This is a genomic window from Enterococcus sp. DIV0187, assembly GCF_051713785.1.
Lineage (GTDB): Bacteria > Bacillota > Bacilli > Lactobacillales > Enterococcaceae > Enterococcus_A > Enterococcus_A avium.
Window position 1 is genome coordinate 3,585,858 of sequence record NZ_JBIOQO010000001.1, and the last position, 230,686, is coordinate 3,816,543.

At 39.9% G+C, this 230,686-nt stretch carries 225 protein-coding genes and 3 pseudogenes (2 of these 228 only partly in view); 170 read left to right on the forward strand and 58 right to left on the reverse strand.

The window, feature by feature from the left end; genetic code table 11:
* The 8 genes from IGI52_RS17490 to IGI52_RS17525 form a co-directional block, all read right to left on the reverse strand.
* Positions 1-1,255, reverse strand: partial view of an ISL3 family transposase gene (locus IGI52_RS17490; protein ID WP_438780108.1) — the 5' portion only. It extends 86 nt beyond the left edge of the window; the window shows 1,255 of its 1,341 coding nt (coding positions 1-1,255); it begins with the start codon at positions 1,253-1,255; the stop codon falls past the left edge of the window.
* Complete coding sequence (locus IGI52_RS17495) at positions 1,224-1,670, reverse strand: transposase family protein (RefSeq protein ID WP_438780107.1); 447 nt, start codon at positions 1,668-1,670, stop codon at positions 1,224-1,226. Before IGI52_RS17495 ends, IGI52_RS17490 begins: the two co-directional genes overlap by 32 nt.
* Positions 1,671-1,839: 169 nt before the next feature.
* Positions 1,840-3,399, reverse strand: a complete 1,560-nt coding sequence (tnpC, locus tag IGI52_RS17500) for an IS66 family transposase (RefSeq protein ID WP_438781925.1) — start codon at positions 3,397-3,399, stop codon at positions 1,840-1,842.
* Positions 3,400-3,498: 99 nt separating this feature from the next.
* Positions 3,499-3,855 carry an IS66 family insertion sequence element accessory protein TnpB gene (gene tnpB / locus IGI52_RS17505; protein ID WP_216411126.1) on the reverse strand — a complete coding sequence of 119 codons (357 nt, stop codon included), beginning with the start codon at positions 3,853-3,855 and terminating at the stop codon, positions 3,499-3,501.
* Positions 3,827-4,033, reverse strand: coding sequence for a hypothetical protein (locus tag IGI52_RS17510; RefSeq protein ID WP_270791438.1), 207 nt, complete (start codon positions 4,031-4,033; stop codon positions 3,827-3,829). The genes tnpB (IGI52_RS17505) and IGI52_RS17510 overlap by 29 nt, the downstream gene beginning before the upstream one ends.
* 219 nt (positions 4,034-4,252) lie before the next feature.
* Complete coding sequence (gene tnpC / locus IGI52_RS17515) at positions 4,253-5,812, reverse strand: IS66 family transposase (RefSeq protein WP_438780295.1); 1,560 nt, start codon at positions 5,810-5,812, stop codon at positions 4,253-4,255.
* A gap of 99 nt (positions 5,813-5,911) precedes the next feature.
* Positions 5,912-6,268 (reverse strand): IS66 family insertion sequence element accessory protein TnpB, encoded by a 357-nt coding sequence (tnpB, locus tag IGI52_RS17520; protein WP_216411126.1) that lies wholly within the window; start codon positions 6,266-6,268, stop codon positions 5,912-5,914.
* The gene (locus IGI52_RS17525) at positions 6,240-6,446 is read right to left on the reverse strand and encodes a hypothetical protein (RefSeq protein WP_270791438.1); all 207 of its coding nucleotides are present in this window, start codon (positions 6,444-6,446) and stop codon (positions 6,240-6,242) included. The genes tnpB (IGI52_RS17520) and IGI52_RS17525 overlap by 29 nt, the downstream gene beginning before the upstream one ends.
* A 70-nt stretch (positions 6,447-6,516) precedes the next feature.
* On the opposite strand from IGI52_RS17525, the gene IGI52_RS17530 reads away from it, so the two are divergent.
* The 17 genes and pseudogenes from IGI52_RS17530 to IGI52_RS17610 all read left to right on the forward strand — a co-directional run bounded on the left by IGI52_RS17530 (position 6,517) and on the right by IGI52_RS17610 (position 28,336).
* Positions 6,517-7,101, forward strand: coding sequence for a hypothetical protein (locus IGI52_RS17530; RefSeq protein WP_438781926.1), 585 nt, complete (start codon positions 6,517-6,519; stop codon positions 7,099-7,101).
* A 25-nt stretch (positions 7,102-7,126) separates the two neighbouring features.
* Positions 7,127-7,777 (forward strand): class D sortase, encoded by a 651-nt coding sequence (locus IGI52_RS17535; RefSeq protein WP_438781927.1) that lies wholly within the window; start codon positions 7,127-7,129, stop codon positions 7,775-7,777.
* Between the two features lie 45 nt (positions 7,778-7,822).
* The gene (locus tag IGI52_RS17540) at positions 7,823-8,668 is read left to right on the forward strand and encodes a hypothetical protein (protein ID WP_438781928.1); all 846 of its coding nucleotides are present in this window, start codon (positions 7,823-7,825) and stop codon (positions 8,666-8,668) included.
* A 14-nt stretch (positions 8,669-8,682) separates the two neighbouring features.
* Complete coding sequence (locus IGI52_RS17545; RefSeq protein ID WP_438781929.1) at positions 8,683-9,462, forward strand: YveK family protein; 780 nt, start codon at positions 8,683-8,685, stop codon at positions 9,460-9,462.
* A 34-nt stretch (positions 9,463-9,496) separates the two neighbouring features.
* Complete coding sequence (locus IGI52_RS17550; protein WP_438781930.1) at positions 9,497-10,246, forward strand: CpsD/CapB family tyrosine-protein kinase; 750 nt, start codon at positions 9,497-9,499, stop codon at positions 10,244-10,246.
* 7 nt (positions 10,247-10,253) lie between these two features.
* Positions 10,254-11,018, forward strand: a complete 765-nt coding sequence (locus tag IGI52_RS17555; RefSeq protein ID WP_438781931.1) for a tyrosine-protein phosphatase — start codon at positions 10,254-10,256, stop codon at positions 11,016-11,018.
* Positions 11,019-11,221: 203 nt separating this feature from the next.
* Positions 11,222-11,785, forward strand: coding sequence for a VanZ family protein (locus tag IGI52_RS17560; protein WP_438781932.1), 564 nt, complete (start codon positions 11,222-11,224; stop codon positions 11,783-11,785).
* 224 nt (positions 11,786-12,009) lie between these two features.
* Positions 12,010-12,333: pseudogene (gene tnpA / locus IGI52_RS17565) on the forward strand (IS200/IS605 family transposase); the annotation flags it as partial.
* An 850-nt stretch (positions 12,334-13,183) separates the two neighbouring features.
* On the forward strand, positions 13,184-14,827 hold the full coding sequence (locus IGI52_RS17570) for a SpaH/EbpB family LPXTG-anchored major pilin (protein ID WP_438781933.1): 1,644 nt from the start codon (positions 13,184-13,186) through the stop codon (positions 14,825-14,827).
* Positions 14,828-14,895: 68 nt separating this feature from the next.
* Positions 14,896-15,753 (forward strand): class C sortase, encoded by an 858-nt coding sequence (locus IGI52_RS17575; protein WP_438781934.1) that lies wholly within the window; start codon positions 14,896-14,898, stop codon positions 15,751-15,753.
* 7 nt (positions 15,754-15,760) lie between these two features.
* The gene (locus IGI52_RS17580) at positions 15,761-20,047 is read left to right on the forward strand and encodes a SpaA isopeptide-forming pilin-related protein (protein WP_438781935.1); all 4,287 of its coding nucleotides are present in this window, start codon (positions 15,761-15,763) and stop codon (positions 20,045-20,047) included.
* A 566-nt stretch (positions 20,048-20,613) separates the two neighbouring features.
* Positions 20,614-24,663 carry a SpaA isopeptide-forming pilin-related protein gene (locus IGI52_RS17585; RefSeq protein ID WP_438781936.1) on the forward strand — a complete coding sequence of 1,350 codons (4,050 nt, stop codon included), beginning with the start codon at positions 20,614-20,616 and terminating at the stop codon, positions 24,661-24,663.
* Positions 24,644-25,786 (forward strand): SpaH/EbpB family LPXTG-anchored major pilin, encoded by a 1,143-nt coding sequence (locus IGI52_RS17590; protein WP_438781937.1) that lies wholly within the window; start codon positions 24,644-24,646, stop codon positions 25,784-25,786. The genes IGI52_RS17585 and IGI52_RS17590 overlap by 20 nt, the downstream gene beginning before the upstream one ends.
* Before the next feature lie 75 nt (positions 25,787-25,861).
* Complete coding sequence (locus IGI52_RS17595) at positions 25,862-26,281, forward strand: LPXTG cell wall anchor domain-containing protein (protein WP_438781938.1); 420 nt, start codon at positions 25,862-25,864, stop codon at positions 26,279-26,281.
* 55 nt (positions 26,282-26,336) lie between these two features.
* Positions 26,337-27,167 carry a class C sortase gene (locus IGI52_RS17600; RefSeq protein ID WP_438781939.1) on the forward strand — a complete coding sequence of 277 codons (831 nt, stop codon included), beginning with the start codon at positions 26,337-26,339 and terminating at the stop codon, positions 27,165-27,167.
* Positions 27,168-27,369: 202 nt separating this feature from the next.
* Positions 27,370-27,969 (forward strand): alpha/beta hydrolase, encoded by a 600-nt coding sequence (locus IGI52_RS17605; RefSeq protein WP_438781940.1) that lies wholly within the window; start codon positions 27,370-27,372, stop codon positions 27,967-27,969.
* Positions 27,970-28,015: 46 nt separating this feature from the next.
* On the forward strand, positions 28,016-28,336 hold the full coding sequence (locus IGI52_RS17610; RefSeq protein WP_438781941.1) for a hypothetical protein: 321 nt from the start codon (positions 28,016-28,018) through the stop codon (positions 28,334-28,336).
* A gap of 138 nt (positions 28,337-28,474) precedes the next feature.
* Here IGI52_RS17610 and IGI52_RS17615 read toward each other — a convergent pair whose 3' ends face one another.
* The 3 genes from IGI52_RS17615 to IGI52_RS17625 form a co-directional block, all read right to left on the reverse strand.
* Entirely contained in the window at positions 28,475-29,104 is a 630-nt protein-coding gene (locus IGI52_RS17615) for a hypothetical protein (protein WP_438781942.1), read from the reverse strand.
* Positions 29,105-29,145: 41 nt separating this feature from the next.
* On the reverse strand, positions 29,146-29,529 hold the full coding sequence (locus tag IGI52_RS17620) for a hypothetical protein (RefSeq protein WP_438781943.1): 384 nt from the start codon (positions 29,527-29,529) through the stop codon (positions 29,146-29,148).
* 819 nt (positions 29,530-30,348) lie between these two features.
* Positions 30,349-31,074 carry a hypothetical protein gene (locus IGI52_RS17625; protein WP_438781944.1) on the reverse strand — a complete coding sequence of 242 codons (726 nt, stop codon included), beginning with the start codon at positions 31,072-31,074 and terminating at the stop codon, positions 30,349-30,351.
* A 545-nt stretch (positions 31,075-31,619) separates the two neighbouring features.
* Here IGI52_RS17625 and IGI52_RS17630 point away from each other — a divergent pair.
* The 8 genes from IGI52_RS17630 to IGI52_RS17665 all read left to right on the forward strand — a co-directional run bounded on the left by IGI52_RS17630 (position 31,620) and on the right by IGI52_RS17665 (position 39,529).
* Complete coding sequence (locus tag IGI52_RS17630) at positions 31,620-32,735, forward strand: tyrosine-type recombinase/integrase (RefSeq protein WP_438781945.1); 1,116 nt, start codon at positions 31,620-31,622, stop codon at positions 32,733-32,735.
* A 352-nt stretch (positions 32,736-33,087) separates the two neighbouring features.
* Complete coding sequence (locus IGI52_RS17635) at positions 33,088-33,774, forward strand: WxL domain-containing protein (protein ID WP_438781946.1); 687 nt, start codon at positions 33,088-33,090, stop codon at positions 33,772-33,774.
* Positions 33,775-33,845: 71 nt separating this feature from the next.
* Entirely contained in the window at positions 33,846-34,883 is a 1,038-nt protein-coding gene (locus IGI52_RS17640) for a DUF916 and DUF3324 domain-containing protein (RefSeq protein ID WP_438781947.1), read from the forward strand.
* A 10-nt stretch (positions 34,884-34,893) separates the two neighbouring features.
* Positions 34,894-35,352 (forward strand): LPXTG cell wall anchor domain-containing protein, encoded by a 459-nt coding sequence (locus tag IGI52_RS17645; RefSeq protein WP_438781948.1) that lies wholly within the window; start codon positions 34,894-34,896, stop codon positions 35,350-35,352.
* A complete protein-coding gene (locus tag IGI52_RS17650; RefSeq protein ID WP_438781949.1) occupies positions 35,339-37,675 on the forward strand; it encodes a WxL domain-containing protein in 2,337 nt (778 codons plus the stop codon). The genes IGI52_RS17645 and IGI52_RS17650 overlap by 14 nt, the downstream gene beginning before the upstream one ends.
* A 13-nt stretch (positions 37,676-37,688) precedes the next feature.
* The gene (locus IGI52_RS17655; protein WP_438781950.1) at positions 37,689-37,913 is read left to right on the forward strand and encodes a hypothetical protein; all 225 of its coding nucleotides are present in this window, start codon (positions 37,689-37,691) and stop codon (positions 37,911-37,913) included.
* Positions 37,914-38,025: 112 nt separating this feature from the next.
* A complete protein-coding gene (locus IGI52_RS17660; protein WP_438781951.1) occupies positions 38,026-38,718 on the forward strand; it encodes a helix-turn-helix domain-containing protein in 693 nt (230 codons plus the stop codon).
* A gap of 97 nt (positions 38,719-38,815) precedes the next feature.
* Positions 38,816-39,529, forward strand: a complete 714-nt coding sequence (locus tag IGI52_RS17665; protein WP_438781952.1) for a winged helix-turn-helix domain-containing protein — start codon at positions 38,816-38,818, stop codon at positions 39,527-39,529.
* A 291-nt stretch (positions 39,530-39,820) separates the two neighbouring features.
* On the opposite strand, the gene tnpC (IGI52_RS17670) is transcribed toward IGI52_RS17665, so the two are convergent.
* The 3 genes from tnpC (IGI52_RS17670) to IGI52_RS17680 form a co-directional block, all read right to left on the reverse strand.
* Positions 39,821-41,380 (reverse strand): IS66 family transposase, encoded by a 1,560-nt coding sequence (gene tnpC / locus IGI52_RS17670; RefSeq protein ID WP_438780295.1) that lies wholly within the window; start codon positions 41,378-41,380, stop codon positions 39,821-39,823.
* 99 nt (positions 41,381-41,479) lie between these two features.
* Positions 41,480-41,836: an IS66 family insertion sequence element accessory protein TnpB gene (gene tnpB, locus IGI52_RS17675; protein WP_216411126.1), complete on the reverse strand. Its 357-nt coding sequence runs from the start codon at positions 41,834-41,836 to the stop codon at positions 41,480-41,482.
* On the reverse strand, positions 41,808-42,014 hold the full coding sequence (locus tag IGI52_RS17680; protein WP_270791438.1) for a hypothetical protein: 207 nt from the start codon (positions 42,012-42,014) through the stop codon (positions 41,808-41,810). Before IGI52_RS17680 ends, tnpB (IGI52_RS17675) begins: the two co-directional genes overlap by 29 nt.
* A gap of 132 nt (positions 42,015-42,146) precedes the next feature.
* Between IGI52_RS17680 and IGI52_RS17685 the strand changes: the two genes are divergently transcribed.
* Positions 42,147-43,052, forward strand: a complete 906-nt coding sequence (locus IGI52_RS17685) for a magnesium transporter CorA family protein (protein WP_438781953.1) — start codon at positions 42,147-42,149, stop codon at positions 43,050-43,052.
* Between the two features lie 511 nt (positions 43,053-43,563).
* On the opposite strand, the gene tnpC (IGI52_RS17690) is transcribed toward IGI52_RS17685, so the two are convergent.
* The 3 genes from tnpC (IGI52_RS17690) to IGI52_RS17700 all read right to left on the reverse strand — a co-directional run bounded on the left by tnpC (IGI52_RS17690) (position 43,564) and on the right by IGI52_RS17700 (position 45,757).
* Entirely contained in the window at positions 43,564-45,123 is a 1,560-nt protein-coding gene (tnpC, locus tag IGI52_RS17690) for an IS66 family transposase (protein WP_438780295.1), read from the reverse strand.
* 99 nt (positions 45,124-45,222) lie between these two features.
* Positions 45,223-45,579: an IS66 family insertion sequence element accessory protein TnpB gene (gene tnpB / locus IGI52_RS17695; protein WP_216411126.1), complete on the reverse strand. Its 357-nt coding sequence runs from the start codon at positions 45,577-45,579 to the stop codon at positions 45,223-45,225.
* Positions 45,551-45,757: a hypothetical protein gene (locus IGI52_RS17700; protein WP_270791438.1), complete on the reverse strand. Its 207-nt coding sequence runs from the start codon at positions 45,755-45,757 to the stop codon at positions 45,551-45,553. Before IGI52_RS17700 ends, tnpB (IGI52_RS17695) begins: the two co-directional genes overlap by 29 nt.
* 280 nt (positions 45,758-46,037) lie before the next feature.
* Here IGI52_RS17700 and IGI52_RS17705 point away from each other — a divergent pair, with 280 nt between their 5' ends.
* The 9 genes from IGI52_RS17705 to dagF all read left to right on the forward strand — a co-directional run bounded on the left by IGI52_RS17705 (position 46,038) and on the right by dagF (position 53,877).
* On the forward strand, positions 46,038-47,891 hold the full coding sequence (locus IGI52_RS17705; RefSeq protein ID WP_438781954.1) for a BglG family transcription antiterminator: 1,854 nt from the start codon (positions 46,038-46,040) through the stop codon (positions 47,889-47,891).
* Positions 47,888-48,220, forward strand: a complete 333-nt coding sequence (locus IGI52_RS17710) for a PRD domain-containing protein (RefSeq protein ID WP_438781955.1) — start codon at positions 47,888-47,890, stop codon at positions 48,218-48,220. The genes IGI52_RS17705 and IGI52_RS17710 overlap by 4 nt, the downstream gene beginning before the upstream one ends.
* Before the next feature lie 18 nt (positions 48,221-48,238).
* Positions 48,239-48,592, forward strand: a complete 354-nt coding sequence (locus IGI52_RS17715) for a glycine-rich SFCGS family protein (RefSeq protein WP_438781956.1) — start codon at positions 48,239-48,241, stop codon at positions 48,590-48,592.
* 12 nt (positions 48,593-48,604) lie between these two features.
* Complete coding sequence (locus tag IGI52_RS17720) at positions 48,605-48,955, forward strand: DUF4312 family protein (protein WP_438781957.1); 351 nt, start codon at positions 48,605-48,607, stop codon at positions 48,953-48,955.
* A gap of 20 nt (positions 48,956-48,975) precedes the next feature.
* Positions 48,976-49,755, forward strand: coding sequence for a DUF4311 domain-containing protein (locus IGI52_RS17725; RefSeq protein WP_016181015.1), 780 nt, complete (start codon positions 48,976-48,978; stop codon positions 49,753-49,755).
* Between the two features lie 451 nt (positions 49,756-50,206).
* Positions 50,207-50,899 (forward strand): DUF4310 family protein, encoded by a 693-nt coding sequence (locus tag IGI52_RS17730; RefSeq protein ID WP_438781958.1) that lies wholly within the window; start codon positions 50,207-50,209, stop codon positions 50,897-50,899.
* 15 nt (positions 50,900-50,914) lie between these two features.
* Positions 50,915-52,021: an amidohydrolase/deacetylase family metallohydrolase gene (locus IGI52_RS17735; protein WP_438781959.1), complete on the forward strand. Its 1,107-nt coding sequence runs from the start codon at positions 50,915-50,917 to the stop codon at positions 52,019-52,021.
* Positions 52,011-53,099 carry a DgaE family pyridoxal phosphate-dependent ammonia lyase gene (locus tag IGI52_RS17740; RefSeq protein ID WP_438781960.1) on the forward strand — a complete coding sequence of 363 codons (1,089 nt, stop codon included), beginning with the start codon at positions 52,011-52,013 and terminating at the stop codon, positions 53,097-53,099. Before IGI52_RS17735 ends, IGI52_RS17740 begins: the two co-directional genes overlap by 11 nt.
* A gap of 40 nt (positions 53,100-53,139) precedes the next feature.
* Positions 53,140-53,877, forward strand: a complete 738-nt coding sequence (dagF, locus tag IGI52_RS17745) for a 2-dehydro-3-deoxy-phosphogluconate aldolase (protein ID WP_438781961.1) — start codon at positions 53,140-53,142, stop codon at positions 53,875-53,877.
* Between the two features lie 97 nt (positions 53,878-53,974).
* Here the strand turns inward: dagF and IGI52_RS17750 are convergent, their stop codons facing one another.
* Entirely contained in the window at positions 53,975-54,835 is an 861-nt protein-coding gene (locus IGI52_RS17750; RefSeq protein WP_438781962.1) for an Rpn family recombination-promoting nuclease/putative transposase, read from the reverse strand.
* A gap of 336 nt (positions 54,836-55,171) precedes the next feature.
* Here IGI52_RS17750 and IGI52_RS17755 point away from each other — a divergent pair, with 336 nt between their 5' ends.
* The 25 genes from IGI52_RS17755 (at position 55,172) to IGI52_RS17875 (ending at position 81,032) form a co-directional block, all read left to right on the forward strand.
* Complete coding sequence (locus tag IGI52_RS17755) at positions 55,172-55,606, forward strand: hypothetical protein (RefSeq protein WP_438781963.1); 435 nt, start codon at positions 55,172-55,174, stop codon at positions 55,604-55,606.
* Positions 55,607-55,997: 391 nt separating this feature from the next.
* Positions 55,998-56,990 carry an ABC transporter ATP-binding protein gene (locus IGI52_RS17760; protein ID WP_438781964.1) on the forward strand — a complete coding sequence of 331 codons (993 nt, stop codon included), beginning with the start codon at positions 55,998-56,000 and terminating at the stop codon, positions 56,988-56,990.
* On the forward strand, positions 56,991-57,974 hold the full coding sequence (locus IGI52_RS17765; protein WP_438781965.1) for an ABC transporter ATP-binding protein: 984 nt from the start codon (positions 56,991-56,993) through the stop codon (positions 57,972-57,974).
* Positions 57,975-58,157: 183 nt separating this feature from the next.
* Positions 58,158-59,762, forward strand: coding sequence for an ABC transporter substrate-binding protein (locus tag IGI52_RS17770; RefSeq protein WP_216407708.1), 1,605 nt, complete (start codon positions 58,158-58,160; stop codon positions 59,760-59,762).
* A gap of 24 nt (positions 59,763-59,786) precedes the next feature.
* Positions 59,787-60,809 (forward strand): ABC transporter permease, encoded by a 1,023-nt coding sequence (locus tag IGI52_RS17775; RefSeq protein ID WP_016181005.1) that lies wholly within the window; start codon positions 59,787-59,789, stop codon positions 60,807-60,809.
* On the forward strand, positions 60,809-61,636 hold the full coding sequence (locus IGI52_RS17780; RefSeq protein ID WP_438781966.1) for an ABC transporter permease: 828 nt from the start codon (positions 60,809-60,811) through the stop codon (positions 61,634-61,636). Before IGI52_RS17775 ends, IGI52_RS17780 begins: the two co-directional genes overlap by 1 nt.
* 262 nt (positions 61,637-61,898) lie before the next feature.
* Positions 61,899-62,942, forward strand: coding sequence for a serine hydrolase (locus tag IGI52_RS17785; RefSeq protein WP_438781967.1), 1,044 nt, complete (start codon positions 61,899-61,901; stop codon positions 62,940-62,942).
* A 336-nt stretch (positions 62,943-63,278) separates the two neighbouring features.
* The gene (locus tag IGI52_RS17790) at positions 63,279-63,701 is read left to right on the forward strand and encodes a PTS sugar transporter subunit IIA (RefSeq protein ID WP_438781968.1); all 423 of its coding nucleotides are present in this window, start codon (positions 63,279-63,281) and stop codon (positions 63,699-63,701) included.
* A gap of 2 nt (positions 63,702-63,703) precedes the next feature.
* Positions 63,704-64,177 carry a PTS system mannose/fructose/N-acetylgalactosamine-transporter subunit IIB gene (locus IGI52_RS17795; protein WP_438781969.1) on the forward strand — a complete coding sequence of 158 codons (474 nt, stop codon included), beginning with the start codon at positions 63,704-63,706 and terminating at the stop codon, positions 64,175-64,177.
* A 12-nt stretch (positions 64,178-64,189) separates the two neighbouring features.
* Entirely contained in the window at positions 64,190-64,957 is a 768-nt protein-coding gene (locus tag IGI52_RS17800; protein WP_438781970.1) for a PTS mannose/fructose/sorbose/N-acetylgalactosamine transporter subunit IIC, read from the forward strand.
* Positions 64,958-64,968: 11 nt separating this feature from the next.
* Positions 64,969-65,817: a PTS system mannose/fructose/sorbose family transporter subunit IID gene (locus IGI52_RS17805; protein ID WP_216407694.1), complete on the forward strand. Its 849-nt coding sequence runs from the start codon at positions 64,969-64,971 to the stop codon at positions 65,815-65,817.
* 25 nt (positions 65,818-65,842) lie between these two features.
* The gene (locus IGI52_RS17810) at positions 65,843-66,877 is read left to right on the forward strand and encodes a zinc-dependent alcohol dehydrogenase (RefSeq protein WP_438781971.1); all 1,035 of its coding nucleotides are present in this window, start codon (positions 65,843-65,845) and stop codon (positions 66,875-66,877) included.
* A gap of 189 nt (positions 66,878-67,066) precedes the next feature.
* Entirely contained in the window at positions 67,067-67,777 is a 711-nt protein-coding gene (locus tag IGI52_RS17815) for a GntR family transcriptional regulator (RefSeq protein WP_438781972.1), read from the forward strand.
* A 17-nt stretch (positions 67,778-67,794) separates the two neighbouring features.
* Positions 67,795-68,670 carry a class II fructose-bisphosphate aldolase gene (locus IGI52_RS17820; RefSeq protein ID WP_438781973.1) on the forward strand — a complete coding sequence of 292 codons (876 nt, stop codon included), beginning with the start codon at positions 67,795-67,797 and terminating at the stop codon, positions 68,668-68,670.
* A gap of 32 nt (positions 68,671-68,702) precedes the next feature.
* Entirely contained in the window at positions 68,703-69,380 is a 678-nt protein-coding gene (locus IGI52_RS17825; protein WP_438781974.1) for a ribulose-phosphate 3-epimerase, read from the forward strand.
* A 131-nt stretch (positions 69,381-69,511) separates the two neighbouring features.
* Positions 69,512-70,207: an N-acetylmannosamine-6-phosphate 2-epimerase gene (locus IGI52_RS17830; RefSeq protein WP_438781975.1), complete on the forward strand. Its 696-nt coding sequence runs from the start codon at positions 69,512-69,514 to the stop codon at positions 70,205-70,207.
* Between the two features lie 215 nt (positions 70,208-70,422).
* Positions 70,423-70,860 carry a MarR family winged helix-turn-helix transcriptional regulator gene (locus IGI52_RS17835; RefSeq protein ID WP_438781976.1) on the forward strand — a complete coding sequence of 146 codons (438 nt, stop codon included), beginning with the start codon at positions 70,423-70,425 and terminating at the stop codon, positions 70,858-70,860.
* Entirely contained in the window at positions 70,853-71,926 is a 1,074-nt protein-coding gene (locus tag IGI52_RS17840) for a zinc-binding alcohol dehydrogenase family protein (RefSeq protein ID WP_438781977.1), read from the forward strand. Before IGI52_RS17835 ends, IGI52_RS17840 begins: the two co-directional genes overlap by 8 nt.
* A 223-nt stretch (positions 71,927-72,149) precedes the next feature.
* On the forward strand, positions 72,150-74,147 hold the full coding sequence (locus IGI52_RS17845; protein ID WP_438781978.1) for a HelD family protein: 1,998 nt from the start codon (positions 72,150-72,152) through the stop codon (positions 74,145-74,147).
* Positions 74,148-74,152: 5 nt separating this feature from the next.
* On the forward strand, positions 74,153-74,974 hold the full coding sequence (locus IGI52_RS17850; RefSeq protein ID WP_438781979.1) for a helix-turn-helix transcriptional regulator: 822 nt from the start codon (positions 74,153-74,155) through the stop codon (positions 74,972-74,974).
* Between the two features lie 405 nt (positions 74,975-75,379).
* Positions 75,380-77,521 (forward strand): hypothetical protein, encoded by a 2,142-nt coding sequence (locus IGI52_RS17855; protein WP_438781980.1) that lies wholly within the window; start codon positions 75,380-75,382, stop codon positions 77,519-77,521.
* A 5-nt stretch (positions 77,522-77,526) separates the two neighbouring features.
* On the forward strand, positions 77,527-78,051 hold the full coding sequence (locus tag IGI52_RS17860) for a hypothetical protein (RefSeq protein WP_438781981.1): 525 nt from the start codon (positions 77,527-77,529) through the stop codon (positions 78,049-78,051).
* Positions 78,052-78,079: 28 nt separating this feature from the next.
* Positions 78,080-78,703, forward strand: a complete 624-nt coding sequence (locus IGI52_RS17865) for a hypothetical protein (RefSeq protein WP_438781982.1) — start codon at positions 78,080-78,082, stop codon at positions 78,701-78,703.
* Positions 78,704-78,720: 17 nt separating this feature from the next.
* Positions 78,721-78,936 carry an LPXTG cell wall anchor domain-containing protein gene (locus IGI52_RS17870; protein ID WP_438781983.1) on the forward strand — a complete coding sequence of 72 codons (216 nt, stop codon included), beginning with the start codon at positions 78,721-78,723 and terminating at the stop codon, positions 78,934-78,936.
* Positions 78,937-79,370: 434 nt separating this feature from the next.
* Positions 79,371-81,032 carry an immunoglobulin-like domain-containing protein gene (locus IGI52_RS17875; protein WP_438781984.1) on the forward strand — a complete coding sequence of 554 codons (1,662 nt, stop codon included), beginning with the start codon at positions 79,371-79,373 and terminating at the stop codon, positions 81,030-81,032.
* A 51-nt stretch (positions 81,033-81,083) separates the two neighbouring features.
* On the opposite strand, the gene IGI52_RS17880 is transcribed toward IGI52_RS17875, so the two are convergent.
* Complete coding sequence (locus tag IGI52_RS17880) at positions 81,084-81,812, reverse strand: DNA alkylation repair protein (protein WP_216407664.1); 729 nt, start codon at positions 81,810-81,812, stop codon at positions 81,084-81,086.
* Positions 81,813-81,921: 109 nt separating this feature from the next.
* Here IGI52_RS17880 and IGI52_RS17885 point away from each other — a divergent pair, with 109 nt between their 5' ends.
* The 6 genes from IGI52_RS17885 to IGI52_RS17910 all read left to right on the forward strand — a co-directional run bounded on the left by IGI52_RS17885 (position 81,922) and on the right by IGI52_RS17910 (position 86,754).
* Positions 81,922-82,740, forward strand: a complete 819-nt coding sequence (locus IGI52_RS17885) for a helix-turn-helix domain-containing protein (protein ID WP_438781985.1) — start codon at positions 81,922-81,924, stop codon at positions 82,738-82,740.
* Positions 82,727-83,149, forward strand: coding sequence for a DUF2000 domain-containing protein (locus IGI52_RS17890; RefSeq protein ID WP_438781986.1), 423 nt, complete (start codon positions 82,727-82,729; stop codon positions 83,147-83,149). Before IGI52_RS17885 ends, IGI52_RS17890 begins: the two co-directional genes overlap by 14 nt.
* A gap of 102 nt (positions 83,150-83,251) precedes the next feature.
* Positions 83,252-83,905 (forward strand): TerC family protein, encoded by a 654-nt coding sequence (locus IGI52_RS17895; RefSeq protein WP_438781987.1) that lies wholly within the window; start codon positions 83,252-83,254, stop codon positions 83,903-83,905.
* A gap of 171 nt (positions 83,906-84,076) precedes the next feature.
* Positions 84,077-84,790 (forward strand): LytR/AlgR family response regulator transcription factor, encoded by a 714-nt coding sequence (locus tag IGI52_RS17900; protein WP_438781988.1) that lies wholly within the window; start codon positions 84,077-84,079, stop codon positions 84,788-84,790.
* Positions 84,791-84,849: 59 nt separating this feature from the next.
* Positions 84,850-86,145, forward strand: coding sequence for a sensor histidine kinase (locus IGI52_RS17905; RefSeq protein WP_438781989.1), 1,296 nt, complete (start codon positions 84,850-84,852; stop codon positions 86,143-86,145).
* A gap of 111 nt (positions 86,146-86,256) precedes the next feature.
* Entirely contained in the window at positions 86,257-86,754 is a 498-nt protein-coding gene (locus IGI52_RS17910) for a GyrI-like domain-containing protein (protein WP_438781990.1), read from the forward strand.
* Positions 86,755-86,850: 96 nt separating this feature from the next.
* On the opposite strand, the gene IGI52_RS17915 is transcribed toward IGI52_RS17910, so the two are convergent.
* Positions 86,851-87,615, reverse strand: a complete 765-nt coding sequence (locus tag IGI52_RS17915; protein ID WP_438781991.1) for a DeoR/GlpR family DNA-binding transcription regulator — start codon at positions 87,613-87,615, stop codon at positions 86,851-86,853.
* A 220-nt stretch (positions 87,616-87,835) separates the two neighbouring features.
* On the opposite strand from IGI52_RS17915, the gene ulaG reads away from it, so the two are divergent.
* From ulaG to tnpA (IGI52_RS17965), 10 genes and pseudogenes are all read left to right on the forward strand, one after another.
* A complete protein-coding gene (gene ulaG, locus IGI52_RS17920) occupies positions 87,836-88,903 on the forward strand; it encodes an L-ascorbate 6-phosphate lactonase (RefSeq protein ID WP_438781992.1) in 1,068 nt (355 codons plus the stop codon).
* Positions 88,904-88,918: 15 nt separating this feature from the next.
* Entirely contained in the window at positions 88,919-89,377 is a 459-nt protein-coding gene (locus IGI52_RS17925) for a PTS sugar transporter subunit IIA (protein ID WP_438781993.1), read from the forward strand.
* 12 nt (positions 89,378-89,389) lie between these two features.
* On the forward strand, positions 89,390-90,877 hold the full coding sequence (locus IGI52_RS17930) for a PTS ascorbate transporter subunit IIC (RefSeq protein WP_438781994.1): 1,488 nt from the start codon (positions 89,390-89,392) through the stop codon (positions 90,875-90,877).
* Between the two features lie 45 nt (positions 90,878-90,922).
* Positions 90,923-91,222: a PTS sugar transporter subunit IIB gene (locus IGI52_RS17935; RefSeq protein WP_102872324.1), complete on the forward strand. Its 300-nt coding sequence runs from the start codon at positions 90,923-90,925 to the stop codon at positions 91,220-91,222.
* A gap of 14 nt (positions 91,223-91,236) precedes the next feature.
* Entirely contained in the window at positions 91,237-91,878 is a 642-nt protein-coding gene (locus IGI52_RS17940) for a 3-keto-L-gulonate-6-phosphate decarboxylase UlaD (RefSeq protein WP_438781995.1), read from the forward strand.
* Between the two features lies 1 nt (position 91,879).
* Positions 91,880-92,740, forward strand: a complete 861-nt coding sequence (locus tag IGI52_RS17945; RefSeq protein WP_438781996.1) for an L-ribulose-5-phosphate 3-epimerase — start codon at positions 91,880-91,882, stop codon at positions 92,738-92,740.
* On the forward strand, positions 92,730-93,443 hold the full coding sequence (locus tag IGI52_RS17950) for an L-ribulose-5-phosphate 4-epimerase (RefSeq protein WP_438782264.1): 714 nt from the start codon (positions 92,730-92,732) through the stop codon (positions 93,441-93,443). Before IGI52_RS17945 ends, IGI52_RS17950 begins: the two co-directional genes overlap by 11 nt.
* Before the next feature lie 646 nt (positions 93,444-94,089).
* Positions 94,090-95,268 (forward strand): double-cubane-cluster-containing anaerobic reductase, encoded by a 1,179-nt coding sequence (locus IGI52_RS17955; protein WP_438781997.1) that lies wholly within the window; start codon positions 94,090-94,092, stop codon positions 95,266-95,268.
* Positions 95,256-96,020, forward strand: coding sequence for an acyl-CoA dehydratase activase (locus IGI52_RS17960; RefSeq protein WP_438781998.1), 765 nt, complete (start codon positions 95,256-95,258; stop codon positions 96,018-96,020). Before IGI52_RS17955 ends, IGI52_RS17960 begins: the two co-directional genes overlap by 13 nt.
* 228 nt (positions 96,021-96,248) lie before the next feature.
* Positions 96,249-96,572, forward strand: a pseudogene (gene tnpA, locus IGI52_RS17965) (IS200/IS605 family transposase); the annotation flags it as partial.
* Between the two features lie 134 nt (positions 96,573-96,706).
* Here the strand turns inward: tnpA (IGI52_RS17965) and IGI52_RS17970 are convergent.
* The gene (locus IGI52_RS17970) at positions 96,707-97,342 is read right to left on the reverse strand and encodes a DUF998 domain-containing protein (RefSeq protein ID WP_438781999.1); all 636 of its coding nucleotides are present in this window, start codon (positions 97,340-97,342) and stop codon (positions 96,707-96,709) included.
* Positions 97,343-97,610: 268 nt separating this feature from the next.
* Between IGI52_RS17970 and IGI52_RS17975 the strand changes: the two genes are divergently transcribed.
* The 4 genes from IGI52_RS17975 (at position 97,611) to tnpA (IGI52_RS17990) (ending at position 101,425) form a co-directional block, all read left to right on the forward strand.
* Positions 97,611-98,525, forward strand: coding sequence for an ABC transporter ATP-binding protein (locus IGI52_RS17975; RefSeq protein ID WP_438782000.1), 915 nt, complete (start codon positions 97,611-97,613; stop codon positions 98,523-98,525).
* Positions 98,518-100,125, forward strand: a complete 1,608-nt coding sequence (locus IGI52_RS17980; protein WP_438782001.1) for an ABC transporter permease — start codon at positions 98,518-98,520, stop codon at positions 100,123-100,125. The genes IGI52_RS17975 and IGI52_RS17980 overlap by 8 nt, the downstream gene beginning before the upstream one ends.
* 4 nt (positions 100,126-100,129) lie before the next feature.
* Complete coding sequence (locus tag IGI52_RS17985; RefSeq protein WP_438782002.1) at positions 100,130-100,765, forward strand: TetR/AcrR family transcriptional regulator; 636 nt, start codon at positions 100,130-100,132, stop codon at positions 100,763-100,765.
* A 177-nt stretch (positions 100,766-100,942) separates the two neighbouring features.
* Positions 100,943-101,425 carry an IS200/IS605 family transposase gene (gene tnpA / locus IGI52_RS17990; protein WP_438782003.1) on the forward strand — a complete coding sequence of 161 codons (483 nt, stop codon included), beginning with the start codon at positions 100,943-100,945 and terminating at the stop codon, positions 101,423-101,425.
* Positions 101,426-101,569: 144 nt separating this feature from the next.
* On the opposite strand, the gene IGI52_RS17995 is transcribed toward tnpA (IGI52_RS17990), so the two are convergent.
* Entirely contained in the window at positions 101,570-101,791 is a 222-nt protein-coding gene (locus IGI52_RS17995) for a hypothetical protein (RefSeq protein WP_216407637.1), read from the reverse strand.
* A gap of 207 nt (positions 101,792-101,998) precedes the next feature.
* Here IGI52_RS17995 and IGI52_RS18000 point away from each other — a divergent pair, with 207 nt between their 5' ends.
* From IGI52_RS18000 to IGI52_RS18065, 14 genes are all read left to right on the forward strand, one after another.
* Positions 101,999-102,745 (forward strand): GntR family transcriptional regulator, encoded by a 747-nt coding sequence (locus IGI52_RS18000; RefSeq protein WP_367397919.1) that lies wholly within the window; start codon positions 101,999-102,001, stop codon positions 102,743-102,745.
* Between the two features lie 145 nt (positions 102,746-102,890).
* Positions 102,891-103,379, forward strand: coding sequence for a PTS system mannose/fructose/N-acetylgalactosamine-transporter subunit IIB (locus IGI52_RS18005; protein WP_216407633.1), 489 nt, complete (start codon positions 102,891-102,893; stop codon positions 103,377-103,379).
* 18 nt (positions 103,380-103,397) lie between these two features.
* Positions 103,398-104,210 carry a PTS mannose/fructose/sorbose/N-acetylgalactosamine transporter subunit IIC gene (locus tag IGI52_RS18010; RefSeq protein WP_216407631.1) on the forward strand — a complete coding sequence of 271 codons (813 nt, stop codon included), beginning with the start codon at positions 103,398-103,400 and terminating at the stop codon, positions 104,208-104,210.
* Complete coding sequence (locus tag IGI52_RS18015) at positions 104,210-105,052, forward strand: PTS system mannose/fructose/sorbose family transporter subunit IID (RefSeq protein WP_216407629.1); 843 nt, start codon at positions 104,210-104,212, stop codon at positions 105,050-105,052. Before IGI52_RS18010 ends, IGI52_RS18015 begins: the two co-directional genes overlap by 1 nt.
* 27 nt (positions 105,053-105,079) lie before the next feature.
* Positions 105,080-105,499 (forward strand): PTS sugar transporter subunit IIA, encoded by a 420-nt coding sequence (locus tag IGI52_RS18020; RefSeq protein ID WP_438782004.1) that lies wholly within the window; start codon positions 105,080-105,082, stop codon positions 105,497-105,499.
* A gap of 35 nt (positions 105,500-105,534) precedes the next feature.
* Positions 105,535-107,268, forward strand: coding sequence for a class I mannose-6-phosphate isomerase (locus IGI52_RS18025; protein WP_438782005.1), 1,734 nt, complete (start codon positions 105,535-105,537; stop codon positions 107,266-107,268).
* A 27-nt stretch (positions 107,269-107,295) separates the two neighbouring features.
* Positions 107,296-108,075, forward strand: a complete 780-nt coding sequence (locus IGI52_RS18030; protein WP_438782006.1) for a glucose-6-phosphate isomerase family protein — start codon at positions 107,296-107,298, stop codon at positions 108,073-108,075.
* 23 nt (positions 108,076-108,098) lie between these two features.
* Positions 108,099-108,659, forward strand: a complete 561-nt coding sequence (locus tag IGI52_RS18035; RefSeq protein ID WP_438782007.1) for a glucose-6-phosphate isomerase family protein — start codon at positions 108,099-108,101, stop codon at positions 108,657-108,659.
* Positions 108,660-108,829: 170 nt separating this feature from the next.
* Complete coding sequence (locus IGI52_RS18040) at positions 108,830-109,474, forward strand: hypothetical protein (protein ID WP_438782008.1); 645 nt, start codon at positions 108,830-108,832, stop codon at positions 109,472-109,474.
* A 135-nt stretch (positions 109,475-109,609) separates the two neighbouring features.
* Positions 109,610-110,410 (forward strand): 4-hydroxy-tetrahydrodipicolinate reductase, encoded by an 801-nt coding sequence (gene dapB / locus IGI52_RS18045; protein ID WP_438782009.1) that lies wholly within the window; start codon positions 109,610-109,612, stop codon positions 110,408-110,410.
* Between the two features lie 645 nt (positions 110,411-111,055).
* Complete coding sequence (locus IGI52_RS18050; protein ID WP_438782010.1) at positions 111,056-112,198, forward strand: cystathionine gamma-synthase; 1,143 nt, start codon at positions 111,056-111,058, stop codon at positions 112,196-112,198.
* Position 112,199: 1 nt separating this feature from the next.
* A complete protein-coding gene (locus IGI52_RS18055) occupies positions 112,200-112,973 on the forward strand; it encodes an amino acid ABC transporter substrate-binding protein (RefSeq protein WP_438782011.1) in 774 nt (257 codons plus the stop codon).
* An 18-nt stretch (positions 112,974-112,991) separates the two neighbouring features.
* Positions 112,992-113,645, forward strand: coding sequence for an amino acid ABC transporter permease (locus tag IGI52_RS18060; RefSeq protein ID WP_016180964.1), 654 nt, complete (start codon positions 112,992-112,994; stop codon positions 113,643-113,645).
* Positions 113,646-113,656: 11 nt separating this feature from the next.
* Positions 113,657-114,388 (forward strand): amino acid ABC transporter ATP-binding protein, encoded by a 732-nt coding sequence (locus IGI52_RS18065; RefSeq protein ID WP_438782012.1) that lies wholly within the window; start codon positions 113,657-113,659, stop codon positions 114,386-114,388.
* A 55-nt stretch (positions 114,389-114,443) separates the two neighbouring features.
* Here IGI52_RS18065 and IGI52_RS18070 read toward each other — a convergent pair whose 3' ends face one another.
* The 3 genes from IGI52_RS18070 to IGI52_RS18080 form a co-directional block, all read right to left on the reverse strand.
* Positions 114,444-117,113, reverse strand: a complete 2,670-nt coding sequence (locus IGI52_RS18070; protein ID WP_438782013.1) for a cation-translocating P-type ATPase — start codon at positions 117,111-117,113, stop codon at positions 114,444-114,446.
* A gap of 330 nt (positions 117,114-117,443) precedes the next feature.
* Positions 117,444-118,517 (reverse strand): glutamyl aminopeptidase, encoded by a 1,074-nt coding sequence (gene pepA, locus IGI52_RS18075; protein WP_438782014.1) that lies wholly within the window; start codon positions 118,515-118,517, stop codon positions 117,444-117,446.
* 19 nt (positions 118,518-118,536) lie between these two features.
* Positions 118,537-119,277, reverse strand: coding sequence for a methyltransferase domain-containing protein (locus IGI52_RS18080; RefSeq protein ID WP_438782015.1), 741 nt, complete (start codon positions 119,275-119,277; stop codon positions 118,537-118,539).
* 348 nt (positions 119,278-119,625) lie between these two features.
* Here IGI52_RS18080 and IGI52_RS18085 point away from each other — a divergent pair, with 348 nt between their 5' ends.
* The 4 genes from IGI52_RS18085 (at position 119,626) to IGI52_RS18100 (ending at position 124,187) form a co-directional block, all read left to right on the forward strand.
* On the forward strand, positions 119,626-121,344 hold the full coding sequence (locus IGI52_RS18085) for an ABC transporter ATP-binding protein (RefSeq protein ID WP_438782016.1): 1,719 nt from the start codon (positions 119,626-119,628) through the stop codon (positions 121,342-121,344).
* Positions 121,345-121,356: 12 nt separating this feature from the next.
* Positions 121,357-123,132: an ABC transporter ATP-binding protein gene (locus tag IGI52_RS18090; RefSeq protein WP_438782017.1), complete on the forward strand. Its 1,776-nt coding sequence runs from the start codon at positions 121,357-121,359 to the stop codon at positions 123,130-123,132.
* A 56-nt stretch (positions 123,133-123,188) separates the two neighbouring features.
* A complete protein-coding gene (locus IGI52_RS18095; protein ID WP_438782018.1) occupies positions 123,189-123,506 on the forward strand; it encodes a GNAT family N-acetyltransferase in 318 nt (105 codons plus the stop codon).
* Positions 123,507-123,764: 258 nt separating this feature from the next.
* A complete protein-coding gene (locus IGI52_RS18100) occupies positions 123,765-124,187 on the forward strand; it encodes a GNAT family N-acetyltransferase (RefSeq protein ID WP_438782019.1) in 423 nt (140 codons plus the stop codon).
* Between the two features lie 24 nt (positions 124,188-124,211).
* Here IGI52_RS18100 and IGI52_RS18105 read toward each other — a convergent pair whose 3' ends face one another.
* Both IGI52_RS18105 and IGI52_RS18110 read right to left on the reverse strand, forming a co-directional pair.
* The gene (locus IGI52_RS18105) at positions 124,212-124,913 is read right to left on the reverse strand and encodes a DUF554 domain-containing protein (RefSeq protein WP_438782020.1); all 702 of its coding nucleotides are present in this window, start codon (positions 124,911-124,913) and stop codon (positions 124,212-124,214) included.
* A gap of 155 nt (positions 124,914-125,068) precedes the next feature.
* Entirely contained in the window at positions 125,069-126,502 is a 1,434-nt protein-coding gene (locus IGI52_RS18110; RefSeq protein WP_438782021.1) for an APC family permease, read from the reverse strand.
* Between the two features lie 309 nt (positions 126,503-126,811).
* On the opposite strand from IGI52_RS18110, the gene IGI52_RS18115 reads away from it, so the two are divergent.
* From IGI52_RS18115 to IGI52_RS18125, 3 genes and pseudogenes are all read left to right on the forward strand, one after another.
* Positions 126,812-127,399, forward strand: coding sequence for an ATP-dependent Clp protease proteolytic subunit (locus tag IGI52_RS18115; RefSeq protein ID WP_102872347.1), 588 nt, complete (start codon positions 126,812-126,814; stop codon positions 127,397-127,399).
* 177 nt (positions 127,400-127,576) lie between these two features.
* Positions 127,577-128,061 (forward strand): annotated as a pseudogene (gene tnpA / locus IGI52_RS18120) (IS200/IS605 family transposase).
* 313 nt (positions 128,062-128,374) lie between these two features.
* Positions 128,375-129,934, forward strand: coding sequence for a PucR family transcriptional regulator (locus tag IGI52_RS18125; RefSeq protein ID WP_144325412.1), 1,560 nt, complete (start codon positions 128,375-128,377; stop codon positions 129,932-129,934).
* Positions 129,935-129,975: 41 nt separating this feature from the next.
* Here IGI52_RS18125 and IGI52_RS18130 read toward each other — a convergent pair whose 3' ends face one another.
* Both IGI52_RS18130 and IGI52_RS18135 read right to left on the reverse strand, forming a co-directional pair.
* The gene (locus IGI52_RS18130) at positions 129,976-131,001 is read right to left on the reverse strand and encodes a threonine aldolase family protein (protein ID WP_144325410.1); all 1,026 of its coding nucleotides are present in this window, start codon (positions 130,999-131,001) and stop codon (positions 129,976-129,978) included.
* Between the two features lie 108 nt (positions 131,002-131,109).
* Positions 131,110-131,793: a metal-dependent hydrolase gene (locus tag IGI52_RS18135; RefSeq protein ID WP_144325408.1), complete on the reverse strand. Its 684-nt coding sequence runs from the start codon at positions 131,791-131,793 to the stop codon at positions 131,110-131,112.
* A gap of 126 nt (positions 131,794-131,919) precedes the next feature.
* On the opposite strand from IGI52_RS18135, the gene IGI52_RS18140 reads away from it, so the two are divergent.
* Positions 131,920-132,570: a B3/B4 domain-containing protein gene (locus tag IGI52_RS18140; protein ID WP_016180951.1), complete on the forward strand. Its 651-nt coding sequence runs from the start codon at positions 131,920-131,922 to the stop codon at positions 132,568-132,570.
* A 28-nt stretch (positions 132,571-132,598) separates the two neighbouring features.
* Here the strand turns inward: IGI52_RS18140 and IGI52_RS18145 are convergent, their stop codons facing one another.
* Entirely contained in the window at positions 132,599-133,075 is a 477-nt protein-coding gene (locus tag IGI52_RS18145; RefSeq protein WP_127978528.1) for a YbaK/EbsC family protein, read from the reverse strand.
* Positions 133,076-133,307: 232 nt separating this feature from the next.
* Between IGI52_RS18145 and IGI52_RS18150 the strand changes: the two genes are divergently transcribed.
* The 5 genes from IGI52_RS18150 (at position 133,308) to IGI52_RS18170 (ending at position 137,529) form a co-directional block, all read left to right on the forward strand.
* On the forward strand, positions 133,308-134,264 hold the full coding sequence (locus IGI52_RS18150) for a sugar-binding transcriptional regulator (RefSeq protein ID WP_016180949.1): 957 nt from the start codon (positions 133,308-133,310) through the stop codon (positions 134,262-134,264).
* Positions 134,265-134,425: 161 nt separating this feature from the next.
* The gene (locus IGI52_RS18155; protein WP_144325405.1) at positions 134,426-135,106 is read left to right on the forward strand and encodes a fructose-6-phosphate aldolase; all 681 of its coding nucleotides are present in this window, start codon (positions 134,426-134,428) and stop codon (positions 135,104-135,106) included.
* 164 nt (positions 135,107-135,270) lie between these two features.
* Positions 135,271-135,633, forward strand: a complete 363-nt coding sequence (locus IGI52_RS18160; RefSeq protein WP_185937800.1) for a YbgA family protein — start codon at positions 135,271-135,273, stop codon at positions 135,631-135,633.
* A gap of 63 nt (positions 135,634-135,696) precedes the next feature.
* Positions 135,697-136,635: an NADP-dependent oxidoreductase gene (locus tag IGI52_RS18165; RefSeq protein WP_144325403.1), complete on the forward strand. Its 939-nt coding sequence runs from the start codon at positions 135,697-135,699 to the stop codon at positions 136,633-136,635.
* Between the two features lie 153 nt (positions 136,636-136,788).
* The gene (locus tag IGI52_RS18170; RefSeq protein WP_016180945.1) at positions 136,789-137,529 is read left to right on the forward strand and encodes a cyclase family protein; all 741 of its coding nucleotides are present in this window, start codon (positions 136,789-136,791) and stop codon (positions 137,527-137,529) included.
* A gap of 18 nt (positions 137,530-137,547) precedes the next feature.
* On the opposite strand, the gene IGI52_RS18175 is transcribed toward IGI52_RS18170, so the two are convergent.
* Positions 137,548-138,279, reverse strand: a complete 732-nt coding sequence (locus IGI52_RS18175) for an NADPH-dependent oxidoreductase (RefSeq protein WP_102872356.1) — start codon at positions 138,277-138,279, stop codon at positions 137,548-137,550.
* Positions 138,280-138,657: 378 nt separating this feature from the next.
* Here IGI52_RS18175 and IGI52_RS18180 point away from each other — a divergent pair, with 378 nt between their 5' ends.
* From IGI52_RS18180 to IGI52_RS18205, 6 genes are all read left to right on the forward strand, one after another.
* Positions 138,658-138,927 carry an ACT domain-containing protein gene (locus IGI52_RS18180; RefSeq protein ID WP_016180943.1) on the forward strand — a complete coding sequence of 90 codons (270 nt, stop codon included), beginning with the start codon at positions 138,658-138,660 and terminating at the stop codon, positions 138,925-138,927.
* Positions 138,928-138,939: 12 nt separating this feature from the next.
* On the forward strand, positions 138,940-140,283 hold the full coding sequence (locus tag IGI52_RS18185; RefSeq protein WP_144325401.1) for a PFL family protein: 1,344 nt from the start codon (positions 138,940-138,942) through the stop codon (positions 140,281-140,283).
* A gap of 148 nt (positions 140,284-140,431) precedes the next feature.
* Positions 140,432-143,113 carry an FtsX-like permease family protein gene (locus IGI52_RS18190; RefSeq protein ID WP_438782022.1) on the forward strand — a complete coding sequence of 894 codons (2,682 nt, stop codon included), beginning with the start codon at positions 140,432-140,434 and terminating at the stop codon, positions 143,111-143,113.
* Positions 143,114-143,489: 376 nt separating this feature from the next.
* Entirely contained in the window at positions 143,490-145,397 is a 1,908-nt protein-coding gene (gene thrS / locus IGI52_RS18195; protein ID WP_144325397.1) for a threonine--tRNA ligase, read from the forward strand.
* A gap of 219 nt (positions 145,398-145,616) precedes the next feature.
* Complete coding sequence (locus IGI52_RS18200; protein WP_102872360.1) at positions 145,617-146,621, forward strand: nucleoid-associated protein; 1,005 nt, start codon at positions 145,617-145,619, stop codon at positions 146,619-146,621.
* A 62-nt stretch (positions 146,622-146,683) separates the two neighbouring features.
* Positions 146,684-147,634, forward strand: a complete 951-nt coding sequence (locus IGI52_RS18205) for a P1 family peptidase (RefSeq protein WP_144325395.1) — start codon at positions 146,684-146,686, stop codon at positions 147,632-147,634.
* 286 nt (positions 147,635-147,920) lie between these two features.
* Here the strand turns inward: IGI52_RS18205 and IGI52_RS18210 are convergent, their stop codons facing one another.
* The 5 genes from IGI52_RS18210 to IGI52_RS18230 form a co-directional block, all read right to left on the reverse strand.
* A complete protein-coding gene (locus tag IGI52_RS18210) occupies positions 147,921-148,457 on the reverse strand; it encodes an Asp23/Gls24 family envelope stress response protein (protein ID WP_016180937.1) in 537 nt (178 codons plus the stop codon).
* A gap of 73 nt (positions 148,458-148,530) precedes the next feature.
* On the reverse strand, positions 148,531-148,719 hold the full coding sequence (locus tag IGI52_RS18215) for a DUF2273 domain-containing protein (RefSeq protein WP_016180936.1): 189 nt from the start codon (positions 148,717-148,719) through the stop codon (positions 148,531-148,533).
* Positions 148,720-148,730: 11 nt separating this feature from the next.
* Positions 148,731-149,300, reverse strand: coding sequence for an alkaline shock response membrane anchor protein AmaP (gene amaP / locus IGI52_RS18220; RefSeq protein WP_185937797.1), 570 nt, complete (start codon positions 149,298-149,300; stop codon positions 148,731-148,733).
* Between the two features lie 256 nt (positions 149,301-149,556).
* Positions 149,557-151,299: an ABC1 kinase family protein gene (locus IGI52_RS18225; RefSeq protein WP_185937795.1), complete on the reverse strand. Its 1,743-nt coding sequence runs from the start codon at positions 151,297-151,299 to the stop codon at positions 149,557-149,559.
* Positions 151,300-151,441: 142 nt separating this feature from the next.
* A complete protein-coding gene (locus IGI52_RS18230; protein WP_144325389.1) occupies positions 151,442-151,903 on the reverse strand; it encodes a DUF441 domain-containing protein in 462 nt (153 codons plus the stop codon).
* 152 nt (positions 151,904-152,055) lie between these two features.
* On the opposite strand from IGI52_RS18230, the gene IGI52_RS18235 reads away from it, so the two are divergent.
* Positions 152,056-153,006 carry an aromatic acid exporter family protein gene (locus tag IGI52_RS18235; protein ID WP_144325387.1) on the forward strand — a complete coding sequence of 317 codons (951 nt, stop codon included), beginning with the start codon at positions 152,056-152,058 and terminating at the stop codon, positions 153,004-153,006.
* Between the two features lie 85 nt (positions 153,007-153,091).
* Positions 153,092-153,907: a DUF4097 family beta strand repeat-containing protein gene (locus IGI52_RS18240; RefSeq protein WP_144325385.1), complete on the forward strand. Its 816-nt coding sequence runs from the start codon at positions 153,092-153,094 to the stop codon at positions 153,905-153,907.
* A 339-nt stretch (positions 153,908-154,246) separates the two neighbouring features.
* Here the strand turns inward: IGI52_RS18240 and IGI52_RS18245 are convergent, their stop codons facing one another.
* Positions 154,247-154,936 (reverse strand): YoaK family protein, encoded by a 690-nt coding sequence (locus tag IGI52_RS18245; protein WP_144325383.1) that lies wholly within the window; start codon positions 154,934-154,936, stop codon positions 154,247-154,249.
* 444 nt (positions 154,937-155,380) lie between these two features.
* On the opposite strand from IGI52_RS18245, the gene IGI52_RS18250 reads away from it, so the two are divergent.
* Together IGI52_RS18250 and IGI52_RS18255 are read left to right on the forward strand one after the other, a co-directional pair.
* On the forward strand, positions 155,381-156,136 hold the full coding sequence (locus tag IGI52_RS18250; protein ID WP_144325381.1) for an AzlC family ABC transporter permease: 756 nt from the start codon (positions 155,381-155,383) through the stop codon (positions 156,134-156,136).
* Complete coding sequence (locus tag IGI52_RS18255; protein WP_016180927.1) at positions 156,129-156,446, forward strand: AzlD domain-containing protein; 318 nt, start codon at positions 156,129-156,131, stop codon at positions 156,444-156,446. The genes IGI52_RS18250 and IGI52_RS18255 overlap by 8 nt, the downstream gene beginning before the upstream one ends.
* A 169-nt stretch (positions 156,447-156,615) precedes the next feature.
* On the opposite strand, the gene IGI52_RS18260 is transcribed toward IGI52_RS18255, so the two are convergent.
* The 3 genes from IGI52_RS18260 to IGI52_RS18270 form a co-directional block, all read right to left on the reverse strand.
* Positions 156,616-156,924: a hypothetical protein gene (locus IGI52_RS18260; protein ID WP_102872371.1), complete on the reverse strand. Its 309-nt coding sequence runs from the start codon at positions 156,922-156,924 to the stop codon at positions 156,616-156,618.
* Positions 156,925-157,010: 86 nt separating this feature from the next.
* Positions 157,011-158,060, reverse strand: coding sequence for a sensor histidine kinase (locus IGI52_RS18265; protein WP_144325379.1), 1,050 nt, complete (start codon positions 158,058-158,060; stop codon positions 157,011-157,013).
* Entirely contained in the window at positions 158,057-158,731 is a 675-nt protein-coding gene (locus IGI52_RS18270) for a response regulator transcription factor (protein ID WP_102872372.1), read from the reverse strand. The genes IGI52_RS18265 and IGI52_RS18270 overlap by 4 nt, the downstream gene beginning before the upstream one ends.
* Before the next feature lie 129 nt (positions 158,732-158,860).
* Here IGI52_RS18270 and IGI52_RS18275 point away from each other — a divergent pair, with 129 nt between their 5' ends.
* Positions 158,861-161,209 carry an ABC transporter ATP-binding protein/permease gene (locus tag IGI52_RS18275; RefSeq protein ID WP_048719442.1) on the forward strand — a complete coding sequence of 783 codons (2,349 nt, stop codon included), beginning with the start codon at positions 158,861-158,863 and terminating at the stop codon, positions 161,207-161,209.
* Positions 161,210-161,283: 74 nt separating this feature from the next.
* Here the strand turns inward: IGI52_RS18275 and IGI52_RS18280 are convergent, their stop codons facing one another.
* Entirely contained in the window at positions 161,284-162,477 is a 1,194-nt protein-coding gene (locus IGI52_RS18280) for a YdcF family protein (protein WP_144325377.1), read from the reverse strand.
* A gap of 300 nt (positions 162,478-162,777) precedes the next feature.
* Between IGI52_RS18280 and IGI52_RS18285 the strand changes: the two genes are divergently transcribed.
* On the forward strand, positions 162,778-163,272 hold the full coding sequence (locus tag IGI52_RS18285) for a GyrI-like domain-containing protein (protein ID WP_144325375.1): 495 nt from the start codon (positions 162,778-162,780) through the stop codon (positions 163,270-163,272).
* A 95-nt stretch (positions 163,273-163,367) separates the two neighbouring features.
* Here IGI52_RS18285 and IGI52_RS18290 read toward each other — a convergent pair whose 3' ends face one another.
* From IGI52_RS18290 to IGI52_RS18305, 4 genes are all read right to left on the reverse strand, one after another.
* On the reverse strand, positions 163,368-164,660 hold the full coding sequence (locus IGI52_RS18290) for a serine hydrolase (protein ID WP_144325373.1): 1,293 nt from the start codon (positions 164,658-164,660) through the stop codon (positions 163,368-163,370).
* 143 nt (positions 164,661-164,803) lie between these two features.
* Entirely contained in the window at positions 164,804-165,601 is a 798-nt protein-coding gene (locus IGI52_RS18295) for a TPM domain-containing protein (RefSeq protein WP_438782023.1), read from the reverse strand.
* On the reverse strand, positions 165,598-166,668 hold the full coding sequence (locus IGI52_RS18300) for a TFIIB-type zinc ribbon-containing protein (protein WP_438782024.1): 1,071 nt from the start codon (positions 166,666-166,668) through the stop codon (positions 165,598-165,600). The genes IGI52_RS18295 and IGI52_RS18300 overlap by 4 nt, the downstream gene beginning before the upstream one ends.
* 29 nt (positions 166,669-166,697) lie before the next feature.
* Entirely contained in the window at positions 166,698-167,933 is a 1,236-nt protein-coding gene (locus tag IGI52_RS18305; RefSeq protein WP_438782025.1) for an SPFH domain-containing protein, read from the reverse strand.
* Between the two features lie 182 nt (positions 167,934-168,115).
* Between IGI52_RS18305 and dnaX the strand changes: the two genes are divergently transcribed.
* The 11 genes from dnaX to IGI52_RS18360 all read left to right on the forward strand — a co-directional run bounded on the left by dnaX (position 168,116) and on the right by IGI52_RS18360 (position 177,021).
* Complete coding sequence (gene dnaX, locus IGI52_RS18310; RefSeq protein WP_137440161.1) at positions 168,116-169,864, forward strand: DNA polymerase III subunit gamma/tau; 1,749 nt, start codon at positions 168,116-168,118, stop codon at positions 169,862-169,864.
* Positions 169,865-169,951: 87 nt separating this feature from the next.
* Positions 169,952-170,266 carry a YbaB/EbfC family nucleoid-associated protein gene (locus IGI52_RS18315; RefSeq protein ID WP_016180915.1) on the forward strand — a complete coding sequence of 105 codons (315 nt, stop codon included), beginning with the start codon at positions 169,952-169,954 and terminating at the stop codon, positions 170,264-170,266.
* A gap of 209 nt (positions 170,267-170,475) precedes the next feature.
* Positions 170,476-171,072, forward strand: a complete 597-nt coding sequence (gene recR, locus IGI52_RS18320; RefSeq protein WP_016180914.1) for a recombination mediator RecR — start codon at positions 170,476-170,478, stop codon at positions 171,070-171,072.
* A gap of 58 nt (positions 171,073-171,130) precedes the next feature.
* Complete coding sequence (tmk, locus tag IGI52_RS18325) at positions 171,131-171,775, forward strand: dTMP kinase (protein ID WP_016180913.1); 645 nt, start codon at positions 171,131-171,133, stop codon at positions 171,773-171,775.
* A gap of 12 nt (positions 171,776-171,787) precedes the next feature.
* On the forward strand, positions 171,788-172,117 hold the full coding sequence (locus IGI52_RS18330; protein ID WP_010740793.1) for a cyclic-di-AMP receptor: 330 nt from the start codon (positions 171,788-171,790) through the stop codon (positions 172,115-172,117).
* A gap of 1 nt (position 172,118) precedes the next feature.
* Positions 172,119-173,057 carry a DNA polymerase III subunit delta' gene (gene holB, locus IGI52_RS18335; protein WP_438782026.1) on the forward strand — a complete coding sequence of 313 codons (939 nt, stop codon included), beginning with the start codon at positions 172,119-172,121 and terminating at the stop codon, positions 173,055-173,057.
* Positions 173,058-173,083: 26 nt separating this feature from the next.
* On the forward strand, positions 173,084-173,896 hold the full coding sequence (locus IGI52_RS18340) for a PSP1 domain-containing protein (RefSeq protein WP_016180911.1): 813 nt from the start codon (positions 173,084-173,086) through the stop codon (positions 173,894-173,896).
* Positions 173,896-174,243, forward strand: a complete 348-nt coding sequence (locus IGI52_RS18345; protein ID WP_034876619.1) for a DNA replication initiation control protein YabA — start codon at positions 173,896-173,898, stop codon at positions 174,241-174,243. The genes IGI52_RS18340 and IGI52_RS18345 overlap by 1 nt, the downstream gene beginning before the upstream one ends.
* A 185-nt stretch (positions 174,244-174,428) precedes the next feature.
* The gene (rsmI, locus tag IGI52_RS18350; RefSeq protein ID WP_172702035.1) at positions 174,429-175,289 is read left to right on the forward strand and encodes a 16S rRNA (cytidine(1402)-2'-O)-methyltransferase; all 861 of its coding nucleotides are present in this window, start codon (positions 174,429-174,431) and stop codon (positions 175,287-175,289) included.
* 151 nt (positions 175,290-175,440) lie between these two features.
* Entirely contained in the window at positions 175,441-176,655 is a 1,215-nt protein-coding gene (locus IGI52_RS18355; RefSeq protein WP_176674943.1) for an ammonium transporter, read from the forward strand.
* Positions 176,656-176,676: 21 nt separating this feature from the next.
* On the forward strand, positions 176,677-177,021 hold the full coding sequence (locus IGI52_RS18360; protein WP_438782027.1) for a P-II family nitrogen regulator: 345 nt from the start codon (positions 176,677-176,679) through the stop codon (positions 177,019-177,021).
* A 45-nt stretch (positions 177,022-177,066) separates the two neighbouring features.
* Here IGI52_RS18360 and IGI52_RS18365 read toward each other — a convergent pair whose 3' ends face one another.
* Positions 177,067-177,606: a PH domain-containing protein gene (locus tag IGI52_RS18365; RefSeq protein ID WP_137440157.1), complete on the reverse strand. Its 540-nt coding sequence runs from the start codon at positions 177,604-177,606 to the stop codon at positions 177,067-177,069.
* A 584-nt stretch (positions 177,607-178,190) separates the two neighbouring features.
* Between IGI52_RS18365 and IGI52_RS18370 the strand changes: the two genes are divergently transcribed.
* The 8 genes from IGI52_RS18370 (at position 178,191) to asnS (ending at position 187,442) form a co-directional block, all read left to right on the forward strand.
* Positions 178,191-179,294 carry a baeRF6 domain-containing protein gene (locus tag IGI52_RS18370; RefSeq protein WP_016180905.1) on the forward strand — a complete coding sequence of 368 codons (1,104 nt, stop codon included), beginning with the start codon at positions 178,191-178,193 and terminating at the stop codon, positions 179,292-179,294.
* A gap of 192 nt (positions 179,295-179,486) precedes the next feature.
* Positions 179,487-179,687: a cold-shock protein gene (locus tag IGI52_RS18375; RefSeq protein WP_010745638.1), complete on the forward strand. Its 201-nt coding sequence runs from the start codon at positions 179,487-179,489 to the stop codon at positions 179,685-179,687.
* Positions 179,688-179,831: 144 nt separating this feature from the next.
* Positions 179,832-181,136: an IS91 family transposase gene (locus tag IGI52_RS18380; RefSeq protein ID WP_071879978.1), complete on the forward strand. Its 1,305-nt coding sequence runs from the start codon at positions 179,832-179,834 to the stop codon at positions 181,134-181,136.
* Positions 181,137-181,179: 43 nt separating this feature from the next.
* A complete protein-coding gene (locus IGI52_RS18385) occupies positions 181,180-181,314 on the forward strand; it encodes a hypothetical protein (protein ID WP_256596771.1) in 135 nt (44 codons plus the stop codon).
* Between the two features lie 264 nt (positions 181,315-181,578).
* Complete coding sequence (locus tag IGI52_RS18390; protein WP_438782028.1) at positions 181,579-184,332, forward strand: helicase C-terminal domain-containing protein; 2,754 nt, start codon at positions 181,579-181,581, stop codon at positions 184,330-184,332.
* Positions 184,333-184,386: 54 nt separating this feature from the next.
* A complete protein-coding gene (locus tag IGI52_RS18395) occupies positions 184,387-184,890 on the forward strand; it encodes a cell wall elongation regulator TseB-like domain-containing protein (RefSeq protein ID WP_016180903.1) in 504 nt (167 codons plus the stop codon).
* 27 nt (positions 184,891-184,917) lie between these two features.
* On the forward strand, positions 184,918-186,105 hold the full coding sequence (locus tag IGI52_RS18400) for a pyridoxal phosphate-dependent aminotransferase (RefSeq protein ID WP_438782029.1): 1,188 nt from the start codon (positions 184,918-184,920) through the stop codon (positions 186,103-186,105).
* 38 nt (positions 186,106-186,143) lie between these two features.
* Positions 186,144-187,442 carry an asparagine--tRNA ligase gene (gene asnS, locus IGI52_RS18405; protein WP_016180901.1) on the forward strand — a complete coding sequence of 433 codons (1,299 nt, stop codon included), beginning with the start codon at positions 186,144-186,146 and terminating at the stop codon, positions 187,440-187,442.
* A 42-nt stretch (positions 187,443-187,484) separates the two neighbouring features.
* On the opposite strand, the gene IGI52_RS18410 is transcribed toward asnS, so the two are convergent.
* The 4 genes from IGI52_RS18410 to IGI52_RS18425 all read right to left on the reverse strand — a co-directional run bounded on the left by IGI52_RS18410 (position 187,485) and on the right by IGI52_RS18425 (position 188,893).
* The gene (locus tag IGI52_RS18410) at positions 187,485-187,685 is read right to left on the reverse strand and encodes a hypothetical protein (RefSeq protein ID WP_102872385.1); all 201 of its coding nucleotides are present in this window, start codon (positions 187,683-187,685) and stop codon (positions 187,485-187,487) included.
* A gap of 17 nt (positions 187,686-187,702) precedes the next feature.
* Positions 187,703-187,903 carry a hypothetical protein gene (locus tag IGI52_RS18415; RefSeq protein ID WP_438782030.1) on the reverse strand — a complete coding sequence of 67 codons (201 nt, stop codon included), beginning with the start codon at positions 187,901-187,903 and terminating at the stop codon, positions 187,703-187,705.
* Between the two features lie 28 nt (positions 187,904-187,931).
* The gene (locus tag IGI52_RS18420) at positions 187,932-188,180 is read right to left on the reverse strand and encodes a hypothetical protein (protein WP_016180899.1); all 249 of its coding nucleotides are present in this window, start codon (positions 188,178-188,180) and stop codon (positions 187,932-187,934) included.
* A gap of 74 nt (positions 188,181-188,254) precedes the next feature.
* Positions 188,255-188,893, reverse strand: coding sequence for a TetR/AcrR family transcriptional regulator (locus IGI52_RS18425; RefSeq protein ID WP_422856409.1), 639 nt, complete (start codon positions 188,891-188,893; stop codon positions 188,255-188,257).
* Positions 188,894-189,143: 250 nt separating this feature from the next.
* On the opposite strand from IGI52_RS18425, the gene IGI52_RS18430 reads away from it, so the two are divergent.
* The 8 genes from IGI52_RS18430 to dinB all read left to right on the forward strand — a co-directional run bounded on the left by IGI52_RS18430 (position 189,144) and on the right by dinB (position 200,046).
* Positions 189,144-191,201, forward strand: a complete 2,058-nt coding sequence (locus IGI52_RS18430; RefSeq protein ID WP_438782031.1) for a heavy metal translocating P-type ATPase — start codon at positions 189,144-189,146, stop codon at positions 191,199-191,201.
* A gap of 670 nt (positions 191,202-191,871) precedes the next feature.
* A complete protein-coding gene (locus tag IGI52_RS18435; RefSeq protein WP_438782032.1) occupies positions 191,872-192,312 on the forward strand; it encodes a CopY/TcrY family copper transport repressor in 441 nt (146 codons plus the stop codon).
* Positions 192,313-192,354: 42 nt separating this feature from the next.
* Positions 192,355-192,564 carry a copper chaperone CopZ gene (gene copZ / locus IGI52_RS18440; protein ID WP_010745648.1) on the forward strand — a complete coding sequence of 70 codons (210 nt, stop codon included), beginning with the start codon at positions 192,355-192,357 and terminating at the stop codon, positions 192,562-192,564.
* Complete coding sequence (locus IGI52_RS18445; protein ID WP_438782033.1) at positions 192,565-194,739, forward strand: heavy metal translocating P-type ATPase; 2,175 nt, start codon at positions 192,565-192,567, stop codon at positions 194,737-194,739.
* A gap of 54 nt (positions 194,740-194,793) precedes the next feature.
* A complete protein-coding gene (locus IGI52_RS18450; RefSeq protein WP_438782034.1) occupies positions 194,794-196,905 on the forward strand; it encodes a heavy metal translocating P-type ATPase in 2,112 nt (703 codons plus the stop codon).
* Positions 196,906-197,014: 109 nt separating this feature from the next.
* Positions 197,015-198,043, forward strand: coding sequence for a helix-turn-helix domain-containing protein (locus IGI52_RS18455; RefSeq protein WP_102872391.1), 1,029 nt, complete (start codon positions 197,015-197,017; stop codon positions 198,041-198,043).
* A gap of 181 nt (positions 198,044-198,224) precedes the next feature.
* Positions 198,225-198,755, forward strand: a complete 531-nt coding sequence (locus tag IGI52_RS18460) for a hypothetical protein (protein ID WP_010745652.1) — start codon at positions 198,225-198,227, stop codon at positions 198,753-198,755.
* Positions 198,756-198,924: 169 nt separating this feature from the next.
* Positions 198,925-200,046, forward strand: coding sequence for a DNA polymerase IV (gene dinB / locus IGI52_RS18465; protein WP_127978562.1), 1,122 nt, complete (start codon positions 198,925-198,927; stop codon positions 200,044-200,046).
* Here the strand turns inward: dinB and nrdG are convergent.
* On the reverse strand, positions 200,038-200,640 hold the full coding sequence (nrdG, locus tag IGI52_RS18470; RefSeq protein ID WP_016180891.1) for an anaerobic ribonucleoside-triphosphate reductase activating protein: 603 nt from the start codon (positions 200,638-200,640) through the stop codon (positions 200,038-200,040). The two genes, dinB and nrdG, sit on opposite strands and share 9 nt — an antisense overlap.
* A 104-nt stretch (positions 200,641-200,744) precedes the next feature.
* Positions 200,745-202,934, reverse strand: coding sequence for an anaerobic ribonucleoside-triphosphate reductase (gene nrdD, locus IGI52_RS18475; protein WP_176673226.1), 2,190 nt, complete (start codon positions 202,932-202,934; stop codon positions 200,745-200,747).
* Between the two features lie 719 nt (positions 202,935-203,653).
* Between nrdD and IGI52_RS18480 the strand changes: the two genes are divergently transcribed.
* The 8 genes from IGI52_RS18480 (at position 203,654) to IGI52_RS18515 (ending at position 212,666) form a co-directional block, all read left to right on the forward strand.
* On the forward strand, positions 203,654-204,421 hold the full coding sequence (locus IGI52_RS18480; RefSeq protein ID WP_016180889.1) for an ABC transporter ATP-binding protein: 768 nt from the start codon (positions 203,654-203,656) through the stop codon (positions 204,419-204,421).
* Positions 204,411-206,423, forward strand: coding sequence for an FtsX-like permease family protein (locus IGI52_RS18485; protein ID WP_137440146.1), 2,013 nt, complete (start codon positions 204,411-204,413; stop codon positions 206,421-206,423). The genes IGI52_RS18480 and IGI52_RS18485 overlap by 11 nt, the downstream gene beginning before the upstream one ends.
* A gap of 246 nt (positions 206,424-206,669) precedes the next feature.
* On the forward strand, positions 206,670-206,819 hold the full coding sequence (locus tag IGI52_RS18490; protein ID WP_016180887.1) for a teichoic acid D-Ala incorporation-associated protein DltX: 150 nt from the start codon (positions 206,670-206,672) through the stop codon (positions 206,817-206,819).
* A 47-nt stretch (positions 206,820-206,866) separates the two neighbouring features.
* On the forward strand, positions 206,867-208,378 hold the full coding sequence (dltA, locus tag IGI52_RS18495; protein WP_438782035.1) for a D-alanine--poly(phosphoribitol) ligase subunit DltA: 1,512 nt from the start codon (positions 206,867-206,869) through the stop codon (positions 208,376-208,378).
* Complete coding sequence (gene dltB / locus IGI52_RS18500) at positions 208,378-209,598, forward strand: D-alanyl-lipoteichoic acid biosynthesis protein DltB (protein WP_438782036.1); 1,221 nt, start codon at positions 208,378-208,380, stop codon at positions 209,596-209,598. The genes dltA and dltB overlap by 1 nt, the downstream gene beginning before the upstream one ends.
* Positions 209,599-209,636: 38 nt before the next feature.
* Positions 209,637-209,870, forward strand: coding sequence for a D-alanine--poly(phosphoribitol) ligase subunit DltC (dltC, locus tag IGI52_RS18505; RefSeq protein WP_016180884.1), 234 nt, complete (start codon positions 209,637-209,639; stop codon positions 209,868-209,870).
* A complete protein-coding gene (gene dltD, locus IGI52_RS18510) occupies positions 209,870-211,135 on the forward strand; it encodes a D-alanyl-lipoteichoic acid biosynthesis protein DltD (RefSeq protein WP_016180883.1) in 1,266 nt (421 codons plus the stop codon). The genes dltC and dltD overlap by 1 nt, the downstream gene beginning before the upstream one ends.
* Positions 211,136-211,541: 406 nt before the next feature.
* Positions 211,542-212,666 (forward strand): hypothetical protein, encoded by a 1,125-nt coding sequence (locus IGI52_RS18515; protein ID WP_438782037.1) that lies wholly within the window; start codon positions 211,542-211,544, stop codon positions 212,664-212,666.
* Between the two features lie 94 nt (positions 212,667-212,760).
* On the opposite strand, the gene IGI52_RS18520 is transcribed toward IGI52_RS18515, so the two are convergent.
* Together IGI52_RS18520 and IGI52_RS18525 are read right to left on the reverse strand one after the other, a co-directional pair.
* A complete protein-coding gene (locus tag IGI52_RS18520) occupies positions 212,761-213,387 on the reverse strand; it encodes a response regulator transcription factor (RefSeq protein ID WP_127978569.1) in 627 nt (208 codons plus the stop codon).
* A gap of 29 nt (positions 213,388-213,416) precedes the next feature.
* Positions 213,417-214,529, reverse strand: coding sequence for a sensor histidine kinase (locus tag IGI52_RS18525; RefSeq protein WP_161169044.1), 1,113 nt, complete (start codon positions 214,527-214,529; stop codon positions 213,417-213,419).
* A gap of 213 nt (positions 214,530-214,742) precedes the next feature.
* On the opposite strand from IGI52_RS18525, the gene IGI52_RS18530 reads away from it, so the two are divergent.
* Genes IGI52_RS18530 through IGI52_RS18540 form a run of 3 tightly spaced genes read left to right on the forward strand, consistent with a single transcriptional unit; the run spans position 214,743 to position 217,983 of the window.
* Complete coding sequence (locus IGI52_RS18530) at positions 214,743-215,675, forward strand: ABC transporter ATP-binding protein (RefSeq protein WP_016180879.1); 933 nt, start codon at positions 214,743-214,745, stop codon at positions 215,673-215,675.
* 12 nt (positions 215,676-215,687) lie between these two features.
* Entirely contained in the window at positions 215,688-216,824 is a 1,137-nt protein-coding gene (locus IGI52_RS18535; protein WP_102872402.1) for an ABC transporter permease, read from the forward strand.
* The gene (locus IGI52_RS18540) at positions 216,811-217,983 is read left to right on the forward strand and encodes an ABC transporter permease (protein ID WP_311894466.1); all 1,173 of its coding nucleotides are present in this window, start codon (positions 216,811-216,813) and stop codon (positions 217,981-217,983) included. The genes IGI52_RS18535 and IGI52_RS18540 overlap by 14 nt, the downstream gene beginning before the upstream one ends.
* A 37-nt stretch (positions 217,984-218,020) precedes the next feature.
* Here IGI52_RS18540 and IGI52_RS18545 read toward each other — a convergent pair whose 3' ends face one another.
* On the reverse strand, positions 218,021-218,431 hold the full coding sequence (locus IGI52_RS18545) for an NUDIX domain-containing protein (RefSeq protein WP_216453394.1): 411 nt from the start codon (positions 218,429-218,431) through the stop codon (positions 218,021-218,023).
* Positions 218,432-218,607: 176 nt separating this feature from the next.
* Between IGI52_RS18545 and IGI52_RS18550 the strand changes: the two genes are divergently transcribed.
* The 5 genes from IGI52_RS18550 (at position 218,608) to IGI52_RS18570 (ending at position 222,604) form a co-directional block, all read left to right on the forward strand.
* On the forward strand, positions 218,608-219,687 hold the full coding sequence (locus tag IGI52_RS18550; protein WP_311894463.1) for a M42 family metallopeptidase: 1,080 nt from the start codon (positions 218,608-218,610) through the stop codon (positions 219,685-219,687).
* A 67-nt stretch (positions 219,688-219,754) separates the two neighbouring features.
* A complete protein-coding gene (locus tag IGI52_RS18555; RefSeq protein ID WP_016180874.1) occupies positions 219,755-219,925 on the forward strand; it encodes a hypothetical protein in 171 nt (56 codons plus the stop codon).
* A 122-nt stretch (positions 219,926-220,047) separates the two neighbouring features.
* The gene (locus IGI52_RS18560; protein ID WP_016180873.1) at positions 220,048-220,824 is read left to right on the forward strand and encodes a DUF975 family protein; all 777 of its coding nucleotides are present in this window, start codon (positions 220,048-220,050) and stop codon (positions 220,822-220,824) included.
* The gene (locus IGI52_RS18565) at positions 220,821-221,558 is read left to right on the forward strand and encodes an MBL fold metallo-hydrolase (RefSeq protein WP_016180872.1); all 738 of its coding nucleotides are present in this window, start codon (positions 220,821-220,823) and stop codon (positions 221,556-221,558) included. Before IGI52_RS18560 ends, IGI52_RS18565 begins: the two co-directional genes overlap by 4 nt.
* A 38-nt stretch (positions 221,559-221,596) precedes the next feature.
* Complete coding sequence (locus IGI52_RS18570; RefSeq protein WP_137440141.1) at positions 221,597-222,604, forward strand: lipoate--protein ligase; 1,008 nt, start codon at positions 221,597-221,599, stop codon at positions 222,602-222,604.
* A gap of 38 nt (positions 222,605-222,642) precedes the next feature.
* On the opposite strand, the gene IGI52_RS18575 is transcribed toward IGI52_RS18570, so the two are convergent.
* Positions 222,643-224,112 carry an MFS transporter gene (locus tag IGI52_RS18575; protein ID WP_438782038.1) on the reverse strand — a complete coding sequence of 490 codons (1,470 nt, stop codon included), beginning with the start codon at positions 224,110-224,112 and terminating at the stop codon, positions 222,643-222,645.
* 395 nt (positions 224,113-224,507) lie between these two features.
* Between IGI52_RS18575 and IGI52_RS18580 the strand changes: the two genes are divergently transcribed.
* Positions 224,508-225,014, forward strand: coding sequence for a S26 family signal peptidase (locus IGI52_RS18580; protein ID WP_016180869.1), 507 nt, complete (start codon positions 224,508-224,510; stop codon positions 225,012-225,014).
* Positions 225,015-225,089: 75 nt separating this feature from the next.
* On the opposite strand, the gene IGI52_RS18585 is transcribed toward IGI52_RS18580, so the two are convergent.
* Complete coding sequence (locus IGI52_RS18585; protein ID WP_016180868.1) at positions 225,090-225,410, reverse strand: YtxH domain-containing protein; 321 nt, start codon at positions 225,408-225,410, stop codon at positions 225,090-225,092.
* Between the two features lie 211 nt (positions 225,411-225,621).
* On the reverse strand, positions 225,622-225,987 hold the full coding sequence (locus IGI52_RS18590) for an ACT domain-containing protein (protein ID WP_016180867.1): 366 nt from the start codon (positions 225,985-225,987) through the stop codon (positions 225,622-225,624).
* Between the two features lie 138 nt (positions 225,988-226,125).
* Here IGI52_RS18590 and IGI52_RS18595 point away from each other — a divergent pair, with 138 nt between their 5' ends.
* The 7 genes from IGI52_RS18595 to IGI52_RS18625 form a co-directional block, all read left to right on the forward strand.
* Positions 226,126-227,094 carry a zinc-binding dehydrogenase gene (locus IGI52_RS18595; RefSeq protein WP_016180866.1) on the forward strand — a complete coding sequence of 323 codons (969 nt, stop codon included), beginning with the start codon at positions 226,126-226,128 and terminating at the stop codon, positions 227,092-227,094.
* Positions 227,095-227,270: 176 nt separating this feature from the next.
* Complete coding sequence (locus tag IGI52_RS18600; RefSeq protein WP_438782039.1) at positions 227,271-228,158, forward strand: helix-turn-helix transcriptional regulator; 888 nt, start codon at positions 227,271-227,273, stop codon at positions 228,156-228,158.
* Between the two features lie 65 nt (positions 228,159-228,223).
* Entirely contained in the window at positions 228,224-228,853 is a 630-nt protein-coding gene (locus tag IGI52_RS18605) for a GyrI-like domain-containing protein (RefSeq protein WP_438782040.1), read from the forward strand.
* A gap of 84 nt (positions 228,854-228,937) precedes the next feature.
* On the forward strand, positions 228,938-229,213 hold the full coding sequence (locus tag IGI52_RS18610; protein ID WP_438782041.1) for a Na+-transporting malonate decarboxylase, carboxybiotin decarboxylase subunit, madB: 276 nt from the start codon (positions 228,938-228,940) through the stop codon (positions 229,211-229,213).
* 384 nt (positions 229,214-229,597) lie between these two features.
* Positions 229,598-229,948, forward strand: coding sequence for a hypothetical protein (locus tag IGI52_RS18615; RefSeq protein ID WP_438782042.1), 351 nt, complete (start codon positions 229,598-229,600; stop codon positions 229,946-229,948).
* A gap of 2 nt (positions 229,949-229,950) precedes the next feature.
* Complete coding sequence (locus IGI52_RS18620) at positions 229,951-230,361, forward strand: DUF961 domain-containing protein (RefSeq protein WP_438782043.1); 411 nt, start codon at positions 229,951-229,953, stop codon at positions 230,359-230,361.
* A gap of 34 nt (positions 230,362-230,395) precedes the next feature.
* Positions 230,396-230,686, forward strand: the start of a protein-coding gene (locus tag IGI52_RS18625) for a hypothetical protein (RefSeq protein WP_438782044.1). The gene runs 1,206 nt beyond the window's last position; the window shows 291 of its 1,497 coding nt (coding positions 1-291); it begins with the start codon at positions 230,396-230,398; the stop codon falls past the right edge of the window.

A 230,686-nucleotide genomic window follows, 5' to 3' on the forward strand; every position in this document is an offset into this window, starting at 1 on the left:
TCTTTATCTTATTTACGCTACCTTCAGCTAAACCATTGTTATATTTATGAGTAATCGCATATTTGACTGCTGGGAAATCATTTAAGAGACTACCCACAAACTTTAATAGAGAGACATCATCAAAATTTTCTTTTACAGAAGACATCCAGCTTTTAAAAGACTCTAGATCTTGTTTTTTTAAACAATGACGAAATCTCCAAACTAATTCATAGAGTTGTTTGTATTTTGGATGCTGATTGAAAACTAATTCCAATAACTCACTATCAATGACGGGAACTTTCTCAATCGGTAAATAGAATAGTTTAATTAACCATTTTCGTTCTAATATTTCAATGGATTTCCCTTGATACTCTTCTTTAAAATGTTTATGAAGACGACGTTGCCGGGACATATATCCTCGAATAGCATCTACTGTTCCGGTATATCCTTTTTCAGAAATAATTTGAAAAATCTCTGAGTATGTTTTTCTTTCTTTACGAAGCGCAAGAACTTCTTTGCGATATTTTTCTAATTTACCAGGACGATCGATCCCATATTGTCCGCTGAGAGAAGAAGCATCTTTTCCTAAATATCTTACAATTGTTTGAGGCGTGTATCCTGTAATATCAGTTATTTCGGAAAGGGCAACTCCTTTTTTGGCAAGGGCTCTCACTTCATCAATTTGTTGTTGTTTTTCTTCCATTAGCTCATTATGATGTCGTTCCCAAAATATTGCTTTATCTTCCGGAATTTCCTTCTCCTTCATTTTTATATACTTGGAAATAGTTTTAAGGCCGAAGCCTGTTTTCATTCGAATTTCTTGCTGTGTCATACCGTCGGTATGCAGCCGTTTTACATAAACAATTTTATCTCTTCGTGAAGCATATAGAAGAAAATCTTCAAATTTTTCATATTTTTCATTGGAAATCTCGATTGGAATCCTTGGCGGGAAAGAGTGGCGCATGAATGTTTGAGCGAGTTCACAAAGACGAGCAACCAAATGAAATCTATCGGTGACTTGTATTGCATGAGGGAATGCTTTCTTAATCGCTGCAGAGTATGTACGAGAACCATCACGTGACACCAGCTCAACACATTTGAATTTTTTAAGCCATTCGATCACATCCTCTTTTTCACGAGATTCCAGCAGGTCAACAATTTTCCCAGTTTTGATATCTACCATAATTGTGCCATAACGTTGGCGTTTCTTCAGAGCGAAATCATCAATGCATATTTCAGCTACATCATAATCTACGTGAATTTTTTTTTTGCCCAAGATAATTACATAGACTACTCTTCCTTACTATGATTCCCATTTCTTCAAGGTCTTTAGTCATACCTACAGAACTCCGACTTTCTGCTAAATCAACAATTAGTTTCATCAATCGTGTTGTTTTTCGTGCATTTCGTTCCCTAAAAGGGAACGTCTCAGAAAATGTTTTTTTAGAACAGTCAGGATTTTGACATTTGAATCTTCGTATAAGTAAATTTAAATAGACTGTCTTACTTTGAATCGGTAGATCTTGAATTTTAGTAGTATAAGAATCATGAATATTGGTGGATTTGCAGCGACATGTGGGGCACTTTGCCGAGGTAGAAATGGAAGAAACATCAAAGGTAATTTTCTCTTTTGTTATTTGACAGTCATCAACATGTAAATTAACGTCCAATGATAAAAGTAATTCTTCCAAAGAAATACGCCTCCTTATCATGTAACAGTAACTACCAACAATTAAATTATACTACATTTAGTATATCGAATCCCATGAAATTGGAAAGAACCGTCAGATAGTAAGGTGTATTAAAAGCCCATCAATCCTCCTGTATACTTAAGGATGATTGATGGGCGTGCTTTTTTTATTAATAGTTAGCTTGGCACTTTCTTTGAACTTCCTGATTCCAAGGCAAATAAGCTGCCAGCGCAGGTTTTGTTAAACTTGGCAGGTTGGGGATATTTTCAAATAAATAGATCAGATATTTTCTTGGATCTAAGCCATTTTCTACAGCTGTCCGTAGAATGCTCAGAATGATTCCTGTTGCTTGCGCCCCTTTTTCGCTTTTTGAGAACAACCAGTTTTTTCGACCGATCACCAATTCTTTGATGGCTCGTTCCGCGCGATTGTTCGTGGTTTCTAACCGTCCATCCTCTAAGAAAGTACACAATCCTTCCTTGTACTTTAGCAGATACGCAACGGCTTCTCCCAGTTTTGATCTTGGGAGAACACATAGATTAGATGCCCAAGAAAAGAATTCCTCCACGATGGGTTTGATCCATTGACTGCGCTGTTTTTGACGATCCGTTGGATCTAGATGGCGTAGTTTCTTCTCTTCTTTGAAAAGAAGGTCGCAATAGCGCTCGCCTAATAAGGCGGTGCTATATTTTTTGGGCTGTGAGCCGATCGCTTCATGAAATTTCCGACGAACATGTGCCCAGCAGTAAACATTCTTGATGCCAGCCATTTTTCCATAAGCTGCGTAAGCATCACTATGTAGATAGCCAGTAAAGTGTGTAAGAAAATTCTGAGGGATTTCATGTTTGCGCGATAATTCATGTTGGTAAAGAACAATGGGATAGCTTTCTGCTTTTCCAGAAGTATACAGCCAATAATAGGTCGTGGCTTTTGGAACGTCTAAGACATTGTAGTGCGTCTCATCCGCATGAATGACTTCTTGGTTCTGTAAGGTATCTTTTAATAGTTGATACAGCGGCGACAAGACGTAGTCTGTCGCCAGAAGATGCCAATGTGTAATTTTCTGGCGATCCAATGGAAAGCCAAAGGTTTTCCATTCGTTCTCTTGCCGATAGGCAGGCACTTTCTTGATATATTTTTCAACGATTGTCTGAGCTACCATCGTAGGACTGCCAAAACTATTATTGATCAGAGGTTTTGGTACACGAGCTTTCTTAATTGATGTTGTTCCATTGTCTTTTTCACATGTGCAACACTTGTACGCATGCTGGTGAAATAAATTTTTTTCAATATGAGCAGGAATAAATAGAGGTTCTTCACGGACGACGGTGGAGCCAATTTCAGTCATGTGAGTACCACAGGCATCACAAAGACAGTCTTCGCCCTCCAAATAATAGTGAAGATGGTTTGCGGGTAAGCGGGCAAGCGACAAGGCTTTTTTTCCTTTTGTCTTTTTCCGTCTAAAGCTCTTTACCTCAATCAATTCCTGGCTTTCCTGACCAGTCTGCTCTGGTTCCTTAAAAGGGTCTGTATCAAATAAATTTGTTTGCCCATCGACAGATGGCGTATCTTCTTTTTTTCGTCCATACATCTGACGCTGCATCGCGAATAGCTGTTCTTGAAGGTACTGATTTTGTTCAAGGACGAGTTCAAATTGTTCAGTCATTTCTTGGAGACGCTTCTCCAGTTTCTTGTTATCCAAAAGAAGCTGATTTCCCTTTTTAGTCAATCATTTACACCTCCACGCTTGATATCACCTGTTATTATTATACCATTTCTGACGACAAAAAAGTAGTAGAAATCGCATAAAACCAACGTTTCTACTACTTCAATAGAAGGCACCCTTGGTGCTGGAATGAATGGTTTTCTTCTCTTCGATCGAAAAGCCTATAAGCAGTCGTTTCAATTGCCGAACATCTAATTTCTTCATTTCTGAAGAGTTTTTCGGCCATTGAAGCCGACCATTTTCAAATCGTTTGTACAATAATAAAAAGCCATCACCTTCCCAGTAAAGTGCCTTGAAGCGGTCTGGTTTTGAGCCACAAAACAGAAAGAGCGAGTGATCGAAAACATCGAGTTGATATGTTTCTGTGACAAAGGCCGCAAGTCCATCGATTCCTTTTCGAAGATCGGTTTTCCCACAAACGATAAAGATATTAGGTACGTGAGTGAAGTCGAGAAGCATGGATGCTCAACTCCTTCATGATCGTTGCCAAAATATATTTGTCCGTTCCATTGTAGATGTAAGCTTCAGCTTGTCCCAATTTCACTCGAGCCGCGAGTTTTGATTTCGCTGGAGCAGTTGGCGACATCGGTGGATTTCGATCCACGATCTGAATAGGTACGATCTCTTTTTTCTCCATAGTATGCCTCCTGTAAGTTGATACAGTAAGTTTAACAGTCGGCGAAGGAGAAAACGAGACACCCTACTATGTGACGTTTACTTAGTAAAGGAGGTATGTAGATGAAGAAAATTGTAAGTGGGTTCATTGGTAAGCGGTAAGCGTCAGATAGTAAGGTGTATTAAAAGCCCATCAATCCTCCTGTATACTTAAGGATGATTGATGGGCGTGCTTTTTTTATTAATAGTTAGCTTGGCACTTTCTTTGAACTTCCTGATTCCAAGGCAAATAAGCTGCCAGCGCAGGTTTTGTTAAACTTGGCAGGTTGGGGATATTTTCAAATAAATAGATCAGATATTTTCTTGGATCTAAGCCATTTTCTACAGCTGTCCGTAGAATGCTCAGAATGATTCCTGTTGCTTGCGCCCCTTTTTCGCTTTTTGAGAACAACCAGTTTTTTCGACCGATCACCAATTCTTTGATGGCTCGTTCCGCGCGATTGTTCGTGGTTTCTAACCGTCCATCCTCTAAGAAAGTACACAATCCTTCCTTGTACTTTAGCAGATACGCAACGGCTTCTCCCAGTTTTGATCTTGGGAGAACACATAGATTAGATGCCCAAGAAAAGAATTCCTCCACGATGGGTTTGATCCATTGACTGCGCTGTTTTTGACGATCCGTTGGATCTAGATGGCGTAGTTTCTTCTCTTCTTTGAAAAGAAGGTCGCAATAGCGCTCGCCTAATAAGGCGGTGCTATATTTTTTGGGCTGTGAGCCGATCGCTTCATGAAATTTCCGACGAACATGTGCCCAGCAGTAAACATTCTTGATGCCAGCCATTTTTCCATAAGCTGCGTAAGCATCACTATGTAGATAGCCAGTAAAGTGTGTAAGAAAATTCTGAGGGATTTCATGTTTGCGCGATAATTCATGTTGGTAAAGAACAATGGGATAGCTTTCTGCTTTTCCAGAAGTATACAGCCAATAATAGGTCGTGGCTTTTGGAACGTCTAAGACATTGTAGTGCGTCTCATCCGCATGAATGACTTCTTGGTTCTGTAAGGTATCTTTTAATAGTTGATACAGCGGCGACAAGACGTAGTCTGTCGCCAGAAGATGCCAATGTGTAATTTTCTGGCGATCCAATGGAAAGCCAAAGGTTTTCCATTCGTTCTCTTGCCGATAGGCAGGCACTTTCTTGATATATTTTTCAACGATTGTCTGAGCTACCATCGTAGGACTGCCAAAACTATTATTGATCAGAGGTTTTGGTACACGAGCTTTCTTAATTGATGTTGTTCCATTGTCTTTTTCACATGTGCAACACTTGTACGCATGCTGGTGAAATAAATTTTTTTCAATATGAGCAGGAATAAATAGAGGTTCTTCACGGACGACGGTGGAGCCAATTTCAGTCATGTGAGTACCACAGGCATCACAAAGACAGTCTTCGCCCTCCAAATAATAGTGAAGATGGTTTGCGGGTAAGTGGGCAAGCGACAAGGCTTTTTTTCCTTTTGTCTTTTTCCGTCTAAAGCTCTTTACCTCAATCAATTCCTGGCTTTCCTGACCAGTCTGCTCTGGTTCCTTAAAAGGGTCTGTATCAAATAAATTTGTTTGCCCATCGACAGATGGCGTATCTTCTTTTTTTCGTCCATACATCTGACGCTGCATCGCGAATAGCTGTTCTTGAAGGTACTGATTTTGTTCAAGGACGAGTTCAAATTGTTCAGTCATTTCTTGGAGACGCTTCTCCAGTTTCTTGTTATCCAAAAGAAGCTGATTTCCCTTTTTAGTCAATCATTTACACCTCCACGCTTGATATCACCTGTTATTATTATACCATTTCTGACGACAAAAAAGTAGTAGAAATCGCATAAAACCAACGTTTCTACTACTTCAATAGAAGGCACCCTTGGTGCTGGAATGAATGGTTTTCTTCTCTTCGATCGAAAAGCCTATAAGCAGTCGTTTCAATTGCCGAACATCTAATTTCTTCATTTCTGAAGAGTTTTTCGGCCATTGAAGCCGACCATTTTCAAATCGTTTGTACAATAATAAAAAGCCATCACCTTCCCAGTAAAGTGCCTTGAAGCGGTCTGGTTTTGAGCCACAAAACAGAAAGAGCGAGTGATCGAAAACATCGAGTTGATATGTTTCTGTGACAAAGGCCGCAAGTCCATCGATTCCTTTTCGAAGATCGGTTTTCCCACAAACGATAAAGATATTAGGTACGTGAGTGAAGTCGAGAAGCATGGATGCTCAACTCCTTCATGATCGTTGCCAAAATATATTTGTCCGTTCCATTGTAGATGTAAGCTTCAGCTTGTCCCAATTTCACTCGAGCCGCGAGTTTTGATTTCGCTGGAGCAGTTGGCGACATCGGTGGATTTCGATCCACGATCTGAATAGGTACGATCTCTTTTTTCTCCATAGTATGCCTCCTGTAAGTTGATACAGTAAGTTTAACAGTCGGCGAAGGAGAAAACGAGACACCCTACTATGTGACGTTTACGTTCATTGCACTCATTGCGGTGATTTTGTTTGTTGGGCCTAGTGCGCAAGCAGACGGTGCGATCACTGCGGATGAGCAAAGAATTTTGTCGGAGCTGGACAAGGGTGTGACTGTAGGTGGAAAGACCTTCAGCATTGGCGCCTCTGAGCGTGCACAAGCAGAGAACTTCTTGAAGCAGAATGATGTGTCTGCGGATAAGGTGAATGTTGTGGTTGAACAGATTCAGCGTGCGCGGGCATTAGTTGAAGCTTCTGGTCTTGATGTGTCGAACATCAATTCGATCGAAGCGTTGATTAAGGCATTGCCATTGAACACGAAGAATCAATTGAAGGATATAATCACCAAAGCGGCGAATACCCTTGGGTTGACAATTACCTTCTATCCTGGAGGCTATTCGATTACTCAGCCGGGTGCTAGTTCAGCTGGTGCAACAAGTTCCGGCAGCACCGTTTATACATCAGGTGGTGCGGTGAAGCAGACAGGTATGACGTACTTGTCTAGCGCGATTTCCTTTGCAAGCTTACTACTCGTTGCAGCAGGTGCATTTGTAGTGGGACGTAAAAAGTTTGCCTAGGTCTTCAAGCTTGAAGAGGGTTGGAGTGACATTAGTCGCTCCAATCATCTTTCTGGTTATCGGCTATTCTTTGATCTGTGTAGTAGGAAAACCTGTTATACAATTTGTGACGTCTTCTATCCAACTGTTTTTATTAACGGACACCCCTAACTTTGAGACTACGAAACAGTCGTTTACGGCTGTGGACAATAAAAAGATCGCAACGAATGCGAAAAATGAACTGCCATCGAGTAAGATTGATTATCCGGTAGGCGGGCAGCTATATGGGAAAGTGAAGATAGAAAAACTGCAATTGAATGTTCCTTTATATTTTGGAGATACCGAAGAAATTTTGCGTGAAGGCGCGGGACAATTTATGGGTTCCGTTTATCCTGGGGAACTGGGAACATCGTTGATCGGCGGACACAACGTTGATGACTTTGGAAAACTGGGTGCGGCGCAGGTTGGCGATGAGATTACTCTTCAAACAACCTACGGAAATTATGTTTATCGCATCAATCAAATTGAAGTACGAGATAAAAAGGATAAAGAGATCAATGACATGATCTATCAACGAAACGATCGGCGGATCATTCTTTATACCTGTTATCCAATCGATAGCTTGGGATTAACCAACGAACGGTTATTTGCCATCGGAGAATTTGTCTCTGGGCCGATGATCAATGGCAATGAGTAATAAACAAAAAGTAAACGAGCGCAGAACGAGGAGGAAGCAACGACAATGAATCATATGAAACGAAATATTCCCCGATGGATTTTAGCTTTTATCGGGTCCTTGCTTCTTTTTGCGGCGTTGGCCTTGGTTTGCATCCGCATGACGCTGTTCAATCAAGATTTTATGATCCAACAGGTTCGTCGGACGGGCTATGTTGAGACGATCAGAAAGGACATGACGGAAAGTATTCAAGACTTAGGTCGGGGGAGTAATATTCCGCCTGAAGTCTTGGCGGATGTTGTTCCGAAAGAGGCGGTTTCGTCGAATGTTGAGAATTATATTCGGAGTATTTATCAGGAGGTCCCTTTTGAACTTCAGGGGGAGGAGCTGATTAAAGAAAATATTCTCAAAAATGTTGACCAGTATGCGGAACAGAAGAATTACACGATCGATGACGCGACACGCACGAATTTGAATAATTTAGCAGAGAGTGCAACAAAGAATTATTCTTCCTATATTGAGATTCCATATTTGCTGGAATATGGGAAGAAGGTCATGAGCTTTCGTTCTTCGTTGAACCTGATTTTGATTTTGGTGGCAGTCGCCGCATTGTTTATTTTTCTAGGATTAATCATGATGGTAAAAATGAAGCATCAGCGCATGCGTTGGAGCAGCATTGTATTTTTTGGAGCAGGGCTAATGCTAATCGTCTTGCCAGCAGCGATTTATTTTAGCGGTGTGATTAATCGTTTAGGGATTATGTCTGAAGGCTTGTATCGTTTTGTAACGCAATATATTACAGCGTTTGATCTGAGTTTTGTTTTTGCGGGACTGGGTTCGACGGTTCTGGCGATTCTACTGGTGCTTATCAGTGAGCGGTTTCGTCATAAGAAAATACTTAAGGTTCGTTAGTGAGGGGAAAAGTGATGGAAGAGACAATCAGCATAGTAGAATTAATTCAAATTTTAAAAAAGAAGGCACTATTGATCATCATGACCACGATCGCGGGGATTGGACTGGCGGCTGGGGTCACCTTTTTCATGCTCACTCCGATTTATGATTCAGCGGCGCAGCTGATCGTGCAAAATAAGCAGGCCGAGGGAACTAATCTACAAAATGATATCAATGGCAATTTGATGCTAATCAATACATACAAGGATATGATCAAGGGAGATATCGTGATCGATGCGGTTCAAAAGGAGCTGCAAAAGGAATACCAGTATACCTATAGTAATAGCGAATTAAAAGAAATCATCGAGGTGGAACAAGCGCAAAATTCTCAAATGTTCCGCATTATCGCAAAATCTCCTGAGCCGCGAAAGGCAGCGACGATCGCTAACGTGACAGCGGGTATTTTCCAGAAAAAGGCGGAGGATGTACTGGAGGTCAGCAAGGTAACGATTACTTCAAAAGGCGTCGTTCCATCAAAAGCGATCTTTCCTAATAACAAACTGAATCTACTGATCGGTGCAGTCATCGGGATGATGCTTGGTGTCGGATTGGCATTCTTGATCGAATTGTTCGATAAAACGGTCAAAGATGATCGTTTTATTGCTGAATCATTAGGTTTGCCAATTCTGGGGCAGGTATCTGAAATCAGTAAAAAGGATCTGTTCGAAAATCGTGGTGTGATTGTAAAAACATCAGAAGAGACTCAGAGAAAGGGTGCTCGGACAGTCAATTCACGCAAACGCAAGCGTGTGTAAGAAATGATAATTGAGAACTAGGAGAAGATAGTAGATGGCGAAAAGAAAACAGATGATCAATCCGGTTGATTTGATTGCTTCAATCAACCCTTTTTCTACAGCAGCAGAGCAATACCGTAAAATTCGAACCAATATCGAGTTTTCTTCAGCGGACAAAAAAATTAAATCATTGGTCATTACTTCGTCAGGTCCCTCAGAAGGAAAATCGACGACGGCGGCCAATTTAGCGATCGTTTTTGCCAATACGGGAAGTCGTGTGCTGCTGGTAGATGCAGACTTACGACGGCCGAGTGTGGCGTTGAGCTTTAAGGTTCCTAATGTGAATGGCTTGAGTAATTACTTGACTGAAGGCAATTCATCCAGCGGAAGCTTTCATAAAGAGAGCACCTATCTGACACAGGGGAGCACGGCGCTTGATAATCGGTTGATTGAAACTAGTACAGAGAATTTGTATATCATGCCAAGCGGCCCGACTCCGCCGAATCCTTCTGAGCTGTTGCGTTCACAAAAGATGCAGGATCTGGTAGAGGTGTTGGAGGAATCCTTTGATTTAGTGATTTTTGATATGCCGCCGGTGGTGACGGTGACGGATGCACAGATTTTATCTGCTTATGTGGATGGGACGATCCTAGTGATTCGGGAACGAGCGACCAAGAAGCAAGCGGTGTTGGAAGCGAAAAAAATGCTAGACATGGTTCAGGCGAAAATCATCGGAGTCATTTACAACGGGAAGAAACAAGGCGACGACTCCTACTATTATTACGGAACGGAAGGAACTAAGTGAGCAATAAATGATCGATCTACATAGTCATGTCTTGCCTGGGGTGGATGATGGCGCGCAAAACTTAGAGGATAGCTTGGAAATGGTCCGCAAGGCGATCAGTCAGGGAATCACTCATCTGATGTGTACGCCCCATCACAACAATGGAAAATATCACAATCCAGCAGACAAGATCATTCAACAGGTGGAAGCTTTACAAAAAGAAATTGACCAGCGGGGATTGAAGCTGACCTTGCTGGAAGGGCAAGAGGTTCGATTAACGGAATATCTCCTGATGGAAATCGAACGTGGAGAACTTTTATTTACGGATTTAGATGATACCTATTTATTGGTGGAACTGCCGACAAATGAGGTTCCGTTATATGCGGAGGAAGTCTTTTATCATTTATTGAAGCAAGGACACGTTCCGGTAATTGTTCATCCTGAAAGGAACACCGTTTTTCGCAGAGAACCCAATCGCTTGCTGCCATTTCTTGAAATGGGTGTGCTGACACAACTGACGGCCCCAAGTATCGTAGGTGTCTTCGGGGATGAGATCCAGCGAACAGCCAAGCAAATGCTGGAGCACCAGATGCTGTATATGGTTGCTTCTGATGCTCACAGTTTGCGGCATCGGAACTTTTACATGAAGGAAGCCTACAAGGTGATTCAAAAAGTTGGCGGGAAAAAGATGGTGGCGGACATGCAGCAAATGGCTAGGGATTTGGTGAATGGTGATCCAGTCGTGCGGCCGAAGTATCAAGCGATAAAGGAAACACGGTTCAAGCTTTTTTAACTGGAATTATCCCAACTCGATAGTATTGAGAAATTGAGACTGTGATTGATAAAGTACATCACGGTCTTTTTTTAATAACTTTCTTTAAGCTTTTCTTGTGACCTTCCCCTTTTTAATGAAGCTTTTGAGATGTTTCGCTATAATTAGTTGCTATAGGAATCACGTTAAGGCTTCACAGATAAAGTGATCGAGGAGGGGATTGTATGAAGAAAATCATCGCAGGTATCGTATCTTTTGTGGCAAGCTATGGGATGGTCTATTACTTGGTCATGCCGACCTTGCAGAATTATCCCCGCTTGGATCGGATGGCGCAGCGATTTGAATATACGGATGAAGCTCTGTGGGTGTTCATCTTTTTGAGTTTATGGCTGTTTTATTGGCAGTGGGAGCAGCGCAGGCTATGGAACATCTATTTGTATCTTTTTTATAGCTGCTACTTTTTATTGTTGTTTATCATGCTCTTCACGAAGGCGCGGGCGTATCACTCGTTTAACTTGAATCCCTTTGAGCTGTATTTGAACAATGGGCAGCAGATCATTGAACTGATCTTGAATACAGCTTACTTTGTGCCTTTAGGCTGTTTATATGGATTGCGGGCGAAGCCAGTGGAGGCGGCGTTGATCGCCTTGATCACGATCGTTGGGATCGAGACGATCCAATATGTCTTTTATATAGGCACCTTTGATATTTGGGATATCTTTACGAATTTCATCGGGTGTATGATCGGGTATCTATTATGCAAACGAATCATTAGAAGAATGGGATGAAACAACTGTTTTGGCTGGAGATAACTTCTCCAGTCTTTTTAATGACTTTAGTCAGTTTCGCTCGCGTTAGCGAGTGAAACAAGAAAACCGCGCGTTTCTACGCGTGGACGAGATAGCTTTAGCGATAAAAACTCCTTTCGATATACTAATAAGTGGCTACCAACCGCTCATACTATCGAAAGGAGTTTTTCTATGTCATCAAATGACGACAAAAGTTTATCACACAGTCGGTAGAAATCATAGAAGCACATGCCATGCCAGATCATATTCATATGTTAGTTAGAGTGCCACCGAAAATAAGCATTTCAAGTTTCATGGGATTCTTAAAAGGAAGAAGCGCCACGCTTATCCATGAGCAGCATGGAAACTTAGTGTATAAATATGGGAATAAGAGTTTTTGGTCGAAAGGCTATTATGTAAGTACAGTAGGGTTAAATCAGAAAACAATTGCAAAATATAAAAGAGAACAAGAAGCAGAGGATCGAAATCGAGATAGCATAAGTAAAAGAGAATACGTCGATCCATTTAAAATGAAGAAAAAGAAATAAAGTAGCGAGCGATGAGCGGTTGGCGGTCTTTTAAAAAGCTCCATTTATGGAGTACGCGAGCAGTGACCTCTTCTAGAGGTGTTAAAAAGCCACCCGTTTTCACGGGTGGATGAGTTACTTTGTAAATTTTATTTTTTGGGATATTATTTATACCTGTCTGACAAATAGCGTTTTTTTAATTTATTTAATCTAATATTAACAAATAAGTTTGTTGGTGCACATGAACGATAGTATAATTATGCTATAAAAGTTATATTCGGATTCTGTCATTTTTATTTTTAGATTATTAAAATATCTTTTTTACTCATATGAATTCTATTTTCTTTCAAAAATCAAAAATAAAGAATAAAAAGGAGTTGAAGTTGCTCGTCGAAAACATTGAAAAAGAGATAAATGGGTATTTTTGGATTATCAGTTTTTAGTACTTTATTTATTGTTGGTTTGATTTTGATTACAGGATGTTTCTGGCGCGATTGTTTGGTGAATGGACAAATTGGAATGAGAGGTCTGAAAGCAGTATTTTTGATGCTGTGACTTATTTTTGTGGAAAAAAGGGGTAACTCAAAAGAATCTATGAAAAAATCCAGCTAAATAACCGGTACACTTGACAACGAGCCTCCATCATCGAGCGTTCTGACGTTAAAAAGTGCCGGAAGAAAGCGCGTCAGAACAGCGATTTTAGCTCGGTGATGCTCATTGTAAAGTGTTCGTTTCGCCACCTAAGATAACGGGCACTATCCATGCTTAGGGGGGAGAAGCCAAAAGCGCCGGAAATCCTAGTAACATCAGGGAGTTGGATCATTTAAGCTAGTAACTTTTGAATTACCAAAAAAGGAAAAGGGGAAAGAAGATGAAAAAAAGGTTTAGTAAGATACTCGCGTTTGTCTTCATTTTGGGAGCGATGATTGGCGGCGCGGCTGCTGGACTTGCGGCACCCGGGGCGAAGCCGGCGACTGGTGACTTGACGATTCACAAGCATTGGGCGGATTCAGCGGCAGCGATCAGTCCGGATGAACACGATGGTTCGGAGCTGATGGATAATGAGATTCTAGATAATCCGACCGTAAGCGGCATTCAATTTGATGTGTATCTAATGGGAAAAACGGGTGAAGCACCGCCTGTTCCGCCATCAGAGAAGGATGGCTGGACGTACGAACGAAATGGAACTAATTTAACAGTGAGTAAAGACGGTGTAGACCATGTCTATTTACTAACGTTAAAAAATCCCGACAACGGCGCAGAAGGGAAAACCGATCAAGCAGGTCTACTGAAGTACACGGGACTGGCTGCCGGCTATTACTATGTGGAGGAAAACTTGGCGAAATCAAAAGATCACGTGGTTCAAGGGACGGGCAATGAGAACAAGCAAGTAATGGAGCCATCAGCGCCGTTTATTGTGGCGGTTCCGATGACCAGTGGCGAGCGAAATGACTGGAACTCAAATGTTCATGTCTACCCGAAAAACCAAGGGTCAAATGTCGAGAAGAAACCTAGTGCTCCATCTGTAAATGTTGGGGATACGGTGACTTGGACGATCTCTGCCGATGTTCCGGAGAATTTTGGCGAGTATAGATCGTTTGCGATCAACGATGAATTGGATAAACGCTTGAACTATACGGCTGATTCAGTCGCAGTCAAAATAATGACCGGAGATATTGAAGATGATACTTTGGATTTAGGCACGGATTATGAAGTAAATCCGACGGCTGCAACAGACACTGAGAAGGCAAAAGTGACGGTTTCGCTGACAGCAACTGGGATTCAAAAGATTGGAGCAAGCGCCTCTGAAAAAATCGTCGTTTCCTTTGATACGACGGTGAATGGGAATATCGATCCTAATGAAAATGAGAATGCCGAAAATGTGATTGATAATGAGGCCACGATCGCGTTTGAAAATGGGTCAGGTGCCACTGGTGAAATCAAGTCGTCACCAGCTAAGATTCATACTGGTGAAATCAAGGTGGAAAAAACATACTCAGGCGGAACCGTCGAAAAAAGCGCGCAATTCCAATTAGCTTCGACGGAAAACGACGCAAAAACAGAAAACTATCTGCAAGTGCTGCTAGATCCAACGAAAAAATACATTCAAGCGATCGTTCCTCATGGAACCGAAAATGCGGTGGACTGGATTGCGTTGCCATCTCATAAGACGACAAATGAGCCATTAGGCTTTAAGAATGGAAAATTCTATGTCGAATCCTTTGAAGGACTGGTGACCTATACTCAGGTTGGCGATACGAAAAACTATGAGGACTACTATTTGATCGAAACGCTGGCGCCGGAGGGCTACAATTTGTTGGACGCGCCAGTGAAGGTGGAATTTACTGACGGTGTGGATGACCAGACGGTTCTTTCTAAAGAAGTTGAGAATAGACGCGGCTTCACACTTCCAAAAACTGGGGGCATGGGAATGATCGTGTTGGTTGTAGTTGGGATTGTCCTAATTGGCTTGGCGATTATTTTAAGTATGAGCAAAAAGAAGACGACCGTATAGTACAAAGCACACTTCAACAGTAAGCCGGGTGAACGCTCGGCTTTTTATACATGAAGGAGGAGCCGGCGATGAAACGGATTATTTTGATTATTCTTTTATTGACGGCGGGGATTGGAATCATTGTCTTTCCTTTTATCAGTAATTACTTGAACCAAAAAAATGCCACAGAGGCCTTGGGGGACTATCAGGCAGAGGTTAACCAATTAACTGACGAACAAATCGCGGAGATTTTCCATGCTGCTCAGATTTATAATGAAAATTTGCTGGGACAGCCGGCTCATGATCCTTTCATTCCTGGCTCGGGGATCGTTATGCCGGATAATTATTATCAGGTATTGAACGTTGGTGGAATCATGGGGCAGGTGGAGATTCCCAGTATCGATGTGAAGCTGCCAATTCTTCACGGAACCAAGGAAAGTGTCATTCAAAAGGCGGTCGGGCATTTGGAAGGGTCGGCTTTGCCGATCGGCGGTCTAAGGACTCACACGGTGTTGACTTCTCATACGGGGCTGAATCACGCGAAATTGTTCACGGATTTAACCGAGCTGGAAAAAGGCGATCACTTCTATATTCGGGTATTGAATCGAACGTTGGCGTATGAGGTAGAGGCTATTTCTGTGATCGAGCCAGACTATACCGCAGCCTTGAAGGCAGAAAAGGGAAGAGATTTGGCGACCTTGTTAACCTGTACTCCCTATGGTGTGAATTCTCACCGTTTGTTAGTGCGGGGAAAGCGTGTACCTTATCAGCCAAGTAAAGTAGAGAAGAAAAAGCATTTGACTAATGAGCAACGCTTGCTATTAAAGGCTGCGCTGATTACAACGGGAATCATGCTGCTCTTGATTCTGGGGATTTATTTGAAGAATAAAAAGGAAAGTCGAAAGGTGACGGGCTCACAGGGTGAATCAGAAAAAGTGAGGGGGTGAAGTCAAGGTGAGTCGATCAAAAAAAATGGTTACGTCGCTTAGTTTACTTATTTTGTTGGTGGTTGCGCTCCTTCCTGTCACCGCTCTTTCTGAGACACAGAAGTCGAGGGAACCCGTCACTGAGAGCACGACTCACAGCTTGGAGGAGCCTCAAGAGCCTTCGCTTGATTCGACGATTGCTTCTGAAATAACAGAGTCTTCACAAATTTTTGAGGCTGAGACAGAAGATGTTGAAGAACAGACAGAACCCTCAAGCTCGACGTCTGAGACAGAGAGCACCAGTGAAGAAAGGCGTCAGCTCCGAGCCGATATCACTGATACGTTGGAGGTTATTGACTGGGAGCTATTAAAAGATGGCATTGCCGTATCGGAAGCGGTTCATGCTGTCACGGGTGAGGCATATGAGTTGAAGTTTCATTGGAAGGTAAGGAATTCGACACTTTTACCAGGAGACTTCGTGACGTTCCGGCTGCCATACAATCGTGGAGTCGCGGGCGATGACGTGGGTGCCAGCGGGGCTTGGCGGACAAGCAGTTCTGTTCAAGCCGTTCCGCTGATAGCGACGATTGATGGTCAAACCATCAAATATGCGGAATGGTTTATTGAAGCGTATGATGGCGGGATTGATTATGAGCAGATTCGGATTCAGTTTACAGATGAGGTTAGATTGTTGACGGGAATGGCCATCGAAGCCGAGATTTCGACTGGATTGGATTCTATCAAAAACTATACTTATCGTGGCGGTATCCAGCAAGTAGAGTTTGCAGGGATTCAAAAGAGGATTGATTTTAGTCAGGATAAATTAGAAAAGAGCACAGGCTGGAACTTTAAGAATGCGCTTGGTGCTAGTATCAATCAAATTCAATTTGATCTTCCCGTAAATTTACCAGCCAGTTTAGAGCTGGGAGGAGATACCTTTGATTATGGCAAACATAGCGAGGGCTGGGGCTTTGATCCTGTTAATCCTGAGAATGGCTGGGGTGAGCAGGTAACAGATATTGAAGATATCTATGTGGAGGATACGTTGGATGAAGGCGTGCTTGTCCACAATCTGATGATTATTGCAACGGCACACGCGCCAATGCAGCTGCCGCCGAATGCGCTGACGGACTATCGCGGGGGGATAGCAGCGACACTTTCTGCGTTTCATTCCTATTTGTTGGTTGATTTTGGAAATGGGCCCATTTATCGGACTCCGAATGATCCTGTTTCGGAACGACAGCTGTCGAAGCAAGACTATTCATTTCAGCGTCTGTATCAAGAAAGCGGCGAGAGCAAGGAAAGCTTTCGGACAAGAGTGAAATCTCAGGCTTATCAATATGGACTCTATCTTGACCAGACGACGAATCGTCAGACGATAATGGCTTATTTCGGTGATGTTAAAAAGGGTGGTACGATGCCGAAATATAGCGATATGACCGATCAGCGCTATACGAATCCAGCAAGAGAGGTTGCCGGCAGCAAAACGGAGCAGGTCCTTTCATTTGCAGAGCAGTCTGCTAGTCGCCTGATCGCAAATGGTCATTATACCGAAGCGGATCGTGATGAACTGGAGGCTTACTTTACACTTGTTTATGGTGACAGTAACGCGCTAGGAGGACAAATTGCAACATTTGAAATCAGCTTCAATGCGCAATATCCTCCTGAGACTATCAGCGGTGAAAAGGTAAACACGGCACAGCATTTCTATATTGGGCCGAAAGAACCAAATTTTCCTATTCTTTCTGAGGTAACAGGAACCTATAACCTGACGAACCCTTACAGCAGTGTCCAGCTAACAAGTAATGAAGCGATGCTTTTCAAGTTCACGGAACAGAACCTGCCGTTGAACGGCGCCAAATTTGAATTGCAAAGAAAACGTTCAACGGATCAATGGGAGACTGTTCCCAATTCCGCAGTGACGACGGGAACAGTGTCCGTGAATGTGCTGGAAGGCGGTTCAGTCGTGGGTCGTCAATTAGATGGGGGTGCGAAGGTTTCTAATTTGGCAGATGGCGTCTATCGCTTTATCGAAGTCGAACCGCCGGATGGTTATGACCCTGAAATATCTCCCGGCTATGACGAGGATGTTGGAAAAGTCATTTCCAGCGAGTTTTCGATTCCTTCGTCAAATCAACGGTCCATCGTTTTTGCGACGAATTATGCGCAGCCTAAATATTCGGTTCAGCACTATGTTCAGACCAATCCAGATTCTTCAGATGAGTCGGCCTTTGAATTACGCCTGCAGGAAAATTTCAATGGGAAATTTGGGTCAGAGGTGGAGGCAATCGGCAAATCCTTTGGCGGTTATCGCCTAGATGAGACCGTTCCCTACACCGTAGCAACCGGAAGAGTCTCAGAGGATGGCAGTTTGATTTTAAAGCTGTATTATGTAAAAGACGAGACGAGCCAGCCCTTTTATTTTTATAAGTATGACGAAAATAAAAAGCCGATGCCTTCCATTGACTTTAAGGGAGATCCTTTGGGTGAAGAGAAAGAAGTCGTCTTTGATGTTTATTTGTACAATAATACAAGCTGGAGCAGCGGTGCGGGCTATAGTCCCACAGAGGTCGTGCCAACAAGCGGCAAGACGCTCCCAAACAGTGAGGAAAAGGTCTGGAAAAAGGTCGAAACACTAACCTCCGATTCAAATGGAAAAGTCAGCAGTAAAACATTGTCTCTAACGGATGAACAGGGTGGACTGATGACCTATGCGGTGGTTGAAAAGAAGACCTATGAAGGCTATCGACTGCCAGCGGATCATCAGTATTGGATTCTTTGGACAAATAATACATTGGGGGAAAACCAACCTCAAGTAACGCCATTTGTCAGTGGAATCACGCCAATGAATGGTGCGCCAAGTGCGGATGCGATCAACCCTTCTGCTCCTGAGAATGAGCGAGAGTATTATGTGATGAATCACTACGAAAAGTGGTCGCTGTATAAAGAAGATGTCCGAGGAAACCCGATGCCGTCGGTTGATGCAAATGGCAATTCTCTCGGCGAAAACAAACAAGTCAGCTTCGATTGGTATCAATATGTCGGTAGTTGGACAGACGGGACAAAACCTGATGAGGTTGCCCCAGGAGGATCAGCGGTCTGGGAAAAGAAGGGCACATTGGAAACCGATGCGAATGGAAAGCTGGTAGGAGATGCCATTCCCCGCGATTCCGGTGCAGTCTTAGGTTTAGTCGAGACAAGTACGTACAAAGGCTATCATTTACCAACAGCGAAACAGGCCTATTGGGTTTTATGGGAGGATGGGAATTTCAGCAATTGCGGCACCGACAACCCAGGTACTGAACAAAAGGGTGCCTATTATCATGTGATCAAAAATGACTATCAGACAGAATTACAGTTATACAAGACAGACGCTTGGACAGGTTCTCCGCTGCGCAAAATCAAAACGGCTAAGGTTGGTTTCCGCTATTATCGCTACATTGGAGGCTGGGAGGGTGAAGGACCTACGACCAATACCGATCTTTCCAATCCGGCCAAGTGGCTGCCCATGAAAAATCTGCAGGATGATACCTATCTTTTTTACGGCGATGAGGACGGGAAGCTGACTGGATTGGCGGAAACCATGGTAGGCTCCTACCCCTACGGAAATACCTATGCGATTCAGGAGGTCGAGGCGTATCCGGGCTATCAGCTGCCTTCGGGTTATTGGGTCGTCTATCTAAATGAAAATAGGAAAGCCAACAGCTACACGATTGATGGTTTGAGCTACGTAGGCGAAGGCTATCCGATCGTCGAGCCAGGTGAGACCGGCAATCAGTTCAACGCCTACCAACTAACCAATGAACAATTGCCGTACCCTGACCTTGAATTTACAAAGATCAATGATAACCATACCGCGCTGGCAAATGTCGTCTTTGAATTGTATCAGGAAAAAGGTGATGTCCCTTTGAATGATCAAACCGAAAAGGACGGCAGTTACTGGGAATTAACAGCCGCTTATCGCAGAGAGACCAGTTCACTTTCCGGTAAAGTTACTTTCGTGAAGCTGCCGAAGGGAACCTATCTATTAAAGGAAAAAAGCACAGCAGCCGGCTATCAGCTGCCTGAAGGAGATTGGCTCATTCAAGTCGATCCAGCGGCACAACAACCGCTTACGATTCGTGCGCGGAAGGATACGTCACCGCCAGCCTTTAAGCTGGAAAATGGGCAGTACTATTTACCTAATTATCGGAAACAGTCATTGCCTTTTGCGGGCAAGTGGAGCAAACTACTACTTTTGATCATAGGAATTCTCTTCATTGGAGCCGCTGGATTGGTCAAAGCTAGAAAACCGCTAAATTCAAAAACAGAGTAGCATGATGAACCAAACGGTGTGAATCGTTTGGTTTTTTTTGCGTGCTCAAAAAAGGTAAATATCTAGATAGCATATGTCAATTATAAAGAGAAAGATGAGATAATATTCTGATTCGGCGAAGAAAAAAATCAGTTGTACGCGGTGGTGAAGAAGCGGCTGGAAATAGAAAGAGCCGTATTGGATTCGAGCCGTAATATATATAGAACAGCTTCCACGACAGAAGTAAACCTACAAATTTTATTGGACCTTATTTATTAATGATCTGACAAGGGATTCGGTATAAATACTATAAAAAGCGATTTCAATTTTATCCTTTATAATTAATAGATTATAAAGATTATTTTTAGAACATTCAATATTTTATCGTAATAATTAGTTCTATTCTAATTTTTTGTTTATCAAAAAAACATAAAATAGTTTGAAATATTTGGCAGATAATAGTAATATTAAATTATAAAGTCATATTTTAATTGTAAATTCCTTTGAAAAACATTTAAGTGTTTTTTTTTGTAATGTAGGTCTATTTGTTGAAGAATTTGAAGGTGAAGGAGGGAGGCGGACAAGCAATGATCAAAAAAGAAAGCTATAAAGGGAAAATACTGATCTTGTTGGTGATTTTCTTTAGTCTCTTTTCTGTATTGTCTCCAATTCTTTCATTAGGACAAACACAGGATGAAGTCGCTTCTAGCCAAGTTGCAAATGAAGTGCTAAGCACAACTGATCGATTGTCTTCTCCTGAAATTGAGTCAAGTACGAGTACAACTGAGGATGTGAGTCCTGCTGATTCCGCTGTTTTGGATTCTAGTACAAGCCAGTCAGATGAGAAAAAAATAGTGAGTGATGCGGACACGCAGAAGGAAGCAGCTGCCCGAGAGGTAAAAGTGAGTTCAACGGACATTAGCAACTCAATCGTTGTAACAGATTGGGAATTGTATCGTGAAAAAGGTAGTGTAAAGGAGTCTTTAACTGTAGAGCCAAAAAGCTCAGCGGAGCCGAACCAAGCCTATGATTTCAATTTTAGCTGGACGATAGCAGCTGAGAAGTTAGGCAGAAATATTTTGCCAGGGGATTACTTTGTTTTAGCGATTCCTCAAAATGAAAATCAGGACACAGGACACTGGTATGCTCTGCGGGGAGAATGGCAAACGATATCTACCGATGATGGAGTAAATAAGATTTATCGGTATCGTGTTGAAAATTCAACAAATGGAGAAACACAGGTGATTCGCATCGAGTTTTTAGAGGGTGTAGATGAGCTTCATATCAATACTCTGAATTCGGAATTGACGTTTGCGGGATTCATGAATTACGTGACAAAGGAAAGTGTTCAAAATGTCACGTTTGGCCGTGATGCAAATGGAACGACGATTTCAAAAAAGATTACCTTCAATCCTATTGCTTTACAGGCTTCGAATGGCTTTTCATTTAAATATGGCTCTTCTGGCTCCAATAATTCGCTGAAATGGACGATTCAATTTAACGGGGCTGCCAATATTGAATTAGGCGGCGATAAAGTTAATTACGATGCCAACGGCGGTGCAGGAAATAAGTATCAAGGATTCTATACTGATAAACCAGGAAGAGATGTTTGGCTTCCATGGGGGAGCAATTATACTGATATTTATTCTCCGCGAGAAACCGAAGGCGGAGAAGAATACGGTGGGTACGTAGAGGATGAACTTCCGGCTGGTGCTGAGTTGACCACACTGACGATTGCAGGGTACATCCCGATTCCTATTGGACTCACACAGGAAAACTATGCGAAGCAGGAAGGAGTTTATTTGTCTTCAACCGCTGCTTTTCAATCATTTGTTCTAGCCGATTTTGGGAACGGACCAACCTATCGTTCTGGCTCAGATACTGGGGAGACTCAAAAGCCCAAAGCTGGAACGGGCTTCACACTTCTGACTCAAGGAGCCGGTGAAACTAAGAAGGCGTTTAAAACGCGGCTTCAAGCAGCGCCTTATCAATATGGTGTCTACAAAGATTCCTCCGGCATATCCACAGTAATGATGCATTATGGCTCAATGAAACAAAAAACGAATCAGCAGCAAACGCTTAGTGAATTAACTGATAGTCCTTATACAGGAAGAACAATCACGAATCCTAAAACCGGCGACAATATAGCTGTCACTCAGTTCGCCGCCCAAGCTGCTGATTATTCTATCCGGCGGGGCTATTATGCCGAGGAAGATCGTGAGTTGTTGGAGAATTATTACTCAATAACCTTTGGCGATAGCAATGTAATTGGCGGCAAGATCGCCTCATATAATATTTCTTTGACCGTTCGCTACCCGCCAGATACGCCCTCAGGTCCGATTAGGAATGAATCTGCGATCTATACCCATAGTGCATTGACATTGAATCGTAAGGAACCAGAGTCGATGCCGAAAAGAGATAGTGCGACGGCGAATTTGAAAAATCCTTATGGCAGTATCACCTTGAATGCGAATCAGGCGCTGCTGCAAAAGTTCGATGTCGAGCGTGACGAGAATGACGAATATTCTCCAATCAACGGAGCGAAGTTCAAGCTTCAGCTTAAAGACGGAGATAAGTGGAATGACGTCAAAAAAAATAACGAGGTACTGATCTTCGAAACTGACGGGCTTCAGTATTTCGAAGTGGAAAACGGGGCGACTGTAGAAAAGACAGTTAATGGATTAGTGAAAGTTGATTTTAACGCATTGGGTTTGGTCAACGGGACCTATCGGTTTGTAGAGACTGAAGCTGCAGCGGGATATGACGAAAAAGAATCTCCCAATTGGGATGGATCAGCGGTAGTGTCGAACGCTTTTGAGATTCCGGCTACGACCTCCAGAGGACCGACTGTGACTGTATGGAACAAAAAACTTCCTCAAGCTAGTTACAAGGTTGAACATTATGTTCAGAAAATCGAAGGAAGTACGGCAAAAGAAAATTTTGAATTAAAACAGACAGAAACGAAGTCCGGCTATCTAGGACAAAAAATCGTTGGCGAACCTTCAATGGAACTGTTGAAGTCGTATGATTATGATGAAGATCTGTCTATCTTACACGGAAAAATCACTGGAAACGTGACGGAAGATGGCAGTCTAACCTTGCAGCTTTATTACACGATTGCTGCCGAAGTTCCTTTCACCTTCTATAAGCAAGGGATGGATGGCGAAATGATGCCTTCAGTCGACTCAAATGGCAAGCAATTGGTGGATGAGCAAGGTAGGGAAATGAAGGTTGCTTTTGATGTGTATGAATGGGATGGTGTCTGGTCTTCTTCAGATCCTGTTTCTGGGAGTAATCCGTATAATCCTGGAAACGGTCCGGAAGCAAGACCTGACGTATGGACAAGGATTAATGATAAACCGGTTGCTACAGATGCATTGGGAAGGGTACGTATTCCTGAAATTACTGATTTAACGAAGCTTTATGCAATCGTTGAAGTTGCAACTTATCCCGATTATGTTTTGCCATACAACGATCCGCCAACCAATATTTCCACCTATCGAGAGGTCTATTGGGTTGCTCAGATGAGTGAAAAGAAAATGTTTTCTGCGCCGAGTTGGGCGCATGGGACAGAAGTAGATAAACCAGATTATGAAGAGCCTAGTGAAGCCAATGGCAATCGTTATATTCTAAGAAACCGTAAATCCGATATTTCTTTATGCAAGGTCAATGAGCAAGGAGAAGTGATGCCATCGACGGATCAGCAAAAAGTTCAATTTGATATTTATCGTTGGACTGGTGGCGGTTATTTTTATGAAAATTGGTCATATAACAAATCACCATGGAAAAAAATCACATCTGGTACGACAGATAATCAAGGCTTTTTTGGAACGATCGGCAAAACGGGTTTGAAGGTGGAGGATGCTGAACCAAAAAACTTCGATTGGTATATTATTCGTGAAATGAGCACGTATAGCGGATATCAATCTGTAGAAGGCTATTGGCTCGTTTCAACCGCATGGAATAAGGAAACTCAGCAGTTCGAAATTTTTAATGTGAAATATAAGATTGGACTTGATGATAATGCCGTTGATGCAGAAGACCCAGGGCATAAGATCAGCGATGATCGAACCAATATCTATTTTACGAACAAAGCCAAACCTATCAGCTTCACAAAAGAAGATGCGAACCAGAATCCATTAGGCGGGGTGCATTTTTCCCTCTACAAAACTAAAGAGGGTGAGGCTGGAAGTACCGGCAGTGAAGATCCGGAAGCTGCCGATACGAAGTGGGATATGGATCATCCAACCGAGAAAATTAGTAGCGAGAATGCTTCAGATAAGGGGCAAGTAATCTTTGAAAATTTGACGCGCGGGGAGTACCTGTTGGTGGAAACGAAGACGCATCCAGGCTATCAGTTGCCACTGGGCTCATGGGTCATCACCGTCAATTTTTATGGTGAGATCGAAACGATACGCGGAAGAGGCGATCCTTTGCCGCCGGCATTTCGAGTGGCGAATGGCAAGTATTATTTACCGAATTATTTAACAAATTCATTACCTAATGCAGGTGGATATATGAGAGTATTTCTGATTGTTTTGGGAATTGTGCTCTTAGGTTTTGGAGTAATTGTTTTGCAGAATAAAAAAATGATAGCTAAAGAGAAGGGGAAAAAAGATGAGAAAAAAATTAAGTAGGATAATAGCGATACTATTGATGTTAGGGGCAACGGTGGGCGGAGCGCTTTCTAGCTTCGCAGCCACACCGGGGACAAAGCCGACTGAAGGAAATTTGACGATCCATAAGTATTGGGCAGAAACGTCTGCTGATGTTAAGGATGAAGGAAATGGTGAGGAATTAGATGTAGCGCCTAGTAATCCAGCAGTAATGGGGATTCAATTCGATGTCTATCAGCTAACTCCAACAGCTGGTGCTCCAGATACACCTCCATCGGATAAAGATGGCTGGAGTTATACAAGAACTGGAACTGAATTAATTGTAGAAAAAGACGCGACTCAACATAAATATTCTTTAACTTTAAAAGACCCGGATGCTGGTAAAGATGGCAAAACGAATGATAGCGGGGAATTAACCTACACGAAACTTTCAGCCGGATATTATTATGTAGAGGAAAATTTAACTGCCTCAGCGGACTATCAAGTACAGGGTAAAGGAAATGAAGAAAAATTAATTACGTCTGCTTCTAAGCCTTTTATCGTAGCTGTGCCCATGACAAATGCGGCTGGTGATGATTGGAATAGCGATGTCCATGTCTATCCAAAAAACCAAGGATTAAATCCTGAGAAAGAGCCAAGCGTCCCATCGGTAACGGTTGGAGATAAAGTCACTTGGACAATTTCAGCCAATGTTCCTTCTGATTTTTCTGAGTACACGAAATTTGATATTGTGGATACGTTGGATAAACGATTGAGTTTTGCAGAAAATGTTGCGGTAAAAGGAGCAAGTGATACTAATCCTAATGTCGTTACATTAACGTTTGGCGATGACTATACTGTAACTGGAGCTGTCGGCACTCCTGGCGGAACGGTCAGAATATCTTTAACACCAGCTGGAATTAGTAAACTCGCAGGAACAGCAGATGTCACTAAAGTACTTGTATCATTTGACACGACAGTGAACAGTAATATCGCGAGTGATGATGAAAATACCATCAAAAATGAGGCGGAAATCGAGTTTGAAAATAATTCAACGACTGAAACAGAAAAAGACAAAACACCGCCGTCAGAAATTCACACCGGGGAGATAAAAATTGACAAGACCTACTCTGGTGGTACAGTAACAGAAAGTGCACAGTTTTAATTAGCGCCGACAGCTTATTACGCTGGAAGAGGCGAATATTACAAAGTCATTTTAGATGCAAGTGATAACTATATCGTGGATATCGTTGCGCCTGGCGAACCCGGCTATGATGCTGCTAAAAACTGGGTAGCATTGCCTTCTTATGATGACACTGGAGAAGGATTGGGACTTATTGATGATACTTTTTATGTGACCTCATTCGAAGGGCTGAGAACTTACACTGAATCAGCAGGAATAAAAACATTTGACTCTTATTTCTTAGTGGAGACAAAAGCACCAGAGGGGTACAACTTGTTGGATGAACCGTTAGAGGTCACCTTTACTGAAGAGGACAGTGGGAAGAAACACATCCACACTGAGTCTATCGAAAACAAAAAAGGATTCACGCTACCGAATACGGGTGGCATCGGAACGATGCTCTTAGTAGTTGTCGGTATTATCCTGATCGGACTGGCTGTTCTTCTAACGATGAATAAAAAGAAAAAAGCGGTCTAATAAAACGAAAAGTCGAGTAAAACTCGGCTTTTTCTATACATAGAAAGGGGAAACGATGAAGCGAACGATTTTAATTGTTTTATTATTGATTTCGGGCATCGGGATCATCGCCTTTCCGTTCATTAGCGATTATCTGAATCAAAGAAATGCAACACAAGTCATGGAGAACTATCAAAAGCAAGCTGATCAGCTGAGTCCTGAACAGATAGCCGAAATATTTCAACAGGCACAGATCTATAATGAAAATCTCTTAGGGCAACCTGCCCACGATCCTTTTGTTCCAGGCTCTGGAATTGTAATGCCGGACAATTATTATCAGGTCTTAAATGTTGGCGGAACGATGGGGCAGGTTGAGATTCCTAGTATCGATGTAAAATTGCCGATCTATCATGGAACAAAGGAGAATGTCCTGCGCAAAGCCGCGGGTCATCTTGAAGGTTCTGCTTTGCCAATCGGAGGCGAAGGAACACATACCGTTTTAACGTCCCATACCGGATTGACTCACGCCAAATTATTTACCGATTTGACTGAATTAAAAAAAGGCGATCATTTTTTTATTCATGTGTTAAATCGCACCTTGGCATATGAAGTAGATAAGCTTTCAGTTATCGAACCAGAGAACACGGAGCTGTTGAAGGCAGTTAACGGGAAAGACTATGCGACATTACTGACCTGCACGCCGTATGGGGTCAATTCTCATCGCTTATTAGTTCGTGGAAAGCGCGTGGCTTATCAACCAAATAAAACAGTAAAAAAGAAGAAAATAACCAAAGAACAGCACTTATTGTTGAAGGCCGCCATTATTACAAGCCTAATCATGCTGGGCCTGATCCTATTTACTTATTGGAAGAATAAGCGAACTGCGAAATCACAGCCGGATGAATAAAACAAATCCATCCAGAAAAAGCAAAATCGAAAATCAAATGAATAGAGCAAGTAAAATATGATATTCGTTACCTTTGTCGGTTCATTTTACTATCCGATTTCGGGTCCCAATTTTTTCTGAACAGTGAGTAGCAAGCAGACAAATAAGTTGTTCCGATGGCCGATTCGTGTTAACTTACAATTAGTAAGTGAGGTGCAGGAAGATGGAATATCTTTATCAAGCAGGAAAACCAGAGGGGAAAAAGTTTATTTTGCTTCATGGAACGGGTGGCGATGAAACATCGTTAATTGAATTGGCTAAGTTTTTAGATGCCGATAGTACGATTTTATCCTTTCGTGGCAAGATCGTAGAGGATGGCATGAATCGTTTCTTCAAACGCAATGGATTGAATCAATTTGATTTTGAAAGTTTAGAAAAGGAAACAGATAACCTATTGGAAGTGATCAAGGAGATCAGCGAAGAAAAAGCAATCCCATTGGAGGAGTGGATCTTAGTCGGTTACTCAAATGGGGCAAATGTCGCGGCGCATCTATTGCTGGAACGTGAAACGACGCTAAACAAAGGGATATTTTTCCATCCCATGTCATTAGAGGTCCACACCCAATCATTTCCTTTAATAGATAAAAAGATTTGGGTTTCTTATGGCGGAGACAATGATCCAATCGTTAGCGATGCTTCTTTTGCAAAATTAGTTGCGGCCTTTCGCGATCGCGATGCAGATATCACTGTTATTGAGACACTCCACGGTCATCAAGTTTCGATGGACGAGGTGCAAAACGCCCGTGAATGGCTGAAAGGGTAGTGACACTTTTTTCGGATGTGGTAAAATGAATCGAAGGGGTGGCGCAATGGCAGATTCATTTGAATACAAGGGCTTGACCTTGAAATCGACAGACTTGGCCTTTAACGACGAAGAATTACAAAAATTATTGACCTTTGAAGGAGCGATCACACATGAACGCTTGAAGGGCTTCAATTTTCATTATTTTTTGATGCCAGAATACGACTTGAATGGTCTATTGGCAAAACTCGGCGAGGCTGAGCGCAAAGCAAAACGGATTTACTACATTACAGGGCAGCTGGTCTCCAGCGATTTGAAAAACATGGCGGTGGATGGCTATTATATGCCGACAAACTGGGGCTTTATGCATGTAGATAGTCATAAATAAGAGGCGGAAGATGAATGCTCATCTTTCGACTCTTATTTTTTTGCGGACAAAAGGGCTTCATCCCCTGTGGAGTTAATCGCAGGGATGAAGTATGAGTCTGTTTTTGTTGAGTATGGCTTTATTTTCTTATCTTGACAGTTATGAAGAATCCTCATTTTCTTTTCTGTGATTTCCCCAGATATGAGTAAAGAAGTCTTTCAATCGCCGCTTCTTTTTTTGATCCCCTTGAATCTGATTATCAGACACGACAGGACTGTCTATTTTGTTAGAAGCTGAGTGATTTTCTTCTATCTCCGACATGTTCGTTTTAAGAGTACGTGCTGGTAGCTGTGAAGAAGAGACCATAAAGGCGGGCAAATCTTCGTTCGTGGTGATTGCTTTCGTATTTTGTAAACTTTCTTTTGTTGATAAGTCGGTAGAACGGATTGTTTCTGTGGACTTCGTGGGCAAAACACCAGAATTTCCCACAGTTTCCACATAGTTCACATGTGGATAACTGGTTGATACTGGATTTTCTGTGGGTAACTCTTCTTCCAAGGTGTTATCAAAAATTGGGATTTCTCTTGTGTGGACAAACTTTGCTGAGACGGCCGAATCGAATAGTTTTACGTCATCTTGTTCAAAGAGGTCTAACGTCGTCATCAGCTCACAAATATCTTTGATTTCTTGTGCAGATAAGCTGGTGTCCACGTCATTGTAGGACCAGTGATGTTTTTTATTGTCACTCTTCATGAAAGTGGTGACTAATTTAGTTGTTTCAGTAATCATATTTTTTTTCCTTTCTATCGTTTTATTAGATTGGTTTCTTATCAAGATTCAGTCGTTTCTTCAGGGCGAACCGCTGAGATAAGCGAGCGGACAACAGAGAAGACTTTCTTGCCAAAGTTTCTTAATGGAAAGACTCTTAAGGTTAGACGTTTCCATTCAGAGGCTTGGAAGTAATCCTCAAAAAAATAAAAGAAGCGTTTCATTGTACGTGTGGCTTTGGTATTCATGAATAGGTAACGGACAAGGTCCTCCAGGATGTGGGCAAACTCTTGTGCACCAAGTTTGAAGCGTACACGTAAAGCTAAGACATATTTGATCGTCAAGCTGCTGTTTTGTGTTTCTTGGTAATACTCCATGATGCGTTTTTCTAATGTTTCAGGTTTAAGTGAAAAGGTCTGTTTGCAAGTTAATAATTGTTCGTTCATTGGGTGTTCCTCCTGTATGGATTGATTTTTTATTTGAAAAGGCAGCAGCGTCCTGCTTATCCTTAGTGTTTTCTCTATTTGCTGACTACAAGATAGCCGATTTTGAAAAAGATTGCGAACCGCAATTTCGAACGAGAACCCCCAATTTCGAATGTTTAGGGGCTAGAAACGTTGAAAGACCGTTTGAATCACTCGAAATTGAGGGTATTTATTCGAAATTGCTGTTTGACTTGATTATACGAAAAGGAATATAATTAAGAGTTTCTCGTAGAACACAGAAGAAAAAAGTGGTGTAATGTGCGGAGGGATACTGGCTCACTAACGTAGATTACTTAAAAATGATTTCAAATAGTTTAACGAATTATACTGAGGAAAAAATCGTTATGTATTATGATTAATTCGTATAATGCGTATATTTTGTTCTAACTAACGAATGTTAAGCCGATATCTTTGTTGATGAAGTTGGTGAGAGAAATGGTAGAAATAGAAAATAGCAAGATTGAAAAAAATGAGGATGATCTTAGAGATCAAATCACAGAGATGGCAGCGATAGATTGACAGACGAGCTTATGCCGATGATCTGTCATCGTATTGAAAGATTTCAAAGAGTATATCATGCAGATGAAGGAACTTTTTAGCAATAGGCAGAAGGAACAACAAAGGAATGAAAAAATAGAATGCGATCCATGAAAGGATTCATTGACCGATCTGATTCATTTTCTAGAAGCAGAGCAGAATAACAGCAACTAAAAAAAACCTCTAGAATATCCCGCTATTCTAGAGGTTTCATACTGACTGTAACATGAGCAACATATTATATTACTGCCAATTTTCCCAGCGAGGCAGTGGGCGTTCGTTTTCTAACCGTTCATGATAATACAGAAAGCGCGCACGATGATACCGGCGATAGATTTCGCCTTTACCGGTGACGAACTTATTTAGTAACGGACGTTTGCGTAGATTTTGAGCAAATACCGTATTCGGCAGATTCAAATAATCCACCGGCCGCTTACCTTGGCCCTTATAATAAAAAGCTTCCTGACGGAGTGCGGCTAGGACAGCGCAGGCAATCTCGCTGCGTAAAAGTGCGTAGTAGCGTTGAACGGGGATATAGAATTTTCGTCCCGTTAATAATTGGACATAGTATCGTCCGTCTCTTAGATTGATATTTTCTATCATAAGCGGATTGATCCAAAGACTATTCGAACCACCCTCTAGTGGAAATAAGGAAAAATGTGGACACGCCCAAGGAAGCTTGTATTTTCCAAAGTGGTCAATGTCCTTGAGAACAGAAGAAAAAGTGGTGTAATCTGGAAGGCAATGTGCGGATGCATACTGATTCAACGTCGCAGATGACGTATTCGCATTAAAAAAAGCGCCTTCATCTGAAAGAACCATCACCTCATTGCGTTCAAAATTTGGTGCAATACAATGTATTTCTTGAATCTTCAATGGGTCAAAATCTTCCGCTATCGAACGATAGGCCTCCCATAGCGTTCCTGGATATCTGTCATCGAAAATATCTACATACCGTTTAACACTCATCATAAATCCCCCTTAAATTAAAAAACAAACTCGGTGGTGCTATAACAAGAATATAAGCTAAAGTTTCAAAAACACAAGATTTCTTTTTTAATTGGTATTAAAGAAAAAAATAAATTAAGAAGAACGGTGTTATTGTAAAATCGCAAGGGACAGCGTTTGTTTGGTTACTTTTTTTATTTGTAAAATTAATTTATGGAACAAAAAAAGGCATCTTCTCATTCAGTTTGAGCGGATGTCCTTATTTTTTGTTGTCATATTTAGTTGAAAAAGATATTATATTCGTTTAACTTGTTACATGGTTTGGTTAAAACCATGAATAAAATTCGCTATCAAAAACAATTTTCTAATAAAAAAGTGAATTCGTTTGATTTAATTATAGAATACTGCTTAAGAATAATCAATATATAGTTTTAATTTATTAAAAAAAGATATTTGTAATATTTTAATAAGCAAGAATCTCATGCTCGAAAACTAGAAAGAAAGCAAAAATATGGAAAACGGTGAATTATTTGCCGTCAATTAAGCCGTCAGGAGGAAAAGAATACATGCGTAAAGGCGAAAATATTTATAAACGAAAGGATGGGCGTTGGGAGGGGCGCTACAAAAAAGGCTATAAAGCCAATGGTCAGATCAAATATGGCTATGTTTATGGGAAAAGCTTTCATGAGGTGCGCCTCAAGCTCTATCCATTGAAAGCGCACTACCTCACTCAACAAGAAATTTACGGAGAGTCCTGTATTCCTTTTGCGGAATGGAGCAAGTGCTGGCTGATAGAGATTCAAAATGAGATTAAGCCATCAACGTATAGTTCTTATCACTATAAATTATCTACCTACGTGTTTCCTTATATAGGAAGCTTATTCTTAAATGAACTGACCGCAGAGGAAGGAAGAACGCTCATTCAGCGATGGATAGAACGAGGACTGAGCCCTTCAACCATGCAGGTAATCTTACGAATCATCAATAAATGTTTGAATGATGCCAAAGAAAAACAACAGCTGAAAGAAAATCCCTTCTCACATTTAAAACTACCAAAAAGGAGTCCACAAAAAATCCGTGCTTTAACAAGAAAGGAACAACATAAACTAGAACAAGTCGCGCTAAGAGAGAAGAAAGACACAGGACTTCCAACTTATCTCGCACTTTATACAGGTCTTAGAATTGGCGAAATCGCTGCTTTGCGATGGCGTGATCTTGATTTTGAACGCAATCTGATTCAGGTGAATCACACCTATCAACGAATCAACCTTGCGTTAAAGGATCAGAAAACACAGCTAGTGATTGGGTCGACAAAAACGAGTTCAGGTGCTCGAACCATTCCCATGAGTAACTCTATCCGAAAGCTTCTTTTGAAGCATCGACGTCAATCTAAGGGTAGCTTTGTCTTCTCAGTCAACAATCATCCAGTTGAGCCACGCTTATTGACGTATCACTTTCATCAGATTCGTAAAAAATGCGGCTTGGAAGACATTCACTTTCATCAATTGCGCCATACATTTGCGACTCGTTGTCTTGAAGCGCAGAGTGATATTTTGTCTGTTAGCTCTCTATTGGGTCATACGTCAACCAAGCTGACATTAGATACTTACGCTGATTCGATGCTGGAACAACGCATCGAAGTGATTGATCAAATGGAGACTGCAATTAGAAAAACCGCTTAATAGCATGTTTTTTTTAATAATTGCAGAAAATATGTCTCACTAGTTTTTGCCCTAGTAAAGTAAGCGCTTACTATGTCTGTGGTTTACAAAAATTCAATTTCATTACGAAAAACAATGAAAAATGAATTGACGAAAAATTCACAAACGAACAAGTCGCCGTCACTAACCGTCAACATCTCCGATAAACGTTGTAGTACCAGAGTTTATAAGAGGAATCATGGTTTTAACCAAACCTAGAAACAACTGTTCTAATTATCATGAAAAGTGAGTCATTCTACTTATTTTAATATCAACGGTACCATGTGTACTTTTTTGATATATAAAAATTAAATTATTTTAAGGAGAGAAAGAGATGAATAAGAAAAGAATCGTAACTTCACTAGTTGCAACATCTATGTTGGGAGGGTTGTTCGTTGGAGGACTGAGTGCAAATGCGGCTCAAGTTGACTCTGATAAAACAAAAGTAGAATTTGGTTTTACTAAGGCTTACAATCCGCCAAAACCAGGGCCAGACGGAAAAATGACTTTGCGTTGGACTCCTAAGGCTTTTCAGTTTGGAAATGCAAACACACTAACTACTGGTGTCCATGATTATGAAGAAATTAATACAACTGGTGGCGTAGGGCGATATGTCGTTGTAGATGATCAACGTCCAACAACTTCTACTAATAAATGGAAGTTAGAAGCTGCGTTGTCAGACATTGAAGATTCTAATTCATTACAACTTGATAATGCAGAAATTGAGATAACATTAGGAACGCAGGTATATGAATATACTGGAAATAATGAGCCAATCGATGCAGATATCAGTACAGCAGTTGCACCTTCAGTTGCACTGCCTTCAGCTGCGACTATTACTCTTGCTCAACCTGCTGATGGCGGTGGCACTGTTGAGGTATCAACAGGACCAGGAACTGTCAAAGGTGCTTATGCGACAAAAATGACGAATATTAAATTGAAAAGTGTGGACCATTTAGCAGTTTATGACGGTAAACAATTCAGTGGTGATATTACATGGACATTGTCTGACAATATTTAAAAAGGATAAATAAAGGTGGGGGAGAGGAGCGTTCTTCTCTTCCATCTTTTGTCATTACAGGAGGAAACAAGGTGCGCAAGAAGCTGATAACGACTTTATTAACGAGTCTTTTCTTAATAGGATTCCCAACATTTGTGAATGCGGCAGATGATCACGGACAGACTTCCATTGGTTTCACTGTGGAAACAATCCAGCCCGAAACACAGGTGGATAAAAATCTGAGTCTTTATTATGTATCGGTCAAACCGAATGAACCACAAACACTAAAAATGAAAATCATCAGCACACAAAAAGAGAAGAAAACAGTGGAAATCTTTCTTACGGATGCTGTAACAAATAAAGAAGGCTACATCGAGTATGGAAAACGGAAACCGATTCTAGATGAAAGTCTAAAAACTCCTCTTACAAGCATTGCTGAAGTAAAAGACTCCATGAAAAAAGTAACGGTCGCTAATTTTGAGGAAAAGATCGTGGAAATCAAAGTGACACCGCCTGCGGAATCCTTCGAAGGAGTCAAACTTGGCGCAGTTCAGGTATTAGCTAGTGATGGTGAGTCAGAGGAATCAGGAATCAGTAGTCGTTATGGGTATGCAGTGAGTCTGATGTTAACAGAAGACAATAGCGATTATCGTGAGGGTGGCGACTTGAAACTAAAACGAGTGGAACCTGGGGTTGAAGCTGGAAAAAAAGTGGTAAAGATTCCGATTCAAAATTTTCAACCGAAAGTCATGAAGGATCTCACAGCAAAAGCAAGTTTTGCGAAAAAGGGTTCAGATAAAGTCATTAAGAAAAGGGAACTTGAAACATTGGAGTTCGCGCCAAATTCCTCCTTTCAATTAGACCTTTCCTTTCCACCGAATGATGTTGAACCGGGTAAATATATCGCGACAATTGAAGTGAATGATGGGGAAAAGAAATGGGAGTGGCAGGAAGAGTTCGAAGTAACCGAAGGACAGGCGAAGAAAATGAACAAAGAAGCGGTCTTCAAACTAACGATCGCGCCATGGGTAAAATGGACGAGTATCGCCTTGTTCGCTGTTCTGGTACTTTTGACAGCCTTCTTGTATGTCAGAAAGACGAAATGGCAAAAAAGCCTTCAAGAAAGGTAGGTGACTACTGTTGGTAAAAAAGAGATACATTCTTTTTCTACCTGTGATATTAGTGGGGTTATTACTACATGTAATGCAATCTCAAGCAGCCACAGAGGTAGGAATTGGATTTGAGTCAGCAAGCAGTACTACATCTAGCAGTCAATCATCAACAACAGATACAACAACGAGTACAAGTAGTACGACAACAAGTAGTTCAATGAGCAGTACTTCAGTTAGTAGTTCGTCAATAGATAGTAGCACAACAAGTAGTTCGCTAATTGGTGGTGTTGTACCATTAGATTATTCTTCAAATTCGTATCGTTATCGTGCAGTACAGCAGTATGTAGCAAATGAGAGTAGATTATTACCAAAAACAGGAGAAGCAAAAGAGTCATTGTTATTTATAAGCATAGGAGTGATAGTACTCTTATGTGCTGGAGTACTTTATTTCTATCAGTTAAGAGGTGTTACTGATGAAAAAAATTAGATACTTATGTTTGACTATCGGTTTGTTTCTATTTTTTTATGCTAATTCATCTGTTTCGTACGCTTCTTTATATTTTGATGCATCTTCGTCCATGAATATTAAGTTTCATGCAAAATTTGTTTATCCAGATGGGACTTCAGTACCTCCTAACGAATTGAAATTAGAATCTAGTGTATCATATGTTCCTCATAATTCTGAACAAATGTTAGTTTATCAAATTAAACCAACTGAAATTTTACGAAGTACTCGGGCAATTGGATCAATAGGTAATGGTGAGTATTCGGATAATTATAAATCGAAGATAATTCCTCTGAAAATCCTAGATGAGTTTAAGAGCATGGAAGGTGGAAGGGTAAGTTATCATTCATTGTTTGCTGAAACTTCTGACTGTGTCAAAGGAATTGTTCCAATTCAAAAAGTGGGAACAGTTAATATTAACACTTTTCTAGCAAATAATAACAATCCCTCCCCTATTACGAGTGGTTTTTTAGTAAATGGTTCTTTTGTTCGGAAAACTGTCGGAACAAAGCGAGGATATCAGTACGAAAATGTTGCGCAAACCGCTTATGAACAATATTCAGATCCATTAGATGTTCTTTTTGCAACTACAGTTGGTGGTACAACTTCTAGTGTATCCGGTACTGTCAATAAGTATTACACAGGATTTCAGATTAATAGCTACATTGGAACCAATTCTTCAGCAGGAAACCCAATCACATTTAAGTTAGAAATACCAGAAATCAATGAAACTTTCGTTGACACATCTGGAAATGAAATTCAAAACAATGGACTCCATCCATCATTTATTCAAAATAATAAGTATTATGCAAGTGGAGATAGCTATCAATTTGGTGGCGGTGAAAATGGACAAGCAACTTCGCTACCATCTAGCTACGTGGGTTCGAATTCAGCACAATATACTTATAAAGGTTGGTATAGCGGAGATACATTCCATGCGGGGACGACTCCATCTTTTGACTGGAAAGATATTAATGATGAAGATAAAGATAGTAATGCAAAAATTCGAATTGTTTATGAAGAGAAAAAAACACAATATAATGTAACTGGAAGTTGGGTAGACGATACACCACAGGCAAATTTATTACCTCCTAATTATCAATTAGGTTCTACTGTATCAGGTACTGTACCAGTTAACCATGGAGATGATTTTAATGGTACTGGGAGTGCCACTATTCACTGGAATATCACTGATTATTCAGGAAAGAATTGGGAACTTCAAGGATGGAAAAACATGACTAAAGATCCCGCTACTTTAATAACAGATAATGTTCCTAAAGTATTGGATGTAACTCAAGATACAAATTTACATTATATCTATAAAAAGATAGCTCCTCGGTTAGAAATAAACTTAACACCAGACTCAACAGTGATGAGAAAGCCTGGGGAAACGATTGATTGGACATTAGAAATAAATAATACCGGATACAAAGCAAATGCTACTGGGCTTGATTTGAGCCATGTGATTACTAAAACGGGTGGAAATATGACGAATCCATCGAATACAGTTATTGAAGACAACAACGGTACTGCTATTGCTGGGATTACCAACGCCGTATGGACAGATGGAGGTACTCTATTAGCTTCCAAAGGAGTCGCAATAAAACCAAACGAGAAGATCACAGTGAAATTTAAGACAGTTGCTACAGGAGATATCAATGATCTGTTGAATTTGAAAACAAAAGTTACGGCTACCTCGGATAATTTATCTGCTGAGGATGACACAAATGTACGAATAGAAGATCCCGATCATCATGTAGTAACAGATCCTGCTAATTCGAAGTTATCCCTTTTGTATGTTCCAACAATTTTTGGTTTTGGATATCATGAAAAAAATAATAATGGTGCTAATCAGACAGTGACTATGGCTACAGGAGCCTATCAAACAAAGACCGTGAATGAAGGTTTCTATGTAAAACTACAGGACCCTAGGGACAATCTAGCCGGAAATGACTGGAAATTGAGTGCAAACTTAGATTATTTTATTGATAGTTCAAATATCCTTTTGCCTATGCAGCCTGTACTGTCTTTAGACAACTACACTTCTCAGGTAGTCAATAATCCTGAAACAGATAGCGAGAGTATCTCACCAACTAGTGATGTCTCATTAACAACGGGAACGGTGACACTGACAGGTGGGGGAGGCACTGTACCACTTATGAATTCTCAAAGTACGAAAAATAAAGGGACATGGATTTTTCGAATCCCATTCAACGACGTGAAACTCCACATCCCAGCAGATGTTGGTGAAGAGGGTAAAGGCTATACAAGTGAACTAACTTGGACTTTAAACGATACGATTTAACAAGGAGGAAATGATGGGACCTTATCAATGGCTATACCTTTTTATAGGAGGAGCAATTCTTTCCTGCGGAATTTTCGCATACTTTTTAATCAACGATTCGAAATTGATTCGACAAATCAATCTAAAGGGAACCAATTTAGCTCTAGATTGGTTAGTACTGATTATTGCTTTTGGATTTGTTGGATTGGCTGTGTTTAGCTATATCGATATTCAAAATCAAATTCATTTATTTTCGTAAACGAATGATAAAATAGGACCGCTCGAATTTTTCGAGCGGGTCTGTACATATCTTATTTAATTGGAAAAGAAAAAGAGGAAAAATGGGTGAGATTTAGAAAATGAGGTAGAAAATGAATCGAATATTGATTTTAACAAAGAACCTCTCTGTAGAGAGTCACTTGCAAGAACAGCTTCAAAAATTGAATTATGAAGTGTTTACAACGACTTCTATTCGGGATATTTGGGTGCATTCTCAGCGAATGGATAATCTCGTCAAGTCCTTCCGATGGATTTTTTTAAGTGAAACAATTACTGAAGAAGAAGCTAAGGCGTTTGCCCAGCAATTTCAGTTTAATGTAGATTGTCTGGTGAGAATTGTCGGTGAGGAGCCTTCTGAAGAGAGTGTATCTGAATGGAACACTTGGCATATTTCTGATTGGATATTAACGAATACTACGCTGGAAAGGCTACGCGAGAAGCTAACACATAAGGCATTACTTTATCAAGTGGCATTGACTGATGGGAAACAACGTACGCCGGTTTATGAGAAGGAGCTAGTGCTGGAACAAAAGAAAAGAACTTTTCCACTTTATTTTTCGGACGTTCATTTTACCAAGCTTGAAAAGAAAATCATTTGCAGACTAATGGCGGCAACGAATCAGACGTTATCAAGAGAGCAACTTTGCCATGGTTGGTCTTCGAATAATATCAATTCGAAACTAAGTCAGCTATCTAGCGCCATCACAAAAATTAAAAAGAAAGTGATGGATGCTTATGGGATAGAAGATGCCATCCGTACTATGTGGGGGAAGGATATCAATTAAGTACATTCTTTTATCAATGTCTATTGAAGGGGGAGTTTGGAAACTACCCCAAAAAATGAGCAATGAATCACAAAAACATTAGAGAGAAGGATACAGGATGAGTCAGATTTTATTATTTACCAATAATCCATTGAATGAGCAGTCCTTTGAGGAACGGCTGCGGCAGTTAGGGCATGAAGTGTTTACCACTAAACGATTGATCGACCTTTGCCTATTGGAGAATACAAACCACGAGTTTATCCGTATTTTCCAACAAATCATCTTAAGCGAGACGATCGCAAATGCGGAAGTAAAAGAATTGGTTCGCGCATTAAAATCCTATTCGATCCCACTCTTCCGAAAATCCGACGAACAACTAGAAGAGGCACAGCTGGAAGAATGGGAGGAACTAGGAATTACTGATTGGATTGAAAGCTGCCCATCCATTGAAGTGTTGAGAGAAAAATTGAGTGGCGATAAAGTTAGAAATGGTGAAAAAATCGTCTACTTACCTAAGTCGGAAAGCAAGCGACCGCTGACCGCCTTATCCTTGAGCAGCGGAGAGCTGAAGCTTTTCCAGATTCTCTATGAATATCAAAAACAAACCGTTTCACGGCAGGAATTATGTCTACGGATGTGGAATAGAGACAAAACAAATTCCAGTATGTCTCAATTATCAGTAATGGTGAAGCACTTAAAAAATAAATTAGCCGATCAGGGAATCAAAGGTCCAATCATCGAGACTTGTTGGGGCCAAGGGTATCGATTGGATGAGCGGGTGTACGAGCAGGTGTATGTTGATTCAGAAGGGTTAAAGTATGGGAATGACTAGAAAATTTAATAAGAGAACAACAGCTATCCATATATGAAGGGGGATAGCTGTTGCTTTTTTCTAGGGAATATCTGCTGAGAACGGAAAAATCGGTTTAAACTAGTATGATAAAGCGTTACGTGGTTGTACTTTTAATATACATAGATAAGGAATTTTCTTATTTTGTGAACAGGGTCATGAAGTATTCATGCGAAAAATTTGATACTATGTAAGCGTCAGATAGTAAGGTGTATTAAAAGCCCATCAATCCTCCTGTATACTTAAGGATGATTGATGGGCGTGCTTTTTTTATTAATAGTTAGCTTGGCACTTTCTTTGAACTTCCTGATTCCAAGGCAAATAAGCTGCCAGCGCAGGTTTTGTTAAACTTGGCAGGTTGGGGATATTTTCAAATAAATAGATCAGATATTTTCTTGGATCTAAGCCATTTTCTACAGCTGTCCGTAGAATGCTCAGAATGATTCCTGTTGCTTGCGCCCCTTTTTCGCTTTTTGAGAACAACCAGTTTTTTCGACCGATCACCAATTCTTTGATGGCTCGTTCCGCGCGATTGTTCGTGGTTTCTAACCGTCCATCCTCTAAGAAAGTACACAATCCTTCCTTGTACTTTAGCAGATACGCAACGGCTTCTCCCAGTTTTGATCTTGGGAGAACACATAGATTAGATGCCCAAGAAAAGAATTCCTCCACGATGGGTTTGATCCATTGACTGCGCTGTTTTTGACGATCCGTTGGATCTAGATGGCGTAGTTTCTTCTCTTCTTTGAAAAGAAGGTCGCAATAGCGCTCGCCTAATAAGGCGGTGCTATATTTTTTGGGCTGTGAGCCGATCGCTTCATGAAATTTCCGACGAACATGTGCCCAGCAGTAAACATTCTTGATGCCAGCCATTTTTCCATAAGCTGCGTAAGCATCACTATGTAGATAGCCAGTAAAGTGTGTAAGAAAATTCTGAGGGATTTCATGTTTGCGCGATAATTCATGTTGGTAAAGAACAATGGGATAGCTTTCTGCTTTTCCAGAAGTATACAGCCAATAATAGGTCGTGGCTTTTGGAACGTCTAAGACATTGTAGTGCGTCTCATCCGCATGAATGACTTCTTGGTTCTGTAAGGTATCTTTTAATAGTTGATACAGCGGCGACAAGACGTAGTCTGTCGCCAGAAGATGCCAATGTGTAATTTTCTGGCGATCCAATGGAAAGCCAAAGGTTTTCCATTCGTTCTCTTGCCGATAGGCAGGCACTTTCTTGATATATTTTTCAACGATTGTCTGAGCTACCATCGTAGGACTGCCAAAACTATTATTGATCAGAGGTTTTGGTACACGAGCTTTCTTAATTGATGTTGTTCCATTGTCTTTTTCACATGTGCAACACTTGTACGCATGCTGGTGAAATAAATTTTTTTCAATATGAGCAGGAATAAATAGAGGTTCTTCACGGACGACGGTGGAGCCAATTTCAGTCATGTGAGTACCACAGGCATCACAAAGACAGTCTTCGCCCTCCAAATAATAGTGAAGATGGTTTGCGGGTAAGTGGGCAAGCGACAAGGCTTTTTTTCCTTTTGTCTTTTTCCGTCTAAAGCTCTTTACCTCAATCAATTCCTGGCTTTCCTGACCAGTCTGCTCTGGTTCCTTAAAAGGGTCTGTATCAAATAAATTTGTTTGCCCATCGACAGATGGCGTATCTTCTTTTTTTCGTCCATACATCTGACGCTGCATCGCGAATAGCTGTTCTTGAAGGTACTGATTTTGTTCAAGGACGAGTTCAAATTGTTCAGTCATTTCTTGGAGACGCTTCTCCAGTTTCTTGTTATCCAAAAGAAGCTGATTTCCCTTTTTAGTCAATCATTTACACCTCCACGCTTGATATCACCTGTTATTATTATACCATTTCTGACGACAAAAAAGTAGTAGAAATCGCATAAAACCAACGTTTCTACTACTTCAATAGAAGGCACCCTTGGTGCTGGAATGAATGGTTTTCTTCTCTTCGATCGAAAAGCCTATAAGCAGTCGTTTCAATTGCCGAACATCTAATTTCTTCATTTCTGAAGAGTTTTTCGGCCATTGAAGCCGACCATTTTCAAATCGTTTGTACAATAATAAAAAGCCATCACCTTCCCAGTAAAGTGCCTTGAAGCGGTCTGGTTTTGAGCCACAAAACAGAAAGAGCGAGTGATCGAAAACATCGAGTTGATATGTTTCTGTGACAAAGGCCGCAAGTCCATCGATTCCTTTTCGAAGATCGGTTTTCCCACAAACGATAAAGATATTAGGTACGTGAGTGAAGTCGAGAAGCATGGATGCTCAACTCCTTCATGATCGTTGCCAAAATATATTTGTCCGTTCCATTGTAGATGTAAGCTTCAGCTTGTCCCAATTTCACTCGAGCCGCGAGTTTTGATTTCGCTGGAGCAGTTGGCGACATCGGTGGATTTCGATCCACGATCTGAATAGGTACGATCTCTTTTTTCTCCATAGTATGCCTCCTGTAAGTTGATACAGTAAGTTTAACAGTCGGCGAAGGAGAAAACGAGACACCCTACTATGTGACGTTTACGATACTATGATAAAATGCAGACGACCTTAATGACGGCTAGGAGACAGGCTTATGTATACAAAAGAAGTTTTCAACAATAAAATGAGCAGTTGGATCAATATCGATGCGGAAAATACGGACGAATTAAAGAATCTCTATCATGATTATGGGATTGATCGAGAATTTGTGGATTATTCCTTGGACCGCAATGAACGGGCTCATCTAGATTATGACAAAACTACCGATGTACTGTTGCTGATCTTTAATGCACCGAATCGGCGTAAGATTGACAATCATTATGAAACGGTGCCGATGACGTTCATCGTGGTCAATCGAACATTGATTACGGTGACGAATCAACAAAATAAATACTTGTATTTCGAAATCAAAAGTTACTTGGAGAAAAATCCTGAGAGCACATTGTTTGAGCTGCTCTTTGGCAGTCTTTTCATTGTTTCGGATCAGTATTTTCCATTTGTCGAGGGGATGGATCGTGATCGGAAGCGTATTAGTAACCTACTAAAGGAAAAGACCACCAAACAGAATTTATTGCTATTATCAGATTTAGAGACAGGGATCGTTTATTTCGTGACGGCTTCGCGGCAAAATGTGTTATTAGTGCAGCAGATCAAAAGCCATGGTATCTATCGTCGTTTAAGTGATCAGGAAAAGGAGCGGTTGGATGATGTTTTGATCGAAGCGCAGCAATTGGTGGAGATGACGAAGCTATCTTCGCAAATTTTACAGCAATTATCTGGTACGTATAACAATGTTTTGAACAATAATTTGAATGATACGATGCGTGTTTTGACAGTGTTATCTGTCCTTTTAACCATTCCTACAATTGTCTCCGGCTTTTTCGGTATGAACATGCCTTTGCCGCTCGAGCACAATGCTTTTGGTTGGATGATTACAATCATTGTCAGCCTGCTTTTGTGGCTGGGGTTGTCCTATGTGTTGAGACGATTAATGAAGTAACGAGTGAAAATACAACTTCTTGAGTGGATTGCTATCAATGAAGTATTTAATCGTTAGGTGTATTTTATCAATCAAGGTTTCATGTAAGAATTTCAGCCTCTCATTAAATCGCATAGTTGCCAACTGCTCAAGTCTTGCATGTGAGACAATCATCATTTTTTATTTTTCTCAGTCAAAAGTTGAGTTAGACAGTTCACTCTTTGACAAATAGGGTCATTTTCGGATAAAGAACCAATCTACCTCAGCGGCTGATGTTCACTTCTGTTCTTATATTTCTCGGAACTTGTAAGTAATTTTATTATGAATCAATAAAAGTTAGTAAACAGACACGATTCCCTATAGAGTGGAACGTGTCTTTTTTATTGAAGTTTTTTATCAGAAAAAAATATTTTGGATAATGATCCAAATCAAGGAGAAAAGATGATAACGTAAGCGTCAGATAGTAAGGTGTATTAAAAGCCCATCAATCCTCCTGTATACTTAAGGATGATTGATGGGCGTGCTTTTTTTATTAATAGTTAGCTTGGCACTTTCTTTGAACTTCCTGATTCCAAGGCAAATAAGCTGCCAGCGCAGGTTTTGTTAAACTTGGCAGGTTGGGGATATTTTCAAATAAATAGATCAGATATTTTCTTGGATCTAAGCCATTTTCTACAGCTGTCCGTAGAATGCTCAGAATGATTCCTGTTGCTTGCGCCCCTTTTTCGCTTTTTGAGAACAACCAGTTTTTTCGACCGATCACCAATTCTTTGATGGCTCGTTCCGCGCGATTGTTCGTGGTTTCTAACCGTCCATCCTCTAAGAAAGTACACAATCCTTCCTTGTACTTTAGCAGATACGCAACGGCTTCTCCCAGTTTTGATCTTGGGAGAACACATAGATTAGATGCCCAAGAAAAGAATTCCTCCACGATGGGTTTGATCCATTGACTGCGCTGTTTTTGACGATCCGTTGGATCTAGATGGCGTAGTTTCTTCTCTTCTTTGAAAAGAAGGTCGCAATAGCGCTCGCCTAATAAGGCGGTGCTATATTTTTTGGGCTGTGAGCCGATCGCTTCATGAAATTTCCGACGAACATGTGCCCAGCAGTAAACATTCTTGATGCCAGCCATTTTTCCATAAGCTGCGTAAGCATCACTATGTAGATAGCCAGTAAAGTGTGTAAGAAAATTCTGAGGGATTTCATGTTTGCGCGATAATTCATGTTGGTAAAGAACAATGGGATAGCTTTCTGCTTTTCCAGAAGTATACAGCCAATAATAGGTCGTGGCTTTTGGAACGTCTAAGACATTGTAGTGCGTCTCATCCGCATGAATGACTTCTTGGTTCTGTAAGGTATCTTTTAATAGTTGATACAGCGGCGACAAGACGTAGTCTGTCGCCAGAAGATGCCAATGTGTAATTTTCTGGCGATCCAATGGAAAGCCAAAGGTTTTCCATTCGTTCTCTTGCCGATAGGCAGGCACTTTCTTGATATATTTTTCAACGATTGTCTGAGCTACCATCGTAGGACTGCCAAAACTATTATTGATCAGAGGTTTTGGTACACGAGCTTTCTTAATTGATGTTGTTCCATTGTCTTTTTCACATGTGCAACACTTGTACGCATGCTGGTGAAATAAATTTTTTTCAATATGAGCAGGAATAAATAGAGGTTCTTCACGGACGACGGTGGAGCCAATTTCAGTCATGTGAGTACCACAGGCATCACAAAGACAGTCTTCGCCCTCCAAATAATAGTGAAGATGGTTTGCGGGTAAGTGGGCAAGCGACAAGGCTTTTTTTCCTTTTGTCTTTTTCCGTCTAAAGCTCTTTACCTCAATCAATTCCTGGCTTTCCTGACCAGTCTGCTCTGGTTCCTTAAAAGGGTCTGTATCAAATAAATTTGTTTGCCCATCGACAGATGGCGTATCTTCTTTTTTTCGTCCATACATCTGACGCTGCATCGCGAATAGCTGTTCTTGAAGGTACTGATTTTGTTCAAGGACGAGTTCAAATTGTTCAGTCATTTCTTGGAGACGCTTCTCCAGTTTCTTGTTATCCAAAAGAAGCTGATTTCCCTTTTTAGTCAATCATTTACACCTCCACGCTTGATATCACCTGTTATTATTATACCATTTCTGACGACAAAAAAGTAGTAGAAATCGCATAAAACCAACGTTTCTACTACTTCAATAGAAGGCACCCTTGGTGCTGGAATGAATGGTTTTCTTCTCTTCGATCGAAAAGCCTATAAGCAGTCGTTTCAATTGCCGAACATCTAATTTCTTCATTTCTGAAGAGTTTTTCGGCCATTGAAGCCGACCATTTTCAAATCGTTTGTACAATAATAAAAAGCCATCACCTTCCCAGTAAAGTGCCTTGAAGCGGTCTGGTTTTGAGCCACAAAACAGAAAGAGCGAGTGATCGAAAACATCGAGTTGATATGTTTCTGTGACAAAGGCCGCAAGTCCATCGATTCCTTTTCGAAGATCGGTTTTCCCACAAACGATAAAGATATTAGGTACGTGAGTGAAGTCGAGAAGCATGGATGCTCAACTCCTTCATGATCGTTGCCAAAATATATTTGTCCGTTCCATTGTAGATGTAAGCTTCAGCTTGTCCCAATTTCACTCGAGCCGCGAGTTTTGATTTCGCTGGAGCAGTTGGCGACATCGGTGGATTTCGATCCACGATCTGAATAGGTACGATCTCTTTTTTCTCCATAGTATGCCTCCTGTAAGTTGATACAGTAAGTTTAACAGTCGGCGAAGGAGAAAACGAGACACCCTACTATGTGACGTTTACATGATAACTTTATAAAGTGATTAGTGCAATGAAGGAGTGGGCTATTTCCACTCAATGTGTCTTTTTTTCCTCTATTTTTTTAATAGAATCCGGCATTTCCTATGGAATAAAGACTTTTTGCACTAGAGTAAGTGCAATCATTTCATATTGTTGAAGAAGAAATTAATCACTATAGTTAAACGTGTAAGGAGAGAGCATGATGCAACAGATGACGAAACGACAGATTCAAGTATTGCTTCAATTACTTGAAGATTCACAACCAAGAACCACGAAAGAGTTGGCTGATCAGCAGAATGTAAGCGTACGCACAATTAAGTATGACTTGGAAAACATTCGTTTGTGGCTTCAGGAAAGAAATCAAGAGTTAGCGAGCAAAAGGAGCCAAGGCGTTTGGTTAACGCTGAGTGATTCTGAACGAATCAAGCTGAAAAGTGAACTGATGGATGTTGATCGCCTAGAGCTGTATGCGGATCAAACCTTGCGTTTGGATCGGCTGAGTATCTACTTGATGCTGACAAATCAGGCAATTACCTCTTTTGAATTAGCGGAACGTTTGATGGTCAGTAAGGATACGATTCTGAATGATTTAGAAGTTTTAGAGCAGCGGTTATCAGAGCAGGGAATGACGCTTGAACGGTTACCGCGGAAAGGTTTTTTGATTACTGGTCCAGAGCATCAAGTCCGATTGTTAATCGAAGAGGTGCTGCAAAAGGATTTGACGGATTATGACATCTACAAAATCATGGATCTGCTTTTGCAAAGTGAAAAGCAAGAAGGCTATGAGCTGTATTCAGCTAAGGGGACAGCGTTTCAAGAAGTTTTTAATCAAGTCCTTGCAGATATGCGGCAGCTGTTGAAGCAGATTGATACCGCGGAATTGAATTATGCAGAGTTGCTGAACATGTTGATTCGCGTGGCGATCGCTACAGTCCGATTGCAAAACGAGTACACGATCGGTCGTTATCAGTTGCTGAATGATCCAAAAGAGCAGCAAGAACTCTCTTACTTATTGATGCAGCAAGTTTTTGCACATTATCAGCTGCCCTTATTCGAAGATGAATATCGCTATATTTACAGCGATACCTTTGAAAATGATCTGCAGCAGGATGTCATGACTCTGACGGAGAATCTGATTCAGAAGGTGAGTAAAAAGATTTATTATCCCTTTTTTAACGATCCGCAGCTGTTGACGAATCTATATGCGCATTTATCGATGCGGTTATCTCGCAAACAGAAATTCGTGAATGAGTATAACCCGTTTAAGGATGATATCAAGGCGAAGTATCCCGAATTGTTCGATGCCATTGAAAAAGTTGTACGGCGAGAGATACAAGGAAAAAGTTTGCTCATTAATGATTCCTTTATTGCCTACATCGCGTTGCACTTTCTCGTTTCTTACGAAAAGGCGGCCGATCTGCGGAGTGTTCGGGCGGTCTATGTTTGTTCGACGGGCTTAGGGGTGACCAGTTTGATTAAGCAAAAAATTTCGGAGGAGCTCTCGAATATCGAGATTGCGGCTTTTGCTTCAGTATTAAATGCCCAGGAGATCATTAAGCAAAAAGAACCGGAGTTAGTCATCAGTATTTTTCCAATTGAAGGAATGACGTGTGAGTTCGTCAAAGTACATCCACTGCCAACAAAACAGGATTTGGAAAAAATCCAACAAGCAGTCAAAAAAATCCTGAATCACTCACCGCAACAAGGCAGCAGAAAATTGAGATTAGAACCGGCAGGAAATCGAACCTCACTAGAAGATTTCAGTAAGGAATTAATATTGCAAGCGTATACCATTTACGAGAAATTGTTGCTGCTATTTCAAGAGCAGCTGAATCAAGATTATCGTGAAGCCTTCTTACTGCATGTCTTTTTAATGGTTCATCGGATTACCTTTGATCAGCAATATATGATGGAAGGAAACAAGACAGATGAAGCGTTCACTGCTTCTACGTCATACAACAAACAGATAGAGCAGCTGTTTGCCGAACACAATCTAGCGATTAATCAATCAGAAATCAATGCTCTATTTGCTTATATCAAAGGAGGAAGTCAATGACCGTGACTGGAGAGGCATTACAAATCATTTCAACCAGTGAGCATCAAAAAGAACTAGAAGAATTAATCGATTGGTTGAAGCAGGAACTTATTATAGCGAAAATCGAACCGACTGAACTACAGTGGACGATCTTGATCAATCATTTAAATGAAATGTTGAAGCGTTCGAAGGAGCAAGAAACGATTCCAGAAGTGGACCCAGAAATGTTCAGTGAAGTGTCAAAAGAAGCGTTGCATTTAGCAGATGGTGTCGTGAAGAAAATCGACCATTTATCGCAAGACGAGATGTATGTGTTATCTATTCATTTTGAAACAGCCAAACAAAATTAATTATAGGGGGAAAAATAAATGATCACAGTAGTAATTGCAGACCGAATGGGTAAAGGACAAAACGTAGCAAAAGGTGTCGAAGCAGCAGGCGGAAGAGCAGTCGTTGTTCCAGGGATGGGCGCGGATATGCGGTTGGGTGATGTGATGCAACAGGAAAATGCGGATATGGGGATTTCATTTTGTGGCAGTGGCGGAGCAGGCGCACTGACAGCTTCAACTAAATATGGCTATCCAGAACGCCACGGTATGCGTTCCATTGAAGAAGGCGTCACTGCAATCAATGATGGCAAAACAGTTTTAGGTTTCGGCTTTATGGATGTGGAAGAATTAGGCAAACGTCTAGTGGAAGCTTTTGAAAAGAAACACAATTAGGGAGATGAGTAAATGAGTATTCAAGATTGCCAACAAGTCATCGTGACAGTCGAAGGCAAAGGTGATTCCAAACAGCATGCATTTGCCAGTGCCTTAGGAGATATCCAGAAGAAAATGATGCAGGAATCCGAGGTCATTTTACGCATTGAACCGATCGAAGTAGAAGTCATTAAGGCAGTTGAAAAGACCTATAAGGAACGCTTCCTCTTTTTCTTCTTTCCAAGAAAAAGAACGAGCTATCATGTGGAGTTGGAAGTGACGGTTAATGTAACAACCCTTCAAGTCAATGAAGTGGCATTTGCACAGGAAGCGACAGATGATCCTGATGGCATTCAACTACCAGTTATTTCCAAGAAAATATAAATAAAGGGAGGAAAAAAATAGTGGAGTTTACAGTTATCTTAATTAAATCAATCATCATTGGCGGCTTACTGGGCTTTTCTGCCTCAATGGGCGCGGCGCGTATGTTCCATGCCCCAAGTACACAAGGGTTGGGTGCCTTTCGTACCTTGGGAGAAATGAATGCGTGTATGGGAGACCCTGCGTCGCACTTCTCATTTGGACTCGGCTTTTTCTTTAATGCTTGGGCTTCAACGGTTGGAGCAGGAGCATTTACTCAGGATGTGACGCATCGAATCATTCCCAACTGGGCAGCTTCGGTCTTATTAGCAAAAAATAAAAATGTTTCAGAAACGATGCATGATCCGAGAAAAATGGGCTTTGTGGGTGCTGTTGTCGGTGCACTTGTTGTTGCTTTCTTAAATTCAACTGCAGCAGCGATTCCAGAAGCACTACAAGTAACTGCCGTAGCCGTATTGGTTCCAGCAGCAACAACTTTGATTAATGTCGTTATGCCAGTCATTTTCTGGTTGGCGGCGTTAGATGCAGGAAAACGCACTGGATTCTGGGGAACGCTATTTGGCGGAATCGCTCAATTGATCATGGGAAATGCCGTACCTGGTGTTGTATTAGGGATTTTGATTGGTAAAGGCGTCGACGAAATCGGCTGGTCAAAAGTAACGAAGATGATGATGGGAGCAATTATCCTGCTATTCGTCTTGAGTGGCTTCTTCCGCGGCTTCGATCTGCAAGTCTTAGAAAGCTTCAAATTACAAGCACCAAATTGGTTGGAAAACATCCATAAAATGCTTGGGTTGAGCTAGGGGCAATTTTAATTTAGGGGTTAGTTGAAAAAGTTGTTGGATAGCGTATTAACTAGATAAAGCAGATTGAATAGGTGATGAGAATAGTATTTGCATTTCTTATTTGAAAAAAGTAAACAGACAACTATGAAATAGGATGCCAGTTCCACTTTTCGCAGTTTTATAGTGATTAAAGAGCTTAATCATGCAATTAAGTTGAATTAAAGTTTCAAGATACTAGTGGAATGGTATACGGATGAAAATAGAACTCATTTTTGAAAAAAATGAATACCTTAATATGAAGTAGGATGTCAGTTCTGCTTTTTGCAAAAAAATAAAAGTAGAGAATATAGTCATTCGTTTTTGTGAATATACCGATTGAGTAGTTTAGCAGAATGATATACGTGGTGAGAATAAAACTTACTTTTTCTTGAAAAAGTAAATTCATTAATACGAAATAGGAGGAAAATCAATGGACAACACAGAGGAATTGGAAAGAGAGCAAGCAATGCTTTCTGAAGAGAAAAAAGCGAAAAGCTTCTGGTATGCGGATTGGGCATTTCCGATCACCGTTGGAATCATGGCAGCAGCGGTTTTTGCTGGAACTCATATGTATGTCGTACACGGAGTAGGAGCCTTTAATGAAGTGTCGATCGTAGCGATGTTGAAGGCTGGGTTAGACGGTGGTTCTTATGGAGCAGCGGCGGCATTTGGCGCAAGCTTCTTGTTTGCACGTATTTTGGAAGGTTCTTTGGTAGGGATTCTGGATTTAGGCGGTTCTATTTTAACGGGGATCGGTATCGGAATTCCGGCGATCTTCTTGAGCATGGGAATTCGGGCACCAATCGATAACTTTGCTCTGTCATTGATAACGGGTGCTGTTTTAGGGTTATTAGTTGGCGGTGTGATTATTTTGATTCGTAAGTTCACCATCAATCAGGCGAACTCAACCTTTGGTGCAGATGTGATGATGGGAGCCGGAAACTCATCCGGCCGTTTCTTAGGACCACTGATTATTTTGAGCGCTTGTGGTGCTTCAATTCCGATTGGGATTGGTGCAACATTAGGAGCACTAGGATTTTATGCTTGGAAAAAACCAATAGCTGGTGGAGCAATTCTTGGAGCGATGATACTTGGGACGATCTTCCCAGTCGCGCTTCAGTAGAAAGAAGGCCGAAGGATGTTTGATTTATTAGTCAAAAATGGCAAACGTATCAACGGGGAAAAAGTCGAAGTGGCAATCAAAGATGGCGTGATCTTAAATGTAGACACCACGATTGAATCCCCCGCTGAAAAAATAATCGATTTAGCAGGAGAGCATTATGTATCCGCCGGTTGGATTGATGATCATGTTCATTGCTATGAAAAAATGACACTTTATTATGATTATCCGGATGAAATCGGTGTAACCAAAGGTGTGACAACCGTGATTGATGCTGGAACGACCGGTGCAGAAAACATTGGCGATTTTTATGAGTTGTCTAAAAAGGTCAAGACCAATGTTTACGCACTCATCAATATTTCAAAATGGGGTATCGTTGAACAAGATGAACTAGCTGATTTAACGAAGATTCAGGCGGATATTGTACATGATCGATTGGTTGAGCTTCCACAATTTATCGTAGGAATCAAAGCGCGAATGAGTAAGACCGTTATTGGTGAAAATGGGATTACACCGCTGGAATTAGCAAAAGATATTCAGCGGAAGAATCAAAACTTGCCATTAATGATCCATATCGGCTCAGCGCCGCCAGAGCTGCAAGAAATATTAGCAGTATTGGATGAAGGCGATGTGTTGACTCATTGCTTTAACGGCAAACCGAATGGGATTTTGGACAAAGAGACAGATCAAATCAAGGATTTTGCCAAAGCAGGTTATGACAAAGGCATCGTTTTTGATATTGGTCACGGTACGGACAGCTTTAACTTTCATGTTGCAGAGACTGCGCTAAAAGCAGGGATCAAAGCCACATCAATTAGTACGGACATCTATCATCGCAATCGCGAAAATGGACCTGTCTACGATTTGGCAACAACAATGGAAAAGCTACGTGTGGTAGGATATTCGTGGGAAGAGATTTTGGATAAGGTAACAAATGTACCGGCACACTATTTCCATTTAGAGAAAAAAGGTAAATTGGCAGCTGGTTATGATGCTGATTTAACGATTTTTGATTTGTCCAACGGAGAAAAGACATTGACCGATTCAAATGGTTTCACTCGTACCGCGAAGGAATTGATCAAACCAGTGAAAACGATTATTGGAGGCACCATTTATGACAATTAGTTATGACAAATTTGGCTTAAAGGAAGTTATCAATGCATCTGGAAAAATGACGATCCTAGGTGTATCAAAAGTATCAGAAAATGTCTTAGCAGCACAGCGCTTTGGCGGAGAGCATTTCTTTGAGATGAGTGAATTATTTATTCAGACTGGCGCCTATCTGGCAAAGCTTTTAAAGGTTGAGGATGCGCAGATCGTATCTTCTGCCTCAGCCGGTATCGCACAATCTGTTGCTGCGATTATTGGACAAGGCAGTTTGTATCACGCCTATCATCCTTATACCGATCGGATCAAAAAACGCGAGATTCTCGTGCCGAAAGGACACAATGTTGATTATGGTACTCCTGTTGAAGTAATGGTAGAGCTAGGCGGCGGTGAAGTTGTTGAGGCGGGATATGCTAACGGCTGTTCAGCCGAACAAATGGAAATGATGATTACCGACAATACTGCAGCACTACTTTATATCAAGAGCCATCACACAGTGCAAAAAAGTATGCTGACAGTCGCTGATGCTGCTGCAGTTGCTAAGAAGCATCAAGTACCGTTGATCGTTGATGCGGCGGCGGAAGAAGATCTTTACAAATATTTTCAAGCTGGAGCGGATTTGGTCATTTATTCAGGCGCCAAAGCGATTGAAGGTCCAAGCAGCGGATTGGTGATAGGCACAGCAAAATATATTGAGTGGGTTCGCTTGCAGGGCAAAGGAATCGGCCGGGCAATGAAGATCGGCAAAGACAATATTTTAGGCTTCACGCAGGCTTTGGAGGATCGTTTACAAAATGGCAGCGAGTCAGGTGAATCGATGAAACAACGTCTATTGCCTTTTATTGAAGAGCTTAATAAAATTGAAGGACTCGAAGCCAAAACTGTTCAAGATGGTGCTGGCAGAGACATTTATCGGGCCAGTGTAAAAGTCCAAAATAAACCGGCAACAGAAGTAATTAACGCACTAAAAGCAGAAAATCCTGCGATCTATACACGAGAATACCAAGCCAATAATGGCATCATCGAGTTTGATATCCGCTCTGTCAATGAGGAAGAACTAGGAAAGATCATTACACGATTAAATGAAATCATGTAGAGATATCAAATCAAATTATAAATTGAAGGAGCAAATCGAAATGTCTTTAACCCCAAATTACTATCAAGATCGTGTTTGTTTAAACGTCTTAGCCAACTCTGTCGAAAATGCTCGTGACTGTTACGAAGCGGCAGAAGGACACGTTGTTTTAGGAGTGCTGTCAAAAAATTATGACAACGATGAAGCCGCGATTGAAGCGATGAAAAAATATCAGGAAGCAACAGAAAATGCACTATCTGTCGGACTTGGTGCCGGTGATCCAAATCAAAGCCAAATGGTTTCCCGAATTTCTGGCGTGCTGCAGCCGCAGCATGTAAACCAGGTCTTCACGGGTGTAGGAACCTCACGGGCTTTGTTAGGTCAGGCGGATACAGTAATCAATGGACTCGTTTCTCCTTGCGGTAAAGTGGGCTATGTCAATATCGCCACAGGACCTTTGAGTTCTCAAACAGCAGAGGCGATCGTTCCTATTGAGACAGCCATCGCCTTATTGAAGGATATGGGCGGAAGTTCGGTCAAGTATTTCCCAATGAAAGGTCTTGCCCATAAAGAAGAATACGAGGCAGTCGCAAAAGCCTGCGCAGAAAATGATTTCTATTTAGAACCAACAGGCGGGATCGATTTGGAGAATTTTCAAGAGATTGTTAAAATCGCTTTAGATGCTGGGGTAAAAAAGGTCATTCCTCATGTTTACAGTTCAATCATTGATTCCGAAACGGGCGATACACGACCAGAAGATGTCAAAGCTTTGTTAGATATGGTGAAAGAGCTTCTTTAATAGAAGAAACAATGCAGAGCTTATTATATTAGCACAATGCAAAAAGGCAGGAATTCGAAGTTCCTGCCTTTTTGCATTGTGTTTTCTTTGACGGAGTTTATTTTTGTTCATCCCGTAGTTTTTTGATTTCATCAATGTCCAAACCAGTGAATTCTGCGATTTGTTCAAAGGAAAGGTTTGCTGCTAGCATTTTTTGAGCAATGGTATATTTTTCTTGTTCAATCCCTTCATCTCTCGCAGTTGAAAGCTCGGCATTTCGGATGGCTTCGGTTTTGTTGATGTTCATAATCATCGTCTGTTCTTCCTCCTTTAGCGAATAAAAATCGATTTTACGTTTGGCTTCTTTAAGATAGTTGGGCGCATCTGGTGTGACTTCGCCGGTTTTAAGAAAATGTTGCCAGTGGCGGGCTGCGCTGGTTTCTTTGATATTCTTATTGGTCAAGCTAAGGAAGCAGAGCATCAGCAATTGTCTGTTTTCTTGACCAATAAAGGGTTCGTGTGTCTGCTCATCCAGTAGACGGAAAATTCGTAGTGCCGCTTTTTCACGGTCGAATAAGTCAAAATCAACGACATTGATTCCATACACTGGTCGGAGCGCAGAAAAATTATTATTCTCGATAAATTCTATGGTTTTGGTATTGCCAAAGGGTGAACAATAGGCCTCTGCCAGATAAAAAAGCGTGCGTTCGTTGAAATATTTATGCTTTTGAATCTGGCATTCAATCGTTGTACAGCTGCCATCGTCTGCCGTGGCCAAGATATCCACTTCGGTCATCCGAAGCTTCAGTTCATCATAATTTTTCTTGTACGTATCAATATGGTAAGGAACTTTCGGTTTCAGAGTCATAAATTCCAGTCCTAATAAATCTTTGACGAAGGCTTTCAGAATGTGCGGAGAATCCTCAGAGGTCAGCAGCTTCTTAAACAACAAATCGTTTGTCGGTAAATATTTTTCCATCGTATCATGCCTTTCTGACAACGTATTGAAAGGCTTTTCTCGCCTTTATTATAGCATGTGCGGGAAAAACTCTTCTATAGATAACATACGAATAAATCCTGTTTTTCCCGTAGATAACGAAAAGGAGGAAAGGGATTGATGTTAGAAGGTTTTTCCGTATCCGAGATGAGCACAACCTATGAGAAGATTTGACAGCGCTTCAAAAATGATGTAAGTTAAAAGACAACTTGATGAACAAGATTTACATTTGTTCTTATCAGGGATGAAAAATCGAGAAATTTTTTTTAGTGCAATTAGTGAATTTGTGCACAAATGAATAGAGTAGGAGGAAGCGGAATGATTGAAACTTTTGTATTTTCAAGTGAGAGTATTTTTTTACGGGAAGAAGATCAAACAAAGGTCCATCAATTGCTAGATTATCTGAAAAGTCGAAAACAGCAAATCGGCATGGTTTTCTACGATCAAGAGATGATGAATCGAGTTTTACTGGAGCATCATCTGGCTGACTATTTAGATTTTTCGATCAATGGTGAAAAGGCTGGGACGGTTCCTCATGGATTAGTGGATTTTCTGCAGGTGGAGCTAGCGTATCAAAAGGTCAATTTCATCTCGAATTCTCCGGAACAACTGTATGAAGCTAAGGAATTAGGCTTTAAACCGCTGTATATTGCGGAAGATTGTGATAAGAAAGCTATGCCTTGTCAGTCTTTCCGAGACTTTAACCAGTTGCACTTAGGAGTCATCGAAAGTCGCTTTGAGAAGTTAATGTAATACCCAATCGAATCTTTACTCAAGAGTTTTTGACAGTTTTTAAAAGTAGACTGTTAAAAACTCTTGTTTTGTTATTTCGAGCTCTTCAATTAGGTCATATTTTGATTGATAATAAAATTCATTTTTTTAAGATTAGAGATGCTCATCAATATTTCATAATAAAAATAACAATTTTGGGTAAACGATGATGAGAGCTATTGTGGCTTGGTTTTCAAAAAGAGTGAATAAAACTTTATATTGACAATCTTTTGTCAACTGGTATAATCAAAAAATAAAATATTTTTCGAATATTCTGAATAAATACACGGAGACTGACTGATTTTAAAATTAGAATCTACAGTTATTTTTTAACCATAATTTAAAAATTGAAAAGTGGGGAGTTAATTATTTTATGGAGAAAGAACTGCTACGGGTCGAAGAGCTTACAGTCAAATTTCGTACCTATAACGGAGAAGTGACTGCCGTAAATAATTTAGAGCTTCTGTTAAATGAAAACGAAACATTAGGGATCGTTGGGGAAAGCGGCAGTGGGAAAAGTGTGACTTCTCTGAGTATCATGGGGCTATTAGACGAAGCGACTAGTACAGTCACTGGAAAAGCTGTGTTTAGAGGTGAAGACCTGATTGCTATGAAGGAGAAGGAAAAGCAGCATTTTCGTGGCAATCATTTGGCGATGATCTTCCAAGAGCCAATGACTTCTTTGAATCCGCTTCATAAATGCGGGAAACAAATTGTCGAGTCCATGTTGATCCATACAGATATCTCAAAGGCAGACGCAAAGGAAAAAGCGATAGAGCTGTTAAAGCTTGTGGGGATTCCTGCACCTGAACAGCGCTTCAATGAATATCCTCATCAGATGTCTGGAGGAATGCGGCAGCGGGTAATGATTGCGATGGCCCTTGCCTGTGATCCGCAGCTGTTAATCGCGGATGAACCGACCACCGCATTAGACGTGACAATTCAAGCACAAATTTTAGAAGTATTGAAGGAATTAAAAGAACGTCTCAAAATGGGAATCATTTTGATTACTCATGATTTAGGCGTAGTATCAGAAATCTGTGATCGCGTTATTGTCATGTACACTGGAAAAGTCGTAGAGCAAGGACTGATTCGTGAAATATTAGACAATCCAAAGCATCCTTATACGGAGGGCTTGATCGCAGCGATTCCAAATATTAACGATAAAAAGGGGAAGTTAAGCAGTATTGAAGGCATGGTTCCTCAATTGAATGAAATGCCTAAAGGCTGCAGTTTCCATCCTCGCTGTCCTTACGCGATGGCTATCTGTAAGGAGAAACGACCAGCGATTACAACCAGTGAAGATGGACGGAAAGTCCGTTGCTTTAAGTATTCGACAGAAGAAGAAACTGAGGTGACGACGTAAATGATGACGCAAGAACCGATTATTCAAATGAAACACGTCAAACAATATTTTGAAATCCGCGACAGTAAAGGCAAAAAAGGAACTTTGAAAGCTGTCGATGATGTGTCATTAACTGTAAAAAAAGGCGAGACGTTCGGGATCGTAGGTGAGAGCGGGTGCGGGAAAAGTACATTAGGCAAAACCATGTTGAATCTTGGTGCGATCACTGATGGAACGATTATTATTGATGGACAAGATGTTAGCGCTTTTAAAAATCGGAAAGAAAAAGTAGCCTTTGGTTCAAAGGTCCAGCTTGTGTTTCAAGATCCGTCGGCATGTCTGAATCCGCGGAACAAAATCAGCGGTATTTTAGCGGAGCCTTTCCAGATTCATCATAAGAAGGACATGACAAAGGCTGAAATTGAAGCGGAGATAGATCGTTTGTTGACGATGGTCGGATTAGCTCCTGAGTATAAAAATCGTTACCCTCATGAGATGTCGGGAGGACAAAAGCAGCGAATCGGAATTGCTCGTGCACTGGCATTGAAGCCGGATATCATTATTTGTGACGAGCCAGTTTCAGCGCTGGATGTATCGATCCAGGCACAGGTCATCAATTTGTTGGTAGAGCTGCAAAAGCAAATGGATTTGACCTATTTCTTCATTTCTCATGATCTAGGAGTGGTTTATCACTTGTGTGACCGCATCGCCGTGATGTATTTAGGAAATATCGTAGAATTGGCGGATCGGGATGCTTTATACAATGACACGCTGCATCCTTATACCAAAGCCTTGATTTCAGCGGCACCAACGATTGATAAGGAAAAAATTGATCGGATCGTATTGACTGGCGATGTGCCAAGTCCAGCGAATCCGCCTAAGGGCTGTAAGTTCCACACCCGCTGTCCTTTCGCGATGGAGAAATGTAAAACTGAGGTACCTGAATTATTGGAAGTAAAAGGCAATCATTTTGTGGCTTGCCATTTACATAATAAAGAGGAATAACTTTTAGTAAAAACAAGGATGCCAGTCCAACTTTTGACAGTTCCTTAAAGTGGACCGTGCAAAAAAAATTTCTGTGAAATAAAAGAATAAGGAGCTAGTTGGATGGTATACGGCGTTTTAATCAGATTTAATTTTTCCTAGGAAAAATTAAATACATTAGTAAAAACAAGGAGGAGCAAAGGTATGAAAAAAAGGAAGATGTTGTGGAGCGTCATTTGTCTGGCAATGTTGACACTCGCTGGTTGTGGCGGCGGTGGCGGTAGTACAGATGGGTCAAGCGAGGGTGGCGGCAGTGCAGATGGCGATAATACGTTGGTAGTCGGGATGGCATCTGATTTGAAGACTTTAGATCCTCATCATGGATATGAAGTATATGGAAACATGGTGTATTACGCGATGTATGATTATTTGTATCGGACCTATGAATCCTCGACACCAGAGCCTTCATTAGCAGAATCTCACGAAATGGATGATTCACAAAAAGTCCATACATTTAAAATCAAAGAAGGCGTGAAATTCTCCAGTGGAAATGAGTTAACTTCTAAAGACGTGAAGTTCAGTGTGATGCGGACCAAAAATCTGAAGAGTAACACGACTCACCATACGGAAAATGTGGAAAGCATTGAAACACCGGATGATTATACGGTGAAATTCACATTGAAAGAACCAGATGCAGCTTTCTTAGTGAAATTAGCGAATAACTCGTTTGCCATCGTTGATTCAGAAGTTGTTAAAGAGCATGGCGGTACGGATGCGGAGGATGCTTCTTCGAAAGATACCGCTGAAAAATGGTTGAATTCAAACTCAGCAGGTTCAGGTGCCTATGTTTTGGACAAATGGAAACAAAACGAAGAACTTAGTTTAACGAAGAACAAGGAATACTGGGGCGAAGTGAAAAATGATAAAGTCATTTGTAAAGAAATCCCAGATGTAAACACACAGATTCAAATGTTGAAACAAGGCGATATCGATATTGCTTTAGGTATCGGTGTGGATAATGTGTCGCAACTAAAAGACCAAGAAGGCGTGAAGATCAAAAACTATGTTGGTTCAACTACAACGTTCTTATTGATGAATCAAGATGAAGAAATTGGCGGACCAATGGCTAATCCTAAAGTTCAGGAAGCCGTTCGTAAAGCGATCAATTATAAAGAATTACTGAAAATCTCTGGCGATAAAGCTGTGTTGCCGCTTGATATTGTGCCAAAAGGATTTACTGGTGCTTTAGAAAAGGATGAAGATTATCAAGATCTTGATGAAGCAAAGAAATTGATGGAAGAAGCGGGCTACAAAGATGGCTTCGAAGTGAAATTCACAGTTGCCAACTTTGATACAGAAGGGATGTCTTGGACAACTCTTGGTCAAAAAATCAAAGACGATTTAGAAAAAATCGGCATCAATGCTAAGATTGAAACATCTGAGATCGGAGTCGTAATTGATTCTTACCGTGAAGGGAAAGAAGCCTTCTTACTGATGCATTGGCATCCAGATTATATGGAAATCAATAACCAGCTAGTCTTCTTACCAGGCGATACAGTCGGTGAGCGTGCGAAATGGACAGACACTTCAAATACGAAGATGGCAGAATTGAAGAAAACGATCCAAACAGAATCAGACGAAGACAAACGTGTAGCAGCATCAGAAGAGTTGCAAAAATTATTGGCAGATGACATGCCATATGCGTTCTTAGTTCAGCATCCGAAAGTATTGGCTTACCGTGATAACTTGAAGGGCGTTAATTACTACGAAGTACAAAAAATCAATTTCCAAGATGTTGGTATCAATTAACCAAAGGGCAAGGGGCAAAAGTGTATGAGAAATATGGCTAGATTTTTATTACGGCGCTTACTATTTGTTTGCTTTTTGATCATTGGGGTGACGTTCTTAGTATTCATGATCTCGCATCTCGTTCCCAGTGATCCGATTGCATCCAATATGAGTCCAAATGCGATGAGCGATCCTGCAGCCGTGGCGGCTTACAAAGCGCGCTGGGGTTTGGACAAGCCGCTAATGGAACAATACTTTATTTATCTAAGTAATTTGTTGCGGGGAGATTTAGGAACTTCGATTCGCACCGGTAATCCTGTTATCAGTGATTTGAAACAGTTTTTCCCTGCGACTTTAGAACTATCCATCATGGCGATGCTGATCGCTGTTCTATTCGGGATCACATTTGGAATCATCTCAGCAGTCTATCGCAACAAGCCGTTTGATTATCTAGTTCGTACGATCTCAATCAGCGGGGTTTCGATCCCGAACTTTTGGTTCGCGCTAGTCATGTTGTTGCTGTTTTATTCCAAATGGCATTTGTTTCCTGGAGGCGGGCGAGTCAGTTCGCGAATATCGGCACCAACGGGAGGAACCGGACTTTATGTTTGGGATGCCTTAACCAGTGGCAATTGGGCGCTATTCAATGACGCGCTGTCCCATTTGATTTTGCCGGCAATCGTTCTTGGCTTCTTTACGATGGGGTTGATCTCACGGCAGACACGCTCGAATCTCTTGGAAGTTTCTTCATTAGACTATATTCGAACTGCTAAAGCGAAAGGACTTTCGCAGCGACAGATCGTCCTGCGCCATGCGTTAGGAAATGCCCTAATTCCTGTAATTACTGTTATGGGAATGGGCTTTAGTAACTTGTTAGGCGGAATGGTCTTTGTTGAAAAAATCTTTTCGTGGCCGGGAATAGGACAGTATGCTTATCTTTCAGCCACGACACTTGATTTTCCGGCAATCTGCGGCGTTTCATTATTGATCGCGATGATAAATGTGATACTGAATCTCGTGATTGACATTCTTTATGGGGTCATCGATCCGAGAGTGAGGTACAGCTAATGAAACGACTACTGAAGCAAAAAAACTTTTTATTCAAATTAGGAATCGTCATCTGCGTGTTATGGGTGCTCGTTGCAGTTCTTGCTCCGCTGATCGTACCGCGGAATCCCTTGGCACAAGATATGATGGAACGTTTTTTATCGCCAGGCTCAGCGGGACATTTCCTAGGAACAGATGAGCTAGGGCGCGATGTATTCTCGCGTGTGTTGATGGGAAGTCGTGTGTCGATTACTGCAGGTTTGGTGACGGTCTGTATTACGATCGTCATTGGCACGATTTACGGCGGGATCGCCGGCTATGTCGGCGGCATCATCGATGATATCATGATGCGTTTTGCGGAGTTGATTGCTGCATTCCCACCATTAGTTTTAGCGATGGTGATTGCTGCGGCTTTAGGCCCAAGTATCTTTAACTCAGTGCTGGCGATGACAATTATTTGGTGGCCCAACTATGCCCGATTAATGCGTAGTCTCGTCATCACCTTGAAGGAAAACGAGTACATTGTTGCCTCAAAGGTATTAGGAGCGAGTCATTTGCGCATCCTAGTCAAAGAAATTGTACCAAATGCGTTAGGCTCATTATTAGTTATGGCGACTCTGGATATTGGGAATGCCATTGTAACCTTCTCGGGGTTAAGCTTTTTAGGTTTAGGAACACAACCGCCAACACCTGAATGGGGTTCGATGGTATCTGATGGTGTGAGTAATATGAACTATTGGTGGATCTCAACTTTCCCAGGTGTCGCGATCTTTTCTATGTCAATTGGGGCCAACTTTGTTGGTGACGGATTACGCGATTACCTTGATCCAAAAATCAAAAATAAATAAACTAAGAAGTCTGTTCTATTTTCATAGGACAGGCTTCTTTGCGCAAAAAGTTAAAGTAATTGGGTGCACTGATTCGTAGGTATGATAAAAATACAGTCTAATATATTAACCAAGTTTAGAAATCCCTTAAAAAGTAAAGAATCCCTTCAGCAATAATGCTTAAAATTTATAAATCACATATTCTTTTCTAAAAGAAATTATTTTATAAATGAAATATGATAAACTAATTATTGAATGAAACGTAAGTACTGAAAGGGAGAAGGTGAAGGATTTGGGAAGACATACGGATCCAAATGAAAAATCTAAAGGAAAATATGTCGTGGTCGGTCTGGCGGCGCTTCTGTTGGCAGGTGGCGTTTATTTTGGGGTGACGCGCATTTTAAATAATACAGCTGAAAAACCAAAGGAAACAGTCACCGCGAAAGAAAGTCAATCATCATCAAAAGAGCAGCCTGCCGCAAGCAGTACAAAGAAAACAACTAAAAAGAGTTCTGAGAAGAAGGCTAAAAAGAAAAAAACAACGGAAACTTCAAAGAAAAAGACCAAGACCTCAAGTTCAAGTAAAAAGCAGGCAAGCGCTGAGAAAAAATCTGCTTCAAAGGCTAAAAAGAAAACCACCGCTAAACTAGATGCTTCAGAATTAACAAAAAGCGCGGGGAAAGTCTATTACGGTGTGCAATATTTAAAGACTAAGCAGGAGTTTTCTAGCAAGAATTCTGAACGAACGATCGCAGCGAATATCATTGAACTCTTCATTATGGATTATGCTCTGGCTCAAAAGGATGGCAATAATCAAGTGATTGAAGATAAACCGTTGAATGAGTGGTTAACGCCGATGATCCAACAAAATGATATCAATGCGACCAATGTTTTAATCGATCATTATGGGATGGGGAATATGAACAGCTATTTCAAGGATCAGGGATATGCTGATACATACATTGAACGTCGTATGGTGGATATTAATGTTCGAAGTACTGACAAGGACAACTATACTTCTTTAAATGACTGCATGAAATTACTGAAAAAAATCTATGACAGTCGTGATAAAGAACCACAAAAGACCATGTTAGATATTTTGAAAGGCCAAGTTATTCGCACAAAGATTCCTGCAAAATTGCCGGACAACATCCCCGTAGCAAATATTACGGGTGAACAGCAAAATGTTGAAAATGATATCGGGTTGGTTTTGACGGAAGATAATCCATTTGCGATTGTCGTACTGACCAATGAAACTTCAGATATCGTAAAAACTAGAACTGCAATCGCAGACTTTAGTTTAGCTGCGACGAAGATCAAGGAATAAAACAAATTTTTTTGAACAATTGAATAGGTAAGTGAGTCAGTTTTGCTTTGAGTATTAAAAGCAGAACTGACTTTTTTTGAACCATTGAAAAGTTACCATCTAACTAGCAGAGAATGTGAAAATCTTATTAGTTATAAAGCCAAATATACAAATAAAAGATATTTTTTTGAAAATGGATACGATTCTTTTGTTTGTATACAGAACTCATTTTCCGCTTTTTGAAAATGGTTTCAAAAAATTATTGACAAAAAAATGAAACGGATATATATTTGATTTGTGAATAGTGCCAATGGTTCTTTTTTAGAACCAAAGGCTTTTTGGAAGGAGAGGTTTTGTTTGATTGGTCTGTTAGTTGTTACTCATGGGGATTTAGGGAAGTCGCTGTTGAATTCAATTGCCATTATTGCTGGGGAAGTAAAGTGTTCTGCGTCCGTTGGTTTGTATCATGGAGATAGTCCTGTTCGACTGAAGGAGGAGATTCAGGAAAAAGTTGAAGCGTTGGATACTGGAGAAGGAGTGATTGTGTTAGTAGATTTTTATGGCGGAACTCCCGGAAATGAAGTAATGAAGCTTTTAACAACAAACAAAATGAAAGTGCTTTCGGGCGTGAACATGGCGATGCTGTTGGAAATCGTGGTGAATCGTGAGTTTTCAACCGATATCGAGGCATTGGCTAAAACCGCGTTAGTCAGCGGCAAAGAAAGCCTTCAAGATTTGAACGAAGTATATAACAATTTAATCGCAAAGGCAGGGGATTAATAATGAGTATTGTATTAGCAAGAATTGATGATCGCTTGATTCATGGTCAGGTTATGACCTCATGGCTCAACTACACTGGGGCTAATCGAATTATTATTGTGGACGATGAAACAGCGAATGATACGTTTCTAAAGATGATCATGACATCTGTAGCGCCGGCGAATATCAAAACAGAAGTCTTTGGTATTTATGATGGTGTTGAAGCCATCAAGCAACTAGCAGCATCAGATAAGGTCATTCTTTTGGCAAAATCACCTGGGGCTTATGTTGAATTGATGGAGCAGGGCATCGCATTGGAAAAAGTAAATATTGGCGGCATGGGTGCAAAGGAAGGCCGAACAAAATTTTATAAAAATATTTCGGCTTCTTCAGAGGAGAAAGCCAGTCTCAAAAAGCTGATCGATCATGGGGCAACGGTCACCATTCAGATCATTGCAGAAGACAAAGCGATTGATGTAGCGAAACTATTAACTTAGGGAGGGGTATCAATGGAAATTTCTTTTATTCAAGCAATTTTAATTGGGGTTGTTTATTACCTAGGCGTAACAGGGACGCCTTGGCTCTCGTTATTAGGAAGCATTTCCTTCATGCAGAAGCCTTTGGGCGCTGGAACAGTTGTAGGAATTATTTTAGGAGACCCCGTTCAGGGTGTGATTATTGGTGCAGCGATCCAATTGCCTTATATTGCGTTCATTTCGGCTGGCGGGACAGCACCGGTTGATCCTGGATTAGCAGGGACTTTGGGAACAGCGTTAGCGATCGCTTCGGGAGCTGACCCGCAAACGGCTGTAACTTTGGCTATGCCTATCGGACTATTAGGAACCGTCATCTGGGTGGCTCATATGACGATTGATGTTTTCTTTGTTCATATGGCGGATAAAGCAGCTGATGAAGGAAATCTGGATCGGATCAATTTTTTACATGTGGTACCACCGCAGATCATTCTGTTTCTGATTAGTGTCATCCCAGTTACCTTAGCAGCCTATTATGGTGCAGGAGCGGTCACAACGATTCTCGGGTATTTAGAAGGAACGCCGCTGCACGTGCTCCAAGTAATCGGCGGGTTATTACCAGCGCTGGGAATCGCGATGAATTTGCGTTCGATCAATCGGCCGAATACCATGCTGTTTTTCATTTTAGGGTTTGTGATGTCGATCTACATGGGGTTGGATGTTATCGTCATTGCTGTTTTAGGTGCGATTATTGCGTATCTTTACACCATCACACCTAGAAATGAAATCGGCGGTTTTAGTTAGGAGGAAAAAAGATGGAGCAATCATTAGAAAATGAAGTTCAAAAACCAAAAAAGGAATTATCAAAAAAGGATGTCACTCGCTCCTTTTGGCGTTGGACTTTTTTCAGTCACGCGAATTATAACTACGAACGACTGGAAGCAACGGGACTCGTTCATTCTCTGAGTCCGATTATTAAAAAGCTTTATGCCGATGATCCAGAAGAATATCGAAATGCATTGAAGAGACACATGGCGTTCTTTAATACGGAACCGCATTTCGGTGGAATTATTTGCGGGATGGTCATTGCAATGGAGGAGGACCGGGCAAATGGCGCCCCGATCACGGATGATGCCATCAATGGGATCAAGACAGGTTTGATGGGACCTTTTGCCGGGATCGGCGACACCTTATGGCAGGGGACATTGACGCCTATCTTGCTGGCCTTCGGTGTCAGTCTTGGTGCTGAAGGAAACCTGATGGGACCCGTTGTTTATGGATTATTAATGTTCGGTATCATGTTTTCACTTGCTTATTTTGTCTGGATGCAGGGATACAAGATGGGGAAAGCCGGGATCGAAAAAATCCTCAGCAGCAATATTCTACAGTATTTGATCACCGGAGCATCGGCAATGGGAGCGATTGTTTTGGGCGCCTTGACGGCCAATTTCGTCTCTGTTTCTTCTCCGTTTGTGATCAAGGTCGGTGCCGTGAAGCTCGGGCTGCAGGAAGATATTCTAGATAAATTATTCAAAGGAATCCTGCCTCTGGGAATCACTTTACTGACGCTGTATCTGCTTAAAAATAGAAAAATGAAGTCGACGAGGGTGATGCTGATTTTAGTGGCTATTGGTGTGCTGTTTGGCGCATTCAATATATTCTAGGCAATCGTTAGGAAGGGGACAGAAAATGAAGACAGCAGTTTTTTATGGAATCAAGGATTTGCGAATTGAGGAGTGTCAATTACCGGAGGTTTCAGAAAATAAAATTCTGATAAAAATTGAGACCTGCGCGCTTTGTACTTGGGAGCAGCGGGTATATACGGGGGTAAAAAAAGTCGAATATCCGTTCATCGGAGGACATGAGATCGCAGCAGAGATTGTGGCGCTAGGAAATAAAATTGATCCGACGAAATGGCAGATTGGCGATAAAGTCGTTTTCGGCACAAACCTCGCTTGTGGGGACTGTGATTTTTGTAAGAGCGGTGAGGAACAGAACTGTATCGATTTCAATCACAGTAAGCATCTAGAAGGACTTCCGCACAAGGGGATGGGGGGATTATCAGAGTATATGCTGGTAGAGCCGAAGCATCTTTTTCATTATTTTGGCGTAACGCCTGAAGAAGCGGCTTTAACCGAACCGTTGTCATGCGTGGTTCATAGCTGCGAGACCGCGGATATCCAATATGGGGATTTTGTGGTGGTCATCGGCTGTGGCATCATGGGCTTGCTGCACGTTGCGTTGGCAGTGAAAAGCGGCGCACGCGTTCTTGCTTGCGATTTAAATCCAGAGCGATTGGCACTGGCAAAAAAAATTGGCGCTCACTATATCGTTGATTCTTCTAAAGAAAATCTTTCGGCAAAGGTCAAAGAAATCAGCCGCAATTTAGGAGCGAATGTAGTCTTTGATACAACTCCGATTCATAGCGTAGCGGAAGAAGTGGTGGAATTGGTGTCGAATACTGGTAAAGTGATCCTTTATTCATCCTTCTATCCAGACGAACCCGTTAGCTTTAGTCCCGACAAGCTGCATAAAGGCGGCTATTCCATCGCTGGAACAGCTAATTCGAACAGTCGTGATTTTGTTCGGGCATCCAGAATGATCAGCGAACGGGTAATAGACATGCGCCCATTTATCAGCGAAATCGTTTCATTTGAAGAAATCGTGAAGGGATTTGAATCCGCGATCAAAGGGGATAAATATCGTGTGGTAGTAAGATTTTAAGCTGTAAAACAAAAAAAGTAACATCGGCAACTATAGTATGGTAGGTAGTTGTATAAAAAATCAGTTATAATCAATAGTGAAAATCCAATTGATCGAATAATAATTTATTATGTAGCTGCCTGTCTGTTTTGATAGAAATCTTTAGGATCTCCCTATCCAAGACAAGACGAGTGAAGGGAGGATTATAAAGTGGAAGAGTTTATTCCAAAGTATAAAAAAATCAGTGATGATATTCAAAATTTAGCCAAAGTGTTGAGCGGACAAGGAAAACCGCTTCCCAGTGAACGAAAGCTATCAGAAAGTTTCAATGTGAGCAGGACAACAATCAAGCGTGCGTTAGAGTCACTGGAAAGACAAGGCATTGTTACTTATATAGAAGGAAAAGGGTATATTATTCCCAATCGAGATGTCAAGATTGTTTCGAGTATGCATATTTCTGGGTTTTATGAGGACATTGTTTCACGTAAAAAGAAAATCAGCTCTAAAGTGCTGAAGAAAAACGTGATCCAAGCAGATCAAAAATTAAGTAGAGAGCTTAAGATAGCGGAAAATGAGTACGTTTTCTATCTTTTGCGTTTACGGAGTGTCGACGGCGCGGTCTATTCTTTATCAGAAAGCTTCATTCCCCTCAATCGCTGTCCAGAGATCGGTTCCTTTGATTTAACAGATAAATCGCTTTGGAAGGTTTTAAATCAATTTGAAATCTTTCCAGAAATCGTCAGTCAACGGGTAAGTGCTCGAATGGCGAATTATTCAGAAATAGAATATTTGAACATTTCTAATCCTGCTGTGGTCATGGTCGTAAATAACATGGCTTATTGGGAAGGGAAGCCGATTGAACTTTCCTATGTCTATACCGATGTTTTCTCAACAAATCTTGAATATCGTTTTAGTAAATAAAACGAGGAGGAAGATTCATGTTAGTAACATTGAACGAACTGTTAAAAGATGCGAAGGAAGGAAAGTATGCGGTCGGAGCCTTTAACGTACCGAATCTTGAAGCAATCCGCGGTGTGATTCAAGCAGCTGAAGAACTGGGTTCCCCGGTTATTTTGCAGCATGCCGAGGTTCATGAAAATCTGATTGGGTTGGAAGAGATCGGGCCGATCATGCTGCAATATGCTAAAGCGGCGAAGGTTCCAGTAGCGGTACATTTGGATCATGGAGCCTCCTATGAAATGTGCGTTAAGGCGATTCGCTTAGGTTTCACCTCGGTGATGTATGATGCCTCCAGCAAGGAATACGAGGTGAATCTAGAAGAAACGAAGGAAATTGTCAAAATCGCTCATGCGGCTGGCGTGAGTGTTGAAGCCGAGCTAGGACATATTTTCACCTCAGCTGTCGGCGGCGGTGAGGGCAGAGGCTCTGATTCAAGTGAAGATTACGAAGACTTAGAGGATGTTTACACTGATCCTGATTTAGCCAAAGCATTTGTTGAAGAGACCGGTGTCGATTGTTTGGCGATTGGTTTTGGTACTGTTCATGGGATTTATTTGAAGGAGCCGAAGCTTGATTTAAATCGAATCCTGCAAATCAAAGAAAAAATTGATGTGCCTTTCGTCATGCATGGCGGTTCAGGTGTTTCAGAAGAAAATTATCGAACCGCCATCAAAAACGGCATCTGTAAAATCAACTATTATACCTACATGAATAAAGCTGCTGGCAAGGCTGTTCAGGAATGCTTGGAAAAGAATTCAGGCGATTCTGTTTTCTTCGATGAGCTTTCGCTAAGTGCCACCGCAGCAATGAAGGATAATGTAAAAGCAGCGATGGAGATTTTTATGAAGCCGTAGCTTTTAGTGTAATCATTGATGGAGGAGCGGAAATGGAAAAAATCGCAGCATCAATCATGTGTGGAAATCAACTAGCATTAGGACAAGAATTGCAGGATTTGGAGGCAGCCGGAATCGATTGGCTGCATTGCGATGTGATGGATGGTGTTTATGTCAACAACTTGGCGATGGCGCCTTATGTCTTAGAACCGATCATTCAGACAGGAAAATTCACTACTGATGTTCATTTGGCCTGTGTTGATCCAGAGAAATACTTTGAAATGTTTGCCCCACTGGCACCTGACTATCTGACGTTTCATATCGAGACGACAAAGGAACCGGCAACACTATTGAAGAAGATTCATGACAAAGGGATCAAAGCTGGGATTGCGCTCAATCCTGAGACGCCGATCGAAATGCTTTTTCCTTACCTTGATTCCATCGAACTGATTCTTGTAATGACCGTTAATCCAGGATTCGCAGGACAAAAGTTTCAGTTAAAGGTTTTGGAGAAACTCAAACGCTTGAATCGTCAGCTGGAAACGAGGCCAATCAAACCGCTGATAGAAGTGGATGGCAATATCAATTCAGTGACGGCTCCAGCGATCAGCAAATATGGCGCGAACCTTTATGTAGTGGGAACCTCTGCCTTATTCAATGAAGAAGCAGGCTCTTACAGGGAGAAAGTCATAAAGCTGAAACAGAGTTTGGTTGCGATAGAAAAAGATTAATCACGTTCTCACCTTGAGATTTTTGAGGTGAGAACTTTTTTTGTCTATACAGATTTTTTTGGTCATGTTAATCTTTTAGTATTATTTGGATAATACGGGAATCATGTAAAGACTGGATTGGAGAGAAGTAAATGACTAGAGAAGAATTTTTGACCGTAATAAAAAATGGCTTAATCGTTTCCTGTCAGGCTTTACCGGGGGAACCATTATATAGTGAAAAAGGCGGAGTGATGCCGCTCTTAGCCTTAGCAGCAAAAGAAGGTGGCGCGGTAGCGATTCGGGCAAATTCTGTACGAGATATCCGGGAGATCAAAGCTGTGGTGGACCTGCCGATGATCGGCTTGATCAAAAAACAATATCCGCCAGAGGAACCCTTTATTACTGCTAGTATGCAGGAAGTCGATGCGCTAGTAGAAACAGGTGTGGAGGTGATCGCCTTGGACTGTACCCTGCGTAAACGTCACGATGGATTGACGATCAATCAATTCATTCAACAGATCAAGGAGAACTATCCGGATCAATTATTGATGGCGGACATCGCTACCTTTGAAGAAGGAATGAATGCTTTTGAAGCTGGCGCTGATTTTGTTGGGACGACATTAAGCGGGTACACAGCTGAGACAGCTACCCGAACAGCTCAGGGTCCAGATTATGAATTGATTGAAAAATTAGTCGAGGCCAACCTGCCTGTGATTGCTGAAGGACAGATCCATACACCGGAACAAGCGAAAAAGATTCAAGCCATGGGCGTGTGTGGAATCGTCGTAGGCGGCGCCATCACACGACCTAAGGAAATCACGGAACGCTTTGTAAAAGGTCTAAAATAATTCCGACAAATCGTAACGATTAAAAACAATAAGATTCACGAGAACGAGACGAGTAGTAAAGTCTCGTTTTTTTGTTCAATCGAAAGTATTCATATTTTCTCGATCATTTAGTGCTTCGGAATTTAGTTACAAAACGAAACTATTTTACAATAGAATAATTTTGTTTTATAATTATATAAAGAGATAAAGGACTATCGATTAGGAGGAAGTAGAGAATGGACGAATTAGTAAATGAGTTTTACTCAACGTACATAGCAATAAAAAATACGGAAGCGGTCAAAGAATTGAGAAAATATTCTGAAGGAAGAGCACTTGTACTCGTTTATTTATCTCAATACTTAGAAGGAGAGGTGCTGCCTAGTGAGATTAGTAAAGCCTGCAATTTGCCACCTGCCCGCATCACCACTTTTCTAAATGAATTAGAAAAAAGTGGTGAAATAGCTAGAAAACTAGATTTAGAAGATCGTAGAAAAGTTCGAGTAGTACTTACGGATAAGGGAGAAGCTCACGCAAAAAAAGTAGTAAAAACTATTCAATTGGCTATCAAAAAGATTATTAAGCAAATGGGTGAAGAAAATGCCTCGTCACTAATTAAGAATATGGAGCAGGTACTTAGTGCGATCAATTCACTAAAGGAGAATGAAGATGAGTAATTATTCAAAGGATTCAATCATGAACGAAGCTTTGTGGTTGAAGAGTGCCTCTGCAAAATTCGAGGTTGCTAAAGCAGACTATCCACATCCAGGAAGCGAACAAATGACTGTGAAGGTTCATGCTCTAGGAATGAACGTTGTTGATGCTCTTCAAGGAATGCAGCGTAGACTGATCATGCCTTGGTTGAACTATCCAGCAATCGTAGGCGGAGATGTTTCAGGCGAAGTTGTCGAGGTTGGAAGTGAGGTCACCACGTTCAAGGTGGGTGATCGTGTGATGGGACTTGCTTTGGGAACCGAGAAAGAGGTAAATTCTTCAAAAGAAGGGGCCTTTCAGAATTATTGCCTGCTAAATGAAAAAATGACTTCGCCTATTCCCGCATTTATCGACTATTCAGCCGCTGCGGGGTTGCCCATCGCGTTATCAACCGCAGCTACAGGTTTATTTGAAAGGGAACATCTTGGTTTGAGACTTCCAAAGGTTGATCCAGTTAAACGTGATCAATTTGTTGTCATTTTAGGAGGCTCCTCCGCAGTTGGTAGTAACGCGATTCAGTTAGCCGCTGCCGCTGGCTACCGTGTGATCACCACTGCTTCTGCCAAGAATTTTGCTTATGTTAAATCACTTGGGGCTGAATTTGTGTTTGACTATCATGAGGCAAACGTAGAAGAAAAAATTGCTGATTGTCTTAGTGGTGCTCCTTTAAGCGGGATATTCGCTATTGTCCAAAATTCTCTTCAGTCTGCTCTAAAAATCCTTAAAGGGTCTACGACTAAAACGAAAATTGCCTGTGCACAACCAGCGCTATTAACTAAATTAGGATCATTGTTCAGAAATACACGCAATGTTCAACTATCTTCTATCTGGGGCAGCGATATACGAAATACTGAGGTGGGAACAGCGATCTTCAAAGAGTATTTGCCTGAAGCATTCAGTACGAAACAATTCGTTCCGGCTCCTAAAGTCCAAGTAATGGGAACAGAATTATCTTCAATCCCAACCGTTTTAAACGAATTGAAAAAAGGCGTTAGCGCGACCAAATATGTAGTGACATTGATAAACTAAAAATTTTCTAAATACTTAACGAATGATCTTTTACCCTTCATTTAAATAAATTTTCCAAAATAAACGGGATGCACAACAATGCATCTCGCTTTTTTCTTTCAACAATATCAAGTTTATTTATCTGAACGTATGTCTCTTAAAAAAGACCACAACATTGATGCAAAAAAAGTTCTACCTCTCATTTATACTATTTATTTGACCACAATTGTGAGAGGTGATTACGATGGACAGTTTAATGGAAGAGCAGCAGGAATGGCAAGCCATTCGTAAGGAGATTGAGGAAAAGGAAACCAGTCTTCAGCAGGAATTGCTTCATTTCTCAACGGAAACGCAGCAATTTCATCAGTATCTGGTTGATTATAAGGGAGAGATCGATCCTCATGAAATGTTTATCAATTCACGACTTTTAGATCAGCAGCAAGTAGCGGAGACGGTTAGCGGAAAACAATTGATTCGCTTGGAGAAACAAAAAAAGAATCCTTACTTCACTCGAGTGGATTTTGTTTATGACGGTGAACAGACAGCGGAAAAAATCTATGTAGGCTCTTTTTCATTTTCAACGAAGGAAGAGGGACTGTTGATCTATGATTGGCGAGCGCCAATTGCGAGTATTTTCTATGATTATGACTTAGGAGAAGCACATTTTCAAACGCCAGCAGGAACAGTCTCTGGTGACATTCAACGAAAACGGCAGATCAAGTTTAAGGATGGGGCAATCGATTATGTAGTGGAGTCTGACACGACAGTTTTTGATGAGGTGCTGCAAAATGAACTGCGGCAGCAAAAGGGCGGACAGATGTCGACCATCATCAGCACGATCCAAAAGGAGCAAAATCAAGTGATTCGCGATAGCCGCTCAAAGGATATGATCATCCAAGGAGTGGCAGGATCAGGTAAAACATCCATTGCGCTGCATCGTATCGCTTTTTTACTTTATCATTTTCGCAATCGTATTACGTCAGATCAAGTGATGATTCTTTCTCCCAATCGTACATTTAGCAGGTTTATCGCACAGGTGCTGCCTGAACTGGGTGAAGAGCCAGTGACTGAATGGACGATTGATGAGTTTGGACAAAGAATAGCTGGAACTGACAATGTTCCTTCTCGTTTTCAGGAAATTGAAATGCTCTATTTAGAAAAACAGCCGCAACTAAACGAACGAGTTCGATATCTCTCTACCAAGAAATGTGTTGCTGATTTGAAGACCTATCTTAAAGAAATCGAAAACTTCTCTCCACACCCGATCTTAATCGGTGATTACGAATACGATGCGGAGTTTATTCTTAAGCGATACAAGGCGTATCATAAGAAATCGATTTTTCAACGCTTTCAACTAATCGCAGAGGATATTTTGGAAAATCTGCGTGTCCGCCCATTTCAGCCAAAAAGAAAACCGACGAAAAAACAACTAGTCAGTCGTTTGAAGAAAATGTTCAACAATACCAATAGCACTAAACTTTATCAAAGTTTTTTAGCAGAGCAAGGATTTGAAATGCGAAAAGCCCTAAGCTACTCTGATTTATTCCCGATTATTTATATTCGACTATTTCTTGAAGGGGTGGATGAATTTTCAACGATTCGCTATTTGATTATCGATGAGATGCAGGACTACACACCGATCCAGTTTGAAGTATTCAAAAAAATGTTTACCTGTCCGGTATTGCTAATTGGTGATTTTACTCAGTCCTTGACTACGATCAATGAGATGCATTTATCCGACGTACAAAATTATTACCCAAGCGCCCAATCGATTTACCTGACAAAAAGCTATCGCTCGACCTATGAGATTATTTCCTGTGCGAAAAAAATTATTGGGGATCAAACGATTGAACCGGTTTTGCGCCATGGTAGGAAACCAGAAAAACGGATGGTTGGTTCTCAGTCGGAGGAAATATCAAGTATAATAGAATTAGTCGAACAGTTAAGAAAACAGGAATTAGCAACGATTGCTTTAATTACAAAGACCTTAGCACGAGCGCATGAATGGCGAGAGCTATTAGAAAGTCAAGGACTAGCCTGCGAAGTGTTGGCGGATGAATCGACAAGCTTACAGGAAAATCTATCCATTTGCCCCCTTGTTCAGTCGAAAGGTCTGGAGTTTGATGCGGTAATCGTGGTTGACGCAGACGAAGCAACATATCCTGGCTTATTAGGCAGAAAGCAATTATTCGTTGCCGCAACACGAGCGATGCACGCTCTTTATTTTCTTCAAAGGAAGTGAGATCAATGAATAATTCTCAGTTGGTAACCAGCATTACAGCGTATGTGGAGGAGCATCTTCATGAAAAGATGACACTGGAAGAACTAGCGAAGCAGCTTCACTATTCAAAATATTATCTGCTGCATGAATTCAAAGAGACGACTCATCAATCTCTTTATAACTATATCAAGCGCCGCCGATTGAATGAGGCTGCCAAAGGGTTACTTTATTCAGATCAGAGAATTCTTGAGATAGCGGTGCAACTGGGGTATCAGAGCCAGCAGGCCTTTACGAAAGCCTTCGAAGAGCTTTATAAGCTTACACCGAACCGTTTTCGTTTGCAGAAAAAGGATTTCTTCATTCAGGAACCTTTTATCGCAGCTGACTATCTGCTTTGGGTTGAAAAGCAAGATATTCAAATTCGCCAGGGGAAAATAAAGGAGCAAGAACTGATTCTTGCATTTGCTCAACTGATGCGAGGGGCCCTTCCTTACTTAGAGAAGGAGGCGTATCTTCATTCATTACATATGTTTATTAATGAAGGGAATTGTTATCTAGCTTGGGCAAAAGGACGAATTGTTGGATTACTGCTGCTTGACTCCAAGATGCAAAAAATCGAGAACCTCACAGTATTACCCACATGTTGGGAATTGGATCTAGAGAAAAAACTACTCACGAGTGTAATCAGTGAAAAAAGACCGCAGCTGCTTTATACGACAACCTTTAGGGAATCCGATAAATTGGATATTGGTTATCGGCAGCGACTATTAAATCTTGGCTTTCTGCCCAGCCAAAAAATTGTCGAGATTAATTATCCAACAGAAAAAATGATTCTTACCGTATCTTAAGAACAATAGAAAAGAAGTCTCTACTAGCTTGATCACATCAGATCAAGCTTTTTTTATTAATTTAACTTCAAAATACAATTTAATTTTAGTCAAATTTCTTCAAAAAAATATTTTTTAAGAACAAATGATCAAAAAAAGAGGGGATAATCGATCAGAAATTTAAAAAAAGCAGAAAATGTTTGAGTGTTATGGGCTTCTTTCAAATAATTTCAGAGGTAAAATCGCGATGATATTAATTGTAATTATTATTTATTTATATCTATTTTAAATAATTAATGATTAAAATCACAAATTTCAATGACAAGTGTTATTGAATATTTTGTTTTATTTTGAAATTGTTAATTGATTATTTTTTATTTATAGTACTACTATTGGCGAAGTTTTAAAATTTTTGGAGTCGATACAATGAATAAAAGATTATATATTAGTTTGATTTGTTTTTTTACAAGTTTAGGATTGTTTTTTACTAATTATGTTCAGGCAGAAACAAGGACTAGTGAGTCTTCATTTAATCAAAAGACAGAACAGAGTGCAACAATGACTGAAGATTCTGAAAAGGTTGAGAGCCAGCTACCAACTGATTTGGATACGACAAGTGTACCTACAGAATCTGTTGCCTCTCGAGCTCAGAACTATGAAGAATCATGGGCGATTGTAAGCACATTAAGTGAGTTGCAGCTCGCGTTAAAAAATAAGGAACCTTACATAAAATTAGCAGAATCTTCGGAAGTTTTTGTGATTGGCAATGCTGCTGCCACAATCACAGCCGATGTGGTGATTGATGGGAATAACCGTCAAATTTCTTATTACGGAGAACATGGATTCAACTCTACTACGGCAGGAATAACCATCACGCTACAAAATATGACCTTTGGCTCACCAGATTTTACAGTTCGAGCAGAGGGGCTTTATGGCATTATGCGAAGTGCTGCAAAGAGTGAATTACATATCACGAATGTCAATTATTTTTCCGATAAAATTGCTCAGCCTTTCTATTTTCGGCATTCTACAGGAAAAATCTATTTTCATGGAACCAATCTTTTTATGCAACAAAAAGTGGATGGTTCAATGGGAAGTGGTGAAGAGTTTGCTGAGTGCAATAATTTTGTATTTACTGCCGGTAGTCATACAAAAATTGTGCAGAATACTAGTGGGACGATCGGCTTATTTTGGCTGCCGGAAAACCCTAGCAGTATTACATTGGAGGAAGATGCCGTATTGGATGTCACTTCGAATCATAGCTTTAGCTACTCTGATGGAACAAACAATAGCCGTATTTCGTTAGGGAAAAATTCTAAATTACTTGTAACAGGCACGAATCCTGATAATGGCTATTTCTTCTATTTTGATAAACCAAGCTTCATTACTGTAGGAGAAGGTGCAGAATTTTCTATGAATTATCCCCGTAATATAAGAATTGCTGTAGGCAGTCAAATCAAATTTTTGCCGAATTCGATCGGAAATTTTAACGTGACTCATGATGAAACAGTTTTTGATCGGACAGTTGGACAAGGTTCTACATTTGAGATCGACAACACAAAACGTCTGCATTTTAAAGCGAAGGCTGGAAGTAATTTCAATCCAATTGGCTTCGCAAGTGTTTCGAATACCTTTTCATTCAACCAATTTGGAGCAGATACGAATGGGTACGAGATAGTTACGAATGAGGACACAGCTCCTTTAAAGCTGACGCCACAATTAGACCCAGGTGTTTGGACTATTCTGAAGGATATTACCCGAACCGTTGAACCGAAAACACCGGATTTCACAAACGAAGAAAAGACAATTCTTCAGAATGCTGAAAGTATAACGCTGAAGCGATTGAACCCTCCCATCGAATTACGAAAGGTTGATTATGAGGCTGGTGTCAATGAAGCAACATTTAACTTAGCAGAGTATCTATTACATGATAATGATGACTTAATTAGCCGCACGGAATTCAAACTATATGCGCAAAAATCAATTAATCCAGCAGCGGAGGGAGATGGATTCATCGAGCAGAAGCAGGCTGTTCATTTGGATGAATCTGTAGTTTTTTCGAAACTAAAGGAACAAACGGAATACTGGCTCTATGTCCGGATCAAAGCCGATCCTGATAGTCAATCGAGTGAGTGGTTGGAAGTCCCCTTCAAAACAACTCAGGAAATGCTTGATATTAATTTTCCTGTTGAGGTGGCTTTTTATACTGAAAAAGGACAGAACCAACAAGCGGTTCATGCAGCAGCAGAGTATTCGATTGATAACCACAGTTCTTTTCCAGTGAAGCTTCAAGCGACAGCTTTGCAGGAATTGTCAAATCCTTCAGGTATTCAGCTGCTATCTCAAGCGGTTGAAGGAAATCAAAAAGATTTGTTTCTGAATTTGACAGAGCAAGGTCAGAAATTAGGCGTTTTAACAAATTCATTACATGAAGCACCGTTATCATTTTCAGATTTAGCTGGGAAATCATCTACTAAGTTAGGATTTTCCGGAATCTATTACGGTGATGCAAGAACAGCGCAGAAAGTTCAGTATCAATTGACTTTGACTGCGGAAAGAAAGGAATAACCTTAGTGGAACAGGAAAAACAAAAAGATAAGAAAAAAAGGCTCGTAGTCTTACTCCTATTATTATTAACTTTGGCTGGAGTAGGCATCTATTTTTTTACTAAAGAAGAAGCGAAGCCGGTGTCAATTATAAGTGGTGAATTTTTACCGGATGACAAGGATGCTTCTAAAATCAGCAGTGCACAATTAAAGAAAATGGCCCAGGAAAAAGTTGACCGAAGTAAATTCAATATGGTGATTGCGCCAGAAGCGACTTTTGAAAGCAGCGATCAAGCTGGTGAATTGATTATCCAGAACCCAGCACATAATGCTTATCCAGTTAACGTAGAAATTACTCGTAACGACAATGGGGAATTGATCTATACATCAGGCGCTATCCGACCAGGATACGAGGTCAAGGAAGCCAAATTAGAAAAGAGATTATCAAAAGGAGATTATCCGGCAACCGCAAAATTCTCTTTATATGATGATAAAACCAAAGAAAAGAAAGGAGAGGTAGCAGCTAAAATTATGATTCACATCAAAAAATAAATTTAAAAAATGAATGGAGAAATGGGAAATGAAAAAAATTATTAGTGGACTATTACTAGGTAGTATTTTATTTGGCGGGGCAGCAAGTATTTATGCAGCAGAGGATGAGGTGAATGGGAAAAGTTCTGCATCAATTACCGTCAACGGCTCATTAGGGCAGGACAACGAGGATGAAAACGCACCAAATATTGATGAGAATTCTGACGATTGGATTAACGTTACGCTAGATACAGCCAATATTTTTTATACAACAAAAGAAACAGCGCATAAAACCATCGAATCACCTTATTATTCGATTAAGAATAATTCAGGCCGCGGGGTGAAGATTTCTGTTGCTGATTTTACTGTCACTTCTGGAAATTTAAACAACGTTGACGAATTAAAAATCAGCGGAAAAGATTACACAGCTGCTGATCAGGAGGTTGACTTGAAAGGTTCAGGAAGCAGAGCATTTTTAACCTTGGCAAATAATCAAGGGAAATTAAATGTAGAGACAGATCCTTATGGTGGCTATACGAATGACACATTATACCAATATTCTGGAACTACTAAAGATGAGTATTACAAAGAGAACGCTGAAAAGACAGCTCATGCGTTGACTTTAGCATTTGAAGCTTTAGATAAGAATGGAAATCCCATTGTAACGCCTTAAACTAAGGAGGCATTTATGTGGAAAGTGAGATTCAAGTCACTGGGCTATTAGGAACAGCAAAGGAGCAGACAATCATCTCTTCTCAAGAAAAACCAGATACAAAAATTGTCAATGTTCAAGTATCCACCAGTTATCCTAAAACAGGAGAACAATTTAATCCTTACTTATTTTTCTCAGGGATTTGTATACTATTATTGTTGCTGATTTTGAAAAAGCGGAAGACGGCTATTTAGAGCTGTTTTCCGCTTTTTGTTTGCTCTGATCTCGAAAACGATGACAAAAATTTTTAAGACAAAAAGCTTGTTTTGAAATTAAAGGTTGAACAAAGGAGTTTAATTATTAAATTTGTTTCTTGCGTAAATTTATTCTACTAGAAAAAGTAACGTTGTTTTTAATAAGGGAATCTTTATTTATTGTTTTTTAAAATAATATAAAATAAAAATAATGACGATTATTTAATATTGAAAACGTTGTTGATTCAATGATTTTTATATGGTATCGTTTGTAAGAAGTTACTATCATTTTTTTATAGCGGTTATTTTATAAGTGCTTTTAACAGGTTCGAAGGAATATAAAATAACGATTTTATTAAATGTGATTTGAGAGTAGCTTTAAAAAAGGGTTTAAGTTGAAATAAGTCTCTTGTAGAAGAGAGAAAGGGAAAAAAATGAAAAGAAAACAATTAACATGTGCAGCACTTGCGGGATTGTTAGTACCTGCCTTACTTGCTGCACCAACGGCACTTGCGACAGAAGAGTCTCAAACAGCAACTAGCGAAATGGAGAAAACTGTAGAGGAAGCAGCTAAAACTCAGCCAAGTATTGCTGCACCTGTGAAAGAAAATCCCACAGGTTCAAGCCAAAAAACTGAAGTACCCAACACAACAACTGAGAGTAGCCAAAACACTGGAAATACGGCAACGAAGCCAGCCACTGAAAACAGTACTGTGAACCCAGTTGAAAAGCCAAAAACAGAGACAGCTACAGCAGTTGAAGCAGAAAAAGAGACAAACACATCAACAGTGGAGACAGAGAAAAAAGAAGTGAAGCCGTTAGATGTAAATCCATTTCCACCAAATAACCCGACAGACACACACCCTGCGATCAATATTCTGCCAACCCAAAGTATTCGTAAGGGCAGCAGCTTTGATCCTAAGCAAGGTGTTAGTGCTAGCGATAAGACCGACGGGGATTTAACATCCCAGATTACAGTCACCGGAACAGTGGACACTAATACCGTTGGTGAATATCTTTTGACATATTCCGTGACGAATTCGCAAGGAAATACAGCTACTCAAAGTGCTATTATCCGAGTGATTGAAGATAATATCGGTATGTATGATCTTGAAATTGCAGATTTTAGTTTGCCAAAAGGTAGTGACTATATCCAAGCGATTCGTGAACGTGTTGTGGTTAGAAAACCTGACGGAAGTATCGTACCTACTGCCACAGCTAATATTGTAGTAGCTGGACATCATTCGACTGATAAGCCTGGAAAGCTTGCGGTTGAGATTTCGGTGCTCTCTGAATACAATACGATTACTAAAAAAGTCGTGAACATTACTATACTTGATACGAATGATACGATTCGGTTAGATGTGCAAGCCTCATTAAGCCTTGAGGTCGGTCAAGCGTTTGATCCTTACAGCTTTGCACAAGCACATGTGTTGAATGCGTTGGGCAAGGAAGATGCACTTACCAAAGCAAGTGCAGCAGGCGGTGTCGGTGTATGGGCGGAATCAACTGTCGATACAACGAAAGCCGGTAACTATAAAGTAACCTATACAGCATTAGCAGCATCAGGTGCGACAACTACGAAAACAATGGATGTTACAGTAAAAGAAAAAGCTGATAAACGTACACCAAACATTTTAGTTGAAAACAAAGTGATGTATGTCGGGGATAAATTAGATGAAGAAATGATCATGGCCTGGGCCAAAACAGAAAATTCAGCGGATACGATCGATGGTTTCAAAGTAACGAATGGCGAGATCAAAGTAAAAGTTGCGGACAATACGCTAGTTGAAGCTGGCGAGCACACTATTGAGTTTTACGCTTCTACACCAGAAGGTGAAACGAGTACTAAGACAATCACTTTGACTGTAAAAAATCGCTCGACAGAAGAGCCAACTAAAACAAACGATGAAACCAAAAATGTAGCAGGTACAGGAAATAATGTGACAAGTACTAAGACTGTTCCTACACGCACTCAAAGCAGCAAGCAGCTACCGAAAACCGGTGAAGAATCAAGTAGTTTATTGGTTACTATGATCGGTGGGATTATGGTACTTTTAGCCTTCGTAATGAAACGAGCAAAAAAAGTAAATTAATATGAGAAAGCTTCCTTCAATATTTTTGAAGGAAGCTTTTTGTGTCTATCGTTATTTTTGATTTCTGCGTCCGTGCTTGATGATCCATTCCTGTGCTTTTGTAGTAGGTGTTTTTTGCCATTCGCTAATAAGAAAGTCAGCTTTTTCCGGAGCATCTTTATAGAGATCATTGAGATTATTTCCGACACTTTTTTGTACAAATTTTTCAGGATCGTCCTTCAAATTTGTAAGAATTGCAGCATAACGATCAAATTCCTCCAAAGCGATATAGAGTTTTTCAGACCACGGCAGACGAGTTCGCACTCCTTCACAGGCTAGTCGACGCACGTGAACATTCGGATCGTTACTCCAGTCGATCAATTCATCCATCACTTCTTGCGGATGTTCTTTTAATAAAGGCCGGATCGCGTATTCACCAGTAAAACGTTTGGTCAATTCTTTCAAAAAAGCCAAAGAAGCTTTCCAATCTTTATTTCCATGTCGTTCCACATAACGACCGATCGGCCATAGCCACCAGCCAAAGCTGAACATTCCGGTTGATTGTTCTAACTCCGGTCCGAGAATCTGGTAGAAGGCTTGGAGATTTTCTCGATAGTCTGATCCAAGATTTGTTTCTAGCGCATCAACAATAAAATCAAAGCGGGCAAACAATTCCTTATCCTCCAGTTTGCCGATCAGAGAACTAGAAAAAGCTTCCTTATCAAAATCAGGCATGACTCGTGTCAATTTTTCTGATAGCTCTAAAATATATTGATCGTCGTAATGGTCTTTATGCTTCAAATGTATTCGCCTCCATTTTATCTTTGATTCGATCATACCATAAAGTCAATATCTTCCAAGCACTGCATCAGCCAACTTGTTACAATAGGAAAAGAAAGGGGGCGAGACATTGAATCAAAAAATTATTTGTTATGACGAGGATTTCGGGATTGAAGCCTATTCCTTTACTGGTGTATCGCAAAATTTTCCCAATCATTTCCACGATTACTATGTAGTCGGACTGATTGAAGAAGGTCGTCGAACGATGGTTGTAAATAATCAGCCTTATGCACTTGAACCGGGTGATTTGCTGACCTTTAATCCCTATGACAATCACAGCTGCGAAGGAATCGATGGTAGTCGACTTACTTATCATTGTATCAATCTTAAAAAGGAAATTTTTCAGCCCTTTACAGGAACGGAGCTGCCAAAATTTCTTGCACCGATGCAGAGTCAAACAGTGTTGGCTGAGGATTTTAGTCGATTGCATCAGCTACTCATGAATGAAGGCGATAAGTCTGAGAAAGAAACGCTGTTCATTTTACTGATTGAGGAACTTTTGCAGAACTACGCACAGGAAGCGCAGGATCAAATGCTGCCGGCACCAGAACCAATTGCTGTCATCTGTGAGTATCTAGAAGCTCATTACGACCAGAAGATCACGTTGGATCAGCTTTGTAAATTGGTTCATCTCAATAAGCATTCATTGGTTCGGCAGTTTACACGAGAAAAGGGCATTACACCCTATCGTTACCTCGAAACTTATCGGATCGTGAAAGCCAAGGAATTATTGGAGCAAGGCTGTAGCTTAATCGAGACTGCGGATCGGACTGGCTTTTATGATCAGAGCCACTTTACTAATTATTTCAGTCGCTTCATCGGCTTGACCCCTAATCAATATCGCAGCATTTTTGCGAAAGGAAATGAGGAAGAAGATGCCAGCAAATGAGTTAAAATGTGTCATGGTTGTAGATGAAACAATGCCTCAGGGAATTATTGCGAACAGTACGGCCGTTATGGGTGTAACGATTGGAAAATTATTTCCTGAAGTTGTTGGTCAGGATGTCATTGACCAGACCGGCTATCGTCATCAAGGAATCATCGAATTTCCGATCCCGATCTTAAAAGGCAATCGTGATTTTTTACGAGATATGCGAGAGCGTTTGTATGAACCGAATTTCGAACAACTAACAGTCGTCGATTTTTTTGATGTGGCCCAAGGCTGCAAAACTTACGTTGAGTATATCGAGAAAATGACCCAGGTTCCAGAATCTGCAATCGATTATTTTGGGTTAACGCTTTTTGGGAGTAAGAAGCAGGTTAATAAGCTAACGGGTAGCTTGCCTTTGTTGCGTTAAAAAGAAATTCTCAAACCAAATAATTCGTGCATTTTCATGTTTTTTTCAGTAAAAGGTGCTATTTTAGACAAGATAAATGTTTAAAACTGAGGAGACAAGTAAATGAGTATTGCGATTCTATCGAAGATTCTTTCGATTATTGTATTGAATTTAGTATTAAGTGGTGATAATGCGGTGGTGATTGCTCTTGCAACCCGAAAACTGCCAGCTTCATCACAAAATAAGGCGATTGTGATTGGGACTGCCGGGGCTGTTGTGTTGCGTATTTTATTGATGCTGATCGCAGTTGAGCTATTGACGGTGCCTTATGTGAAGATCATTGGAGCTGTCTTGTTGTTTTATATTGCCTATGATTTGTTGAAATCAAATGGGGAAGAGGCTGAAGTCAAAAGCGAAACGACACTTTTATCCGCGATTCGGACGATCATTATTGCGGATCTGGTGATGAGTCTGGATAATATTTTGGCGATCGCTGGAGTGGCTGATGGGCATTTTATGTTAGCTGTTTTAGGTTTGATTATCAGTATTCCGATTGTTATTTTCGGCAGTCAGGTTATTTTGAAATTGATGGATCGTTTCCCTTGGTTAATCTGGGTGGGTGCGTTATTGATCGCGTACACGGCAGGTACTATGCTGGTGGAGGATCATTTCATTCATCACTTATTGCGAGGGCTAAGCAACGGACATATTGTATCGCTAGCTTCATGTGTATTGTTGGCGGGAATGTATTTCCTATTTAATCGTAAAAAATCATAAGAGTGTTCATGAGGCTGTCGCAAAAATGCGGCAGCTTTTTCTTGTGAGTTGTCGATTAAACCAACTTTTAAGAAAAAAATCAGAGATTTGATTCCAATAGTTCCAATTTGAAAAACAACTGACTAGAATTCTCAGGTATACTAGAGAAAACGTTATCAAAAGGAGATGGGCATGAATATTGCAATCTGTGATGATGATCGCTTGATGAGCGGTCAAATTGAAAAATTAGTCGAACAAGTCTTCCATGGCGAAACCAGTAAATACAACACGGAAGTCTTTTTTTCGGGGGATCGTTTATTGGATTTTTTGGCGCAGTCTCCTAATTATTTCCATATGTATTTATTGGATATCGAAATGGAGGGGACTGATGGCTTAGAGACGGCTGCGAGAATTCGAGAAGCGGATTCTGATGCGGTGATTATCTTTATGACCAGTCACGCGGAATTGATGTCAGAGGCTTTTGAAGTCTTGGCTTTTCAATTTATCATTAAGCCCTTTGATCCTGAAAAGGCCTTAAGCATTTTATCCTCAGCGGTTCGTTATTTGCAAAAACGTAAGGGCGTTTTTCAATTCGTGTCGCAAAAGAAAATCTATACTTTCTTCTTGAATCAAATTCGTTACATTGAAAGCTCCGGACGAAAAATTTTTCTGCATACAACTGATGGACAGACCTATGAATACTATGGAACCTTGAAGGATGCGCGGGAACAAGTAAAGGGAATTCTTTTTGCCCAGATCCACAATTCGATCATTATCAACTTGGAGAGCTTGAGTACAGTGGAGAGTAATTTCGTCTATTTAAAAGAAGGCGAAAAATTACCCATCAGTAAAAAATTTCACACTTCCTTTCATGAGCAATTTCAGCAATTTGTTTTATCGCGTTAAAGGATGCGATCCAACCTATCAAAAGGAAAAACTTTCAGAGAAAATAAGGAGGAATGCGGATGGCCTTTTTAGAAAATTTTATTCCGGTCACAATTTTAACATCCTTGAGCTTAAGTTTGTTGTTTTCCAGCTTTTTTTCAACAAAACCGCGAATTCCGAAAAAAAGTATTTTTCTTGTGATTTACTTGACCTGCGTTCCATACTATTTCATTAATAATCTAGCAAATGAGTCTGGCACAGGAAGTTTCCGTCCTGTTTTAACCACCTTAAGCACCGTCCTTTTACTGCTATGTGTTCAATTTTTCTTTAGTGGAAAAGCCTATCAAAGAGGATTGGTTGCTGTCTTATTTATTGTTTTTTCGATTATCAGTGAGGGAATTCTGCTGATTCTGGCTCGACTGATTTTACCAGTTGATAATTTACTAGATTTCGTAAGCTCTGGCGGAATAGGGAACCGCATAGCTATGCTGATTAATTTTCTAATGGTCTTTTCTTTCTGGTCAGCTAGAAAGAAACGTGACATTTCGATCCAACGAAATTTTTCAATTTTGCAATTATTGATCGCATCCATATGCAGTCTTTCGATCGGGATACTGATCATTAGTGTGACGGGAACCAATCAGTTCGTCACGAGAGATCTTATTTTAATAGTTAGCTTCGTTCTATTATTGATTCTATTTTATTTAAGCTTTGAAATGTCGGATAACATGTCAAAGAAAAATCAGGAATTTCAACTACAAAAACAGCGCCATGAACTGCTGGAGGACTACTATCAGCAGGTAGAAAAGCATCAACAGGAAGTTCGAAAAATCAAACACGATTTGAAGAATCATCTGTATTCGATCGTGGGCTATCTAGATGCCAATAAGGAGGATGATGCGAATCAGCAGATCAACCAATTAATCAATCAGCTAGATTCAAGCGAACTACCTTCATTTACCCAACATACTGGGCTGAATGCTCTGTTGCGGCTGCATTTCCAAACAATGAAGGAGGCGGGAATTACTAGCGAGTTTGAGATCAAGTGTCCAGAAACGATGAAGTTTTCCGACTCTGATCTCTCATCATTAATTGGAAATATTTTGGACAATGCTCGAGAAGCGTGTGAGCATAGTAGTACGCGAAAATATGTACAGCTAAAACTTGTTTATTTTAATCATTCGTTAGTTGGCTCCTGCGAGAACAGCACTGATGGAAAAATCACTTCACTTGCAACTCGCAAAAAAGACAAGAGCAGCCATGGATTTGGACTGAAATCAATCCGCCAAATCGTTGAAAAGTATCATGGCAAGCTTAATTATGCAATCGACGACTATTCCTTCAAGCTAACCTTTAACTTATTTGAGCAAACATGACGAGAAACCCTAGCAAACATGACACACTGCTAAGAATCACCTCCTGAGATGATAAATTATGAGTGTAGCAAAGAGAAACACAACCAACACACATAAATGGAGGAATGAAAAATGGATTACAGAATCGTAGAATTAGAAGGTTTCAAATTAGCAGGCGTAAAAATGAGTTCCACAAATGAAAATCAACAGGGGATGAAAGATTGTGAGGCTTTCTGGAATCAGTTTATTTCTGGTAATAAGCAAGAAACGGTAGCACCTTTAATTAATCGTGAACCATTCGGTGTGATCGGAGCAAGTTTTTATAATGTTGATCCAGAGGATAGTAAAAAATTTGATTACTATATTGCCGCGGCAACCACAGCTGCAACTCCTGACGGCATGGAGGAAGTAGAAGTTCCGGCAAATACGTGGGCCGTTTTCCCATGCACGGGAAAAACAGCCGGGACAACTCAGATCGAAATCGTGACGAAATGGGGCCCTGAATCGGAAGAGTATGAGTTGTTAAACAGTGGATATATGACTGGAGAAATGACTTCTGGTGGACCAGACTTGGAAGTCTACACGCAAGGTGAAGACATGGAGATATGGGTACCAGTGAAAAGAAAATAGTATATTGAAAAAATTTCAGAAGTTTATCTCGAAAAGACCTCAGTATTGGACACAAGTGTTCAATACTGAGGTCTTTTCTGATGGCGCAAATCAGCATTAGTCAATTTGGATCACTTTCACACCAGTATTTTTAATTTCAGTCAAGACATTTTGAGAGCAAAATTGGTCAGTGATCAAATAATCAAACACGGAAATATCCGCAATTTTAAACTTTGATGTCAACCCGATCTTGCGATGATCAGCAACTAAAATTTTACACTTGATTGTTTTGTTGATCATCATTTCGTTGATTGTAGACTCATTCAAGATTTTCGTTGTGACTCCATTTTCAACACTCACACCACTGCAACCAATGATACAGACATCCGCATTCATCGATGAGATTGTATTTAAGGCGATATCACCAACCAACGCTTCCTTTGGAAAGCGCATTTCGCCGCCAGTCAGAATGTAGTTGCAATTGTCTCTGTGGGGAGAGTGATTTACTTTTACATTATTCGTGACGACGGTTAAATGGTTTGATTGAATAAAATCGAGTGTTTTTAAGGCAGTTGAACTTGAATTAATGAATAAAGTATCATAGTCACTAATATATTTACTCGCTTCCCTTGCGATCGCTTGTTTAATTCTTTCAGGACCAGATTGGTCAAAGTCGGTCTTATTATCGTAATTATAGGAACAATAACCATAACTGCGAATAATTTCATTCTTTTCTTCTAATAGATTTAAATCTCTGCGCACGGTGCTAAGTGATACCTCTAATGCTTCCGATAGTTCTAAAGCGGTCATCTGCTCGGTCTTTTGCAGCAATTCCAAAACCTCTTTTTGTCGTTTATCGATGTTTGCCAGCGAGTTCTTCATTGTTAAGCCTCCTAAATGATACTTTCATTAAATATATGACCTTGTTTAGTGAGAAGTTCGTTTAAAGTTCTTTAACCGCTTTCATTATACTAAGAAAATCATTAAAAATGGATAGAAAGTCATATAAAAGATAGAAAGTCGTATAAAAGGGTTTTCATAACATCAGATACCCATTAAGATTTAGTTGTAAGTCATATCAAACATACAAGGAGCAATCATAATGAGCAAACATGTCAATGAAGTAACAAAAGAAAGTTGGATATTAAGTACATTTCCGGAATGGGGAACTTACTTAAATGAAGAAATCGAATCAGAAGTCGTTGAAGCAGGAACCTTCTCAATGTGGTGGTTAGGCTGTACAGGAATTTGGTTGAAAAGTCATGAAGGCACCAATGTCTTATGTGATTTATGGTGCGGAACGGGCAAACGCAGTCATGGAAACGGCACGATGAAAAAAGGGCATCAGATGATGCGCATGAGCGGTGTTCAAAATATGCAGCCAAATTTGCGGACCCAGCCTTTCGTCATTGATCCCTTTGAAGTGAAAAATGTTGATGCCTTGATTGTCACTCATATTCATTCGGATCACTTAGATATCAATACAGCGGCTGCCGTGCATAAAAATTGTCCTGAAGCGAAATTTGTCGGACCGAAAGAAGTGGTCAATACCTGGTTGAAGTGGGGCATTCCAGAAGAAAAGACCATTGTGGTAAAACCAGGAGATGAAGTACAGATTAAGGACATCAATGTGGTCGCACTAGAAGCCTTCGATCGTACAGCCTTGGTGACCTGCGAAGATCCTGAAGTAACATTAAAAGGGAAGCTGCCGCAAGATATGGATCAAATCGCTGTCAATTATTTATTTAAAACGTCAGGAGGCAGCCTTTACCATGCTGGCGATTCTCACTATTCAAATATGTTCGCGAAACATGGCAATGAACACAAAATCGATGTCTGCTTGGGTGCCTATGGTGAGAATCCCAGAGGAATCACAGATAAGGTCACTTCCGTAGATATGCTGCGCATGGCGGAATCGCTAAATGCTAAGGTCGTGATTCCGGTCCATTATGATATCTGGGCGAATTTCATGGCCGATCCAAAGGAAATCACAGAAATTTGGAACTTTAAAAAGGATCGTTTGAAATATGATTTCAAACCTTACATTTGGCAGGTCGGCGGTAAATTTACTTATCCAACCAATAAGGATGATCTTGAGTTTAATTTCTATCGAGGCTTCGATGATGCCTTTTCAATTGATAACGACACGCCATTCCCATCATTCCTATAAGAGAGGAGCACCAACATGCTTAAGTACTTTTTTGATAATGGTCTAATCAACTATTCTGAACGGGATATCACTGATTGGCGAGACGCAATTTCTGAAAGCTGTCAATTATTAATAAATAAAAAAATCATCGATCAGACCTATGTGGATGAAATCATCCGCTGTGTAGAAGAACATGGTCCATATATCGTGATTGTGCCAGAAGTAGCGATGCCTCATTCATCGGAAGACAGTAAAGGGGTTTTCGGTACGGCCATCTCCTTCACAAAGATGAAACAACCGGTTCAATTCGAAAGTGATGAGGAAGAAAAAACAGCGATTCTTTTCTTTACACTAGCAGCAAAGAACGCGGAAGAACATATGGAAAATATTCAAAATTTATCAGAATTGTTGATGACGGATGGGCTGATTGAAAGTCTCGTTGCTACGAATTCAATGGAAGAGTATCAAGCTGTGATGAGAGAGTACGACTTATAGGGGGAAAATTTAATGGGTGACTTTTTATTAAGTATTTGGACATATTTTGCAACAAACATTTTGACACAACCGGCCTATCTGATTGGTTTTATTGTGTTATTGGGATATATCCTATTGAAACGTCCGTTGTATGAATGTATCGCTGGTTTCTTGAAGGCAACAGTTGGATACTTTATTTTGACGGTCGGTTCAGGTGGTTTGGTGAATAATTTCCGTCCAATCTTAGTCGGGTTGAAGGAACGCTTTAATTTGGATGCGATGGTTACTGACCCGTACTTCGGACAAAATGCGGTAGATGCTGGATTAATGGAAACATTTGGGCGAACCTTTGGTGATGTCATGATTTTGCTATTGATTGCTTTCGTTATGAATATTTTACTGGTTCGTTTTCAAAAATACACCAAATTACGTTCTGTTTTCACCACTGGTAATGTGCAAATTCAACAGTCCGCTACAGCCTTCTGGATTTTGTTGTTCTGTTTCCCAGAGTTAGGCAGAATCCAAGTGTTGATCTTTATGGGCTTGATTTTAGGTTGTTACTGGGCAGTTGCTTCAAACTTAACTGTTGGAATTACACAGGAATTAACTGAAGGCGCTGGATTTGCGGTAGCTCATCAACAAATGTTTGGGATTTTCATCTTTGCGAAATTGGCTGAATGGTTGAGAAAACGTGATGAGAAGAAGAACAAGTCTGAGAAAATGGATAAAAAACTTGAGGATATTGAATTACCAGGCTTCCTATCTATTTTTAATGAAAACATGGTTGCAACTTCTTTATTGATGCTCTTCTTCTTCGGTATTATTTTATTGGTATTAGGTCAAGATTATTTAGTTCAGGCAGAGTTTATGCAAGAGGGACAAAGCTTCTTGTTTTACATTATGACGACATCTCTGAATTTCGCAGTGTACCTGGCTATTTTACAATTAGGTGTACGGACATTCGTGGATGAGCTAACACAATCTTTCCAAGGAATCTCCAATACGATCTTACCTGGTGCGGTTCCTGGGATTGACGTAGCCGCAACATTTGGTTTTGGTTCACCAAATGCTGTAACGATTGGTTTCTTATTTGGTGCGTTAGGGCAATTCTTAATGATTGGCTTGCTGATTTTATTGAAATCGCCAACAATTGTCATCGCTGGCTTTATTCCACTGTTCTTTGACAATGCCGTTATCGCTGTATTTGCAAATAACCGTGGTGGATTTAAAGCGGCTTGTCTGTTTCCGTTTCTTTCAGGAATCATCCAGGTTGGTGGTTCTGCGCTGTTTGCAACATGGATCGGTATGTCGAAATATGGTGGATACATCGGTATGTTCGACTGGGCGACGGCTTGGCCTGTCTTTACAGTTATCATGAAGGTCCTTGGTTATGTCGGAATTGCAGTTGTAGTTTTAGGTTTGTTGATTATCCCTCAATTACAATATCGGAAAAATCCAGATGGTTACTTCATGATCGTGGATGACTATGAACAATATGCAGAAAAATATCAAGAACAATAAACAAGTAAAAATACCCAGATAAGGGTTTATTAGGAGGAAGAAAACATGAGAATTTTAATTTCTTGCGCGAACGGATCAGGAACAAGCTTAATGATGATGAGAAGTGCTGAAAAGGCAATGAAGGAGTTAAAAGTACCTATTACAAAAATTCATCACTGCGCCATTTCAGAAGGTAAAAGTTCTGCTACTCAATATGATGTCGTATTTACACCAGTTAATTTCTTAAACATGTTCACGCAGGCTGAGAAAAAAGGCGTAACTGTGATTGGAATAAAGAATGTCATGTCCGCAAAAGAGATCGGCGAAAAATTCGCAGAATCAGAATTATATAAAAATATGAAGTAGAAGAGGCGTTTAAAATGAGTAGACCGAACTTACAAATTGCATTAGACCATAATGATTTAGAGCATGCCCTAGCCGATGTATTCAAAGTTGGCACTGTGGTAGATATCATTGAAGTTGGAACGATTCTTTGTTTACAAGAAGGGCAAAAAGCGATTCGCTGCATTCGCGGGATGTTTCCAGAAAAGAAATTGGTAGCTGATACAAAATGTGCCGATGCGGGTGGAACAGTCGCGAAAAATGTCGCTGATGCTGGTGCTGATTTTATGACGGTCATCTGCTGTGCAACGATCCCAACGATGGAAGCGGCAAAAAAAGAAGTTGGGGAATTACAGGTTGAGCTATATGGAGATTGGACCTTTGAGCAAGCTGCAGCATGGCGTGAGATCGGCATCAAACAAGCCATCTATCATCAAAGTCGTGATGCCCTGCTTTCAGGTGAAACTTGGGGAGAAAAAGATCTCTCGAAAGTGAAACAATTAATTGAAATGGGCTTCAATGTTTCTGTAACAGGCGGATTAGATGTTGATACGTTGAAACTGTTTGAGGGTATTGATGTCTACACGTTTATCACAGGCCGGGGAATCACTGCCGCAAAAGACCCAATTGAAGCTGCCAAAAACTTTAAAGATGAAATCATTCGTATTTGGGGGCAATAAAATGGCTCAGATCGGAATTTATGAAAAAGCTTTACCGAAAGATATTTCTTGGAAGGAACGCTTTTTGATCGTAAAGGAGTTAGGCTTTGATTTTATTGAAATGTCGATTGATGAAACAGATGAACGCCTAGCCCGCCTAGACTGGTCAGATGAGCAAATCGCGGAGCTGAGAGATGAGATGTTTGAGACAGGTATTCGTATCAACTCCATCTGTCTCAGCGGACATCGACGTTTTCCCTTTGGTTCTTCTGATCCAGAAAAACAAGAGATTGCCAAAAAAATCATGGACAAGGCGATCCAACTAGCCCACAAATTGAGTATCAAGGTGATCCAAGTAGCCGGGTACGATGTTTATTACGAAAAAAAATCAATGAGTTCTCGTGAATATTTTATTGAAGGTTTGAAGGAAAGTGTAAAAGAAGCCTCGAAGTATGGTGTGATTCTTTCGATTGAGATCATGGATGATCCCTTTATGAATTCCATTTCAAAGTTTTTAGAGATCAAAGATCAGATTCATTCTCCTTATCTGCAAGTGTACCCGGATCTAGGCAATCTTTCTGCTTGGCCTGAGAATGATCCAGCTCGTGAACTGGAAAAAGGAATCGACTGTATCACGTCCATTCATTTAAAGGATACGTACCCAGTAACCGAAGATTTCTCAGGACAATTTCGTGATGTCCCCTTTGGTTCTGGCTGTGTTGATTTTCTTGGGTTATTAAAGAATTTAAAGCGTTTAGATTACGACGGCACCTTTTTAATTGAAATGTGGAGTGAGAAGAGTCAAGATTTTCAAACTGAGATTCAGAAGGCAAAAAAATATCTTTATCCAAAATTTAAGGAGGCAGGCTATGATGTCGCGTGAACAGACGATTGCAAAGATGAAGCAACGAGTATTTGAGGCGAATTTAGAACTGCCACAATATGGATTAGTGAAGTTAACTTGGGGAAATGTGAGTGAGATTGATCGTGAGCTAGGTGTGATCGTCATCAAGCCGAGTGGTGTAAAATATGAAAAAATGCAAGCGGAGCAAATGGTCGTAACCGATTTATCAGGCAATGTCTTGGAGAAGGAAAGCTTGAATCCCTCATCAGATTTGCCGACCCATGTCGTATTGTACCAAGCATTTGAACAGGTGAATGCCATTGTCCACACCCACTCGACCAATTCAGTGATGTGGGCACAGGCTGGGCGAGACTTACCGGCCTATGGAACGACACATGCAGATACTTTTTATGGAAGAATTCCTTGTACACGTCAACTTACTGAGCAAGAAGTAAAAGATGCCTATGAAGTGAATACAGGCCATGTGATTGTAGAGACTTTTAAAGAAAGAGAATTATCAGAAAATGATATTCCTGGGGTACTAGTTTATGGTCATGGTCCTTTTACGTGGGGCAGCAACCCGCTGAAAGCCGTTGAAAATAGTCTGATCTTAGATGAAATCTGTTTGATGGCGAAGGAAAATGAACAAATTAATCCAGTTATCACGGATATTCCCCAGTATTTGCTTGATAAGCATTACTACCGCAAACACGGCGCGCATGCCTATTATGGACAAGGGTAACTTTGTTAAGTTAAGTATAAGTGGTAAAGGTTTAAGTGCTGATAAAAAAAGGAAAAAAGTAACAGAATAAAAAATCCAGCATTCGAAGAAATGTTGGATTTTTTTATGTCCTTCATGGTTTAAAATCCTCGCTAAAATATTATTTTCAGCTAATTTTCACATTCGCTGAATATCCGAGCAGGAATGAGAACGATTCTCTTTTGGAAGTATTGCAGGAGAAAATTCCCTTCGTTATACTAAGAAGGTAATTGTAAATGCTTACACAAACTTTAGGGATGTTGCTAGATAGACATCCATCAAAAATTTGAAGATACACATCTGGAGGTGGGAAAAATGGTTAGGCGATGACTTTGAGTAAATCAAAACTTAGAGGTTCTAAGCGCGTTAACTGAATATTTTTCCTCCTCGGATCAAGTGAAATAAAAAACTATCCAGGAGCAGGCCTTTTTTGGTGTGCTCTTTTCTTTTGGGGGAAAATGGTGAGTACAGCTGCGTACTTTATTGTGTTTGGTGATATCAAACATAGGCAAAAACAAAAAATGGGAAGGATGCCCGTCCTGCTTCGCGTGTTTCATGTGATTAGCAGAAAGGGTGTGCGACTCGAAAATTAAACGAATGACCTCCAAATAAGAAAGGAACGGATAAAATGGAATTAAAAACAAGTTTACCAGAGATTTTTGATGATTTTGGCGAAGCGAGAAGACAGGGCTTTTTAGCGGTTAAGGAAATCAAAGAACAAGGCAAACCCGTTGTAGGTGTGTATTGTACCTTTATGCCAGAGGAATTAGTCTTAGCCGGCGGGGCGATTCAGATTAGTTTGTGTTCAACGTCAGATGAAACGATTCCTGATGCAGAAGAAGATTTGCCGCGAAATCTTTGCCCGCTAATTAAATCGAGCTATGGCTTTGGCAAAACAGATAAATGTCCCTATTTCTATTTTTCTGATTTAGTGGTTGGTGAGACTACTTGTGACGGTAAGAAGAAAATGTATGAATATATGGAAGAATTCAAGGATACCTATTTGATGCAATTGCCTCATATGCGCGATACCGAAGAAAGTAAAAAATTGTGGTACAGCGAACTCGTGCGTTTCAAGGAGAAGCTAGAGGATTTCTTAGGCGTTGAGATCACTGACGAAAAAATTCGTGAGGCGATTGTGCTGAAGAACCGCGAACGTCAGGCAAAACAAAACTTCTATCGTTTAGGTCAACTGAATCCGCCAGCAATCACTGGTCAAGAGATTTTCAAAGTGATGTATGGTTCACAATATAAATTTGACAAAGAAGAAGTTATTCAAATGTTGGAGGAAACGACAGCAAAAGTCAAAGAAGAATACGAAGCGGGCAAACGTTTAGATGCGAAGCCAAGAATCTTGGTAACAGGGTCTCCGATGGGCGGAGTGACTGAAAAAGTGATTCGCGCGATTGAAGAAAACGGTGGTTTGGTCGTTGCTTACGAAAACTGTACCGTGGCAAAAGCCGTAGAACGTTTAGTTGATGAAAACGAAGCGGATGTGTACCAGGCTTTAACGGATAAATATATCAATATCGGCTGTGCCTGCATGTCAAATAATCAGCCGCGAAAAGAATTATTGAGCCAAATGATCGATGACTATCAAGTCAATGGCGTAATCGACATGGTCTTGCAAAATTGTATTCCGTTTTCAGTGGAATCATTAAAAATCAAACGATTCCTAAATGAAGAGAAGAATATTCCCTACATGTATTTGGAAACGGATTATTCGACTTCAGATATCGAACAAATCAACACCCGCGTCACCGCGTTTATTGAAATGTTAGAGGAAGAGGCTGTATGTACACAATAGGATTAGATTCAGGCTCCACCACAACAAAAGGTGTGCTTTTTTCCAACGAGGAATTAATCGATAAGTATTTGATTCCCACCGCTGGAAATCCTAAAGGAGCGATGTCGAATGTTGTTGATTACTTCAAACGAAGCTATGTTTTAAATGATCTGAAACTTGTGACAACCGGTTATGGTCGTAAGCTGCTGCCTGCGGATCTAGTAGTTACGGAAATTACTTGCCACGGAAAAGGAGCAGACTATTTGTCTCCAGGAGTTAAGCAAGTTATTGATATTGGCGGACAGGACTGCAAGACCATTCAGCTAAATGGTAAAGGCAATGTCATCGAATTCAGTATGAACGATCGTTGTGCTGCTGGAACCGGACGCTTTGTTGAAGTCATGATGCGAACCTTAGGTGAAGATATTGAAGATCTGGATCAGTTCGTTCAAGATGCGAAGCCAGTTACTATCAACAGTATGTGTACGGTTTTCGCAGAGTCAGAAGTCATTAGTCTGATTTCCAAAGGTGAGGCACGGGAAGATATTGCACTAGGCGTTTTGCATTCTATAGCTCAACGAATCAGCAGTCAATATTCAAAACTAAGACCCGTACGAGGGGAAGAAGTCCTTTTCACAGGCGGATTATCCAAAAGTGTGACCTTTGGAAAAGTCTTGGAACAATACGTATCAGCACCAGTCAGACGAGACAATCTGTCGCAATATGCTGGAGCTATTGGGGCAGCACAGATTGGACTGAAGAAATTAAAATAAGCAAAAAGGATACGGCTGAGGCGGTATCCTTTTTGCTTATTATTAATGACTTTAGTCAGTTTCGCTCGCGTTAGCGAGTGAAACAAGAAAACCGCGCGTTTCTACGCGTGGACGAGATAGCTTTAGCGATAAAAACTCCTTTCGATATACTAATAAGTGGCTACCAACCGCTCATACTATCGAAAGGAGTTTTTCTATGTCATCAAATGACGACAAAAGTTTATCACACAGTCGGTAGAAATCATAGAAGCACATGCCATGCCAGATCATATTCATATGTTAGTTAGAGTGCCACCGAAAATAAGCATTTCAAGTTTCATGGGATTCTTAAAAGGAAGAAGCGCCACGCTTATCCATGAGCAGCATGGAAACTTAGTGTATAAATATGGGAATAAGAGTTTTTGGTCGAAAGGCTATTATGTAAGTACAGTAGGGTTAAATCAGAAAACAATTGCAAAATATAAAAGAGAACAAGAAGCAGAGGATCGAAATCGAGATAGCATAAGTAAAAGAGAATACGTCGATCCATTTAAAATGAAGAAAAAGAAATAAAGTAGCGAGCGATGAGCGGTTGGCGGTCTTTTAAAAAGCTCCATTTATGGAGTACGCGAGCAGTGACCTCTTCTAGAGGTGTTAAAAAGCCACCCGTTTTCACGGGTGGATGAGTTACTCTGTACGAAATGGAGTTATTTTTTAGCGAGCTGTCTAAATGCAATACTGAGTGCGGGCAGATAAAGAAAAAACAGAGATAATCGCTGCCAAAATCCGCGAGTAGAAGAAAGCCATCGTCCAATCACTGGCAGATAATAAGCAGCGAACAATAGTAAGGCTAAAATCGAACCGATTAAACAAACAGAATAAAAAAGTGAACGAACTTTTTGCTGATTCAGCGCTGCCTGATAAGCTAACACTAGCGGAACAAACATCATTGCCACCATCGAGATTCCGGAAAATGCCGCATGTAGAAAATAAGCAGGACTAAAGAAACTTGCGGATTCGCTGATATGAACCAAACCTGTTAGTATACAATCGCCAAAGCCATAGAGAGCAATCGCTCCTGCTAGAATTTGTGCGAAGCGTTTTGATTCTGATCGAAAGAAATCATAAATACCGAAACTCGCTAAGACAAACAATGTACCTGTAACAACTGAACCATTATTAAAATAGTTTTGTACAGGACTAGTCGGTTCGCCTAGTTGACTAATGATCATCGTCATTTGATTAAAATCAGAATAAAAGCGTCCCAAGTAGTAAGGTAATGAAAAGTCACCAATAACTGCACAAATCAGAAATAGTGGTGAAAGTTTTTTCAAAATAGTCATCAGTTGCTCCCATGAAAAGTTTTCTTTATAATACTGTACTTTTGGCGAAAATTCGAGAAATAAGAGAAATACAGACTTTTTTCACTTTCTTTTCGTAATTGTAAAAAAATGATTTCGAATTGACTGACCAGTCATTGACTCGTTAGTCAAAAAGGAGTATTCTCTCGATATAGAGCTATAGTAAGAAGAAATCAATTTGAGTGTAGGTAGCGAGCCAGTAAATTTTTTAAAACTAAAAAATGAATAGATAAAAATAGGAGTGAGAACGATGGAAAACCAGATCGTGTCGTTGAATAAAGTAGAGAAAAGATTTGGAAAGTTTCAGGCATTAAAGGATGTCACCTTTGATGTGAACAAAGGGGAAGTACTAGGTTTTATCGGTCCTAACGGGTCAGGAAAATCTACCACGATCCGGATATTGTTAGGTATGCTGAAAAAGTCTGGCGGTGAAGCAACGATTTTTGGTAAAGACGTGTGGAAGGAAGACACAGCAATTCACAAAAATATCTCCTATGTCCCTGGGGACGTCTTTCTTTGGCCTAACTTGACGGGAGGGGAGATCATCGACCTGCTTCTAAGATTAAATGATCAAAAACGCACACAGAGAACAGAAGAACTGATAAAAAAATTTCAATTAGACCCCAAGAAAAAAGCGCGAACCTATTCAAAAGGCAATCGCCAAAAGATAGCGTTAGTTGCAGCTTTATCTCAAGAAGCAGAGCTGTACATTTTTGATGAGCCGACTTCCGGACTGGACCCGCTGAATGAGAAATCCTTCCAAGAAGAAGTGTTGAAACTAAAAGAAGCAGGTAAGAGCATTTTGTTGTCTAGCCATATATTGTCAGAGGTTGAAAAGATGTGTGATCGGATTGCGATCATCCGTGAAGGAGAGATTATCGAGACAGGAGATTTGACTTCCATGCGGCATTTAACACGACTGGAGATTGCGGTAGAAACGAAGATACCTCTTGATGGTATAGAGCAATTTGCTGGCGTGCATAAGGTTCGTTTTTCAGACGATGACCACCAGGAAGCTGTTCTTTCAGTCGATCGAGATCAAATGACACAAATTATGACTTTTTTAGCAGAAAAACAAATCGTCAATTTGACCTCAACGCCGCCAACCTTAGAAGATTTATTCATGCGCTATTATGAAAAACAAGGGGCTGATTCTCATGAATAGTGGGGTAAAAACAGGTTATTTGTTAAGGGCAAATTTGAAGCAAAACCGTATCAAACACCTTATCTGGATCGTGATTTTAGTTGGCCTATTTGCTTCTGCATCAACAAAATTCAATGTATTATTTGGGACGCAAACAGATATCAATGCAATTGTTGAAACGTTGAAGACCCCAGCTATGGTTTCGCTGTTTGGTGAATTTTCTGCTATTGAGCCGTATACGACAGCGAATGTTTTTGCTTCTGAAATGCTGGTTTTTATGGGAATGTTTATGGTCTTTATGAATATTTCGTTGGCAATCTCAAATACACGGGCGGAGGAAGATTCAGGACTGTTGGAAATGGTTCGCTCACGAACAGTCGGACGCTTGGCGCCAACCTACGCGACAGCTGTTGAGATACTTTTGATCAATGGATTGATGGGGATTTTATATGTAGCTAGTTTAATTGCAGCTGATCTTAATGGGGCAACGCTGCAGGGCGATCTATTAATGGGTGCCAGTATTGCCAGTATTGGTATCATGTTTGGTTTTATCAGTCTGCTGGTGGCTCAGCTGGCAAATAATTCTCGTAGCGCGAACTTTATGAGCTATGGGTTGTATGGATTCTTTTATATCATCCGAATGATGACCGACGTGACAGATCCTGATTGGACATGGATATCTCCTGTTGGCTGGATTCAAAAGACCGCAATCTACACTTATGATGATTGGCTTCCGGTCATAATGACTTTAGGGCTAGGTCTGATTTGTTTAGTGATTGCTGTAAAGATCGCTAAGACAAGGGATATTGGCAGCGGTGTTTTAGCCGCTCGTGATGGCAAAGGAAAAGCAGGCAGGTTGTTATCTTCACCGTTGGGATTAGTTTTAACGATTGAACGAAATAGCATCATTGGGTGGATCTTTGGCGGTGCTGTACTAGGAGCGGCTTATGGTTCGATCTTCAGTACGATTGGCGATATTATCGGCAGTAATCCAACCTATCGCAAAATTCTTGGTGTAACGCAAATTCATGCGGCGAATCGAGAATTGATCTTGAATTTTTTGAACATGTTAGGGTTGTTTTTTGTAGCGATCGCTGCGATTAGCGGAATTCTGATTATTTTTCGATTGAAATCAGATGACAAAAAGGGCTATCTGGAGATCCTTCACTCAAAAAGTATTTCTAAGACACGCCTAGCCTTCAGCTATTTCAGTGTTGGAACAATCGTGAGTGTTGTGGTGTTTACAGCAACTTTAGCTGGTGCCTTCTTTACTGGCAATAGCACACTGGATGACCCGATTGCAATCAACTATTTTTGGGAGACGCTGCTGGGCTTTTTACCGGCAACTTTATTCTTTGTTGGTATCGGAACATTCTTATCTGGTGCATTACCTAAATTAACGACTGTTCTGTGGATTTATTTAGCTGCCAGTGTATTAGTCAAAATGTTTGGTCCGTTGTTGAACTTATCGGATGATGTGGCAAATATTTCGCCTTTAGGTTGGGTGGGGAAAGTACCGACCGAGAATGTTCATACGACTGTGGCAATTGTCTTAGTTGCAGTTTTTCTTATTTTGACGATTGCTGGATTAATGGGCTACAATAAGCGGGACTTGGAGTGATTGGATGAAGGAAGTAGTGAAAGATCCGCAGAAGGAACAGCGCATTTTAACAACGAGCGCCAGTTTATTTGGTCAGCATGGCTATCGTGAGACAAAGACTGATCAGATTGCGGAAGAAGCTGGGGTTTCAAAAGGCTTGCTATTTCATTATTATGGAAATAAGGGCGGATTATATCAGGCAACGTATACTTATGCTTCTGATTTTTTCTATCAGAGAATCGATTATTCAGTTTGGACGAATGCCTCTGATCTGTTAGAGATGGTCGTCGAAGCTACGAAATATAAAATCGAGTTACAGTTGAAATATCCGCGTGAATTTGCATTTTTAATGAAATCTTACACTGAAATGCAGACGTTGCCAGAACCTCTACGAAAAGAAATGGTAGAGCGTCTAAATCAGGATTTTAGCCGTAGTATGAATTTAACAGATGAAGTGATTGGCAAACTGCCCTTACGCAAAGAGATTCAAGAAAAGGATGTGCTCGAGTTGATCTATGCTATTTTAAATAGTGAGACGACTAAGATTCAGCAGGAATTGGCACAACATCCAGAATGGAAAACGATTGAGGACTTGATGCCGGTAATTGACCGGTTGAAGCGTAAGCTGAAAATACTTGAATACGGTTTTGTTGAACGCTAATAAACTCTGTCGCCTCATTGAGGTGACAGAGTTTTAGTTATGGGCCTAGACGCCCAGTTTCGGACGAACTTTGTCCGAAACAAATAAACTACCCGCTATGCGGGTAGAGACAAGTGGTTTTACCACCAAAAATACCATTCCTTTACAATAAGAGTGTTCAGGCTCAAAAAGAAAGGAATGGTATTTTTGGCAAACAAGGCAAATAGCTTAGCGCATACAAAATGGATGTGTAAGTATCACATTGTTTTCACTCCAAAGTTTAGACGAAAAGTTATCTACAATCAAGTAAGGAAAGATTTAATAGAAATTTTCCAACGGTTATGTAAGTACAAGAGAATAGAAATTATCGAAGGGCATATGATGCCGGATCATGTTCATCTTTTGGTAAGTATTCCACCGAAAATGAGCGTGTCGAGTTTTGTTGGATATTTGAAAGGTAAAAGTGCGTTAATGATCTTCGAGAAACATGCGAATTTGAGATATAAATTTGGAAATCGAAAATTATGGGCGGAAGGTTATTATGTAAGTACAGTGGGGTTGAATGAAAAAACAATCGCAAAGTATATTCGAGAGCAGGAGCAACACGATCAAGCAATTGATAAGTTGAGTGTAAGAGAATATGAAGATCCATTTTCAGATGGGAAATTCCGAAAAAAATAAACCAGTTTAACTGGTCGTGAAAGAGGCAAAGACACTGAGCCTGAACAAGGTGAAGGGTAACGTCTTGAGGCGTAGTCATAGCAACAAGGGGTTTCACCCGCAGAGCAAACCACCCGTTTTCACGGGTGGTCCTGATTTACAGAATCAAAAATCAGAAAGAATAATCATCACAAATAGACCTTCTTCAGCTAGCGCACCGAAAAAAAGAATCAGACTATCAACAAATAGGACACTCATATTTGTTCCAAACATCACTGCTAAACGCTCTAATTTATCCTCAATCTTTTTCTCTTTGAAATAGACAAGGAAAAGATAAACATTCGCTAGCGCAAGTATAATAGTTGAAAGTATGATGGCGATTTTCATTGGTGTACCCCTTCACTTGATTAAAAGAAATCGTTTTTCTATTATTCATTATACTACTCAGCTTTTAGAAAGAAAGGGGAAATCTCAAAGCTTTAAAACCGCTTTATAATAGTTAATTATCGGAATTAGAAGAAAGAAAACGCATTCCATAAAGGTTGATATTTTAGAGGAAATATATTATTGTTATGACAATAGAACTTTTAAGGGGTGATATTTTTGAACGAAAAGCTAGCTAAAGGAAAAGGTGCAAGTCCTTTATATAGTCAAATAGCAGATGATTTACGATTCAAAATTGTTTCAGGTGAGTGGGGGGACGGAGAGAAAATCCCACCAGAGTTGGATTTATGTGATATTTACAATGTTAGCCGAATCACGATCAGAAAAGCGATTGATGAATTGGTTCGTGAGGGACATCTATACCGCGAACGGGCAAAAGGAACTTTCGTTTTATCAATGGATCATTCAACGGAAAAGGAACATTATACAATGGTCCGCAGCTTTACGCGGGAAATGGAGGAGCTGGGGAAAAAGGTTCGGACATTACACGCGCAAGTTAGTTTAATTGAGGCTTCCGAACGAATTTCTCAGCAATTAGGTATCGAAAAAGGTTCGAAGGTTCTTCAGCTTAGAAGAACCAGAGGAGTTGATGATGGAAAGGCTTTTGCTTATTTCGTCACACATATCCCTTATACGGAGAATTTCTCGCTGGATAGTAAGGATTATTATGGCTCCTTGTATGACTATTTAAAAACGTTTGACATTGTGATGAGTGAAAGCAAAGAATATGTCGAGGCGCTTAGTGCTACTCCAGAGCTTCAAGCTGTTTTAGAAGTACCAGAAAATACTCCTATTTTAAAAAGGGTTCGGATGGTTTCGAGAGCAGATGGACAGTATAAGGAAATCAGCGATTGCTACTATATCGGTGACCAGTATCGCTATTACATTGAAATCTAATAACAAAGAAGTGCAAAATACGCTTAGTAATTTTGCACTTTTTTCAAAAAAAGAAAAGAAAGCGTTGTCTTTTCTTAAAAAATGACTTATACTCTATTTGTGCTATTGTTATAACAAAATGACATAAAGAACAGGAGTGGAAAAAATGGCAATATCTTTTATTCGAATCGACGACCGAATCATTCATGGACAGGTAGTCACACGCTGGATGAGTGAACGAGCTTGCGATGGGGTCGTAGCAGTAGATGACCGTTCCGCCAACAATCCAACATTATCGAAGGCGCTTAAGGGAGCGGTGCCGAAGCCTCTGAAGGGATTTGTTATGACGGTTGATCGAACGGCCTTAAAATGGGACGAGATCGTAGGCAGTAAGAAGAATTATTTTCTAATTGCGAAGACACCAGAGACCCTTGTGCGCTTGTATGATGCTGGAGCAGATTTTATTTCTTGTTACCCGATTTTAAATGTTGGACCTATGAGTGCACGAGAAGGCGCCCGAAAAATTGGACCAAACGTGGCGATCACTGATGGAGAACGAGCAGCCTTCGAACGGTTAGATGCGTTAGGGATGGATATTCAGTTTAAATTGGTACCGGATTCAAAAGGCTTTACTTGGAAAGATATCGAAAAATAAAGAACGGAGGAATTCATTATGCTCTTTTTCCAAGCTGTATTGATCTCACTGCTATGCTACTTGGGTGCTCTCGGCACTCCCTGGTTGATGGGGCTGACCGGCGGCTGGTATACCATTAGCCGCCCCCTAGTATCAGGATTTTTGATTGGACTTATTTTAGGTGATGTGACACAGGGAATTATTATCGGAGTTGCCATTCAGGCAGTCTATATCGCGATGGTTACACCGGGTGGGCAAATGCCGGCAGATTTGAACTTTGTTGCTTATCCGGCCATTGCTTTAGCTATTTTATCCAATTCATCGACAGAGGTTGCGGTGACGTTAGCCACAACGATCGGTGTTATTGGTACGATCGTATTCAACTTCTTTCAAGTGGCCAACTCCTTCTGGAATCATCGGGCACAAAAAGCAATTGAAGAAGGCAACGAAAAAGCCTTCCATTTCAATTCGATTGTTGGACCGCAGCTGTTGAGCTTCGCTTTACGTTTTATTCCATCGTTCTTAGTGATTTATTTTGGATCCAGCTTTGCTAAGGAATTGTTAGCCAGCATGCCACAATATTTGATTGATGTCATGGGAATTTTAGGTGGCGCACTTCCTGCAATCGGGATCGTGATGCTGCTGACAGCCGTTGTTAAAGAAGACATCATGCTGCTGTTCTTCCTATTTGGGTTTGTCTGCGTGATTTTCTTGAAATTAAACATGATTGCCTTGGCTATTGTGGCAGGTGTGATTGCATATATCTATTTTCAGGCGCAATCTAAGCCAGCGGTAAAAGCCGCCACAGAAGACGGAGCTTATGATGATTTCGATGATGAGGAGGAATTCTAATGGAACAAAAAAGATCTTACCAACTTTTAGATAAAAAGACGCTGAATCAATCGTATATTCGTTGGATGATGTACAACTTAGTCGCGACAAGTTTCGAGTTCTTGGAAGCCTTTGGTTTTGCCTTATCAATGGAGCCAATTGCAAAACGTTTATATAAAGATGATCCTGAAGCACAAAAAGCGATGTTGAAACGGCATTCTGTTTTCTACAATACCGAACCGCAAATTGGTTCATTGATCAATGGTGTGGTTGTCGGATTAGAAGAGCAGCGTGCGTTAGGCAAAGAGGAAATCGATGATGATTTTATTAATGGTTTAAAGGTTGGTTTGATGGGACCTTTAGCAGGGATCGGCGATTCAATGATTCCGGGAATGTTGATTCCGATTTTGCTATCGATCGGGATGGGGCTGTCAGAAAACGGCAGTATCTTGGGACCGATCTTTTACATCGTTGCCTACAATACGATCATTATGCTGGGTACGCGTTTCTTGTTCTTTAAAGGGTATGAGCTGGGTGCTGAATCGGTCGATACCTTTGTCGGAGAAAAGGCGCAACAGATCACGCAGGCCTTCTCGGTTTTGGGAATGATTGTTATCGGCGGCGTTGCAGCTAGTTACGTAAATCTGCAATTACCGATTGTCTTGAAATTCAGTAGTGCGAAGATTGATATTCAACAAATTTTAGATGGGATTTTCCCGAATCTACTGCCATTAGTTTTAGTCTTAGTTTCATGGTATTTGATGGCGAAAAAAGGTGTCTCAGCGTTGAAGCTGATCGGTATTTACTTTGTGACAGCCTTTGGCGGTGTAGGAATTGCCTACTTGATCCAGATGATGTTCTAAGAAATTGAAAAACAAGGAGAAATGACGATGATCGGAGTTTTATTAGTGAGCCATTCAAAACTGGCTCATGGTATGAAAGCAGCAATTGAGTTTGTCGCTGGTGAACAGAAAAACTTATTTTCACTTGGTTTGGAAGAAACGGGCATCGCTCCATACAGAGCGGAGCTAGAAAACTTAGTCGCAAACTTATCAGAGGATATCAAGCAAATGATCATAGTTTGTGATATCCCAGCAGGTTCTCCAGGAACCAATGCCTATGATATTTTAACTCAAACCGATTTAGACATCGAAATGCTGTCGGGGATGAATCTGGCAATGCTATTAGACATGATTTTGATGCGAGAAGGAAAAGAATTCCACCAACTGATCGCTGATGGCATCAAGGCTGGAAAAGAAAGTATCGATCGAATGGATTTCTCAGAGGACGAGGACGAAGAGGAGTTCTAATGTCATATCATTATGATTATTAAAGAGGGGTAAAAATGACGTATAATTTGCAACCGGAGATCAAGGTGAATCACGCTGCACAGACATGGAACAGTTATGAGGAAATTCTTGAGGAACTAAAGCAGCAGCTTGATGATGGAAAGAAAACAATCACTTTAGAGTGCTACCCAGGAGTATATTTATCTGAATTAGAGGAACACCTGTTGAACCAATTGACAGATGTTCGACTAGTAAAAGCAGATGATTTTGCTTATGACGCTGAAACATTGACGAAAAAAATCGCCGCAAATATGACCGATGACCGTGTCTTCGGCATCATGTCACATGCCACATTAGATGATTTTTATCCAGACTATGAAGTAAAACAATTACAAAAGGAACTAGCAAAAGAAAAGAAAGCAGTCGTCGTTTACGGTACCGGAGCAGCGATCCTGCAGCCGCAGCCTGATCTTTTATGTTATGCCGACTTAACGCGCTGGGAGATTCAAAAACGACATCGCGCAGGCATGCCGAATTGGAAAGCGACCAATGAACAGGAAGATAATCTAAAAAAAGTAAAACGCGGCTTCTTCTTTGAATGGCGGGTAGCTGATCGCTTGAAACAAAGTATCACTGATCAAATTGATTATCTAATTGATACAAATGTTCCAGAGCAGGCAAAAATGGTCGATGGAACGAGCTATCGTGTTGCCCTGGATCAAATCGTGGAACAGCCGTTTCGTTTAGTTCCTTACTTTGATGCCAGTGTGTGGGGCGGTCAGTGGATGAAGAAGCAATTCAATCTAGACCCTAATCAGGAGAACTTTGGCTGGGCCTTTGATGGTGTGCCAGAGGAAAATAGTCTGTGTTTGAACTTTTCAGGGACAAAAATCGAGATCCCGGCAATCAATGTGGTTCATCAGCGTCCGATTGCTTTGCTAGGAAAAAAAGTTCAAGCGCGCTTTGGAAATGAGTTTCCGATTCGCTTCGATTACCTGGATACTGTTGGCGGCGGAAACTTAAGTCTACAGGTTCACCCACGCGTTGATTATATCCAGGATAAATTCGGCATGCCCTATACGCAAAATGAAAGCTATTATATTTTGCAGGCTTCTGAAAAATCCACGATCTATCTTGGCGTAAAAGAGGGAGTAGAAAAAGCAGAGCTCTTTGAGGAGCTGCGTAAAGCCGAAAAGGGCGACTATCGTTTTCCAGATGAGAAATACATCAATTGCTTCCCAGTGAAAAAACATGACCACTATTCGATTCCAGCGGGCACGATACATTGCGGCGGACCGGATACGGTGGTGTTGGAGATCAGTCAGACCCCCTACATTTTCACCTTTAAGCTGTGGGATTGGGAACGTTTGGGGTTGGATGGCGTTCCAAGGCCTGTTCATTTAGCACATGGAGAAGAAAATGTGAATACTGATTTTGACACGGCTTGGGTTAAAGAAAATTTGATCAATCCGTTTGAAACATTGCAGGAGGATAATGAAAGCCGTGTTGAAAAGACCGGGCTGCATGAGCTGGAGTTTATCGAGACCCATCGTCATTGGTTCAAAAAGGAAGTAAACGTACAGGTTCACCAAAGTGTCAATATGCTGAATTTGGTAGAAGGAGAAGCGATCACGGTCGAAAGTTTGGATGACAGCTTTGAGCCTTTTGAGATTCATTACGGAGAAACCTTTATCGTGCCCGAAGCGATCAAGGAATACAAATTGGTCAATCAAGGAGATCCGACAAAAGAAGTCGCTGTACTTCAAGCCTTTGTCAGAAATTTATCGTAGAATGGAACCAAATAAAGGAGGGAAAAAATGTTTGAAACAGGGTTAGGTATAACCTTTGATGAACAAACCCACGAGTTTATCTATCCACCTGCCGTTTTTGGTCCAGCTCATGCTGAACAGCGTCATTTAAAGGATATCCTTCATAGTATGGCGGATCATGAGGCGACCGGACCTGAGATCGTTTATTCGATCGCGATGGATGTGGGATCAGAACGTGATCGATCGGACTTACTGGAGCGAGAACTACTTTTTGGTATCGTTGCTTACGCGAAGGGTTCGATCGGTGAAGAGCCAGTCAAAAGCCAAGGACATATCCATTCAATTTCGCAGGCTTGTCAAATGTCGACCCCCGAGGTTTATGAGATTTGGTACGGCGAAGCAATCATCTATATGCAGGAAAGAGCGACGGATGATCCGGGGCGTTGCTATGCTGTGGGAGCCAAAGCTGGAGAAGTGGTGATCGTTCCGCCAGGCTGGGCACATTGCACGATCAATGCCTCAAAAACGGAACGCATGATTTTTGGTGCGTGGTGTGTGCGAGATTTTGGTTTTGACTATGAAGACGTTCGAGCGCATAACGGCTTGGCGTACTATCCTAAGTTCGATGCTCAAGGCAAGATTATTTGGGAGCAGAATCCCAGTTATCGATCAGACAAGTTGATCGAGAAAGCACCGCGTGGATACTCAGAATTTGCGATCGAATCGGAGCTTCCGATTTATCAGCAATATCAGCGAGATAAAAGCAGATTCGATTTTGTTGTCCGTCCCGATTTGTATAAAGAGAAATGGGAAAAATACGTTCCATGAAACCATATGATAAGGAGTCCGCGATGATCAATAAAAGTAAAATCAGGTATAACGGCGAAACCTTCAAGTTAGAAGGCAAAGGCATCCAAGAGAAAGAGACTCGAGCAAAAGATTTGGCAGGCTACTTTTCAGATACAGCCGCTTATCAGGAATTAAGTCCGGAAACGGTGATGTATCGCGTTGAATATCAAGACAATGATTTAGTTGAAGGAACGCCGGGGGGACTGTATTTTGGGATCACCCATTTATATCCTGGAGTGGTTGGAGCAGAATACTTTCTGACAAAAGGGCATTTTCATGCGAAGCGAGACACCGGTGAGTATTACTTTGGATTAGAGGGACAAGGTCTGCTGATGATGACAGACAATGGTGAAACACAGCTGGAAGAGGTGGTTCCCGGATCAGTTCATTACATTCCGGGGAATACGGCGCATCGTTTGATCAATACTGGAGCAACGTTGTTGTCAGTCTCTGCCTGTTGGCAAACGGAATCAGGCCATGACTATGCGCCGCCAGAAGAAATGTTTCCCCAAAGAGTTTTGCGGGCTGCATCTGGGGAGCCTGTCATTAAAATAAATGATTAAAAAAGGAACTGGATCGGCAAGAATGTCGATCCAGTTTTTTAGATAATTTTAATTCTCTGTGATTTTTCTAGGAATAAACTAACTGTCATGACATTGACTTTCCACTCTGCTTCGCTATACTGCTATACTATATAAGAAAATAAGAGATTAAAGAAAGGGTGGTGAGTTTGATGAATTTTGCTGAATCGGATTTTGCGTACTATGAACGTACGATCAAGATCATGTATCAAAACTATTACTGGAAACGAATCACGATCAGTGCAGTGGCATTAGTGATCATTATGGTATACAGCGGCATATTTCAAGATAATTTAGTATTGAATGGTTTACTGATGGTACTGATAGCAGCGTTGATGGTTTATCTGTTTTTAGAAAAGCAGAAATTTCCGGAGGTCTATCAAGCTTTTTTAGCCGAAAATACACCGGACGTACAGATCCACAAAATCCAAGAAGAAGAGTACAGCTATAATGTGATGGACGATGAAAAAATTCGGATCAATAAAAAAGGTGTACGCAATCTGCCATCCAATAACAAGCAATATACGATGATGGTCGGTTTCTCCAAAGCCTTCTTCTCGCGGGAACCGCTGCAAATCGTCTACTACGATATGCTTGATCTTACATATGAGGAGAAGTTTCGCTTAAAACGTAATGGCTACAGCTCAATGCCGCGCTTTTTACGTCGTTTTACCTTGAGTAATTTGAAGGCAAGTGCTGGAAATGCAGTTAGTTTTATTTTAGGAAATATTTTCCTTTTATTTATTTTATTTCGATTATTACGTTATTTATGGTCGTTCTTGCGAATTTTTTTTTAATAAAGATCGACGTTATCACCTGTGGAAGACTCCACAGGTGATTTTTCATATTTTAGATGATTTTGCCTCAGTGAAGTCCTTTCCATGGTAAACTAATTTTGAAATCGTTTTACGAACAGTACAGGAGGGAAGAAATTGATTAAAACAATTATTGTTGGTCCTCGGGGGAAGATGGGGCGTTTAATCACTCAGATAGCTGCTGATAGTGAGGAGTTAGAGTTAGTAGCAGGAGTAGGAGCAAAAGGTCGTGATTATATAGGTCAGGATTTAGGCCAGGTGGCATTACTTGGACGTGATCTTGGAATCTCTATCGTGGATCATTTAGAGGCCGTGATCGATGAGTGCGATGTTATTATTGATTTTTCAACAAGAGAAATGGGCTTGAAGGTATTACAATTAGCTAAGCAATATAAAAAAGCTTTGGTTTGCGGAACGACTGGCTTTAGTTCTGAAGAAATGGCACTGTTTCATGAAGCGGGAGAAACGATTCCAATGCTCTATGCTGCGAATACTTCAAAATTAGTCAATGTCATGAATAAGCTATTGCAAATGGCAACTGCCGCTATCGGGGAAGAAACGGATATTGAAATTGTAGAAATGCATGATCGCTGGAAAAAGGACGCACCAAGCGGCACATCGAAAGAAATGGGCGAATTGATCGCACATGAGTTAGGGGCTGAGTTTTCGGACTTAGCGGTCTATGGTCGTGAAGGGACGGGGGGACGTAAAACGGGAACAATCGGTTATCATTCTGTTCGGATGGGGGATACACCAAGTAGCCATACCGTTTTCTTTGGCGGATTCGGTGAACGGCTAGAGATCAGTCATCATTCAACCGATTGGCAAGGCTTTGCAAGAGGAGCTTGCGATTGTGCACTATTTTTGGCTAAACAGCCACCAGGTAACTACTCGGTTTCTGATGTGTTAAAAATTTAGATAAACTGTTTTTTTAAGAGATGTTTTTCACTGAATATCTTTCTAAAATTAGTTCATTAGCTAGATTTATCTAATCATTAAGATAGTTATTTTACTTTTTTTCTGAGAGTTTATTGATTGACTTCTCATTTTTTAAGTGCTAAATTTAATCCAATCATTTAAGGAGGTCAGGACTCATGACAAACAACACTGCGAAATATATGACTCTACAAACAGTTGAATCAGCATGTTGTTGTATGGTGCAAAAAAGCAGCATACCACTTTGTCATGCCTATTAACTGTTCTGAGCTCGTTTAAAAAGAAGGAAACTTCTCATTTTTAACGATACTAAGAGGTGCAGCTTTAATAGCTGCACCTCTTTTTGTCAGTTCCGCTTTTCACAATATAAAAAGATCGAGGGATGTTCATTGGATAAGAAAATTTATGATCGTGCTGTTTAGCGGAATGATATACGTATGAAAATAACTTCACTTTTCTGGATTTTAGAAAAATGATTACATCAGAAATGAGCTAGCTGCCGTTGTTATCACATTCTAACGTGATTAGAAAATAGTACGTATAATAAAAAAGACAGGAGGAACCACCATGTGTTGTTGCTTAACAGATGAACGCTGAAGAAATGACTAAATACTAGGAGGAAATCACATGCATTTATCAACGAAATTAATTCACGGAGGAATCAGTGAAGACCCGTTAACAGGATCGGTCAGTGTACCAATCTATCAAACCTCAACATATCGTCAAACAAAATTAGGACAACCGGGAGATTTTGAATACTCACGTTCTGGTAATCCGACTCGTTTGGCTCTAGAAGAGCTGATTGCTGAACTTGAAGGTGGAGTGAAAGGTTTTGCTTTTGGCTCTGGCTTAGCAGCTATTCATGCGACATTATCCTTATTCCAACCGGGAGATCATTTGATTTTAGGTGATGACGTGTACGGTGGGACGTTCCGCTTATTGGAAAAAGTCTTTAAGCCGCTGGGGTTAAGCTACACAATGATAGACAGTCGGGAACTTTCACAATTAGAAGCGGCTTTCACTGAAAAAACGAAGGCATTGTATTTGGAAACACCTAGTAATCCGTTATTAAAAATCGTCGACATAGAAAAGAGTGCAGCGTGGGCAAAGAATCACGAGTTACTGACTATCGTTGATAACACCTTCGCCACCCCCTATTTGCAGCAGCCTCTATCATTGGGCGCAGATATTGTTTTGCATAGTGGGACAAAATATCTAGGGGGACATAGTGATTTAGTTGCTGGTTTAGCGACAACGAATAACGAAGAGTTAGCTGAAAAAATCGGCTTTTATCAGAATTCAATCGGCGGAGTTCTTGGCCCGCAGGACAGCTGGCTGCTCCAAAGAGGAATCAAAACCTTAGCCGTACGAATGGAAGCACATCAAAAGAATGCTGAAACACTTGCAAACTATTTAGTTGCTCATCCAGCCGTAGAAAAAGTATACTATCCTGGGTTATCTGATTATGTTGGACACGAAATCGCTGCGAAACAAATGCGCGGTTTTGGCGGAATGGTCGCTTTTGAGTTAGTGAATGAAATTAAAGTTGCAGAATTTGTTGAGGCACTGAAAGTCATTACTTTGGCCGAAAGCCTTGGAGGCGTTGAAAGTTTGATTGAAGTTCCAGCGGTTATGACTCATGCCTCGATTCCAAAAGAAAAACGAGAAGCGTCTGGTATTAAGGATGGCTTGATTCGATTATCAGTGGGAATTGAAGATATTGAAGATTTAAAGCAGGATTTAAACCAAGCGTTAGAAGGGAAAGAATAAAATGAAAAAATCAATTATTGCAGTTGTTAGTTTATTAGTCGTCGGTATCTTGTTTTTGGCAGGCTGCCAGTCAAAAGGTGACGGTGAAGCAAGCTCGGAAAAGGTTTTGCGTGTAGGGACAGAAGGAACGTATTCACCGTTTTCTTTTCGGGATGATAATGATAAGTTGACTGGGTACGACGTGGATGTCGCAAAAGCAGTGGCGAAAAAAATCGACTATAAAGTCAAATTTGTGGAAGCACCTTGGGATTCGATGTTAGCAGCCTTTGATGCAAATAAATCCGATGTGATCTTCAACCAAGTGTCGATCACCCCTGAACGTAAAGAAAAATATTTGTTTAGTACACCGTATTCAGTTTCTCATCCAGCGTTGATCGTAAATAAAGATAATAATAAGATTAAGGACTTCGCTGATTTGAAAGGAAAAACATCTGCTCAATCATTAACTAGTAACTACGCTCAAATGGCAGAAGATCTTGGTGCAGAGATCTCAAGTGTTGATGGATTTAGTAAGGCAGTAGAACTGGTTGGCGATAATCGTGCAGATGCTACTTTGAACGATGACGTGACTTATTACGATTATTTGAACCAAAAACCAGATGCACCAATCAAAATCGTGAAAACTTCGGATGAAGCAACAGAAGTAGCCGCGATGTTCCATAAAGATGATAAAGAATTAGCTGAGAAAGTTGATAAAGCCATCAAAGAGTTAGAAGCAGATGGTACCTTAACGAAGCTATCAGAAAAATATTTCAAGAAGGATATTTCTAAATAGAGGGAAGGTCTAAGTAAAATGGAACGAACAATTGATATTATTCAAAGCTCTGCGCTGCCGTTGTTTTGGGCACTGTTAAAAATGACGATTCCTTTAACCCTGATCTCTTTCGCCTTGGGGATGGTCTTGGCTTTAATCACTGCCTTAGCCCGGATTTCAAAAAATCGCATTTTAAACGGAATCTTTTTCCTATATGTTTGGGTCTTCCGTGGGACGCCTTTATTAGTCCAATTATTTATCGTCTTTTTTGGACTCCCTTCTGTAGGGATTCAAATGGATGCATGGACTGCAGCGATTTTGACTTTTTCATTAAATACCGGCGCGTATGCTTCTGAAAACATTCGTTCCGCTTTACTAGCGATTCCTCAGGGGCAATATGAGTCCGCGGCATCTTTAGGAATGAGCCGTTGGCAGATTCTTTATCGTATTATTGCACCTCAAGCTTTTAAGATCGCGTTGCCGCCTTTGTCCAATAACTTTGTTAGTCTGGTCAAAGATACCTCATTGGCAGCTAGTATCACGATTGTGGAAATTTTTATGACGGCTCAACGGATTGCTGCTCGTACTTACGAGCCATTATTGCTTTACTGCATGGTGGCGGTCTATTATTTAGTATTTTGTACCTTCTTGAATTATTTGCAGTCTGTACTTGAAAAACGGATGGTCTATTAGGGGGAAGAATCATGTTAACAATCGAGAAATTAAATAAAAGTTTTGATGGCAATCAAGTGTTAAAGGAAATCGATTTGACCTTTCAACCTGGGGAGACGACCGTCATCTTAGGACCTTCGGGTTCAGGGAAAAGTACATTACTGCGTTCAATCGATTTATTGGAGACACCGGATAGTGGCAGAATCAAAATCGATCAGGACAATCTTTCTTTCCCGCAAAATTTATCCTTTCGTCAATTAAAGGAATATCGTGGACATTTCAGTATCGTTTTCCAAGCTTATAACCTTTTCCCCCATTTGACAGTGATCCAAAACGTCATGGAAGGACCCACGCAGGTGAAGAGAGTTTCCAAAGATCAAGCGCGAGAACAGGCAGAACAACTACTGGAAAAAGTCGGATTATTAGATAAAGCAAACGAGCATCCGAAACAATTATCTGGCGGACAAATGCAACGGGTAGCGATTGCTCGTGCATTGGCGATGGAGCCTGAGTTTATGCTTTATGATGAACCAACGAGTGCACTAGACCCAGAGCTGGCACAAGAAGTATTGCAAGTAATCAAGGATTTAGCCGAATCAGGCAATGGCCAGATTGTTGTGACTCACCATTTGGAGTTTGCTCGTAAAGTCGCAGATCGAATCGTTTTTCTTGAAGAAGGACAAGTGACTTTTGACGGCAGCAGTCGAGCGTTCTTTGAAAGTGACAATCCGCGAATTCAACGTTATCTGCAACAATTCTTATAAGCCAAAAGCCGACATCAGAATGCTGATGTCGGCTTTTTCATGCGGTTAATCTCGTTTAGTATTTATTCAATTGTGCTTTTGCCCTTGGTTCTTGTACTTTCACTATGATCATCTTAGTGATTTCCATCAATAGAACGGCTGAAGTTGCTAGAGCGAGAGCCAAGCCAATTTCCTTCAAAGCAAAGGCTGCTGGAATAGCAAAAACTTCTCGTAACCCTGGTAATAATGTCAGGCTAAATAATCCGCCACAAACAAGAATTGCCAACAAGACCATTTTATTGGAGAACAAACCAACTTGTACGGAGGTTTGTGTGTTGGAACGAGCGGCAAAAGTTTGTAATGTCCGACTTAAAATCAAGGTCGAAAAGGCCATCGCGACACCCATTTCAGCGGATTGCAGATTTCCGATCCATTGGGCGGTGATCACGGCAACGGCGATCAAAATCCCACGATAGGTTACAGAGATCAGTGTTTTACCAGTGAAGATCCCGCTGTTCGGATCTCGCGGCTGACGCTGCATAATCGTCGGCTCCGCTTTTTCCATTCCTAAAGCAATTGCCGGCAGTGAATCATTTACCAAATTGATAAAGAGTAGTTGCAAAGCAGTAAATGGATTTGCCCAACCGATTGCTAAGGCAAAGATGATCGCGATGATCGCACCTAAATTTCCAGCAAATAGATAAGCAACAGCTTTTTTGATATTATCAAAAACATTTCGTCCAACTTCGACGGCCTTAATAATTGAAGCAAAGTTGTCATCTGTCAGAACCATCGCAGCTGCATCTTTCGCAACATCTGTTCCAGTTCCCATCGCAATTCCGATATCTGCTTGCTTCAAGGCAGGAGCATCATTGACACCGTCACCGGTCATAGCAGAGATTTTGCCTTTGTCTTGCCAAGCACGGACGATTCGGATTTTGTTTTCTGGTGAAACACGAGCGTAAACCGTGATTTGTTCTAATTGTTCGGCTAACTCAGCTTCACTCAATTGATCCAATTCAGCACCAGTCAATGCAAGATCGCCTTGTTGGAAAATCCCAATTTCTTTCGCAATGGCAACGGCAGTCGTTTTATGGTCACCGGTGATCATCACTGTTTGAATACCAGCAGAGTTGGCATCAGCGACCGCTTGGAAAACTTCTTCCCGCGGCGGGTCGATCATTGCCAGCAATCCGACTAAGATCAGATCTTTTTCATCGTCTAACGTTATCGAATCTGTTGTTACTTCTTTATAAGCAAAGGCCAATACACGTAATGCCCGTTCAGAAAAAGCCTCGTTTTGTTTTTGGAAACGCGCTTTAAGCTCTGGTGTAAAATCGACAACCTGTCCGTCAAGCAACACTTTCGAGCTGCGCTCAAAAACGATATCCGGGCCACCTTTCGTTACCATGGTTTTTTGTTGGTCGATCGTGTGAAGTGTTGACATCAATTTACGATCAGAGTCAAAAGGCAGTTCCGCCTGTCGAGGATATTTCTTACGCAAGTCACGATACGATTGGTTTTGTTCTTCGCTATAGTCGATTAATGCGATCTCCGTTGGATCGCCTAATTTTGTACCGTCTTCACTAATCGTTGCATCATTAGCTAGAACACTAATTTCAATTAAACGTTGTTCATCTGCTTCCCATTGCTTCGGATCGTTTGAAAATTCTCCGCTTTGTCCATCGGCTAAGAAGTGATCAACAACTGTCATTTTATTTTGTGTCAACGTCCCCGTTTTGTCAGTACAAATAATACTCGTTGAGCCTAATGTTTCTACAGCAGGCAGCTTACGAATGATCGCATGCTGTTTCGCCATTTTCTTTGTTCCTAATGAAAGAACGATTGTAACGATTGATTGCAGCGCTTCTGGAATTGCCGCCACGGCTACGGCGACAGCGAACATAAAGGCATTGACAATATCTTGCGTCATATCGGCTGAACCGTCTAAGAAAACGCGCAATAATTGAACACCTAGGATCACTAAAGATAGAACCAAAATCGCCATACTTAATTTCTTACTGAAACTGTCTAATCCTCGTTGAAGTGGTGTTTTTTGTTCTGTCGTTGATTCTAATAAATCAGCGACCTGACCAATCTCCGTATCACTGCCTGTAGAAGTTACTAAAAATTTTCCGCGACCATAAGTCACGATCGTTCCGCTAAAAACCATGTTGAGACGGTCACCAATAGGGACATCGTTACCCAATGTTGTGATTTCTTTTTCAGCTGGGGTCGATTCACCAGTCAGCATTCCCTCGTCAACTTTTAACGATCCGGCTTCGAGCAAGCGACCGTCAGCCGGCACATAATCACCAGCTTCTAAAATAACGATATCACCAGTAACGATTTCTTTAGCAGGAATGCTTTGCTCTTGTCTTCCACGCAGCACGCTAGCATCCGGTGCAGAAAGTTTTTTCAAAGCATCCAGTGAACCTTCAGCCTTTTTCGTCTGAATGACACTCACAATCGAGTTTAACAACAGTACAGCAAAAATGACGATTGATTCAACGTGAGCGCCCATCACCATTTGAACAACGGCAACGATCAGCAACACGATCACCATTGCATCTTTAAAGGTTTCTAAAAATAAAGTCAGCGAGGATTTCTTCTTCGCTTCTTTTAACTGATTTGGTCCATTTTCCTGCAGGCGCCTTTGGGCTTCTGCTTGGCTTAAACCTTCTGGCGCAGTGTTCAAGTCCTTCATTAATTCCTCTGTTTCTTGCTGGTACGCGTGTTTTGTCAATTTATATCCTCCAATTTTTTTATTTCACTTAGCTTAGTGGTAACGTCCTGAAAAAAAAAGAAAGAGACCCAAGGCAAGTGTTTAAACTTGTCTTAGGTCTCACCATTTCATACGATACCAGAAAACCATCGCTGGTTAACTTACTGTTGATATCACAACAACAACGTTGCCGGTTACTCCCCTAAGGAGTTATTAATATGTTTAAATCTTAACGGAAATGATTTTTGATTGCAAGGAAAATGCTGGTTCTACTGAATAAAGTCATCAAATAAGTTAGGAAAGCCTTGATAATCTCGATTTTTCTGAAGTTATTTAATTTTTCTTAAGCGACTACTTTCCTTCGATAATTGTTTTGATCGTGCTTTCATCTAAGCCTTTTAAAACTTGGATTAGCATTTCTCGCGCGGCATCAAAATCTGCAATGCTGAACATGGTTTGATGGGTGTGGATATAGCGCCCGCAAACACCAATCACAGTACTTGGTATTCCTTCATTTGCAGTGTGAGCGGCACCTGCATCAGTCCCACCTTTAGAAACAAAGTATTGATATGGAATGTTATGTGTTTCCGCAGTGTCCAATAGATATTCTCGTAAGCGCGGAAGTAGGATCATACCGGGATCTTGGATACGTAAAAGCGTTCCTTCCCCTAAGTGACCAAAAGTCCCATTCGTTGTCACTAGATCATCTGCGGCTGAACAATCAACTGCAAAGAATATATCTGGTTTGAACTTTGTGACGGCCGGTTTTGCTCCCCGCAAGCCGACTTCTTCCTGCACATTCGCGCCAGCGATTAGTGTATAATCTAATTCTTCTTTTTGTAATGCTTCTAATGCTTCCAAAACGACAGTGCAGCCGTAGCGATTGTCCCAAGCTTTACTGATAATGTTTTTTCCATTCGCGGTTTTGATTGTTTCAGTTTGTGGAACAATTGTATCGCCTGGTAGAACACCGTAAGCCAAAGCTTCATCCTTTGATTCAAACCCTGCATCAAAAAGAATGTCTTCAACTTTGATCTGTCCTTGCCCGCTGGTTCCCCGTAATAAATGCGGCGGCACAGAAGAAGAGATGCATGGATAATTACCTTTACCAGTTTTTAGAGTAAAGCGTTGAGCAGACACCACATAAGGATTCCAACCACCTAGAGGGACTACTTTGAATAAACCTCGGGAGGTGATTTCTGTTAACATAAAGCCAACCTCATCCATATGAGCTGCGACCATCACACGTGGTTTACTTTCATCAGCCTGGCGCAGACCAAAAATTCCGCCTAAACCATCTTGCTGCACCTCATCCACTAATGGTGTGATAGCAGTTCGCAGGTAGCTGCGAATATCTTCTTCAAAACCGCTGGTTCCTTGCAGTTCCGTTAATTCTTTAATTCGTTGAAACGTTTTTTCTTCCATCGAAAATCCTCCTTAAAAGTTAAAAACCGATCTCATTATAAGTCTTTGGTACATGAAAATAAATCAACTCAAAGTCGAGAAATTGTTGATTCCATTTTTTAAGTTTGTTCCCAAAAGTTTTTTCAGTGATTTCAGCTAATTCTGTTGAAGAAAAATCATCCATAAAGTATTCCTGAAAAAAATCACGAGTGATTTCTTCGCAATTGGTGTATGCAAATTTTTTTGTACGATAAGGAATGTTCAACTCATTCAAAAAAGTTTTATAGCGGTCATTCAATAACAGATCAGAATTCTTTTCTTCATAGGGAGAAAAGATCTGATCCTCGTCGGTTACGACTCTTAGAATCAAACACCAATCATGGCTTGCTTGGCAAAAAGCGAGTAGCTCTTCTTTTGTTTGTAAAGCAGGATTCATAGCTGAAAAAACAATGTTATAACGCTCTTTATTCTGTGATAAGAATTTTTTTTGATCGTTTTTGATCAACTGAACATTACTATTAGATTTATCAGCTGCAAGCTTCAACATTTCCGCTGATAAATCTACCAGATCATATTTTTGAACATATGCTTTTATTGTAGATAAATAACGACCAGAACCTCCAGCAAGATCTAAAAAGGTTTGGCAGGGCAGGAGATTTTCTGCTAGCAAAAAATCCCGCAGTTCTTCAGTAATCGGAAATATTGATTCTTGTTGAATCATTTCATATTCTTCGGCGAATTCATTCCAAAAGGTTTCGAGTTCATTCAGATAATCAGGCATAATGATCCTCTTTCTAAGTGGTGATTGTAATTAGTATACACCTCAAAAATTAAATTTTGAAATTTATGAAATGAATCAAAATAATTCAGAAAAGTGAATGAATGTCAAAAAATATGCTTTACATCATGGATAACATGTGTAATACTTCGAGATAATTGAGAATGATTATCAGTCGCAACTTGACTTAAGATGTCCGTTTAACTTTGCGCTGTTAGCAAAGAAGCAGACTATCTTCAAAGATCAGATATCACTTTGAATAATGTCCTTTCATTGATTGATCTACATCATTCGAATCGAATTAATTTTTCACAGAAAATTAATTCATTGTTATGAATAAGGAGGAGAACAATGGAAAAAACAAATGTAACTTATCTGTTTCGGTTGGCTGGGAAATCGAGTTTGCTTTTATTAGCTTCTGCAATTTTTAGTATTGTTTCTGGCATCATGGATTTTGTACCGTTAGTGATGCTGTATCGTGTCTTGATGTTTTTATTTGGCGATCAGCCTAATATAGACTTGGCGATGCGCTATGGAATGTATGCAGGAATTGCGATCATTATAAAATTTTTGACGATGATGGTAAGCGGGGCATTGTCACATATCGGCGCGTTCAATACGTTATATGAGATTCGCAGTCGGTTAAGTGCACATATTGCGACACTTCATCTAGGATTTTTTACTAAAACGACTTCAGGCAAACTGAAAAAGACCATTATTGAAGATACCGAGCGAATCGAAACGATGCTCGCTCACCAAGTCCCTGACTTAGCAAAAGCGATCACTGTGCCACTCTTAATGTTTGTATATTTGTGTACACTAAGTCTTCCTTTAGCTTTATGCTTATTGCTTCCAATCGTGATTGGCGCGGTCATCTTGATGATCGGTATGCGATCAAGCAGCAAGTATATGGGATGGTACCAAAAGTTAGTGGGGCAGCTAAACTCATCAATCATGCAGTTTATCAATGGGATGAATGTAATGAAATCCTTTAATGTCACTGCCAAAGGATTTAAACAATATTCGTCGACAGTTGAAGAGTATCACAAGATGTGGACCGAATGCACAAAAATGCAATCTTGGCCTTACGGGATGTTTCTCATTTTGATTGAATCAGGATTGCTATTTAGTTTTCCTGCGGGAGGCTGGTTGTATTTAAAAGGGGCCGTTGATTTGCCGACCTTTTTATTCTTTTTGATTATGAGTATCGTGTTCTTGTCTTCTTTGAAGAGTTTAAGCGGCTTTGCGATGGCGATCTCGCAAATTTTGACTGGGACTGAAAAAATCAAAGATATTATGGATCTTCCTCAACAGAATTTCGGTAGTCATACGGAACAACTTGAAGATGTCAAAATTACCTTTGACCATGTTCATTTTTCTTATGAAGAAGATGAAGTATTGCATGATGTTTCATTAGAGGTACCCGCTAACAGTTTAACTGCTTTTGTTGGAGTATCAGGTTCCGGGAAATCGACGATGGCTCAGCTGGTCCCACGTTTTTGGGATATTCAGCAAGGCCAAATTCTTTTGAACGATCACCCAGTGGAGAGTTTTAGCGAAGAGGCATTGATGCAAGGGATCAGCTTCGTTTTTCAAGATGCCTTTATGTTAAGTGATACGATTCGCACAAATATCGCGGTAGGAAAAGATCAGGTCACAGACGAAGAAGTCCATGAAGTAGCGAAAGCGGCACAGATTCATGAATTCATCATGAGCCTGCCGAATGGCTATGATACCGTCATGGGCGAAGCTGGAATCAAAATGTCTGGCGGAGAAAAGCAACGTATTTGTATTGCCCGTGCAATCCTGAAAAATGCACCGGTTGTTATTTTTGATGAGGCTACCAGCTTTACTGATATTGAAAATGAACGGAAAATTCAGTTGGCTTTAAATGAACTGTTGCAAGATAAAACGACGATCATGATTGCCCACCGTTTGAATACGATCAAGCATGCAGATCAAATTTGTGTCTTTGAGCAAGGGCGTGTGATTGAACGAGGAACCCATGATGAGCTGCTGCGCCAAAATGGAAGTTATGCGAAATTGTGGAAGATTTATACAGAAAAATAGGAGGGAAAACAAATGACTAGTGTGATTAGAAATATACGAGCAGTAATTGGTGAAAAAATAAAGCTATTGTATACACCAATTTTATTAGCGATTCTTGATGCTTTCTTGAATATGGTATTCTACTCGATAATGATTTTGAGTATTGTTACCTTGATCAAAAATCAGTTTACGGAAAGCTTCTTTTTCCGTGGGATCGCGGTCTTGGCAGTCGTTTTTGTATTAAGAACATTCTTGGCACGGTATAGTTTTGCCTCGCTGCAATTGAATGGTTCGGTGATCGCGACTGATTTGCGTTTGCGCTTGGCAGAGCATGTTCGCGGACTGAATTCTGGTTACTTTAATCAAAACAGCGTCGGAAAATTGACGAGTTACTTTTTTACAGATATAGCTGATTTCGAGCAAGTTTTGACGCATCATTTGACGGATTTTGTCAAAGCGCTGTTCAGTGTATCAGTTTGTATGTTGGCAGCCGTCGTGATTGATTTTCGTTTTGCAGGTGTGCTGGTAGTCATGATTTTGGTAGCTTTGCCTTTAATGATCAAGGGTGGTTCTGTCGGGCATACTATCGCGCCAGAACATCGTGTGAAAATCAACGCGGTAATCTCACGTGTTGTGGAATATATAAACGGGATTAAAACGTTTCGTTTATATCAATTAACCGGTACGAAGTTTGAACGTTTGGATCAGTCCTTCCATGAACTAAAGAAATCCTCGATTCGTGTGGAACTCTCCATGATGCCTTATGTGATGGTTTTTTCAACGATCGTATCCTTTATGATTCCAGTTGCCTTGATCTGGGGAACTAATTTATTGATCCAAGGTAATTCGACACCAGAACAATACATTGCAGTGTTGATGCTGAGTGTCTCAACTTCCAGTCAATTAATGACAATTGGAATGCTGTATCCAGAATTGAAATACCTATCAAAATCGGCTGATAATTTACGCCAGATATTTGAAATGCAGCCACTACCGTACACAAAAGAGGCGTTTATCGGAGACAATCACACGATTGCATTTGATCATGTTTCCTTCAGCTACGAAAATGATGTCGCAGTATTAAATGATCTTACCTTTACAGTAGAAGATGGGAAAACAACTGCTTTAGTAGGACCTTCAGGTTCAGGAAAATCGACGGTTATCAGTTTGATCTCTCGCTTCTGGGACGTTAAGCAGGGGGAAATTCGAATGGGGAATGAAAAGCTTCGTGATATCCGTCCAGACGCATTGACGGAAGAAATCACCTGCGTGTTCCAAGATGTTTACTTGTTCAATGACACGATTTTGAATAACATTCGGATGGCAAAGCCAAGAGCAACGATGGAAGAAGTTACTCACGCTTGCCGTTTGGCTAATTGCCATGAGTTCATTATGCAAATGGAAAACGGGTACGATACGTTGGTTGGAGAAGGAGGATCGACACTGTCAGGCGGTGAGAAGCAGCGAGTTTCGATCGCGCGTGCACTATTGAAGGATGCGCCCGTAGTGTTACTAGACGAATCAACCTCCAGTCTAGATGTTGACAATGAAAAGGAAATCAACAGTGCTTTGGATCATTTGATGGCTGAAAAAACAGTTGTAGTAATCGCCCATCGCCTAGATACCATCATCAGTGCGGATCAAATCATTGTCCTTGATGAAGGTCAAGTTCGCGAAAAAGGGACACACAAAGAATTATGCCAACAAAACGGCTGGTATGCTCAAATGATTAAAGAACAGGAAATTGCGAAGACATGGGTTATTGGGGAAATAGGGGATTCTTTAGCTGCATTTGAAAAAGCTAAATAACTTAGTATAATTAAAGTATTACCTTAATAAAGAAGGCTTAATGGGGGAAGAACTTTATGATGGATGTTCAGATTATTGAGTGGGAAGATAAGTATGCCGAACAATTTAAGAGACTTTCATTGGAGTGGTTGGAAAAATATGTTTCTGTTGAACCGGCAGACTTAGAAATCATAAATAATCCCCATAGGAGTATTTTAGAAAAAGGCGGAATGATCTTTTTTGCACTTTGTGATGGTCTAATCGTTGGAACTGTCGCTATGATAAGACAGAATGACGGGAGCTTCGAGCTAGCCAAATTAGCCGTAACAGAAGGCTATAAAGGATTAAAGCTCGGAAACCTGCTGATGGATGGAGAAATCTTTGGAATTTGCTAGTCAAAGAAAAGCAACAACTGTTTTTCTATATACAAATCGAAGGTTATTGCCAGCGATTAACCTTTACGAAAAGTTTGGTTTTAAAGAGATACCAATAGCTCAAAATAAATATATCGAAGCAGATATGAAGATGGAACTAAAATTTTAAGCTGTTTATTTCATTCCTTTCAACTGAATCCACAGAGGTTTAAATCAGGAATGAGCTGGAGAAATGCAAATAGTATAATGAAATGTTTCGTTGGAAAAGAGGACTCCTTGATGAAGATTCAAACTGTTACCAAGAGCGAGATTACAGATAGATTATTAGAAATATTGGATCAGCAGCAGGTCGATTTTTTTGCATCGGAACCTGAACCAGATGCTTCCGAATGGGCTTTTTGTGCGAAGGAGGATAAGCATATAATTGGTGGAATCACAGCGAAAAAGCAATATCAGACAATGCACATTTCATTATTAGCTGTTGATCCAGCTTATCGTAAATATGGTATAGGTAGTCAATTGTTGACTAAAATGGAACAAGTAGCTTTACAACACCAAGTTACTACGATTACCTTAACAACAAAAGCGTATCAAGCATTGGATTTTTACTTAAAACATGGCTATGAAGTTTTTGGCGAACTGAAAGATGTTCCGATGGTGGGTACGACAAAATATTATCTGTTAAAAAAAATAAGCAGATGAAGGAAAGACTCCTTCATCTGCTTTTTAAAAGTAATAATATTGCACTACCATAATGGCTATTAAAACGAGAATCCCCGGCAAATAGTTAGAGACACGAATCTTGGTCAGCTTCATAACGTTTAGGCCAATGGCTAAGATCATCAAACCGCCGATTGCACTGATTTCATTCATTAGACTATCTAGCAGCTCTGTAGGTAAATAACGAACAATGACGCTAGCAAAAATTGTGATAGCGCCTTGATAAATCAAAACCGGAAATGCCGAGAACAGAACACCGATGCCTAGTGAAGCAGTCAGCATGATGGACATGAAGCCATCCATTACCGCTTTAGTAAATAGGGTCTGGTGGTTACCGGTAACGCCACTTTCAATTGCTCCAATAATCCCCATTGAGCCAATGACATAGATCAAAGTCGCGGTGACAAAACCTTCCGCAAAGTTACTGTTGCCGCGTGCAAAACGATTTTCAAGAAAAAGCCCTAAACGAGTCATGGAGTCTTCGATTTTTAGAAATTCACCGATCATTCCCCCAAGGCAAATACTGATGATGATAATGATAAAAGAACTTGCTTGCAATGACATTTGAATCGCTAAAGCAATGACCCCTAAAGAAATTCCTTTTGATACTGTATCTTTCGTTTGTTCTGTAATATTTCGCAAAACGATACCAGAAAAACTTCCAGCGATAATCGCAAGGCAGTTCACCAATGACCCCAACAACAACATACTATTCACCCGTTTCTATGATTTCGATTAAAAAATAATTAATTCTTATTTAGACATCATCTTACCACGAGTGAGATTTTTTTTGAATAGTAAAAAGGACTGTACACAACTTCCTTAAAAAGGAAGAAGCGCACAGTCTGATAGCTGCCTGAGAATTATGCAGCTTTTTCACGTTCACGCTTAGCTAAAGTTGGCATGATGAAGCCCAAACCAATCAATACAGCGATCCCGATAATATTGATAATTAGCTCGTGCCAAAACAGGCTTGAGCCATAAGGGGCATCTTGTGGTAAAACACCGAATAAAGTGGCGATAATAGTAACAACTAGGCACCAGCCGCCAACAAATACGGCCATCCGATCATTCTTAATGAAGACATAGTCTGATTGGAATTTTTGACTATCTAAGCGAATTCGAATAAAGGCATAGAAAATCCAGCAGGTCACGCCCGGTGAAATGATGCCGTTAAGATTCAATAGCCAATTGAAAATATCATTCATCTCAGGCAAGAAAACACCTAGTAACAAAATAAAGGCGCTCAAAGCAGTTGTTAAAATATACCCATTGATTGGCAGCCCATCGTCATTCAATTTAGTTAATTTCTTCGGCATGAACTGCTTGCCTGTATCAGAGATCAGCATCCGTGTCATGGCATCTAATAAGACGGCTAGCAAAGCACACATGTAAATAATTTGCGTCACGGCAAAAATATACATCAGAGTATTGCCTAGATGGAAAAATTCTCCCAAACGTTGGAAAGCATAATACGAACCATTCATCTTCAAATTATTTGGTAAGTGGTGTGCATTGAAAAAGACCCCTAATGAAAAGGAACCAAAGACGGTTAAGAAAATCGTCATCACCGTTAGCATGATCATGGCTTTTGGAAATTCTCGTTGCGGTTTACGCATCCGTGTGACAAATGGAGCAACCAATTCGGCACCATTGATGGCATAAATCAAAAGTCCGATCGTCGTCAAATAGTGAAGATCAAATTTCGGGACGATGGCACCTAAATTCATTGGCTGCGTTTCGATATGTCCATTCGGCATAAATAAGGAAGCAAACGTCATAAAGACGAATAAAATTGCCATGATGAACATAGCGCCGCCACCTAAAGTGCTCAGAACTTCTAATGACTTTTTAAAGTGGCGCTGCAAGAAAATAAAGGCCAGAAAAACACAGAAGGTTAATAAGGCAAACATCGAATTAGACATTTTGTCTTCCATTGAATCATTTCCATTAACTAACCAACCGAAGCCAACAACAACGGCATTGGCAGTATCAACTACATAAGGAATTGACGCTGCCCAGTAGGTCCAGGCAGTGAAGTAACCCAATCGATCGCCGCTGGTTCCTCGAACCCACGAGGTCAGACCACCGCCTTCATGATTAAAAACAGAACCCAATTGGCCAACCATTAAAGAATAGGGAATCACGTATAATAGCAGTAAAATTATCCAAGAAGTGATCACACCTAATCCTTGATTAGCAAAATTATAAATAATATCATCAAAGCCGATGACTGTAACAAATGACATCATGGCAAGTACAGGCCATGAGATAAAGCTTTTCTTTTCCTCAATCATACAAATTGCTCCTATTTCTATTAAGGTCTTAATTTTTTTTACTTACTGAAATATGAGAAAGGTTATCTCTCTGGAGACAGTGATGGTGATGGAGGCTTATTCCGATAGGTCACGAAAATCCCCTTTCTATTCACAAAATACGATTTATCATCCCATAGATAATAGAATTTCGCTACTAATAACTATTTTTTCATTCATAGTTTAGCATAGAAACCTTATTGGTACAGAATATCATTGATTATAGGCTTATTCTGTTCATTCCTCTTCTTTTTAGCTATACTGGTTTTAGAAGAAAAGGAGGACGTTCATATGAATGATTTTTTAGCCGAGGAAGAATTGGAGAAATCGGAAGAAAAAAATCCGATGATGTTAAAATTATTGAAGCAGCGCACGATATTGATTTACGGAGAAATTAACCAAGACTTGGCGAAGTCCGTGACAGAGCAATTGCTTTATCTATCTGCTGTCAGTGATGATCCCATCACGATGTTTATCAACAGTCAAGGCGGTCATGTGGAATCTGGTGATACGATCCATGACGTCATCCGTTTCATTAAGCCGAAAGTGAAAATGATTGGGACTGGTTGGGTTGCAAGTGCGGGAATTACAATCTATTTGGCTGCAGACAAAAAGGATCGCTATAGTCTGCCAAATACACGATATATGATCCATCAGCCAGCAGGTGGTGTACAAGGTCAATCAACTGAAATCCAGATCGAGGCAAAAGAAATTTTACGTATGCGTAAACGTGTAAACAAATTGATTGCCAAAGCAACTGGTCAAACATTGGAGCAAATCGAAAAAGATACAGATCGTAATTTTTGGCTGTCAGCCGAAGAAGCAAAAGATTACGGAATTGTTGGGAAAATTATAGAATCTGACTCCGCAGTAAAATAAGAGAAGATATATTTTTCGAGGTAGGCGAAAGCCTATCTTTTTTTGTATGTTTGAAAACCACCTGCTGTGCTGGTGGTTCAAAAGAGCTTCCAGCGTGGTATTAAAAAGACCTCCCAAAATTGATAAACTGATGTTGGTTTCCCGACCGCATCACCATCAAAGATAGGAGGTGTCCTTATGGAAAAGGACAAAGAAAGTTTATCACATAGTAAATGGAGATGTAAGTATCACATCGTGTTTGCGCCAAAATATCGGAGACAGATCATTTACGGAAAGTATAGAGAAAGTATAGAGAAAGTATAGGTGAGATTCTTCGCACGCTCTGTGAAAGAAAAGGAGTAGAGATCATTGAGGCAAATGCTTGTGCAGATCATATTCATTTGCTTGTAAGTATTCCACCAAAGTTAAGTGTTTCGCAATTCATGGGCTATTTAAAGGGAAAAAGTAGTTTAATGATATTCGACCGTCATGCAGAGTTGAAATATCGCTATGGGAACCGAAAATTTTGGTGTCGAGGGTACTACGTGGACACGGTTGGACGGAATAAGGAGCAGATAGCTGAGTATATTCGTAAACAAATAAAAGAAGATTATTCAGCAGATCAGCTTACGTTGTTCGAAGAAGTTGATCCGTTTACAGGAGTTAAAAACAAAAAGAGATAGAGTGAGATTCTTTTAGAATCAGCGAGTAGAAGTGGTGCGGGGGGGAAGCTTTCAGAGGGCCTTTTAGGCCGAGGCCGGTAAGAGAGGCTTCTAGCCGAAGAGCAAACCACCCGTTTCACGGGTGGTTATGATTTTGTCCCATTTCCTATATAACTGCTTCTAACATCATATGATTAAAGAGATTTTATAATTTTTGAATAAAAATGGATAGACAATAAAAAGTGAATCTGATAATGTTAGAAGAAAAATAAAATTTGATGTGAAAATTTTAACGATATTAATTTTACTTTGATAGGAATAAGGAGGAATAAATGTGGGTGCTAAATTAAAAGAGTTGTTAGGGCTGCCATCTTTACGTGAAGCTCAGTTAATGAGTGGACAAAATTGCTTAAATCAAACGGTCACATCCTTATCTTTCTTGGATATTTCAGATATGGATGATTATGTTACTTTGCTTGAGACAAATGAATACTATTCTGGCGAGTTAGCACTGACTTCTTTTTTCAGCATCAAAGACGACATAGAAAAGCAATGTGAAACAATTCGGCGGTTACATAAAATGGGTGTGCTGGGGGTCGTCCTCTATTACGTAGGGATCGTAGTTCCAAAATTATCATCAGAAGTGATCCAAACAGCAGAAGATCTAGATTTTGTGATTATTCAAATGCCGAAAAATCAAAATCAGCTTCGCTATAGTGAAGTCATCGTAGAAGTGATGACAGCAATTCTTGAGAGTCGCCCGACAGAAAATATTGTAAACGAGGTTTTGGAGAAGGCCTCATTATTGCCAGACCATTTGCGAACAGTCGAGGTGACATTGAGATTGCTTTCTGACTTACTACGGACGAATATCATTTTGACTAATCCTGATAATGAGGTGATTAATCAGGTCAAATGGCCGCGTAATTCTTCTGTTGATCTAGAGCGACTGTTACGTCGAGTCGTAGTGGAGGATGATAAACAGGTTCAAAAAAATGATTTCGCGATTTTTTACAAAGAGCTTTATCACAAAGAAAACGGTCTTCTGCGATTCTATTTAATAAAGGAGAACGAGTTATTGACGGAGGTTGAATGCAATCAATCCGTTGAACTGCTGCAGGTGGCGATGAATTTGTGGGGAAAGAAGCACGGAGAAATCAGTGAGTATGCTTTAGTGCAGGCAATTTTGAGTGATGAAAGCGAAAAAATGTATCGTCTGGCTAATCATTTGAAGATTGATGTTAAGGGAATCGGTTTGATGTGGCTCCTACAGTTGAACGATTTGAGAGAAGAAAAGAAATTAAGACAGGATATTCTAGATTACGCCTCAAAATTTTATAAGACCTGTGTTGCTCAATTAATGGATGATCAATTGATCGTACTATTAGGAAATTATTGCCATAATGATTCTGAGCTAGAGCTAGGGGAGTCTTATCTGCGGACAAGTCCTTATCAAGAAATGATTGACAGTATCGTTTTGTGTCCACGTTTGCGCAACACCATGGATGTAAGAACGACCTATCAGTTAGTCAATAAAGTTGCGTTACAATTGCCAAAACTATTTCATGGGAAAAAGAGCTTTTCTATCAGTGAGATCCGGCAAGTGGCGAATGCGAGTAAGCTGATTCAATCGGGTGAAGCAGAAGTGGAAGAGACACTGAGCGTATTATCGCCGATTATGGATAGCAAGGAACAGCTGATGACGTTGTGCAGTTTTTTATTAGATGCTGGAGCCGATTTTCAAATTTGCAGCGAACAGCTGTTTATTCACAAAAATACAGTGAAGTATCGAATTAAAAAAATTAGTGAAGCATTAGGTTATAACGTTATGCGTTTTTCAGAGAGTTATGAATGTTACATCGCTTGTTTGACCTACCGTTTAATCAGTTTATAATTTTTAAACTGAAGGTGGCTCGGAATTCCGAGCCGCCTTTTTCATAATAATGCCAATAAAGCATCAATATCTTTTTCCTTCGTTGCCCAACTAGTTGCAAAACGAATCACTGTATGGGTATCATCATATTTTTCCCAAAAGCTAAAAGCGACTGCTTTTTTTAGTTCCGCCATTTGTTCATTTTCCAGAATAACGAATTGCTGATTTGTAGGTGATTCTAAATAAAAACGGTAATTCTTTTCAGCCAATCCTTGCTTCAATCGCATTGCCATCGCGATAGCGTGTTGACTAATCTCGAAATATAGTTGGTCAGTGAATAAGGTATCAAATTGCAACCCAAGCAATCGACCTTTGGCCAATAATGCTCCTTGTTGCTTCATATGGGCAACAAAGTATTCAGGTACGTTGTTTTTCGTAAAAACAATGGCTTCGCCTAATAAGGCCCCAACTTTAGTACCTCCGATGTAAAAGACATCACAATACTCTGCAATTAACGGCAACGTCAAATCAGATTCTGGACTAGCTAAACCGTAGCCCAATCGAGCCCCATCTAAGAATAAGGGGATTTGGTATTCGCGGCAGACATCAGAAATATTTTTTAATTCTTGTTTGGAATACAGCGTGCCATACTCGGTTGGGTGGGAGAGATAGACCATTCCTGGGAAAACCATGAATTCTTTATTATCATCTGACCAAAATTGTTCAAGATAAGCACGGATTTGCTGTGCTGAAATCTTACCATTGGTTGGGGACAAACTCAAAACCTTGTGTCCAGAAAACTCGATTGCGCCTGTCTCATGTGTAGCGATGTGGCCTGTTTCAGCAGCAATAACACCTTCAATTTTTTTTAACAGAGAGGCGATCACTAAAGCATTAGTCATTGTGCCACCAGAGATGAAAAAGACATCGGCATCAGGGCAATGACATGCTTGACGAATTTTGTTAATAGCGGAGGCTGAATATTTATCTCGTCCATACCCGCTCAATTTTTCCTCATTTGTTTCTAGCATGCGTTGCAGGATTTTTTCGTGCGCCCCTTCTAAATAATCACTTTCAAAATTTAACATAGTGTACCCCTTTCATTTAAAATAGTTCTCTTTTATTGTAGCAGATTGACAGAGTGTAGAAATGATAAAAAAGACATGCGGCAAAATTGCTCACATGTCTCAATTTAATTAAAGAGTAATCGTTTCTCCAACAGCCATAACCTTACCGACATTTTCTGGTAATAGCTTGATAAAAGCTTCAGGATCTTGTTTGATGAGCGGGAAGGTATTGAAATGAATCGGTACAACCTTTTTTGCCCTTAAACGTTTCGCAGCATTAGCCGCTTCAGATGGTCCCATCGTGAAATTATCTCCAATTGGTAAAAAGGCGATATCGATATCAAAGGCCTCACCAAAAAGTGACATATCCCCGAAATTTGAGGTGTCTCCAGCATGATAGATTGTTTTACCTTCTGTCTGAAAAATAAAACCAGCCGGTTCACCCATATAAATCATTTGTCCATCTACTTCATATCCCGAGCTATGTTGAGCATGGACCATTTTTACTCGCCCAAAGGGAAAATCAAATTTTCCACCGATATTCATACCATGAGTCTTATTCACGCCATTTTTTTCTGCAAAACTGCAGATTTCAACGTTACTAATAACTGTGGCTTCATTGTGTTTCGCAATTGGAATCATATCTCCGATGTGATCGCTATGTCCATGGGTGATCAAGAGCCAATCCGTTTCTACTTCATTTGTCTTTAAGTCTGTCAAAGAATTTCCTGTAATAAAAGGGTCAAACAACAATTTTTGTCCGTCTTCTGTAATGATCGATAGAACGGAGTGACCATGATAAGTGATTTTCATAGTGTATCCCTCTCTTTCTATAAAGCTATTATATCGAAGCTACACAATAATAAGTAAGCTTTTGCTTTCGTTTGAAATCGTTTAAAATAGGAGAAAAGCAAATCAGGAATTAACGGAGGGAAGAAGATGAAATTAGCGATTGATCCAAAGGTGAAAGAACAAGGTGTATCACTAGCTTATAGTGTTATCGAGTTTAAAAATGAAGCACACAACGAGAAAATTTGGCAGGAAATGTTGAATCCTTTATTAAAAAGTATTGAATCAACTGACACATTAGATACTATTAAAGAAAATCCGCAGATTATCACAACAAAAAAAGTTTATAAACTGTTAGGAAAAGACCCTGCTCGTTTTAGACCGTCTTCTGATAGTTTATGGCGGCGGATTGTTCAGCAAAAAGGACTGTACCAGATTAATGCACTCGTTGATCTGAATAACTATTTTTCATTAAAATGGAAACTGCCATTTGGGGCCTACGATCTAGAAAAAATCACAGAACCAATTCAATTGACCGTGGGACAAGCAGGCGCACGTTATACAGGGATTGGAAAAAAATCCGTCAATATTGAAAATCTTTTGGTGTTAGCGGACGATGCCGGACCATTCGGTAGCCCAACATCTGATTCGACACGCGGGATGATTGCTGAGGAAACAACACGTGCATTATTGGTTGGGTACCAATTTGAGGATGAAACGGTTATTGATCAAGCAGAAGTCAGATCTATTCTGGAAAGATATTTGGCTGACTGTCGAATCATTGAACAAGGGGTTATATAAAAAACGAGGCAAAAATCTGCCTCGTTGTCTATTCCCAATTTTTACAAACATCGATCCATTGCTTGAACTGTGTATATTTTTCTAATTCAGGTATGGTCAGTTCGATGGCATTATTTGAACTACCGCAAGCAGGATAAACACTTTCGAAGCGCTTTAAGGAATCATCAAGAAAAACATCGATACCATCATTGATTCCAAAAGGACAAACACCGCCGACTGGGTGTCCAATGGTTGATTCTACCTCCTCTGCCTTCAACATTAGAGCACGTTCACCAAAAGTAGCTTTGAATTTTGCATTGTCGATCTTTGCATCACCGGCAGTAACAATCAAAATACTTTTATCCGCTCTTTTTAGTTTAAAGGACAGAGTTTTTGCGATGCGTTCAGGAGCACAATTTAGAGCTTGGGCCGCTAGTTCAACCGTTGCACTAGAGACAGGGAATTCTTGAATCCGGTCAGCCATTCCATAGTGTGAGAAGTACTCTTTTACAGCTTCAACTGACATATATTTTCCTCCTTATTTATTTAAAAGCAATAAAATTTTTCTCAAGAGAGAAATTAGGTGGATCTGAATGTCGAAATTCTTTTTAGCTAAATATTCTGCGAAGAGTTGACATTCTTAATGTGATCATTTCATCTGTACGTTTATTTAATTAATAATGATACACGCTTTATCGGACGTAGTAAATAATATTTTGTTAGAATAGGAAAAGAGGTTCTCATAGGAGGAATCGAATATGAAAGAGGATAAAAAGAAGCTGCTAGCTAAGATTGCCTATATGTATTATGAACAAGAAATGACACAGGCTCAGATTGCTAAAGAGTTGGATATCTATCGTACAACGGTTAGCCGCATGTTGAGTCAAGCGAAAGCAGAAGGAATTGTAGAGATCAAGATTAATCATTTTGATGCGAGTCTGTTTGAGTTAGAAGAGCAGTTAAAACATGCCTTTAATCTGACTGCCGTTGAAATAGTCCCAAATGAAAGTGACAACAGTGAAGAGGCTAAAGAAGAGCAGTTAGCTGAAGCAGCCGGTGCTTGGATTCGTCGTCATTTATCGGATGATATGGTGATTGGCTTGTCTTGGGGTGCCAGCGTTGGAAGAGCAGTGAACAGGATTGATCCAAAGCAATTGTCAAATGTTTCTGTCGTTCCGATAGTCGGTGGACCAAGTCATATTAATTCACGCTATCATGTGAATACACTGGTCTATGAGTTGGCCCGCAAATTGAATGGACAAAGCTTATTTGTAAATGCCACAGTTATTCAAGAAACAAAAGAACTAGCAGAAGGAATCTTCAATTCGAAATATTTCCACGATCTAAAAGAATATTGGAAACGACTCGATTTAGTCATTGTAGGTGTTGGTGGACCTTTAAGCTATCATAAAAGTCAGTGGCGAGATTTGCTATCGCAGGCAGATTATGAGGAGTTAAAATTACGTGAAGCAGTAGGAGATTGTTGTTGTCGTTTCTATGACGGCTACGGAAAGCTTTTGAATGGACCTTTAAATCAACGAACAATAGGCTTGTCATTAGCTGAGCTAGCTAGGGTTCCTCAAACAGTGGGAATTGCTCGCGGCGTTTCGAAGGCTCGTTCAATCGCTCCATTGCTGGAAAAAGGGTACCTTAAAACATTGATTACCGATCAAGAGACGGCCCAAGAGATTCTACGTCTGAATCAACGAAAGTAGTTTATTAATTATAAAATGCACATTTGTGCGATTCACTTAAGAAATTTATCTGCGGAAGGCTTGCGTAAAAGCTTTTCGCATTTTTTGTAATGAGAAGGCACAAATCTTTTTTTGAAGGTGCTATGCTAGTTCTATACAAAAAAGTAAGGGAGTTTTCAAAGATGGAATTTATGTTAGATACAGCCAATCTTGCTGATATTAAGAAATTTGCGGATTTTTTACCGATTGCGGGAGTCACTTCGAATCCTTCAATTGTTAAAAAAGAAGGAAAAATAGATTTTTTCCACCACATGAAAGAAATTCGCGGCATCATTGGAGAACACCGTTCATTACATGTACAAGTAGTGGCAACAGACTATGAAGGAATTATCAAAGATGCTGAAACGATCTTAGCAAACATTGATCAAAAGGTATTCATCAAGATTCCGGTCAATGAACCCGGCTTGAAGGCGATCAAAGAATTAAAACGCCGCGGTGTTAACGTCACTGCAACAGCTATCTATACGAAGTTTCAGGCTTATCTTGCAATCGCAGCTGGTGCGGATTATATCGCACCGTATTTTAATCGGATGGAAAACTTGAATATCGATCCACGGGAAGCTATTTTCGAAATGGCAGAAGAAATCGCTCGAACAAAGAGTGGAACAAAAATATTGGCAGCTAGCTTCAAGAATGTTGGTCAAGTAAATGCCGCCTTGGAAAATGGCAGTCAAGCAGCCACAATGGGTGTTGATATTATTCAACAAGCATTAGCAATGCCATCAATTGCCCAAGCAGTGACTGATTTTACAGGAGATTGGGAGGCAATTTTCGGAGAAGGAACAACAGTTGCTGATTTATAACAAAAACACAAAAATATTTTTATGACTGTAGACGAGGTCTACAGTCTTTTTTTGAAAAATGAATGCTCTATTTCGAGATAGAGATATATGATTAGACGAATCAGCAAGCTTTTCTCTTCAAAAATCAGATTATCAGATGTTAAGCTGAAGAGGAGGTGGGAACAATGCATGAGTTTCAGAAAGAATGGGCACAATGGAAGTATTTTGTCATGGCACGGTCGCAAAAGGAGTATTTAGTATTGCGACAGCTTTTTTCCGGCAATCAGTGGTCAGAGAAGAAAACTGAGCAATTTTATCAGCATTTGGCTGAGGTGAAAAAGTTGCCTATTAATTTAAATGCTCAAAGAAATGCTTACGAACATGTTTGGGGGTATTTCAAAAAAGTAGCTACGATAGAAGAAAAACAACACTTTTTTACATTGCTAAATCAGATGACAGAAACTAACAATGACGCATTGTCTTATTTGAAAAAGTTAGCGCAAAAGTATCAAACGAATTATCTTTTAGAATCTCATTTATTTGATTAAAGCAAATCGTTTCCGAATTTCTAACAGGACTTTTATAATGAAAGGATATGGAGGGATGTATGAATGGAAACACGTGCAATTGTAATAGAAGAATATGGTCATGCAGATCAATTAAAAGAAAGTAACGTAGCATTACCTGAGCTAGGTGAACACCAAGTTTTGGTTAAAATAAAGGCTACGTCAGTTAACCCAATTGATTGGAAATTACGAGAAGGTTATTTAGCACAAATGATGCCTTGGGATTTTCCGATCATTTTAGGATGGGATGTCGCTGGCGAAATTGTAGAGATTGGTTCAGCAGTAAAAGATTGGCAAGTTGGTCAAGAAATTTTTGCTCGTCCAGAGACCACTCGTTTTGGTACATATGCGGACTACACAATTGTGGATGATCATTTGTTAGCACGCAAACCTGAAGGGGCTTCTTTTGAAGATGCTGCCGCAGTGCCTTTAGCAGGATTAACAGCTTATCAAGCATTGTTCACTCACGGAAAACTAAAAGCAGGTGAAAAGGTCTTGATTCACGCAGGTGCGGGTGGAGTAGGCATTTACGCTGTTCAATTAGCGAAGAATATTGGTGCAACAGTAATCACTACAGCAAGCAAAAAAAATCACGCACTATTAAAAGAACTAGGAGCCGATCAAGTAATCGATTATCATACGACTGATTTTTCAGAGGTTTTAGAAGATATTGATCTAGTTTTTGATACAATGGGCGGCGATGTTCAAAGAGACAGCTTTAAAGTATTGAATGAAAATGGCCGTTTAATCTCAATCGTCAGTCAACCAGATGAAGAATTAGCTAAAAACGTTGCTGTAGCAGAAAGCATCTGGCTTCAACCGGATGGCAAGCAATTACAAAAGATAGCAGATTTAATGACTGAAGGAAAAGTGAAAAGTGTCGTTGGACATACTTATCCTCTAACGGCAGAGGGTGTGAAAAAAGCACATGAATTAAGCGAGACCCACCATGCTAAAGGAAAAATTGTCTTAGTCAATGAATAGTTAAGAAGCTGTACCTAAACTTGGTGCAGCTTTTTTTCCATAATGTTTTTAAAAATCGTAGGTTCAGTAATTGAAGATAAATAGTAATTTGACAGCGAATTTATTTATCGGTATCGTTAAGATAAAAATGAAAGCGATTTAAGGAGGAGTAATATGAATGAAATTGTGAATAGTGTACACTTTTTAAAGCAACAAAAATGGGTGGATTTAAGTCACAGCATATATGGTGGTATTCCTTATTTTCAATCATTTCAGCCAATGCAGGAAAAAACACTAGTTACAGTCAAAAATGATGGATTTTTTGCTAAAGAGTATCAATTAGTGACACAATATGGAACTCATATTGATGCTCCAGTGCATTTCGTAGAAGATCGTGTGGCGGTAGATCAGTTACCAATCAAAGATTTTTTATTGCCTTTAATAGTTATCAACAAAGAAAAAGAAGTTGCAGAAAATCCTGATTATTCTCTGACGGTGGAAGATATTCTTACTTTTGAAGAAGAGCATGGAAACATTCCAGCAGAAAGCTTTGTCGCATTTGCCAGTGGCTGGTCTAAACGCTGGGAGGATTTGGAGGCATTCTATAATGTCGATCAAGAAGGGCAGGCCCACACGCCAGGTTGGTCCTTGGAGGCCTTAAAATTCTTACATGAAGAACGACAAGTTACAGCGATAGGTCATGAGACACTGGATACTGATTCGGCAGTGAATTGTACCCGAAATGGGGGACTAATTGGAGAGCTGTACTGGCTTCAGCAGGACAAATTTCAAGTGGAGGTCTTAAATCGGTTGACGGAGCTTCCACCAGTTGGCGGCGCTATCTCGATTGGTGTACCAAAAGTCAAAGATGCTCCAGGGTTTAATGTTCGTGCGATTGCTATCATTCCAGCATAGAAAAAAGCAAGGTTTCGTTTAAAAAACGAAGCCTTGTTTTTTTAGAAATTCAACAGTATTTTGACGTCTTGGATACTCAAAATGTTGTCGAACTTTTTCTGACCAGTTAGTGCTCTGAACATTCGTGCTTCGAGCTTGATAATAGTCAGCAGTTTTTTCATCGTAAGCATTGATCATCTCCGCTGTTAATGATTGGTAGGTATTGGTTCCAAGTATAGTATTGAGTGGCAGTCTTGGTTTTACCTCATTTTTTTTAACTGGATAGCCGACAAACATACCAAATACTGGATAAGTTAACTCAGGGAGTTCAAGAATATCCTTCATCTGAAATAAGTTATTCCGAATACCACCGACATAACAAATTCCTAGACTAACCGATTCAGCATAAATTGCCATCGATTGTGCAGCTAAGGTTGCGTCAACGATTGAAACCACTAATGACTCCATTGTGCGCAAGTGTTCCATAGAGTCGTTGTTCATAGCTAAGACTTGTGCGTGTTTATTTAAATCTGCAACAAAAATGTAAAGAGCGCCTTTTTCCCCATTATCAACAGGAAAATTTGCGATTTGTTCAATCTTTTTTCTTTTTTTAGCATCGGTAATTTCAATTATCGAGAAGGCTTGTAAAAAGTTAGAGCTGCTGGCACTTTGGGCGGATAAGATTAACTGTTCTCTTAGTTCGTCAGTTAGTTTTTGCTGGGTGAAGGACCGTACTGATGTGTGTTGGAGCATTGTTTCAAAAAGTTCCATTAAGAAACCTCCTCTTTTTATAGTGATTTACTCGTCAAACTGAATATATCACAGGGAAAAGACAATAGGAAGTAAAGCGATATTGGAGAGCTTGTGGGTATGCACAAGCAGCCAACAGAAAAATCAAACTATTTTCGAAGAGAAGATATGTGATTCTACTTAACCTGTTGAAGCAAGAAGTTGAACTGACAAAGCGTAAAGAAAAAATCAAACTATCTTTGGACGCATACGATTCTACTAATCGCACTAAAAATACGAAACGAAACTCGCAAAATCCGAACATTTTGATAAAAAGCTTTGATTTAATTCATAAAAATCTCATCGTTTTGTCATCACTGTGCTATAATGAGAAACAATTATCTGAAGGGAGTTATGCAAATGCGTGGCGTAGTAACGGTTATTGGAAAGGACAAGGTTGGTATCGTAGCCGGTACCAGTCAAAAATTAGCGGAATTAAAAATTAATATTCTTGATGTTTCTCAAACAATTATGGGAGATTATTTTACCATGATGATGTTAGTGGACTTGACCAATGCTACAGCAGATTTTGAAGGAGCACGTGAACAGCTTCATGAACTAGGGAAAAACTTAGGCGTGAAGATTAGTATTCAAAATCAAGAAATTTTTGACACGATGCATAAATTATAGGGAGGACTCTTTGTGGAAATCAATCAAATAATGGAAACGATTCGAATGATCGAAGAAGAAAATTTAGATATTCGAACGATTACCATGGGGATATCATTGCTAGATTGTATTGATAGCGACAGTGATCGCGCCTGTGAAAAGATTTATAACAAAATTACTACGAAAGCAAAAGACTTGGTTAAAGTTGGTGAGTCGATTGAAGCTGAATATGGTATTCCTATCATTAACAAACGTATCTCTGTTACACCGATTGGAATTATCGCAGCGGCGACTCCCGATACAGACTATGTGAAATTTGCTAAAACATTAGATAAAGCAGCGAAAGATGTCGGGATCAATTTCTTAGGTGGCTTTTCAGCTTTAGTTGAAAAAGGCTATCAGCATGGCGATCGAATTCTAATTGATTCGATCCCTCAAGCGTTGGCGGAAACGGATTTTGTTTGTGCTTCTGTAAATATCGGTTCAACCAGAGCAGGAATCAATATGGATGCTGTTGCTCATACTGGACGAATCGTTAAAGAAACCGCTGAAGCTTCTGACATGGGCTGTGCAAAATTAGTGATCTTTGCGAATGCGGTTGAGGATAATCCCTTCATGGCCGGTGCTTTCCACGGTGTAGGTGAAGCTGATTGCGTCATCAATGTTGGCGTCAGCGGCCCAGGAGTTGTGAAGCGTGCATTAGAAAAAGTCAAAGGCGAATCCTTTGATGTTGTTGCAGAAACGGTGAAACAAACTGCTTTCAAAATTACTCGGATGGGGCAAATGGTTGGGAAAATCGCGTCTGAACGTTTAGATGTACCTTTCGGAATCGTGGATCTATCATTAGCACCAACACCAGCAGTGGGCGATTCAGTTGCCCATGTTTTGGAAGAAATGGGCTTAGAGACAGTCGGAACTCATGGAACGACCGCTGCTTTGGCATTATTAAATGATGCTGTGAAAAAGGGTGGTGTCATGGCATGTAATCATGTTGGTGGATTATCTGGTGCATTCATTCCTGTTTCAGAAGATGCTGGGATGATTGATGCGGTGAATAATGGTTCTTTATCGATTGAAAAACTAGAAGCTATGACGGCGATTTGTTCAGTAGGTTTAGATATGATCGCAATTCCTGGCGATACACCAGCTAGTACCATTGGGGCAATGATCGCAGACGAAGCGGCGATTGGTGTGATCAATCATAAAACTACCGCTGTTCGGATCATTCCAGCGAAAGATAAAAAAATTGGTGATATGGTAGAATTTGGCGGTTTGTTGGGTAGAGCACCAGTTATGGCTGTTAATGCAGCTGGCTCTGATGATTTCATAGCTCGCGGTGGTCGAATTCCAGCCCCAATTCACTCATTTAAAAACTAAACACAATAAAATTGATTTTTTTAATAGAACGCTGCAAGAGTGGAAACTTTTGTAGTGTTCTTTTTTTGATTTTAGTTGAAATTTTTTGTGCCAGTCATGAAAACGTTTTGTGTTAGAATGAAATGGACGAAAAAACAGGAGTAGACAGATGAAAAATAAAACATATCTAAAGGCGAGTTTACGAGAAATCATTTACTCAAAAGGCCGTTTCATTTCAATCGTTTTAATTATTCTATTAGGCACATTACTGTATGTAGGAATCAAAGCGACTGGCCCAATTTTAAATCATTCGGCTAGTCAGTTTGTGGATAAACAGGAGTTATCGAACCTGCAAATTATTTCCACTAGTGGTTTGACAAAAGAAGATGAAAAATTGGCAGAGACAGTCCCAAATGCTGAAATCGAAAGTGGATATCAATTGTTTTATGCTGATAGTGATAAGAATCAAGTAGTGAAGCTTTATTCTTATGACAAAGACAAACAGCAGAATCAATTGATTGTAAAATCGGGACATTTGCCAAAAAAAGATAATGAGATTGTCTTGGATGAAAAAGCCAAAGAGGAAGGCTATCGTCTCAATCAAACATATAAAATTGATCAGCCAGATCAGTTGAAACGTAAAAACTTTAAAATCGTTGGATTTGTACAATCACCAATGTATATAAGTACAGAAGAACGCGGTCTTTCGAACGTCGGAAACGGCAGTGTTGATTTCTTCGCTTATTTACCAGAGAATAATTTTTCCAGTGAGATAAAATCGGTAATCTATCTCCGATTTTCAAATGTCGATGGGAAAGAAACCTATGGTAAAGCTTACGAGAAAAAGATGAATCAAAATATCGACAAGGTTGAAAAGCTTTTTGCAGAACGACCGCAAGAACGCGCGGCAGAGATCAAAGCAGAAGCAGAAAAGGATTTACTGCCAAGAAAAGTTGAAGTAACTGATAATTTGGCGAAGGTGGATGCCGGACAAAAGGAGTTGGATCAAGCCAAGGCTCAGTTAGAACAACAGGCCGTCATGGTACCAACTGGAAATCCAGAATTGGCAAAGGCTCAGGAAGAACTAGATGCGCAGCAAAAAGAACTTACTAGAAACCGTGAACAACTAGTCGACGCTCAACAAAAAATCAGCGATAGTGAAAAAGAAATCAGCGAGTTGAAAACGCCTAGTTATTCTTTTGACCAACGGGCAGACAATCCAGGCTTTCAAGAATATGGAGACCTTTCCGAACGGATTGCAGCGATCGCTAATGTCTTTCCTATTTTTTTCTTTTTCATTGCAGCATTAATCACATTTACAACAATGACTCGGATGGTAGAGGAAAATCGACGAGAGATTGGTACTTTAAAGGCACTGGGCTATTCACGTTTTGAAATTTCGATCAAGTATATTATTTATGCTTTATCAGCAGCGGCTATAGGGATTGTTTTAGGTAGTGTGATTGGAACTCACACATTGCCACGATTAATTTTTGTACTTTCCAGTGATCGCTATAATTTTTCAGGAGTGACTGCATTTTATTTGCCGCGTCCCATCTTCCAAGCCTCCATTGCTTTTCTATTTGCTAGTTTGGGAGCTGCTCTACTGGTATTGTTCCGTGAGCTGCATGAAAAACCGGCCGACCTCCTTCAACCGAAGGCTCCAAAACCTGGTAAACGGATTTTCTTGGAACGGCTCACACCGATATGGTCGCGTATGAGTTTTAACTCAAAGGTCAGCTATCGCAATTTATTTCGCTATAAATCGCGGATGATCATGGCTGTGATCGGAATTGCTGGCTGTGCTGCGTTGATGGTTGCTGGAGTCGGCTTGAAAGATTCACTAAGTTCAGTCGGTGATAAACAATTTGGCCCGATCATTGATTATGATGCGATTGTCACTCTGAAAGATCAACCTGATGAAGCAAAAGTTAATATGATCTTTTCTCAGAATAAAAAGCTTACTAGCGAATTGGCAATGATGAATCAAACCGTTGAATTAAAACAAAAAGGACAGGCCAATCAGAAACTTACCATGATGGTACCAAAAGATCGGCAAAAGTTTAAAGAGTACCTGCATTTGAAGAATCAAGGTGAGAAATTTAATTTGCCAAATGATGGTGCCGTGATTACACAAAAGATGGCAGAACTGTTTAATCTAGAGAAAGGCGACAGCTTAACAGTCCATGATGAGGATCAGCAAACCTTCGAAGTAAAAATCGCCAATATCGCTGACAATTATCTAGGAAACTTTTTGTATTTATCAAAGGATTACTATCAGCAGGCTCGGGGAAAAGATTTCAAAATGAATAGTTATTTATTGAAAAGTAAAAAAATGACTAAATCAGAGGAAAAAGAACTGTCTCAAAAACTGTTGAGTTCTGGTCAAGTGGTAAATACTTCTTTTATCTCTACGCAAATAGAAGCTCAAGAACAATCGATGGATAATCTTGATGGTATTGTATGGATCTTTGTCGTTTTATCAGGCTTATTGGCGTTCATTGTGTTGTATAATTTGACGAATATAAATGTTTCAGAACGAGTACGGGAACTGTCAACAATCAAAGTATTAGGCTTTTATGACCGAGAAGTCACTTCATACATTTTTCGTGAGAATTTTGTCTTTACTATTTTAGGGATTTTGTTTGGTTACGGTCTAGGGATTATTTTGACCAAATTTATTTTAGATCAAGCATCGATGGAGACTATCACATTTCCATTAGTAATTCGCTTAGGTGCATATCTTTCGTCTGGCGGATTGACTATTCTTTTTTCCGTCATTGTAATGGTCGCGACACATTTTCGGTTGCGGCATATCAATATGATTGATGCTCTGAAATCAAATGAATAACCTTGGAAGAAAAGCGTTGACAAATATTTTTTGTGGGGCTATGCTTTATTCAATAATACAATGCAATGAAAAGGACAATATCTGAGTTTGTTTCTCGTCTCACCAGAGAAAGAAGCCATGGCTGGAAGCTTCTGAACGATAAAACCAGATTACTCCCTTTGAGCGGCCGCAAACGGTCCGGGTGATACCCGTTATCTATCTTACAAGCCAGAAAGTCTACACTTTTTGGGAACTTGGGTGGTAACACGTCTATTCACGTCCCTATTTTTTATAGGGACGTTTTTTTATTGAAAACCCTTCAGGCCTTTTGTTAAAATTAATTAGAAAAGGTACGCAGGAAAGAATATTATGAAAAAGCGGATCGGAGTTGAGTTGGATGTCAAAAGAAATCGAAATTGTTTTACCAGATGGAAGCAAACAAAAGGTGACAAAATATACCACCTTATTCGAGATAAAAAATCAGCTGATGGAAGAAGCAGTCGTCGGTAGTATTGATGGCGAGTTGGTTGATTTAGCAACTCCAGTGAAAGATAATGCTGAAATCGCTTTTTATGATTGTTCTTCTCCTGAAGGAACTACGGCAATTTGTCAGCTTGTTAGCCTCCTGCTGGAAGAGGCGATCAAGACGCTTTATCCGGAAGCTCTTTTTGCTAAGGCTCAACGTGATGAGCAAACAGTTTGGGTCGATTTACGTGTGAATCAGCCACTGAGTGCATTGATCTTAAAAGATTTGGAGCACCATATCAAAAAGCAAATTAAAGTAGGGGCCTCGATTGAAAGTACAACAGTAAGTGTGTCCGAAGCAAGAGAAATCTTTAAAGACAATGAGTTGAAGCTATTTGCGCTGGCTGAGTTAATGGCAGATCAGCAAGTCTTTGTTTATTCTTTCGGTAATGTAACAGAATTTTTCCTTGAACCGATGGCGCTTGAATTAGCGACAGCGCAATATTTTTCATTATTAAAAGTTTCTGGCGCTTACTGGCAAGGAAACCCGGAAAACGAAATGCTGCAACGGGTCATGGGAGTTGTTTTTGCTGAGAAGTCACAGCTCCTTGCTCACTTAGATTATCTGGAAGAGTCAGAAAAACGCAGTCATCAGAAATTAGGGAAAGAGCTTGATTTATTTATGTTTTCTGAAGAAGCTCCTGGGATGCCTTTCTACTTGGAAAATGGCTTGACTATTCGGAATGAATTGCAGAGATTCTTACGAGAATTGCAGGCAAAATATGATTATAAAGAAGTTAAAACACCATTGATCTTGAATCAACGATTGTGGGAACGTTCAGGGCATTGGGATCATTATAAAAATAATATGTACTTCACGAAGGTTGCAGATGAAGATTATGCATTAAAACCAATGAATTGTCCTGGTCATTGCTTGATCTTCAAGGATCGCAAACGATCATATCGTGATTTACCGATGCGGATGGCAGAGTTTGGCCAAGTCCACCGTCATGAATTCAGTGGTGCTTTGAACGGATTATTGAGAGTTCGGACCTTCTGTCAAGATGATGCTCATATTTTTGTACGACGGAATCAAATCGAACAAGAAATCGCCTTGGCCTTGAAAATTATTGATGAGGTTTACAAGATTTTTGGCTTTGAATATGGTGTCGAGCTTTCGACGCGCCCAGATGACTTTATGGGTGAAATTGAGTTATGGGATGAAGCAGAAGCATCCTTAGGAAAAGTATTGACTGATCTTGGCTATAAATACAATATCAATGAAGGCGATGGCGCATTTTATGGACCGAAGATCGATATTCATATCAAAGATGCCTTAAACCGAAGCCATCAATGCGCCACCGTGCAATTAGACTTTCAAATGCCAGAAAAATTTGATCTGACTTATGTTGATGAAGATAATCAGGAGGCTCAGCCAGTGATGATTCATCGTGCGGTTTTTGGTTCATTGGATCGTTTCTTAGGTATCTTGATCGAGCATTATGCAGGAGCATTTCCCTTCTGGTTAGCTCCGAAGCAAGTCGCACTTATCAATGTAGCTCCGCCTCATGAGTCTGGTGTAGAAGAACTATTTCAAGAGTTTCATGCCGCAGGTATTCGTGTAGAGAAAGATTTGCGAAATGAAAAATTAGGCAAAAAAATCCGTGAGGCTGAATTACGGAAAATTCCTTACATCTTGGTAATTGGCGACAGGGAAATAAAAGAAGGAACATTTGCGGTTCGTAAACATGGCAGCGATAAAATCAAGCAAATGACCAAGCTCGAATTTATGAACTTGGTTAAACAGCAGATCCAAGAAAAAAATCATCAATATTATTAAAACAAGATAGGTATTAAAAAAGCTGGAATTTTCCCAGCTTTTTTGATACCTATAAGCAACTAGGGAACTTTTATTAAAACAATAGTTGCTATTTTCCCTTTTTCCTGTGTATGATAGTCAGGTTGGCAATACTGTTTTACGCAGTTACTTTAAAAATAAGCTGGCTTTTTTAGCTCATAGAAAGAATTAAAAGTCTCAATTTTAGAAAGCAGGGAACTTATGGATATTTATTTAAAAAAAGCTGCACTTCACATTGTGGATCGCGAATCAGGGGATCCGATTTATAGTCAGAGTGAATTAGATTTAACAAAAGAATACGTTCGTGAGTATTTGATAAAAAAAATTCAAAAGTTATCTTCCGCCCAAACCAAAACAGGAACGCTAGCAGAGGATTCAACATTTGCATTATTAAGCCAACAAGCAGAACATGATTTTTTACCCGCTAGTGAAAAAATTGTGACGCGCTGGTATGAAGCTTATAAAGAAAGTGAGGAAGCACCAAGTGCGGATGCCTTTGTCGTGTTATACGAAGAAGACACTCAACTATATTTGGCCTTTCTAAAAGTGAATTACCATGAAGGTTATACTCATATCGTAGATTCAGACGATACTGGCTTGAAAAATGAATTGATCATTCATCGTGCGTTGCTTTCGGGTAAGACACAAAAAGCCGATGAAGGCATTGTAGTTAATCTGAGCAATCTGAGTTATGAAATGATCGAAAAAAAATACCCATTTTCAGGAGAAAAGCGTTTATACTTTTCAACGCAAGTGATCGAAAGTCGTCCCGCACCATCATTGGAAGAAAATGTTCGAGTGATTAAGAAGGTTGCGGAAAAAATTGGGGCAAAGTTTGAAAATCAAAAACATGATGTAATCGCTGACGTGAAAGAAGCTGTTTACGATATTGTAGAAGAAAGCGGACAGATTGATGCTAAAGTTGTGGCGCAAAAGGTTTTCAAAGACAATGTTTCAGCTCAAGTTGCGTTTCAAGAAGAAGTCGTTGAAAAAGGCTATGTGGATCAAGCGCCATTGTTGAGAGAAGTCCGTGAGATCACTGAAAAAAAATATGGCAAACAAAAATTAAAATTATCGAATGGAATTGAATTGATTGTGCCATTGGATGTTTATCGTAATCCAGAGTTAATCGAATTTATTAACAATCCTGACGGTACGATCTCTGTGACAATCAAAAATGTCGATGAAGTAATTAACCGTCTATAGCAGGCGGTTGTTTTCTTTTATGGGAATCGCTAGAATTAGAGAAAATATCTTTGGAGGACAAGATGGAAGCATATCAAAATTTTTTTCATATTGGGCAATATACCGATTCTGAAGCGATGACGGGCTGCACAGTAATTCTTTGCAAAGATGGAGTTACAGGTGGCGTTTCTGTACGAGGGGGATCACCGAACACACGGGATACAGACGCTTTGAAATCTGAGAATAATCGAAAATTTGTCCATGGCGTGACATTATCTGGCGGCAGTGCTTTTGGTTTAGCCGCGAATGCTGGAGTTGTGGATTTTTTAGAAGAAAACAAAATCGGACGAGATATGGGAATCACCTTTGTACCTAATGTTGTTGGTGCGAGTTTATTTGATTTACGAATCGGTCGTTCAGATGTTCGACCAAATTATCAAGCCGGACGCCAAGCGTGTGAAGCAGCATTTAACGATCAGCCATTTCAAGCGGGAAATTATGGTGCTGGAACAGGCTGCAGTGTCGGAACGATCAATGGTGCAAAAAACGCTATGAAAGGCGGGATCGGACTTCATACGATTGCACATGGAAATTTATGGGTAACCGCAGTGATTGCTGTCAATGCTGTAGGAGATGTTTTTGACGAAGAAGTTGGAAAGATAATCGCTGGTGCTCGTAAACCAGGTGAGCAGCGAATCGGCTTCTCGGAGGAATTGTTCCTCGAGTATTATCAAAATGAAGCAGCCTTGTTTGATGGGAATACAGTGATTGGCTGTGTGATGACTAACGCGACTTTCCCAAAAGCTAAGATGAACAAATTAGCGGATATCAGTCATAATGGGATTGCGCGGGCGATTCGTCCTTCACATACAACCTATGATGGTGATACCTTATTTGTTTTAGGGGCAAATCAAATTAATGCTAGTTTTGAAGCAGTCTCGATTTTAGCGGTTGAAGCTGTTCGTCAGGCAATTGTAAAAGGAACTAAAGCTGCAGCGACCTATGGGGACTATTTAGGATATCAGGATAGATAAACAAACGGCCAAGACTAACATTGTCTTGGCCGTTTGTTTTATCAATTGATTTTAACCCTGTCTACGATTCCACTAACTTGCTAAAAGTAGAACTGGCAACTCGCGGCTAATTCGTTATAAGGAAACAATTTTTTCAAAACCTGAAAAAATTGAACCAATACTCATTCCGCCTACCATCCAACTAAACATCGCGAAGGAAGTCATGTTTTTAGGAATAATTTTTGCCAGTCCAACTAGAAGCACTGCAAAAAGACTAGCTAAGGTTCAGCTAGTCAATGGGGAAGAGTTATTTAACGCGTGGTTCTGATTCTAAATTGTCGCTGATTTTGTCTGTTTGATTGCTCAAAGCACTTTTTGCACGATTTGTTTGTTTTGAGGCGAATCTTCCAGTCGTTTGAGCGGCACTAGTAACTTTATCTTGAACAGTCTCGCTGTCTTCTTCGTATTCTGCGCGAGTTTTAATATCTACGACGTTCACATTGACTTCAATTACATCTAAGTGAGTCATTTTATTGACTTCCTCAGAGATCAATTTCTTCATTTGATCATAAATATTTTCGATGTCTTTACCATATTCAACAACAACATCCATATCGACAGCGACTTGTTGTTTGCCAACCTCTGTGCTGATTCCAGAAGTTACATCATCACTATTGACTAATTTGTCTTTGATGTTCGAGAAAAATCCGCCATCTACAGTTAATAAGCCATTTACATTTTCCAAAGCAATGCCGATAATTTTTTGGATGACTTTGTCTTCATAGGTTAATTCACCTTTAATATCTTTTTTTGGTTCTGTTGGTTTGATTGTTGTGTTTTCCATTCTTTTGTCCTCCTATTGTGTTAATGGATGATTCTTTTCAAAAGAAAAGATCATGGTAATCTGATGTGTGTAACTATTTTTTTAAATAGTCATCTAAAATATGATTATTTTTTAAATAGATACCGATGGCTACGCCGATGATCGTGATCAGAATCAATAAAATCGTTTTAAAAAAGCCGATTGTAAAGAATAGCACAGCTAAGATAAAACCGAGGATACCAAAGATCATAGGCAGTTTGTCTCGTGTTAAAAATTCTTGCATCGCTGTTCCTCCTATTCTACTCGCGGCCGAGTTACCGTTGCTTCTGATGATGTTGGTTCAATTGCCTGTAGTTTTACTTTAATTGAAACTTTTTCTTCAGAACCTAATAATTCTCGAAGTTTTGTTTCCACGTTTTTAGCCCATTGATCTGTTTGACCAATTAAACCAGAAGTTTTCTTTAACTGACCATGAACATTTACTTTAATTCTATTTTTCGTCGCCACTACATTGACCTTAGGGTTATTCATAAAGTCTTCCTGTTTGATACTTGTCCGAACATACCCTTCGATCGCTCGCTTATCCAGAGCTAACTCGCCACGATTTTCTTTCAAGGAGAATTTGGTTACTCTCTTTGGATAGAATATGATTACGAAGATACCGATTACCGTTAAGATCGCTAAAGCTGCTGCTACCCAAAATAAATAGAGCTGAGCATATTGATTTGTCAGCACAAATTGCTGCAGTGAGCTAAAGTCCAATGGGTTTGAAGCGATGAAGTAATAGATTGCTACAACGGATAGAAAAATGGAAAGTAAAACCAGTGAGAAAATAATCAAGATGGTTTTGAGAAATTTGTTCATACCGTACCTCCTTACTTCAATATTTTTAAATTGTTTACACTCAAATAGTAAAATGACACCCCTTTTATGTAAAAGAATCTGCCTATTGCCATAGTAAATTTCCTCTTTACATGTGGATAAAAGTAATATAATTAAGGAGATAATAACTTTTTTTAGAAATTTTCATTTTTTTTATTGAATCGGAAAAAAATGAAAGAGCATTTTTTTTGAAAAAAAGAAGTGGGCTAGGAACCCACTTCTTACATAATTAAACTTGTTATCGTTCTTTCCATTTACGGTATCGACGATAGAGACTTTCAATGACTAAGAAAAGAATCGAAAGAGCTGCTACGGAATAGCCAAAGACACCAAGATCAGAGATCAAGGTATCACCTTCAGGAGATGTCTGGACCAAAATTGATGAGCCGATAACCAAAGCGGAAAGAATTAAGCCAATTACCAAACGATTGACCATTGCTTCTGCTCGTTCTAAGAAATTATGCTGATTTTTAAGCTCTAAATTTAACTTGCCCTTACCTTTAGCAAACGTATCAAGTACATTTAAGGTGCGATTAGGTATTTTTGGCAAAGCTTTTAGAGAAGTTAAGTAATCTAAACCAGTTTCTTGCAATTCATCTTTCAGATTCAATTGTTGAAGAAAATATTTTTGTGCAAAGGGAGCAACAACTTCAAATAAAGAGAGATCTGGATTAAGATCCTCGATGACTCCTTCTAGGGTACCGAAGGCTTTAATCAACATGGTGACTGAATCATCGATCTGTAGATTGTTATCATGACAGATAATCACTACTTGAGAAAATACTTTCTGCAGGTCGATTTCTTTGACAGGTAAGTTCAAATAACGATTTAAGAAATCATCTAGCTCATAAGTAAATTTCTCCTCATCAAAGCTGCCGACTTGTTTGCAAATAGCGTGAACAGCATTCGTAATTCGTTGATTGTCTTTACTATAAATGGCAATGATCGTATTACTCATCTTGGCCTGCATCTCGTGGTTGATAGTACCCATCATTCCAAAGTCGATCACGTTCAGACGAAAGGGTCGCAGCTGTTCATTGCGGGAAATAGTAATCTCATAAGGAATATTGCCAATTTTTCCTTGACGTTCCTTTGTTTTCAACTGTTGATCCTTTCGATTTTCTTCCTCGCTCATCAGCTGCAATAGAAGATTACCTGGGTGTGGATCAGCATGAAAGAAACCATCCTCAAAAACCTCTTTCATAAAATGCTCGATCAATAATTGACTAATTGTCTTTTTTAATTCCTTATAGGTTGTTTCGCCTTGGACGATTTTTTCATCCTTCGTATTGATTAGTTCCTTTAAATTTGTCCCAGGCATTAACTCCATTACGATGACTTTTTTAGAAGAGTAAGCTGATTCCATTTTAGGAACTCGAATTTCTTTCCAATCATTGTTCAATCGATAAAATTCTTCCGCTAATTCTAGCTCTTTTTGGAAATCCAATTCATTTTGTAGGGATACACGAATCTCTTTTAAAATATTTTTGAGATCAATGACTTTGCTTTCTGGAACCCAATTGGCGATTGGTATGGCCTTTTCAAACAAAGATAGATCTAACTCGATTTCGGAAGCGATCCCAGGATGTTGAACTTTAGCGACAACTTTTTGCCCCTTTTTTAGCCGCGCATGATGCGCTTGTGCAATTGAAGCAGAGGCAAAGGGCTGTTCATCAAAGCTCTCGAAAATTTCTGTTAAAGGTAGCTCTAATTCTTTTTCAACTAAGGCTTTAACAGAGTCAAAATCATCTGTTTTCACGTCATCTTGTAATTTTCGCAGCTCTTTAGTGAAGTCTAAGGTAAAAATATCTGTCCTGACTGACATCATTTGCCCCACTTTGATGAAGGTGGGTCCTAATTCCTCGAAGGCCTTACGAACTTTCTCTGGATTCTTTTGTTGAGTAATATTTTTAACGACGCTGTAGTGGTTAACGATTTTCACGATTTGACGCAAACGAGCAGCTTGGGATTTTTCTCGCATTATTACACCCCCTAGTAGGTATTAAAGCAACTATTATGAAGAAGACGGTGAGTATCATTTGTTTCTATCTTACAAAAGATTTTTATGAGATACAAACAACCCCTAATTATTTCCGCTAGAAAAGAATTAGGGGTTCAAGAAATTAACGATTTGTCACGACTTGAATGACCTGCATGATGCAGTAGGTGATACCTGCGGCAATTACGGGTCCAGCGGCTATTCCTTTTAGAAAAACAACTCCCATAATCGTACCAAACACTAAAGCAACGGTAACTTCAGGAGATTGATTAATCAATCCAACCCCTTTTGAAGATAAGACCGCAACCAAAACACCACAGAGTGTTGCGACCCAGCCCAACGGTGATTTTAAGGTGTTCAATAAATCTTTTAAGACAATATCACCAGTAGCGATAGGAACCAGAATTGTTGCTGATATTAGCGTAACACCCCAGTTGATTCCTTGTTTGTTTAAGATTGATAAAAATTTATCTGAATGGGGAATTAATTTTAGAACTAGTATCGCAAGTGTCGCGATCATTAAACTTTGATTTTTCGCAATAAGAGCGATCAGTAAAATGACACCTAAAAAAAGCCAACTCTCCATTTTATTCACTCCTTCTTTGTATATATAAACTAATTTTTCTTCTATAAATCATTTGGACTTTCACAACGTATCTACTATACAAGATAATTCGTCAAGTTGCGACTTTTTTCCTGAGTGACTTTAGTGTAAGCTTTTAAGAAGGGAGGACACAAATGAAAATAGGATTACGTACGATCAAGACCGCGGTGGCTGCGCCTATCGCTTTATTATTAGCTGGAGGTTTAAGCTTAGAGTCGGCCGCATCAGCTGCTATCATAACGATCTTGACTGTCACAAATACTAAACGCTCTACAGCAAAGACTGCACTGAATAGACTTTTTTCATTAACATTAGCAACGAGTATTGCGGCTATCTGTTTTTCACTCTTGGGATTTCATCCAATTGTCTTCGGTTTGTATCTATTATTCTTCATCCCCTTGTCGATTCAGTTTGATTTAGCAGAGGGAATTGCCGTTAGTTCTGTTTTGATCACACATTACTTAGCAGCAGGTGAGATGCCTGTACCGTTGATCATTAATGAATACCTACTGATGATCATTGGGGTGGGCTGTGCGCTGGCCGCCAATCTTTATATGCCAAATACGGAGAAAAAAATTCAAGAAGATCAAGCAGTCGTCGAAGTTTCCATGAAAAAAATGCTGGGACAAATGTCCGCCTATCTGAATCAACCAGCTAAGGAAGAGCTTTTGCGGCAGGAATGTTTATCCTTACGCGACTTTGTTCGAGAAGCTCAAGTTCGCGCTCAAGAATATGAAGAGAATAGGTTCTTTTCTGGCAATAGCTACTATTTTGAGTATTTTGCGATGCGCCGCTTACAATTAAAAGTCCTATCTGACATGTTGCAGATATTAAATCGTCTAGATGCAGAACCAGAAGATGTGCAGGAACTACAAGAACTGTTTGAATTTACTGCTCAGACTTTAGCAGAGGACAACGATGGTGCAGAGATTTTAACGAAGATTGCTGAAACAGATCAGCGATATCAACAAAAAAAGTTACCAGAAAGTCGCCAGTCTTTCGAAGAACGAGCTATGCTTTTCCAGCTTTTTCAACTATTTCAAGATTTCATTGAGATCAAAGCTGGATTTAATCGGAACAAGTGATGAGAAAGAATCAGTCTTTTGTCCCATGTAAACGGTTGAAAACTTCTTTATGATAAAGATAAGAAAACAGGTAAGGGGTATAAATATGAAAAAGATAGTTTTAGGGTTGATTTTAATTGGTGCGGCGTTAGTGTGTATCAGCAGTATGTTTGTTCACAATCGCATGAGTAATGAGACATTCACTACAACAAAGCCCGTTCGGGAATTGGTTGTAGATGATCGGAATATGCCGGTCGATATTGTGGGTGTGTCTGGGAATCGAACGCGAATCAACTATAAAAAGAGCAGAGATATCAAATACAACATTAAACAAACGAATAATACCTTAACTTTGGAGCGTAAAAGAAGTATTGGTTTTAATTTTGATTTCTTTAATTTCGGAAACAGCAGTCCTAGAGTAACAATTGAAGTGCCAAAAGCTAAGTTGAAGGATTTGCAGGTTGAAACGTCTAATGGCAAGCTGTCAACAGAAAATTTAGTGTTGGATAATTTAAATTTGGAAACTAGCAATAGCAAAATGATTGTCAATGATGTCGATGCCAATAGTGTGGATGCAGAAACCAGCAATGGAAAAGTGGAGCTTTCACAGCTCAAATTTGATGATGGGTCCTTTGAAACGAGCAATGGTAAAATGGATCTTTCAGATTTGAATTTTAATGAGGGAGAATTCCAAACGTCAAATGGGAAGATTAATCTAATGAATGTGAAACCGAAGGAATCGCTTTCTCTTGAAACCAGTAATTCAGAGGTGAATGGAACGATTATTGGTAATAAAGAAGATTTTTCGATCACGTCAAAAACAAGTAATGCCTCAAACAATTTAGGCAATCAAAAGAATGGTTCAAAAGAGTTAGAAGTTAGGACTAGTAATGCAGATATCGAGATTGCCTTTGTTCGATAATTGATTCTTTAGGAGTTCTTCTAGGAATTTCAGCAAAGGGCTTACCGTTCATGAAGAAGTTGGCGTTTCTCTTTTTATTCTCGCTATTCATTGAAGGAATGCAATTTGTCTTAAGAATAGGGGGCGACCGATGTAACGGATATTCTGATGAATTTTATCGGTGGTTTCTTAGGAATTTGTATTTATCAAGGGTTACGGCGGATTGTTCCTGAAACAAAATTAGATAAGCGTCTCATTGCCATAGGTACTGTAATGGGGGTCCTATGTTTGAATGGTACTGTTTGTCATTTTTATTAATCGTTAAAGACAAAGAAACTCTTCAGCAAGGTCGCTGAAGAGTTATTTTTTTTGGAAAGCATTCGTATTTCGTTGGAACCGCCATACCAAGAACGATTCAGAAACGGCTAAATATAGGAATAAACCAGCTATAATCAAGACCGCATCGGTACCAATCATTCGATAAGAAAAAACTGAGACAATCGCACCAGCGATGAAAGCCAAAACCACTAATAGAAAATGCACAAAGCGTGATTTAGCCTCGGAGTTTTTGGTAGCCAAATAATCGTAAAGATTTGTTGCGACCCCTTTTAAATTACCAGTTGTAAATAAATTTGTATAAGCAAGCCCGTTAATTTTATCAAAGGATACCCATTGAATTGCAGCAGTAAAGGCAATCATGATAGTAATAATTGCCGGATGTGGTTGTATAAAATCTAGGCTGATTATAAAAAAGACAACCGCTTCAAAATAAAGCAGAAATAATCGCCAGAAATGCATTTCCTTCTTTTTGAAATAATCAATCATAAATTTTGCTAAAAGAATTCCGATAAAGAAGAATAGGGTGGAAAGCAATTTTTTTCCAACCATGCTCCACTGCCGATCGTAGGCTTGAATGATTGCTAAAATTATATTCCCCGTTTGGGCTGAAGCAAAGGCGCTGTAACGAATATAGGTATAACTATCCATCATTCCGCCAATAAAGGTCAATAGCAATCCGACCGAACGATTCTCATGAAAACTAGTAGTCATTTGTTACTCATCTCTTTTCGCTGACTATCTTACCACATTTTTTCAGAAAAATGATAATCAATATCATAGGTATTTTCATTTATTAATTATTCAGCAGATTAAGATAAAATTTTATGCGATTCACAATCAGCACTTGAATTTTCTAGTAAAAAGTTGATATAGCAGAAAACGTACATGAATTTTTCATAAGAATCATTTAAAAGTTTCCTCTTTTTAGCGGCCGAAAACAAATGATTTTATTTTTGATAGAAATATAATTCGGATTATTGGCTTTAATAGATAGGATGTTAAAAATAAATTAATGTTATTGGCTTATTTCACGAATGATTAGAAGAAAAAGAACAGCGAGTGAAGATATTCGAAAGGTGCTCTCTTTTTCGAAAGAATGTGTTAGAATGAAAATGCTTTTTATCCTGTGAACGTGAAGGGAATTGAGAACTTACCATGCCTGTAAAAAAAAGGACACCATGGTTAGAGGCGTTATACGCGGCGATGCCGCTCTGTTTTAGTTACATTCCGGTTGGTTTGGCATGTGGTATGCTTTTACAAAAAGCGGGGTTTAACATCTTCTTAACAGCCTTACTGTCGATGCTTGTTTTTTCAGGAGGCGCACAATTTTTAGTCGTCTCAATGATTAGTGTGCATGCATCATTTGTGTCTACTATCCTAATGGTTTTCTTCTTGGAGCTACGTTATGCTTTACTTGGTTCCAGTTTGTCGCAATTTTTTAAAAAAGAAAAACGATCATTCATTGCGCTTTTTTCACAATCAATGAATGATGAAAATTACGCAGTCAACTATTTGAAATATTCTACTGATCCTGAATGGAACCGTAAGAAAGCGTTATATGTTAATTGGTTTTCGATGGCGTCTTGGACAGGGAGTACAGTTTTAGGAACCATTTTCGGTTCTGTGATCCATGTCGACACTGACTTGGTTCATTTTGCTTTGACAGCCATGTTCATTTTTATGTTTATGATGCAATTAAGCAATGGTCTATTATTAGCCACTGGTTTATTGTCTGGCGTCTTAGCAATTATTTTCATGCTCCTTTTCAAAAATACCTTTGGGTTGATTTTAGCGACTTTATTGGCTTCATTAACCGGCTATTTGGTTGAACGTTTTTGGAAAATTGCCCATAAGAAAAATGATGGACCGGATCATTACGATCTGACCGGTGGGGAGGTTCATCATGAGTAATACTTCTTTGCTATTGCTAATTCTTTGCTTATTTGGTGCTTCCTATTTACCGCGTCTTTTTCCGATGTTGTATTTTTCCCAACGACAGGTGCCGCAATGGTTCAGTGATTGGATGAAATATGTGCCAATCTCATTATTTGCAGCTTTAGTTTTTAAAGATGTATTTATCAGCGGAAATCATTTTGAAGTGATCGGCAATGTACGGATCATCGCAATGTTTTTAGTCGCTGGGGTAGCATACAAGACTCGTTCGATGGCTATTTCAGTGATTACTGGATTAGCGGCTATCTTCTTATTGTCCATGATTTAAAAATGAGACACTCTTGTAAGGGTTCTTTCTTAACGTTGAGTATGGAGAAAAGTTAGTGACGTATTTGTTCTTATCTTCAATAAGAGCCAAATAGATTACTAAGTTTTTCAGTCATATTCAAACTTGAGAAAGAATCTTTTTTAGAGTGTCTCTTTTTCCTGTTTGATTGTTAGTTTTGGTACTCAGCTATAGGTCGATAGGTTAGGACCTGCATTTTTCGATAGAATTCTGCTGGTAGATTTTTCCAGGACTGCAAAAGGTTATGAAAAAAACCGCCATCTGCATTGATGATGTATTCATTTAATAATAAGCCAAAGGATTTTTTTGGCTGCTCTTTAACTAATTTTTCGTAGACCTCGGTTGCTTGTTCTTGGTTATCTGCGACAAAAAGTGTGTTGACTTCAACATATGCGCCCTCGATATTTTGGGTTTCTTCGACAAAGTACACGGACTTGGTAACCTTTTGTTTCTCCACCATATGAGTCACCCTTTCTTTAAGTTACTCATAGCTTACAAGACAAATATTAACTAATGATGAATTAATTCGTTTTTTACGTCAATTAATTATGAATTTTTTAGGTTGCTTGGCAAAAATATTTTAAAATTACTGCCTTTATTTGGTGAACTGTTGACTTTGATCGTTCCATGGTGTAGTTCAATGATTTGCTTTGCTAAAGCTAGACCTAAGCCGTTGCCTTTCGTTTTACGACTTGTATCGCTTTGATAAAATTTGTCGAAAATACGATCGGCGACATCTTCAGTCATGCCTATACCTTCGTCGCTGATCATAATGGTTTGCCCAGCGTTATCATTTTTTAGATAAACACGGATGTTGCTGTTCTTACGACTGTATTTAATTGCATTGTCCATTAAATTCAGCCAGACTTGATAAAGAAATTCCTCGTTGCCATAATACTCCGTCCAAGGAAGATCCAAATCTAGCGACAAGTTTAGCTGCTCCCATTTTGGTTGTAGAAATAAAATGACCTCACGAATTTGTTCATCTAAACGAAAGTATTGGAAATCCAGTCCGATGCCTTGGTTTTCCAATTTGCTTAGTTTTAGAATATTATCGGTAAGATGTGTTAGCTGATGTGTACCATCCAGCATTCGTTCTAAGTAAATTTGCCGTTCCTCTTTTGATAATTCCTCATTTTGTAATAATTGTACATAACCCTTGATTGTAGCAATCGGTGTTTTAAATTCATGAGAGACCGTCGAAACAAAGTCATTTCGTAATGTTTCGATACTGCTTAATTCTTTTACCATAACATTGAAATCATGGTAAAGCTCTTCAACGTCTTCCATTTGCTGTTGTTCGTCTAATTGTACAGTGAAGTCGCCTTTTGAGACTTTGCTCATCGCTTGCCTTAGATTGCCGATTGGTAAAAGGATTCGCTTTCCTACAAAAAATGAAAGGGTAGCGCCAATCACTAGGCTTAAGAAAATAATGAAATAAAAAGGGAAAAGGTGCCCTTCTTTTTCAGGTGCCAGCAGCTGGTAGTGATTGACTATAAAAAGCAGGCCGACAAAAACCGCTAATACAACGACCATCATTAAAAACGTGATCGCAACGAAGTACATCCATAATTGTGAAAATAATTTTTTTCTCATGAGTGAATGACCGCCTTGTAGCCTAATCCGCGAATTGTTTCAATCGAAAAATCCGAATTTTTTTCCAAGCGAGTACGCAGTCGTTTGATATGAACATCGATGGTTCGCTCATCAGTATCAGAGTCCAAGCCCCATATCTCGTCCATTAATTGCTGACGGGTAAAAATTTTGTTAGGATAAGCCAGTAATTTATATAGTAATAAAAATTCTTTTTGCGGCAAGGTTTCCGTTTGGTCGGTTGTTTTGATCTGGTAGGTTTCTTGGTCCAGCCGAGTTTTTCCTACTACTAATTCTTTTGTGTGGACAATTTGTGCTCGACGCAATAAAGCATCCACCCGCAGTATCATCTCGTTTACATCAATTGGCTTAACCATATAATCATCTACACCTATTGTAAAGCCACGTTTTTTATCTTCGAAAGAGTCCTTAGCTGTGATAAATAAAATAGGTAACTCATAGCCTGCTTCTCGTAAACTTTCGGCTAACTCATAGCCGTCCATATCCGGCATCATGATGTCGCTGATGATCAGATCAATGAATTGCTTATCTAGAATATTTAAGGCATCTACACCATTCATCGCACGAAATACCTCGAAGCGTTCATTTTTTAAAGCAGATTGATAAAGTAATGATAAGTTTTCATCATCTTCTACAATAAGTATTCGATTCATTTGCGTCACCTTCCTTTTTGCTTAATAATAGTAACAAATCACTGTGAACCTAGTATGAATTCTTGTTCATTTTGAGTTAATAATGCCATGCTATCTTTACGATGTAAACAGAAAGAAAAGGGTGACGTAATGTTAGAATTAAAAGACATTAAGAAATACTATCATGTGGGGGATACGACAACCAAGGCTTTAGATGGTGTATCAGTCGCATTTCGGCGGCAAGAATTTGTCGCAATTTTAGGTGCCAGCGGATCAGGTAAGACGACTATGTTGAATGTGATTGGCGGCTTAGATAACTATGATTCTGGTGATATGGTGATTGATGGGAAATCAACTAAAACCTTTAAGGATGCCGATTGGGATGCTTATCGTAATAACTCCATCGGATTCGTTTTTCAAAGCTATAATTTGATTAGTCATTTAGGAATCATCGACAACGTGGAACTTGGTATGACGTTAAGCGGGGTTTCAAAAGAAGAGAAACAACAAAGAGCAGAGGACGCTTTACGACGAGTCGGATTGGCCGATCATATGCATAAGAAGCCTAATCAGCTTTCTGGTGGACAGATGCAGCGGGTCGCCATTGCTCGAGCGTTGGCGAACGATCCTGATATTTTACTTTGTGATGAGCCAACCGGGGCGTTAGATACGGAAACCAGTGTGCAAATTATGAATCTAATTCAAGAATTGTCGAAAGAGAAATTAGTCATCATGGTGACTCATAACCCTGAATTAGCAGATAAATATGCTGATCGGACCATCAGATTTTCCGATGGTCGGATTATGGATGATTCTCATCCGCATATTGAAGGAAAAAAAGGAGAACAATTTCAATTAAAACGTACGAAAATGAAATTCGTGACCGCATTGAAGCTTTCCTTTAATAATTTACGGACAAAAAAAGGTCGGACCTTCTTAACTGCCTTCGCTTCAAGTATTGGGATCATCAGTATCGGGATTGTGCTTTCACTATCCAGTGGATTCCAAAAGCAAATCGATAGCACGCAAGCTGAGACTATGGCGAAGTATCCAATCACGATCTCAAAAACAACAACAGATCAATCGGCTAATCGCGATCGGGCACTCGGTTCAGAAAAGGCCAGCGGTTCAAATAAAGACACGAAAAATAGTGTTGTGGCAAAGATCAGTGATGAGGACAAAGCCCAGCATACGAATAAAATCAATCAGGATTATGTTGATTATATTAATGATATCGATCCTAAATTGAGTAATAATATTGGCTTTACTCGTGTGGTTGGTATGAATCTTTTACGTGATATTGATGGCGATGTGAAGCCAGTAAAACTATCTAATGATTCGCCAGATAATGGTCCTTCAATGATGAGTGCGATGTCTAGTATGACAGGAATGGGTGTGTCTTCGTTTCCAACACAGCTAGATAAAGACTCAGGTAATTTCTTAAAGGATAACTATAAATTGCTGGCTGGTGCTTATCCAAAAGCTAATACAGACGTTGTATTGATTGTTGATGCGAATAATAGTACCAATATCAATTCGTTGAAAAATCTTGGATTTGACGTTAAGGATGACGAAAAGGTAGATTTTGATAAAATCGTTGGTACTGAATTTAAGTTGATTAATAACAATGAATACTATTCAAAAATACCAACAGGTAACTTTATTCCTAATAATGATTACAAAGCGATGTATGATAATGCCAACAATGACACACTGAAAATTTCTGGAATTCTACGGGTGAAGGAATCATCAACAATGAATCTTTTAGCACCGGGAATTGCCTATAGTAACGAGCTAACCTCTAAAATCGTTAAAGATAATGAAAACTCTGAAATTGTTAAAGCACAAAGAGATACAGACATAAACGTTATGACAAATGAAAAATTAGACGATGCAACTAAAGAAAGTACATTGGCTTATCTAGGGGGAGATAGTATCCCTAGCAGTATTATGATCTATCCAAATAACTACAAGGACAAAGAACAAATCTTGAGCTATTTAGATGATTACAACAAAGGAAAGAAAAAAGAAGATAAAATCATCTATACTGATTTAGCAGGAACGATGACTGAATTGACTGGTGGTTTGATGGATGCCATCACTTATGTATTGATCGCCTTTGCTGGAATTTCTTTAGTGACCAGCATGATCATGATCGGTATTATTACCTATACGTCAGTCATTGAACGGACGAAGGAAATTGGTGTTTTGAAAGCTTTAGGGGCACGAAAAAAAGATATTACTCGTGTATTTGATGCAGAAACCTGTATTTTAGGGGTTGCATCTGGAACACTTGGCGTATTGATTGCCTACCTGGCAACTTTTCCAATCAATGCGATTTTATACAATATGACTGAATTAGAAAATGTTGCGCAATTAAATCCAGTTCACGGCGTTATCTTGATCATTGTTTCAACGGTATTAACCATGATCGGTGGTCATATTCCAGCAAGAATGGCAGCAAAGAAAGATGCTGCAATTGCATTGCGAGCAGAATAGAAATAAAGGCAGCTTCTCTAAAAGATAAGGAGAAGCTGCCTTTTTGTGATTCTTGAAGGGTAAAAGCATATTAGTTATCGGACAAAAAGAAAATTAAGGATCGCCAAGGCTACAAACCCAACGGTAATCAATCCACAAACAATCAGATGAAGACGTTTATTCATTAAGGCTACTGCAATAAATTCTCTAAGAAAAGCATTCGGCAAATAGTAGCGTGCAGTTTTTGAACCGATACCGTCGATTTTTAAACCAACATCTTCGGCATACATTCCGGCCCTAAAAATGTGGTAGTTATTTGAAGTAAAGATTGCGTGATAGCCACTCGGTTTTTCACGTTCCATAATTTCTTTACTAAACTTCATGTTTTCAAGAGTATTGGTAGATTGTGCCTCCATAATAATATCTTCGTCTGGAATTCCCTGCTCCAAAGCATATTCTCTCATTGCTTGCGATTCAGGAATCTTTTCATCAGGTCCTTGTCCACCAGACATTAAAAGCTGGGGCGGTGATAATGTTTTTTCGCTTTGTTCGCGGTAAAATTGAATTGCACGATCAATCCGTTTGGCCAATAATGGCGTGACTTTTTTACCACCGATTAATCCGGCACCTAAAACAATCACAAAATCCTGATTATATTTTGGTTTATTGAGTTGATAAATCAATGAGATCGATAAAAAATTCCAAAAGACGACAAAGAAATAAAACGCAATCGTCGTCGGAATCGAAAGCAAAATGACTGACCAATCAGGAAGTATTCGTGGACCGATCGTTCGTAAAATAATCAATGCTACGATCGCCAAACCCAGAATCAAGGTCAACAAGTTAGGCAGTTTGCGTGATTCGTGTCGTAAGACAATGAAACTATTGCCAATCAAGAAGATTACGGCCGCGTAGATACCAAACAATATGGTCATTAAAAATAAGAGTGCTAATAGTCCTAAGATACCCATACCAATCAAAGAGCTTGCGGTAAGGGTTACAAGCGCTACGTAGCCCATAAAACTTATTAGTGCAAGATTCAGTAGCCAGCCATTTCGTAAGCGGCATTTCTCTTTAATATAAAAATAGCGAAACAATAAAAAGAAGAAAAGCGGGATCAAAATATAAAAGGTTTTCTTTTGAATTTCAATCACACAAAAATATAAGACAAGAAAAATGCCTGTCCACAATGCAAAATTACTAAATTTGTTTTGTTTGAAACGAATCATTACACTAATTAAAACAATAAAATAGATGGCTAAAGCAAGTAAATCTCGTTGAAAATCCATCCCATCACTCCTTTGAAATTTGGGAAATATATTTTTAAGCTTTTTTGATGATTAGCTTATGCTTGTTTATATGTCAGTATAACAAAGAACGGGTGAAATGCGCAGTTAAGAACTATTAGTTGGTTTTATTTAGGAAGATTAGTAAACTTAAGTGGAGGATGTCGTTTTTTGCTTTTTACAGTTACTCTTTTCATTTTTAATGAACTGAGTATAAAGGATGAATAAATTAAGTAAGATGGTATTCGTAATAAGAGTATATTTCAAGAAGTAATTTACTAAAATGATCTAGGAGGGATATGGATGAAGATTAAAGGCATTGATCGCGTGGATCTGCCCACTATTTTTGTTGTCGGAAAAGAAGGACATGGTTTAGCTGAGGATGGGCAATCGTGGGTGCCCTTATTATGGGATCAAATGAACACTCATTTTGAAGAATTGGTTGATCTTTTGGCAGGACAAGAAATGAAGGATTTGCAGCTATGGGGTCTGATGAGTGATGCGGAGCATTGGTTAGAGCCATGGCAAAATGAGGGACGTTATTTAGCTGGTGTTCAAGTGCCGGAAAAAGCCCAAGCACCTGAAGGATGGATTCGTTGGGAAATACCGCCAATGAGCTATTTGACAGTTAAGGCTAGTGCGGAAAAAATTGAAGAGGCGACAAATCTAATGTTGGGAGAAATCTTCCCTATGGAAAATCTGAAGCTTGCCGGTGCGATCCATGAACATTATTTACCACATTTCGAAGAAGGGGAAGTCGAGTTGTATTTTCCCTTTAAAACAAAGGAAAAGAAATAAATTAGATAAAAAAGCTGTTCCAAGCTCGAAATATGAACTTGGAACAGCTTTTTTCTACAGTCTGAAACTGTCGATGTTCTTGAAATTTTTTTATTTTATGCAAAGATACCTGTAATTTTTTGCCAAATCAATTCGAATGTACTGGCTTTTTCAACGGCACTCTTGGTTACGAGATCTGTTTTTGCACCTTCGTTTTCTTGGACATAGCCCAAAGTATCTTGGGCTAAAGCGACACTGACAGTACCAATTTTTTCATTCTTGTGGACCGGTGCAATGATTGCATTCTTGTCCAGCAATGAATGATCTAAGGTTGTCTTAATCGTTAAATTTTTAGGATCCATATCGTTTCGAATCCAAAGCTTAACAGGTTTTTCCATGGCTAAAGCGACTGTTTTTTTCTTGCCATCTGTGACTTTTAATTCTTTTTTATCAGTAGGTGTCTGTCCAGCAACAGTCACATCTTGCTGACTCCAATTATTTAAGCAATAATCCATCAAGTTGCTTGTTTCGACGTATCGAGCATTCTCGTCATTTGGTTGATTTAGTGCATTCAAGATGACTGTGATAACACGGCGTCCGTCTTTTTGGATCGTACCGACAAAACAAGCACCAGCTAAATCAGTAGTACCGGTTTTTAAGCCATCGACGCCTTCTTTATAATTCGGGCCGTCAAACAGCATAACATTCCAATTTTCCATTTCAGTTGGTTGAGATGAATTTGGAGCGAATGTTTTTTCCTTGATCTTAGAGGTTTCCAAAATTTCTGGGAAATCTTTGATCAGGTGCTGGGCTACGATTGCCACATCTCTAGCCGACATTAGATTCTCATCATTTTCTTCGGTACCAGGATAGATATGTTCACCTAGATAAACATTACTCAACCCAGAAGCATTGATGATTGTCGCGTCTTTGATGCCCCACTCTGTGAGCTGTTCGCGCATTTGATTCACAAAGGTATGCTCATTGCCGGCAATGAGTTCAGCTAGAGCAACCGCACAGGCATTGGCTGATTGAACGATCATGGCTTCAAAAAGATCTTTGACTGTATATTTCTGATCACGAACCAACGTTACATTTGACAATTCAGGAACAGTACTTAATTGTTCAGCGTATTCAGAGATCGGTACTTCTTGCTCCCAAGAGATTTTTTGCTGTTTGATCGCTTCTAAAACGAGGTATGCCGTAATCGTTTTAGTGATAGAAGCAATGCCTTTGGGAGAGTCGCCGTCTTGGTTGAAAAAAACTTTTCCTGAATCAGCATCAATGGCGTATCCTGCATTCGCATTGACTGAAAACTCATCTGCCGCATGGACGGGGATTCCAATGAGACTTTGGAAGAAAAGTACTAGGGCAACCAAAACAAGGGGGAAACTTCTCTTTTTTTTCATCGATGTGCTCCTTTATTTCTATTAACCCTAAAAGTTTAGCAAAATCATAGGGTGAATTCAAGAAAATACATGAAAACACCAGAGTTTTTCATTAGTTTTGAAAGGCTCTGGTGTATAGTGATAACATTTTTTATTTTATTTGATTAAAAACTGCGTCCGCCACCGCCAAAAGTTCCACCTCCGCTAGAGTGAGTGGTACTTCCGCCACCGCCACCTCCGCCATTATTATTGGAAGGCTTCGGAATCCGACGAGTGGTAACAAAGGAATTCACTAATTGGTCTTGACGTTCAGTCAAGTCTAAGTGCGCATTTTGACGATATGAGTAACGATAAGTCCCAGCTTTTAATTGATAACGCAAGCGTACAGAAACAAAGAAGGCGATTGCCGCCACTGCTGCAATGACAAAACCAATAATGAACTCAATCGGTGTGATAGACTTATAGCGGGTGATTTTTCCGGTTTTCTCATCAATACGATAAGCCCCACCAGGAACGCCATCGTCAACAAATTCTTGTGCATTAAACAAGAAATTTTTACTTGCTTGATAATAATCGCCGTCTCTCATTGCTGCCTCGACATCATCTAAAAGCTTATCACGCCGTTTATCATTGATGTAATCGATCATATTCCCCGAGGTTGAAAGATGGATTTTACGCTGGTTCATATCTAACAATAGCAGAGCACCATTGTGATTATTACCAATCCGATCTCTCAACTGATTATCTGCGAATGTTTCAGGATTCTCATTATTGGTGTCAGTAGTTAAAATAAACACTTCGCCTTTGATTTTTTCGTTTATGGCATCAGCTTGATTAGACAATTCGGTTCGTTCTTCCGGTGTTAGCAGATTTGCCTGATCATCTACCGTATTAGAAGCGGCAGAGACCTTCAACGGGCTCAAGAATGCTAAAAAGCCAATTAATAATAGGATTTTTTTCATAGGAAATACCCCGCGATCATTGCAATTATCATAATCGCAGCGAAAATTCCGCCTGAGAACAGCCCTAAACGTTTATTGCTGATCGGCAAAATTCCACTGACTTTACCTGTTTGGCCATTCATCGCATAATAATAGGTTTTCTTCGAAGCATCTTGATACGTCACAAGCCAGACAGGGAGTAACATATAGTGATTGTCCTGTTTCTCTACATTTACGGATTTATTGCCGGCTGTAAAGGTGGTATATCCCGAAACCGTATCTCGTAACAAGTCTTCTGTATACTCGGTTAATTCATGTTCAATCTGATCAGCTAAGTCCTTGATTTCAATATCCCGCTTTTCCGCTTGGAAGCCTGATAAGTACTCAGTATGGAAGTCCACGGCTTGATCAATCGGGAAAGGCTGTACTCCTTCGACCATTTTTTGCTGCAGATTTTTTTGAAGGGCATTCTTGGTTAAATGACGAATCTTCGCTTTGCCTTTTCGGAAAATCTGATAGACTTTTGTTTCAGTGTATTCAATTTCACCGACGATCCAGACCCGCAAAGAGGTCCCTTTGCCCGTCAAATTACCAGCAGTCTCAGCGTCAACTACCCAATAGGGAAAATAAACACCAGTCATTTTCTCAATTTGTTCTTTGTTGAAAAAATCTTTTGGAATAAAGCGTTTCTTTTGTGTCCATGCTAAAAAATCTGCGATGGCTTTTTCGCGGTCGATTTTAAAAGGTAAAACTTTATTCGGTAAAAATTCTCCTGTCAAACGTCCTGACAATACGACAGGATTATGACAAAAGTAACAGTAGGTTGCGGCGGTAGTGTGATCAGTGACAATTTGAGCACCACAGCTGGGACATAGAAAGAGATCGACATCATCAGTACTTTCTTCCTTAACGGTAGTAGTTTCTGTTACTCCATCCGTAGCTGGGGCAGCTTCTTTAGCTTCAAATTTTTCGATATCCTCCACTGTAAAAATGCTTAAACAATAATCACAATGGAATTTTTGATCACTTGGATTAAATGTCAAGGGTCCGCCACAGTTGGGACAATGATGCGTCAATACATCTGCCATTTGCAGGTCCTCCTATGGTTAGTAATAGTTTAGTCGATCGGAACACCTTTGAAGGGCTTACCGCAATGCGGACAGAATTTTGGAACGCCATTGCTTAAATCAACTGTTTCACCGCAGTCGCTGCACTTCATTTGGATTTTTGCTGCGGCTGTTGGAGCTGGCTTTGGTTCTCCGCAGTTGCTGCAGAATTTACCAGAATTTTTTTCGCCGCACTTCGGGCAAGTCCATTGATCACCTGTGTTTTTTTGTTGAGCCTGTTGATTCTGTTGCATTTGTTGATTATTATTTTGCGAAGCTTGGTTGAGATAATCTCCGCCAGCGTTCATTCCCATACCCATTCCGAAGAAACCAGTAGCAGCGCCTGCATCATTTTTACCAGCAGCTTCCATGCCACGAGCAACTGAGCCTTGGACGTAGCCTTCACGCACGTTAGGATCACCTAACATGGCACCTTCATTTCGCATGTTGATTAATTTCGTTGAGTCATCGGTATAAGAGATGCTGGCAACTGCCACTGAAACAATTTCCATTCCTCGCAATTCTTTCCAGCTGTCATCTAATGCATCAGATAAGTATTTGCTAAGTTCCAAGCTTTTTGATGGAACATATGAGATTCGTTGTCCATCGGCAGACATTTGATTAATTGCAGCTTGTAAGCCTGTTAGAAATTCTTGCAAATATTGTTCATTGATATCGCTAATATCAACCTGATCCATATTTCTTGGGATCGCATTTGCGAAGAAAAGAATTGGATCAGTTACTTTGATGGAGTAGGTTCCGTGCGCCCGCAAGAATAGCTCTGCATTGTAGAAATTATCAAAATAATTCAACGGAGTACTGGTCCCGAATTTGATTCCTTTAATTTCTTGCAAGTTAATATAAAAGACTTGCTGTTTCTGTGGGGTCACACCGCCAAACTTGAAGCGACTGAATGTTTCAGCGACCGCATCTTTTAATGAACCATTAAACATGGATGGAGCAGAATTGTTTTCAACGGTGTAGTAGCCTTCTTCGGCGGTATAATCAATAATCTTACCACCGTCTACTAAGAGCATCATCATATTTGGATAGACATGAATCACAGAACCATCTGTGATTACATCGCTGGTTCCTTTTTTATTGCTTCCGCGTTTATCATCCTTTCGAACGGCCACGCCTTTTGACATAACTGTTGTTTGTCCCATATCGGCTGGTTCGATAATTTCCAGCCATTGATCGGCTAAACCACCGCCAATACTGCTAGTTGCTGCTTTAAATAGTCCCATGAATATCCCTCCATAAAAACGTTTTTTCTATTATACCACAGGGCTTTTTCTAAATAGAAAGGAAGCCAACCGACAAATTAAAAGACACTAAACAATTGCATTAGACAATTGGTTTCTATAGTTTTTTTACTCGAAATCACGTATAATAAAAAGCAGTGATTTTGAAAGAAAAGAGGAGAATTATGGCGTATCAAGCACTTTACCGCGTTTGGCGGTCGCAACGGTTTGATGACCTTGTTGGACAGGAAGCGATTACCAAAACGCTGAAAAATGCAATCCAACAACAGAAAACTTCCCATGCCTATTTATTTACCGGTCCCCGCGGAACAGGGAAAACTAGTGCGGCGAAAATTTTTGCCAAAGCCATCAATTGTCCGAATAGTGTGGATGGGGAACCTTGCAACGAGTGTGAGATGTGTCGTTCAATTACAGACGGACGACAAGAAGACGTGATCGAGATTGATGCGGCCAGTAACAACGGTGTGGAAGAAATCCGTTTTATTCGCGATCGAGCGAACTACGCGCCGACGACAGCGAAATATAAAGTCTACATTATCGATGAAGTCCATATGCTTTCTACGGGGGCCTTCAATGCCTTATTAAAAACGTTAGAAGAACCGAAGGAACATGTGATCTTCGTCTTAGCAACAACTGAGCCGCATAAGATTCCAGCTACGATTATTTCACGAACACAACGATTTGATTTTAAACGCATTGATGTTCAAGCAATTATTGGACGGATGGCTTATATTCTTGAACAAAGCAATCAACCCTATGAAGAGCAGGCGCTGTCCGTAATCGCACGAGCGGCTGAAGGCGGGATGCGAGATGCGTTAAGTATTTTGGATCAAGCGATTTCCTTCAGTAATGAAAAAATTACCTTAGAAGATGCGTTAGCCGTGACTGGCAGTTTGACTACAGAAATGATGGACAGTTTTATCGGAGCTTGTCTGCAGCAAGATGTGAGTGGAGCGCTAGAAGTTCTGGAAAATATTTTAGCAGAGGGGAAAGAAGCTCGACGCTTAACGGAAGATTTGTTACTGTACTGTCGTGATTTACTGATCTACCAGCAAGCACCCAAGCTATTGGAAAATCGTGCTGCTTATTTAACTGAAACGTTTAAACAATTAGCGGGTTCTACACCTTCTGACCGTTTGTATGTCATGATTAAAATTTTGAGCGAGACACAAAACGAGATTCGATTTACCAATCATGCCAATGTTTATTTAGAAGTAGCGACGGTGAAATTGGCGACACCGCAAACGTCTGCTAATATTGCAATTGGTGATTCTTCAAGCAATCAAATAGCAGTAGCATCTGCGACACAACCAGCAGATCAAGCAGAATTCACTGCCTTGAAGACTCAAATACAGCAGCTTCAAAAAGAAGTTCAACAATTAAAAAAACAGCCAACGGTTGAAAAAGAAGAGCGCAAAACGGCACCGAAGAAAACTGCAAGCACCTATCGTGTTCCGACAGAACGTGTGTATCAAGTGTTAAGTGAGGCAACTAAAGATCATTTACTAAGTGTGAAGAATGTTTGGGAAGACCTGTTAATGGCTTTGCCAGTTACACAACGGGCGATGTTGAAGGCTAGCGAACCAATGGCGGCAGGACCTGATCTGATGTTAATCGCTTTTGATTATGAGATTGTCTGTCAACGAGCTGATAGTAGCGATGAGCTTCGCTTGAATATGCAAAACACTTTGAGTATGATGATCAAGGGGTACACGCCAGAATTTGTCTTTATTACTCGTGAAAGCTGGCCACGATTACGACAAGCTTTTGTCAGTCAGCATCATGATCGCCCAGTAGCAGCTGAAACGAATGAGACAGATGATGAAATTACTTTAATACCTGAGGAAACGAATGAAGTTGTTGAGCAAGCAAAGAGTCTGTTTGGCGATCTTGTAACAATTAAAGATGATTAAAGTGTATTAGGTTTTCTTCATACTTTAAGGCAATTGGTAAGTAGTTTTATGAAATAAATTTATTAATTAAAGGAGCGAATAGATACAATGATGCGCGGAATGGGAAACATGCAAGGCATGATGAAACAAATGCAAAAAATGCAAAAAGAAATGGTAAAGGCTCAGGATGAACTGAATGCGAAAGAATTCACTGGAAGTTCAACCAACGATTTAGTCACAGTGACATTTACTGGGGATAAAAATATGAAAGCAATGACAATCAATCCGGAATTAATTGATCCAGAAGATCCTGATATGCTACAAGATATGATTGTTTTAGCAGTTAATGATGCGATTACTAAGATTACAAAAGAAACCGATCAAACGATGGGGAAATATACAAAGGGACTTCCTGGAATGTAAGCGACTTTGATCTCAGCAAAAAATATTACTTTTACAAAGATATATTGTTTTTGCTAGTAGTATTATCCATGTCCGGCTTAACGAACTAGCTTTTCTACGCAAGCTCTGCATATAGTGACTGTTTGCAGAGCTGATGTGGAACAGTACCTACTTAGTGCTCAAAAGCTGAACGAGTTCGTGAAGCCTTTCTGGAAGAGAGGAAGGACAGAATGCAATATCCAGAACCAATTGCAAAGTTGATTGAAAGCTATATGAAGCTGCCGGGAATCGGTCAAAAAACAGCGACACGTTTAGCCTTTTTTACAATTGATATGAAAGACGAATCGGTAAATGAATTTGCACGCTCGTTGATCAGTGTTAAAAGGGATTTGCGTTTTTGCAGTGTTTGTGGGAATATCACGGAAGAAGATCCTTGCGAGATTTGTTCGGATACAACTCGTGATCGTGGCACAATTCTAGTTGTGGAAGAACCAAAAGATGTGATGTCAATGGAAAAGGTTCGTGAATATCACGGTCTTTATCATGTCCTTCACGGTGTTTTGTCACCGATGGAAGGGACAGGTCCTGAAGACATCAATATCGCACCTTTAATCAAACGTCTACATGACGATGAGGTAAAGGAAGTTATCATCGCAACAAATGCAACGACAGAAGGCGAAGCAACTGCAATGTATCTATCGCGTCTGATCAAACCAGCAGGTATCAAGGTTACTCGACTTGCTCACGGATTATCCGTTGGCAGTGACATCGAATATGCTGACGAAATCACTTTGTTAAAAGCAGTGGAAGGACGCCGTGAATTATAAAAATTTCGCGGTGTTTTTTTAGAGAAAGAAGATCAAAATTATTTTGGGGGACAAGAACGTGAACGGATTATTTATTACGATTGAGGGGCCAGATGGAGCTGGGAAAACCAGTGTTTTGAATGAGCTCTATCCTAGATTACAATTAACGGCGAAACGATCTATCGTCAAAACAAGAGAACCTGGAGGCATTCCGATCGCAGAAAAAATTCGTCACGTGATCCTTGACCCTAGCAATGATCGAATGGATGATCGAACGGAGGCTTTGCTTTATGCCGCAGCACGCCGTCAGCATCTGATTGAAAAGGTCTGGCCTGCACTTGATGAAGATAAAATTGTCTTGTGTGATCGTTTTGTTGATAGCTCATTAGCTTATCAGGGTGCCGGTCGTGGTATTGGTATAGAAGAAGTTGCTAAGATTAATGAATTTGCGATTGAAGGGACGACTCCTGACATTACGCTGTATCTGGATGTTGATTCCGATACTGGCTTGCAACGAATCATGAAGAACCGAACCAATCAAATTGACCGTTTGGACTCGGAAGGGTTACAATTTCATCAGAGGGTCCGACATGCTTATCTAAAATTAGCAGAAGAAAATCCAGATCGGATCATAAAAATCGATGCTCGGAAGCGTTTAGACGAAGTCGTGAGAGCTTGTTTTTACGAATTGTTGACACGTTATCCAGACTATTTCCAATCATGAGAGGTGTAAACTATGAAACTTATTTTAGCGATCGTTCAAGACAAAGACTCAAACCGTTTGGCCAATGAATTTATTGATGCGAACATTCGAGCAACTAAACTTTCTTCTACTGGAGGCTTCTTAAAAGCTGGTAACAGTACCTTTATTATTGGGATCGAAGACGAACGAGTGGAAGATGCTTTGGCTTTAATCAAAGAAACATGCCAAGCGCGGACGCAATACGTTACAACACCAGTAACTTTAGACATTTCGTTGGATGGACAAGTCCCTTATCCAGTTGAAGTTGAAGTCGGCGGTGCGACAGTATTTGTCTTGCCAGTCGAAGGCTTCCACCAGTATTAAGATGGAAGAAGCGAAAAAACTCCAGACAATTCAGCCCATTGTTTTTCGCCAATTACAAAACAGTTTTGAGCATGGGCGTTTGGCCCATGCTTATCTTTTTGAAGGCGACCAAGGAACAGGCAAAGCAGAATTGGCATTATGGTTTGCCAAGCATCAGTTCTGTTTAAATTTGCAAGAGGAAATGCCTTGCGAAACATGTAACAATTGTCTGAGGATAACCAGTAAAGATCATCCCGATGTAGTTGAAATCGAACCTGATGGACAATCCATCAAAGTTGATCAAATAAGAGCACTGCAAAGCGAGTTAACTAAAAGCGGCTTTGAATCTGCGAAAAAAGTCGTGATTATTCACCAAGCAGAAAAAATGAATACGAACTCGGCTAACAGCCTACTAAAGTTTTTGGAAGAACCACCAGCTAACTTTATGATTATTCTAGAGACCCAATCGCTAGGAAAAATTTTACCTACGATTCGCTCTCGTTGTCAGATCATCCACTTCCAAGCGTTGTCCGCAGAACGCTTGCAGTCTCGTTTAGAGGCAGAACAAATCCCTGAAAAAACTGCAAAACTCTTAGCAAATTTAACAAATAGTTATACAAAAGCTGTTGAAATCTCAAAAGATGAATGGTTTAATGAAGCTAGAGATGTTGTTATTCAATGGTTTAATTATCTCGAAAAAAATGATCCGCAAGCGTTTATCTATGTTCAGAAAAAAATGGTCAGGACGTTTAAGGACAAAGCACAGCAACAGCTCGCCTTTGAGATGTTGGCGTATTTTGTGAAGGAAAAACGTGATCAAGTGATGAGACAAAATCAAATAGGTGTAGAAAAATACAATTACCTATTGGAAGATGTTTTATTCGCCAGTCAGAAACTAGAAGCAAACGTATCATTTCAAAATATCGCAGAACAAGTAACGTTGCACATCGTTTATGCTTAACGTTATTTAAGAGAGTAGGGAGAACCATGGTTGAAGTTGTGGGTGTTCGTTTTCGAGACGCAGGGCATATTTACTATTACGCGCCAGGAAAAAACGAATATTTTTATAATGATAAAGTCTTGGTCGAGTCACAGCAGGCGCACCAGATTGCGACAGTGGCAATTCCAAAAATAGAGATTGAAAAAAAAGATTTGTCCGATGATTTAAAAACAATTTTACATAAAGCATCAGACAAGGAATTAAAAAAAGTAGCTCAAAACGAAGCGGACGCAGAGGCGGCCTTCAAAACTGCCAAGGAAAAAATCCGCGCTCATGAATTGGAAATGAAATTGATCCGAGTAGAATATACTTTTGATCGCAGTAAAATGATTTTTTATTTTACCGCAGACGGACGGATTGATTTTCGCGAGCTGGTAAAAGATCTAGCAGGCGTTTTCCGTACACGAATTGAGTTAAGGCAGATTGGTGTTCGTGATGAAGCAAAAATACTTGGTGGAATCGGACCATGCGGGCGTCCATTATGTTGTTCGACCTTCTTAGGTGATTTTATTCCGGTTTCGATCAAGATGGCTAAAGATCAAGGATTATCGTTGAATCCAACGAAAATTTCTGGACTTTGCGGTCGTTTAATGTGTTGTTTAAAATATGAAAACGGTGAATATGAAGCTGCGAAAAAAGAAATGCCTGATTATGGTAAGGAAATTAATACACCAGAAGGTCGGGGAAAAGTAATCGGCCTGAATTTACTTAGTAAAGTTGTTAAAGTTCGTTTGTTTGGTCGTGATGCGACGATTGATTTTGATTATCAAGAACTAGTTGAAGCAGGTGATCTGTCATGATGGATCGACGTTCCTTGTATGATGGCTTGAATCAATTAGAGCTTGACATGCAAAAGAATCTCGAAGATTTAGTCTCGATGAAAGAGACCTTACTGGAGCTCGTTGAAAAAAATGCTAAATTAGAGATGGAAAATGAACGATTGCGGGAGCGGATTCGTGAGATTGATGAGAAGAAGTCCCCAGTCTTGGATGAGCGACAAGAATTGTCAGAATCTCGTTTGAATCTTGAAAAAATTTATGAAGATGGCTTTCACGTATGTAACTTGCTTTATGGATCAAGGCGTGAAGCAGATGAGCCCTGTGCTTTTTGTTTAGATGTTATTTATCGTGAAAGCAAACAAAAATAAAATGAATTAGAAATAGTGGGTATGACGCTGTTCGTCACACCCGCTTTTTTAATCAGTTTTGGATTTAGTCTATCGTTGCATTGATCTGTACACGAAGATAACGCTAGTTTTTTAAATTTTTGATTGGATTTACGAGAAAGAATTAGAAATAGTAATTTTTAACAGATAAAAAATGAGTTAGGAGAATGATCGTGAAGATCCAGAAAAGTTTCTCACAGGAAGTTGGCACACTGTATTTAGTACCGACACCGATCGGTAATTTGGAGGATATGACTTTTCGTGCAGTCAAGACATTGCAAACCGTTGATTTAATCGCCAGTGAGGATACACGTAATACCCAGAAGCTGCTGAATCACTTTGATGTGAAGGTTCCACAAAAGAGCCTACATGAACATAACTATAACGAAAGAATCCCTGAGTTATTACTTTTTTTGAAAAAAGGTCAGTCGATTGCTCAGGTCAGTGATGCTGGGATGCCTTCAATTAGTGATCCGGGACATGAATTAGTGGTAGCTTGCATAGAAGAGGATATTCCAGTGGTTGCCTTGCCTGGAGCCACTGCCGGAATGACAGCTTTGATTGCTTCTGGATTATTGCCTCAACCCTTTTATTTTTATGGCTTTTTACAACGAAAGAAAAGCGCTCAGAAGAAAGAATTAGAAGAGTTGAAAAATCAGACAGCAACATTGATTTTCTATGAGTCGCCTCATCGTGTAAAAGAAACACTCAAAAATATTTCTGAAATTCTTGGAAACCGTGATGTGGTGATTTGTCGGGAATTAACCAAACTATATGAGGAATATCTGCGGGGGACGGTAACAGAATTGATGGATTATCTATCAGAGCATTCTTTAAAAGGGGAGTGCTGCTTGTTAGTTTCTGGCACAACGGAGGTATTGGAAGAGGAAGTATTCCAAGGAACGTTGAAAGAGCAGGTTGAAGCATTAGTTGAAGAAGGACAGCTAGCTAAAGAAGCAATTAAATCGGTAGCCAAACGACATGGATTGAAGAAACAAGATGTTTACAGAGAGTACCACGAATTATAAGAGCAGGGATTTATCCCTGCTCTTTTTATGTGAAGTTTTCTGACATGGAAAGTGATTAAATTAGAAAAAAATGAAAAAAATGAGTAAAAACTCTTTTTTTATTTAAGATTGATGTTAGAATACTTAACATAAAAAGAAATGGAGTGGTTTGATGGCAGCGAATATTGCATTTATTTTGATTTGTTCAGGATTAGTTTTTCTCATGACTCCCGCATTAGCATTTTTCTATGGTGGGCTAGAACGACGAAAAAATATTTTGAACACAATGATGATGGTCATTTGTACAATGGGACTAGCATCCTTGATTTGGATAGTGATTGGCTACTCGCTATCATTTAGTGGTGATGGAAATTTTATCGGAAATTTGGATAAAGTACTTTTCAATGGGGTCTCTATGACTAAAGGTGATGGAATTCCCGAAGGATTGTTTGCTTTCTTTCAAATGATGTTTGCCTTGATTACAACAGCGATTTTAACAGGATCAGTTGCTGGTCGGATGCGGTTTTCTGCGATTTTTCTATTTATCGCGATTTGGTTGATCGTGGTTTACTTTCCAATGGCACACATGGTTTGGGGCGGAGGCTTCCTTGATAAGATCGGCTCAATTGACTTTGCCGGAGGAAATGTCGTGCATATTAGTTCAGGAATTTCAGGGCTGGTTTTAGCAATCGTATTAGGTCGTCGTCGCGAGTACCATCTTGGTGATTATCGACCACATAATGTTCCTTTTGTTGTTTTGGGAACAGGGCTTTTATGGTTTGGCTGGTTTGGATTTAATGGCGGCTCAGCATTAGCTGCTGATGGTTTGGCAATTCATGCAATGATTACGACGAATACAGCGGCCGCCTGTGCGATGCTATCTTGGATGTTGATTGAGAAAATTTTAAATGGTAAACCAACTGTTGTTGGCGCATGTACAGGTGCTGTGGTAGGATTGGTCGCTATTACACCTGGGGCTGGCTTTGTATCAATTTGGTCTAGTCTGTTAATTGGTGCTTTAGTAAGTCCATTTTGTTTCTTCTTCATTTCAGTTATCAAGCAAAAGCTTGGGTTTGATGATGCTTTGGATGCGTTTGGTTGTCATGGTGTTGGCGGAATTTTTGGAGGAATCGTAACAGGAATTTTCGCTGATCCTTCAGTTGGTGGAAAAGTTGGGCTAATTTATGGTGAAACTCATTTATTTATCGCTCAAATTGAAAGTGTGCTGTTTACGCTGGTATTTGCTGGAGCAGCAAGCTATTTGATTATTTCATTAATTAGAGCCTTCATGCCTATTCGAGTATCACAACAGGAAGAAGCACTAGGGTTGGATAAAATCGAGCATGATGAAAATGCTTATCCGACATTTATGGGAATGGATTCTTAAAAATAGCCTGAGGAGGACGCAATGAAAAAAGTTGAAGCGATTATTAGACAAGAAAAATTAGAGATGATCAAAGCAGCGATTGATCAAGAAATAGAAGTGAACGGGTTGACAGTCAGTCAAGTATTAGGCTGTGGACTTCAAAAGGGGCAAAAAAGCCATGTTCGCGGACAAGAAGTTATCACTACGTTATTACCTAAAGTGTCGGTGAGTTTTATCTTAGCGGATGAAGACGTCGAGCGAGTGGTTGATTTGATCTTAGAAACGTGTCAATCGGAGGAATGCGGAACGGGAAAAATATTTGTTTATCCGATTGAAGAAGCGATACGCATTCGTACGCGTGAAACAGGTAAAGCAGCGATCCAATAAAAAAGCGCCTATCTAAGAAATTTTTTCCTTCTTAGATAGGTGTTTTTAATTAAGAATGTCTTCTTTTATTTTTGCGAATTCTGCTTCTGTTAAGATTCCTTGATCCAGTAATTCCTTCATCTTTAAAAGTTGTTCTGCTTTGCTTAATTGCTTTTCATAGTTTTTTTCTTTAGTGGCGAGTGGATTATTTTCCTTTAATTGTGTCAATACTTTTGGAGCTTCTTCTTCTGTTAGGACAATTTTAATTGTTCCTTCTAAAGAGGCAATTTCCAATATATCTAAGCTGGTTACTTTGGTTAGTCGAAGGTCTTGGAGATTTGTCAAAGGAATGACTTTGAAATCATCACCGATCAACTTTTTCTGTCCTAATATAAAACGTTGATCAGTCAAGGCGTAGGCATAAAATCCATCATTCTTTGTAGCAGATGTTCGATTGTGCAGTCCAATGAAGCAAATCAGCACCTCTTCATCCGTCCTTAGCTGCTTTTCTAAGACAGAAAAAAGTCTGACACCCCATTGACGATCTGAACCAGAGAAAAATCCGGCATCTTGACAGAATTGGTACATTTCCTCGGCAGTTTTCATGGTCCACCCCCTTGTTTTGTTAGTTTCAGTTTAGCAAAATTTGGAAACGCAAACAAATTTTTGTTGAGGGAAATGGATAGGCGTCACGCATACGATTCCACTAACGTATTGGAAGAGGCAACTGGCAGGCAGCTAATTCGTTTTAGCGTACTAACTTTTTTCAAAAACCGAAAAAAAGTTAATTTGATTCTCATCACGCATATCATCCAACTACCCGCCTCGTATCAATATCTAATTTGAGAATGAAATTTGTCAGTCTGACTTTGAGGAACTGCGAAAAGTTGGAATGACAAAAACCACCATAGCCGTCACTATGGTGGAAATGAAGGTTGTTATTTACTCTTGGTAGGAGTAAGTATGAAAAACCAATTCGGGATAATTGGTATAAATTCATGATAAAGCATTCAATCAATGAAATCATGAACGACTGTTTGTTAATCACTAAGAAATGTATTAGAAAAGACTTATGCAAATTACAGTAAAATTTTTAGGATTATTTCATAATGTAAGGGTTGCATTTCGTTTTAAGGAAATTGAGAGCTATGTTACACTTGGGTTGGAAGATTAAATAGGAGGGTACATTTATGGCAAATATCAGTAAAAAGTTACTAACTGAATTGACTTCAGAAGAAGCAACCGGTCCTTTTATCACATTTATGTTGAATACTCATCATGCGCATCAAGATGTTGAAAAAGATCAAATCATGTTTAAAAACTTTGCTAAAGAAGCGAAGCGACGCTTTGAGAAGAAGTACACTGATCACAGCTTTGAACCATTCCAAGAAAAAATCGATCAATTACTAGCAGATGGAGATTTTTGGCGCAGCGGAACAAAAAGTGTCGCAGTAATCCTGACTGCAAAAGAGATGTATGTTCATCGTTTAAGTATTGCAGTTGATGATCAATACTACGTAAGTGATCTGCCGTATCTTTTGGCAATCATTAAGAATGCACAATTCAACTATGCTTATTATTTAATGGCTTTAAATAGAGATTCTATGAAACTTTATTTTGTTCGCAATAAAGAAGTCGAGCTGATCGAGCTTCCAGAAGATGCACCGAAGGATATCGTGACTGCTTTAGGTGACGAGCTGACTGGAGGAAATCTAAGTGTTTCTACAAGAGGCGGTGAGGCCGGTAGTATTCATGGAGTCAGCACGAAGGATGAAGAAGTTGAAATTGATTGGGTGAATTATTACCAAGCTGTCGATAATTTTTTGAAGGAATTAGAGAATCCGGATCAATTGCCAGTGTATCTTTTTGCTTTGCCAGAAAATCAAGCGCAATTCAAAAAAATTGCCAAAAATCCTTATTACTCAGATAAAGCAGCGATCAGTGGATCTCCTGCTCAGATGAATATCAATGATATTAAACAAGAAGCACAAAAAATAGCGGATCAGCTAGCAGAAGTGGAAACACAAACCTATCAAAAATTGATTAATAGAAAATTTATTGATCAATTGATTGATATCGTTCCAGCAGCGAAAGAAGGAAAAGTCTCCCATTTATTTATTGCGACCGCAAATCTTGTAGATGGGTTTGGCGAAGATCCCGACGTAGAATATGATCGTCGACAAGTATTGAACGAAATTGCCGACAATGTTATCAAAAATGGTGGACAGGTCTTTGTTCTAGACCAAAAGGATGCACCGGATGAGAAAAGCTTATTGGCGATCCTGCGGTATTAGAAACGAAATATTTCAAATATATTAAGAAAAAGTTTTTTGAGCGATAACCTAGTGTTATCGCTTTATCTATGTTATACTTCTAATTGTAGTTTTTGTACGGTAATATTGGCAAGTTTGTTTCAGACAACATCTTTCCTATTTCACCATTCAAGTAATTACAAATCAATTTTTTATCCTAGGAGGATGTTTAACATGGAACAAGGTACAGTAAAATGGTTCAACTCAGAAAAAGGCTACGGATTTATCACTGCTGAAAACGGAAACGACGTATTCGTTCATTTCTCAGCTATCCAAGGCGACGGCTTCAAAACTTTAGAAGAAGGTCAAGCAGTGACTTTCGACGTTGAAGAAGGCCAACGTGGACCTCAAGCTACAAACGTTAACAAAGCTTAATTATAGTAGACTTTTATGCCAGATGCGTAAGCATCTGGCTTTTTTTGACATTAAAGGAAGTATAACATTTTAAGAGGTCAAAGGATTGATACATCAATCTTTTGACCGCTTTTCATCTGGTCTTTTTCCTATTAAACTGGAGATATGAAACCCAATATTTTACACGCCATTTTCTTTGATGAATATCAAAACTGGGAGAAATTCAATCAAAGGTACACGAGAAGGATTCGATCCGTTGTGAAAAGAGAAGTGAAGAAGTTTCGCGATTGTGGTGACCTTAAAAAAGGTTATCGTCTATTTGTCTGTGAAGGATGCCATGATGTAAAGAAAGTGGCTTTTCGTTGTAAAGGGAAATTTTGTCCAACTTGTGCAACTGGGGAAAGTCAACGGTGGGCAGAGGTTGCGGCGAATGATCTGTTTACAGTGACGCATCGACACGTCATCTTCACGATCGATGAAGGTTTACGTGAGATTTTTCTGAAGGAGAAGTATCGTAAGGAGCTTTTAAAAGGATTAATGGATGAAGCTGCACGGATACTATTAGATTTTTTTAGAAAGCACCATATACAAGCTGGGGTTGTGGCAACACTCCACACCTTCGGTTCTCAGCTAGAATACAATCCGCATGTTCATTTAGTCGTCACCATGGGTGGACTGACGAAGGATGGAAAATGGAAGGACTATGACTATTTTCCGTTCGCAATGTTGAGGAAATATTGGCAGAATGCGGTCCTAAAGCTCATTCGAAGAACCTTATCCCAATGGGATAAGGCACGAGTCCAGCCGCTTTTACAAGCGGCGTACACGAAAAATGCAGAGGGTTTTTACGTGCATGCACCCAAAAGGAGCCGAACTTCTCTCAAAAAGATATTAGAATATATCAGTCGTTATATGAAACGTGGTCCCATTGCTTTAAATCGTATCCTTTTGTACGATGGGAAAATAGTGATGTTTCAGTATCATGATAAACGAACTAACACGGATAAGATAAAGACGATGTCGGCAGAGGAATTTATTGGTGCACTGATTCGTCATATTCCAGAGAACCAGTTCAAAACAATTCGTAGATACGGCATTTATAGTCGGCGGATCAAGACAATCATGAAAAAAGTATTAAGTAATTACCAGAAAGAGATTCAACGAATGCTTGTGAATGTGAAGAAAGCACTTAAACCAAAATCATGGTGTGAACGAATAGCCGAAGAATTCGGAGTAAATCCATTGGAATGTACTAGATGTGGCGAATATTATGAATTTAGTGGAGTTAGTGTGTCTAAAAATGGACGACTTGTAGTGAAATATGCGAAGAATAAAGAATCGGAACGATTCATGCGAGAGGAGAATAAAAAAATTGGGGAAGAAGCATCGAAACGTAAGTATGAAAAAGAAAAAGAAGCAGCTTTTAAAAAACTTCGATTCCAATGGAGTGGTTCATTACATTTGTCTTGAATGTGGGATAAAGGAAAAAATTCCAAAGGAAGTAGTTCAATTTTTGGATGCAGGAGATGTTGCATTTGATCCTGAGAACGCTCCGCAATTTGATTGCGAAAAATGTGGTGGAGAGATGTATCCAGAATACTATAAGAACATACTTGGACACGAATTTAGAATCAGTGATCGACAATAAAATGATTTATCTAAACAAAAAGTCCTCAGGAGCGGTTTTCTCCTGAGGTTTTCTTATGATTTTTTACTTTAGATTTTGAAAAGGAAGGATTTATTTGTGAGTACGAAAGAAAGTCGAATCGTTTTAAACAAAGAACTTTCTTGTAGAAAGTGGTACTATTCAGATATAATGCGTGAGGTAAGCTAATAACAAACGGAGCATAAATCTTCGTCGATCACGTATAGTTCTTCTAATTATTACGAATCTGAGAAAGGAGGGGCGCAGGTGAAAAAAAATTATGCCGTTGTTGATATTGAAACGACTGGAACAGACCCTAAAACGGATCGAATCATTCAATTCGGTTGTGTATTAATTGAAGATGGGAAGATTGTCACGCATTTTTCGACCGATATCAATCCGGATCAACCGATCCCAGCGCAGATCCAAACGTTGACTGGAATCACGAATCAGCGAATCAAAAGGGCCCCCTATTTTGAAGACGTGGCGCAAACGATTACGAACTTATTAGCGGATACGATCTTTGTAGCTCACAATATTCATTTTGACTATCCCTTTTTAAGTAATGAATTAGAACGCTGTGGGATGCCGCCGCTGACGATTCCTGGTATTGATACTGTAGAATTAGCGCAAGTATTCATGCCTACCTCTTTGAGTTTTCGCTTAAAGGATTTGGCAGAAGAACTGCATTTGGTTCATGAAAACCCGCATCAGGCCGATAGCGATGCAGATGTGACAGCGCAATTATTGCTGCACTTAGAAGCGAAAATAAAAGAGCTGCCAATCATTACCTTAGAAAAAATAATTGATACTGCTGATCAGATGGCTTTTCAAACAAAGAATTACTTGGAAAATTGCTTAAGAGAGATGCAGGCCAATCCTAAACCATTATCAAAAGATTTAGCCATTATTCATGGTTTGGCTTTGCGAAAGAAACAGGTGCCGCTCTTTTCTGAGAATTATTTTGGTACGAAGGCTTATCCACGTTCGCGAAAGGCGAAGGAGAAGGTCTATCAAGGTGAATTGGATTTTCGAAAAGAACAGGCTCGTTTGATGAACCTGGTGTACGATTTCTTTAATAAAAAGGATGACAAAAATGTTTTGGTGGAAGCCGCAACAGGAATCGGCAAGACACTAGGCTACTTGTTGCCTATGAGTTTTTTAGCAACACCAGAAAAGCCGATAATCGTTAGTACGGTATCTTTATTGCTGCAGGAACAGATTTTGAATCATGATCTGCCACTGATCAATCGTTTATTGGATCAGCCTTTGCAGGCGGTGGTGATGAAAAGTAGTCGACATTATATTGATTTAGAACGCTTCTATCAAAGCTTTGAAAAGAAATCTGAGCAAAAGCAATATACTTTTTATCAAATGGCTTTGCTCGTTTGGCTCACCCAAACCGAGACCGGGGATTTTGATGAACTGAATATGACCAGTTTAAAGCATCCTTTTTGGCAAGAAGTAGCTCATTTAGGAACACATACATTGAACCCTAATAGCCCTTTTTATGCGGTTGATTTTATTCGTCACCGTCAGAAAAAATTGACTCAAAGTAATTTAATTGTGACAAATCACGCTTACTTAGCCCAAGAGGATCAGCGCAAAGAGCCACAGCTGCCGAAGAGTCCTTATTTGATCATTGATGAGGCACATCATTTGAATCGAGTGTTGGAAAAAGTGACTAGCCAGCATTTTAATCTTCTAGCAATTCAACGCATGATCACTCATTTGTTCGATAATCAGCAATTTTCTGTTTGGCAAGCACTCGTACAAAAGGATCAACAGACGCAGCATCTACTTGAAATTTTTCAAGATGTATTGCAGGAATTGAACGAGGATTTGACTGATTTTTATCAAATTTTCAAGGACGAATACCCAACAGAAAATGAGCGGTTTATTACTAAAGATATGATCGACCAGCTTTCTCTAGCTGGCGAACAAGTTTTACAGCGTATCGGTCGTCTTTATCAAGATGCCTTGACGTTAGGGGATCAGTTGCAGGCGTATTTTACGATGTATAAAGAGACATTTGGTATCAAGGAACAGGCGGAGTGGAGTGACCTTCAGTTATTGTTAGAGAGTTTGGCCCAGCAACAGCAAGCGTTTGAGACCTTTAGCGAAAAATGGGATGCTCGGTATATTCATTGGTTCAATGCGAAACGTAAAACCTTCCAAGTACAGGATTTAGATGCTTCATTGATCAGCCAGACAAAATGGTATGATCGTTATCAACAAATTCTTTATTTAGGCGGTACGTTAAAAATTGGCAGTGATCGTCATTATTTTGCGAAGCGCTGGGGAATTCCAGATGCCGCATTGAAAATCATTAGCAGTCCCTATGATTATGCCGAACAAGCGCGTTTGTATTTGCCGACTAACAGTATCAGTATCCAGTCGACCTCGCCTGATCAGTACGCGAATTATGTAGCCAGTGTTGTTCATAAGATGGCAGAAAATCAAAAACGTCCGATCCTAGTTCTGTTTACTTCGCACGATGTATTGAATCGTGTTTATCAGCGTGTGCGTGTTCCTTTATTAAACGAAGGCAGAGAAGTATTAGCCCAAGGTATCGGCGGCAGTCGCGAAAAACTTCTGAAGCGGTTTTTATTGTCTCAAGATGCGTTGCTGTTCGGTGCGGATAGCTTTTGGGAAGGGATAGATTTACCGGGAGATATTTTGCAGATTTTGATCGTAACACGTCTACCATTTGAAAATCCGCAGCGGCTTCAAGTAAAAGCGCGCAATGATTTTTTAGCAGCAGAAGGAATCAATCCCTTTTTCCAAGAAGCGGTTCCTCATGCTGCATTGCGATTGCGGCAAGCATTGGGACGCTTGATTCGCTCAGAAAAGGATAAGGGTGTGATGCTGTTATTAGATCAACGCTTTATCACTGCTGGCTATGGGGAAAAATTACGCAAAGCTTTGCCAAAAGAATTGCCGATCAAACAGCTACCGTTGGAAGAAATCTTACTTGAGACCGACCAATTTTTAAATTCTGACAAAAGTACAGAGAATTAATGAGGCGAAGCTCTTCTTTTGGTATAATGTAGCTTGTCTGAGAGGAGTATGATTTTGGATACGAATAGTGCAGGACAACAACGGCTCAACCGATGGCTTTTAGGAATCGTGGCATTTTTACTGATTATCATTGTGGTAGCGACCATGATTTTTATTCGTTCAAATCGTCCGATGCAGCAAGCCAAAAGAGAGGCTGTTCAAATGGCAGAGAAATATGCCGATTTAAAAACGGTAGATCAATTCTATTGGTTTAACCGTGACAAAACGTATTTCACCGTCACTGGTGAAAGCAACTCTGGAGAAGCGATTATTGTGATCGTTCCAGAATCGGGGGAAAAAATCCGCGTTCTTAATCAAAAGGATGGTCTGACAGAGCAGCAAGCTGAAAAACGTTTTGAAAGTGATCACCCAGAGCTAATCTTTGAAAAGGCTGATCTGGGAATCTATCGCGACCAGACTGCTTGGGAGATTACTGCGAAAGATGAACAGGGCGCGATTTATTATTACTTGCTGGCATTTAATGACGGCAAGACGATCAAAGAGATCAAAAAAATTTAAAAAATCTTGGTAAGGGAGTTATCAGTTATGAAATTGTCACAGCGTGTAACAAACCTAGAACCGTCCGTCACTTTAGCCGCTACAGCTAAAGCCAAAGAGTTGAAGGCTCAAGGCTTAGATGTTATTAGTCTAACTGTCGGAGAACCGGATTTTACGACTCCGGAGAATATCGAGCAAGCTGCGATTGAAGGAATCAAGAGCGGAAAGGTTAGTTTCTATACTGCTTCCGGCGGTACACCAGAATTAAAGACGGCAATTGTGGACTTTACGAAGAAGAATTACGATCTAACTATTGAGCCGAAGAACATCATCGTAACCAGCGGCGCAAAATTTGCGTTGTACACATTGTTCCAAACGATTTTGGACGCAGGCGATGAAGTGATTATCCCAGTGCCTTATTGGGTGAGTTACGGAGAGCAGGTTAAATTGGCACAGGGAATGCCGATTTTTGTTACTGGTGCTCAGGACAATGATTATAAGATAACCGTTGATCAACTTGAAGCAGCTCGGACTGAGAAGACAAAAGTGATTATTATTAATTCGCCGTCAAATCCTACAGGAATGATCTACACAGAAGATGAGCTGCGGGAAATTGGCGAATGGGCCGTCCGTCATGAACTGCTGATTGTCTCAGATGATATTTATGATCATCTTGTTTATAATGGGAACGAAGCGCCGCATATGGCTTCATTATCTGACGAGATTTTCCATCATACAGTGATCATCAACGGGGTATCAAAAACCTATTCTATGACCGGTTGGCGAATCGGTTATGCGATTGGGAATGCTGAGATCATTGGCGGAATGACGTCAATCGCCTCTCAAGCGACAAGTAATCCAACCTCCGTCAGCCAGGTAGCGGCTGTTGAAGCTTTAACTGGCGAACAAGAAACGGCAGAAAAAATGCGCCAAGCCTTTGAAGAGCGCTTAAATACGATCTATCCGAAGGTGGCTGATTTACCAGGCTTTAAGCTGAAAAAACCGCAAGGGGCATTTTATCTATTTCCAAATATCAAGGGAGCAATGGAGATGGGCGGCTATGACAATGTAACGACTTGGGTTAACGATCTGTTGGAGCAAGAACAAGTAGCGCTGGTAACTGGTGAAGGTTTTGGATCAGATGATAGTGTACGGATGAGTTATTCAGCCAGCATGGAGGACTTAGAAGAAGCCGTTGTACGGATTCGCCGCTTTATTGAAAATAGTAAAAAGTAAAACATCAATTCGGGATAAATAAGTTAGGAGAGACATTTGTGGAACAAATTCAAATCATTGATGCCAAGAATCATGTTGGCGAAACAGTAAAAATCGGTGCTTGGGTCGCTAATAAGCGTTCAAGCGGAAAAATCTCTTTTTTACAATTGCGTGATGGAACGGCTTATTTCCAAGCAGTTGTTGTAAAAAGTGAAGTGTCAGAAGAGGTCTTTCATTTAGCCAAAGAATTGACGCAAGAAACATCAATCATTGTGACTGGAGAAATTCGGGAAGATACTCGTTCAAAATTCGGGTATGAACTAGGTGTGAAAGAGATCGAAGTGATCGGTGAAAGCCATGACTATCCCATTACACCAAAAGAACACGGTGTTGATTTCTTGATGGATCATCGTCACTTATGGTTGCGTTCGTCACAACAGCACGCGATCATGCTAATTCGTAACGAAGTGATTCGTGCGACCTATGAATTCTTTAACAACAACGGCTTCGTGAAAGTTGATCCGCCGATTTTGACAGGTTCAGCTCCTGAAGGCACCAGCGACTTATTTGAAACAAACTATTTTGACCATAAGGCTTATTTATCTCAAAGTGGACAATTGTATATGGAAGCAGCTGCAATGGCACTAGGCAAAGTATTTTCATTTGGTCCAACTTTCCGTGCAGAAAAATCAAAAACACGCCGTCACTTAATTGAGTTTTGGATGATTGAACCAGAAATGGCCTTCATGCATCAAGAAGATAGCCTAGAGGTTCAAGAACAGTACGTTGCTTACTTAGTTCAAAACGTATTGGACAACTGCGATTACGCGTTAGATGTACTGGGCCGTGACAAAGAAATTTTGAAGAACTATACAAAACTTCCTTATCCGCGAATCTCTTATGATGATGCCGTAGAATTATTGAAGAAAAATGGTTTTGATGATATCGAATGGGGCGATGATTTCGGTTCGCCGCATGAAACCTTTATCGCGAACTCCTTTGACCGCCCAGTCTTCATTTTAAATTATCCAAAGGCGATCAAACCGTTCTACATGAAGCCACATCCAACTCGGGAAGATGTTGTCATCTGTGCGGACTTGATTGCGCCTGAAGGCTATGGTGAAATTATCGGCGGTTCAGAGCGTGCAACGGATTATGATTTCTTGTTAGAACAAATCCGTGAGCATAATCTTAGTGAAGAAGAATACTCATGGTATTTAGATTTACGCAGATATGGTACTGTTCCACACTCAGGTTTTGGTTTAGGTCTTGAACGAACGATTACCTTTATTGCTGGGATCGATCATGTGCGTGAGGCTATTCCATTCCCACGTTTGTTGAACCGTATTTATCCATAATTGAAATAGAGCAAAAGCGTCGAGGATAGCCTCGACGCTTTTTTAAAATCCAATTTTTTCTATTAATGATCCTTGTTTGTCATCTTCATGCTGGAAGTAGATTGATTCATTCTCGGAAGCATTTTCTTTGAGATTCGTAGTAACAACAGTTTTCACTTCTTCTTTGTCGATGTTCTTTTCGACGATTTGTGAAGTCGCACCTAGAGTAATAAGTGCCAATGCGATGATAGTAAGTTTTTTCATGTTAAATCTCCTCCTAATTAAAATCCGATTTTTTCGGCTAATGTATTTTCAGCGTCGTTCTCATGACCAAAGTCAATATCGCTGTCTTTTTCATCGTGCTCTTTGAGATTCGTAGTAACAACAGTTTTTACTTCTTCTTTGTCGATGTTCTTTTCGACGATTTGCGAAGTCGCACCTAGAGTAATGAGTGCCAATGCGATGATAGTAATTTTTTTCATTTTATTTTCCTCTTTTCATTTTTTTAGGTTAAAAGAATTTATGTTTGATTTGTTTTTTCACTGTGTCAAAGAACTGGGTCATTACTTTTGAGCAGGTTTCTTCTGGCAAATGAGTTTCAGCAGTGATAAAGTCGATGATTGCAGCTAAGTGTTTGCTGGAGTACCGAGTAATATTTTCGTTGCAATAGTGTTCGTAGCTTTTTAAAATGCTTTCGATTGTCATAGCGTCTTCGTTTGTTTGGATAGCTAGTGTTTCCATCATTTCTGTATTGTTCATAGTAAATTCCTCTTTCTTGACCGACTGTCGGTCACTTTAGTTTTAAATGTTAAACTCAACAGGTTTTGTTGAGCTTATGGGATAAAGATATTTTGTAATTGTTCGGTAGTTTGATCGTAAGGATGGATTTCTGGGTTCACATCCAAGGCTTTGTAAATTAAATCTGTTGCAGCAATGATTCGATTTTGAATGATTTCAGGTGGTAATTTTTCAATTTCGTCAAACATCGTTTGAATCCCGGCGATTAAGAATTGGATACTCTCCAGCGGATAAGCGGTGTTGAATTCTCCTTGCTGTCTGCCAACTTCAATCATTTCTGCTAAGACGGGACAAACTTGATTGATGGTACCGGCTAGCGCTCGCTGTTTCATTAAGGAATTCTCCGGCATTTGGAATTTGTCGACGATTTCTTCTTTTCGTTCATCTTCCTGACTATTTTGTGCAAGGAAGGTGATGAGCTTTTCTAGTGCTGATCCATTTGAAGCTTGGATTTCTTTCGCTCTTGAAATTTCTTGATCAATGATTTGACCAATGACGGCATCTAAGACTTCTTCTTTTGAAACGAAGTAATGATAAAAGGTCCCTTTCGCGATGCCGATTCGTTTCAGAATGTCATTGACGGTTGTTTTGTTGAATCCTTTGGTTAAGAAGAATTCTTCGGCGGTGATGATGATCTCATTTCTTCGTTCATCATGCTCTTTTACGATACGCATGTCTTACCTCCTTTCTTTAAACCGACTGTCGGTCGTTGCTTCTGACTTAATAATACCGACCGCGGGTCTAGAAGTCAACCACTTTTTTTAAAAAAAGTTCCTTATTTAATAGAAATGCTTTTATATCAGGGTTTATACTGTTAAATTATTTTTGAAAAAGCTTTCTTTTTCGCTTGACACATGAATATCCGCTCATATATAATATACATGAAGAATCATTCATATGTAATTTTAGAGAGAAGGGTATCTCATGGAAAAAGTATATCGTTTGGATGGATTGGATTGTGCTAACTGTGCAGCAAAAATCGAGCGTTCCGTCCAACAAATCAAAGGGGTCGAGAATGCACAGGTTGATTTTATGAGCACGAAGCTAACGATTCAAGCGCCTGAAAAGGAAATCGCGCGGGTTTGCGAGGAAGCTAAAGAGGTCGTGAACAAATTAGAACCAGATGTTGAAGTGAATAGCGTGCAAACAGAAAAAGTCGAAGAGAGTTCTAAAGGGAAAATCATTCAAATTGTTACGGCAATTTTAGCGTTAGGCGTGTTGGTTATTGTTAAACCAACAATGCCTTGGGAGTTCATCGCTTATCTGATTTTATATTTATGGATTGGTTACGATGTTTTGAAGACTGCGATAACGAATATTTTTCACGGTGAAATCTTCGACGAAAATTTCTTGATGGCAGTGGCAACGATTGGTGCGATTGCGATCGGTGAATATCCTGAGGCCGTGGCAGTGATGTTGTTTTACCAAGTCGGAGAATTTTTTCAAGATTATGCTGTGGCAAAATCAAGAAAATCCATCAGTTCCCTATTGGCGATACGTCCTGATTCGGCGAACTTGATCCAAGATGGCGAAGTAAGAAAGGTCGCGCCGGAAACAATTCGTGTTGGCGATCAGATTTTAGTTAAGCCTGGTGAGAAGGTCCCATTAGATGGGATCGTCAAAGAAGGACGTTCGATGCTGGATACTTCGGCGTTGACTGGTGAATCCGTCCCACGCAGTATCAATGCGGGTGAACAAATACTTAGCGGTTTCATTAATCAAAGCGGACAATTGACGGTGGAGGTCACGACGACTTTTGGTGAATCGACCGTCAGCAAGATTTTAGACTTAGTTGAAAATGCCAGCAGTAAAAAGGCGCCGGCGGAAAACTTTATTACCAGTTTTGCCCGCTACTACACACCGATCGTTGTTGGTTTGGCCGTGTTGTTAGCAATTGTGCCGCCGTTAGTTATGGGTGAACCTTTTTATGGTTGGGTGTATCGAGCGTTGACTTTCTTAGTTATTTCTTGCCCTTGTGCTTTGGTGATCTCCGTACCGCTGAGCTTCTTTGGCGGAATCGGTGGTGCTAGTAAAGCTGGGATCTTGATTAAAGGAAGTAACTACATTGAAACGTTGGCGAATGTGGAAACGCTGGTCTTTGATAAAACCGGAACCTTGACTAAAGGCGTTTTCGAAGTTCAAGAGGTGGAAACAACGATCGATCAAAAGGATTTCTTACGCTATGTTGCCAGCGCTGAACAAAGCTCCAGTCATCCAATTGCACAATCAATTGTGAAGTACGTGGACCAACCGTTATCACCAGTTAGTAAATTGGAAGAAATTGCCGGCTTTGGGATTTCCGTTGAGATTGAAGGGCATCATTTCTTAGTCGGGAATGAAAAGCTGTTAGCGAAATATGATATTCCCTTCCAAGCAGTCAATGAAATTGGCACGATCGTTTATGTGGCAATGGATGGAAAATACATTGGACATCTATTAATTGCTGATGAACTGAAGGACAATGTCACAGAAGCGTTGTCAGAAGTGAAAAGCTTAGGTGTGAAGCGGACGGTGATGCTGACAGGTGATAACCGGATGATCGCAGATGCGATTGGCAAGAAGGTCGGGATTGATCAGGTCTATAGTGAATTGTTGCCGGAAGATAAGGTCAATCATTTGGAAGCAGAATTGTCTGATGAACAAAAGACCGCCTTTGTCGGTGATGGAATGAATGACGCGCCTGTATTAGCTCGAGCAGATATCGGGATCGCTATGGGGGGACTTGGTTCGGATGCAGCGATCGAAGCAGCGGATGTCGTGATCATGGATGATCAGCCAGCTAAAATTCCGGTTGCAATCCAAATTGCTCGCAAGACGATGGGCATTGTGAAACAAAATATCGTTTTTGCGATCGGAGTGAAGGTCATCGTTTTATTGCTAGGTGCTTTAGGCTTTGCGACGATGTACGCCGCTGTATTTGCTGATGTTGGTGTGACAGTGATCGCAGTGTTGAATGCGATGCGTTGTTTGCGAGTGAAATAAGATTATATAGAAGAAAAGGCTTTGCGACTATTTCTAGTTGCAGAGCCTTTTTGCCAGTCATGCTTTTCGCAGTTTTTATGGAAAGAGAATCGTTTAATACGGAAAAAGAAATTTTTATACGTCCAGTTTAGCATGATGGTATGCGAACGAAAAAAAGCTCATTTTTCCTGATTTTAGAAAAATGAATTTCCTAATTGAATGAGTTAGCTGCCAGTCATGCTTTTCGCAGTTTTTTATGGAAAGAGGATCGTTTAACACGGAAAAAGAAATTTTTATTCGTCCAGTTTAGCATGATGGTATGCGAACGAAAAAAGCTCATTTTTCTTGGTTTTGGAAAAATGAATTTCCTAATTGAATGAGTTAGCTGCCAGTCATGCTTTTCCCAGTTTTTTTATGGAAAGAGGATCGTTTAACACGGAAAAAGAAATTTTTATACGTCCAGTTTAGCATGATGGTATGCGAACGAAAAAAAGCTCATTTTTGTTGGTTTTGGAAAAATGAATTTCCTAATTGAATGAGTTAGCTGCCAGTTTCTCTTTTCGTAAAATGAATGAGTAGTGTGTATGTTGGAGGTAGTTTTAAAAAATTTCGCTTATCAGTTGACTAAAACAGATTACAAATGTAAACTGTGTTTGTAGATTACAAATGTAAACGAAGGAGGCGAAGAGTAATGACAATGACGGTGACACCGATCAAAATCAGTGACTCGGAGTGGGAAGTCATGCGGGTGATTTGGACGCAGGAATCTACTACAGCACAAGAAATTATTGATATTTTAGGACAAACCATGGATTGGAAACCAGCGACGATCAAAACATTGCTGGGTCGATTGGTAAAAAAAGAAGCAGTACGGACAGAGCAAGCTGGGAAAAAATACATTTATTATCCGGCAATCAGTGAAGGCGAAACGGTCAAAAGTGCGACGGAAAATTTGTTTTCTCATATTTGTGCGAAACGAATCGGCGAAACAATCGCTGAGTTAGTTGCGGAAGCGGAACTGACAGATGCAGATGTGGAAATGATCAAAGCGCAGTTAATTAATAAAAAAACTGTAGCCACGATCGAATGCAATTGTATTCCCGGTCAGTGTGAATGCAATCATCATAGATAATTGGCAGCAGCCATAAAAAAATAGGAATGGGAGATTATTATTATGAAAAAACAATTTGCAATCAACGGAATGAGCTGTAATCACTGCGTGGCAAACGTGGAAAAGGCAATTAATCAATTAGATGGGATCGATAAGGTCAAAATCAATTTAAAGAAGAATCAAGGCGTTGTTAAATTCGATGAAGCGCAAGTTTCCGCAGACCAAATTGCTGCAGCAGTGACTGAAGCTGGGTATGAAACTGAGGTGATCTAATTGGCAGACACGACAGTAGAAACATTTGCCATCACTGGCATGACCTGTGCCAATTGTTCTGCTCGAGTAGAGAAGGAGCTGAAAGCAACAGAAGGTGTGCTAGAGGCGAATGTGAATCTGGCAACGGAAAAGGCAACCGTTCAGTTTGATGGAAACTTGACGGCGGAAAATTTAATTCAACGAGTTGAGTCTATTGGCTATGGCGCGATTTTGTTTGATGAGGCGCATAAGCAAAAAATCCAAGAAGAAAAAGCTGCTTATCTTAGAAAGATGAAGCGGGATTTGATTTTAAGTGCGGTACTAACAGCTCCTTTGATGATTGCCATGATCGCGATGCTTTTAGGCAGTCATGCAGGCTGGGTACACTTTTTACACCTTCCATTAGTTCAATTAATTCTAGTGACACCTGTGCAATTTGGTGTTGGGCAGCGTTTTTATCGCGGGGCATATCATGCGTTGAAAACCAAAGCTCCGAATATGGATGTGCTGGTAGCGATGGGAACCTCGGCTGCTTTTGCGTTAAGTGTGTATAATGGTTTCTTCAATCCTCACAATTCAGATCTGTATTTTGAAAGCAGCGGCATGATTATCACCTTGATCTTGTTAGGGAAGTATTTAGAACAAAAAGCTAAGACCAAGACCAGTGATGCGATCAAGCAGTTAATGAGTCTGCAAGCCAAGACGGCAATGATTATTGTGGCAGGCGAAGAAAAGGAAGTACCAATCGAAGATGTACAGGTTGGTGACATTTTGAGGGTTCGTCCTGGAGAACAAATTCCGGTAGATGGAAAGATTTTAAAAGGACAGACAACGATTGATGAAAGCATGCTTACCGGGGAAAGCTTGCCAGTGGATAAACAGGTAGACGATCAAGTGTTTGGTGGCACCGTTAATACCACAGGCAGCATTCAATTTAGTGCTACACAAGTCGGCAGTATGACCGTCCTTTCACGGATTATCCGGATGGTGGAGGATGCGCAGGGTGAAAAAGCACCGATCCAGCAGATCGCGGACAAAATCTCTAGTATTTTTGTTCCGACAGTATTGGGATTGGCATTACTTACGTTGCTCGCGACCGGTTTAGTGACTGGTGATTGGCAACAGGCCATCGTCCATAGCGTCTCTGTGCTGGTGATTGCGTGTCCATGTGCACTTGGTTTAGCGACACCGACAGCTATTATGGTAGGAACGGGTTTAGGCGCGAAATCAGGAATTCTGATTAAGGGCGGCGGCGCGTTAGAAAAAATTGCTCACCTGACAACAATCGTTTTGGACAAAACTGGAACGATTACAGAAGGCAAGCCAGTAGTAGCAGATTTTGAAGCAGTGGATCCGCAGGCCTTGGCTTATTTAACAAGTCTAGAACAGCATTCAGAGCATCCTTTGGCAAAAGCAATCTATCATTATGGAAAAGATCAGGTTGAAATCATGCCAGTCGACAATTTTGAGAGCTTAACAGGGCAAGGAGTTACCGGCATAATCAATGGGCAATCCTATTTTGTTGGTTCAAAACGCGGCTTGAACGAGCGAAACATTTCATTTCCTGAAGATCGTGTGTTAGCGTTAGAAGAAGAAGGAAAAACGGTGATGTTCTTAACTGACAGTACGAAAATGCTGGCAATGATCTCGGTAACGGATCAAGTCAAAGCGTCTTCTAAAGCCGCTATTGCTGCTCTTCATCAATCAGGAATCAAGGTAAAAATGCTGACAGGTGATAATCCTCAGACAGCGCAATATATTGGTGAACAGGTTGGCTTACAGGCGTCAGATATCGTTGCGGAAGTTTTACCGGAGGATAAGGCTCAGGTTGTTAAAGAGCTTCAGTCTAATGGTCAATCGGTCGGGATGGTCGGCGATGGGATCAATGATGCGCCTGCATTGGCTTTAGCAGATATCGGCATTGCCATGGGCAGTGGTACAGATATCGCGATGGAGACCGCCGATATTACCTTAATGAACAGCGATCTTTTGTCGGTTGAAAAGAGTATTCATCTATCCAAAGTAACCTTAAGAAAAATCAAGCAAAATTTATTCTGGGCGTTTTTATACAATGTGATTGGGATTCCTTTTGCTGCTTTAGGCTTTTTGAATCCTATCATTGCCGGCGGTGCGATGGCCTTTAGTTCGGTCAGTGTGCTGCTCAATTCTCTTAGTTTGAATCAAAAGAAGCTTTAACAGAAAGTAATTCTCTCAGGATAAGAATGCTGTAAAAAATAGGAGGCATGCAACATGAAACAAGGAGATCAAATGGATGAATCGATGAAAATGGACCATTCCAAGCATGATCATTACGAAATGAATCATTCAATGAATGGACACGATCATCACAATATGAATCAGGAAATGAACGGACATGACCATCACGAGATGGCGCATGGAGGCATGGATCATTCGATGCATATGGGGAATTTCAAACAAAAATTTTGGCTCTCACTTGTTTTATCGATCCCGATCATCGTTCTTTCACCGATGATGGGAATGCAGCTTCCCTTCCAATTTACTTTTCCGGGTTCTGAATGGGTTGTTTTAGTTTTAGCGACGGTTTTGTTTGTTTACGGCGGTCAGCCCTTCTTGAGTGGGGCGAAAATGGAGCTGAAGATGAAGAGTCCAGCTATGATGACCTTGATTGCGATGGGGATTACAGTTGCCTACATTTATAGTTTGTATTCCTTTATTGCAAATAAGCTGAATCCTCATGAGCACGTGATGGATTTCTTCTGGGAGTTGGCAACATTGATTGTCATTATGCTCTTAGGTCATTGGGTCGAAATGAACGCCGTATCCAATGCCAGCAATGCCTTGAAGAAGTTAGCAGAGTTACTGCCGGACGAGGTGAATCAGATCCAAGAAGATGGCTCCACACAAAAGGTCAAGCTTCAGGAGATCAAGAGTGGTGACATGCTCTTAGTTCGTGCTGGAGATAAAATGCCGACCGATGGACAGATCATCAAAGGGACAACGATTGTCGATGAATCGGCTGTGACCGGTGAATCCAAAGGTGTTCAAAAGAACGTCGGTGACACAGTCATTGGCGGTTCGGTCAACGGTGATGGTACGATCAGAGTAAAGGTCACTGGCACTGGCGAAGATGGTTACCTTGCCAAGGTCATGACAATGGTACAGCAAGCTCAGCAGGAAAAATCAAAATTAGAATCAATTTCAGATAAAGTAGCGAAATGGTTATTCTACATTGCGTTAGTTGCTGGGCTTCTAACTTTTACTGTCTGGCTGTTTGTAGCGGATTTGCCACAAGCATTGGATCGAATGGTTACCGTTTTTGTCATCGCTTGTCCGCATGCTTTAGGTTTAGCGATTCCTTTAGTGATCGCTCGTTCCACCTCATTAGCGGCTAAAAATGGCTTGCTGCTGAAAAGTCGTCAAGCCTTGGAACAGGGAAATCAATTAGATTACGTTTTTCTTGATAAAACAGGTACCTTAACAGAGGGTAAGTTTACGGTGACAGGGATTGAGAAATTGGCAGAGGCAAGTAAAGAAGAGGCGCTGAAATATATCGGAGCCCTTGAAGCGCAAACCAACCATCCCCTTGCCGTTGGCGTTATGAATTATTTGAAAGCTGAAGGTATTGACCCTTATCAAGCACAAGAGGTGTCGACCTTAAAGGGAATCGGTGTAAGCGGGACAGTAGAAGGTCATCAGGTCATTTTAGCGAATCAAAAAGAAATCGAACGCCGTGCATTGAGCTTTGATCAAGAAAAATTGAAGGAGTACCAAGCACAGGGAAATACGATTTCCTTCCTATTAATTGATGAAGAGCTGGTTGCTTTCTTTGCGATGGGAGACTCGATAAAGCCACAAGCCAAAGCGTTTATCAAAGACTTGCGTAATGCTGGAATCGAACCTGTTATGCTGACTGGAGACAATCAAGAGGCTGCAAAAGCAGTGGCTGATTATCTGGGTCTTAAAGAATTTTTTGGCGAGCTATTACCAGACGATAAAGAAAAAATTATTAAACGCTACACCGATGATGGTAAGAAAGTCATGATGGTAGGAGATGGGATCAATGATGCTCCTGCTTTAGCTAGAGCGACAATCGGAATGGCGATCGGTGCTGGAACTGATATTGCGATTGATTCAGCTGACGTTGTGTTGACCAATAGCAATTTACAGGATATTTTAAAATTTGTCCGTTTGGCGAAGAAAACACATCGTAAAATGATACAAAATCTTTGGTGGGGTGCCGGTTATAATATTTTAGCAATCCCTTTAGCGGCGGGTATTTTAGCACCTATCGGAATTTTACTGAGTCCCGCTATTGGTGCGATTTTAATGTCCTTAAGTACGATTATTGTGGCGATAAATGCTATGACTTTACGCGTCTGAGAATTCAGACGCTTTTTTTTTTGAAAAAAAGTTGATAAAAAACTTTGTGTCCATTTATGTTATTTTTAAAGAAGAGGAAATTCAATGAGTAAAAGAGGAGACACAAGGCATGATTTGGCAATTTATAATAAGAAAGAAAACCCAGGGCTATTTGCAGCTACTTGAATTAATAAATAAAGAACAGTACACGATTACTGAAATGGCTAAGCAACTAAAGGTGAGTATTCGAACAGCGATGCGTTATAGTGATGAATTACAGCAAAAGGGCTATGTGATAAAAGGAAAACCATGGCGAATTAATCGGCAGCACCATCCAAATTTCTTAGAGCTTCATCGGAAAGTGTTAACAGAAGATCCACGCTTTAAACTTTTCAAACAATTTCTTTGGCAACAGACTTCTGCTGACACAGATTACACAAAAATGAGAGAATTGAATCGACAACTGATTCATTTGAACCTTTGGGTAAATCGACGAGCAGGCAGGCTTTTAGGTGATCCAGGTATCATTTTATTGTTACAATTACGCTATTTGAGAGATTTTTATTATTTTGAAGAAGGCGAGGTCTATCAGCAAATCGAACAGTATTATAAAGATCAACCAACACCTTCAGTGAACCAGGTATTGTATCCAGATAAAGTACTAATCAGCCGATTCGTTGAAAAATTCGATTTACAGGGAAATTTAACAGAGTTTTTCTTCTTTGATCATTTGCGCTATCATTTTCAAAGCTTTACTGAGTTTTACCATTGCCACCAACAATATCAGACTGATTTATATCAGGAAGTCAGGAAGGCGAGTAGAATTATTGAAGAAACGATTGCTTTGGAAGGCGAACTATTAAGGAGTACATTCAACGTAAAGCTTTTTGATCTTTTCTTTGGACTATCTCAAGGACTTCCAATACTACTCTTCAATTTAAAATGGAAGCAGGGACCGGTTCCGTCAAGTTATGATCATCTTAGTAGGGAAGTAAAGCGGCAAATTCCGATGCTAAGGAATTGTCAAAATGAAGGGCTGGCTTTGGCTTTGAAAAACATTGTGGTTGCAAGTCATCAAGTTGCGTTGAAAACGACGCCTACTTTAGACTCTTCTTTATTGATTCAAGAGAGATATCAGACGGTTTTATTATCTGATTGAGGAAAATTGGATCAAGATTTTTCTTAAAGAAAGGTTATGCTATAATGATGAGGACTACGATAAGAGTGTCATTCTATTTCACGTGTTTCTTGAACATTCGCGTGATTTGTAGAAGGGGATACAGTTGAAAATAAGGGGTAGTTCTTTCATTTGAAGGGCTAGGAAGTAGGAGGAGAGCAGAATGGGATTGCGAAAGTTAGATGTTCCGACATCTTCAATTACAGAAGTAAAAAAATCACCAATGGATGTTTTTGCTCAAGCTCGTAAAGCAGAGACCGGGGTTTATATTTTTAACCGCGAAAAAATCGCTGGTGTGATGCTGACTAAGGAACAGTATGAAGCCTTAGTAGAGGAGTTAAATACCTTGCGAGATACGTTATATCAACCAGTGGAACGAGAATTACCTGTTCCTGAAGAATTAGAGGAATTAGCGACAGCTCTAAGAACAACATTAGCCAAAGGTTCGGTGATTTCGGCGCGCTATTTGGATGAACGCATGGTGGCGACTGGTTTTATCACGAAGAAAACCGGCTTTGGCGGTGTGACAGAAATGATGAAGGAGCTGGAGGATACTGGAAAGATCATCTACCAGCTAAGGCGGCGGGAGCACAACAAGGTCATCTATGCTGAAATTTTTGGTGAGCCGCAGGAGTTCCAACGCGGATCGGCAGACAAGCTGATGATTCGCAAAGTGAACTTAATCGAGAGATAAGGTAATTGACTTAAAAAACTTATTCGGACAACGCTGTTTCTATTGTTTTTGATAGGACAGGTTGTTCTTTTTTTTGCAGAAATTATGTTTTTCTATCTTCTAGTGGGAATAATTGTCTCTGAACAGACGTTCGGTTATAATGAAGATAAGATAGGAAGGGGAGAGCAGAATGGCAGATTTGGTTTTTCCTTTGAAAAATGATACATCGCGAAAAATTATCCATATTGACATGGATGCTTTTTTTGCCTCCGTCGAGGAACGGGACGATCCGGAACTGGCGAAGCATCCTTTAGTAATCGCTCGTCATCCTTCTGATACTGGCGGCAAGGGTGTCGTGACGACGGCGAATTACAAGGCTCGGATTTATGGGATTCATTCGGCGATGAGTGCCCAGAAGGCGTATGAATTGTGTCCTCAGGCTATTTTTAAGCCTGGTGACCATGCTAAGTACAGTGCTGTTTCACAACAGGTTCGAAAAATTTTTCATCGCTATACGGATATTATTGAGCCGGTGTCGATCGATGAAGCTTATCTGGATGTAACGGAAAATAAGATCAATGCGCGTTCGGCCATCAAAATTGCTCGTCTGATTCAGCAAGAGATTTGGCAGGAGCTGCAATTAACCTGTTCTGCTGGAGTCAGCTACAATAAGTTCCTGGCCAAGCTGGCTTCGGATTACCAAAAGCCTCAGGGAATGACAGTAATCTCGCCAGAGGAATCCGTCGTCTTTTTAAAACGTTTGCCGATTGAGAAATTTCATGGCGTAGGGAAGAAGACTGTTCCTAAAATGAATGAGCTGGGAATTTTTACTGGAGCGGACTTGTACGAGAAGAGTGAAATGTTCCTGATTCAAGAATTCGGCAAGATGGGCTATTCCTTGTATCGAAAGGTACGGGGAATCCATGATTCACCTGTTAGTATCACGCGTGAACGAAAGTCTGTCGGGAAAGAACATACGTATGGACGCCCGTTATCGACAGATGATGAGGTGTTAAGTCAGTTAAGACAATTGGCGGAAAAAGTCGAGGCCTCCTTAAAACGCGTACAGCGTCACGGCAAGACGGTTGTTCTTAAAGTTCGCTATGCGGATTACACGACAGTCACACGGCGGGTCACTTTGCCTTATTACATAGAAAAGAAAGAAGACTTGTTTTCACAGGCCAGTTTGATTTGGGAGGAGATTGGCGGCGTAGAAAAAGGGATCCGCTTAGTCGGAATTACTCTGACTAATCTTGATCCCATTGCATTTGAAAATATTGTGTTGCCTTTGTGGGAAGAGCGTTCAAATTAGTTCGCTCTTTTTGATTTGCTCGAAAGCTTTTTCGGAGTCATGAAGCTTCTCCCAAATGACGACTTCACCTTTAGCCAATGATTTTTTTACATCGATGATGCGTTGGTTGGAACTGCCACGAAATTGTAGCATCAAGTTTTTCTTTGAGAGTTCGAAACGACCGTCAACTAAAATATCGATCTTGCTTAGCATTTCTAGCTTATCATCGCTGTCTAACAACAGTTCTTCAAAGGTGTAGCCGCTCCAAGACCAGATGTCCTTCGTATCGCCGAATTCAGCGCGAATTCTATTGATAACTTTTAAGCAGACCTGCGTATTTAAGAAGGGTTCACCACCTAAGAAGGTCACACCTTGGACATAGTCATGAGCGGTATCCGCAATTAGCTGGTCTTCTAATTCTTGAGTGAAAGGCTTGCCGTAATGAAAATTTTGCGAAGCCGCGTTGAAGCAGCCTTCACAGGCAAAGGGACAGCCACTGACGTAAAGACTATTACGGACGCCTTCGCCATCAACAAAGTTGAAGGCCTTGTAGTCTGCGATATATTGTTGGCTCAACTCGCTGGCCAGCCATTCTTTTGGTTTAGGATTACGCATATTTTTCCCCTTTCAAGTAAAACAGGGAGCGGCAAAGAGCGCCGTCCCTGTCAATCGTATTTCTGTTTGGCTCAATGAACGAAGAATGTTCGTTGAGTTTTTTTTTACATGTGTTTTACACGTGAGGCGATTTCTTCGTGACGTCCGTGCACCATTGGACGTGCTTGAGGGTTTCCTAAGTATCCGCAAGTCCGTTTGACTACGTCACATGATTTTGGATCGTGATTGCCGCATTGTGGGCATTCAAAGCCACGTTTGGTTGGTTTGAAGTCACCTTCGAAGCCACATTCGTAGCAGTGGTCAATTGGTGTATTCGTTCCTAGATAGGCGATGCGATCGTAACCGTAATCCCACACAGCTTCCAATGATTTTGGATTTTGTTGAAGAACAGGGTATTCACAATAATGGATAAACCCGCCAGAGCAGTATTTAGGATAATCCTTTTCAAAGTCTAGTTTTTCAAATGGTGTTGGATTTTTACGAACGTCGTAATGGAAACTATTTGTATAGTAGTCCTTGTCTGTAATATTTTCGACAATACCAAAACGTTCTGTATCTAAACGACAGAAGCGGTCAGTTAAGCTTTCACTTGGTGTTGAATACACACTGAAATGGTAGCCATATTCGTTGCCCCATGCATCGGCGTGTTCTTTCAAGTCTTTCATGATGTCAATGGTAAAGTCTTTTGCTTCTGGATTGTTTTCCCATTCGCCGCCGTAAAAGACACTGGCTACTTCATAAAGTCCGATATAGCCCAAAGAAATCGTTGCCCGTTTATTTTTGAATAATTCGTTAACCGCATCGGTCCGTTTCAGACGTTTGCCGAACGCGCCATATTGATAAAGGATCGGAGCGTTTGCTGGTGTAGCTTCTTTACAACGATCGATACGGAAGACTAACGCGTCTTTGGCGATTTGCAGGCGTTCTTCTAATAGAGACCAGAATTTTTCTTTGTTGCCGCCAGACTCTAAAGCGATCCGCGGTAAGTTTAAGGTAACAACACCAAGGTTCATACGACCTGCGTTGACTTCTTCTCCTTGTTCATTTTTCCAGCCTTGTAAGAATGAGCGGCATCCCATTGGCACTTTGAAGCTGCCGGTTAATTCGATCAATTTATCATAGTTCAAGATATCTGGATACATCCGTTTGGTTGCACATTCTAACGCTAATTCTTTGATATCGTAGTTTGGATCATTTGGTTCTAAGTTTGTACCACGACGCAAAGTAAAGATCAATTTAGGAAAGATCGCTGTCCGTTTTTCGCTGCCTAGACCTTCGATTCGGATTTGCAGAATCGCTTTTTGAATTTCGCGTTCAAACCAATCTGTTCCAAGACCGAAGCCAAGAGAAGTGAAAGGCGTTTGTCCGTTTGAAGTAAATAGGGTATTGATTTCATATTCTAAGCTTTGCATCGCGTCATAAATATCTTTACGTGTTTTTTGTTTCGCGAACGCTTTTTGTTTTTCAGGGTCATCGATCCACTCTTCAGCGTCTTTTAAGTGTTTTGCGTAATTTAGACGCGCAAAAGGAGCTAATAATTCGTCCGTACGGTCTGCTGAACAGCCACCGTATTGGCTTGAAGCCACGTTGGCGATGATTTGTGAGATCTGGGCTGTTGCTGTTTGGATTGATTTAGGACTTTCAACTTCCGCATTCCCGATTTTAAAGCCGTTGTTCAACATGCCTTTGAAGTCAATCAAACAGCAGTTGGTCATCGGTGTATATGGATGATAATCTAAATCATGATAATGGATGTCGCCTTTTTGGTGCGCGTTCGCCACATGAGGCGGCAGCATCTTCAAACCAATTGATTTGCCGACAATTCCAGCTGTTAAATCACGCTGCGTGTTAAAGACATCACTATCTTTATTGGCATTTTCGTTAACGACGGTTTGATCCTTGTTGATCAATTTTCCGATCGTAAAGTTGATATCGGTGGCTTTGCTGCGCTGGAAGTCGCGGCGCGTCCGATAATTGATATATTCTTCCGCTAATTCATATTCGTTGTGTTCTAATAATGTATGCTCCACGATGTTTTGGATTTCATATATTTTGATATCGCTAGTAAAACGTTCTGAAATTTCTGCATCTACACGCTCAACGATTGACTGGATACGTTCATGAGCCAATGGATCAACAGATCCTTTAATTTTCGTTTCTGCCTTGATTAAAGCATCATAAATCTTTTGATCATCAAATGCTGTGTGACGACCATCACGTTTTACGACCTTAATATTTTTTAGCGACGGTTGATATTCGTTGAACAACGAATCTTTTGTGTGGATTTCCATCATTGCAAACACTCCATTTCCTTTAAAGTTCATTATCAATCATATAGCATTTCTGAGTTTGTTGCAACGATATATAGTATTATTTTTTGTCAAAAAAAGAAAAGCACACTATATATAGTGTGCTCGTTTACTGAAAGATATAAGAAAACTGATGAGGTCAAGCTTCCCTTTATGATAAAATAACTGAAAAATATTTTTCCAAAAAAGTGAAAAAATTGTAAGACTATTGAAGGACGTTTCACATAGGAATCCGCCTCAAATATGATACCATAAAGAAAAAAATTTAGATATTAAAAATAAGTATTCGTCATATTAATTTTTTGAATATGTTGATCACTGCTGCGTCAGACAAGGGCCAACTCATTTTTCTATTTGAGAAAAATAGTACATTAAAACGAATAAGGATGTCAGTTCAACTTTTTGCAGGAGATGTAGGCAAAAGAGAAAATATCAAAACTAGCTAATACATTGATTGAACACTTTAGTTGAATGATATACGGCATTCGAATCAACCTAATTTTTTCTTTTAGAAAAAATGATTACATTAAAACGAATAAGGATGTCAGTTCAACTTTTTGCAGGAGATATAGGCAAAAAAGAAATTATCAAAATTAGCTAATACATTGATTGAACACTTTAGTTGAATGATATACGGCATTCGAATCAACCTAATTTTTTCTTTTAGAAAAAATAATTACATTAAAACGAATAAGGAGGCACTCATGAAAAAAATGATCGATGTGCAGCATCTTAGTAAAAGCTTTGGCACACGAAACAATAAAGTCACGGTTTTAAATGACCTGAACTTCAGTGTAGAAAAAGGCGAGTTCATCGGTATTATGGGACCTAGTGGAGCTGGGAAGACGACCTTGATGAATATCCTCTCCACAATTTTATTGCCGACAATGGGTTCCGTTAAAATCGACGGAGCAGATATTACCCAGATGCGAGAGGCTCGTTTGACGGATTTTCGGCGGGAGAATTTAGGATTTATCTTTCAGGACTTTAATCTAATCGATAGTTTAACAGTCAAGGATAATATTATTTTGCCATTGACTGTCAGTAAGCTCTCTAATGAAGAGATTGAAGAACGGGTGCTTCGGTTGACGAAAATTTTGAAGATTGAGCAGATCTTAGCACGTTACCCGGAAGAAATATCCATCGGGCAGCAGCAGCGAACAGCAGCGGCCCGCGCTTTGATCAGCCGTCCATTGGTTTTGTTTGCTGATGAACCCACGGGCTCTTTAGACTCTAAGTCTGCTTCAGAATTTTTGAATTATTTAGATGAGGTGAATCTTCATGAGGAAACCACAATCTTAATGGTGACCCATGATCCTTACACTGCTAGTTATTGTAACCGAGTATTGTTTATTAAAGATGGGCGTTTTTTCTCTGAAATTGTCCGTCGTTCTTCTCGCAAGGATTTTTTTGAAAAGGTCATTGATATGCAGGCAACGATCGGCGGAGGAGGAAAAGCCAATGCTGATTAAAATCGTTTGGCGAAGCTTTAAAAAGCAGTTGTCGAACTATTTGATTTTTTTCTTCAGTCTGATTTTTGCAGTAATGGTTTATTATTCTTTTACAGCGATGACCTATGAGCAGCCTTTAATTCGCAGTGCTGGAAAAAATACACAGCTAGTTGGGATGTTAGGCTTCGGCAGTTTTGCGGTTGTACTGATTTTGCTGTTTTTTATGACGAATACCAATCGTTTTTTTATAGAAAATCGACGAAAGGATATCAGCATCTTCCATTTATATGGATTGAACTACTATCAGATTTGTCTCTGGTTCATTTTAGAAATTTTCTTTATCGGGATTTTTTCTTTTGTAATCGGGATCGGTGTTGGAGTTTTGCTTTCTAAGCTGTTTAGTATGATTCTTGTGAAAGCTATGGACCTGCCGCTAAGAGTGCATTTCTTTTTCTCGACCGATGCGATCATAGCAACTGGCTTAGTGGTGCTCTTTATATTGGCGGTTGTTTCTTTCCAGATTTTATGGCTGGTATCAGGGTCTAAGTTTTCACATTTAAAGACGCTTCGCTTACGTAAAATTCAAGCGATGAAGGTATCTTTGCCGCAGAAAATCGCCGGTAGTATTGGTGCTCTATTTTTATTGGGCGGCTGGGGAATGGCGATGACCTATGTTGTTTTTTCCCGGACAGCCAGTGATCGTTTCGGCTTGCTTCGAGGCAATGCTTTGTTAATGGGCTTGATCTTTTTACTATGTGTATTTGGCAGCTATTTATTTTTTGCTTTTACATTGCGCTGGTATAATTCCTATCGGCCAAAGCGCTTAAACAAAAATTTGGGAATGCTATCAAGAAGCGAATGGCAATTACGATTATTTAGTGAATGGCGTTTTTTGGGTTCTATCACAGTTGCGTTAGGTTTAGCATTGGCGATTTTAGGGGGAATGGCGGCACTTGTGTCACTACAAATGCGTTTAGTTGATGAAATTGCTCCGGCCTCTGTAATGATGACACAACAAAGCTATCAGAAGCTAGAACCGAAGCTGCAAAGCGTTGCTCCTTATCAACGGCAGACCTTACACTTAAAAGCAGTGCCAGCCAAACAAAGCGTAGCAATTTCTGGAGAGGGTGTAAATTCTCAGCCGGAAATTACGGATGTCGTTTCGATATCTGATTATCTGGCTTTTCGAAAAACCAATCCTACCTTGCAGAATATTCAGTTAAAGTCTGCTGATTCGACAGTTGTTTTGAGCTCCTATCAGCGTTATCTGAATGATTATGCTCGTTACAGTAAAATCATATATTTGAAAAGTCAGAAGCTAAAGGTTCAAGAAACGCACCCCAATTTTTTTGGTGATACGAGCTTGCGATATGGTACGGGAATGATTGTCGTTTCTGATGAACTTTTTGATGAATTATCAGGCATTTCTTATGCGTTAGAGGTGATCGATGTAGAAGATCGTTTTGAGAATAAGCTGAATCAGGTTATTCGTGCAAACCTGAAGGGCGATTGGGATTATCCGATACATTATGATCTGACTTGGAAAAATGAACAGATTGTCGGAGATATTGTAGAAGGAGAAGGAACTAATAAAGATGGGTCGACGGTATATCGTTCCGAGTATACCTCGTATCAGGAAGTTTATCGAATGACTCGCAGCAGTATGGGGTTGGTGCTGTTCGTAGTGACCTTTGTGACCACCACCTTTATCATTGTGACAGCAAGTATGGTCACACTGCGGCAGCTTTCTGAGTTTAAGCAAAAGCGAAAGAAATATGGTTTATTACGACAAATGGGAATACCTGATAAAACAATTTATCAAGAAATTAAACGTGAAAATCGAGTGGTTTTCTTTATTCCAGCGATTTTGGCTCTGATTCATAGTATGTTAGCTATCTCGGTCATTTCTCACATTGCCAAAAATGCCAACTATGGATTTGTTTATCTGTTTTGTGGACTGATGCTGGTGGTCTATGCGCTATTTTATTGGGCAACGTGCGTATATCAGAAAAAGCTTTCATAAAATCTTAAGAACAGGATGTATCGATATTCGGTATATCCTGTTTTTTCGTCTAGTAATCTTCCTAGTTACATTGGCAGAAAACCAATGATAGCAGGCAGTTTTTCCATTTAAAAAAATGCTCTAAACGCCGTGGATACCAATGTGACAAAACTGTTCGTTTGAAAGCGGTATATGTAAGAAAAACAAATGGTAGATTTTTGGCATCCTCCTATAATGAGTACTAAATAAAAGGGAGAGGGCGATCGGATGAAGAAATTTTTTAAACGCCCCGCTACTCGTTACTGGTTAAGTTTTATTGGAAAGACGCTTTTCTACTTTGCCGTCCTTTTAATACTCGTTTACTTATACCATTACAAGAGTATCCAAGGCGGTAATTTTATCTATAACGAATTTTAATCGATTGAAAAGAGTTCGTTCTTAAACTGAACGGGAGGGGGACCAACATGCAAAATATCATTACAGCGATTGACCAATGGGCTAATGAAAAGCCAGAGGCACTCGCTTATCAATCAGAAAAGGAAGAATTCAGTTATCAAACATTACGTCAGTGGTCAGATAACTTAGCACACTATTTGAATCAAAATATAGAAGCTAAAACACCGATTGTTGTCTTCGGAGAATTGGAATTTGCTATGCTTGCCAGTTTCTTAGGAGCGGCCAAAAGCGGACATGCCTATATTCCGATTGAATCAACTACCCCATTGGATCGTATCCAACTGATCCTAAAGGTAGCACAGCCAGCAATGATTTTAAGTGTTTTGCCTTGGCCAGAAGAATTAAACGTGACGATTCCAGTCGTGTCGCCTGAAAAACTAGCTGAGATTTTTACAACAGAACATGCATATGAAAAATTGCAGCCAGTGATGGGCGATGAAACCTTCTATATCATCTTCACTTCTGGAACGACTGGGGTACCGAAGGGTGTTCAGATTAGTCACAAAAATTTATTGAGTTTTGTAAATTGGAATCTAAAGGATTTTGAGATCGAAGCGGGCATGCGTTTTTTATCGCAGGCACCCTATTCCTTCGATTTATCCGTTATGAGTATCTATCCTGCACTTTGCAGCGGTGGAACATTAATTCCGATGGAAAAAGCAGTGATCAATGATTTCAAGAAATTATTCAACTTTTTACCAAATTTAGCTTTGGAGGTCTGGGTATCAACACCGTCATTCATGGATATCTGTCTAATGGAGAAGACCTTTGATGGCGAACGGGTGCCTTCACTGAAGATTTTCCAATTCTGTGGAGAGGAGCTGCCAAGAAAGACGGCAGAAGAGTTATTACGTCGCTTTCCGCATGCGAAGGTCTTTAATACTTACGGGCCAACGGAAGCAACGGTTGCCATGACGCAAATTGAAGTGACTGAAGAGGTGTTAAGCAAATATGATCGTGTGCCGATCGGTTATATCAAAGAAGATACCGAAGTCCTGATTTATGACGGAAATCGAGCAGTAACAGACGGCATTGCCGGGGAGATCATTATTAAAGGTCCGAGTGTTTCAAAGGGCTACATGCATAATCCAGAAAAAACGGCAGCTGCCTTTTTCAAGATCGATGGCGTTCCTGCTTATCGTACAGGAGATGCTGGAAGACTTCAGAAGGATGGGTTACTGCTATATGAAGGACGGATTGATTTTCAAGTGAAGCTGCACGGCTTTCGAATCGAATTGGAAGACATCGATCATCATTTAGAACAGGTTTCTTATGTTAAGCAGGCGACAGTGGTTCCCAAGTATCAAGACCACAAGGTTCAGCAATTAGTCGCTTATGTTGTTGCCAATGACAATGACTTTGAGAAAACGTATCAGCTAAGCAAGGCAGTGAAAGAAGAATTAGCGGAAGCTGTCATGGACTACATGATTCCGCAAAAATTTGTCTATGTCGATCAATTACCGCGGACGGCAAACGGCAAAATTGATCGCAAGCGACTAATTAACGAGGTGAATAGCTGATGTTGATTCCTCACATGGTCCCTTATGCGTCACCGATTTATTTCATTATTTTGATTGTGGCGCTGCTACCGTTAATTTTAAGCTTACTGCTTCGCGGTAAACGAATCGGCTGGTACCAGTCACTGATCACACTGTTCTTCTTGTATGTTTCTTTTGGCGGAAAGGATTATCGCCAAGGGCTGGCATTGATCGGCTACGTGATCTTCCAAAGTATTCTTGTTTGGTGTTACAACCATTATCGTAAAAACAAGAATCAAGCGGGCATCTTTTACTTAGCCGTATTTTTAAGTATCGTTCCTTTGATTTTAGTTAAGATCACCCCATTTATAGATGGAGAAAACTCCATCTTTGGATTTTTAGGGATTTCTTATCTGACCTTTAAATCGGTTCAGATCATCATGGAAATGCGGGATGGGATGATCAAGGAATACAGCCCGTTGAACTATATCAAGTTCCTGCTGTTTTTCCCAACGATTTCCTCTGGTCCGATCGATCGGTATCGCCGCTTTGAAAAGGATTTGAAGGAGCCGCCTACACCAGAAAAATACGTCGATTTATTAGGCGCTGGTGTTCACGATATTTTTGTCGGCTTTTTATATAAATTTGTAATCGGCTATTATTTTGGTCAAGTGCTGCTGCCAATCGTTGATCGAATGGCGATGCAGCATGGTGGTATTTCTTGGGGCCTAGTCGGCTATATGTATGTCTATAGTATGTATTTGTTCTTCGATTTCGCTGGCTACAGCCTGTTCGCAGTAGGTACCAGCAAGCTGATGGGATATGAGACACCACCGAACTTTAATAAGCCGTTCTTATCCTGGAACATCAAAGAATTCTGGAATCGTTGGCACATGACCTTGTCCTTTTGGTTTCGCGATTATATTTATATGCGTTTGATGTTCACCTTGATTAAAAAGAAAACCTTCAAGAGTCGGATCGTCGCGTCAAATGTCGGCTACTTTGCTTTGTTCCTGATCATGGGCGTTTGGCACGGCTTGACTTGGTATTACATCTTGTATGGCTTCTATCATGCCGCATTGATTTGTTTGACAGATGCGTGGCTGCGATTCAAGAAGAAACACAAGAAGCAGATTCCATCCAATAAATTTACCCACGCGTTGGCGATTTTCTTAACCTTCAACGCCGTCTGCTTGAGCTTTTTGATCTTCTCAGGTTTTTTGGATAAATTAATATTTCACAATTTCTTTCTAGGAAGATAAACAACTAGACTACAAAAAAACGAAATGGAGCGAGTAACATGGAAGACACATTATTTAGTATTTTAGAAGATATCACAGGAACAGAGGAAGTTCGAGAAAATCCTGAGGTAGATTTATTCGAGGAAGGATTGATGGACTCCCTAGCAACCGTTCAGCTATTGGTTGAAATTGAAGGACAGTTAGATGTGCAAGTACCTGTTTCAGAGTTTGACCGCGCGCAATGGAACACACCAAATAAAATTATTGAACAAGTGAAAGCTTTACAGGCTTAATGAAAAAGAAACTTTTCGGTATCTTTGGGCCGATTCTTTTAGCGGCAGTATTATTGGTTCTTCTGTTTTTTTCCCCATTTAAAATCAACAGCAATGATCCAAAGCTGATCAAAGCTGCTTCAAGTTCAATGGCTGGAAATGTTTTGCGAGGAAACAGTATTACAAAAGAAGCTCTAAGTACCGATCATTACGTCCCATTTTTCGGCTCTTCTGAATTGAGCCGAATCAGTCCCTTCCATCCATCGGTCTTAGCCGAAAAGTATGATCGCGGCTACACGCCTTTTTTGATGGGAGCGCCTGGAACCCAATCATTGACTCAATTTATGATGATGCAGTCATTGGGAAATGAGTTGAAGGATCGCAAGGTTGTATTCATCATTTCCCCACAATGGTTTGTTAAAAATGGGATCAAACGTGATTACTTTGATGCCTATTATTCCCCAGAGCAGACCTTGACTTGGCTAATGAATCTCAAAAAAGTTCAATCTAGTGATAAATATTTGGCTCAACGCTTGACTCACTATGGAGTGGTAAGAAAAGATGAACGGTTAGAAAGAATGCTAGATGCAGTGATGGCGGGAAATTTACCAGACCAAACGGATGTCACCTTCAGCAGACTAAAATTAAACATGTTAGAACGAGAGGACGAATTGTTCAGTACAATCGGCATGATTAGTAAGCAGAAGGCTATCGATAAAAATGTCAAAGCACTGCCTGAAAATTATGATCCCCATAAATTGAATCAGTTAGCCAATCGTTTAGGCAAGCAGGCGACCCAAGGAAATGAATTTGGGATTCAACAGCATTTCTTTAAACGCAGGATCGAACCACATATGGATCGATTTGCCAATTCGCAACGAAAATGGGATTATCGCTATTCTCCAGAGTTTTCCGATTTTCAATTGGCGCTTGATCAATTAGCGAAAAAGCATGCGAAGGTACTCTTTATCATTCCACCAGTCAATGGCCGCTGGGCAAAATTTACGGGTCTTTCTGATGAGATGCTGCAGCAATTTTCTGCTAAAATCAAATACCAATTAACATCGCAGGGCTTTACCAATATCGCTGACTACTCAACTCAGCAAAATACGCCCTACTTTATGCAAGATACGATTCATTTAGGATGGAAGGGCTGGCTGGCGGCAGATAAAGAAATTGCTCCATTTTTGAAGAGCTCTAATTCTCAAGGTGAGAATTATACGATCAATAATCGTTATTTCCTAAGCAAAGAATGGCAAGAAATGAATCCCGAAGCGATAAAATAGAAATAGGGAAATTACGCTTGTGAACTTGTGATTGTCTGATTTATCGGCTGGATTAGTAAAGAAAAAGAGCGGTTTTAAAGCGTTAATTTCATCTAAAATAGTTCTTTTTTAGAGATTTTAATGGTGATTCACAAACATTAATCAGAACATCTTTGAGACTTAATTTTGTCTTGAGGTGTTCTTTTTTTCTGTTCTAATAACGAACATAGAAAAGTTATGGTTAAATGGCTTTGTGATTTTAATTGTGTTAATAAAATACAGCTAAAAAGAGGAAATGATAATTTTTCTTTTTCTATAGAAAAAAGTAAATAACTCCAAATTTATGCTAAATTTACTTTTGTTTTATTGATAATGTTATAATTTTATTATAAAAAAGCGCATACATCGCTGGAAGGAGCATTTCTTAATGAAAACAATTGAGCAGAAAAAACCGTTATTACAAAGAACATTGTTTGGTGTAAAAAGAGCCACACTTGAGGCGAAAATTACTAGCTATTTTAAATTTTCTCAAGATGTTGCTACATTCATTAAATACCTTGTAGTTGTCATGGTACGAAATTCGCTTGTTGTTAGTGATTTTTCTTTTCTTTGCCAAGAATTGGTTTGTGAGGTGTTTCTGACAGCGGAGCCTAGTGATGTGCTGCGTGAATACTGCGCCTATTTTAAAGATTATTTCAAAAAAAGCGGAGATTGGGATAAGGTCGTTCATCGCTTGTTTACCGACAAAAAGGAATACTATCGTTTAACCGAAGAAGCTCGTTCAAATAAAAAGCTTTTAGATACTCCTGGAACAGAGAAGGTTCAGAATTCAGCGCTGACTCTTCGGATCGTTTCTGCCTTTGAAGACGCGTCAGGTAAAAAGCATACCTTAACAATTGCGGATGCAGACGAAACACGCTCAAGGGCAGAAACTTCTGAACTTCTGGAAATCCTAACGACTGTGGCACTCTTTGAGACAGCTGCTGGTGTAAGACGATTTGTAAAATTTATTCAAGCAAAGCGTCCGGGAACAAAAGAGACATTTAAAGAGACAGTTGTAGAAGTCGATCAGGTGGAACAACCAGCAGATCAACAGGAAGAGTGTGTCTTAAATTCAGAAGTAGAAACACCAGAAGTGAAGACGATCGAGATCGTTGTGCCAGCAGGTGTTGATCTGAGTACGGTGAATGATCAAGATTTACTGACAATGGTTCGCGTCGGACATCCTGATGTGGTTAGTTTGGAAAATATCCGTGTTATATTTACTGAAGAAGAGCCGGAAGAACCAGCAGATGATGAACTGGAAATCCAGAAATCTTTTCTCGAACCTGTGATAGAATCGCAGAGTTCACAAACGTTGTTAAAAGACAGAGTTACACCGAAAACCATAGACGATGTTTCTGCTCCACCAACGACAAAACCGCAGAAGACTAAAAAGAAGAGATTGCTTACGCATAAAGAGGCTTATGTCCAGAGTTTGATTGAGAATTGGTCTCAGAAAAATCACAATGGGAAAAATAAGGAGAGTAGTATTAAGAAGAAGAGAAGATGAGTGATTTAATTTTAGGTGCGTATAGTTTTTGCCTCTTCAAATGGCAGAATAAAAGAGCCCAAAGAAAAATATTCTTTAGGACTCTAGTCAATTCTTATTGATAATTTTTATAATAGAAGATCGCTAGCTGTGTTCGGTCACGAACTCCTAATTTATCTAATAGCTGACTGATGTTGTTACGAACAGTGCCTTCACTTAAGAAGAGCTCTTGGGCGATCTCTTTGTTGTTTTTGCCATTTGCCACTGCAATGAGAATGCTTTCCTCTCTTTCAGATAAGTCAATGGCTGGTTGTTTTTGAGGAGATTGATCTGTTAAGATCGAAGCTAATTTTCCAACGATCTCTGTTCCAAAAACTGTCTGCCCATTGTATACAGCTTTGATTGCAGGAACGATACTGCCCAGCTCCTGCTTGATTAAATAGCCTTTGACACCGATCTGCAGGGCTTCTCGGATATATTCATCATCGGAAAAAGTCGTCAGTAATAGGATGACGGCTTCTGGCACCTGTTTAAAAATCGCTTTCGCGGCTTCGATACCGGTGCTATTTCCCATGCGAATATCTGTTAATAGAACGTCCGGTCGTTCCTGCAAATAGAGTTTGACGGCTTCTGGTGCAGAATTTCCGGTACCGACAACGTGTATTTCATCAGATATTTCTAAAATAGTTTTCAATGATTCCGTTACTAACGGATCGTCATCAACAACAACAACGCGAATCATGACATACCTCCTCCTGGCAGGATAGATTATTATTTTCTTGTTCGATGGTGATTGTGAAAGGATGGTTGACTATCTTTTGGCAAAACAATGTGAATCAGAAAATTATCCGGAGTTTGTGAGACGTGAAGCTGTCCGTTAATTTGTTCTACGCGCTGACGCATGCTTTTTAACCCAATGCCATCTCCACTTTTCTTAGCAAGTGTTCCATTATCAAGAATTTGCAGTCGATAAAAGGCAGGCAGCTCGTTAAATGAAAGTGTTACATTGCTAGCATTGCTATGTTTCATCACATTAGCAAATGCTTCCTTAAGCACCATAAGCAGTGTTCGTTCCTGCTCCTGATCCATACCTTCTGGAATATTCCCTCGAATCTCCACTTCACAAAATTGAAAATCTGCTATTAACAACTCAAGTCCCTTCGAAAAGGAAAGTGAGGTCTCGTGAAGATCATGAACACTTTCGCGAATATTATCCATCCCTGTATGAATCGTTGTCCGTAATTGGTTCAACGGTTTTTTTAACTTCTCCGATTGATTGATCGCTTCAATCGCGCCAAGCTGAATAATCGCACTAGATAGCAGATGGCCTACATTATCATGAATGTCGCGAGCGATCCGATTTCGTTCTTCGGAAATTTCTAAATCGATGAAGGTTTCCTGCGATTGGATTAGCTCCTGATTTTTCAGTTTCAACAGTTCTTGCTTTTCCCAACTGTCATCCTTTAATTGCAGCAAGGCTTCTTTTACTTCGACCTGTTTTTTTCCACGCCAGGCTAAAAGGATCGCGAAGCTACTCAAAAGTATAATCAGCATACGCTCTGGTGAAGAGTAGGTATCTTGCAATAAGGGAACTGCTAAGACGATTAGCGCCCAGCTCCAAATAATCTCTTCGCGCCAAGCGATCCGCAGGTTAGCGGGCAAGAAAAGGAGCAGGGGCGGCCAGAAAAAACTCAGGATTAGTAAAGGAAAAACGCCTAATGCTTGCCCTAAAGCCTGCTTCAGCAATAGAGCGGGACCAGCTAAGAGGATACTAGCCAACAAATAAACTACCATTTGCGGTTTAAAATCCTGTTGAAAAAGCAGCAGGATACCAATTAATTCTAAAAAGAAAAAATCTATTGAATAGCTATTTAAATTTTTCATTGCGGCTCCTACTTTGTATTAAAGGATTTATTTCTCAGATTACTGGAAAATAGGTTCGATTTGCATCATCAATCATTGAATCATTTGATTTAGATGGAAATTTGTATGGATCAAATGACATTTGTCATCGTATGATTGGCGCAAACTCACTACAAGCAAATGCTTATTTTCATTATAGTAAATGTAAGAAGAAAAGGAAAAGGGGTTTTTCAAATGTTGATCGAAATCGAGAACTTAGTAAAACGTTATGGGGATTTCACCGCCTTGAATCATTTAAATTTATCTGTAAAAAAAGGAGAGATATTGGGATTGCTTGGTCCAAACGGCAGCGGCAAATCCACTACTATCAATTGTATTCTTTCATTATTGACCTATGACCGCGGATCAATCAAGATTTTTGGAGAAGAAATGGGACCGGAAAAGTATAGCATTAAGCAAAAGATTGGGGTTGTCCCTCAGGAAATAGCCTTCTTTGAAGAATTGACAGTAACGGATAATATCAACTATTTTTGTGGATTGTACGTTCAAGAAAAGTCTAAACGCGAACAATATGTTGAAGAAGTGATTCAGCTTGTTGGCTTAGAGGAGTTTCGTAAATTTTATCCGAAACAGCTGAGCGGCGGATTGAAACGACGGTTGAACATTGCTTGCGGGATTGTTCATAAGCCGGAATTGATTTTTTTAGATGAACCAACTGTCGCAGTTGATCCCCAAAGCCGAAACAAAATTTTGGATAGTATCAAGGAGTTAAATCGACTGGGCGCGACGATCGTTTATACGACGCATTATATGGAAGAGGTCGAGATTTTGTGTAACCATATCGTTATTATTGACCAAGGACAAGTAATTGCAGAAGGCAGCAAAGAACAATTGAAAAACATGGTTCGTGAGAATGAAAAACTGATTATTGAAGTTCCAGGGCTATCTCAAGAACAAGTTGAGGCGGTAGGAGCTTTTCCATCAATTATCGAAGTAATTTATGATGAAAACTATTTAAGTGTGACGACGAAAGAGCTGAAGGAAGCCTTGCTGCCAATTTTAAATTATTTCGAAGTTGAAAAAATTATGTACGCCAATATTCATACACAAGAAGCGACATTAAATGATGTCTTTTTAGAAATTACCGGAAAAGAATTGAGAGATTAGGGGGGAGCTAAGATGTTTATTCGTTTGTTTACGTATCGATTACGTGTTCTGTTAAGAAATCGCAGCTTGCTTTTTTGGACCTTTGCTTTTCCCATAGTATTAGGTCTGCTGTTTAATCTAGCCTTTGGCGATCTCGATAAGATTGGTGGGATAGAACAATCAACAGTTGGAATTGTTTCTACTAATGAAGCCAATCAAAAACGCTTTGAAAATGTGTTAAAGGAAATCAAACAGGATGGCAAAGTGGTTTTTAAAAGCCAAGTAATGACTAAGAAAAAAGCTCAAGAGCAGTTATCCGATGATAAGCTTTCCGGTTATTTTACAATTGATGAAAAAGAGATTGAGCTGTTTGTCAGTAAAAGCGACACACAGCAGACCGTTTTAAAAGAAGTATTGAATCAGTATTTACAAAATACGAAAAAGGTAGAAACCTTATTGGCAACTGGGAAGGTTCAACCGCAAGAGGTCAGCCAGCTGCTTCAGCAGGAGAGCTATATAAAAGATGGAAATGGTACTGGTAATTTCAATTTGAAATCCTTCTACTTCTTTACATTAGTCGGTATGACGATCATGTATGGATTCATGTGGGGGCTGCGCAATGCAAATGACCAGCAGGCCAATCAATCACCTGAAGGTATCCGCTTATGTCTGATTCCTCGAAATAAATTACTTGTTTCGTTTGCCAATATGCTGGCAAGCTTTGTTCTATTCTTTGTCCAAACAGTTTTGATTTTGATGTTTTATCGATTTGTTTATCAAGTTGAGTTTGGTGATCATTGGAACTATATATTGCTTGTCTGCGCTTTAGGTGCCTTTACCTCTATTTCATTTGGAACCTTAATTGGTAATGTGTTTTCAAAACTGGATTTTCAACAAAAAATTTCGATCGGGATATCAATTTCTATGATTATGAGTTTCCTAGCTGGAATGATGGGTTCCCAGTCAATTAAATATTGGATCGATGTGAATCTGCCGTTTTTAGGCCGGATTAATATCGTTAATTTAATCAGTGAAAGTCTCTACCAATTATTCTACTATCAATCATTGAAGCCGTTTTATACCAATTTGATTTGGCTGATTGGATTTGGCGTGGTGTTTATCCTGCTTAATTATTCTTTTGAAAGGAAGGTGCAATATGACCACTTATAAAGCAATTCTGGAAATTTTAAAAAGAAAAAAGGGCAGTTTGCTGCTAGGAATCATCATTATGGCTGTGATCACCTTTTTCTACGCTGGGCAACTAACCAAAGACGCGGAAGAATTAACCGGGGCAAAAATTGCGATCCTTTCAGAGGATGATTCAGCAATCGAAAAAGGCTTCGTTGATTATTTAGCTAAGCAGCATAATCTTATTACGCTGAAGGATACTTCGCAAAAAGCATTAGACGATGCGCTCTATTTTGATGAAGTGGAATATATTTTAGAAATCCCCAAAGACTTTTCTGAGAAATTAGCACAAGGAGAAGGTGTTAAATTAGCCAGTAAGACGCGTCCGGCAACCTTTTCTAAATCATTAGTAGATACGACGGTCAATAATTTTATAAACACCTATTTAACCTATCAAAAACAAATGCCGGAAGACAGCCAAAAGGACTTGCTAAAGAAAACGCAGATAACGTTGAAAGAAGATGGAAAAGTAAATTTTGATTCGACCTATCATAAAAAGAAAAAACAGCGTGTTTCGGGTCAAATATACAATCTATTGGCTTATGGGATGTTTATGTCGATTTTCAGTGGTTATGCAGTGATAAATTTAGCCTTTAATCGCGAGGAAATCAGTCGTCGGAATAGCTGTTCTCCTATATCGCGACGAAAACTGTCACGAAAAATCTCAACTGGCAATTTACTTTACTCAATCTTTTGTCTAGTACTATTTTTAGCCTTCGTTATGTTGGTTACTAGAAACAGTTTTGATCAGGTAGTAGGGTACTTCGTGATCAATACAGTGTCATTTTTTGTAGCAATCGTAGGCTTTTCGATTATGGTTACCAGTATTATGAAAAATGAGGATGCAATTTCGGGGGTCAATAATATCTTTATTATGGGTAGCTGTTTTGTCGGCGGTATCTTTGTACCAAGCGAGTTTTTACCAGACGTAGTAAATAAAATTGCTGCTTTCACCCCGACCTATTGGTTTGCCCAGAATAATGAATTAATCGGAAAAACAGTGGATTTCAATCAAGCTTTCCTGGATAAATTCCTATTCCAATCTGGCGTGCTATTAGCATTTGCGGCAGCATTTTGGGTGATCCATTTGATTACGATGCGAGAAAAGGGGAGTTTGGCTTATAAAAAAGTTCAAGTATAAGGAAAATCAGCGTGTCCGCAATAGGATACGCTGATTTTTATACATCAAAGTAAATCTGTTGTTCTTCACCAAAAAAGATTGGTAGTAACTCGGTCAAGGTACCTGCAAGCTTATGTGTGTTTAAATCACCTTTTTTGACCCAAAAGAGATCTTTGGGAACGGTTCGCTTTTTGACTGTCGCCGTATAAAGAAATGCCAGCTCACGAGTCTCCTTAGCTAAGTTGTTCCATTCAGCAGTTCCTCGCAGAACTGGTTGGATCACCAATCCAGTTTCTTCTTCAATTTCTCTTAAAGTAGCCTCATAGCTGCCTTCTTCTTTTTCCACATGACCACCAGGAAAAGTCCAGCCGGGCCAATCCTTCTTCTTTCGATCCTGTACCAAGATTTCCCCTGCTTCATTTTCCAGCATGACCATCATAGTTAATTCAATCGCCAACAAACGTGTCATTTCATCACCTCGTAGTGATTATACAACATACTACGCAGAATTTTTTGACAATGGTATACTAATTTATGGATAAACGCTATCCAGCTTTCTCGTTTTAAGAGAATTTGAACGATTATTTTTTTTAGATAGTCAAACACAAAGCAATTATATTTTTTAGCAAAGCAGGAGGAGTAAGAGTGGAAAAACAGGAAGAGCAGTTGTTGATCGATTTAACTTCAGCACGTGGCATCGCTGGAAATGAAGATGAGGTCAGAGAAGTCTTTAAAAAATATGCGAAGGATTTTGCTGACGATATTTTCTTTGACGGACTAGGCAGTGTTATCGCCAAACATGGTGGCGGAGGCGGACCGAAAGTCTTTATTTCGGGTCATTTAGATGAAGTCGGCTTTATGGTTACCAAGATCACCGAAAAAGGCTTTTTAGAATTTCAAACGATTGGTGGCTGGTGGAATCAAGTAATGTTGGCGCAGCAGGTCGAAATTAAAACGCGTAAAGGCAAGGTTATTCATGGTGTGATTGGTTCTAAACCACCACATGTGTTGACGCCAGAAGCTCGGAAACGACCATTCGAAATCAAAGACATGTTTATTGATATTGGTGCGTCAAGTGATGATGAAGCCAAAGAATGGGGGATTCGTCCTGGTGATATGGTCACACCATATATCCAATATCAACGAATGAATGATTCAAAATTCTTACTAGCAAAAGCGTGGGATAATCGGATTGGCACGGCTGTGGCTTTGCGTGTGTTGGAGAATTTATCAAAACGGGAGCATCATAATGTACTGTTTGCCGGCAGTGATGTACAAGAGGAAGTTGGTTTACGGGGTGCTCGAACAAGTTCGCATATTGTGAATCCAGACATCGCCTTTGCTTTAGATACAGGTACTGCGGGTGACACACCAGGGATGACACCAAAAGAGGCAGATTCGGTACTGGGAAAAGGACCGCAAATTTTGATCTATGATGCATCTATGGTTCCTCATAAAAAATTATTGGATTTCGTGATCGATGTTGCTGAAGAATTAGAAATTCCATTCCAGTATACAGTGATTGCCGGCGGCGGAACCGATGCTGGTCAAATGCACTTGACGCGTGATGGTGTTCCTTCATTAGCTATCACAGTACCAGTCCGTTACTTGCATTCACATACATCAATTATTCACGAAGAGGATTATTTTAATACCGTCAAATTAGTGACGGAAGTTGTTGCTCGTTTAGACTATGATACAGTTGGAGAAATCAAGAATTACTAATTTTTTAACTAAAACAGGTTGTTGTTTGTTTTATGTCCCTTGGTTCCTGTCAAAGGAGAAATGCGATTTGACTACGAAGATAGATACAAAACGTACAGAAGTGGATCACTTGAAAAAGGAATTGCAAACATTTAAGCGATTAACCTTTGCGAATGTTCCGATTGCACCTGAAAAACAACGGATTGAACAAAAAATAAAGAAATTAAACGAAGAAATAGCCAAATTAGCAGAGTCATAGGAAGATGCTGCTGCCTTTGGAAAAGGATATCAGTCCAACTTTAGTCAGATTATTCTGTTCAAAGCCAGAGAGCAGTCGATTCATGCTAATCAAGGTCAACAAAACGAAGAAGGAGTGTCTTTATGCGTCTTAGTGAATATCGTCAAACAGCCAAAGACCGTCTTAATGGTCAATGGGGAATTAATGTAGGGTTAGTAGTGATTGTCGGGCTGCTGACAGGAGCAATTAGTAATGTTTCTACGATGACTGATAATACGAATATTCAGTTAGGAATCTCATTTTTATTAGGTATTTTAGTACTTTTTGCTTTTAGCTACTCATTATATTATGTCAGCTTGTATGTCGTGCGGGGTGGTCGAGCTGAATTAGGTCAAATTTTTGTTGTTTTTCAGCAGGGCTATTATGTTCCATTGATGATTATCAATATTCTTTCCCAAATTGTACAATATGTTTTGGCAGCGATCTTTTTCATCCCGTTACTGCTGCAAGCTGGTAGCAGTGTATATGTATCGCTGATTTCAACTGGTGGATTAACAACGAACACAGAAAGTGTTTCTACGCTGATGAACATTGGTGTATTAGGACTTTATGTCATCTCAACGTTACTATTTTTACTTGTAACAACAATTATTAGTATCATCTTTAAATTTGCTGTTTGGGTAAAATTTGATTATCCTGATTTGAGCGTCGGCGATTGCATCAAGCGTGCGTGGATCTTATTAAAGGATCGCTGGGGGAAATATATCTTATTACAACTATCATTTATTGGCTGGTACATTTTAGGATTTGTCGCATTGATCGTGGGTTTGCTTTTTGTAGCAGTCTATGTAAATACGGCAAGTGCTGCTTTTTATGATCAAGCGTTAAAGGAAAAAATTGATCAGGGGGAATTAGCATGAAACTGACCGTACTCGGTTGTTTAGGCGCGTATCCGTATGAAGGTCAAGGAACCAGCAGTTATTTGCTGCAGGCTGACGGATTTAACTTATTGTTGGATGCTGGCAGTTCGACTCTTGTAGAATTGGAAAAGGAACTTGATCCGTTGGATTTGGATGCAGTGATTTTATCTCATTATCATCACGATCATATTGCGGATCTTGGAGTGCTGCAATATTATTGGCAGCTGTATCCAACACAAACACCAAAGCCTATTTTGCCGATTTATGGACATACGGAAGATGAATTTCATTTTAACGATTTGACAATGGACGGTGTTACTGAAGGCCGTGCTTACTTTGAAGCAGAAGAATTGAAACTTGGACCGTTTCTTGTTACGTTTATGAAGACGATTCATCCAGTGCCTTGCTATGCGATGCGTTTTGTGGAAGAAAAAACAGGTGCTGTTTTTGTGTTTACAGGAGATTCAGGTTATCTGGAATCCTTTAATGAGTTTGCTAAAAAGGCGGATCTATTCTTAGCTGACACCTACTTATTTGACGGCAACGAAAAACATAAAGCACATTTTACCGCAGGCGAAGCTGGGACATTTGCGAAAAATGCGGCAGTTAAAAAGTTAATTCTGACTCATTTACCGCAACATGGCGATTTAGAAGAGCTGCGTCGACAAGCTGCAGCAGCTAGCGGGAAAATTCCTGTCGAGTTGGCTCAGCCGCATAAAGTTTTTGAGATTTAAACGAATTTATTCCTTAATAGGGGTTAGGAGTTGGAACTATGTTATATGTACCAAATGACAAAGAACGTGATCCACGAGTAAATCTTGCTATTGAGACGTATTTATTACAAAATATGCCTCTAGATGAACCAATCTTGCTTTTTTACATCAATGAACCCTCGATTATCATTGGTCGTAATCAAAATACGATTGAGGAAATCAATAAAGAATATGTTGATGAAAAAGGTATCCATGTTGTTCGCCGATTAAGTGGCGGAGGCGCTGTGTATCATGATTTTGGAAATTTAAATTTTAGTTTTATTATGCCAGATGACGGCAACTCCTTTAGAGATTTCAAAAAATTAACGGAACCAATCGTTGAAGCCTTGCATAAGCTGGGGATTGAGGGTGCGCAACTAAAGGGGCGGAATGACCTTGTGATTGAGGACAAGAAATTCTCTGGTAATGCCATGTACTCAACCAATGGCCGGATGTTTGCTCATGGCACCTTAATGTTTGATAGTGATATTGATGAAGTTGTGAATGCATTAAAGGTGAAAAAGGATAAGATCGCATCAAAGGGCATCAAGTCGATCCGTTCCCGTGTGACGAACATTAAAGATTATTTACCTAAGGATAAGCAAGCAATGACGACAGAAGAATTTCGTCAAGCAATTCTTTTACAAATTTTTGGTGTTGATAGTGTGGATCAGGTGAAGACTCATGAGTTGAATGAGGAAGACTGGAAAGCCATTAACCAAATTTCGGAGGAATACTATAAGAATTGGGATTGGAACTATGGGCGTTCGCCAGAATTCAACTTGGAACGACAAAAACGTTTCCCCATTGGTTCAATCGAAGTTCGTTTGGATGTTGCCAATGGTGAAATTGAAAAAGCCAAGATTTTCGGTGATTTCTTCGGTTTAGGTGAGATCAAGGATGTTGAAAATCAATTGATCGGAACCCGTTACGATAAAAAAGCACTAGAAGAATGTATCGATGAAATTGATCTGACACATTACTTTGGGAATATTACCAAAGAAGATTTTCTATCACTAATTTATTAATAAAAAATGGTCTTTCTGCATTTGGAAAGACCGTTTTTTTATAGGGTTAGTGTGATCTTAAAGTATTGCTGCTTTTCTTTATTTTGCCAGTGCCATTCGCCATTGGACCGTTTAACCGCTTGTTCCAATTCTTGATGTGAATCGTTCGTGGTTGCTGTGACGACGGATTCATCAAGAGAGTGGTGAGTGAAGGCGCTGGTATTGCTTTCAATGATTAGTTGATTTTGCTCCTGTTTGATCAAAATATCGATGGTTCCAAAGCTTGGATCGCTTAGAAATTTTTCGAATAGTTGGATCAGCAAATACAATGTTTCATCGTTTAGCACGTTCGTCTCTTCTTCAACTGTGTACTGACAGGAGAAAAATTTTGCTTGTTTACGGAATTCTTTTTGATAATACTCTCGCATTTGTTGAAGATGAGAGGTTAGGGAGGCTGCTGGCTTATTTCTAGCAGCTTCTTTTTCAGCTAATAAGTTGAATGTCATCAATAGATTCTTTTGCTTTTCTTTTATGATAAGTTGCTGTTGCGCAAATTCCTGCTGCTTTATTCGATAATTCCGAATATAGTTGATTTCTTCTTCAAAATGATAGCCTGAGATTAAAAGCATTAGAGCGGTAAACAGCACTAACGGCCAGTCTGTTGTAAGATTTGCAGCGCCTGTAAACAATTGAATGTAGAAAAAACAGTGGACAAATGCAGCCATAATAATTCCTGGTGAGCAGATAGTATAAAAACGATTCTGATCGGCAGATTCAGCTAAAGCGATTGCTGAGGTGTATAACGTCATAAAGACATTAAACCCACTGAAAATCTGCATTGCAATTGGTAAAGATAGTTTTCCGATAGCGATACAAAATGTTCCGACAGTCAAAAGAGTGACTTGTGAACCGACACCATAGAGATAGTAGTGCTGATACTTTTTTGTCCGCAGCAAATAGTAATTCGTTAGAAAAACCGGAATCAAAATCGCCGTCAGATTATAAAGAATCGACAAGCTTTTCGGACTGAACAAGGTACTTGCTGGAACATTCAGAACGATTGATTGCAGCCCAATTAAGAACGTAAAACCGATTAAAAGCAGAGAAGAAAATAGCTGTTTCTTCGTATAGTTCGGTCTTAAAAAAAGCAAGCCCAGCATGAGGACAATTAAGGCCGAGCAGATACTTAAAAGTAAAAACTGTGGCAGTGAACGAAGCAGAAAGAATCGACTGACTTCTGTGGAATTTCCGATAAATACTTGAGCAGGAATCCCAGCGTAATATTCATAAGGTGTCTTCGTAATGATACGCAGCTTGTGTTTCCGATAATCATTTGGCAGCTGGATGGTCGTCTGAAGCATGCCTGGTTCCTTGTGCTTCTCGGTAGCGGCATATTTGTAAAGGAGCCGCTCTCCGACAACTACCGAGACCCACTGATGATTAGACCGAACAACTAGCTGAGGTTCTTTGAGTGGTGTCTCTAGCTGTTGCTGCATTATAAGTGCATTATTCGGTTGTACATTTTTCAATCGCTGGTCTGTGTTTCCGTAAATATAGTAATCAGAATGATTCTTGACAATAAATGTCCAATGTTTTTTTAATTCTGTAACGTTTGTTTTTTTTAGTTCGTCAATAGTTTTTAATGTGATAGTTGAAATCACTATTAAAATAACTAATATTATTAAAATTAATCGTTGTTTTGAACAGAATTTTAAAAAGCGTTGGTTGCTTAGTTTGGTAATGATAAACAACACCCTTTCATTTGGAGGAAGGTAATCAAAATCGTTAAATACAATAATAATAGTAACACATTGCGATATTCAGTCAAAATTTTATTCAATTAGAAACTAAAAAATAGATTTTTTTGACGAGTGTGATATGATGAATACAGATAGTTTTTTCCTTTAAAGGGAGGTGGTTCCGAGTGTTGAAAAGCAGAAAAATAACACTAGTATATGCTGTATTGATTTTCTCGATCTTTCTCTTAGCGATTTTGACAATCGTTATTCCAAAAGTGTTGAATGTGACACCATATGTCATTTCAGACAATAAAATGGCACCAGAATATCAAAAGAACGGACTTGTTTTCGTAAAGGATGTGATGGAGCCTATTCATGTTGGCGACACAATCACTTATTACGAAAATCAGGGAAAATCGATCAAAACACGGCGAGTATTAGCGGTTGACAATAAAATAGACGGTTATTTTGTTAAAGGAGACAATTCTGTTAAAGCAGAGATGGGACTTGTTCATGAACGAAATTTGATCGGCCGACCACATTTTTACCTTCCATACATAGGTTTTTTAGCAGACACAAAAGTGATGACGATTATTAAAAGCAGTTTTTTTGTCGGAGCCATCTTGATGACACTCTTAACCTTGTTTTTCCAAACAGAAATGAAACGTAAAATTCGGCAGCAAGTCGAATAAAAAAGACCTTCGCGAAGGAAGGTCTTTTTCAATAGGATGATTATTTTCAAGTAAATTAACAAAAATCAGCTGACTTTAATACGACAATTCTAGACCATCCTTAAGCTCGTTTTTCACTTCTTTCATTTCTTCCTTGATTTCTTGTTGCTGTTCTGCCAGCTCAAGTTTGGTTGTTTTACGACTTTCCTTCAATTCATTCTTTACTTCTTTAGACGCTTCTTTAATATCATCTTTGCTGTCGTTCACATCTTCTCGGATGTCGCTTTTAACCTGTCTCATTTCAGTCCGAAATTCTGATTGCCATAAAGGGCGTAAAATATACCGATTCACTGTCAATAAACCAATGCAAGCAATTCCCAATATTACTACCGTCATATCTAAACCATTTCGCTTCATTTTTTATTCCTCCTAATTTCTACCAGCAACATTTACCAATTATGAATGATTATTTCTGTTTTATCTCTACACTCTCATAATAAGAGAATAGCGAAAGCGTTTCGTCCAATCAAAGTCCTATTTTCTTCTCGGAAAAAAGGCTGGATAAGTCTAAAAAATGAAAAATACATAAAAAAAGAACCTTAAAAGGCTCTTTTTGGCAAAAAATCGTTTATGCGACAGTATATCCACCTTCACGTAAAGCTGTAATGGCAGCATCAAACTTATCGGTCTTAATTAAAACATAGTCCGTATTGTAGGTTGAAACGGCAAAAATACTAATTTCCTTCTCTGCTAACAATGCAGCGATTTTTGCCAAAATTCCAACTAAGCTGAAATCCAATACACCTTCAATCTTGAAGGCTTTCCAACTGTCCTCACGATTGATCGTATTTGTAGGGACATTGGCAGTAGCGGAAACAACCGATATTTCCTCTTCGGTTACACTAATAAAAAGTGGTTGCTGGGTGAAATCTATTTCCTTCAGGTCTGCAACCTGATAGACAGATAATTCCTGTGGCAAAGTGACTAAGTTCATGGGCAAAGGACTCCTCTCAAGGATTTGTGTTCATTCAAAGGTATCAAACGCGGGGAGAAAATGCAATCTGATTCTTTGCCGGAAAAAAAGCTTCATAGTATATTTGAGAAAATAATCAATAAAAAAGAGGGACAGTTAATGAAAGCTTTGTATTTTGAAAATTTTGGCGACAGTAACGTTTTACAATATGGTGAGCTTCCTAAACCGGTGATCGGGGAAAATGATGTTCTAGTACAGGTAGCATATATCGGTTTGAACTTTGCCGATATCTATCGCCGCCGTGGTGAGTATCATATTGAAAAACATAAACCCTATATAAATGGCTATGAAGGTACAGGCATTGTTGTTGAAATTGGCTCTAAAGTAACGAAACAAGCGATTGGAGAAACAGTGCTGTTTGTCGATGTCCCTTTAGCGAATGCGGAATATGTCGTAGTACCAAGTGTGCAAGCGATTCCTTTACCGGCGGACATCGACAGTAAATTAGCGGCGAGCATTGGACTGCAGGGGATGACAGCCGATTTTCTTGCTCATGATCTCGGCAAAAATGATCCCGGCGAGAAAGTCTTTATTACAGGAATTAGCGGCGGCGTTGGTCAGTTATTGTCACAAATGCTGATAGCAGATGGGATAGAAGTCTATGGTTCTGCCTCTTCTGAAGAGAAACAGGCATTGGCGTTGTCTCATGGGGTTAAGCAGGTTTATCCAAGTCGAGAAAACAATTGGACTGAAGCGGTTAAAGGGCAATTTTCGACTGCTTATGATGGCGTCGGTTCTACCATTCAGCAAAGCTTAGATTTGATCAAGCATCGTGGAAAGGTCATCTTTTTCGGAATGGCTGGAGGCGATCCAGTGAAAATTGATCCAGTCGCGTTAATGGCTGAATCAAAAAGTTTGTTAACGGGAGATCTTTGGGATTATTTGACCAGCTATGAAGAAAGAAAAGTTCGTAGTGAGCGCTTATTCAGCTACTTCATTAAAGGACAAATTAGCATCAGCGAACCAACAATTTTTCCTTTAGCGGAGGGACGAAAAGCACATGACTATCTTGAGAACGGAAAGAGCATCGGGAAAGTGTTGCTGCAGCCTAATCAACCTTTGAAATAGAGATGGGAAAGTTGAGGGGATGTATGTTTGGCAATCTCTTTATTCTTTTTTCTGATAACTTATCTAATAAACAGCATCGTCCTTACTTTACTGCAGCCAAGCAAAGTAAGGTCTTTTTTTAACCTGACACGTGTTTGCCAGTTTACGATGCTATACTGATGATGGAGGTGAGTAGTGTGGCAGAGTATCGATTATTTCAGATGGTGTATTATTTGATGGATAAAGGCAATACGACCGCACCTGAATTAGCGGAAAAGTTCGAGGTTTCGATCCGAACGATCTATCGCGATATTGACATCCTTAGTTCAGCAGGGATTCCTGTTTATACGACACAAGGAAAAGGCGGCGGGATCTTCCTGTCGGAAAATTTTATATTGAACCGTTCCTTGATTTCAGAAGAAGAACAAAATCAGATTTTGGCCGCTTTGCAAGGTTTAAGTGGAGTGGATGAGAAAAACAATCAAGCGTTGTTAAAAAAACTGGGTAGTGTTTTTCAGAAACAAACCACGAATTGGCTCGAGATCGACTTTTCAGATTGGCATCCGCAAAATGAAGAACAATTTCAGATTTTACAAAAAGCGATTTTTCAAAAAACACGCCTTCGTTTTCATTATTTTAGCCGAGGAAAGCTTGGCTCTGATCGTAAAGTTGAACCATTAAAGCTGATTTTTAAAGCAAGAGAGTGGTATTTATATGCGTATTGCTGCGAGAAGCAGGCGTATCGTCTCTTCAAGCTGAAACGGATCAAGCAGCTCCAGCAAACTACTGAAACCTTTGAACGAACCGCACCAGAAAAAGTGCTTGACCCACAAAAAATTTATACCGAAAAGAAGCAAATGGTGCGGCTTGCCTTTACACCAGAGCTGGCCTATCGGGTTTATGAAAATTATGAGCAGGTGGAAGAAGCAGAGGATGGGCGTTTGCTGGTAGAAGGGGAATACCCAGTGAATGAGAGCTTTTATAGTTTTCTACTTTCCTTTGGCGGACAAGTCGAAGTCTTATCTCCACGTTCCGTGCGCCAAGAAATGAGCAAAAAAATCGACCAATTGAAAACTATTTATTAAACCTGACACGAGGTTGCAGGTTTTACTCGCTATAATGAAGTCAAAGCTGAAAGCGAGGGAAAAAAATGAAGTATGATTGGAAAAAACAAGAGAAGCATTTATATGGAAAGAAAAAGAAGCCAGAAATTGTGACGGTACCATTGCAAAAATTTCTTACGATTAAGGGCGAAGGTGATCCTAACAACCAAGATTTCTCAGCTAGAGTCGGGACACTCTATCCAGTAGCCTGGAAGATTAAGATGGGATTTAAGAAGTTTTATCAAACACACGAAGAAAATCAGTCTGAGTTTGATTATAGTGAGTTTGCGATCTTCCCGTTAGAAGGTATTTGGTCCACTAAAAATACGGCAGATATTACTGATAAAGCAAGCTTTGAATACAAAATCATGCTGCGACAGCCGGATTGGATCACTCAAGAAATGTTCGAGACGGCGCTTGCCGCTGTGGCAGAGAAAGAAACCAATGAGTTGCTGCAGGAGCTTTGTTTTGAAACAATCGAAGATGGAAAATGTGTTCAGATGTTACATGTAGGTTCTTTCGACGATGAACCGGCTTCTTTTCAAAAGATGAATCAGTTCGTGAAGGAGCAAGGGTTAACACGCAGAAGCTACCTTCATCGTGAGATTTATTTAAATGATGCTAGAAAAACCCCACCAGAAAAACGGCAAACGATTTTGCGTTATCAAGTTGAATAACTAGGGAAAATTCAAATTTTTGTGGGCACATTCTTAGTCTTCCATCAGGCTTTCTAGTATAGTGGTTCTGAGGGAGGTGAAGACATGGAAAATCTTATTTTAGTTGGTCACATCGTTTTTGGGTTCGCTTCATTTGTTGGTTCATTATTATTGACGATCGGTTTTAGAAATACTTTCGCCAAACTGACGGGAATCCAAAAATCAGGCATCGTTTTAACCGTTGCCAGTCTTTTCAGTACGATCGCCTTTGCGATGCTCACGAAAGGGAATGTCATGGGGGCAGTACTTTTCATCGTATTGGGATTAGCAATGTGTGTTTTACTTGTGGCACCAAAAGCAGTGAAAACGAAAATAAAATAATAAAGAAAAACCGATAGAGACTCAAGTCTCTATCGGTTTCTTTGACATCACAGGAGGGATTCGAACCCCCGACCGTCCGCTTAGAAGTAGAAGCGACACTCATAACTATTTTCCCGTAGAGTGTTGTAGAATAGCTCTATTTCGGGATTTAAAACAAAAATTTGAATCTAACATTTGATAGTTTGTAGTAGCAAATAAACTAAAATGATAAAAAAAGTGTTAGCAAGTTGTTAGCAGAGCCATCAGTTTAAAAGAAAAAGTAGAATACGTATGAGTTAGACACATTCAATAAACGGATGTGTCTTTCTGTTATTCTATGGTTCATTCATTTGGTAATAATAAAACGCAATTTATACACAGAAATATAAGAAAGAAGGAATTAAATTGAAATTAACGAAAATCAAAGTAAAAAAAGAATGGGTAGGAAGAGTTTTCATCTTAGGGACACAATTTAAAGAAGCACCAAAAGAAGTGAATGGGGTTCTAGGCAGCTACGTCAAATTCTACGGTGATTCGGAAAATCATGGTGCATTACCAATTGTAGTGGATAAAAGTGTTGCAGCTTTACCAGAAGGTGAAGTGGAGGTCGAGTTCGAGGAGGCATACTTAGTCCCTGATAAAGTTCGAATCACGAGTCGGGAAACCAATGATGATGGTCGGATGATCAATTCGGTGAATGGCTATTTAGATTTTTCTCTTTATTTATCTGGTTTGACTGTTAAGGAAGGTGTGTAGGTATGGTATTAAAATTTAAGGACAATAACAATATTACTGCAGCTTTAGATGTTTCTAGCTTGGGAGCAATCCGATTTAGTTCAATGGAAGACCCTGTTATAGGCTTTGATGATGAAACCCGCCAAAGTACAGGTGAGATCACTAAAAAAAGGGCGGAGCTTATTTTTGGCGATAAACGAAAGATTTCAAGTCGTGTGACGTTTCCACCGACTGCTGAAATTGAAAATTTCAAATGGCGTGAATCAGTTGAATTAGTGAATCCCGAATTTCATTTGACTTATATTGCCGCTCAAGATGGCAACCGAGAGTATTATGAACTAGATATTTATGCTGATGGGTTGAAGAAAGTAGCCGATCAAAAAGAATCAGTCGTTACAGCTCAAACTGATGCAAACGATAAAAAGAAAAAATAGGTGGAATTCAATTGAAAAGGAAGCTGATTATTAAATGAGTTTGTTTTCCTACAAAGGAAAGAGGCTTCAACTGTATCACAAATACCTAAATGTAGGGTACACCTTTCTTTTTTCTCTTCCATCATTTGCCATGTTTGCTTGGGTATGCTGGTCAAAGCAATCAGAAATCGTATCTTTTGTGAATGGGAATCAGCGAAATTTCCAACAAATTGTGATCTCAGGAGTACTTGGTTTGTGTTTACTACTCTCAAATATCTGTGTTTCCATGTCAATCATTAAACATTCTAGATTAAAAGGTGGCTACTTTAGTCGACTTCAACGCTGT

Coding starts and splice junctions, on each gene's coding strand:
- tnpB (WP_216411126.1), bottom strand. CDS start 3,855: ATGCTTCTCGACTTCACTCACGTACCTAATATCTTTATCGTTTGTGGG.
- IGI52_RS17510 (WP_270791438.1), bottom strand. CDS start 4,033: ATGGAGAAAAAAGAGATCGTACCTATTCAGATCGTGGATCGAAATCCA.
- tnpB (WP_216411126.1), bottom strand. CDS start 6,268: ATGCTTCTCGACTTCACTCACGTACCTAATATCTTTATCGTTTGTGGG.
- IGI52_RS17525 (WP_270791438.1), bottom strand. CDS start 6,446: ATGGAGAAAAAAGAGATCGTACCTATTCAGATCGTGGATCGAAATCCA.
- IGI52_RS17540 (WP_438781928.1), top strand. CDS start 7,823: ATGAATCATATGAAACGAAATATTCCCCGATGGATTTTAGCTTTTATC.
- IGI52_RS17545 (WP_438781929.1), top strand. CDS start 8,683: ATGGAAGAGACAATCAGCATAGTAGAATTAATTCAAATTTTAAAAAAG.
- IGI52_RS17550 (WP_438781930.1), top strand. CDS start 9,497: ATGGCGAAAAGAAAACAGATGATCAATCCGGTTGATTTGATTGCTTCA.
- IGI52_RS17555 (WP_438781931.1), top strand. CDS start 10,254: ATGATCGATCTACATAGTCATGTCTTGCCTGGGGTGGATGATGGCGCG.
- IGI52_RS17560 (WP_438781932.1), top strand. CDS start 11,222: ATGAAGAAAATCATCGCAGGTATCGTATCTTTTGTGGCAAGCTATGGG.
- IGI52_RS17570 (WP_438781933.1), top strand. CDS start 13,184: ATGAAAAAAAGGTTTAGTAAGATACTCGCGTTTGTCTTCATTTTGGGA.
- IGI52_RS17575 (WP_438781934.1), top strand. CDS start 14,896: ATGAAACGGATTATTTTGATTATTCTTTTATTGACGGCGGGGATTGGA.
- IGI52_RS17585 (WP_438781936.1), top strand. CDS start 20,614: ATGATCAAAAAAGAAAGCTATAAAGGGAAAATACTGATCTTGTTGGTG.
- IGI52_RS17590 (WP_438781937.1), top strand. CDS start 24,644: ATGAGAAAAAAATTAAGTAGGATAATAGCGATACTATTGATGTTAGGG.
- IGI52_RS17600 (WP_438781939.1), top strand. CDS start 26,337: ATGAAGCGAACGATTTTAATTGTTTTATTATTGATTTCGGGCATCGGG.
- IGI52_RS17605 (WP_438781940.1), top strand. CDS start 27,370: ATGGAATATCTTTATCAAGCAGGAAAACCAGAGGGGAAAAAGTTTATT.
- IGI52_RS17610 (WP_438781941.1), top strand. CDS start 28,016: ATGGCAGATTCATTTGAATACAAGGGCTTGACCTTGAAATCGACAGAC.
- IGI52_RS17615 (WP_438781942.1), bottom strand. CDS start 29,104: ATGATTACTGAAACAACTAAATTAGTCACCACTTTCATGAAGAGTGAC.
- IGI52_RS17620 (WP_438781943.1), bottom strand. CDS start 29,529: ATGAACGAACAATTATTAACTTGCAAACAGACCTTTTCACTTAAACCT.
- IGI52_RS17625 (WP_438781944.1), bottom strand. CDS start 31,074: ATGAGTGTTAAACGGTATGTAGATATTTTCGATGACAGATATCCAGGA.
- IGI52_RS17630 (WP_438781945.1), top strand. CDS start 31,620: ATGCGTAAAGGCGAAAATATTTATAAACGAAAGGATGGGCGTTGGGAG.
- IGI52_RS17635 (WP_438781946.1), top strand. CDS start 33,088: ATGAATAAGAAAAGAATCGTAACTTCACTAGTTGCAACATCTATGTTG.
- IGI52_RS17650 (WP_438781949.1), top strand. CDS start 35,339: ATGAAAAAAATTAGATACTTATGTTTGACTATCGGTTTGTTTCTATTT.
- IGI52_RS17655 (WP_438781950.1), top strand. CDS start 37,689: ATGGGACCTTATCAATGGCTATACCTTTTTATAGGAGGAGCAATTCTT.
- IGI52_RS17660 (WP_438781951.1), top strand. CDS start 38,026: ATGAATCGAATATTGATTTTAACAAAGAACCTCTCTGTAGAGAGTCAC.
- IGI52_RS17665 (WP_438781952.1), top strand. CDS start 38,816: ATGAGTCAGATTTTATTATTTACCAATAATCCATTGAATGAGCAGTCC.
- tnpB (WP_216411126.1), bottom strand. CDS start 41,836: ATGCTTCTCGACTTCACTCACGTACCTAATATCTTTATCGTTTGTGGG.
- IGI52_RS17680 (WP_270791438.1), bottom strand. CDS start 42,014: ATGGAGAAAAAAGAGATCGTACCTATTCAGATCGTGGATCGAAATCCA.
- IGI52_RS17685 (WP_438781953.1), top strand. CDS start 42,147: ATGTATACAAAAGAAGTTTTCAACAATAAAATGAGCAGTTGGATCAAT.
- tnpB (WP_216411126.1), bottom strand. CDS start 45,579: ATGCTTCTCGACTTCACTCACGTACCTAATATCTTTATCGTTTGTGGG.
- IGI52_RS17700 (WP_270791438.1), bottom strand. CDS start 45,757: ATGGAGAAAAAAGAGATCGTACCTATTCAGATCGTGGATCGAAATCCA.
- IGI52_RS17705 (WP_438781954.1), top strand. CDS start 46,038: ATGCAACAGATGACGAAACGACAGATTCAAGTATTGCTTCAATTACTT.
- IGI52_RS17710 (WP_438781955.1), top strand. CDS start 47,888: ATGACCGTGACTGGAGAGGCATTACAAATCATTTCAACCAGTGAGCAT.
- IGI52_RS17715 (WP_438781956.1), top strand. CDS start 48,239: ATGATCACAGTAGTAATTGCAGACCGAATGGGTAAAGGACAAAACGTA.
- IGI52_RS17720 (WP_438781957.1), top strand. CDS start 48,605: ATGAGTATTCAAGATTGCCAACAAGTCATCGTGACAGTCGAAGGCAAA.
- IGI52_RS17730 (WP_438781958.1), top strand. CDS start 50,207: ATGGACAACACAGAGGAATTGGAAAGAGAGCAAGCAATGCTTTCTGAA.
- IGI52_RS17735 (WP_438781959.1), top strand. CDS start 50,915: ATGTTTGATTTATTAGTCAAAAATGGCAAACGTATCAACGGGGAAAAA.
- IGI52_RS17740 (WP_438781960.1), top strand. CDS start 52,011: ATGACAATTAGTTATGACAAATTTGGCTTAAAGGAAGTTATCAATGCA.
- dagF (WP_438781961.1), top strand. CDS start 53,140: ATGTCTTTAACCCCAAATTACTATCAAGATCGTGTTTGTTTAAACGTC.
- IGI52_RS17750 (WP_438781962.1), bottom strand. CDS start 54,835: ATGGAAAAATATTTACCGACAAACGATTTGTTGTTTAAGAAGCTGCTG.
- IGI52_RS17755 (WP_438781963.1), top strand. CDS start 55,172: ATGATTGAAACTTTTGTATTTTCAAGTGAGAGTATTTTTTTACGGGAA.
- IGI52_RS17760 (WP_438781964.1), top strand. CDS start 55,998: ATGGAGAAAGAACTGCTACGGGTCGAAGAGCTTACAGTCAAATTTCGT.
- IGI52_RS17765 (WP_438781965.1), top strand. CDS start 56,991: ATGATGACGCAAGAACCGATTATTCAAATGAAACACGTCAAACAATAT.
- IGI52_RS17770 (WP_216407708.1), top strand. CDS start 58,158: ATGAAAAAAAGGAAGATGTTGTGGAGCGTCATTTGTCTGGCAATGTTG.
- IGI52_RS17775 (WP_016181005.1), top strand. CDS start 59,787: ATGAGAAATATGGCTAGATTTTTATTACGGCGCTTACTATTTGTTTGC.
- IGI52_RS17780 (WP_438781966.1), top strand. CDS start 60,809: ATGAAACGACTACTGAAGCAAAAAAACTTTTTATTCAAATTAGGAATC.
- IGI52_RS17795 (WP_438781969.1), top strand. CDS start 63,704: ATGAGTATTGTATTAGCAAGAATTGATGATCGCTTGATTCATGGTCAG.
- IGI52_RS17800 (WP_438781970.1), top strand. CDS start 64,190: ATGGAAATTTCTTTTATTCAAGCAATTTTAATTGGGGTTGTTTATTAC.
- IGI52_RS17805 (WP_216407694.1), top strand. CDS start 64,969: ATGGAGCAATCATTAGAAAATGAAGTTCAAAAACCAAAAAAGGAATTA.
- IGI52_RS17810 (WP_438781971.1), top strand. CDS start 65,843: ATGAAGACAGCAGTTTTTTATGGAATCAAGGATTTGCGAATTGAGGAG.
- IGI52_RS17820 (WP_438781973.1), top strand. CDS start 67,795: ATGTTAGTAACATTGAACGAACTGTTAAAAGATGCGAAGGAAGGAAAG.
- IGI52_RS17825 (WP_438781974.1), top strand. CDS start 68,703: ATGGAAAAAATCGCAGCATCAATCATGTGTGGAAATCAACTAGCATTA.
- IGI52_RS17830 (WP_438781975.1), top strand. CDS start 69,512: ATGACTAGAGAAGAATTTTTGACCGTAATAAAAAATGGCTTAATCGTT.
- IGI52_RS17835 (WP_438781976.1), top strand. CDS start 70,423: ATGGACGAATTAGTAAATGAGTTTTACTCAACGTACATAGCAATAAAA.
- IGI52_RS17840 (WP_438781977.1), top strand. CDS start 70,853: ATGAGTAATTATTCAAAGGATTCAATCATGAACGAAGCTTTGTGGTTG.
- IGI52_RS17845 (WP_438781978.1), top strand. CDS start 72,150: ATGGACAGTTTAATGGAAGAGCAGCAGGAATGGCAAGCCATTCGTAAG.
- IGI52_RS17850 (WP_438781979.1), top strand. CDS start 74,153: ATGAATAATTCTCAGTTGGTAACCAGCATTACAGCGTATGTGGAGGAG.
- IGI52_RS17855 (WP_438781980.1), top strand. CDS start 75,380: ATGAATAAAAGATTATATATTAGTTTGATTTGTTTTTTTACAAGTTTA.
- IGI52_RS17865 (WP_438781982.1), top strand. CDS start 78,080: ATGAAAAAAATTATTAGTGGACTATTACTAGGTAGTATTTTATTTGGC.
- IGI52_RS17875 (WP_438781984.1), top strand. CDS start 79,371: ATGAAAAGAAAACAATTAACATGTGCAGCACTTGCGGGATTGTTAGTA.
- IGI52_RS17890 (WP_438781986.1), top strand. CDS start 82,727: ATGCCAGCAAATGAGTTAAAATGTGTCATGGTTGTAGATGAAACAATG.
- IGI52_RS17895 (WP_438781987.1), top strand. CDS start 83,252: ATGAGTATTGCGATTCTATCGAAGATTCTTTCGATTATTGTATTGAAT.
- IGI52_RS17900 (WP_438781988.1), top strand. CDS start 84,077: ATGAATATTGCAATCTGTGATGATGATCGCTTGATGAGCGGTCAAATT.
- IGI52_RS17905 (WP_438781989.1), top strand. CDS start 84,850: ATGGCCTTTTTAGAAAATTTTATTCCGGTCACAATTTTAACATCCTTG.
- IGI52_RS17910 (WP_438781990.1), top strand. CDS start 86,257: ATGGATTACAGAATCGTAGAATTAGAAGGTTTCAAATTAGCAGGCGTA.
- IGI52_RS17915 (WP_438781991.1), bottom strand. CDS start 87,615: ATGAAGAACTCGCTGGCAAACATCGATAAACGACAAAAAGAGGTTTTG.
- ulaG (WP_438781992.1), top strand. CDS start 87,836: ATGAGCAAACATGTCAATGAAGTAACAAAAGAAAGTTGGATATTAAGT.
- IGI52_RS17925 (WP_438781993.1), top strand. CDS start 88,919: ATGCTTAAGTACTTTTTTGATAATGGTCTAATCAACTATTCTGAACGG.
- IGI52_RS17930 (WP_438781994.1), top strand. CDS start 89,390: ATGGGTGACTTTTTATTAAGTATTTGGACATATTTTGCAACAAACATT.
- IGI52_RS17935 (WP_102872324.1), top strand. CDS start 90,923: ATGAGAATTTTAATTTCTTGCGCGAACGGATCAGGAACAAGCTTAATG.
- IGI52_RS17940 (WP_438781995.1), top strand. CDS start 91,237: ATGAGTAGACCGAACTTACAAATTGCATTAGACCATAATGATTTAGAG.
- IGI52_RS17945 (WP_438781996.1), top strand. CDS start 91,880: ATGGCTCAGATCGGAATTTATGAAAAAGCTTTACCGAAAGATATTTCT.
- IGI52_RS17950 (WP_438782264.1), top strand. CDS start 92,730: ATGTCGCGTGAACAGACGATTGCAAAGATGAAGCAACGAGTATTTGAG.
- IGI52_RS17955 (WP_438781997.1), top strand. CDS start 94,090: ATGGAATTAAAAACAAGTTTACCAGAGATTTTTGATGATTTTGGCGAA.
- IGI52_RS17960 (WP_438781998.1), top strand. CDS start 95,256: ATGTACACAATAGGATTAGATTCAGGCTCCACCACAACAAAAGGTGTG.
- IGI52_RS17970 (WP_438781999.1), bottom strand. CDS start 97,342: ATGACTATTTTGAAAAAACTTTCACCACTATTTCTGATTTGTGCAGTT.
- IGI52_RS17975 (WP_438782000.1), top strand. CDS start 97,611: ATGGAAAACCAGATCGTGTCGTTGAATAAAGTAGAGAAAAGATTTGGA.
- IGI52_RS17980 (WP_438782001.1), top strand. CDS start 98,518: ATGAATAGTGGGGTAAAAACAGGTTATTTGTTAAGGGCAAATTTGAAG.
- IGI52_RS17985 (WP_438782002.1), top strand. CDS start 100,130: ATGAAGGAAGTAGTGAAAGATCCGCAGAAGGAACAGCGCATTTTAACA.
- tnpA (WP_438782003.1), top strand. CDS start 100,943: ATGGTATTTTTGGCAAACAAGGCAAATAGCTTAGCGCATACAAAATGG.
- IGI52_RS17995 (WP_216407637.1), bottom strand. CDS start 101,791: ATGAAAATCGCCATCATACTTTCAACTATTATACTTGCGCTAGCGAAT.
- IGI52_RS18005 (WP_216407633.1), top strand. CDS start 102,891: ATGGCAATATCTTTTATTCGAATCGACGACCGAATCATTCATGGACAG.
- IGI52_RS18010 (WP_216407631.1), top strand. CDS start 103,398: ATGCTCTTTTTCCAAGCTGTATTGATCTCACTGCTATGCTACTTGGGT.
- IGI52_RS18015 (WP_216407629.1), top strand. CDS start 104,210: ATGGAACAAAAAAGATCTTACCAACTTTTAGATAAAAAGACGCTGAAT.
- IGI52_RS18020 (WP_438782004.1), top strand. CDS start 105,080: ATGATCGGAGTTTTATTAGTGAGCCATTCAAAACTGGCTCATGGTATG.
- IGI52_RS18025 (WP_438782005.1), top strand. CDS start 105,535: ATGACGTATAATTTGCAACCGGAGATCAAGGTGAATCACGCTGCACAG.
- IGI52_RS18030 (WP_438782006.1), top strand. CDS start 107,296: ATGTTTGAAACAGGGTTAGGTATAACCTTTGATGAACAAACCCACGAG.
- IGI52_RS18035 (WP_438782007.1), top strand. CDS start 108,099: ATGATCAATAAAAGTAAAATCAGGTATAACGGCGAAACCTTCAAGTTA.
- IGI52_RS18040 (WP_438782008.1), top strand. CDS start 108,830: ATGAATTTTGCTGAATCGGATTTTGCGTACTATGAACGTACGATCAAG.
- IGI52_RS18050 (WP_438782010.1), top strand. CDS start 111,056: ATGCATTTATCAACGAAATTAATTCACGGAGGAATCAGTGAAGACCCG.
- IGI52_RS18055 (WP_438782011.1), top strand. CDS start 112,200: ATGAAAAAATCAATTATTGCAGTTGTTAGTTTATTAGTCGTCGGTATC.
- IGI52_RS18060 (WP_016180964.1), top strand. CDS start 112,992: ATGGAACGAACAATTGATATTATTCAAAGCTCTGCGCTGCCGTTGTTT.
- IGI52_RS18065 (WP_438782012.1), top strand. CDS start 113,657: ATGTTAACAATCGAGAAATTAAATAAAAGTTTTGATGGCAATCAAGTG.
- pepA (WP_438782014.1), bottom strand. CDS start 118,517: ATGGAAGAAAAAACGTTTCAACGAATTAAAGAATTAACGGAACTGCAA.
- IGI52_RS18080 (WP_438782015.1), bottom strand. CDS start 119,277: ATGCCTGATTATCTGAATGAACTCGAAACCTTTTGGAATGAATTCGCC.
- IGI52_RS18085 (WP_438782016.1), top strand. CDS start 119,626: ATGGAAAAAACAAATGTAACTTATCTGTTTCGGTTGGCTGGGAAATCG.
- IGI52_RS18090 (WP_438782017.1), top strand. CDS start 121,357: ATGACTAGTGTGATTAGAAATATACGAGCAGTAATTGGTGAAAAAATA.
- IGI52_RS18095 (WP_438782018.1), top strand. CDS start 123,189: ATGATGGATGTTCAGATTATTGAGTGGGAAGATAAGTATGCCGAACAA.
- IGI52_RS18100 (WP_438782019.1), top strand. CDS start 123,765: ATGAAGATTCAAACTGTTACCAAGAGCGAGATTACAGATAGATTATTA.
- IGI52_RS18105 (WP_438782020.1), bottom strand. CDS start 124,913: ATGTTGTTGTTGGGGTCATTGGTGAACTGCCTTGCGATTATCGCTGGA.
- IGI52_RS18110 (WP_438782021.1), bottom strand. CDS start 126,502: ATGATTGAGGAAAAGAAAAGCTTTATCTCATGGCCTGTACTTGCCATG.
- IGI52_RS18115 (WP_102872347.1), top strand. CDS start 126,812: ATGAATGATTTTTTAGCCGAGGAAGAATTGGAGAAATCGGAAGAAAAA.
- IGI52_RS18130 (WP_144325410.1), bottom strand. CDS start 131,001: ATGTTAAATTTTGAAAGTGATTATTTAGAAGGGGCGCACGAAAAAATC.
- IGI52_RS18135 (WP_144325408.1), bottom strand. CDS start 131,793: ATGAAAATCACTTATCATGGTCACTCCGTTCTATCGATCATTACAGAA.
- IGI52_RS18140 (WP_016180951.1), top strand. CDS start 131,920: ATGAAATTAGCGATTGATCCAAAGGTGAAAGAACAAGGTGTATCACTA.
- IGI52_RS18145 (WP_127978528.1), bottom strand. CDS start 133,075: ATGTCAGTTGAAGCTGTAAAAGAGTACTTCTCACACTATGGAATGGCT.
- IGI52_RS18150 (WP_016180949.1), top strand. CDS start 133,308: ATGAAAGAGGATAAAAAGAAGCTGCTAGCTAAGATTGCCTATATGTAT.
- IGI52_RS18155 (WP_144325405.1), top strand. CDS start 134,426: ATGGAATTTATGTTAGATACAGCCAATCTTGCTGATATTAAGAAATTT.
- IGI52_RS18160 (WP_185937800.1), top strand. CDS start 135,271: ATGCATGAGTTTCAGAAAGAATGGGCACAATGGAAGTATTTTGTCATG.
- IGI52_RS18165 (WP_144325403.1), top strand. CDS start 135,697: ATGGAAACACGTGCAATTGTAATAGAAGAATATGGTCATGCAGATCAA.
- IGI52_RS18170 (WP_016180945.1), top strand. CDS start 136,789: ATGAATGAAATTGTGAATAGTGTACACTTTTTAAAGCAACAAAAATGG.
- IGI52_RS18175 (WP_102872356.1), bottom strand. CDS start 138,279: ATGGAACTTTTTGAAACAATGCTCCAACACACATCAGTACGGTCCTTC.
- IGI52_RS18180 (WP_016180943.1), top strand. CDS start 138,658: ATGCGTGGCGTAGTAACGGTTATTGGAAAGGACAAGGTTGGTATCGTA.
- IGI52_RS18190 (WP_438782022.1), top strand. CDS start 140,432: ATGAAAAATAAAACATATCTAAAGGCGAGTTTACGAGAAATCATTTAC.
- thrS (WP_144325397.1), top strand. CDS start 143,490: ATGTCAAAAGAAATCGAAATTGTTTTACCAGATGGAAGCAAACAAAAG.
- IGI52_RS18200 (WP_102872360.1), top strand. CDS start 145,617: ATGGATATTTATTTAAAAAAAGCTGCACTTCACATTGTGGATCGCGAA.
- IGI52_RS18205 (WP_144325395.1), top strand. CDS start 146,684: ATGGAAGCATATCAAAATTTTTTTCATATTGGGCAATATACCGATTCT.
- IGI52_RS18210 (WP_016180937.1), bottom strand. CDS start 148,457: ATGGAAAACACAACAATCAAACCAACAGAACCAAAAAAAGATATTAAA.
- IGI52_RS18215 (WP_016180936.1), bottom strand. CDS start 148,719: ATGCAAGAATTTTTAACACGAGACAAACTGCCTATGATCTTTGGTATC.
- amaP (WP_185937797.1), bottom strand. CDS start 149,300: ATGAACAAATTTCTCAAAACCATCTTGATTATTTTCTCACTGGTTTTA.
- IGI52_RS18225 (WP_185937795.1), bottom strand. CDS start 151,299: ATGCGAGAAAAATCCCAAGCTGCTCGTTTGCGTCAAATCGTGAAAATC.
- IGI52_RS18230 (WP_144325389.1), bottom strand. CDS start 151,903: ATGGAGAGTTGGCTTTTTTTAGGTGTCATTTTACTGATCGCTCTTATT.
- IGI52_RS18235 (WP_144325387.1), top strand. CDS start 152,056: ATGAAAATAGGATTACGTACGATCAAGACCGCGGTGGCTGCGCCTATC.
- IGI52_RS18240 (WP_144325385.1), top strand. CDS start 153,092: ATGAAAAAGATAGTTTTAGGGTTGATTTTAATTGGTGCGGCGTTAGTG.
- IGI52_RS18245 (WP_144325383.1), bottom strand. CDS start 154,936: ATGACTACTAGTTTTCATGAGAATCGTTCGGTCGGATTGCTATTGACC.
- IGI52_RS18250 (WP_144325381.1), top strand. CDS start 155,381: ATGCCTGTAAAAAAAAGGACACCATGGTTAGAGGCGTTATACGCGGCG.
- IGI52_RS18255 (WP_016180927.1), top strand. CDS start 156,129: ATGAGTAATACTTCTTTGCTATTGCTAATTCTTTGCTTATTTGGTGCT.
- IGI52_RS18260 (WP_102872371.1), bottom strand. CDS start 156,924: ATGGTGGAGAAACAAAAGGTTACCAAGTCCGTGTACTTTGTCGAAGAA.
- IGI52_RS18265 (WP_144325379.1), bottom strand. CDS start 158,060: ATGAGAAAAAAATTATTTTCACAATTATGGATGTACTTCGTTGCGATC.
- IGI52_RS18270 (WP_102872372.1), bottom strand. CDS start 158,731: ATGAATCGAATACTTATTGTAGAAGATGATGAAAACTTATCATTACTT.
- IGI52_RS18275 (WP_048719442.1), top strand. CDS start 158,861: ATGTTAGAATTAAAAGACATTAAGAAATACTATCATGTGGGGGATACG.
- IGI52_RS18280 (WP_144325377.1), bottom strand. CDS start 162,477: ATGGATTTTCAACGAGATTTACTTGCTTTAGCCATCTATTTTATTGTT.
- IGI52_RS18285 (WP_144325375.1), top strand. CDS start 162,778: ATGAAGATTAAAGGCATTGATCGCGTGGATCTGCCCACTATTTTTGTT.
- IGI52_RS18290 (WP_144325373.1), bottom strand. CDS start 164,660: ATGAAAAAAAAGAGAAGTTTCCCCCTTGTTTTGGTTGCCCTAGTACTT.
- IGI52_RS18295 (WP_438782023.1), bottom strand. CDS start 165,601: ATGAAAAAAATCCTATTATTAATTGGCTTTTTAGCATTCTTGAGCCCG.
- IGI52_RS18300 (WP_438782024.1), bottom strand. CDS start 166,668: ATGGCAGATGTATTGACGCATCATTGTCCCAACTGTGGCGGACCCTTG.
- IGI52_RS18305 (WP_438782025.1), bottom strand. CDS start 167,933: ATGGGACTATTTAAAGCAGCAACTAGCAGTATTGGCGGTGGTTTAGCC.
- dnaX (WP_137440161.1), top strand. CDS start 168,116: ATGGCGTATCAAGCACTTTACCGCGTTTGGCGGTCGCAACGGTTTGAT.
- IGI52_RS18315 (WP_016180915.1), top strand. CDS start 169,952: ATGATGCGCGGAATGGGAAACATGCAAGGCATGATGAAACAAATGCAA.
- recR (WP_016180914.1), top strand. CDS start 170,476: ATGCAATATCCAGAACCAATTGCAAAGTTGATTGAAAGCTATATGAAG.
- IGI52_RS18330 (WP_010740793.1), top strand. CDS start 171,788: ATGAAACTTATTTTAGCGATCGTTCAAGACAAAGACTCAAACCGTTTG.
- holB (WP_438782026.1), top strand. CDS start 172,119: ATGGAAGAAGCGAAAAAACTCCAGACAATTCAGCCCATTGTTTTTCGC.
- IGI52_RS18340 (WP_016180911.1), top strand. CDS start 173,084: ATGGTTGAAGTTGTGGGTGTTCGTTTTCGAGACGCAGGGCATATTTAC.
- IGI52_RS18345 (WP_034876619.1), top strand. CDS start 173,896: ATGGATCGACGTTCCTTGTATGATGGCTTGAATCAATTAGAGCTTGAC.
- rsmI (WP_172702035.1), top strand. CDS start 174,429: ATGATCGTGAAGATCCAGAAAAGTTTCTCACAGGAAGTTGGCACACTG.
- IGI52_RS18355 (WP_176674943.1), top strand. CDS start 175,441: ATGGCAGCGAATATTGCATTTATTTTGATTTGTTCAGGATTAGTTTTT.
- IGI52_RS18360 (WP_438782027.1), top strand. CDS start 176,677: ATGAAAAAAGTTGAAGCGATTATTAGACAAGAAAAATTAGAGATGATC.
- IGI52_RS18365 (WP_137440157.1), bottom strand. CDS start 177,606: ATGAAAACTGCCGAGGAAATGTACCAATTCTGTCAAGATGCCGGATTT.
- IGI52_RS18370 (WP_016180905.1), top strand. CDS start 178,191: ATGGCAAATATCAGTAAAAAGTTACTAACTGAATTGACTTCAGAAGAA.
- IGI52_RS18375 (WP_010745638.1), top strand. CDS start 179,487: ATGGAACAAGGTACAGTAAAATGGTTCAACTCAGAAAAAGGCTACGGA.
- IGI52_RS18380 (WP_071879978.1), top strand. CDS start 179,832: ATGAAACCCAATATTTTACACGCCATTTTCTTTGATGAATATCAAAAC.
- IGI52_RS18400 (WP_438782029.1), top strand. CDS start 184,918: ATGAAATTGTCACAGCGTGTAACAAACCTAGAACCGTCCGTCACTTTA.
- IGI52_RS18410 (WP_102872385.1), bottom strand. CDS start 187,685: ATGAAAAAACTTACTATCATCGCATTGGCACTTATTACTCTAGGTGCG.
- IGI52_RS18415 (WP_438782030.1), bottom strand. CDS start 187,903: ATGAAAAAAATTACTATCATCGCATTGGCACTCATTACTCTAGGTGCG.
- IGI52_RS18420 (WP_016180899.1), bottom strand. CDS start 188,180: ATGAACAATACAGAAATGATGGAAACACTAGCTATCCAAACAAACGAA.
- IGI52_RS18425 (WP_422856409.1), bottom strand. CDS start 188,893: ATGCGTATCGTAAAAGAGCATGATGAACGAAGAAATGAGATCATCATC.
- IGI52_RS18430 (WP_438782031.1), top strand. CDS start 189,144: ATGGAAAAAGTATATCGTTTGGATGGATTGGATTGTGCTAACTGTGCA.
- IGI52_RS18435 (WP_438782032.1), top strand. CDS start 191,872: ATGACAATGACGGTGACACCGATCAAAATCAGTGACTCGGAGTGGGAA.
- copZ (WP_010745648.1), top strand. CDS start 192,355: ATGAAAAAACAATTTGCAATCAACGGAATGAGCTGTAATCACTGCGTG.
- IGI52_RS18450 (WP_438782034.1), top strand. CDS start 194,794: ATGAAACAAGGAGATCAAATGGATGAATCGATGAAAATGGACCATTCC.
- IGI52_RS18455 (WP_102872391.1), top strand. CDS start 197,015: ATGATTTGGCAATTTATAATAAGAAAGAAAACCCAGGGCTATTTGCAG.
- IGI52_RS18460 (WP_010745652.1), top strand. CDS start 198,225: ATGGGATTGCGAAAGTTAGATGTTCCGACATCTTCAATTACAGAAGTA.
- dinB (WP_127978562.1), top strand. CDS start 198,925: ATGGCAGATTTGGTTTTTCCTTTGAAAAATGATACATCGCGAAAAATT.
- nrdG (WP_016180891.1), bottom strand. CDS start 200,640: ATGCGTAATCCTAAACCAAAAGAATGGCTGGCCAGCGAGTTGAGCCAA.
- nrdD (WP_176673226.1), bottom strand. CDS start 202,934: ATGATGGAAATCCACACAAAAGATTCGTTGTTCAACGAATATCAACCG.
- IGI52_RS18480 (WP_016180889.1), top strand. CDS start 203,654: ATGAAAAAAATGATCGATGTGCAGCATCTTAGTAAAAGCTTTGGCACA.
- IGI52_RS18485 (WP_137440146.1), top strand. CDS start 204,411: ATGCTGATTAAAATCGTTTGGCGAAGCTTTAAAAAGCAGTTGTCGAAC.
- IGI52_RS18490 (WP_016180887.1), top strand. CDS start 206,670: ATGAAGAAATTTTTTAAACGCCCCGCTACTCGTTACTGGTTAAGTTTT.
- dltA (WP_438782035.1), top strand. CDS start 206,867: ATGCAAAATATCATTACAGCGATTGACCAATGGGCTAATGAAAAGCCA.
- dltB (WP_438782036.1), top strand. CDS start 208,378: ATGTTGATTCCTCACATGGTCCCTTATGCGTCACCGATTTATTTCATT.
- dltC (WP_016180884.1), top strand. CDS start 209,637: ATGGAAGACACATTATTTAGTATTTTAGAAGATATCACAGGAACAGAG.
- dltD (WP_016180883.1), top strand. CDS start 209,870: ATGAAAAAGAAACTTTTCGGTATCTTTGGGCCGATTCTTTTAGCGGCA.
- IGI52_RS18515 (WP_438782037.1), top strand. CDS start 211,542: ATGAAAACAATTGAGCAGAAAAAACCGTTATTACAAAGAACATTGTTT.
- IGI52_RS18520 (WP_127978569.1), bottom strand. CDS start 213,387: ATGATTCGCGTTGTTGTTGTTGATGACGATCCGTTAGTAACGGAATCA.
- IGI52_RS18525 (WP_161169044.1), bottom strand. CDS start 214,529: ATGAAAAATTTAAATAGCTATTCAATAGATTTTTTCTTTTTAGAATTA.
- IGI52_RS18530 (WP_016180879.1), top strand. CDS start 214,743: ATGTTGATCGAAATCGAGAACTTAGTAAAACGTTATGGGGATTTCACC.
- IGI52_RS18535 (WP_102872402.1), top strand. CDS start 215,688: ATGTTTATTCGTTTGTTTACGTATCGATTACGTGTTCTGTTAAGAAAT.
- IGI52_RS18540 (WP_311894466.1), top strand. CDS start 216,811: ATGACCACTTATAAAGCAATTCTGGAAATTTTAAAAAGAAAAAAGGGC.
- IGI52_RS18545 (WP_216453394.1), bottom strand. CDS start 218,431: ATGACACGTTTGTTGGCGATTGAATTAACTATGATGGTCATGCTGGAA.
- IGI52_RS18560 (WP_016180873.1), top strand. CDS start 220,048: ATGCGTCTTAGTGAATATCGTCAAACAGCCAAAGACCGTCTTAATGGT.
- IGI52_RS18565 (WP_016180872.1), top strand. CDS start 220,821: ATGAAACTGACCGTACTCGGTTGTTTAGGCGCGTATCCGTATGAAGGT.
- IGI52_RS18570 (WP_137440141.1), top strand. CDS start 221,597: ATGTTATATGTACCAAATGACAAAGAACGTGATCCACGAGTAAATCTT.
- IGI52_RS18585 (WP_016180868.1), bottom strand. CDS start 225,410: ATGAAGCGAAATGGTTTAGATATGACGGTAGTAATATTGGGAATTGCT.
- IGI52_RS18590 (WP_016180867.1), bottom strand. CDS start 225,987: ATGAACTTAGTCACTTTGCCACAGGAATTATCTGTCTATCAGGTTGCA.
- IGI52_RS18595 (WP_016180866.1), top strand. CDS start 226,126: ATGAAAGCTTTGTATTTTGAAAATTTTGGCGACAGTAACGTTTTACAA.
- IGI52_RS18605 (WP_438782040.1), top strand. CDS start 228,224: ATGAAGTATGATTGGAAAAAACAAGAGAAGCATTTATATGGAAAGAAA.
- IGI52_RS18610 (WP_438782041.1), top strand. CDS start 228,938: ATGGAAAATCTTATTTTAGTTGGTCACATCGTTTTTGGGTTCGCTTCA.
- IGI52_RS18620 (WP_438782043.1), top strand. CDS start 229,951: ATGGTATTAAAATTTAAGGACAATAACAATATTACTGCAGCTTTAGAT.